The following is a 222,303-nucleotide window of genomic DNA, read 5'->3' on the forward strand; positions in this document are numbered from 1 at the left end:
GCGACGTCGAGCACCGCCGCCCACATCATTCCCGCGATCACCGGATCGGCAGCGGCGGCGCGCCAGAACTGGCCGTGCCCGCTTTCGGTGAATTTGGCGTCGCGGCCGTCGGTGCTCATCGCGACCCAGCTCGCCTGCTCGATCCCGGCGAGATCATCGAATACCTGCGCCGTCCATTCCGCTGCGTTCACGAAGCGCCAGTCGAGCACTCCGTGATCGGCAAGGTGCTTCTCGTGGAAGCGGTTCTTCTTCAGCGTCGAGGTACGCGGCCATGGACCCTTCGCCTGCTCGGCGGCGATGTCGAGCAGGTAGCTGTCGGCGACGAAGCGATCGATCACCGCCCAGCCGCGCGCCCGTGCGGCGACGATCAGCGGTTCGGCACTCACGTCGCCGTCGTAGACGGGTCCGATCCGCAGCGCCGTCACTGACTTGGCCAGTCTCGCCAACGCAGCGTCGAACGTTCCCATGGTCACGTCCGCGCGGGTGGGAAAGCTGCGGAACGGCCAATAGCATCCCGGCACCGCCGCCATGGCCAGCCACTTCGGCCCGAGCCGGACCAGGGGCAGCGCCAGCACCGGCGCTCCCTCGCGCTCGACGATCAACGTGCGTGCCTCGCCGCCATAGGTCTGCAGCGCCGCGGCATACCAGCCGTAGCGCAGGAAGCGGTGGCTCGGTCGCGCGCGTTCGGCGACCATGTCGATCGCGCCGGCAAGCCCGTCGCCGAGCTGCGCGCTGTGCACCGGCGGCAGGCGCGCGAAATCGGCAAGCGGCATCGGCTTGTTCATGAGAAGGCGCTGTAACGCAGAGGCGTTACCAACGGGTTCCCAGCCTCATCGCCGCTCCGCCGCCCAGCGCCGCGCTTCGTCCAGCCTGTCGAGCGGGAAGGTGCGGATCTCCGACGGCATCAGCGCGCCCAATGCCCGCGCCACCGGTCCGATCCAGCCCGAATCGGTCACCACCGCCGCCCGGGCGAAGCGGTGGATATGGCCGAGGCTCCATTTCACGTCCTGCCACCACAATGCCGGATCGATCCCCTCGAAGTTCCGGATCACTTCGACGACATTCAGCTGCTTGTGCGTCTCCAGCAGCCGTTCGAGCTCGGCCACCACCCGCGCGAACTCCGCGCGATCGATCCGTCCGTCGACGGTCAGCTCGACCAGCCCCGTCGCCTCATCGGTGGTCATCGTCAGCATGATTGCCTCCTTCGTCCCTTCGCCATAACGTCGCCCGCATGGGTTTCTCTCCCGGGCTCTCCACCGTCGCCGAGACGATCCAGGCCGCGATCGCGCCGGTGTTCCTGCTCGCCGGCCTGGGATCGATCCTGAACGTGCTCGCCGGGCGCATGTCGCGCGTGGTCGACCGCGTCCGCGCGCTGGAGGCGCTGCACCCGCGCTCGTCGGGGCCGGAGCACGACCGTCACGTCTGGGAGCTGCGCATCCTCGATCGACGTATCCTCGTCATCAACTGGGCGCTGTCGTTCTGCGTCGCCAGCTCGGTCGCGATCTGCGCGGTGGTGGCGCTGATGTTCATCGCGCGGCTGGTCAACCTCCATATCGGCAGCACGGTCGCGGTGATGTTCATCATCGCGATGGCGGCGCTGATGGTCGGGCTGCTCCTGTTCCTGATCGAGGTGCGCATGTCGCTGCGCGCCGTCCATGTCCGTTCGGAGCTGCTGGAGCGGGAGCGGAGCTAGGAGGGCCGCCCGAAGAGAGGCAGCCCCTCGGCGCTTAATACACCCGCTTCTTCGGCTTGATGTACTCGACGTCGTCGGTGAGCGTGTAGTCGTGCACCGGGCGGTAGTCGATCTTGGTCGCGCCGCCCTTGCCGCCCCAGCCGTCGAAGGTGGCGATGGTGTGCTTCATCCAGTTGGCGTCGTCGCGCTCGGGATAGTCCTCGTGCATGTGCGCGCCGCGGCTCTCGGTGCGGTTGATCGCGCCGCGGATCGTCACCATCGCCTGGCCGATCAGGTTGTCGAGCTCGAGCGTCTCGACGAGGTCGGTGTTCCAGATCAGCGAGCGGTCGGTGACGGCGATGTCCTGCATCGACGCATAGACCTGCTCCATCCGCGCGATGCCTTCCGCCATCAGCTCGTGGGTGCGGAACACCGCGCAATGCGCCTGCATGGTGCGCTGCATGTCGAGGCGGATGCGCGCGGTCGGCGTGCCGCCCTTGGCGTTGCGGAAATGGTCGAGACGGCCGAGTGCCAGCTCCTCCGAGCCCTTCGGCAGCGGATTGTGAGGCGTGTCGGGCCTGACGATCTCGGCGATGCGCTTGCCGGTGGCGCGGCCGAACACGACGAGGTCGATCAGCGAATTGGAGCCAAGGCGGTTGGCGCCGTGCACCGAGACGCACGCCGCCTCGCCGACCGCGAACAGGCCGGGGACGACCGCGTCGGGATTGCCGTCACGCAGCTGCACGACCTCGCCGTGATAGTTGGTCGGGATGCCGCCCATGTTGTAGTGGACGGTCGGCACCACCGGCAGCGGCTGGCGGGTGAGGTCGACGCCGGCGAAGATCTTGCCGGTCTCGGTGATGCCGGGCAGGCGCTCGTGCAGCACCTTGGGATCGATATGGTCGAGGTGGAGGAAGATATGGTCCTTCTCCGCGCCGACGCCGCGGCCCTCGCGGATCTCCATCGCCATCGAGCGCGCGACGACGTCGCGGCTGGCGAGGTCCTTGGCGCTGGGGGCATAGCGCTCCATGAAGCGCTCGCCCTCGGCATTGGTGAGGTAGCCCCCCTCGCCGCGCGCGCCCTCGGTGATGAGGACGCCGGCGCCGTAGATGCCGGTCGGATGAAACTGGACGAACTCCATGTCCTGGAGTGCCAGGCCCGCGCGCAGCGCCATGCCGCCGCCGTCGCCGGTGCAGGTATGCGCCGAGGTCGCCGAGAAATAGGTGCGTCCGTAACCCCCGGTCGCCAGCACCACCGCATGGCTGCGGAAGCGGTGGATCGAGCCGTCCTCCATGCACAGCGCGATCACGCCGCGGCAGGCGCCATTCTCCATGATCAGGTCGATGGCGAAATATTCGACGAAGAAGTCGGCGTCATACTTGAGGCTCTGCTGGTAGAGCGCGTGGAGCATCGCGTGGCCGGTGCGGTCGGCGGCGGCGCAGGTGCGCTGCGCGGGCGGGCCCTCGCCCATGTTCTGCATCATGCCGCCGAACGGGCGCTGGTAGATCCTGCCCGCCTCGGTACGGCTGAACGGCACGCCGGCGTGCTCGAGCTCGTAGACCGCGGCCGGGGCCTCGCGGACCATATATTCGATCGCGTCCTGGTCGCCGAGCCAGTCGGAGCCCTTGACGGTATCGAACATGTGCCAGGTCCAATGGTCCGGGCCCATGTTGCCGAGGCTGGCGGCGATGCCGCCCTGCGCCGCGACGGTGTGGCTGCGCGTCGGGAACACCTTGGTGATGCAGGCGGTCTTGAGCCCGCTCTCGGCGATGCCCATCGTCGCACGCAGGCCCGAGCCGCCGGCACCCACGACGACGGCGTCGTAGCTGTGGTCGATGATCTTGTAGGCGTCAGGCATCAGGCGGGCGTCCCGGTGAAGGCGATCTTGAGCACCGAGAAGATGGCGACCGCCGCCGCCCCCACGGTGAAGAAGTTGAGCAGGAGGAGCAGCACGATGCGGCTCTCGTCGTGCTGATAGTCCTCGATCACCACCTGGAGGCCCAGGCGGAAGTGATAGAAGACGCTGACGATCAGCAGCACCATCGGGATCGCCGCCCACGGCGAATGCAGCCAGCGGGTGATGCTCTCGAAGTCATGGGCCGGCAGCCGCGCGAGGCTGATCACCAGCCACAGCATCAGCACCAGGTTGGAGCCGGAGGTGATCCGCTGGTTGATCCAGTGATGCGCGCCCTCCTTGGCGCTGCCGAGGCCGCGGACGCGGCCGAGCGCGGTGCGGTTCGCCATGGTCATTTCCCCCAGATCAGATAGGCCCAATAGGCGATGGTCGCGAGGATGCCGAAAGCCAGCACCGCGATCGACGACGTCTTGTTGCCTTTGAGCTCGAAATTGGCGCCGACATCCATGAACCAATGGCGGATGCCGTTGGCCATGTGGATGAAGAAGGTCAGCGTCAGGCCGATGCCGAAGACATAGCCGACGACGTTGAGCCCGCCGGCCTTGTAGGTGAACGGCTCGAGGAAGGTGGCATAGGCCTCCTTGCCCGAAGCGGCCGCGGCGAGCCACCAGACCAGCAGCACCGTTCCCACCGTCGCCATCGCCGAACCGGTGGCGCGATGCAGGATCGAAACCAGCATGTGCGGGCCCCATTTCCAGACCTGGAGATGCGGCGAGAGCGGGCGGTTGACGTTGCGGGCGGTGGCCAAGACGGTTCCTTTCGGCAGGCGAGAGGTTCCTTACGCCGGTCGGCTCATGATGCAAGCATCTGAACGCCGGTCAGGCGGCGCGCGCCTCCTCCAGCAGCCGGGGCGCGCGCAGATACATCTCGATCCGCTGCACCACGAACATGCCGAGCGCGAAGACGATCAGCATGTCGGTGACCGTCATGGTGTCGAGATGAACGGATTGTCGGCCGCCATCATCGTCCGCGCGCCGTTTAGCCTTTGGAAGGGCTTCCTTTCTTGCCCGATTTGACCCGGCGCCCACCCACGAGCCAGGCCTCGGTGGCGATGAGGGAGACCGAGACGATCCGCTAGGCGCGCAGCCCCTGCAGCAGTTTCGGCACCTCGCCGCTCTCACCGCGCGCTTCGGCCATGAAGCGCTCCTTGAGCGGCGGCAGCGCCTGTACCGCGGAGAGGCCCAGCCGGCGCACCGCGCTGGCGGTCCTGCCGGGGATGCCGAACAGACGGGTGAGCCCGTCGGTGGCGGCGGCGACCATGAAGGTGTCGAGGCTGCGCCAGCGCTCGTAACGGGCAAGCAGCTGCGCGTCGCCGAGGTCGAGCCCCAGCCGCTTGCCGTCGACCAGCACCTCGACCAGCGCCGCCACGTCGCGGAAGCCGACGTTCACCCCTTGGCCGGCGATCGGATGGATGCCGTGCGCCGCATCGCCGACCAGCGCGAGCCGCTCGGCGGTGATCCTCGCCGCATGGTGGAAGCCGAGCGGATGGCTGAACCGCCCGGTCAGCAGCGAAAGGCCCCCGAGCACGCCGCCCATCTTCTTCTCGCACTCGGCGAGGAAGCCGCGGTCGGAGAGCTTCAGCATCCCCGGCGCGGCGTCACGCCGCACCGACCACACGATCGCCGAGCGATGGCCATGCTCGTCGTCGACGAGCGGCAGGATCGCGAAGGGACCTTCGGGATAGAAGATCTCGAAGGCGATGTTGCCGTGGCTCCTCTCATGATGGAGCGAGGTGACCAGCGCGGCATGATCGTAGCTCCAGCGCGCGACCTTGAGCCCCGCCGTGTCGCGCGTCGGCGAATTGCGCCCCTCGGCCCCGACCAGCAGCGGCGCGGCGACCTCGCTGCCGTCGCTCAGCGTCGCGCGGACGCCATGAGCGTCGCGCGTTACCTGAGCCGCCCGGGTCTTCATGCGCAGGTCGAGCCGCGGCGCCGCGTCCGCCGCCGCCATCAGCGCCGCGCGCAGGCGACGGTTCTCGAACATCACGCCGAGCGCCCCTTCATCCTTCTCCGGCACGAAATCGAGCCCGCCGGGCGCCAAGCCGTCGCTCACCCGGATATGCCCGATCGGGCAGCCGAAGCCGGCGAGCCGCCCGCCGACACCGATCGCCTCCAGCATCCGCATCGGCGCGCTGGCGATCGCCGAGGCGCGGCCGTCGAAGTCGGCGGCGAGCACCGCGGCCGGATCGGCCGGGTCGACGATGATCGAGCTCAGCCCATGCGCGTCGAGCGCGATGCCGAGCGCGCTTCCGACCAGACCGCCGCCGAGGATGAGGACGTCCGCACGTTCCATAAGCCCTGCCCTAGAGATCGGTCCCGTTCAGATCGGAGCCGCCTCATGCTCCTGCGAAGGCAGGAGCATGAGGCGGCAAGCGATCCGCCCGTGGTCCAGGGCTCCTGCTTTCGCAGGAGCACAGTCAGCTTCACCTGGCGTCGGCCCTAGCCCGGCTCGCCGCCGCTGCCAATGCCGCCGCCTTGACGTCGAGTCCGTGGGGGAGGACAATAGGGGAACGCCGATGGTCGGCGACGTTCCCGGGGGGACAAGGCAATGGCAACCCGCGCGGCGCCCTTTCTGTGGCGCGACACGATGAAGGCCGGGGCACGGCGCTCAGGCGCGATGATCGGCGCGCTTGCGCTGCTGATCGTCCTCGTGCTGCTCACCCTCGCGCTCGTCAGCTACCATCCGGGCGATCCCTCGCTCAACACCGCCGCGGGCGGCCCGGTGCGCAACCTGATCGGCGCGCCGGGGGCGATGGTCGCGGACTTGCTGCTGAGCATCGCCGGGCCATGGATCGCGCTGATGCTGCCGCCGCTGCTGGTGATCGCGGCGCGCTTGTGGCGCGACCGGCCGGTGGGCCGCTGGGGCGCGATGCTGCGGAACTGCGCGATCGCGATGGTGCTGGTCGCGGCCGGGATGGCGTTTCTGCCGACGGCATCGTGGCTGCGGCTGCCGGCCGGCTGGGGCGGGGTCGTCGGCATCCTGCTCGCCGACCTTTGCCGCTGGGCGACCGGGTTCATCGGCGATGAAGCGGCGGAATTCTGGACGCAGACCGCGGTGGCGGTGCTGCTCGCCGTCGGCGGGATCGTGATCTGGGCGCGCGCGGTCAACCTCGAGCTGCCCGACCGCAGGCTGGCGCTGCCGAGCTTTCGCCGCGATGCGCCCGCCGATGCGCCGGCGGAGCGCGTGATCGCCGAGCCGACGCCCAAGCCGCAGCCGCGCAAGCCGGCTGCGCCGATCGATCGCCCGGCGCCGGTGATCAGCGACCGCACGCTCGCGCCCTCGCTGGCCAAGCCGAGGGCGGAGCAGGGTTCGCTCGATTTCCGCGACAACTACCGCCTGCCGCCGCTCGACCTCTTGAAGCCGGCGCCGCCGAGCGGCAAGGCCGCGGTCGACAAGGCGGCGCTCGAGCGCAATGCGCGCCTGCTCGAAAGCGTGCTCGACGATTTCAACGTCAAGGGCTCGATCGTCGAGGTTCGTCCCGGCCCGGTGGTGACGATGTACGAGCTGGAGCCCGCCGCCGGCATCAAGGCGAGCCGCGTGATCCAGCTCGCCGACGACATCGCCCGCAACATGAGCGCGATCTCGGCACGCGTCGCCACCATCCCGGGGCGCAGCGTGATCGGCATCGAGCTGCCCAACGCCAAGCGCGAGGCGGTCAACCTGCACGAGTTGATCGGTAGCCAGAGCTTCGCCGACCAAGGCAGCGGCCTGCCGCTGGTGCTCGGCAAGAATATCGCGGGCGATCCGGTGGTCGCGGACCTCGCGCCGATGCCGCACCTGCTCGTCGCCGGCACCACCGGCTCGGGCAAGTCGGTGGGCCTCAACTGCATGATCCTGTCGCTGCTCTACCGGCTGACGCCGGACCAGTGCCGGCTGATCATGATCGACCCCAAGATGCTCGAACTCAGCATGTACAAGGGCATCCCGCATCTGCTCGCCGACGTCGTCACCGATCCGCCCAAGGCGGTGCGCGCGCTCAAATGGGCGGTCGAGCAGATGGAGGAGCGCTACCGGATGATGGCCTCGGTCAACGTCCGCAGCCTCGCCAGCTTCAACGACAAGGTGAAGGCCGCCAAGGCCAAGGGGCAGAAGCTCGGCCGCCGGGTGCAGGTCGGCTACGATCCCGACACCGGCAAGCCGATGTACGAGGAGGAGGAGCTCGACCTCGCCCCGCTGCCGCAGATCGTGGTGATCGTCGACGAGCTCGCCGACCTGATGATGACCGCCGGCAAGGAGGTCGAGTTCCTGATCCAGCGCCTCGCGCAGAAGGCGCGCGCGGCCGGCATCCACCTGATCATGGCGACGCAGCGCCCGTCGGTCGACGTCATCACCGGCGTGATCAAGGCGAACCTGCCGACCCGCATCAGCTTCCACGTCACCAGCAAGATCGATTCGCGCACCATCCTCGGCGAACAGGGCGCGGAGCAGCTGCTGGGCAAGGGCGACATGCTCTACATGCCGGGCGGCAAGGGGGTGGCGCGCGTCCACGGCCCCTTCGTCAGCGACGAGGAGGTGCAGGCGGTCGCCGAGTTCTGGCGGTCGCAGGGCGAGCCCGATTACATCGACGCGGTCACCAACGATCCCGAGGGCGACGACGGCTTCGCGATGGAGGGCGGTCCCTCCGGCGACGACAGCCCCGAGGACCAGCTCTACCGCCGCGCCTGCCAGCTCGTCGCGGAGAGCCAGAAGGCCTCGACCTCCTGGCTCCAGCGACAGCTGCGCGTCGGCTACAATTCGGCCGCGCGCCTGGTGGAGCGGATGGAGAAGGACGGGCTGGTCTCGCGCCCCGACCATGTCGGCCGGCGCGAGGTGCTGATGGATCCCGACGGGCGGCCGCTCGCCTGATGAGCTGGGCCAGATGAGTCTCGTCGAGCTCGGCCGCTATGACCGCAACCTCGCGCATCTGCTGGTGGGCAGGCTGGAGTCGGAAGGGATTCCTGCCGTCGCCTTCGACGGCGGCGCCTCGATCGCGGACGGCAGCTGGCTGCTGATCCCGGTCCGCGTGATGGTCGACGAGGACGATCTGGAGGCCGCGCGCGGGGTCGTCGGCGCGGGCTAGTTGACCCTCATCCGCCGGAAGCCGGAATAACGGAAAAAAAACATGATTATAGCCGTTCCGTCATGCCGGACCTGTTCCGGCATCCACCCCTCCACAAGGACCGAAGCTCAAGGCTTAGCCGGAATCGCGAGACTTGTGCTCGGCTGCCCGGTGGACCCCGGCACAAGGCCGGGGTGACGGATGTAGGGCTGATACGTTCAATCCGCCGGAGCTGCCCGATTCTTAGGCACCCCCTTCGCAGCTGCACAAAAATTTACCGCCAATCGACAATTTTCGGTCCCCAGAAACCGCTTTCTCGGCCCGAAATTGCTTTGGCACGCCCCTTGCGTGGCATTTCCTTGCGACTGCGCAAGGGGGTGCCAATGAAATTGGTCATCGCGATCATCAAGCCGTTCAAGCTCGACGAGGTCCGGGAGGCGCTGACCGAGGCCGGCGTCGCGGGCATGACCGTCACCGAGGTCAAGGGTTTCGGCCGCCAGAAGGGGCAGACCGAAATCTACCGCGGGGCGGAATACAGCACGAACATGGTGCCGAAGATCAAGATCGAGGTGGTCTGCGCCGCCGATCTCGCGCCCAAGGTGGTGGAGGCGATCCAGGCCTCGGCCAACACCGGCGCGATCGGCGACGGCAAGATCTTCGTGCTCGATGTCGGTCAGGCCGTCCGCATCCGCACCGGCGAGACCGACGAGACGGCGCTCTGAGATGAAGGGGGGAACGATGAAGCAGATGTTGAAGCTTGCCGCGGCCCTGGGCGTCGGCGCCGTGCTGGCGCACCCGGCCTTCGCCGCCGCGCCCGCGCTGGTGAAGGCGCCGGATGCCGTCGCCCAGGCGGCGATGGTCAACAAGGGCGATACCACCTGGATGCTGACCTCGTCGGTGCTGGTGCTGATGATGTCGATCCCCGGCCTCGCGCTGTTCTACGGCGGCCTGGTACGCACCAAGAACATGCTGTCGGTGCTGATGCAGGTGCTGATGATCGTCTCGGTCGCGGCGCTGGTATGGGTGTGCTGGGGCTATTCGATCGCCTTCACCAGCGGAGGCGACAACCATTTCTTCGGCGGCCTGTCGAAGGCGTTCCTCGCCGGCGTCTCCGGCACCACCTATGCCGCGACCTTCTCGAACAACGTCTACATCCCCGAGTTCGCCTTCGTCTGCTTCCAGATGACCTTCGCCTGCATCACGCCGGCGCTGATCGTCGGTGCGTTCGCGGAGCGGGTGAAGTTCACGCCGCTGATGATCTTCATGGTGCTGTGGCTGACCTTCGCCTATTTCCCGATCGCGCACATGGTCTGGTACTGGGCGGGTCCGGACTTCCTGCCCGACGCGCCGACCGATTATGGCTACCTCTGGGGCAAGGGCGCGCTCGACTTCGCGGGCGGCACCGTCGTCCACATCAATGCGGGCATCGCCGGCCTGGTCGGCTGCCTGATCATCGGCCCGCGCCTCGGCTACAAGAAGGAGCCGATGCCGCCGCACTCCTTGACCATGACGATGATCGGCGCCTCGCTGCTGTGGGTCGGCTGGTTCGGCTTCAACGCCGGCTCGAACCTCGAATCGAACGGGGTCACTGCCGTCGCCTTCATCAACACCTTCGTCGCGACCGCCGCGGCGGCGGTGGCCTGGGCGGTGATCGAGCAGGTCGTGCACAAGAAACCGTCGCTGCTCGGCGCCGCGACCGGTGCGGTCGCCGGCCTGGTCGCGATCACCCCGGCGTCGGGCTTCGCCGCGCCGATGACCTCGATCCTCTTGGGCTTCGCGGTCTCGATCATCTGCTTCTTCTTCGTGACGACGGTGAAGAACCGGTTCGGCTACGACGACTCGCTCGACGTGTTCGGCGTGCACTGCGTCGGCGGAATCGTCGGTGCGATCGGCACCGGCATCGTCGCCGATCCGGCGCTCGGCGGGCAAGGCTTCTTCGACTACACCAAGTTCCCGGCGGTGGTCGGCACCTACGACATGGGCGCGCAGCTGGTGACCCAGATCACCGCGGTCGCGATCACGCTGCTGTGGTCGGGCATCGTCTCGGCGGTGCTGTTCCTGGCGCTCAAATACACCATCGGCATCCGCCCGTCGGCCGAGGTCGAGACCGAGGGTCTCGACATCAACGAGCACGGCGAGCGCGCCTACAACTACTGACGAGGTTCCTCCTGCGGACGACTGGGCCGGCGGGTCATTCCGCCGGCCCTTTTTTATTCGTCGCCGGTGCGTGGAGTGCGCCGCTGCGCGAACAGCCAGGCGGGGAGCTCGGGATCGTCGAACCCCTGGAGCCAGGCATCGTGCCCGACGCCGGGCAGCTCCTTGTAGCGCACCTGGGCACCGACAGCCTTGAGCGCTGCCGCCATCTGCCGCGAATCCTCGACCGGAACGACCGGATCGGCATCGCCATGGACGATCCAGACCGGCAGGCGCGCGATTCGCCTGGCCATCGCGGCATAGGGATCGGGTTCGGACGCGGGGGCGATCGGCTGATACTCGCGGAAGCCGAGCGGCTTGACGAAGCCGCACACCACCACGGTTCCCGCGAACCGATCCGGCTGGTCATAGGCGAGCGCCCAGGTGCCGTTGCCGCCCATCGACAGCCCCATCACATAGACGCGGTTCCGATCGGTGCGGAACTCGCGCTCGGCCGCCGCCAATGCCGCGAGCGCGACGTCCTTGCTGTTCTGCCACAGCCGGTCCTTCAGCACCTGCGGGAACACTATGATCGCCGGCCAGCGCTCGACGTGCTTGCGAATGGCATGGCCGAGCCCCACGTCGGTCTGGAGCAGCCCGTCATTGCCGCGTTCGCCGGCGCCGTGCAGCGCGAGGATGACCGGCAGCTTCTCGCCCGGCCGATAGCCGCGTGGCACATAAACCTGATAACGGTGGCGCACCCCCGCCACCGTCACCGTGCGGTCGAGAAAGCCGGTCTCCCGCGCCTCGGCCGCCGCGGGCGCCAGCCACGCCATCAGCGCCAGCAGGACAGAAACCATTCGCCGCATATCTCATTCTCCGTTGCTTTCACTGCACGCTAGTCGGTCGCGCGGATACGAAAAAGGCCGGAGCGATGCTCCGGCCCTTCGTGTCTCGAAACTGGCGAACGGCTCAGCCGTCGTAGTCCCCGCCGACGTTCTGGTTGCGCGGCGGCGCGGCGGCGGTGAGGCGCAGCGCCTCGGCGGAAGCGGCGAGGCTGCCGATCTCGTCGGGTGCTTCCTCGTCGTCGATCTGCACCTTCTGCATACTCGAGACGAGCGCTTCCTCGAGCTGGTTCGGGGTGACGGTCTGCTCGGCGATCTCGCGCAGCGCCACGACCGGGTTCTTGTCCCGGTCGCGGTCGAGCGTCAGCTCGGCGCCGCCGGAGATCTGACGCGCACGCTGCGCGGCCAGCAGCACCAGGTCGAAACGGTTCGGGATCTTGTCGACGCAATCCTCGACGGTGACGCGCGCCATCCAGCACTTCCTTGGGCAAACGGTGTTCGGGAAAGGTGCTGCACCTAGGGAGTAGACCTGCGAGAGTCAAGGAAAACGGCTTGCCGAGCCCGCGCGGGCGCGCCACATCGGCGGCGTGGACGCGCCTTTGATCCAGCCGACGTTCGAGGTCGAAGGCAATCGCCTGACGCTGCTCGACACCGGCCCCGCCCGGCTGGAGGCGCTGATCGCGCTGATCGACGGAGCCAGGGAAAGCGTCCGCCTGCTCTTCTACATCTACGTTGACGACGCCGCCGGCGCGACCGTGCGCAACGCGCTGATTCGCGCCGCAGGACGCGGGGTGAGGGTGTCGCTCACCGTCGACGGGCTCGGCAGCGAGCACGCCGCGCAGCGCCATTTCTTCGCCCCGCTGGTCGCGGCAGGAGTAGATGTGTGCCGCTTCGTGCCGCGGCTCGGCCGCCGCTATCTGCTGCGCAACCATCAGAAGCTCGCCATCGCCGACGAGAGGATCGCGATCATCGGCGGCTTCAATGTCCAGGACAGCTATTTCGGCACGCCCGCCGAGCAGGCGTGGCGCGACCTCGGCCTCGTCGTCGAGGGTCCCGCGGCCAAGCGGCTCGTCGGCTACTATGACGCCTTGTCGCGCTGGGCGCACCGGCCCAAATCGTCGCTCCGCTCGCTGCGCCGTATGCTCTCGACCTGGAGCGAGCCGGCGGGCCGCGCGCGCTGGCTGCTTGGCGGACCGACGCGGCGGCTCTCGCCCTGGGCGCGGGTCGTCAAGAACGACATCAAGGCCGCGCACCGCGTCGACATCATCGCCGCCTATTTCGCGCCGAGCCCGGCGATGCTGACCCGGCTCGACAAGGCGAGCCGGCGCGGCCGCGTGCGCGTGGTGCTGCCCGCCAAGAACGACCATCCCGCCGCGATCTGGGCGGCGCGCTTCACCTACGCCGGCCTGCTCAAGAAGGGCGTCGAGATCTACGAATATCAGCCGACCAAGCTCCACACCAAGCTGTTCGTGATCGACGACACCGTCCATATCGGCTCGGCCAATTTCGACATGCGCAGCCTGTTCCTGAACCTGGAGCTGATGCTGCGGATCGACGACCCCGCCTTCGCCGCGCACGTCCGCGCCTATGTCGACGGCGAGGTTGCGGATTCGGAGCGGATCACGCCGGAGCTCCACAAGGCGCGCACCGGCTGGTGGACGCGGACCAAGCAGTTCGCCGCCTGGTTCGTGATGGCCGTGCTCGACCCGGAAGTGACGCGGCGGCTGAGCTTCGGCAGCGACCGGAGCTGATCGGTGCAAACGAATCGCAACTGAAACCCGCCGGGCTCCTCGCCGGTTGGCGCGCGGAGGAGAAGATCGGTGGCCGAAGCCAAAATCTTCCGCGACTTGAAGGCGGATCACGACAAGCAGCGCCGGATGCTGAAGGAATTGGGCGAGCTTCGGGGCGATACCAAGAAGCGCAGGATGCTGTTCGAGGAATTCCGCCTCGAGCTCCAGAGCCATGCCGCCGCCGAGGAGGAATCGCTCTACGCGGCGATGCTCGCCGATCCGAAGCTGCGCGAGGACGCCCGTCATTCGATCGCCGAGCACAAGGAGATCGACGACGTCCTCGGGCAGATGATGGAGCTCGATTCCGCCTCCGACGAATGGACCGAGCGATTCTTCCACATGCGCCGCCGCTACGAGCATCATATCGACGAGGAAGAGAAGGAGATGTTTCCGGCGGCCGACAGGCGGTTCGACGGCCCGACGGAGTATCAGCTCGCCAGAACCTACGAGGAGCGCAAGCCGGAGGAATTGGAGCTCGCCAAGGGCAATCCGCCGGGGAGCGACGAGCGCGAATGAGCGTCGGCGGCAACATCGCGGCGGCCTGGGCGGCGGTGCGCGAGGAGGCGGCGGGCTGCACGCGCTGCGATCTCTACAGGGACGCCACCCAGACGGTGTTCGGCGAGGGCCCGCTCGACGCGCGCCTGATGTTCGTCGGCGAGCAGCCAGGCGATCAGGAGGACCTCGCCGGCCGGCCTTTCGTCGGCCCTGCCGGTCAGGTGTTCGACCGCGCGCTCGCGAGCGCCGGCGTCGATCGCGGCCGGGTCTACGTCACCAACGCCGTCAAGCACTTCAAGTTCGAGCGCCGCGGCAAGCGCCGCCTCCATTCCAAGCCCAATGCCGGCGAGATCATCGCCTGCCGCTGGTGGATCGAGCGGGAATCAGCGCTGGTGAAGCCCCAGATGACGGTCGCGCTCGGCGCCACCGCAGCGCGATCGATGATCGGCAAGGCGGTGACGATCACCAGGGCGCGTGGCGCCCCGATCCCGCTCGCCGACGGCAGCGAAGGCTGGGTGACGATCCACCCGAGCTTCCTGCTGCGCATCCGCGACCGGCGGCAAGCGGAGGAGGAGTTCGGCCGCTTCGTCGAGGACATCAAGCGGGCGGCGGCGCGGCTGAAATAGCGGCCGGACGGCGCGTCAGGGGGCTAGGCAAGCGCCGCGGCTTCGGCCACCAAGCCGAGCATGGTGGAACAGATCCTCGGCTGGCTCGCCGGCATCGTCATCGCGGTCATCGAAGCGACCGGCTATCTCGGCGTCCTCATCCTGATGGCGATCGAGAGCGCCTGCATTCCCCTGCCGTCCGAGCTGGTGATGCCGTTCGCGGGCTATCTGGTCTCGCTCGGCAAGATGAACCTGTTCGCCGCCGCCACCGCCGGCGCGCTCGGCTGCAATCTGGGCTCGGTGGTCGCATACGAGATCGGCAAGCGCGGCGGCCGGCCGGTATTCGAGCGCTGGGGCAAGTATCTGCTGATCGGTCCCGACGAGCTCGACGCCGCCGACCGCTTCTTCCTGCGCTGGGGCCGCTCGGCGGTGTTCATCGGCCGCCTCCTGCCGGTGATCCGCACCTTCATCGCCTTCCCTGCCGGCGTCGCGAAGATGCCGCTCATCCCCTTCCACCTCTACACCTTCGCCGGCAGCTGGCCCTTCTGCTTCGCGCTGACCTGGGTGGGGATGAAGCTCGGCGAGGCATGGCACACCGATCCCCGGCTCAAGGAGGCGTTCCATTCGGCCGATGCGGTGATCGGCGTCGTGCTGGTGCTGCTGGTCGGCGGCTATGTCTGGCACCGCGTCCGCAGCATCCGCAAAGCGCGCTAGAGTCCGCTTGAGCCTGACCTGCGCCGATCCAGTCCCAGGGTCGGATCCGGCCAGTTCTTATTTGTTCCGCGGCCGTTTCACGCGAGGTCGATCAAACTCTAGGCCGGGCTGACGTCGAGCCACAGTCCTCCCTGCGGCCGCAGCGTCACCGTGCCCAGCGGCTCGACCGGACGGCCCGGCGTCGGTGCATAGCGGCGCGCCGCCAGCCACTGGGCGAGGATCACCAGCGCCTCGGTGATTGCGAAGCGCATTCCGACGCAGGTGCGCGGGCCGCCGCCGAAGGGGATGTATTGGAAGCGGTGGCGCTCCGCCTCGCGGCCCGGCGCGAAGCGGTCGGGATCGAAGGCGTCGGGATCGTCCCACAGCCGCCGGTGGCGGTGGATCAGCCAGGGCCAGATCGAGACGATGTCGCCCTTGCGCACGACCAGCTCGCCGAGCCGGTCGTCGTCCGCCGCCTCCCGGTCGAAACGCGGCGCGGGGGGGTAGAGGCGCAGCGCCTCGTCGAGGATTTGGCGCAGATAGGGCAGCCGCTCCGGCAGCGTCGTGACCTCGCCTGCCAGCGCAGCCGCCGCCTCCGTCCGTGCGCGCTCCTGCACCTCCGGCGCGTTGGCGATCAGGTACATGCTCCACGCCAGCGCATTGGCGGTGGTCTCGTGTCCGGCGAGGTAGAAGGTGGCGGCATTGTCGACGGCGAGCTTGATCGCCTCGACCGGCGGGAAGCGCTCGCGCAGCGCGCGGATCACGCCGCCCAGGAAATCGTCGCCACCGTCGGGCCCGCGCTCGCGCACGATCGCGGTGAGCGTGGTGCGCAGGAAGCGCCGTCCGGCATGACCGGCGCGGATTTTAGATGAGAAGCCGATCGCCGGCAGGCCGAGGATCGCCGACATGCGGACCGCGCCCGCCGCCTCCAGCGCGGCGGTGATGTGGCGGCTCGCCGCCGGCGTCACCAGCCGCCGGTCGCCGGAGAACAGCGCCTCGGCGATGATCGTCATCGTCGCGTCGGTCGCGGCGGCGGCGATGTCGATCGTGCCGCGCGCGGGCCAGCCGGCCATGCGCCGCTCAGCGGCAGCGGCGATCAGCGGGGTGAGCGCCGCCACCGCGCCGGGCGCGAAGCTTGGCGCCACCATCCGCCGCTGCTGCCGCCACAGCTCGCCGTCGGCGGTGAGCAGCCCCTCGCCGATGATCGGCGCGATCAGCCGCTTGACCACGCGGGGTTTCACATAATTGACGGCATTGCCGAGCAGCACGCGCTCGATCATGTCGGGATGGCGCGGAAAGTGGATCGTCAGGCCCATCAGCCGGCGCGTGATCGTCCAGTCCTCGAACGCGCGGTGCGTCCAGCCCGCGACGGCATTGCGCGACCGCTCGCCGAAGAAGGCGCTCCAGGCCGGCCGCAGGCGGTTCGGCCGCGGCGGATGAACGGGGACGAAGCTCATGGCATCAATGGCATCAGTCTGTCCGCGATCGCCTTCACCTTCTCGGCGCGGCCGGGCGCATGGGCCTCGACCATCGCATGATAGCGCGCCAGCGTCTCCGGCGCGGCGCGCTCGGGCGATCCGCTGTCGAACGGCGGGGCGGGGTCATATTCCAGGCTGAGCTGGACGAAGCGGGCGTGCTCCTCGCCGCGGATCGCCGCGGTCAGCGCGAGGGCGAAGTCGATCCCCGCGGTCACGCCGCCGCCGGTCGCGCGGTTGCGGTCGAACACCACCCGCTCCGCCACCGGCTCGGCGCCGAACCAGGCGAGCTGGTCGCGCGAGGCCCAATGGCAGGCGGCGCGATAGCCGCGGAGCAGCCCCGCCGCGCCGAGCAGCAGCGATCCGGTGCAGACGCTGGTGACCCAGGTCGCGCCGGCGCCCACCTGCCGCAGCCAGGCGAGCGTCGCGTCGTCCTCCATCGCCGCGACGGTGCCGAAGCCGCCCGGCACGCACAGGACGTCCGCCGCCGGCACCTCGTCGAAAATGGCGGTCGGCAGCAGCGGGAAACCGGCATCGGTCGGCACCGGATCGCGCGTCTTCGCGACCAGCGCGATGCGGGCACCGCCGAGCCGCGACAGCACCTGTGCCGGACCGGTCAGGTCGAGCTGGGTGACGTGCGGATAGAGCAGGAAGGCAATGGTGATCGGCTCGGGCATGGCAGTCCTCCTCAACGTAAAGGGGTACCCAGGCGAGCGGCGTCAGGCCCGCGCGCTTCCCGATGGTGCTCCATCCCGAATCGCCAGTCACGTGCGGCGTGACCGGAGCCTAGCGCAACCGGCGGCGAGGCTGAACCCTGCCGGCCGCCCTATTGCCCGCCTGCGCTCCTACTCGCCGCCATCGCCGCGGCGGCCTGGGGCGAGCCTTCGGGCAGCACCACCAGCGTCCAGTCCTTGTCGGGGCGCAGGTACTTGGCCGCGAGCGCCTGGATCTCCTGCGGAGTCGTCCCGGCGAGGTCGCTGGCGAGCGCGTCGACCGCCTTCATCCGTCGAGGATCGAGCGTGCCGCCCTCGGTCTGTTCGAGCCAGAACATGTTGCCGGTCGAAAAGCGCATCATCTGCTGCGCGATCGGCAGCAGCGCGCGCTTCAATTCGTCGGCGTCGACCGGTTTCGCCGCCAGGTCCGCGGCGATGCCGCGGGCGAGCTCGAAGAAGAAGCCGGTCTTGTCGGGCGGCACCATCCCCATCGCCATGACGCGGCCGCCGCCCGGCATCCCGACCGGCCATTGCGAGTCGACGTTGGGGGTGTAGCTGATCCCCGCCTTCATGCGCAGCTGGTTGAGCAGCCGGTCGCGGAACACCGCCGCCAGCACGTCGAGCCGCCGGCCCTCGCCGATGCCCTCGACGCCGCCGCCGGTCGGCCAGGCGATCACCGCCGCCGCCTGGGTGTCGCGCCCGCCATGGGTACGCACCACCGGATTGGCGACATGCGCCGGGAACTTCGCCGCGGGCGCCACCGCAGGAGCGGGCTTGCGCGGCTTGAGCGCGCCGAAGCTCCTCGCCACCGCGTCGATCGCGGCCTCGGACTTGACGTCGCCGAACACCTGCACCTCGATCGGCCCTTCGGCGAGCAGCGGCGCCCACAAGGCGCGGAAGCTCTCGGGGGTGAGCTGGTCGATCTCCTCGCGCGACGGCGTGCCCCAGCGCGGATCGCCGGCGTGGAGCAGCCCCTCGAGGTCGCGCGCGAGCACGCCGTCGGGCGACGCGCCGAGCGCGGCGTAGCTCGCCAGCAGCGCCGCCCGCGCCCGCATCACCGGCTTGGGGTCCCAGCCGGGCGACTGCAGCTTGGCGGCGAACAGCCGGAGCTGGTCGGGCAGGTCCTCGGCCGAGGTGGTCGCGCCGACGACGAAGGCGTCGTCGTCGGTCGCGAAGTCGTAGCCGATCCGGCGGCCGCCGGTGAGGCGGTCGATCTCCTCCTGCCCCATCTTGCCGATCCCGCTCGGCATCAGCGCGAGGTCGGCGGCAAAGGCCGGCGTCGGCCGGTCGGAGGGCAGCGCGGTCAGGCCGCGGCCGAAGCGCACGCGGACGTAGACGCGGCTCACCTCGGACGGATTCTCGAACAGCAGCATCGTCACGCCGTTGGCGAACTCGATCCGCTCCATCTTGGGGTCGGCGAGCGCGACGGTGCGGCTGACGACCTTCCCCTTGGGACCGAGCTTCGGCAGCTTGTCGAAGCTGACCTTGGACAGGCGGGCCGCGGCCTCGGCGGCGCCCTTGACGTCGGTCTTGAGCGCGGCCGCGAGTTCGGCGGCGGCATCCTCGCCGGGGGTGGGGCTGTTGATCACCGCCCGCAGCGCGGTGCCGGAGAACACCGCCTTGGCCGAGGCCTGCACCGCCGCCGGCGTGAAGAACTTCTTCTTCACCGCGTCCTGGAAGATCGCGTAGCTCGTCGCCATCGTCGTCGTGGTCTCGTGGATGTCGACCGCCTCGACCATGTCGTCGGCCTTCTTGGCCCCGGCTTCGACCTTGGCGCTCGCCACCTGCGCGCGCATGTTGGCGTCGATCTCGCTCACCTCGCGGTCGATCTCGGCCTGGGTCGGGGGCGCGGCCATCGCGTCGGCGATGGTCTGGCGGACGTCGCGCAGCGCCGCCTGCCAGTCGTTGCCGAGCGGCAGGATGTTGACGAAGGTGACGTTGGCGGAGCGCGACACGTCCTGCAGATCGGTGCCCGCCTGGATGAAGCTGCCGCCGCCGCGCGCCCGCGATTCGAGGCGGCGGTTGACGATGCGGGTCGCGATCATGTCGACCATGCGCTTCTGGTTGAAGATGATGGTGTCGTCGCCGATCGTCCACGGCCGCAGATAGGCCATCGACAGGAGCGGCGGCAGCGACGGCTCGACCAGGCTCGCGGTATCGGGACCGGCGCCGGCGGCGGGCTTGCCGAAGTCGGGGCTCGGCGTCGCCGGTCCCTCGCCCTGCCAGGAGGAGAAGTGGCGCTGGATCAGCCGCTCGGAGATGATCGGATCGATGTCGCCGGAGATCACCACCACCGCGCGCTCGGGCCGGTACCAGCGCTCCTGGAAGGCGCGCAGCTTCGCCGGCGTCGCCGCCGTCAGCGTCTCCGGCTTGCCGATCGGCGAGCGCTTGGCGAGCAGCTGGCCGGCGAAGAAGGTCTCGCGCGTGAGGTCCGCGAGCCGCAGCTGCGGTCCCGGCTGCTCGCGCGCCTCGGCCAGCACCACCGGGCGCTCCGAATCGAGCACGGCCTGGGTCAGGCTGGGCCGGTCCATCATGTCCTCGAGGATCTTGAGGCTCTCGTCGAGATTGGCCTCGGTCGCCGACGGCAGGTCGAGCTTGTAGACCGTCTGGGTGAAGCTGGTGCTGGCGTTGGTGTCGGCGCCGAAGGTCGCGCCCATCCGCTGCCAGATGCGCATCGCCTCGCCGTCCGCGACATGCTCCGAGCCGCGGAAGGAGAGATGCTCGATGAAATGGGCATAGCCGAGCTCGTCGTCATGCTCCATCAGCGATCCCACGTCCATGCGGACGCGGATCGCGACCTGCCCCGGCGGCACGCCGTTGCGGCGCACGGCATAGCGCAGGCCGTTGGGGAGAACGCCGAACCGCCATTCGGGATCGGGCGGGATGTCGCTGCCCTTGTAGAGCCAGCCGGGCTGCGTCTGCGGCGCAGGCGGCGGCGCCTGTTCCTGCGCCGGGGCGGCGACGGCAGCGGCGAGCAGGGGGAGCGCGACGAGCGCCGGGCGGAGCACGCGGGGGAACCAAATCATCGCCGCCGATTTAGCCGGGTTCGCCATCTCCCGCCAGCATCACTTGCCGCAGCGGCGAGGCGACTGGTTGCGATGGCCGGGAGGCTGCCGCCGCACTGCCATGATTTTGACCCAAGTCGCGCCTAGCGCGCGGCCCAGCCGCGATCGCCGCGCCAATGGGCCGGGCACCTGCGATCCGGCGGAGTGCAGCCGTAATGGGCGAGTGTTATGGACGTGAAGCTTGACAAGTCGGAGCCCGCTGCCCGGGCAGGAACCGGAGACCGCCCCCCCTCGCGCATCCCCGACATCACCGCGATCTCCGGCGCACCGGCCGATTCGCGCCGGCTCGAGGACGGACGGTTCGAGAAGGTCCGCGGCCGGCCGCTGATCGTGCAGCTCGGCAAGCGGCTGCGCCAGCCGTTCGACCGGGTGATCGCCTCGTCCTCGCTGGTGCCGAACGATCCGGTGCTCGACGTGCGCGACTTCCCCTGGACGGCGGAGCTGCGTGCCAATTGGCAGGCGGTCCGCGACGAGGCGGTGGCGGTCGCGCTCCAGGGCGGCGTGGCGCCGAGCCTCGCGACGATCTCCCCCGATCACCGCGCGATCGCCGAGGTCAACATGTGGAAGTCCTTCTTCCTGTGGGGCTACGGCTATCCGATCGAGGAGAATCTCGAGCAATGCCCGGCGACCGCCGCGCTGGTCGAGACGATCCCGGGGCTCAACAGCGCCTTCTTCTCGATCCTCGAGCCCGGCACGCACATTCCGGCGCACCGCGGCGTCACCAAGGGGCTGATCACCTGCCACCTGGGACTGATCGTCCCGCACGAGGGCGACGTCAGGATGCGTGTCGACGAGCGCATCGTCCGCTGGTCGGAGGGCGAGACCCTGGTGTTCGACGACACCTACGACCATGAGGTGTGGAACGACACGGGCGGCACCCGCGTCGTGCTGCTGATCCAGTTCGAGCGGCCGCTGCGCCAGCCCGGCAAATGGTTCGCCGACCTGTTCCTCAACGTCGCCCGCCGTTCGGCGTTCGTCCAGGAAGCGCGCGAGAACATCCTGAGCTGGAACGCGGCGCTGAAGGCGATGGATGTTTGAGCGGTCGGGACCGACTCGCTAGTCGGTTGCTTCCGTCCTTCCTTCTTCGTCACCCCGGCCTTGTGCCGGGGTGACGGTTGGTAGCGGGCTATGGAGCCCCCCCAAAATTCCAATGGCGATCCACCTGGCGTTTCGGTCTTGCGCCTTGATCGCGAGCCTGTGCGGGCCCAAATGCATACCATGCTGATCGAGACCGAAGCCACGCCCAACCCGGCGACGCTCAAGTTCCTGCCCGGCCGCGCCGTGATGGAGGCCGGCACCCGCGACTTCGCGACGCCCGAGGAGGCGGCCGCCTCGCCGCTCGCCGAGGCGCTGTTCGATCTCGGCGACGTCACCGGCGTGTTCTTCGGCCGCGACTTCGTGTCGGTGACCGCCGCGCCCGGCGTCGAATGGCATGACCTGAAGCCCGACGTGCTGGCGGTGCTGCTCGATCATTTCTCCGCCAACATGCCGCTGTTCCGCCCGGGCTCGGCCGCTGGCATCGCCGTGCCGCCCGAAGGCGCCGAGTTCGCCGACAACCCCGAGGACGCCGATATCATCGCCCAGATCCGCGAGCTGATCGACACGCGCGTGCGCCCCGCGGTCGCCAACGACGGCGGCGACATCGTCTATCGCGGCTTCGACCAGGGCAAGGTCTATCTGCAGATGCAGGGCGCCTGCTCGGGCTGCCCCTCGTCGACGGCAACGCTGAAGCAGGGTATCGAGCAGCTGCTCAAATATTATGTCCCCGAAGTGACCGAGGTCCGCGCGGTCTGATCTTCGGGGCGGGGGAGAATTGCATGGGACAGCCGCTCGACGACGCCGGGCTCGATACGATCTTCCGCACCGCGCGCACCTATAACGGCTATACCGACGCGCCGGTCACCGAAGCGGACATCCGCCGCATCTACGACCTGCTCAAGCTGGGCCCGACCTCGGCCAACCAGCAGCCCGCGCGCTTCGTCTGGCTGCTCAATCAGGAGGGGAAGGACAGGCTCGCCGCACTCGCGAGCCAGGCCAACGCTGCCAAGATCCGCAAGGCGCCGGCGTCGGTGATCATCGGCATGGACCTGGAGTTCCAGGAGAACCTGCCCTGGCTCTTCCCGCACGCGCCGGACGCCAAGAGCTGGTTCCCCGAAGGCGAGATGCGCTTCAACAACGCCTTCCGCAATTCGTCGCTGCAGGGCGCCTATCTGCTGATCGCCGCCCGCGCGCTCGGCTTCGACACGGGGCCGATGTCGGGTTTCGACAACGCCAAGGTTGACGAAGCCTTTTTCGCGGACCAGCCGAGCGTCCGGTCCAACTTCATCGCAACGCTGGGACATGGCGACCCCTCCACCATCTTCGAACGTCTTCCCCGCCCCGAGTTCGAGCGGTTCAATCGCGTCCTCTGACCTGATACTCGTCATCGAGACCGCGACCGCCGCCTGCTCGGTCGCGCTGATCGCCGACGGCACGGTGCTCGCCGCGCGCCACGAGGTGGTCGGCCGCGGCCATGCCGAGCGGCTGGTGCCGATGATCGCCGAGCTGCCGGGCGAGGGCCGCGCGGCGCGCATCCTCGTCGACTGCGGCCCCGGCAGCTTCACCGGCATCCGCGTCGGCCTGGCCGCGGCGATCGGGCTCGGCATCGGTTGGGGGGCGGAGGTCCGGGGCTTCTCGTCGCTGGCGCTGGTCGCCGCGGCGGGTTTCGCGGCGCGCCCGGGCCTGGGCGAGCTTGCCGTGGTGCTCGAAGGCGGTCACGGTGAGGTGTTCATGCAGAGCTTCGCCGCCCCGCTCGCCGAAATCGACGCGCTCGCTTCGCTGCGCCCGGAGGCGGCGCTCGCCGAGCTTGCCGGGCGTCCGGCCGTCGGCAACGGCGTGCGCCATCTCGCCGCGCTTGATTCGTCGCTCGACCTCATCGAGGCGCTGCCCGATGCCGCGCAGGCCATATCGCTGCCGCCGGCCTTCGCCGCGCTGCCGCCGCGGCCGATCTATGGCCGCGCACCGGATGCCGTCGCCAAGCCATGAGCGCGAAGCTGATCGACCTGCGCGCGGGGGACGCCACCGACCTGCCCGAGGTGTCGGCACTCATGGCGGAGGCGTTCGATCCGCGCTTCGGCGAGGCATGGACGCTCAACCAGTGCCTGGGAATGCTGAGCCTGGGCGGCGTCTGGCTGACGCTCGCCTACGATCGTGGGCGGCTTGCCGGCTTCGCGCTCGCCCGCGCGATCGCGGGTGACGGCGAGCTGCTGCTGCTCGCGGTGCGGCCGGCGAAGCGCGGCCGCGGCATCGGCGCGGCGCTGCTTCGAAGCGTGATTGCCGACGCCGAAGCACGGTTGGCGACGCGGCTCCATCTCGAAGTCCGCGCCGGCAATGATGCCGTCAATCTCTACCGTGCTAATGGTTTCGCCAAGGTCGGCGAACGACGCGATTATTATCGCGGTATTACCGGTCAGTCCTTTGATGCGCATACCTATGCGCGGGAACTGTCGGTCAGCCGAGTCGGCTAATCGTGGTAAGCAACGATTGCGCTTGCGTTCGCTTGCAAATCGTCCGAAAGGCCCTCGCGGGGGCTGTACGGTGCAATAACATATATGGGGATCAAGGAAACGACCATGGACAATACGAACGATCTACAGGAAACGCTGGTCACGCTGACCGCTGATATTGTCGCTGCGCACGTCAGCAACAACAGCGTCGCGGTTTCCGATCTTCCGCTGCTGATTCAGAATGTTCACGGCGCACTTGTGGGTCTCGGCACCCCCGCTCCCGCGCCCGAGGTCAAGCAGGAGCCGGCGGTTTCGATCCGTTCGTCGATCAAGCCGGACTACATCGTGTGCCTCGAGGACGGCAAGAAGCTCAAGATGCTGAAGCGGCACCTGATGACACACTATCAGATGACGCCGGAACAGTATCGCGCGAAGTGGAACCTGCCCGCCGACTATCCGATGGTCGCACCCAATTATGCGGAGCAGCGTCGTTCGCTCGCCAAGAAGATCGGCCTCGGCACCAAGCGTCGCAAGTCGCGCTGAGCCTTCCGGCATTTGTTCGAGGAGGGAGTCGGCCGCGCCGGCTCCCTCTTTTTGCTTCTGAGCCCACCGGCCGGAACACGCCTTGTCGCTTATTGCGAGTCGGTCGCCCTTTCTTCTCGCACCCGTTCGCATTACATGCGCATCATGGCGCGCAAGATCGATCTCGAAGCTCTCTGTCACGAAAAGGGACTGCGCATCACCGAGCAGCGCAAGGTGATCGCCCGCGTCCTGTCCGAGGCGGAAGACCATCCCGACGTCGAGAAGGTCTATGAGCGCGCCTCGGCGATCGATCCCGGCATCTCGATCGCGACGGTCTATCGCACCGTCCGCCTGTTCGAGGAGGCGGGCATCCTCGACCGCCATGATTTCGGCGACGGCCGCGCCCGCTACGAGCCCTCGCCCGAGGCGCATCACGACCATCTGATCGACGTCGAGACCGGCCGCGTGATCGAGTTCGTCGATCCCGAGCTCGAGCAGCTCCAGAAGCAGATCGCGGAGAAGCTCGGCTTCCGCCTGGTCGACCACCGGATGGAGCTCTACGGCGTCTCGCTCGACCGCAAGAGCTGAGCGCGGTTCGGGCCGGACGGTGATCCCGTGGCGCTGAGCCCCGAGGCCCGGCTCGCCGCCATCGAGGGCCGTCCGCCGCCGATCGACGCGCTGGGATGGTGCCGCATCGCCCTGCGCGCCGCGGGACTGGTCGCCGGGCTGATCCTGTGCGTGCCGCTCCATTATCTCTGGCATCTGCTGCGGCTCGGCTCGCCGTGGCCGCGCATCTTCCTCGGCTTGGCGGCGCGGATCGCCGGCGCGCGCGTGACCCGGGTCGGCGTGCCCTTGAAGCGCGACGTCTTCTACATCTCCAATCACCTCAGCTGGATCGACATCCTCGCCGTCGCCGGCGCCTCGGGCTCGGCGTTCGTCGCCAAGGCGGAGATCCGCGACGCGCCGGTCGTCGGCTGGCTCGCCGGGCTCAACCGCACCGTCTTCGTGAGCCGCGAGGACCGGATGGGTGTCGCCGAGCAGATCAATCAGCTGAAGGACGCATTGGCCGAGAACTGGTCGGTCACCGTCTTTCCCGAAGGCACCACCACCGACGGCCGTTCGCTGCTCCCGTTCAAGACGCCGATGCTGCGCGTGCTGGAGCCGCCGCCGCCCGGAGTGCTGGTCCAGCCGGTGATGCTCGAATATGGCGCGGTCGGCGAGGAGATCGCCTGGATCGGCGTCGAGACGGGCGTCGACAACGCCAAGCGGCTGCTGTCGCGCAAGGGCAGCTTCCCGCTCAGGGTGCATTTCCTCGAGCCCTTTCATCCGCGCGACTTCCCCGGCCGCAAGGCGATCGCCGCCGAGAGCCGCCGCCGCATCGAGGAGGCACTGATCGCCGCGCTCGGCGAGCCGCTCCGGCCGTTCCGCTACTCGGTCGATCCGGTGCGCTATGCCGCTCCCGCGCCGACGGGTTCATCTGAGCCGCCGACCGCGCTATAGGCGCGCGCCTGATGCGTGATCCCAAGACCTTCCACGTCAAGTCGTTCGGCTGCCAGATGAACGTCTACGACGGCGAGCGCATGGCCGAGCTGATGGGCGAGGCCGGCCTCACCGCCGCGGCCGACGCGGGCGAGGCGGACCTCGTCGTGCTCAACACCTGCCACATCCGCGAGAAGGCGACCGAGAAGGTCTATTCGGCGATCGGGCGTCTCCGCAAGGACGGCCGCAAGCCGATGATCGCGATCGCCGGCTGCGTCGCGCAGGCCGAGGGCGAGGAGATCGCGCGCCGCGCCAAGGTCGACGTCGTGGTGGGTCCGCAAGCCTATCACAACCTCCCGGAGCTCGTCGCCAAGGCCGCCAGGGGCAGCCTCGCGCTCGACACCGACATGCCGGCCGCGAGCAAGTTCGCTGCGCTCCCCGCCCGCCGCAAGGTCGCGCCCTCGGCCTTCCTGACGGTGCAGGAGGGCTGCGACAAATTCTGCACCTATTGCGTGGTGCCCTATACCCGCGGCGCCGAGATCAGCCGGCCGTTCCAGGCGATCGTCGACGAGGCCAGGGCGCTGGTCGACGCGGGCGCGCGCGAGATCACGCTGCTCGGGCAGAACGTCAACGCCTGGGGCCAGGACGAGGGCGGGCTGGAGACGCTGATCCGCGCGCTCGACCGCATCGAGGGGCTGAAGCGCATCCGCTACACCACCAGCCATCCCAACGACATGACCCAGGGCCTGATCGACGCGCACCGCGACGTCGAGACGCTGATGCCCTATCTCCACCTGCCGGTGCAGGCCGGGAGCGACCGCGTGCTGAAGGCGATGAACCGCAGCCACACGCGCGACTCCTACCTGCGCATCCTCGACCGCGTCCGCGCCGCACGGCCGGACATCGCGCTGTCGGGCGACTTCATCGTCGGCTTCCCCGGCGAGACCGACGCCGAGTTCGAGGAGACGCTGAGCCTGGTCGACGCGGTCGGCTACGCCCAGGCGTTCAGCTTCAAATATTCGCCGCGCCCGGGCACGCCGGCGGCGGAGATGGGCGGCGCCGTCCCCGCTGAGCTCGCCGACGAACGCCTCCAGCGCCTCCAGGCCGCGCTCAACCGCGATCAGGCCGCGTTCAACGCGGCGACCGTCGGCAAGCGCTGCGAGCTGCTGATCGAGCGCCCCGGCAAGCTCCCCGGCCAACGCATCGGCAAGTCGCCCTGGCTGCAGTCGGTTCACCTCATGACCGACGCGGCGATCGGCGAGATCGTCGAGGTCGAGATCGTCAGCGCCGGCCCCCATTCGCTGGGCGGCGTCCAGCGGCTGCACGCGGCGGCGTGACGCAGCCGCGCGCCGGCCGCCCATATTTCCCCTGTCCACGCCGCGCCGCTTCTGCCACAGTCGCACCAGCGATGCAGCGCGGACCCGCAGCTTTCTTGGCGCCGTCACGAAACCCGTCCATGCGCGCCCCGTTGATCCGGGGCACGGCACGCCCGCCCATCCTCCACCCCTCCGCTCCAGGAGACGCATGAGCCGCAAGCCCGTCCCCGCCCAGTCCGGCGACCGCAGCCGCGCCGAGGTGACCTTCGACCGGCCCGAACTGCTGCCCCAGCTCTTCGGCGAATATGACACCAATCTCGTCGCGATCGAGAACCGCCTCGGCGTCTACATCACCGCGCGCGGCAACCGCGTGCAGCTCGAGGGTGCGGCGGAGGCGGTCGCGCTCGCCCGCGACGTGCTGAACGGGCTCCACACCAGGCTGCTCCAGGGCCAGGACGTCGATCCCGGCATGGTCGACGCGGTGATCGCGCTCGCCAGCGAGCCGACGCTCGACGGCATCATCCGCGCCGATCGCACCGCGCCGCCGCCGATCATGATCCGCACGCGCCGCAAGACGATCGTGCCGCGCACGATGATGCAGACGCATTACATGCGCGAGCTGGTGTCGAGCGACATGATCTTCGCGCTGGGTCCGGCGGGCACGGGCAAGACCTATCTCGCGGTCGCGCAGGCGGTGGCGCAGCTCATCACCGGGTCGGTCCAGCGCCTGATCCTGTCGCGCCCGGCGGTCGAGGCGGGCGAGCGGCTCGGCTTCCTGCCCGGCGACATGAAGGAGAAGGTCGATCCCTATCTCCGCCCGATCTACGACGCGCTCTACGACTGTATGCCGCCCGAGCAGGTCGAGCGGCGGATCGCCTCGGGCGAGATCGAGATCGCGCCGATCGCCTTCATGCGCGGCCGCACGCTCGCCGACGCCTTCGTCATCCTCGACGAGGCGCAGAACACCACGCCGGCGCAGATGAAGATGTTCCTGACCCGCTTCGGCCAGAACAGCCGCATGGTGATCTGCGGCGATCCCAAGCAGGTCGACCTGCCGGGCGGCATGGGCGCCTCGGGCCTCAACGATGCGGTGGCGCGGCTGGAGGGGATCGAGGGCATCGCCATGGTCCGCTTCACCGCCGCCGACGTCGTGCGCCATCCGATCGTCGGCCGGATCGTCGAGGCCTATGAGGGAGCGGAAGCGTGATCGACGTCGCCGTTCTGCGCGAGGATCCCTGGCCCGAGGGCGATTGGGAGACGCTCGCCGCCCGCGCCGCCGTCGCCGCGATCGAGCGCACGCCGCAGGGCGAGTGGATCGGCCTGCCGACCGCGATCGAGATCGCCGTGCGCCTGACCTCCGACGCGGAGGTGCATAGGCTCAACCGCCAGTACCGCGGCAAGGACAAGCCGACCAACGTCCTCTCCTTCCCGATGGTGCAGCCCGACCTGCTCGACACGGTGACGCAGGGCTCCGACGACGGCGAGGTGATCCTCGGCGACATCGTGCTCGCGCATGGCGTCTGCATCGCCGAGGCGGCGGAGAAGGGGATCGGCGTCGAGCATCACGCGACGCACCTCATTGTCCACGGCGTGCTGCATCTGCTAGGTCATGACCACGGCGACGACGCCGCGGCGGAGGCGATGGAGGAGATCGAGCGCGCGGCGCTGGCGAGCCTCGGCATTGCCGACCCCTACATCATCGACGAGGACTGACCCCCACATGCCCGAGGGCCAAAGTCGCAGCGGCAACGGCGACAACGAACCTTCCAGTATCTGGCGCGGCCTGCGCAACCTCCTGTTCGGCGAGGACAGCGGCGAGACGCTGCGCGACCGCCTCGAGGAGGTGATCGACAGCCATGAGGACGAAGGCGAGCGCCATCGCCCGATCGCCGGCGACCTGGCGCCGATCGAGCGGCAGATGCTGCGCAACCTCCTCCATTTCGGCGAGCGCGATGCCGGCGACATCGGCGTGCCGCGGGCGGACATCATCGCGGTCGAGGAGCGGACGAGCTTCGCCGACCTGGTGAAGCTGTTCGCGGAGGCCGGCCACAGCCGCCTGCCGGTCTATCGTGAAGAGCTCGATACCGTGATCGGCATGGTCCACATCAAGGATGTGTTCGAGATCGTCGCCAACGGCGGCGAGCCGCCCGCCAGCATCGCGGCGATCATGCGCCAGCCGCTCTACGTCCCCCAGTCGATGGGCGCGATCGACCTGCTCGCGCAGATGCGCCAGAGCCGCACCCATCTCGCGGTGGTGCTCGACGAATATTCGGGCACCGAGGGGCTCATCACCATCGAGGACCTGATCGAGGAGATCACCGGCGAGATCGAGGACGAGCATGACGAGGCACCGGTCGCGATGCTGGTGCCGCTCGACGGCGGCGCCTGGGACGCCGATGCGCGCGCGGAGCTGGAGGACGTCGCCGAGGCCGTCGACCGGCGACTCGGCGAGGTCGATGAGGACGTCGACACGCTGGGCGGCCTCGCCTTCGTACTCGCCGGCCATGTGCCGGAGCCTGGCGAGTGCCTGGTCCACGACAGCGGCTGGACGCTCGAGGTGACCGAGGCCGATGCGCGCCGCGTCACCCGGCTGATCCTGCACCCGCCCAGGTCTACGCCGGAAGAGGAGGGGGCTTGAGTCCGCTCGCCCTGTAATCGCCTCAGCCGATCACCAACTTCACCTTTTCGCGTTTCTCCGATCATTGCCGCTCGGCTAGCCTTCCAGAGCTTCCCGGAAAGCCACTGGGCCGTTGGGCCGGGTGCTGGCCGTCAGCGCATGGACAAGGAGAAGACGAGATGGATGCCCCAACCACCGGTGATCCCCTGAGCTCTCCCGCCAAACAGCCGGCCGCGCTGCGGCGGCTGCTGGGCCGGACCAATCGCGACTGGTGGCCGAACCAGCTCTCGCTGGAGATTCTCCAGCAGAACGGCCTGTCCGGCGATCCGATGGGCGACGACTTCGACTATGCGGCGGAGTTCAAGACCCTCGACTATGCTGCGGTCAAGCGCGACCTCCATGCGCTGATGACCGACAGCCAGCCGTGGTGGCCGGCCGACTATGGGCATTACGGTCCGTTCTTCATCCGCATGGCCTGGCACAGTGCCGGTACCTATCGCACCGGCGACGGCCGCGGCGGCGCCTCGTCGGGCTCGCAGCGCTTCGCCCCGCTCAACAGCTGGCCCGACAACGCCAACCTCGACAAGGCGCGCCGCCTGCTGTGGCCGATCAAGCAGAAATACGGCCGCAAGCTCAGTTGGGCCGACCTGCTGATCATGGCCGGCAATGTCGCGTTCGAATCGATGGGCGCGCCCGTGTTCGGCTTCGGCGGCGGCCGCAAGGACGTGTTCGAGCCCGAGAAGGACATCTACTGGGGCACCGAGGAACAATGGGTCGGCCACCCGGAGAACCAGACGCGCATCCAGCCCGAGAAGGAGATGGTGCTGGAGGAGCCGCTCGCCGCGATCCAGATGGGCCTGATCTACGTCAATCCGGAGGGTCCCGGCGGCGTCCCCGAAGCGCTGCAGTCGGCGCGCGACATCCGCGAGACCTTCGCCCGCATGGGCATGAACGACGAGGAGACCGCCGCGCTCACCGCGGGCGGCCATACCTTCGGCAAGGCGCACGGCGCCGGCGACGCGTCGAAGGTCGGCGCCGAGCCCGAGGGCGCGGACATCGCCCAGCAGGGCCTCGGCTGGCAGAGCGGGCACGAATCGGGCATCGGCGATCACACCATCACCAGCGGCATCGAAGGCGCATGGACGCCCACCCCCACCCAATGGGACATGAGCTTCCTCCACATGCTGCTCGACTATGACTATGAGCTGGTGCGGAGCCCCGCGGGCGCGAAGCAGTGGCAGCCGGTGGGCCAGAAGCCGGAGGACATGGCGCCGGGCGCGCACAGCCCCGACCGGCGGGTACCGACGATGATGACCACCGCCGACATGGCGTTCAAGGTCGACCCCGAATACCGCAAGATCCTGGAGAAGTTCCGGGCCGATCCGGACTATTTCGCCGACACCTTCGCCCGCGCCTGGTTCAAGCTGTGCCATCGCGACATGGGCCCCAAGGCGCGCTACCTGGGGCCCGAGGTGCCGGAAGAGGATTTGATCTGGCAGGATCCGATCCCCGAGGCGCACTATGCGCCGATCGACGCGGCCGACGTGGCGGCGCTCAAGGGCAGGATCGCCGATTCCGGCCTGTCGGTCGCCGATCTGGTCAGGACCGCCTGGGCATCGGCTGCGACCTACCGCCAGTCGGACCATCGCGGCGGCGCCAACGGCGCACGCATCCGCCTCGCGCCACAGAAGGACTGGAAGGTCAACGAGCCGGACAATCTCGCTCGCGTGCTCAAGGTCTATGAAGGCATCAAGGCGGATTTCGACGAGAACGCGAGCGGCGGCAAGAAGGTGTCGATCGCCGACCTGATCGTGCTCGGCGGCTCGGTGGGTATCGAGAAGGCGGCGCGCGACGCAGGCCGCGCGATCGAGGTGCCCTTCACCCCCGGCCGCACCGACGCGACCGAGGAACAGACCGACGCCGCGAGCTTCGCGGTGCTGGAGCCCAGGGCCGACGGCTTCCGCAACTATCTCTCGGTCCGGTTCAGCGTGCCGACCGAGGAGCTGCTGGTCGACCGCGCCCAGCTGCTCGGCCTCAGCGCGCCGGAGATGACGGTGCTGGTCGGCGGCCTGCGCGTGCTCGGCGCCAACCATGGCGGGTCGAAGCACGGCGTGTTCACCGACCGGCCGGGGCAGCTCACCAACGACTTCTTCGTCAACCTGCTCGACATGGGCACGGCATGGCGGGAGGTCGATCCGGCGGGCGACGAGGAGTTCGTCGGCACCGACCGCCGGACCGACCAGCCGCGATGGACCGCGACGCGCACCGACCTGGTGTTCGGCGCCAATTCGCAGCTCCGCGCGATCTCCGAGGTCTATGCCGCGGCCGATGCCGGCGAGAAGTTCGTGAAGGACTTCGTCGCGGCCTGGACCAAGGTGATGAACGCGGATCGCTTCGATCTCGCCGCGTGACCGCGCATCGTGATGAAAGGGCCGCGAGCATCGTTCGCGGCCCCGCGCATCGGGATCGAAGCGCTGACATTGCTTCAATCCGAACAGACACGCCCTAACTCACTCCGGTGACCGGCACGCTCGCCATCGCCTTCTCCGCCGCCGCGATGACGCTGATCGTCGGCGTGCGCTACCTGGTCACGAGCGGCGCCTTCGCCCTCGCGACCCGCGCGGTTCGCCCCGGTCTCTATACCGGTCTCGACACGCAGGTCCGCCGCGAGATCGGCTGGAGCCTCGCCTCCGCCGCGATCTACGGCGTGCCGGCCGGCGTGGTCGCCTGGGGCTGGCAGGCGCACGGCTGGACCCGCATCTACACCGACCTCCACGTCTCGTCGCTGTGGTACTGGCCGCTGTCGATCCTGCTCTACCTGCTCGCGCACGACGCCTGGTTCTACTGGACCCACCGCTGGATGCACCGGCCGGCGGTGTTCCGCCGCGTCCATGCCGTCCATCACGCCAGCCGACCGCCGACCGCGTGGGCGGCGATGAGCTTCCACCCGCTGGAGGCGCTCACCGGCGCCGTGGTGATTCCTGCGCTCGTCTTCCTCATCCCGATCCATGTGGCGGCGTTGGGCGTGGTGCTGGGCGTCATGACGCTGATGGGCGTCACCAACCACATGGGCTGGGAGCTCTTCCCCCGCGCGCTCTGGTCCGGTCCGATCGGCGACTGGCTGATCACCGCCAGCCATCACCAGCGCCACCACCAGGCCTATGGCTGCAACTACGGCCTCTATTTCCGCTTCTGGGATCGCCTGTGCGGCACCGATCGCGGCGTGGCTCTTTTCGCAGGCGCAAAAGATTCGGGAGCAAAGCCGCCCGAGCCGCGTTTGCCCCGAAAAGGACAGGGAATCGCTTGATGATAGAACGCGTTGCTTCGCTCGCCGCCCTCGCCATCGCGTCGGCGGCCATCCCCGCCGCTGCCCAGGACGATCCGCCATCCCGGCCGAGCGACGACCGCGTCACCGTCGGCATCGGCATCGGCACCGTGCCCGATTACGAAGGCTCCGACGACAACCGCATCGCCCCCGTCCCCGCGGCGATGGGGCAGGTGAGCGGCTATCGCTTCACCCTGATCGGCAACCGGCTGAGCGTCGATCTCATCCGCAACCGTCCCGGCCCCGGCTGGGACCTCCAGCTCGGACCCGTCGCGGCGTTGGGCTTCAACCGCACCTCGACCAAGAGCATCGACGATCCGCGCATCAAGGCCCTCGGCAAGGTCGACACCGCGATCGAGCTCGGCGGCTATGCCGGCATCGCCCGCGTCGGCGTCATCACCAGCGACTACGACCGGTTGAGCGTCACCGTGAGCTACCGCCACGACGTCGCCGGCGCGCACGACAGCGGCATCTGGACGCCGACCGTCAGCTACATCACCCCCTTGAGCCGCAAGGCGATGGTCGGCCTGTTCGCCACCGCCGACCGCGTCGAGGGCAAGTACGCCCGCACCTATTTCAGCATCACGCCGGGTCAGTCGATCGCGAGCGGTCTCCCCGCCTACGATGCGCGCGGCGGCTGGAAGAACCTGACGCTCGGCGCGATGGCCAGCGTGTCGCTGACCGGTGATCTCACCCATGGCCTCAGCCTGGTCGGCGGCGGCGGGTGGACCCGGCTGATGAACGATTTCGCCGACTCGCCCGTCACCAGTATCGCCGGCGACCGCAACCAGTGGATCGGCGCGGTCGGCCTCGCCTATACCTTTTAGCCGTCATCCCGCCGAAAGCCGGGTTCTCATGCCGCAGGCGGCACGCCTCGCGAGATTCCGGCTTCCGCCGCGCCGACGAAGGGCCTAGAACGCCCCGCATCCCCGGGGGAGCGCCGATCCGCGCTTGAGAGGAGGGCAGGAGCCCTCGACCCGCTGAACCTGATCCGGCTGACACCGGCGTAGGGAGGGAGCGGCCCCGCCACCGGACCGTCCTCTCCCGAACAGAGGAGAAGACGAATGGCCGACATCCCCGCGCGCACCGAGATTGGCGTCACGACGGGTCCTATCCGTGGCTCGCGGAAAATCCACGTCGGCCCGTTGGGCGTCGCGATGCGCGCGATCGACCTCGAGCCCTCGTCCGCCGAGCCTGCGCTCAACGTCTACGACACCTCGGGGCCCTACACCGACCCGGCGGCCAGCATCGACATCATGGCCGGCCTCCCTGCACGTCGCCGCGAGTGGATTCTCGCCCGCGGCGACGTCGAGAGCTACGACGCGCGGGCGGTGAAGCCCGAGGACAATGGTCAATTCGGCCCCGACCGCTCGGGCGGCGTCGATCCTTTCCCGAGCATTGTCAGGCGCCCGCTGCGCGCCAAGCCGGGCATGAACGTCAGCCAGATGCACTACGCCCGCCGCGGCATCGTCACCCCCGAGATGGAATATGTCGCCACCCGCGAGAACCTCGGCCGCGAGATGCTGCGCGATCACGTCCGCGACGGCCAGGACTGGGGTGCGGCCATCCCCGACTACGTCACGCCGGAATTCGTCCGCGACGAGGTGGCGCGCGGCCGCGCGATCATCCCGGCCAACATCAATCACCCTGAAACCGAGCCGATGGCGATCGGCCGCAACTTCCTGGTCAAGATCAACGCCAACATCGGCAATTCCGCCGTCGCCTCCGACGTCGCGGCCGAGGTCGACAAGCTGGTGTGGGCGATCCGCTGGGGCGCGGACACGGTGATGGACCTCTCCACCGGCCGCAACATCCACGACACGCGCGAATGGATCATCCGCAACTCCCCCGTGCCCGTAGGCACCGTCCCGATCTACCAGGCGCTGGAAAAGGTCGGCGGCATCGCCGAGGAGCTGAGCTGGGAGATCTTCCGCGACACCCTCGTCGAACAGGCCGAGCAGGGGGTCGACTATTTCACCATCCACGCCGGCGTCCGCCTGCCCTATGTCCCGCTGACCGCCAGGCGGGTCACCGGCATCGTCTCGCGCGGCGGCTCGATCATGGCGAAATGGTGCCTGGCGCACCACAAGGAGAGCTTCCTCTACGAGCGCTTCGACGAGATCACCGAGATCATGAAGGCGTACGACATCGCCTATTCGCTCGGCGACGGCCTGCGCCCCGGCTCGATCGCCGACGCCAACGACGAGGCCCAGTTCGCCGAACTCTACACGTTAGGCGAGCTGACGAAGCGCGCCTGGGCCCAGGACGTCCAGGTGATGATCGAGGGCCCCGGCCACGTGCCGATGCACAAGATCAAGGAGAACATGGACAAGCAGCTCGCGGCCTGCGGCGAGGCGCCCTTCTATACGCTGGGGCCGCTGACCACCGACATCGCGCCCGGCTACGACCACATCACCTCGGGCATCGGCGCGGCGATGATCGGCTGGTACGGCACGGCGATGCTCTGCTACGTGACGCCCAAGGAGCACCTCGGCCTCCCCGACCGCGACGACGTGAAGACTGGCGTGGTCACCTACAAGCTCGCCGCCCACGCCGCCGACCTGGCGAAGGGCCACCCGGCCGCGAAGCTGCGCGACGATGCCCTGAGCCGCGCCCGCTTCGAGTTCCGCTGGCGCGACCAGTTCAACCTGTCGCTCGATCCGGACACGGCCGAGCAATACCACGACCAGACGTTGCCGGCCGAGGGCGCCAAGACCGCCCACTTCTGCTCGATGTGCGGGCCGAAGTTCTGCTCGATGAAGATCACCCAGGAGGTGCGGGACTTTGCGGCGAAGCAGAACGCGCCGGTGGAGAGCTTCGTCGCCGCCGAGGAGGCGGAGGCGGGGATGAGCGAGATGAGCGACGTGTTCCGCGAAAAGGGAGGTGAGATCTACCTCCCCGCAGCGGAGTAGGAGTCCGGCTCTCGATTTTCGGAGCCCTGGCGGAGACGGAGGGATTCGAACCCTCGGTACGAGTAATCCCCGTACGGCGGTTTAGCAAACCGCTGGTTTCAGCCACTCACCCACGTCTCCGGATGCGGCAGAGCGCCGGGCTATAGCGGCGGCGCGGAGGGGGATCAACCGACCTTGCGCATCGCGACCGGCCGCGGAATCGACTCGCCTCGTCGCCCGTTCGACTCGCCCTGCCGCCTGTTCATTGCCGGTCAAGCATGGCAGGATCAGTCGTGAAGAATGAATTTGTGGACCGGGGGGTCGATAATGCGTGCTTTGAGGGCCCTCGGCCTGTTCGTTCTGACCGCCGGCATACTGGCCGCGCCCGCAGCCACGCAGGTGCGCACGGTCGATCCCAACAGCGCGATCGATGCCGACCTCCGGCAATCGTCGCCTCCCGTGCAGCAGACGACACCCCCGCCCCCCGAGCCGGAGGAGGAGATGCGGGTCGATCCCGGCCCCGATAGTTCCGCGCCGCAAGCCGATGTCCAGACCGATGCCGGCGCCGCGCAGGCGAACGTCACCCGATCGGGCGACCTGCCGCCGCCGGTCCCGGGCTCGCAAGCCGCGCCGACCTACGACAATGAGGATGTGCTCTCCGCCGCCGAAGGGGTGTTCGGCAAGGGCGCCAAGGGCCTCGCTACGCTGATCGAGGACCTGCTCCAGAAACAGGGCCGTCCCAACGCCTATATCGCAGGACGCGAAGCCGGCGGCGCGCTGATAGTGGGCCTGCGCTATGGTTCGGGCACGCTCAGCCACAAGGTCGAGGGAACGCGTCCGGTCTACTGGACCGGCCCCTCGGTCGGTTTCGACGTCGGCGGCGACGCCAACAAGGTGTTCGTGCTGGTCTATAACCTCTATGACACCCAGGAGCTCTATCGCCGCTTTCCGGCGGCGGAGGGCCGCGTCTATTTCGTCGGCGGCTTCGCGGCGACCTATCTGCGCCGCGGCAACATCGTACTGATCCCGATCCGGCTCGGCGTCGGCTGGCGGCTCGGCGCCAACATCGGTTACATGAAGTTCAGCGAGAAATCGAAGTGGCTGCCGTTCTAACCGCGCGCAGGCCGGCCGCGTCCGGCGCGATCAGCACGCGGGGCCGGCCGAGGGAAAGCCTCGCCGACGATATGGGCTTGTCCGTGACGCCTGTCGCTAGTCCGCCATCCGCCACCTGAGACGCTCGCCCGCCCGGAACGGCACCACCGCGCTCTCGCCGGCCGCGATCCGCTCGGGCACCGTCCACTCGGTCCGCTCGAGCGTCACCGTCCCGTCGTTGAGGGGCAGGCCATAGAAGCGTGCGCCGTTCTCGCTGGCGAACGCCTCGAAACGATCGAGCACGCCGTCCCCTTCGAACACCTCGGCATAGAGTTCGAGCGCGTGCAGCCCGGTGAAGATCCCCGCGCATCCGCAACCGCTCTCCTTGGCCTCGACCATGTGCGGAGCGGTATCCGTACCAAGGAAAATGTTGGGCGCTCCGGAGGTCGCCGCGCGCCGTACCGCCAGCCGATGCTGTTCGCGCTTGGCGACCGGAAGGCAATAGGCGTGCGGCCTCAGGCCTCCGGCGAAGATCGCGTTGCGGTTGATGATCATGTGCTGCGGGGTCACCGTCGCGCCGACGCGTTCGGGATGCGCGAGCACGAAATCGGCGGCCTCCGCGGTGGTGATATGCTCGAGCACGATCCGCAGCGCCGGAAGATCGCGCAGCAGCGGCGCCAGCACGCGCTCGATGAACACCGCCTCGCGGTCGAACACGTCGATCTCGGGGTCGGTCACCTCGCCATGGATGAGCAGCGGCATGTCGATCCGCTGCATCGTCTCCAGCACCGGCATGATCGCCGCGATCCGCGTCACACCATGAGCGGAATTGGTCGTGGCGTTCGCCGGGTAGAGCTTGCAGGCGGTGAACACGCCGCGCGTGAAGCCGCGCTCCACCTCGGCCGGATCGGTCGCGTCGGTGAGATAGCAGGTCATCAGCGGCATGAAACCGCTCTCCTCCGGCACCACGGCGAGGATGCGCGCACGATAGGCCTCGGCGGCAGCGACATCGGTCACCGGCGGAACCAGATTGGGCATCACGATCGCCCGCGCGAACTGGCGTGCGGTGAGCGGCGCGACCGCCGCCAGCATCGCGCCGTCGCGAAGATGCACGTGCCAATCGTCGGGGCGGCGGATGGTGAGGCGGTCGGTCATGCTGGTATCCGGCTTGGATTTGCGTCGGCCCCGCTTACCTAGACGCCATGGCCAACACCACCCTTGCCGACCGCGCGCTGATCCGCGTCGCCGGCGACGACCCGCGCGATTTCCTTCAGGGCCTCGTTACGCAGGATGCCAGCCTGGTTAGGCCGGGCGCTCCGCGGTGGAGCGGGCTGCTGACGCCGCAGGGCAAGGCGCTGTTCGATTTCATCCTGTGGGACGACGGCGACGCATTGCTGATCGATTGCGAGGCCAGTGAGGCGGAGGCGCTCGCGCGGCGCCTGACCATGTACCGCCTGCGCCGCGCGATCACGATCGAGCCGGCCGTCGGTGCCGTCCATTGGTCGCCGGACGCGGACGAGGGCGTGCCCGATCCGCGCCTCGCCGAGCTCGGCCGCCGCTGGCTCGGCAAGAAAGGCGACCCGGCGACGGGCTGGCTCGAGCATCGCCTCAAGCTCGGCGTCACCGAAGGCGTCGCCGAGCTCGGCCGCGACGCGACGCTCTGGCTCGAATGCAATGCCGCCGAGCTGGGGGGCGTGAGCTTCACCAAGGGCTGCTACGTCGGCCAGGAAAACACGGCACGGATGCACCACCGCAGCAAGGTCAACCGCCGGCTGATGGTGGCGCCGCTCGGCGAGCCCGGAGACCGCACCCGCACGACCTATCCGGAGCTCGGCCTCATGGTCGAGCTCCGGCGCGTCGAAAACCTCGGCGATGCGATCGCACCGGACTGGCTCGCGAATGCTGTCTCAAGCGAGACCGATTGAGTTCATTGGGAGACGCGACGGTGTGAAGAGAAGAAGGGTTTGTTCACGCGAAGGCGCGAAGAGAAGAAGAGTTTGTTCGCGCGGGGACGCGGAGGCGCGGAGGTGTCTCGCCTGCTGCACCGTCAGCCGCGTAAGCGGTTTTCAAAGCTCAAGAGCCGCAGGTGAAAGGGTCTCGCTGACGCGAGACGGAGCTGCGAGCGAGACACCTCCGCGTCTCCACGTGAACCTCTTAACTTTCTTCTTCTCTTCGCGCCTTCGCGCCTTCGCGTGAACAAATCCTTCTTCTCTCCACGCCCCGCGCGAACAGATCTCGACTAGCCCCAGCGCGCGCCCAAACAAAAAGGGAGGCCGGTTGCCCGACCTCCCTGATTGTGTCGTCCGAAACCGGACGGTGGATTACATCCCCGAGCCAGGCCCGTAGGTGATCTCCACGCGGCGGTTCTGGAGCTCGCGGACGCCGTCGGCGGTCTCGACGCGCGGACGGCTCTCGCCGAACGCTTCGGTCGAGATGACCCCGTCGGGGATGCCGTGCGAGGTCATGTACGCCTTCACCGAGTCCGCGCGGCGCTGCGACAGGCCGACGTTGTAGCTCGCCGAACCCGAACGGTCGGCGTGGCCGGCCAGCATGACCTGCGCGTTGCCGCAGTTCTGGTACGCCGAGATGGCGTTGTCGAGGATGCCCGAGGCCTCCGGCGTGATGTCCGAGCGATCCCACTCGAAGAACACGATGTACGGTCCCGGCGTGCACACCGGCGGCGGAGGCGGCGGGGGCGGCGGCGGGGGAGGCGGCGGCGGGGGCGGGGGCGGCGGAGGCGGCGGGGGCGCCGCCGGCTCGCCGAAGTTGTAGGTGAAGCCGCCGAGGATGCTGTGCGAGCGGTAGCGACCCTCGTAGGTGCTGCCGACGACGTCGACGAACTTCGGATCCTGCGCGTTGAAGAAGCGATACTTCAGCGTCGCGTCGATGTTGTCGGTGATCGGCGCGCGGATACCGGCGAGACCCTGCCACGCGAAGACGGTGTCCGAGTCGTCGAGGAACGAGCCGTTGTTGTTCAGCCCGTAATCGGCCTTGATCCGCGCCACGCCGGCGCCGCCGCCGATGAAGCCTTGGACGCCGTCATCGTCGCCGAAGTCCAGCAACGCGTTCAGCATGAAGCTGAGCGCGCTGGTGTTGCCGCCGGCATAGTCGTAATCGCCGGCCGGCGCAGCGAAGAGCGCGCCGGTGCCGGTGAACGCCGGCGTCGTCACGGTCGAACGATAGCCATCGATGTTCGCACGCTTGTAACCGACCTCCGCTTCGATGCGGAACGCACCGAAATCGTAACCGATGTTGCCGTCGAAGTCATAGCCATAAGCGCTGTCGACGGTGGAGGCATTGCTGACGGTGGTGCCGTTAGCAGTAGTGATGTCGAAATCGATGTCTTCGACAAGAGTCACGCCGCCCTCGACGCCGACGTACCACGACTTATCGCGGGCGACGGCGGGAGCGCTGAGCGCAGTAGAGGCGAGCGCCAGAGCGACGACAAGCTTCCGCATCATAATCCCCTTTCAGTGACGTCCAACGGACAGCCCAAACTCCCTACCCTCAGCTTGGTTGCGGCGCAAGACGACAAATTCTGCGGACTGTTGCCTTATCGTCACAGTTTATGCGGATAAGACCAAGTGATGACGGCGTAAAACGTTCAGGACCTCGGCGAGGGTCGCGCGGACCTCGGCGTCGATCGTCGCGCCGCCGATCGGATCGGCGATGGCCGGAGCGGGCGAACCAAGCATCGGCTCGCCTCCCAGGAGCAGGGTCTCCCCCGCGATCTCGCCGATTTTCCAGCTCGTCTCGTAACGTGCCGCGACGCCGCGGTCCGCCACCCACACGGTCATGCCCTGGCGGGGCGCGACGAAGCGCCAGCCGCCGGCGGTCCAGCCCGCGATCTCGCCCCCATGTCCGGCCCAGTCTCCGGTCGGCGCGTCGCCCACGATCCAGCATTGGCCCTCGGCCCGGGCCCCCGGCGGCGCATCCACGCCCGCCGCCGCGACCGTCGGCTGCACGATCAGGTCGAGCGCGGCGAGCGCTTCGTTGTGCGTCATCTCCTTCTGCACCTGCCCCGGCGCGAGCAACGGCAATGCCCAGCGCGCAGTCGTATCATCGTTCATGTTCGTCCTCCGTCATTCCGACAGCGCCAGCGCGGCAGCGGGCGACCAGCCGAACGCGCCGAGCTGCCGCACCTCGACGGCCGCGGTTCCGATCGCCGCCTGGCCGATCGACGCTTCGGCCGCGTCCGTATCGATCGTCAGCGTCGACCCGTCGCTATTTCGCAGCGTCACGCGATAGCGCTCGCTCTCCTCGGCGAGCGGCGCATCCGCTCCGTCGATCCACCGCCAGCCCGCACGACTGCGCCGGATCCAGCCGATCTGCAGGGACTCGTCCGACCTGCGGGCTCTGACATGCACCGGAGAGGGCGGACGCAGCGACGCGCCGGTCACGGGCGCGATCGCGACAGGCGGGGCATCGTCGTCTCCGACACCCGAAGCCATCACGCTCGCCGTTCCGCCGATGCTGCCGGCGGGCAGGTCGATGGCCGTCAGCGTCACCGGATCGAGCAGCACGAAGCGATCTCCCGCCACGGCCGCGCCGGCCGCCCATTCGGTTCCGCGCCGTCCGCGCCACAATTCGGTGAGTCGCCAGCGCCGCGGACCGATTCGTTCGGCGCGGCCGAACTGGACGATCTCGTCGCCGACCAGCGCCAGGTTCGCTCCGGCATCGAGCGCGGCCGCATCGGCATCGCCGAGCTCCATCGCCTCGTTGGCGAGCATCGCCTCGATCGCGTGACGCCGATCGACCAGCGCCGACCCCGCCGCGCCCGGAGGCACGGCGACTTCGCCGAGCACCGCCGGCAAGGTCGTGCGCCCGGCCGGCGTCCAGCTCGCCCCGTCGGCACTGATCTGGAGCATCGCGCTCCGCCATCCGGCCCCGGTGCCCGCCGCCGCGACCGTCAGCCGCGGCGCGGAGAGCACCGCGTCGTCGATCGGCGGGATCTCGAAGGCATGGACGACCGTGCGCCCCGCCGTCAGGTCCGGCGCACCGCTCACCCGTCCCGGCGCGGCGGTCGCCGGTGCCATCGCCCGCGCGATCCGCTTGAGCTCCAGCGCCAGCACCATTCCCTCGAGCGACCAGCCGGTCACGCGCCAGCGGCCGCCTTCACCGGCGATCGTCACCCGGTCCCCCGGCCCGATTGCGATATCACGCCAACCGAGCGACACCGTCCGCCGCTCGCGCTCGACGTCGAGCCGCCCGAGCGCCGCGGCGGCGATCCGCTTGGCGGCTGCCGCATCGAGCACCGCCGGCAGCTCGATTCGCGCCGTCCGCGATCCCGCGCCCGGCCGGTCGGCGCGCTGCAGGCCCGCCTGGTAATCCCGCGCCGGGTCGTAGTAGCTCACCGCCAGGCTGCGCGGCGCCGTATCCGCCGGTGCGATCGCCCGGCTCCCGCGCTTGCCCGCGCCGGCGCCCCCATCGACCCCCTCGTCCGCGATCGTCGCGCCGGCACCCTCGCCGGTCCTCGGCACCAGCCGGTCGCCCGCGACCGCGAACCAGGCGCCGCTCGCCTGCGCGAGCCCGTCGACCACGTCGCGCAGGCTCGCGCCATAGGCCGAATAGCCGCCGAGCATCGTCGCGGCCTCGCCGCCGGCGGCGCCGCGCTGCCGGGCCGCGCGTTGAACAGATGCGCGGCGAGCAGCACCGTGCCCTGCCGCACCGGCGCCGGCAGCGCCGCCCAGCTCTCGGCGAGCCCGGCCATGTAGCGCACCGCCACCCGCCGCTCGCCGATGCTGCCGTGCGCCCGGACCCAGCCGTCGCCGGCCGCGTCGACGTCGATCGCATAGGCCTCCGCCGGCAGCGCGATCGCCGTGCCGTCCTCGGCGACACCTTCGACGCTGGCGATGCCCTGCACCGGGCCCATCACGAGCCGCGCCCAGCGTCCGTCCGCCGGCGCCGTCTCGTTCCATTCGCGTGCGATCGTCGCGGCGCCGGTGAAGCTCTCGCACAGCGCGAGCGCCGCCGCCGCCTGCGTCTCGACCAGCGCATCCTCGTCGTCGCTCGCGATCCTGAGGTGGGCCTTGGCGGCATCGCGCGCAGCCGCGATCGCCTCCGCCGGAAAGGGCGGTGGTGTCATGTTCGTCCCCTCATGTTGCCGTTGCCCGTCCTCCCTCTCCCGTCCGCGGGAGAGGGAGGGGCCCGTCCGCTCAGCTCGCGGCGAACTTGATGAGCTTGATCGCCTCGGAGTTCGCGACCATCCCGCCGACCCGCTTGGTCGCGTAGAAGTGCACGAACGGCTTGTTGGTGAAGGGATCGCGCATGATCTGCGTCTCGGTGCGCTCGGCGATCAGATAGCCGGCCTTGAAGTTGCCGAACGCGATCGCCGGCGCATCGGCGGCGATGTCGGGCATGTCCTCGGCCTCGACCACCGGATAGCCGAGCAGCGTCGCCGGCTGCCCCGCCGCGATCCCCGGCACCCACAGGAAGGCGCCGTCGCTGGTCTTGAACTTGCGGATCCGCGCCAGCGTCGCCGAGTTCATCACCCAGACGGCGCCCTGGCGATAGGGCGCCCGCAGCGCCTGGACCAGGTCGATCAGCACCTCGTCGGGATTGGCCGCGAACGCCCCCGCCGCGCCGCTCGCCAGGTGCTGCAGCGTCCCGAACGGCCGCGTCGCATCGCTCGCGGCCGAGGTCGGCACCTGCAGGAAACCCCTCGGCTTGTCGACGCCGTCGCCGTTCACGAACGCCGCGCCCTCGGCCTTGGCGAACTCGGTCGCGATCTCGTGCGCCAGCCATTCCTCGACGTCGAACGCGGCGTCGTCGAGCATCGCCTGGCTCGCCGCCGGATTGGCGTAGAGCTCGCCCATCGGCGGCGCCACCTCGTTGAAGGTCGGCGTGCCGGTCTCGGCCCGTGCGCCCGTCTCGCTCGCCCAGCCCGACGGCGTGCCGCCGGAGGCGACCAGCTTGCGATAGCCGGCCGACCCCACCTTCACCACATTGGCGACGGCGCGGATCGGCGAGATGCTCGCCAGCGTCTCGTCGATCGCCGCGTCGATCTCGCGCGGCACCGCATAGCCGCCCGCGGCATCGCTCGCCCCGCTCATCGCCTTGGTCTCGAGCGTGACGCCCGATCGCACGAAGCCCTCGAACGCGCCGCTCCGCGCGCTCGCCCCGGCCAGCGGCGGCCGCGCCGCCGGCACGCCCGCACCTTCCACCGCGCCGAAGCTCGCCTCCAGCGCGTCGATCACCTCACTCATCCCCGTCTCCTCCAAAAGAAAAAGGGCGCGCCCACCGGGGCACGCCCTTTCCGTCCAAACCTGCGACCGGCACCGCAACCGTTTCAGCTTCGCTGAAACAGGCACATCACGACAGCAGCACCAGCGCCTCTCCACCAAGCAGCGCGCCGTTCTCCGCCTCGCCCGCGCGCAGCCGCGTCACCCGCGGCGCCTGCCACGGCTGCTTGCGATCCCTGTTCGTCACTCGATCGGCCATAAGGTCCTCCGCCTCGCTTCCACCGCCAGGACGGGCGGCTCGCGCGCAGTTTGACGCGAACCGGCCTTCCAGGTTTCCTCAAACAGTCTCCGTTTCGGAGGGTTGAGCCGCGGACCGAGAGAAAGAATCCTCCACAACGGCGTGAACCCGCGCCAGCCGCTGCATCGGCTCGGCCACCAGGCTCACCTCGACGAGCTCGAGCGCGGTCAATTCGCGCCGCGCGCCCTCCCGGCAGCCGCGCACGCGATAGCCGAACGACAGCCCGTCCACCGCCCCCGCGCGCACCGCCGCCGCCAGCCGCGGCTCGTCGATCCGCCCGATCACCCGGAGGCCCCGCGCATCCTCCCGCAGCGCCTCGACCGCCCCGACCGGGGCGCCCCGGTGCTGCCACAGCAAGGGCACCGCCCCGACCGCGCCGCCGAACGCCCCGCGCCGCACCACGTCGCCGCCCTTGTCGGGCGCGTCGAACACCGCGGCATAGCCCGCGAACCTCACTCCCCCACCCACGCGCCGAACCCCAGCTTCACCGCCACGCCGACCAGCACCAGCGCCAGCAGCATCCGCACCACCCAGCCGACCGCCGCCTTCACCGCCGACCGCTTCGCATCCCGCCACGCGCGCAGCAGCTCGCGCAGCTCCGCCATGTCCGTCGCCGCCGCCTCGTCCGCCAGCCCCAGCCGCCTGAGCGCCCGCCCGGCGCCGAGCTCGCCCGCCTCCTCGGCGATCGCGCGCAGCGTCGACAGGTCCGCCCCGTCGCCCGCCGCCTGCGCCATCAGCTGCGCCAGCACCGCCGCACCGCTCATAATCCCACCACCTTCCGCTTCTCGTCGTCCGTCAGGAAATCCGCCCCCGCCACCGAGCGCCACAGCCGCTCGCGGTCCTCCGCCAGCGCCGGCACCCGGTTGAGGTCGACGCTCAGCGCCGCCTCCGGCCACCATCCCCGCAATCCATGCGCCAGCCCGGTGAGGATCGTCGCCGCCAGCGGCAGGATGGTGAGCCGCCACAGCGCCCGGTTGGCCTCGCGATAATTGGCATAGGCGGCGTCGCCCGGCAGCCCGGCCAGCATCGGCGGCACGCCGAACGCCAGCGCGATCTCCCGCGCCGCCGCCGCCTTGAGCCCGACGAAGTCCATGTCGGCCGGCGTCAGGCTCATCGCCTGCCACCGGAGCCCGCCCTCGAGCAGCATCGGCCGCCCGGCGTTGACGGCGCCGGCGAACCCCTCCTCCATCTCCTGCCTGAGCCGCGCGAACTGCTCCGCCGACAGCGCCGACCCGTCGCCGGGATCATAGACCAGCGCGCCGGACGGCCGCGCGGCATTGTCGAGCAGCGCCTTGTTCCAGCGCGTCGCGGCATTGTGGATCGCGATCGCCCCGGCGGCCGCGCCCAGGCAGCCGAGCCCGTAATGGTCGTCGGCCGGATGGAAGGCCTTCAGATGGATCACCTCCGGCCGCGGCCCCTCCGCCGTCAGCCGCATCACCCGCTCCCCGACGCGATAGCGATAGGCCGCCGGCCACCCGTCCGCCGCCGGCTCGACCGTCACCCGCTCGGGCCTGAGCGCGAACAGCTCGGCGATCCCGCCCCGGCCGTCGCCGAGCAGCTGCACATAGGCGTTGCCGTGCAGCAGCAGCTGCGCCGCCACCGTCTCGAGCAGCGGCTGCGCGCCCGAGGGCGCGGCCAGCAGCTGGGCCAGCTCGGGCGCGGAGGCGTCGACCGGCGCCCAGCCGACCCCTTCGCTGACGATCCGAACGGCGCGCTGGGCGATGGGATTGAGGCAATAGCCGTCCCGCACCTGCGCCTCATAGGACCGCGGCCACTCGCCCACGGCCGGCCCCACCGACACACGCCCCAGCGCCGGACGCGACCCCTCGCGCCCGGACTTGCGTCCGAACAATTTCATGTTGGTGCTCCTTCTGTGTCGCAGAGGACGGATTAGCGGGTCGGCAGCGCTGCCGGTTGGGGACCTTCGCTGTACAATTCACTGCCGGGTTTCAGGCGAATTCACCGACCAATGTGTCGCGTTCTGTCGCCACTCGTGTCAGCCTACTCGGTTGAGTCGAAGCGAGACGCCACCTTGGCGCGAGCGCGTGGACAGGTGCGCTTGCGCGGCATCCGCGGCAGCCTAGACTGCGGCCATGACGCACCAATCGATCTACAATCTATATTGCGACGAGAGCTGCCATATCGAAGGCGACGGCATCCCGATCATGGTGCTCGGCTGTGTGTGGTGCAATGTGGTGGATACGCATCGCATCAAGGAGCAGCTGAAGAACATCAAGCGACGTCACGGCCTATCACCTTCATTCGAAATTAAATGGACTAAGGTCTCGGCCGGAAAGATCGATTTCTATACCGATGTTGTCGAGTATTTTCTCACCGAGCCCAAACTTAACTTCCGAGGAATACTAATCCCAGACAAGGATAAGCTCGACCACAACCGGTTCAGCCAAAGTCACGACGACTGGTACTACAAAATGTACTTCACGATGTTGAAGTACATCATTTCGCCTTCAAACGCCTACCGTATCTATCTTGACGTGAAGGATACGCGAGGTGGACCGAAAACGCGCGACCTCCACAGCGTGTTGTGCAACAATATTCATGATTTCAACAATAAGACGGTTGAACGGGTCGAGCAGATCCGATCGCACGAAAGCGAGATCCTGCAGCTCACAGATCTGCTGATCGGCGCGATCGGCTACGCCAACCGAGAGCTCGCTACAAGTCCGGCGAAGCAGGCGCTGCTCGCACAATTGCGCAGCCGATTGAGTCCGAAGGCTCTAACGCAAACCACATCCTTTTCGAACACCAAATTCAACCTGCTTGTATGGGCGGCGCAGGAGCGTTCGGCATGACTCTGCCGGCGTTGCTTCCATTTGCAGGCGATTGGAAAATTTATGAGGATCAGCTCTACGCGATCTTCATGAACGAGATCGCCAAGGGCGGACTAGTCTTTCGCGGCGATAAGGTTTCGTGCCGTAGACTTCCGGAGACCGCCGGCCGGTGGGCGGCATTCTGGCACCTGATCCAGACTGGCCCCGTCGAGGACGACCGTCTTCCCGACCTCAGGCGATGCGAACGTCTGCGGTGGGTCAAATATGTTATCGAAGCTTGGAACACCGACGCTGACATCGAGTGGTGGGAGAATCAACGCGGAAGTGAGACCAACGTGCTGCTGTGGCTGCGGGAGGAGTATCTCGTCATCCTAGCCAAGCGCGACGGATATTGGCTGCTGAAATCCGCATATGAGACGGACCGGCCACATCGAATTCGCAGTCTCAAGACCGAACGCGACCGGTTTCATGGCCGCTGAAAGAGCTGAGGCCGACCCAGCATTGCTGGACCGACCTCGAATGCTCTTCCTACGCATGGCAGGTGAGACTGTCTTTGATCTATGCACGCGGACGTGTGAATGCAAGGTTAATCGCCTGCTACCGCGCCGCGGTAGCAGTGCCGGTGACATTCCACAAGATGCCCAGACATCCCCGCCCGCGTTTCGCCTCGATCGAAGTTAGCTTATTGAGACCTTCTGCCGCTGCACCGGCAACTTCCATTCGGTATGGCGTCGTTTCGGTGTATCTCTGAACAATTGGATCGTTTTCAAGAATCCCGCAAACGCTCTTGAATGGTTTAAATGGGCACGAAGCTGCCTTAAACACAGACGGTTCTCTCCTCACCCCAACCCCCGCACCCGCACCTCCCCCCGCCGCCCGAGCATCAGCTCCGTCATCGCCCACACCAGCGCATCGGCCCGGTCCGGCGACCGCCCCGGCCCTTCGTACCCACCCCCGGCGGTCAGCCCGCACAGCTCGTCCTCGAGCGCCGGAAACGCCCCGACGTGCCTGACCTTGCCGTTCTCGTAGAGCGCCGCCACCGGCTCCGCCCGCGCGGTCTTGCCCCGGCTCGCGTGCACCAGCGTCAGCGGCAGCGCCGCGTCGGCCCCCGTCAGCACGCTGCGCACCATCTCCCCGCCGTTGTTCTTCTCGGCGATCACCCGGTCGGCGCCGTGCCGCGCCACGCAGCCCGCCACCGCCGCCGCCCATTCGCCGGGCGAGGCGCCCGCGACGCTCGCGTCCTCCAGCACATGGCCGATCCCGTCCGCGTCCAGCGCCACCGCGACGATCCCGCAGGCGTCGCCGTCGACGCCCGCCGGCGGATCGACGCCGACCACCACGCGCGTCACCTTCGGCCGCCCGCGCACCCGGCACGCCTCCAGCCCGGCCCGCGTCCACAGCGCGCCGGCGACGTCGTCGATCATCTCGCCGTCGAGCTCCTGCCGCCCCAGCCGCGTGCCGCCATATTCCGCCGTCACCGCCTCGACGAAGCTCGTGGGCAGATGCGGATTGTCGCGCGTCCGCCCCACCGTCTGCGCGACGTCCGGCAATGCCATCACCCGCCGCATCAGCCGCGTCGGCCGCGGCGTCGTCGTCACCAGCACGCGCGGCCGCTCGCCGAGCCTCAGGCCCATCACCAGATTGTCCCATGCCGCCTCGCCGCGCTCGCGCCATTTGCCGAGCTCGTCGCACCAGGCGAAATGATGCTCGGGTCCACGCAGCGCCTCGGGCGCGCCCGCCGAATAGACGAACGCCCGCGCGCCGGAGGGGAACACCAGCTCGCCGCTTCCCGGCGACCAGCGCAGCTCCTCCCCCTCGCGCGCCACCGCCAGCAGCCCGCTCCTGCCTTCGACCATCACCCGGCGCACGTCCTCGGCGGAGCGGCTGATCAGCGCGATCCGGGCATCGGCCATCCCGCGCGCGCATTCGCTCAGCCATTCGGCGCCCGCGCGGGTCTTGCCGAAACCGCGTCCCGCCCGGATCAGCCACACGCGCCAGTCGCCGTCCGGCGCATATTGGCCCCGGAGCGCCCAGCCCCACCACGCCTCGTTGAACGCGCGCCGCTCGACCGTGGTCAGCGACCGGATCAGCCCCGCGCGCTTCTCGGCCGGCAGCCGCGCCATGCGCTCGACCAGCGCTATGCCGCACCTGTTCCCGTCGCTCACGGGCGGTCCGGCAGCGTCCGCTCGACCGCCTCCAGCTTCTTGAGCAGCACCGCCTCCAGCTCCTCGCGCGACAGCCGCTTGAGCGGCGGCCCGCCGCGCCGCCGCCGCGCGGGGCCGGCGCGGTCATGGTCGCGATGCGCCGCCAGCAGCCTCAGCGCCAGGTCGCAGTCGATGGGATCGCGCCCATTGTCGATCGTCGGCCCGCCGCCGGCCAGCGCGTGGCCGATCAGCTGCGTCTCGAGCAGTTCGTAGCCGAGCGCCAGCGCCGCCGACCAGCCTTCGGCAAAGCCCGGATCCTTGCGCCTCAGCGCATAGACCGAGGCGGGATCGACCCCGATCTGCCGCGCCGACGCCTTGACGTCGCAGCTGGCCGCCAGATGGTCGAGGAAGTCGGTCTTGAGCGCCTTCGTCCAGCGCACCCATTTGCGCCCCGCCTTGCCCATCGCCGCCGCCTCCGTTCCGTCCGCCGGCACGAAATCGATCGCCTCGCGCGCCATCGCCGTCTCCCGAAACGCGAACGGGCCGGCAGCAGCCAAGCGGCGCGCCGGCCCGTTCGCAGCGAGCCGGGAAGAAGCGGCCGCCCCTGCCGCCGCTCCCGACTCGCAATTCTTCAGCCTGCTCTTTTGTGCCATAAGAGCGTGACGATGTCAATAGAAAAGTGCCAAATGGGTTATGTAGGCTTCGCCGCCTCCCATGCCGCCGCCTCCTCGTCGCGCCGCCGCGTCACCCTGAGGCCGGATGCGGTGGCGGTGGCGAGATCCACCTCGATCTCGCCCTCCCATTCGAAGGTGGCGTTGCCGGCGATCGTCACCATGCCGTCCTCGCCCGCGGCGGCGCGCACCATCCCGCCCGGGTTGAACACGGTGATCTCGCGCCCGAACGGCACGCGGCCGGTCAGCCCGGCGGCATAGGTCGACGCCGCCATCGCGCTGCCGCAGGCGTCGGTGAGGCCGACGCCGCGCTCGAAGGTGCGGACGTAGAGGTCGCTGCCCCGCGCCTCGACGAACGACACGTTGGCGCGGTCGGCGAGCAGCTCCGGCCCCGTCTCGCACCACCAGCCGAGCGAGACCAGCTCGCGCTCGTCGACATGATCGACGAAGGCGACGAGGTGCGGGTTGGGCATCGCCACCGCGGTGAAGCGCCGCGCGTTCGGCAGCCCCGGGATCGCCGCCTCGACCACCGGCCCTGCGACCCTCAGCCCGACCTCGCCCGGCGCAAGCGAGGCCGGTCCCACGCGCGTGCGCACCGTCACGACGCCGGGCGCCAGCTCCGCCACCCGCTCGACCTGCGCGGTCGATGTCATCAGCCCGACCGTCGCCGCGTCGATCCCCAACGCCTCGAACCCCGCCCGCGCCACGCACCGCAGGCCGTTGAGACAGGTCGCCGCCTCCGACCCATCGGAATTGAACATCCGCTGCCCAAATTCCGTGACGTCGTCATTGCCAGGCGTGAGCAGCAGCAGTCCGTCACCGCCCACCGGTCCCCGGCGATCGGCCAGGGCCCGGGCCACCACAGCCCACTCCGCGTCGCCCAACGTGATCGCGCGGCCGTCGATCAAGGGGAAGTCGTTCCCCGATCCATGACATTTGACGAAGGCGAACCTCATGCGCGCGCCGCGTTCGCCGCAGAGGTCGATCCGAAGAGAATCATGGCGTTGCTCCAATCCGCCGCGAACCTAGCGCTCTCGTTTCGCGCCGCAACGAAGTTTCACGGCGGACGGCGCCGCTCGCTTGTGGCATAGCGGGCAGGCAAAAGGGGGGCGCCTATCTTCGCATCGCTCGTCATCCTGTTGATCGGCATCGTCGCGGCGGCCGCGTTCCGCCGGCGCATCGGCCGCCTCGAAGCGGAGGTCGAGCGGCTCCGCGACCGGCTGATCGCGCTCGATCCGGGCACGCTCGCCCGCCCCGCCGAAGCATCTCCCTCGGCCGCGCCGCCCGCGCCTGAGCGTCGTCCGGCCACGATCGTCGTCGCCGGGGAACGGGGCGCTCCGCCGCCGCGCGTCCCGGCCATGCTGCCGCGCCTCAACCTGGAGGATGCGATCGGAGGCCGCCTTCCCATCTGGATCGGCGGCGCCGCCCTGATCCTCGCCGGCTTTTTCTTGGTCCGCTATTCCGTGGAAACCGGCCTCCTCGGCCCGGCCGTTCGCACCATCCTCGCAGCGCTGTTCTCGCTGCTGCTGGTCGTCGCCAGCGAGGTTGCGCGCCGCCTGTCGCTCACGCGCGACGATCCACGCGTGGGGCAGGTGCTGGCCGGGGCCGGCGTCGCCAGCGCCTATGGCACGCTCTATATCGCCGCAGCGCAGTATCATCTGGTCAGCGCGCTCGCCGGTTTCGCGATCGTGGTCGCGATCACCGCACTGGCGCTGCTCCTGGCGTTGCGCCACGGCCCGCCGACGGCGGTGATGGCGCTGGCCGGCGGGTTCGCCGCGCCGCTCGTCGCCGGCTTCGAAGCAGCGGGCGTCGGGCCGCTGTTGGTCTATCTCGCACTGCTGATGGCGGCGCTGTTCGGTCTCGCCATCCGACGCGGCTGGAGCTGGCTCGCGATCGCCGCGGCGGCGGCGGGGTTCGGCTGGACGAACCTGATCGTGCTGCTGCTCGACGGCCGGGATGCCGGTGCGGTCGCCGCCTTCGTCGTCGCTCTGGCGATCGGCGCGACGCTTGCACTGCCGCGCACGGGTGCGCGGCGACCATGGCTGCTGCTCGCCCCTCTCATCGCGGGGCTGGTCCAGCTGATCGCGCTCGCGCCGGTCCTGCGCTTCGATGCTCTGTCCTGGAGCTTCGATCTGGTGCTCGCCGTCGCCGCGTTGGTGCTGGCGTGGCGCGACGCGAGAATGCGGGCGGGCGCGCTTGCCGCCGCGCTGCTCGTCCTGTTCCTGATCGGCGCCGGCCTGTGGACGCCGGAGACGCGCGTCACCCCGATCGCAGCCATTGGGGCGACATTGTTGTTCGGCGGCGCGGGGAGCTTGCTGTCACGTAGCGCCCGCGAGTGGGCCGGCGTCGCGGTGATCGGCCTCGCCGGTCCGGTGCTCGTCGCTCACGGCTTCGCACCGACCCTGGTCGCACCGGTCGCGTGGAGCGCGATCGAGCTCGCCCTCGCCGCCGGGGCCTTTGCGCTCGCCTGGCGCCATCGCGACCGGGCAGGCGTGCGCGACGTCGGACTGGTCGCCGGTAGCGCGGCCGCGGCGCTGCTCGCCGGCATCGCGCTTGCGACCTCGGTCCCGCTTCTCTGGGCGAGCCTGCCGGTCGCCGCGGTCATGATCGGCCTCGCGCTCTGGGCAAGGCGCTTGCCCGATCCATATCTCGCGCTGCTGCCGGTCTTCGCGCTCGCCGCCTTGCTGCTGCTCGCCGCACGGCCACTCGCCGGCATGGCGGGTCTCGTCGGTGAAGCGTCGGTCGGCAATCATACCCCCTTCACCCACCTTCCGCCGCTCGCGGACCTGCTGCTGCGCGTCGGCCTGCCCGGTCTTGCCGTCGCCGGTCTCATCGCGTTCGACAGAAGCGCCTTCGCCGCCGGACGGGTGGCTGCGAGCGCGATCGCCGCACTCTTCATCGCGACCGCCGTCTACGCCCTCGCCAAGCAGCCGCTCGCGATCGCCACGCCCGCACGCTTCATCGCCTGGGGCTTCACCGAACGTGCGATCATCACGCTTGCCTTCCTCACGGCGGGATGGCTCGCCTGGCGGATGAAGCTCCATCCGCTCGGCAACGTCCTCGCGGGGATCGCCCTGCTGCGCATCCTCTGGTTCGACCTGCTGATCCTCGACCCGCTCCATACCGCCCAGCTTGTCGGGCCTGCGCCGGTCGCCAATGCGGCGGTCCTGCTCCCGGCGATCGCGGCGATGCTGCTCGTCCACCGCATGGGGGTCTGGCGCATGGCCTGCCTCGCGCTCACTGCGCTCGCCGTCGCCGCCGCCGTTCGCCAGGCCGCTCACGGCAGCCTGCTCACCGGTCCCACCGGAAGCGGCGAGAACTGGGGCTATTCCGCCGCCTTCCTGCTGCTCGCGGTGGCCTGGCTATGGCGCGGCATCGCGACCCGGTCGCACACGCTGCGAAGCTTCGGACTCGGCCTGCTCACGCTGGTGGTACTCAAGGTGTTCCTGTTCGACATCGCCTCTTCGGGCGGGCTGCTCCGCATCGTCTCGCTGCTGGGGCTGGGGATCGCGCTGATCGGGATCGGCTGGGCCTATCGCCGCGTCTTCCCCGGCCCGGCCGTGTCGGAGGAGGAGCCTCAGCCCAGCCCGTAATGATCCGCCAGCCGGTCGAGCGCCAGGCCGAGCACCAGCTTGCCCGACCGGCTCGGCCAGCCGAGCGCCTTCTCCGCCAGGCTCAGTCCCTCGCCCGCACACACCACGCGCCACAGCACGTCGGCAAGGCCGGGCCCGACGGCCGCCAGCGCAGCGTCGAACCGCCGTTTCGCCGCGATCCCGGCGAGCGTCGGATCGAGTGCCTCCGGCGCCGACCGCCGCCCGCGGCCCGGCGGCGCCGCGTCCCAGCGCATCGTCACGCGGGGGCCGAGCTCGGCCGTCTCATAGTCCGCACGCAGCCGCTCCCCGGCCTCATATTGCCGTGCATCGACATGCCCGCGCGAGCGCAGCCAGCTCAGCGGCGATTCGGCCAGGTTCACGGTCACGCTCCGCCCACCGCGTCCGGACGGCCGCACCGCCACCCGCCCGTCCTCGATCGTCCGCTCGACCAGTTCGCGCATAAAACCTCCGTCATTCCCGAGTCGCGCGCAGGGGTTGCCATAACGGCAAGGATGTAGGAAAGAGAAATTACCAAATCGGTTCAGGAATCCTGTGATGATCACTGCCATCCGCGAAGTCCGCCGTGCGAAGGGGATGACGCTCGAAGATGTCGCCAGGGCCTGCGTGCCGCCCACCACTGCGCAGACGATCGGTCGGCTGGAGACGGGGACCCGCACCGTCTCGGTCGCCTGGCTCAACCGCATCGCCGCCGCGCTCGGCGTCGAGGCGAGCGATCTGGTGACGCTTCCCGACCGGCCCGACATCGCGGTGGCGGCCGAGCTGGGCGCCGACGGCGCCCACGCGCCCCGCCGCCCGGCCACCGTCATTCCGCCGCGGCCGGCGCCGGAGATGGTCGCGGTCACCGTCGGCAACGGCGTCGGCGACTATCGCGCCGGCGACGAGATCTGGTGCGAGCGCCTCGTACCGGAGGCGTTCGGTCAGGCGCTCAATCGCGACGTCCTGGTTCCCCGTCCCGCCGGCCGTTTCCTGTTCGGCCGCCTGATCGGCCGCGAAGAGGGCAAGCTCCACCTCCTCCCCCTCGGCGCCGGTCAACGGCAGCAGGTTGTCGCCGATCCACCCTGGCTTGCCCGAGCGATGCGGCTGGTGCGCAGCCTTTAGAGACTGTTTCAGCGAAGCTGAAAACGACTCTAGCTTGCCGGAAAGACCGGCCGATGGTGGGCGGTGACGGGCTCGAACCGCCGACCCTCTCGGTGTAAACGAGATGCTCTACCAACTGAGCTAACCGCCCTCGGGCGGTCCGATACGCCAGCCTCAGGCGCTCGCCAAGCCCGCGCGGCGGATCGCGGCGAAATAGCGCAGCATTCCCTCGCGCGCCTTCTCCGACAAAGAGACATAGGCGCGCCGCCGGTCGAACGGATCGGCGTGGCGCTCGAACAGGCCTGCATCGATCATCGTTCCGATCCAGCGCAGCGCCGTCGTGCCCGGCACCGCCGCGGCGATGCACAGGCTGGAGACGGAGACGCGCACATGCTCGAGCTCGGCAGCGAACAGATCGAGCAGCATGTCCCAGGCGGGATCGGCGAACAGGTCGGCCGCGAAGAAATTGGCGCGCATCCGCCGCGCGCGGATCGCGCCGCGCACCTCGGCGGCGCTTACCGTCACGCCCGTATCGATCACCGGCGGCATACCATAGCCGCGCTGCGGCTCGTGCAGGGTCGGCCGAATCGGGCTGCCAGGCTCCTCGTCCTCGCCGCGCGTCAGCCGCGCCAGCGTCTCGGCGATCCGCGCCACTTCGGCATTGAGCATCCGGAGCTGCTCGGCCTCGTCCCGCCGCGGCTCGTTGATCTGCGACGCAGGCCCCTGCGGCATCGTCGCCAGCGCCGTGACGCGGTCGCCGACGCCCGGGGCGCACAGCAGTTTGATGCCCGGTCCCATCAGCCGGGCGGCGACGAGATCGATCTGATCCTCGCCGAATGCGACGATCACGCGAAGATCTCGTTCGCGCATCGCCGTCTCGACGTGGCCGAGCACGTCGTCGGCCACATCGGCAGCGATCCCGGTCAATTCGATCATCAGGATATCGAGCGCGGGCTGCATCGCCAGCCGCCCCGCCGCGTCGGCAATGCGGACGCGGTCGAGCAGCCGCGCTCCGGCGAGGGCGACCGCACGCTCCGCGGCGCTTCCCGCGCGCGTGTCGTCGGCGATCAGCAGCACGGAGGGCGCGTCGGCATAGGTCACATCAGGCGCATCGCTCTCGCTCATCGCGATCCCCTTCGTTCGATTTCTGTTCCGGTTTGCCGCAAGCCGCCTTGCCGGACGAGTAGCATCACCGCCGGAATGGACCCGTCACCGCCGAATCCGCGCGAAAAATATCCGGAGCGGATCAACTGAGCGCCTTGACGATCTCCTCGACCATCTTCTTGGCGTCGGCGAGCAGCATCATCGTATTGTCGCGATAGAACACCTCGTTGTCGACGCCGGCATAGCCGACGCCGCCCATGCTGCGCTTCACGAACAGCACGGTCTTGGCCTTCTCGACGTCGAGCACGGGCATTCCGTAGATCGGCGAGGATTTGTCGGTCTTGGCGGCGGGATTGGTGACGTCGTTTGCTCCGATCACGAAGGCGACGTCGGTCTGCGCGAACTCGGAGTTGATGTCCTCGAGCTCGAACACCTCGTCGTACGGCACGTTGGCCTCGGCGAGCAGCACGTTCATGTGCCCCGGCATACGGCCGGCGACGGGGTGGATCGCATATTTGACGCGCACTCCCTCCTGCTTGAGCTTGTCGGCCATCTCGCGCAGCACGTGCTGGGCCTGCGCCACCGCCATGCCGTAGCCGGGGACGATGATCACCTGCTCGGCCTGGCTCATCAGGAAGGCGGCGTCCTCGGCGCTGCCGCGCTTCCACGGCCGGTCGACCGCCGGGCCGCCGCCGGCGGCCGCCGCGTCGCCGCCGCCGAAACCGCCGGCGATCACGGAAAGGAAGCTGCGGTTCATCGCCCGGCACATGATGTAGCTGAGGATCGCGCCCGAGCTTCCCACCAGCGCACCGGTGACGATCATCGCGGTGTTGTGCAGCGTGAACCCCATCGCCGCCGCCGCCCAGCCCGAATAGCTGTTGAGCATCGACACCACGACCGGCATGTCGGCGCCGCCGATCGGGACGATCAGCAGGAAGCCGATCGCGAAGGCGAGCCCGGTCGCCGTCCAGAACACCCAGGGCGCCTGGTCCTGGGTGAAATAGCCGATCAGCCCCAGGATCGCGGCGAGCACGCCGAGGTTGATGACGTGCCGCGCGGGCAAGAGGATCGGCTTGCCCGACATGTTGCCGTTCAATTTCAGGAAGGCGATCACCGAGCCGGAGAAGGTGATCGCGCCGATCGCCGCGCCGAGCCCCATCTCGATCCGGCTGACGGGCAGGATCGCGCCGTCGGCGCCGACGATGCCGAACGCCTCGGGATTGAGGAAGGCCGCAGCCGCGACCAGCACCGCGGCCATGCCGACGAGGCTGTGGAAGGCGGCAACGAGCTGCGGCATCGCCGTCATCGCGATCCGCCGCGCGACGACGAAGCCGATGCCGCCGCCGATCAGGATCGCGACGGCGATCTCGGGCAGGCTTGCGACCTCGTGGGTGACGAGCGTGGTCGCCACGGCCAGGCCCATGCCGATCATGCCGAACCGGTTGCCGCGGCGGCTGCTCTCGGGACTCGACAGCCCGCGGAGCGCGAGGATGAAGCACACGCCCGCGACGAGATAGGCCAGCGCGACCCAGGGGTTCACCGGTGCTGTGTGTTCCATGTCCTCAACCCCCTACCGTCACCCCGGCGACGGCCGGGGTCTCAAGCCGCATGAGATCCCGGCGTCCGCCGGGATGACGGCCTACTTGTGACCGGCCGCCGGCCGATCCTTCTTCTTGTACATCGCCAGCATCCGCTCGGTGACCGCGAAGCCGCCGAAGATGTTGACGCTCGCCAGCACCACTGCCGCCAGCCCCAGCCATTTCGACGTCGGCGATCCCGCCGCGGCGCTCGCGATCAGCGCGCCGACGACGATCACCGAGGAGATGGCGTTGGTCACCGCCATCAGCGGCGTGTGCAGCGCCGGCGTCACCGACCAGACGACGTAATAGCCGACGAAGCAGGCCAGCACGAAGATCGACAGGATCGAGATGAAGTCCATGGCTCAGCCCACCCGTTCGCCGCGAAAATATTGACTGAATTGACTCACCTTCATGTGTGAGTGCACGGCGCCCTCCGCCCGCTCGATTCGTCGACCATGGCAGATGAAATCCATCTAGGACAGCGCCATCAGGAGGCCTGCAGCAGCCGCGCGTGCACCACCTGTCCGCCACGCGTCAGCCGGATCGCGTCGCCGATCTCGTCGCCGTCGGGGAGCACCGGCTGTCCGGCTTCCTTGTCCCAGAAGGCCGACAGGAAATTATAGAGATTGCGCGCGAACAGCGCCGACGCGTCCGCCGCCAGCCGCGACGGGACGTTCTTGTGCCCGACGATCCTTACGCCATGCTTCTCGACGATCTCGCCCGCGACCGCACCCTCGACGTTGCCGCCCTGCTCGACCGCGAGGTCGACGATCACGCTGCCCGGCCGCATCGTCGCGACCTGCGCGTCGGAGATGAGCCGCGGCGCCGGCCGTCCGGGGATCAGCGCGGTGGTGATGACGATGTCCTGCTTGGCGATGTGCCCGGAGACCAGCTCGGCCTGCGCCTTCTGGTATTCCTCGGACATCTCGGTGGCGTAGCCGCCCGAGCCCTCGCCTTCGATGCCGGCGACGTTCTCGACGAAGATGGGCTTCGCGCCCAACGACAGGATCTGCTCCTTGGTCGCCGAGCGCACGTCGGTGGCGGAGACCTGCGCGCCCAGCCGCCGCGCGGTCGCGATCGCCTGCAGCCCGGCGACGCCGACGCCCATCACGAACACCTTGGCGGCGCTGACCGTGCCCGCCGCCGTCATCATCATCGGAAAGGCGCGGCCATATTCCGCCGCCGCATCGAGCACCGCCTTGTAGCCGGAGAGGTTCGATTGCGAGGACAGGATGTCCATCGACTGCGCGCGGGTGATACGCGGCATGAGCTCCATCGCCAGCGCCTCGATCCCGAGCTTGGCATAGTCGTCGACCCGGTCCCGCTCCCCGAAGGGGTTGAGCCCCGCCACCAGCCATGCCCCCGGTTGCGCGCCGGCCAGGCTGGCGGGGTCCGGCCCTTGCACGCCGAGCAGGATGCCGGCGCCCTTCACCACCTCGGCGCGCGATCCCAGCGCCGCGCCCGCTGCGGCATAATCGGCATCGGCGTAGGAAGCGGCCTCGCCTGCGCCGGTCTCGACCACCATCTCGGCACCAAGCGCGACGAACTTCTTCACCGTCTCCGGCACCGCGGCGACACGGCGTTCGCCGGCAGCCCCCTCCTTGAGGACGGCGATCCGCACTCAGCTGGCGATCAGCAGGATGACGGCGAACGCTATCACGAAGCAGCCGACCGCGCCCCATTTCAGCAGCGCCATCACGCCGTGATAGGTCGCCTCGTGCGCCTTCATGTCGGTGTGCTCGGCCATTCGCTCGCATCCCCTAGCTGACGTGGCCGCCGTCTTACCCAGCCGGCCGCCGCCTCTCAAGTCCCGGCGCGAGATTGACATGCGCCTGACGGCGCATTCGGCGGTGCCGGCACCGCATCGTCCAATCGGCGCTTAAGGCTGCTTTTACCGAACCCGGCCTAAAGCCGCTGACCTGATCTGGGACAGTGGGATATGGACATGACGCGCAACGGCCAGCGCCTGCTGATGCTGATCGACGACGAGCCGGCGCAGCGCCGCCTGGTCGCCGCCATTGCGGCGCGGCGCGGCTGGCGGACCGTCTTCGCCGGCGATGCCGAGACGGCGATCGCCACGCTCGGCACTGCCGACGGCATGGCGCTCGACGTGGTCCTGCTCGACCATTGGTCGCCCGACGCCGACGCCGGCTCGCTGATTCGCGAGATCCGCCTGCGTCGCCCGGCGCTGCCGCTGCTGATGCTGACCGCCAACGGCTCGGTCGGCGCCGCGGTCGAGGCGATGCGGGCGGGCGCCACCGATTTCCTGGTGAAACCGATCGGCGCCGAGCGCCTGCTCGCCGCGCTCGATACCGCCATGGGCGGTGGCGGCGCGGGGGAGTTGCGCCCGCTCACCGAGAAGATTCCCGCCGCGCTCGCCTTCGACGAGATCGTCGGCGCCGCGCCGCAGTTCCGCGCCGCGCTCGCCATCGCCGCCAAGGCCGCGCGCGCCCGGGTGCCCGTACTGATCGAGGGCGAGAGCGGCGTCGGCAAGGAAGTGGTGGCGGAGGCGATCCACGCAGCCTCTCCACGCAGCCGCAAGCCGATCATCCGCGTCAATTGCGGCGCGATCCCCGCCAACCTCGTCGAATCGGAGCTGTTCGGGCACGAGAAGGGCGCGTTCACCGGCGCGTTCGAGCGCAAGATCGGCCGCTTCCAGGAGGCGGACGGCGGCACGCTGTTCCTCGACGAGGTCGGCGAGATGCCGCTGGAGGCGCAGGTCAAGCTGCTGCGCGTGCTCCAGTCGGGCGAGATCCAGCCGATCGGCGCGCGCCACACCAAGGAGGTCGACGTCCGCGTCATCGCCGCGACCAACAAGACGCTGGTCGAGGAGGTCGAGGCGGGCCGGTTCCGCGAAGACCTCTATTATCGTCTCAATGTGGTGCAGGTGACGATTCCGCCGCTGCGCGAGCGCCCGGACGACATCGCCCCGCTCGCCCGCCACCTGCTCGGCCGCATCGCGACACAGCCGGGGCTGCGTCCGCTCGGCATCACCGACGACGCGCTGTCGCTGCTCGTCCAATATGATTGGCCCGGCAACGTCCGCCAGCTCCACAATGCGCTGTTCCGTGCGGCGGTGCTGTGCGACGGCGACGCGCTGACCCGCGCGGATTTCCCCCAGATCGCGACGCTCGCCGGGGTGCGCCAGGGCAGCCCGGCCGGCAGTCTCGCCGGCGCCAGCGGCGTTACGCTGTTCCGCGCCGACGGCAACCTGCGCGCGCTCGAGGAGATCGAGGCAGACGTCATCCGCCTCGCGATCGGCCATTATCGCGGCCGCATGACCGAGGTCGCGCGCCGGCTCGGCATCGGTCGCTCGACGCTCTACCGCAAGCTGGGCGAGCTGGGGATCGACCAGAGCAGCGCGGCCTGATCCGCGGCAGCGCTAACGCATCGCGCTCAGCGCCGAATCCCTGAGGCCGCGCCAAACGCGGAGCGTCTGGGCGGTCTCGGCGACGTCGTGGACGCGCAGGAGCTGCACCCCCAGCTGTGCGCCGCGGAGCGCCAGCGCCAGGCTTCCGCCCAGCCGCCGGTCGACCGGGGCCTCGTGGCTCAACGCCCCGATCATCCGCTTGCGACTCGCTCCCAGCACGATCGGCACACCGAGGCCGTGGAGGAGGCCGAGGCCGTTCAGCAGCGCGAGATTGTCGGCCAGGCTCTTGCCGAAGCCGATGCCGGGATCGACCAGGATCCTGGCGCGGTCGATCCCCGCCGCCACGGCTGCCTCGATCCGCGCCTCGAGCCAGTCGAACACCTCGACCAGCACGTCGCGGTAGCCTTCGCCGCCATGCGGCCCCCTGGCCGGATCGGGCGAGTGCATCAGCACGACGGGACAGCCGGCGCGCGCGACCAGGCCGGCCGCGCGATCGTCCCACAGCAGCGCGGCGACATCGTTGACCATGTGCGCCCCCGCCGCGAGCGCCGCCTCCATCACCGCGGCCTTGCGCGTGTCGATCGAGATCGGCGTGCCGCTCGGCGCCATCGCCGCGATCACCGGCACGACGCGGGCGATCTCGTCGCCTTCCCACACCGCGGCCGCGCCCGGACGGGTCGATTCGCCGCCGACGTCGACCACCGCTGCGCCGGCCGCCCCCAGGTCGAAACCGGCCCGTGCGATCGCGCCGGGATCGCCCCGATGCTTGCCGCCGTCGGAGAAGCTGTCGGGCGTCACGTTGAGAATGCCCATCACCTGCGGCTGCTCGAACCGCAGCACGCGTTCGCCGAGCGCGATCGGCGGACGCGACGCGGAGATGCGCTGGGCGAGCTCCCGCAATCGCTCCGCCTGCGCGGACGGCAGATTGGCGATGAGGCCCGGTAGATGGCTTACCGGCACGCTCGCCTGCACGGCGCGGCGGCCGTCCTCGACCGCGATCAGCTCATAGGCCGCGCACCAGACGAGCCCGCCCGCGATCCGCGCCACCTCGCCATCGCGGCCGACGGGTGAATCGACGAACTGCTCCGGCCGGAGGTAGAGACGGGCGTCGGCGGGGATCACGGCAGGATCGATCATGCCGGCGCCCTAGCCGGTCTAGGGCTGCGTCGCGAGCAGGTAGCGCTGGCGCAGCGTGTCGATCGGGGCGAGCGCGCCGTCCTCCTCATGGTGCCAGAAGGTCCAGCCGTTGCATGCCGGCGCCCCCTGCAGGGTCGCGCCGAGCTTGTGGATCGACCCGGCCGCGCCGCAGTCGCTCGCCAGGCTGCCGTCGGCGCGCACCGTCGCGCGCCAGCGGCGCTTGGCATCGGTGAGCCGGCTTCCCGCCGGCAGCAGCCCGGTCTCGACCAGCGTGCCGAACGCCACCCTGGGCTGCGCCTTGGGGCTCTGCATGGTCGTCAGCGTACTCTCGTCGAGCGGCAGCGCGGCGGCGATCCGCTCCTCGGCGGCGTCGATGTAGGCGCCCTCGCGCTCGATCCCGATCCAGCGCCGCCCGAGCCGCTTCGCCACCGCGCCGGTGGTGCCGGTGCCGAAGAAGGGGTCGAGCACCACGTCGCCCGGCTTCGAGCAGGCGAGCAGGATGCGATAGATCAGCGCCTCCGGCTTCTGGGTCGGGTGGACCTTGACGCCGTTCCTCTTGAGCCGCTCCTGCCCGCCGCAGATCGGGAATTCCCAGTCGGAGCGCATCTGCAGCTCGTCGTTGAGGGTCTTCATCGAGCGGTAGTTGAAGGTGTATCTGGCCTTCTCGCCCTTGGCCGCCCAGATCAGCGTCTCGTGCGCGTTGGTGAAGCGGGTGCCCTTGAAGTTGGGCATCGGATTGGCCTTGCGCCACACGATGTCGTTGAGGATCCAGAAGCCCAGATCCTGGATCGCCGCGCCGACCTTGAAGATGTTGTGATAGCTGCCGATCACCCAGATCGCGCCGTCGTCCTTGAGCACGCGGCGCGCCTCGGCCAGCCAGGTGCGGGTGAAGGCGTCATAGGCCTCAAGGCTGTCGAACTTGTCCCATTCGTCGGTGACGGCGTCCACATGGCTGCCGTCGGGGCGGTTGAGGTCGCCGCCGAGCTGGAGATTGTAGGGCGGATCGGCGAAGATCAGGTCGACCGACTTGGCCGGCAGCGCCCGCATCGCCTCGATGCAGTCGCCGCGGATGATACGGTCGAGCGCGAGCTCGATCGGCGCCTGCGCGCTCGCACGTCCCCGCGCAACCTTCTCGATCACCCCCATCGGCGGTCCTTCACCCTGTTTTCCGGACGGGCCACGACAGCGGGCGAAACCCTAACCGTCAAGCGAACATTGGTTAACGGAAAATCTCGCCAAGTCGTTAACGAAGCGGAACATTCGTGGACCGCGACTCGATGTTGAGTCCGTCCGAATCCCCGGCCCACAATCCCTTGGGGTGTGGCACGAAAGACTCAGCCGGCATGGATAACGGCAGCTCCGCCTGGGCCACCGGCGCGAAGCTGCGGCGGTGGAGCGGCGAGGGGCCATGCTCGCGCAGCGCCCGCAAATGCGCCGGGCAGGCATAGCCCTTGTTCGAATGCCAATCATATTGGGGATGCGCCGCGGCATGGGCGATCATGATCGTGTCGCGGGTGTGCTTGGCGACGATCGAGGCGGCAGCGATCGACAGGCTGATCGCGTCGCCGCCGACGATCGCGGTCGACGCATGGCCCCACCGCGGCAGACGGTTGCCGTCGACCAGGACATGGCCGGGCGCGCATCCCAATGCCTCCACCGCCAGCGTCATCGCCTTCATCGTCGCCCAATAGATGTTGAGGCGATCGATCTCGTCCGCCTCGACGATGCCGATCCCGACCGTCGCGCAGCCGTGCAGCCGTCCGCACAGCCGCGCGCGCTCCGACGCGGAGAGCTTCTTCGAATCGTCGATCCCGCGCGGGACGCCCCTGGCCGGCAGGATCACCGCCGCGGCCACGACCGGCCCGGCAAGCGGCCCGCGTCCCGCCTCGTCGACGCCGGCGACCGGCGCCAGGCAGAGCTTCTCGTGCTTGAGGCCGGGCATCAGCCTTCCAGCTCCTCGAACGGATTGTAGCCGAGCGCGTGTCCCATCGGCCCATGCCCTTCGCCCAGGCCGGGCGCGTTGATCAAGGCGATCCGCACGAACCGGACCGCCGTCGCGAACGCCTCGTCGATCGGCCTGCCTTGCGCGAGCCCGGTGGCGAGCGCGCTGGCGAAGGTGCAGCCGGTGCCGTGGGTGTCGTCGGTGTCGATGCGCTTGCCGTCGAGCTCGCGCAGCAGCTGGCCGGTCGGCGAGAGCAGGCGATCGATCACGCGCGGCCCCTCCGCATGACCGCCCTTGATGACGAGATGACAGCCGTGCGCGAGCACCGCCTCGGCGCCGCCGAGCGCCTCAAGCTCGGGAGCGTTGGGGGTCACCAGCGTCGCGACCCGCATCAGCCGCTCGAACCCGGCGATCGTATCGGCATCCGCCAGCACCGAGCCCGAGGTCGCCACCATCACCGGATCGAACACGACCGGCGCGTCGATCCCTTCCAGCCGGTCGGCGACGGCCTGCGCGGTCTGCGCCGATCCGATCATGCCGATCTTGACCGCATCGACGCCGATGTCGGCGACCACCGCATCGATCTGGTCGAGCACGAACGCCGCCGGCACCGGCATCACCCCCTGCACGCCCAGCGTGTTCTGCGCGGTGAGGGCGGTGATCGCGGTCATCGCGTGGCCGCCGAGCATGGTGATCGTCTTGACGTCGGCCTGGATGCCGGCGCCGCCGCCCGAATCGGAGCCGGCGATGACGAGGACGCGCGCGATCATGCCCTTGTGCTCCTGCGAAGGCAGGAGCCCAGAGTCGCAAGCGATGCCCTCGTGATCCCGGGCTCCTGCTTTCGCAGGAGCACATGGCGGTGAGATGCGCTCATGATTCTTTGAACTTGCGCTCGGTCGATGCCGGATGCCGTCGGAGTGCCTCGCCTACGCGCGCCGGGCGGTCGAGCAGCTCGCCGCCGCAACTGGGGCAAACGTCGTCCATCGCCTCGGCGCATCCGGCGCAGAAGGTGCATTCGAACGAGCAGATGAACGCCCCCGCCTGGTCGGCCGGCAGGTCGACGCCGCAGCGCTCGCAATCGGGGCGCATCTCCAGCATCAGGCGGCCGCCTTCTGCACCGCGGCGCAGATGCGGTCGACCAGACGCTCGATCTGGGCGCGGTCCTCGCCCTCCGCCATCACGCGGATCAGCGGCTCGGTGCCCGACTTGCGGATGAGTAGCCGGCCGCCGCCGTCGAGCTCGGCCTCGCTCTCGGCGATCGCCGCCTTGACCGATTCGGCCTCCAGCGGCTGCCCGCCCTTGAAGCGGACGTTCTTGAGGAGCTGCGGCAGCGGATCGAAGCGATGCAGCACCTCGCTGGCTGGCGCGCCGGCGCGCTGGAGCTCGGCGAGCACCTGCAGCGCCGCCACTAGCCCGTCGCCGGTGGTGGCATAGTCGGAGAGGATGATGTGCCCCGACTGCTCGCCGCCGACATTGTAGCCCAAGGCGCGCATCTTCTCGAGCACATGGCGGTCGCCGACCGCGGTGCGCACCAGCCCCAGCCCTTGCGCCGCGAGATGCCGTTCCAGCCCGAGGTTGGACATGACGGTCGCCACCACGCCGCCGCCCGCGAGCCGGCCCTGCCGCGCCCAGCCGCCGGCGATCGTCGCCATCAGCTGGTCGCCGTCAACGATCGCGCCGGTCTCGTCGACCACGATCAGCCGGTCGGCGTCGCCGTCGAGCGCGATGCCGATCGCCGCGCCGGAGGCGACCACCGTCTCCTGCAACGTGACCGGCGCGGTCGATCCGACCTGGTCGTTGATGTTCTTGCCGTTGGGCTCGACGCCGATCGCGACCACCTCGGCGCCCAGCTCCCACAGTGCGGACGGGGCGACCTGATAGGCGGCGCCATTGGCGCAATCGATCACGACCTTGAGCCCGTCGAGGCGCAGGTCGTCGGGGAAGGTCGACTTGGCGAAATGGATGTAGCGCCCGCGCGCATCCTCCACCCGGCGGGCGCGGCCGATGTCGGGAGCGGCCGCCAGCGCCACATCGCTCGCCAGCAGCGCTTCGATCGCCGCTTCGTCCTCGTCGGAGAGCTTGTAGCCGTCGGGCCCGAACAGCTTGATGCCGTTGTCCGAATAGGGATTGTGACTGGCCGAGATCATCACGCCGATGTCGGCGCGCATCGAGGTGGTCAGCATCGCCACCGCCGGGGTCGGCATCGGCCCGAGTAGCACCACGTCCATGCCGACCGAGGTGAACCCCGCCACCATCGCGCTTTCGAGCATATAGCCCGACAGCCGCGTGTCCTTGCCGATCACCACCCGATGCCGGTGGTCGCCGTGCTGGAAGTGCTTGCCCGCGGCCATCCCCACCTTCATCGCCATCTCGGCGGTCATCGGGGCGACGTTGGTCAGTCCCCGGATTCCGTCGGTGCCGAAATATTTCCTTGCCATTGCACGTCCCGTCGGTTTGCGTCGTCGGACCAATAGCGTGACCGGAGGCCAATCGCGAGCATGTCGCAGGCAACTCGAATATTGCTGGCCCTGGTCGTCGGGCTGCTGGCCGGCATCGCCGGCGCCTCGCTCGCCCCGGACATCGCCGCGGCGGCGCTGCATGTGACCGATCCGATCGGCGCGGCATGGCTGCACGCGCTGCAGATGGTGATCGTGCCGCTGATCGTGGCACTCTTGGTGGTGGGCGTCGCCGCCGGCGCCGAGGCCGCGCGCGCCGGCCGGATCGCGGCGCGCGCACTGGTGATGTTCGTCGCGATCCTGTGGACGACCACGCTGATGTCGGCGCTGGTGATGCCGTTGCTGCTGCGCCTGTGGCCGCTGCCGGCCGCTTGGGCGCGGGCGCTCGGCGGATCGCTGTCGGGCGCCAGGCCGGTCGGCGAGGTGCCGGGGCTGGTCGCCTTCTTCGATTCGATCGTGCCCACCAATGTCGTGTCGGCAGCGGCGGGCGACGCCTTCCTGCCGCTCACCGTCTTCGCATTGGTGTTCGCCTTCGCCATCACCCAGCTCCCGCCGGAGCCGCGCACCACGCTCACCAAGCTGTTCCAGGCGATCGCCGACGCGATGATCGTCATCATCGGCTGGGTGCTGAAGCTGGCGCCGATCGGCGTGCTGATGCTCGCCTATGGCGTCGGCGCGCGCACCGGCGCGGCGGCGTTCGGCGCATTGGCGCATTACATCATGATCGTCTCCTCGATCGGGCTGATCGTGCTGATCCTCGCCTATCCCCTGGCGATGATCGGCGCGCGGGTCGGGCTGGTCCGCTTCGCGCGTGCGGTGGCGCCGGCGCAGGCGGTCGCGATCAGCACGCAATCCTCGCTCGCGACGCTGCCGACGATGCTGCGCGCGAGCGAGGCGCTCGGCGCCACCGCCGGCGTCTCGGGGATCGTGCTGCCGATCGCGGTGGCGATCTTCCGCGCGACCAGCCCGGCGATGAACCTCGCGGTCGCGCTCTACGTCGCGCACTGGCTGGGGGTACCGATCGGCCCCGCCCAACTCGCCGCCGGCATCGCCACCGCCGCGATCACGACGATGGGATCGGTGAGCCTGCCCGGCACGATCAGCTTCATCGCCTCGACCGCGCCGGTCGCGATCGCGATGGGCGTGCCGATCGAGGCGCTGGGCCTGCTCGTCGCGGTGGAGACGGTGCCCGACCTGTTCCGCACGGTCGGCAACGTCACGATGGACGTCGCCGTCACCGCGACGATCGCGCGACGCTCGGATGCGGGGCCGGCGGGGGAGACCGATGCGCTGATCGCGGAGAATGGTTAGCCGAGATCGTCGAAGCGATCGTCCAGCGCCATTGCATGATGAAGGATGCGCAGGACAAAGATGCGATCGCGCTCGATCTCGTAGAAGATGCGGTGCTGCCGGTGCTTGAGTCGCCTCACGCCCGGCTGGATGTCGTCGACGGCCTCGCCCGCGTGCGGGTGCCGTTCGAGCAGTCCGAAAGCGTCGGCGAAGCTGAAGAAATAGTCCCGTGCCGTCGCCTCGCCGAAGCGCAGCAGGCTATAGGCCAGAATCTCGTCGAGGTCGCGGTCGGCAGTGCGACTACGCTCAAGCCGCATCGCGCCCGCTGAAACGCGCGCGGTAGATGTCGTCCAGCGTCCTATCGCTCGTTCCCGACGCGCGACCGGCATCCAGCGCCGCCCGGAGTCGCGCGAGCGTTTCGGTGTGATCCTGATCACGCCGGATCAGGTCGCGGAGATAATCGCTCGGGCTGGCATAGCGCCCGCCCGCTACTTGCGCGTCGATCCAGGCGCGGAGGCCATCGGGCACCGAAAGGTTGATCTGGGCCATGGATGTATCCTACAAATCCGGGCAGATTTGTAAAGGCTACCGCATCAGCACCAGCTCTTCCGCCATGGTCGGGTGGAGCGCCACCGTCGCGTCGAAATCGGCCTTGGTCAGCCCCGCCTTCACCGCGATCGCCGCAGCCTGGAGGATCTCGGGCGCGTCCGGACCGATCATGTGGAGCCCGACCACCCGATCGGTCACGCCGTCGCACACCATCTTGTAGAGCGCGCGCTCGTTGCGGCCGGCGAGCACGTTCTTCATCGCGCGGAAGTCCGACAGATAGACCTTGACCGACCCGAGCTTCTGTCGCGCCTGGCCCTCGGTCAGCCCGACGCCGGCCATCGGCGGGTGGCTGAACACGGCATGGGGCACGCCGTCGTGGTCGACCCGCCACGGATTGCCGCCGAACACCGTGTCGGCGAAGGCATGGCCCTCGCGGATCGCCACCGGCGTCAGCTGGATGCGGTTGGTGACGTCGCCGACCGCATAGATGCTGGGGCAGGTCGAGCGGCTGTCCTCGTCGACTTTGACCGCGCCCTTGGCGTCGAGCTCGACGCCTGCGCTCTCCAGCCCCAGGTCGCCGGTGTTCGGCACGCGGCCGGTGGCGAACAGCACGCAGTCGACGGTGATCGGCTCGTGGTTGGTCATCTCGACCGTCAGGCAGCCGTCCTTGTCCTTGGTGATGCCGCGGAACTCGGCGTGGAAGCGGAAGTCGATGCCCTTCATCATCGAGATTTGCAGCAGCCGGTCGCGGATCGATTCGTCATAGCCGCGCAGGATCACGTCGGTGCGGTTGATGAGGGTCACCTTGCTGCCGAACTGGTGGAAGATGCCGGCGAACTCGTTGGCGATATAGCCCGCGCCCGCGATCAGCACGCGCTTCGGCAGCGCGTCGAGGTGGAAGACCTGGTTGGAGGTGATGCCGTGCTCGTGGCCGGGACAGCTCGGGACATCGGGCCGCGCACCGGTGGCGATCAGGATCACCTTCGCACTGATCTCGCGCCCGTCGGCGAGGCGCACGCCATGGGGACCGGTGACGGTGGCGCGCTGGTGGATGATCTCGACGCCGTTGTTGGTCAGCGTCTGGGTATAGGCCTGGTTGAGCCGGTCGACCTCGCTCAGCACATTGTCGCGGAGCGTCGTCCATTCGAAATCGCAGTCGGGCACGTTCCAGCCGAATCGGCGCGCGTCCTTGAGGTCCTCGGCGAAATGGGCGCCGAACACGAGCAGCTTCTTGGGCACGCAGCCGCGGATCACGCAGGTGCCGCCGACGCGATATTCCTCGGCGATCGCCACCTTCGCCCCGTGCGCCGCCGAAACCCGCGCCGCACGCGTACCGCCTGAGCCGGCGCCGATGACGAAAAGATCATAGTCGTACCCGGCCATGTGAGACTGTCCTTCCAGATCCTCCGTTCGCCCTGAGCCTGTCGAAGGGCGACCGTGCGGTCGCGCAGTCGGGCTTCGACAGGCTCAGCCCGAACGGACGAGGGGCTTTGCAATCAGCGATCTAGGCACCCTCCGGCTTGCGCGCCAGCGCCCGATGCGCGACGCTGATGCGGAAAGAGGAGAGGGCCATGAGCGACTTCGACATCATCGTCTACGGCGCGACCGGGTTCACCGGCCGGCTGGTCGCCGAATATCTGGCGGAGCGCTACGGCGCCGGCAGCGGCGTGACCTGGGCGATGGGCGGCCGCTCGCTCACCAAGCTCCAGGAGGTGCGCGACGGGATCGGCGCGCCGGCCGACACGCCGCTGGTCACCGCCAATGCCGACGATCCCGCCGCGCTCCGCGCCATGGCGAGCCGCGCCAAGGTGGTGATCACCACCGTCGGCCCGTACCAGCTCCACGGCAGCGAACTGGTCGCCGCCTGCGCCGCGACCGGCACCTCCTATGTCGACCTGTGCGGCGAGCCCGCCTGGATGCGCCACATGATCGACGCGCACGGGGCGGCGGCGAAAGCGAGCGGGGCGCGCATCGTCTTCTCCTGCGGGTTCGATTCGATCCCGTTCGACCTCGGCGTGTGGACGCTGCAGGAAGCGGCGAAGGCACGGTTCGGGCGGCCGGCGCCGCGGGTCAAGGGCCGCGTCCGCCAGATGAAAGGCAGCTTCTCCGGCGGCACCTTCGCCAGCGCCAAGGCGACGATGCTGGCCGCGGCCAGGGACCCGTCGATCCTCAAGCTGCTGGTCGATCCGTTCGCGCTGACGCCCGGCTTCCGCGGTCCCGAGCAGCCCAAGGGACTGATTCCCGAATATGACGGCGCGCTCAACGCCTGGCTGGCGCCGTTCATCATGGCGCCTATCAACACCAAGAACGTCCACCGCACCAACGCGCTGCTCGGCCATGTCTATGGCACTGACTTCGTCTATGACGAGATGATGATCGCGCCGGGCCTCGGCGACCTCGGCAAGGCCGCGGCGGAGGCGATGGCGAAGTTCAACCCGATGGCCGGCGACGACGGTCCCAAGCCGGGCGAGGGCCCGTCGAAGGAGGAGCGCGATACGGGCTTCTACGACCTGCTGTTCATCGGCGAGCTGCCGGGCGGCGAACGGATCGACGCGGTGGTCACCGGCGACAGGGACCCCGGCTACGGCTCGACCAGCAAGATGATCGCGGAGAGCGCGCTCTGCCTGATCCGCGATGTCGAGGGCGAGGGCGGGATCTACACGCCAGGCGGGTTGATGGCGGCGCCGCTCCGCAAGCGGCTGCAGGAGAATGCGGGGCTGACGTTCACGGCCTAGCTGAAGCCCCTCCCCTTCAGGGGAGGGGCTAAGAGTCACCGCTTCCTTCCCTGATGCCGGATATTGGCAGGCCGTCCGCGCCGTTTGAGCACGCGCTTCGGCCGCTCGCTGCGTTCGCCGCCCGCCGCCCCCTTCCCCTCCGGCAGCTCGAAGCGCAGCGCGCCCGACACCGGATTGGCCTCGACCAGCCTCAGCTCCAGCCGCTGGCCAAGCGCGAACTCGGTCCCGCTGTGCTCGCCGACCAGCCGCTGCCCGGCCTCGTCCCAGCGGTAATATTCGCTGCCGAGGTCGCGCGCCGGCACCAGCCCGTCGCCGCCGACGCCGTCCACCGTCGCGAAGAAGCCGAAGCTCTGCACCCCGGTGATGCGCGCCTCCATCACCTCGCCGACATGCTCAGCAAGATAGGCCGCGACATAGCGGTCGATCGTCTCGCGCTCCGCCTCCATCGCGCGGCGCTCGAGCTGGCTGATGCCTTCGCCGATCCGCTCGAAACTGGCGACCTCCTCCGCGGTGAGTCCGCCGGGCCCCAGCCGATAACCCTCCACCAGCGCGCGATGGACGAGGAGATCGGCGTAGCGGCGGATCGGTGAGGTGAAATGCGCGTAGCTGCCGAGCCCGAGCCCGAAATGCCCCGCATTCTGCGGCCCGTAATAGGCCTGGGTCTGGGTGCGCAGCACCTGCTCCATTACCTGCGGCCGGAATTCGGCGTCGCCGATCCGGTCGAGGATGCGGTTGAAGGTCGCCGGCCGGATTACCTGCCCGAGCGCGAACTCGACGTCGAAGGTGGCGAGATAGTCCTTGAGCGCGACCAGCTTCTCGCGCGCGGGCGGCTCGTGGATGCGGTACATGACCGGCAGCGTCTTCGCCTCCAGCGCCTTGGCGGCGGCGACGTTGGCGGCGATCATGTAATCCTCGATCAGCTTATGCGCATCGAGCCGCTCGCGCGGGGCGACCGACAGGATGCGCCCCTTCTCGTCGAGCACCACCCGCCGCTCGGGCAGGTCGAGGTCGAGCGGCTCGCGCTTCTCCCGCGCGGCGTAAAGCGCGCGCCAGCAGTCCCAGAGGGGGGCGAGGACGCTGCGTAAATCAAGCCCCTCCCCTTCAGGGGAGGGGTTGGGGGTGGGGGAGTGCGGCAGGCGGTCCGGCTCGCGGATAGCCCCCACCCCAACCCCTCCCCTGAAGGGGAGGGGCTTTTCGTCGATGATCGCCTGCGCATCCTCATAGGCGATGTTGGCGGCGATCCGCACCACCGCGCGGGTGAAGCGGAAGTCGCTGATCGCACCGGTCTTGCTCACCTTGAAATGGCAAGCCAACGCCGCGCGATCCACGCCCTCCTTGAGCGAGCAGACGTCGGCGGAGAGCACCTCGGGCAGCATCGGCACCACCCGGTCGGGGAAATAGACGCTGTTCCCCCGCCGCCGCGCCTCGCGGTCGAGCAGCGAGCCGGGCCGGACGTAGAAGCTGACGTCGGCGATCGCGACGATCGCGTCCCAGCCGCCACCGTCGTCCGGCCGGGCCCAGACCGCGTCGTCATGGTCGCGCGCGTCGACGGGGTCGATCGCGACGATGGGGAGATGGCGCAGGTCCTCGCGGTCCTCGCCGAGCGGCTGCTCCGCCACCCGCCGCGCCTCGTCGAGCAGCTCTTCGGAAAAGACATGCGGGATCTCGTGCCGGTGGATCGCGATCAGCGAGAAGCTGCGCGGGGCGAACGGATCGCCAAGCCGCTCGACCACCCGCGCGGTCATCCGCGGCGGACGGCCCGCCTTCTCCGCCATCACCAGGTCGCCCGGCTCCGCGCCGCCGGCATCGGAGACGAGGAAATCCCGCCGCTCCTTCTTCTCGACGCCTTGAAGGAACAGCCGCCCGCCCTCCTCGCGCAGCACGCCGATCATCGTCTCGGACGCCCTGGGGAGCGTCTTCATCGGATGGGCGATCCAGCCCTTCCCCGCCTCCTCGGTCCGGGCGAGGATACGGTCGCCGACGCCGAGCCTGCCATGCTTGCGCTCGCGGACGCGCAGGCGTGGCTCGGGCACGCCCTCCGCCTCCCAGCGCTCGGGCTGCGCCCAGACGTTGCCGCCGTCGTCGACGTCGACCACGCGCAGCACCGTCACCTTGGGCAGCCCGCCCATCGCGTGGAAGGCGCGGCCGGGGCCGGCATCGATCAGCCCCTCGTCGCCCATGTCCTTGAGCAGCGCCTTGAGCGCGATCTTGTCCTGTCCGTGGAGGCCGAACGCCCGCGCGATCTCCCGCTTGCCCGCCGGCTGGTCCGACGAGGCGATGAAATCGAGGATCTGCTGCCGCGTCGGCAGCCCTGTGCGCTTGGCCATGCCCCGAGATAAGGCTTCAGGCCGGCTCAGTCACCCCGATCCGCTTGACGCTGATCCGCATCATATGAGGCGGTCATGCCGCGAGACGGGAGCTTGCCAGCGCCCGGCCGATGCCGCATCGCTGAGGCGATGACGCGAGGTTCAGGCGCCCCAATTCCACCCATGACTTTCGTGACCTTCGACGGTTTTCTGCGGGTTTCCCCCGGGTGACCTGCGACCTTCTGATCGTCGGCGGCGGGATCAACGGCTGCGCGATCGCGCGCGAGGCGGCGCTGCATGGCGCGAGCGTGCTGCTGGTCGAGCGCGACGATCTCGCCGCCCATACCTCATCGGCCTCGACCAAGCTGATCCATGGCGGGCTGCGCTACCTCGAATATTATGATTTCAAGCTGGTGCGCGAGGCGCTCAAGGAGCGCGAGCGGCTGCTGAGGCTGGCGCCGCACCTTGTCCGCGGCGTGCGCTTCGTGCTGCCTCACGTCCACGCCCCGCGGCCGGCGTGGATGGTACGGCTCGGCCTGTGGCTCTACGACGCGATCGGCGGGCGCAGCAGCCTGCCGCGTGCGCGGTCGCTCAAGGCGGACGACGGCGCCTATCTGGCCCCACTCGCCACCGGGCCCAAGGGCTTCGTCTATTCCGACGCCATGGTCGACGACGCCGCGCTGACCCGCGCCTTCGCCGCGGACGCCGTGGCGAGCGGCGCCGAGGTGCGCACCGGCACCGAGCTGATCTCGGCGCGGCGTGGCGCGGACGGATGGACCGCCACGCTGTCGGACGGCAGCGAAGTCCGCGCCCGCATCCTTGTCAATGCGACCGGCCCCTGGGCCGGCGGGCTGCGCGGCCGGCTCGGCGTCGCCGGCCGCGCCCGCCTGCGGCTGGTCAAAGGCAGCCACATCGTCGTGCCGCGGCTCTACGAGGGCGACCACGCCTATCTGCTCCAGCAGCCCGACCGCCGCGTGGTGTTCGCCATCCCCTGGCGCGGCGACACCGCGATCGGCACCACCGACGTGCCGGTCGAGCGCCCCGACGCCGCCCGCATCGACGCGGAGGAGGTCGACTATCTCTGCGCCGCCGCCAACCGCTACTTCCGCCGCCGGATTGCGCCGGCAGACGTGATCGGTGGCTGGTCCGGCGTCCGCCCGCTCTACGATGACGGCGCGGGCGAGGCGAAGGCGGTGACGCGCGATTATGTGCTCGAGCTCGACGAGGATGGCCCGCCGCTGCTCAGCGTGTTCGGCGGCAAGATCACCACCGCCCGCCGCCTCGCCGAGGACGCGCTGGCCAAGCTCGGCTGGCCCACCCCGGTCAGTCGGGATCGGCCGCTGCCGTAAAGCCCCACTGTCCCTCTCCCTTTGGGAGAGGGAAGGAGCCGCCGGAGGTCGCGGGAGGGTGAGGGGTTGGGCTAATAAGCCCGCCCCACCAGCACGCGCTCGACCGCCGGCCGGCCGGTGAAGATGCAGGTCCCTTCCACGGCGCCCTGGCCGATCGGCACGTTGCGCATGGAGAGCTTGAGGGGCTTGAGCCGCTCCACCGCCGCTTCGAGCTCGGCGCCGGTCGGACGCGCCCAGGCGACCTCGGCCCAGCCGGGATTGTCCTGCCCCTCGAACCAAGCGGCCATCGCCTCGAAGCTGTCGAGGCCGCGCACGATCCCCGCGTCCAGCCGCGCCTTGGCCTCGGCGAACAGCACGGCCTGGATGTCCTCCAGCAACCCCGCCGCCTCGCCGACGAACGCGCTGCGCGCCGTCACGCGGCTGTCGAGCTTGCCGTCCTCGCGATACAGCCGGTCGCGACGGATCACCGACACGTTGCCGCCGGCGACGTCGCGCCCGCCGACCTCGATCACGATCGGCGCGCCCTTCTTGACCCAGCCCCAGCGCTTGGTCGCGGCCTTGATCGGCTTCAGGTCGAGCAGCACGCGCACCGGCTCGCCGAACGCGCCGAGCTTCGCGAGCTCGGCGTGGAGCTCGCGGCAATAGGCGACGACCGCCTCGTCCTCGGGCACGTCGCGCAGCATCGGCACGATCACCACCTGCCACGGCGCCATCCGCGGCGGCGCGCGCAGGCCGTCGTCGTCTCCGTGGACCATGATCATCGCGCCGATCATCCGCGTGGTCATGCCCCAGCTGGTGGTGTTGGCGAACTCGAGCTCGCCGGCCGAGTTCTGGAACTTGATGTCCTGCGCGCGCGCGAAGTTCTGGCCGAGGAAATGGCTGGTCGCCGCCTGCAGCGCCTTGCCGTCCTGCATCATCGCCTCGATCGAATAGGTCGAGACCGCGCCCGGGAAGCGTTCGTGCTCGGGCTTCTCGCCGGCGATCACGGGGATCGCGGCGCACTCCTCGGCGACGCTGCGATAGACCTCGAGCATCCTGAGGGTCTCCTCGCGCGCCTCCTCGGCGCTGGCGTGCGCGGTATGCCCCTCCTGCCACAGGAACTCGGCGGTGCGCAGGAACATGCGGGTGCGCATCTCCCAGCGCACGACGTTGGCCCATTGGTTGATGAGCACCGGCAGGTCGCGCCACGACTGCACCCAGCGCGCGAAGGCGGTGCCGATCACCGTCTCGCTGGTCGGCCGCACCACCAGCGGTTCCTCGAGCTTCGCCTCGGGATCGGGCATCAGCCCGCCCTTGCCGTCAGCGATCAGCCGGTGGTGGGTGACGACCGCCATCTCCTTGGCGAAGCCCTCGACGTGCTCCGCCTCCTTCTCGAAATAGGACAGCGGGATGAACAGTGGGAAATAGCAGTTCTCGTGCCCCGTCGCGCGGATACGGTCGTCGAGCTGGCGCTGCATCCGCTCCCAGATGCCGTAGCCCCACGGCCGGATCACCATGCAGCCGCGCACGCCCGAATCCTCGGCCATGTCGGCTTCGGTGATGACGGCCTGATACCATTGCGCGAAATCGTCGGCGCGGGTGACGGGAAGGGCGTGCTTGATCATGGCGGCGGCGGATAGCGCGAACCCGCCCGGTCGCGCCAGCATCGAATCGTCAGATCAAGATCGACCTTCCGGTCGGAGAAGGGCCGTGCCCCCCGGTTCCGTCGTCATCCGCGCTCGCTCGACCAGCAGCACCGGCGTTCCGTCACGCACCGGATAGGCGAGGCCCGCCGCATCGGAGACCAGCTCGCCCGCCGCCTCGTCCCAGCGCAGCGGCGTGCGCGTCGCGGGGCAGACGAGGCGTTCGAGCAGCCACGGGCCGATCGTCATTGCAGCGTCCCCGAATCCTCGTCGTGACGGCCGAAGAAGGTCATGAGCTGGACGATCAGCCGCGCTCGCTCGCCGAGCGTCGCCGCTTCGAGAAGCGCCTGCTTGGACGCAGGATCGAACGGCGCGATCTGGGCGATGCCGTTGATCAGGCTCTCGTCGTCGAGCCGGTTCACCGCCTCCCAGTCGACCGCATAGCCGTGCAGGTCGGCGAAACGGCGCGATTCGCTCTCGATCGCGGCGCGCTCGGCCGGCGCCAGCGCCTCCGCCGCACCGGGCGCCTCGAGCTCCGCCTCGATCTGGCGGAACGGGGTCGTGACATCGAGCTCGCGCAACATGCGGAACCGCGCGAGTCCCTCCAGCACGATGTCGAAGCGCCCGTCGGGCAGCGCCTCGACATCCACGATGCGACCGACGCAGCCCATGTCGAACAGCGGCGGCGGCTCGCCCTTGCCACGCGGCTGGATCATCGCGATCCGCCGGTCGCGTGCCAGCGCATCGGTCACCATCGCCCGATAGCGCGGCTCGAAGATGTGGAGCGGCAGCAGCATCCGCGGAAACAGGATCGCCCCGGCGAGGGGGAAGATCGTCAGCCGCGTGCTCACCCGAACAGGATCGCGGAGAGCTTGCGGCGCTGGGCGGCGACCCAGGGATCCTCCAGCCCCACCGCCTCGAACAGCTGGAGGAGCTGCTTGCGCGCGGCGCCCTCGTTCCACTCCCGGTCGGCGGCGACCAGCGCGAGCAGCGTATCGGCGGCGGCATCGCGATCGCCTGCCGCCATCTGCCCGCCGGCGAGGCGCATCCGCGCGTCGAAATCTTCTGGATTGGCAGCGACCTCCGCAGCGAGGCCGGCGAGATCATCGACCGGCTCGGTGACCCTGGCGAGATCGATCGCCGACCGCGCGCGCGCGACCTCGGCGCTCTTCGCCGCGTCCTCGGGCAGATCGGCGAGCGCAGCCTCGGCGTCGTCGAGCCGGCCCTGGCCGACCAGCGCCCGGGCACGGCCGGCGATCACCGCGGGATGCTCCGGCGCCATCTCGGCGAGCTGGTCGAAGATCGACAGCGCGCGCGCCGAATCGCCGCCCGCCAGCACCTCCTCGCCCATCGCGATCAGCGGCTCGAGCTCCGCCTCCTGCTGCGAATCGTCGCTCTGGATGGGGAGCTGGCGCAGCAGTTGGTCGAGGATCGCCTTGAGCTGCGATTCGGTGCGCGCGTTGGTGAGGTCGGCGGCGAGCTGGCCCTGGAACATCGCATAGACGGTCGGGATCGAGCGCACCTGGAACTGGGCGGCGATGAACTGGTTCGCGTCGACGTCGATCTTGGCGAGGACCACGCCTTTTGAGGCGTAATCGGCCGCGACCTTCTCCAGCACCGGCCCCAGCGCCTTGCACGGCCCGCACCACTCCGCCCAGAAATCGATGATGACCAGCTTGGTCATCGACGGCTCGACGACATCGCGGCGGAATGCCTCGACGGCGTCCTTCTCCTGCGGGGACAGACCTAGCGTAGCCACGGATCGGCGCTCCTTTCGACCTCGAAGGCGCCTATGTGGGCCCCGAGGCGGATCGGGCAAGCCTTTTCGGGACTTGCGCCCGTCCCGGAGCGCTGTTAGAGGCCGCCGCCTTACCCGCCCACGGGTTCTTCCGCGGGACTGGCGCCGAGCGGGCGTAGCTCAGGGGTAGAGCACAACCTTGCCAAGGTTGGGGTCGAGGGTTCGAATCCCTTCGCCCGCTCCATTTCCGCGCTTGGAGACACGATTCCTTCTCCGGCACGCGCTCGCTCGAACTCCTCGAGTCCTTTGTTGGCGCTCCGCCCGCCGGGCTACGCGCGTGGTTCGAATCCCTCAGCGGCTGCCGCAATCTGGCCGCAAGTGCCCATTCAACGTCATCATACCGTCGCCAAACCGCGCCACCGTTCGAGCGATGGCAAGCGTGAGGCTGCCCCACAGCGGCCGAATCACGAAGCGCGCCGATGACGGCACGCCGCAGGAGTTTGGAACGATGACGGACATCGATCGCACCCACGGGCTGCGGTCGGGGATGGTCGCCACCATCGCATCGGCGGTGCTGCTGACCACGACGCCCGCCCCGGCTACCGCCCGCGCGGAGGAGGGCATCGGCACCATCGCCGGCGAATGGCGCAACAAGAAGGACACCGTCCATATCCGCACCCATGCGTGCGGCGAGCTGGTGTGCGGAACCGTGAGCTGGGCGAGCGAGAAAGCCGAGGCGGACGCGCGCCGTGGCGGTACGGAGCAGCTCGTCGGTACGACGATCTTCCGCGAATTTCGCGCCTTGGGCAATGGCAGCTATAAGGGCAAGGTGTTCGTGCCCGATATGAACCGCACCTTCTCCGGCCACCTGACGGTGACGAGCGACGACAGGTTGCTCGGCAAGGGCTGCGTGCTGGGCGGGCTGATCTGCAAGACGACGACTTGGGTGCGCGTCCAGTGACCGCAGCCGGGGCCATCCGGGTCGGCATCGGCGGCTGGACGTTCGAGCCGTGGCGCGGGACCTTCTATCCCGACAAATGGCCGCAGAAGCGCGAGCTGGAATATGCCAGCCGCCACGTCACCGCGATCGAGATCAACGGCACCTATTACTCGACCTTCAAGCCGGCCAGCTTCGCCGAATGGGCGAAAGTCGCGCCAGACGACTTCATGTTCGCGGTCAAGGCCTCGCGCTTCTGCACCAACCGCAAGCTGCTGGCGGAGGCGGGCGAATCGATCGCGCGCTTCTGCGGACAGGGCATCGTCGAGCTGGGGCCCAAGCTCGGGCCGATCCTGTGGCAGTTCATGGCCACCAAGAAATTCGATCCCGAGGATTTCGGCGCCTTCCTGAAGTTGCTGCCGGCGAAGCAGGACGGCGTGCCGCTCCGCCATGCCGTGCAGGTGCGGCACGAGAGCTTCGCGGTGCCGGCGTTCGTCGAGCTGTGCCGCAAGGCCGGGGTGGCGATCGTCTATGCCAAGTCGGACGACTATCCCGCGATCGCCGACGTGAGCGGCGACCTCGTCTACGTCCGTCTGGAGACGGCAGTGGAGGAGGAGCCCGCCGGCTATCCCCCCGCCGAGCTCGATCGCTGGGCGGAGGCGGCGAAGACCTGGGCAGCCGGCGGCCAGCCGGACGGGCTGCCCTATGTCGCCGATGCGCCGGCCAAGACGCCGCGCGACACCTTCATCTTCATGATCGCCGGCGCGAAGGTCCGCAATCCGGCGGCGGCGCAGGCGCTGATCACGCGGCTTTGATCAGAGTCCGAGCGTCTTCAACGGATCGCCGACCAGTCCGCTCACCATCGCCGCCTGCAGCCGCGTCGCCGGCCAGCGCTTCGACAGCGGCCCCACCAGCCGGTCGCGCAGCAACGGGAGCAGCCGGCCATCGGACTGGTAGACCGGCGTGAACAGCGCGCTCATCGCCTGATAGAGCCGCACATGGCCGCGCCGCAGCCTGATCGCCTGCGCCGGATCGCCCGCGCGCAGGGCCAGCACCAGGGCATAGGCGTCGAGCAGCGCCATGTTGGCGCCCTGGCCGAGCTGCGGGCTCGTCGAATGCCAGGCATCGCCGATGTGGATCAGCCCGGGAGCCCATGGCCGCGCCAGCGTGCGATGGGCATAATGGGCGAAGGTGAGCTGCTCGGGCGTATCGATCGCGTCGAGCAGCGGCTGCGTCGCCGGCCACAGCCTGGCCACCTCGGCCTTCCACAGCTCGAGACCGTCGGCGCGCCAAGCGCTCAGCCGATCGCCGCGCAACGACCAGAAGAAGGCGCATTGCGGCGCCGCCGCGCCCGGCGGCGTGCCGATCGGTAACACCCCGGCCATCACGCTGGCCGCGCGATAGCGCTGCTGCAGCGCATGGGGGTCGAAATCACCGCGCCACGGCACGCTCGCCCACAACGCGCCATAGGGCAGCGTCCGCGCCGGCTCCCCCGCCAGCACGCTGCGCGCGCCGAGCGCATCGACGATCAGGTCGAACGGCCCCGCATCGGACCCGTCGGCGAAACGCAGCCGGCCCTCGCCGGCGGACTGGACGGTGCGGCCGGCCTCGAGCGTGATGCCCTCGGCGAGCACCAGCCGGTAGAGGATGTGGAACAAGGTGGCGCGATGGATGCCGATGCCATAGGCGGCCCGCCCCAGCGCGGCATAGCGGACGTCGAGCACGGTGCGGCCGCTGCCGCCGGCCTCGCCGGCCAGCCGGTCGATCCGTGCGCCATGGGCGATCACCGCGGCCTCGGCGCCCATCGCGCGCAGCACGGCCTGGCCGGTCGGCTGGATCATCAGCCCCGATCCGAGCGGCCCCGGCTCCGCGAACCGCTCGAACAGGGTGACGCGATGGCCGTCGCGGCGGAGCAGCAGCGCCGCGGCGAGCCCGGCGACGCCGCAGCCGGCAACCGCGACCTCCAGCCGCCGCATCGTCAACGGTCGGCGCGCGGCGGGCTGGGGCGGTCGGCTACCATGCGCTCGCCGTCGATCACGATCGGACTGGCGACGCCGGGAAGCCCGTCCAGCACCACCTGCATCCCGCGCGCTACCACCTGCGGATCGGCGAACACCTCGGCGACCGTGTTGATCGGGCCGGCCGGCACGCCCTTCGCCTCCAGCGCGTCGGCGAGGTCGCGCTTCCGCCAGTCGAGGATCGCGCGGGCGAGCGGCGGGATCAGTGCGTCGCGATTGGCGACGCGGCCGGGATTGGTGGCGAAGCGGTCGTCCCGGTGGAGGTCAAGTCCCAGCACCTCGTTGAGCTTCGCGAACTGCGAATCATTGCCGACCGCGACGATCAGCTCGCCGTCCGCGCAGGCGAAGGCCTGATAGGGGGCGAGATTGGCGTGGCCGTTGCCCATCCGGTGCGGCACCTTGCCCGACGCCATCCAGTTCAATGCCTGGTTGGCGAGCACCGCCACCTGCGTGTCGAGCAGCGCCATGTCGACGTGCGCGCCCTCGCCGGTGACGTCGCGACGCCTGAGCGCCGCCAGCACCGCCACCACCGCATAGACGCCGGTGAAGATGTCGGCATAGGCGATGCCGGCCTTCTGCGGCGCGCCGTCGGGCTCGCCGGTCAGCGACATGATCCCGCCCATGCCCTGGATGATGAAGTCGTAGCCGGCGCGATGGGCATAGGGGCCGGTCTGGCCGAAGCCGGTGATCGAGCAGGTGACGAGCCGCGGGTTGATCCGGCTGAGGCTGGCGTGGTCGAGGCCGTATTTGACGAGGCCGCCGACCTTGTAGTTCTCGATCACCACGTCGGCATCCGCGACCAGCTTGCGCACGCGCGCCTGGCCATCGGGCGTGGCGATGTCGACGGCGATGCTGGTCTTGCCGCGGTTGGTCGCGTGATAATAGGCGGCGTCGAGGTTGCGGCCCTCGGCGTCGTGGAGGAAAGGCGGGCCCCAATGGCGGGTGTCGTCGCCCGCGCCTGGACGCTCGACCTTGATCACCTCGGCGCCGAGATCGGCGAGGAGCTGCCCGCACCACGGACCCGCAAGGATCCGCGCGAGCTCGACGACCCTGATCCCTGCGAGCGGCTTCACGGCGCGACGCTCACCACGTCGATCGCCTCCGTGCGGCCACCGAAATCGACGCGGTCGCCGGCCTCCGCGTCCATCACAGCCCGGGCGAGCGGGGCGGTGAAGGCGAGCAGCCCCGCGGCGGGATCGGCCTCGTCATGGCCGACGATGCGGAAGCGCTGCTCGGCGCCGGCGCGGCGGATCACCACCTCGGAACCGATCCCGGCGACGCCGGGCTCGGGCGGCGGGGCGAGCTCTGCGGTGGCGCGGCGCGTCGCCCAATAGCGCTGCTCGCGCCTCAGCCGCTTCAGCTCATCCTCGTCGGTCGCCGCGGCGACGGCGGCCGCCATCTCGGCGTCCCTGGCCGCGAGCAGCTCGAGCCCGCGCGGGGTGACCAGGTTGGGCCCGACCGGGATCGGCAGCTCGAACGCGGGTTCCTTATGCTCGTCGTCGCTCTCGCGACGGAACGCGACACTCATTACGCGGGCTTTCGGATCTCGTAGATGACATGCGGCTTCATCTCGCCGGCCATCGGCCGGTCGACGGTGCCGGGACGGAGCACGCCGCCGATCTTCTCCATCGCCTTGCGCGATCGGATGTTGCTCTCGCCGACGGTGAACACCGCGGTTCCGACGTAGCAATGGATGTGATCGAGCATCAGCCGCTTGATCTCACGGTTATAGGTGCCGCCCCAGTGGCTGCGCGCGAGATAGGTCCAGCCGATCTCGATCTCGTCGCGCTCGGGATTCCAATTGTCGAACCGGCTCGACCCGATCACCTGGTCCGTGGCCTTGTCGACGATCGTCAGCGCGCCACCCGACGCGATGCCGCCGTCGAAATAGGCGCGGAACACTGGTTCCTGCCAGCGATCGTGCGCGGGGTGGACCTCCCAGACCAGCGGATCGGAGGCGACGGCGTAGAGCGCGTCCCAGTCCTCCGGCACGCTCGGCCGGAGACGGACGAGCTCGCCTTCGAGCACCGGCTGGCGGTCGGGCGTCAAAATGCCGCGATCCCGGTGATCGCACGGCCGAGGATCAGGCCGTGGACGTCGTGCGTGCCCTCGTAGGTGTTGACCGTCTCGAGGTTGATCGCGTGGCGGATGACGTGGAACTCGGCCGAGATGCCGTTGCCGCCGTGCATGTCGCGGGCGACGCGGGCGATGTCGAGCGCCTTGCCGCAATTGTTGCGCTTGATCAGCGAGATCGCCTCGGGCGCGAGCGTGCCTTCGTCGAACATGCGGCCGGCACGCAGCGCCGCCCCGAGGCCGAGCGCGATCTCGGTCTCCATGTTGGCGAGCTTCAGCTGGACGAGCTGGGTCGCGGCGAGCGGGCGGCCGAACTGCTGGCGGTCGAGCGTGTACTGCCGTGCCGCTTCCATGCAGAACTCGGCCGCACCCATCGTGCCCCAGGCGATGCCGTAGCGCGCGCGGTTGAGGCAGCCGAACGGGCCCTTCAACCCCTGCACCTCGGGCAGCAGCGCGTCCTCGCCGACCTCGACGCCGTCCATCACGATCTCGCCGGTGATCGAGGCGCGCAGCGATAGCTTTCCCTCGATCTTCGGGGTCGAGAGGCCGGTTAGGCCGCGGTCTAGGACGAAGCCCCTGATCCCGCCGCCATGCGCGTCGCTCTTCGCCCACACTATCATCACGTCGGCGATCGGCGAGTTGGTGATCCACATCTTCGAGCCGGTCAGGCGATAGCCGTTCGCAGTCTTCTCCGCGCGCGTCCTCATGCTGCCGGGGTCGGAGCCGGCGTCGGGCTCGGTCAGGCCGAAGCAGCCGACCAGCTCGCCGGTGGCGAGGCCGGGGAGGTATTTCCGCTTCTGCGCCTCGGTGCCATAAGCGTTGATCGGGTGCATGACGAGGCTCGACTGCACGCTCATCGCCGAGCGATAGCCCGAATCGACCGCCTCCACCTCGCGCGCGACCAGGCCATAGGCGACATAGCCGAGGCCGGCGCCGCCATATTCGGGCGAGATCGTCGGCCCGAGCAGGCCCAGCGATCCCATCTCGCGCATGATCTCGCGATCGAAGCTCTCGTCGAGGAACGCCCTCGTCACCCGCGGCAGCAGCTTCTCGCGCGCATAGGCGCGGGCTGCATCGCGCACCATCCGCTCCTCGTCGGTGAGCTGCGCGTCGAGCGCGAACGGATCCTGCCAGTCGAACCGGCCCATCTCGGCCATTGCACTCTCCTAATCAGTTCGCCGGCGTCGCGACGCCGGGATCGGGCTCCGCCGCTGCCGGCGGAGGCGGAGGCGGTACCGCCTTGGCCGGACCGAGCGCGACGAGTTCCAATGCGTTCAACGCCTCGCGCGCGCCGACATAGCGCCGCGCCGCATCGGTCCAGCTCTTCGCCGCGGGCGCACCGGGCATCCGCGAGACTTCGGCGAGCGCGCCCTCGACCTGACCCGCATCGAGCATCCGGCGCGCACGCGCGAGCCGGTCGGTCGCACGCGGGCTCGGCGTCGTCTCGTGCCGCAGCACGACCAAGCTGGTGAGCTCGCGCCACAATGCCCGGCCGACGCCATCCCCCATGCTGCCGCGGGTGAGCCGCGGCGCGATCGCGTCGAGCGCCTCGCGCAGGTCCTCCAGCGTCACCGGCGAACGCCCGGCGGCGATCACCGTCGCCACCGACGATCCGGCATCGGCGCCGAAGCGGGTGAGGAGCAGCGGCTCGTAGCCTTCGAGCCGCCGGCCGCTGTCGAGCCGGCGGCGCACCGCGAACAGGATCAGCAGCCGCTCGGCGCGGCTGGCGTTGCCGGCGGAGGTGCGCGACGCCGCGTCTGCGGCCGCCAAGCGCGCCTCGATCGCGCGCAGCTGCATGTCGAGCGCCGCCTCGCGCGCGGCGAGGCCCTCGATCGTGATCGGCGCGACCGCAGCAGGGACGGACGGCGCGGCGGCGGAAGGGTCGACGATGATCGGCTGCTGCGCGGGCCTGCGCCAGCGCTCGATCGCGGGGCCGGCCCAGATCACCGCGATCACGCCGAGCACGAAGGCGGCGATCAGCGCGATCGCGAGCGGCCAGCCGCTGCGGCGCCGCGGCGGAGCCGCGAGGGACGGGGTCTCGCCGGTCATGCCGGGCTTATCGGCACCGGCGGCACGCGCGTCAATCGCAGAGCGTGCGGGCGGCGGCGATCAACGCCGCGTCAGTGGGCATGTCGGCGGCGGCGGCGGCGGCCCAACCGGCCCCCGCAGCATCGGCTGCCGCCCGACTGATCGCGGCGATCGAGATGCGGCTGCGGTCCGGAGCGATCTCCGCCAGCCGGGCGCCGGCACGTGCCGAATGGACCAGCGCGACGCTATCCAGCAGCGGCGTCGGATCGACGGCGAGCGGATCGCTGGCATAGACCGTGATCGCGTCGACGCCGGCATCCCTATGGTCGCGCCCGGCGAGATGGAGCAGCCGCACGCCGATCGACCGCGCGACGATCGCCTCGACTCCGCCGGTTCCGACTTCGCGCACCTCGAACCCGGCATCCCGCGCCGCCGCCGCGGTCGCGTCGCCGACGGCGACGACCGGCAGCGCGCGCAGGCGATCGAGCTCGGCTCCGCCGTGGCGGATCGCGTTGGCGCTGGTGAGGAGCAACGCATCATAGCGCGCCGGATCGGGCGCCTTCCATGCGACCGCCATCACCGCGAACAGCGGCAGTCGGATCGCGCGCAGCCCTTCCGCCTCGATCCGCGCGGCGGTGACGGCGTTGCCGGGATCCGGCCGCAGCACCGCGAGCGGCCGCGTCACGCGCCGAACAGCCGGGCGATCGCCGGCGGCGCGGCAGCGAGCAGCGCCGCCGCCAGCGCAACCGGGTCGCGCCCCGACAGCCGCACCGAGTCGCTCCCGTCCTCGGCCAGCAGCTCCGCGTCGATCGTCAGCCCGCCCGTGCCGATCCGCGCCAGCACCGCGACCGGCGAGTGACAATCGGCGTGGAGCGCGGCGAGCAGCGCGCGCTCGGCATGGACGCACGCCTCGGTGTCGCGGTGGCCGATCGCCGCCAGCAGCTCCAGCATCGCGGAATCGCCGGTGCGCGCCTCGATCCCGACCGCGCCCTGGGCCGGCGCCGGCAGCATCGTCTCGAGCGGGATCGCCACGCCGACGTCGTCGCGCCCGAGCCGCCCGAGCCCAGCGGCAGCGAGCAGCGTCGCCTCGGCCTCGCCCGCCGCCAGCTTGGCGAGACGGGTGTCGACATTGCCGCGAAACAGCACCGGCCGCAGGTCGCCGCGGATGCGCCGCACCTGCGCCGCGCGGCGCGGCGAGCTGGTGCCGATACGGGCGCCGTGCGGCAGATCGTCAAAGGACGCCGTCCCCACCAGCCGGTCGCGCACGTCGGCACGCTCCAGCATCGCGGCGATGACGATCTCGGGCGGACGAATCGTCTCGACGTCCTTCATCGAGTGCACCGCGCAATCGATCTCGCCGGCCAGCAGTGCGCGGTCGAGCTCCTTGGTCCACAGCGCCTTGCCGCCGATCTCGGCGAGCGCGCGGTCCTGCACCTTGTCGCCGGTGGTGCGCACGGGCACGACGTCGATCGCGCAGCCGTGCGCCGCGACCAGCGCGTCGCGCACCAATCCGGCTTGGACGAGCGCAAGCGGCGATCCGCGGGTGCCGAGCTTGATTCTTGAACCCACAGCCAAACCGTTCGGGCTGAGCTTGTCGAAGCCCGGCCTTTCCTTTCTTCCTCCCGCCTAGGAGGAAAGACCGCCCTTCGACAAGCTCGGGGCGAACGGTTAGGGGGAGGCGATGCTGATCCTCGGCCTCGAATCGAGCTGTGACGAGACTGCCGCGGCGCTCGTCGCCGGCGACCGTCGCATCCTGGCGCACAAGCTCGCGGGACAGGAGGCGGCGCATCGCCCCTATGGCGGCGTGGTGCCGGAGATCGCCGCGCGCGCGCACGTCGAGATGCTGGGGCCGCTCGTCGAGGCGGCGCTGGCCGAGGCGGACGCCACGCTGGCCGATGTCGACGCGATCGCCGCCACCGCCGGACCGGGCCTGATCGGCGGAGTGATGGTGGGGCTCGTCACCGGCAAGGCGCTGGCACTCGCGTCGGGCAAGCCTTTGGTCGCGGTCAACCATCTCGAGGGCCATGCGCTGTCGCCGCGGCTCGCCGACCCGAGCCTCGCCTTCCCCTATCTGCTGCTGCTGGTGTCGGGCGGGCATTGCCAGCTGCTGCTGGTCGAGGGCATCGGCGCCTATCGCCGGCTCGCGACCACCATCGACGACGCCGCGGGCGAGGCGTTCGACAAGACCGCCAAGCTGCTCGGCCTCGGCTTTCCCGGAGGGCCGGCGGTGGAGAAGGCGGCTGAGACCGGCGATCCGCGCGCGGTGCCGCTGCCACGGCCGCTCGCCGGGTCGCGCGAGCCGCATTTCTCCTTCGCCGGGCTCAAGAGCGCCGTCGCGCGGGTGGTCGGCCAGCATCGCATCGAGGACATCGCCGCCTCGTTCCAGGCCGCGGTGATCGATTGCCTGACCGATCGGACCCGGAGGGCATTGGACACGGCGCCCGCGATCACCGCGCTCGTCGTCGCCGGCGGTGTCGCCGCCAACACCGGCGTGCGCGCTGCGCTGGAGGCGCTGGCGGGCGATTACGGCGTCCGCTTCGTCGCGCCGCCGCTGTGGCTGTGCACGGACAATGCCGCGATGATCGCCTGGGCCGGCGCCGAGCGCTTCGCCGCCGGCATGGTCGATCCGCTCGACACGCCGGCGCGGGCGCGCTGGCCGCTCGACCCGGCTGCCGAGAAGGTACGCGGCGCGGGGGTGAAGGCATGAGGATCGGCGTGATCGGCGGCGGCGCCTGGGGCACCGCGCTCGCCCAGGTCGCGGCGCGCGGGGGGCGGCCCGTGACGCTGTGGGCACGCGAAACGCAGGTCGTCGAGTCGATCAATGCCGAGCACCGCAACCCGATCTTCCTGCCCGGCATCGACCTCGATCCCGCGATCACCGCCACCGGCGACCTTGCCGATCTCGCCGGCAACGACGCGCTGCTGGTCGTCGCGCCGGCGCAGCACATCCGTTCGGTGCTCGCGGAAGCGCATGTCGGCGCGATGCCGCTGGTGCTCTGCGCCAAGGGGATCGAAGCGGGCACCCGCCTGCTGGTCGGCGAGGTCGCACGCGAGATGCACCCTCATGCGCCGATCGCCGTCCTCTCCGGCCCCACCTTCGCCCACGAGGTGGCGCGCGGGCAGCCGACTGCGGTCACGCTGGCGTGCGAGGACGGTGAACTGCTCGGCCGGCTGACCGACCGTCTCGGCAGCCCCGCCTTCCGTCCCTATGCCTCGCATGACGTGATCGGCGCCGAGATCGGGGGGGCGGTCAAGAACGTGCTCGCGATCGCCTGCGGCGTGGTCGAGGGCGCGGGGCTGGGCCTCAACGCGCGCGGGGCGCTGATCGCGCGTGGCTTCGCCGAGATGACCCGGTTCGGGGTAGCGCGCGGCGGGCGGGCGGAGACGCTCGCCGGCCTGTCCGGACTCGGCGACCTGGTGCTGACCTGCACCTCGACCAATTCACGCAATTTCACGCTCGGCGTCGGGCTCGGCGAGGGGAAGGTGGCGGCGGAGCTGCTCGCCGACCGCAGGACGGTGGCGGAAGGAGCGTTTACCGCCCCGGTGCTGCGCGAGGCGGCGGCGGAGGTCGGCGTCGACATGCCGATCGCGGACGCGGTGTGCGCGCTGCTCGAAGGGGCGCCGGTCGGAGAGGTGGTGGGCGCCCTGCTCGCCCGGCCGCTCCGGGAGGAATCCTGATGCGCTGGGCGGTGCTGCCCGAGGCCGTCAACGCCGGGCGCAAGCTGGCGATGGCCGATCTGCGCGCCTTCCTCGCCGATCAGGGCATGAGCGACGTCAAGACGCTGCTCGCTTCGGGCAATGCGGTCTTCGCCGCGGCGATGCGGAGGAGTAGGGGCAGACCAAGCCCCCAGCCGTTCCCGTCACCCGGCGCAGGCCCGAGGTCCACCATGCCGCCGGCACCGGCAGGAGGTTCGAGGACAGGACACGCTGCCCGATGAACCCTCCGGCTGCACCGGGAGACTTCAGAAGTCGACGGCGATCCCGTTCCGCTCCCAATCCCCGTAACGGACCGGGTCCTTGCCGAGTGGGTCGGCGTCGGGACGGACTAGCGGCTCGGGCTCCGGCACCGGCGGGCTCGGCGGCGGCCAGTCGGCAGGCGGTTTCACATGAGGCGGGCGTTGGGCCATAGAGACCCAATGCGCCCGCCCAAGTCCCCGATCAAGGCCGATCCCGCCGGTGTTCCCGCCCGCCGCGCGGCGCTCAAGCTGTTGGATGCGGTGCTGCGGCGCGGGCAGCCGATCGAGCAGGCGCTGCCAGCTGCAACGCAAGGCATCGACCGCGCCGACGACCGCGCCTTGGTCCATGCCATCGTCGCCGAGACATTGCGGCACCTGCCCGATCTCGATGCGCTGATCGACACGGCGACCCGCCAGCTGCTGCCCGACGACGCCAAGGCGCGCATGGTGCTGCGCATCGCGCTGGTGCAGACGCTCGCGCTCGGCACGCCGCCCCATGCGGCGATCGCGACCACGCTGCCGCTGGTCGACGGCGGACCGCGCCGGCTGGTGCACGGCGTGTTCGGCACGCTGACGCGCCAGGGCGCGTCGCTGCCTGCGCTGCCGACGCTGCCGGAGGTGGTGGCGGCGCGCTGGCGCGAGGCATGGGGCGAGGCGATGGTGGCCGGCGCCCGCCACGCCATCGCCGCACCGCCGCCGCTCGACCTTACGCTCAAGGCTGATGACGTCATGGCGCCGAATGGGGCTTCGCTGCTCCCCTGCCACCGTCGCCTCGCCGAGACCGCCGCGGTGCCCAGCTTGCCCGGCTATGCCGAGGGCGGCTGGTGGGTGCAGAATCTCGCCGCTTCGCTGCCGGTGCGGCTGATCGGCGGGGGCGAGGGGCGGGCGCTGGACCTCTGCGCCGCACCGGGAGGCAAAACGCTCCAGCTCGCCGCGGCTGGCTGGCAGGTGACCTCGGTCGATATCTCCGAAAACCGTCTCGCGCGACTTCGCGACAATCTCGTGCGCACCGGCCTTTCCGCCGAGGTGATCGCCGCCGATGCGCTGCAATGGGCGCCGGGCGAACCCTATGACGCGGTGCTGCTCGACGCACCGTGCAGCGCGACCGGCATCTTCCGCCGCCACCCCGACGTGCTTCACCGCGTGTCGCCGCGCCTGATCGCCGAGATGGCGGAGCTGCAGGCGGCGCTGCTCGCGCGCGCCGCGGACTGGGTGCGCCCCGGCGGGTTGCTGGTCTATGCCACCTGCTCGCTGGAGCCGGCCGAGGGCGAAGCACAGCTCGAGCGCTTCATGGCCGAACGGCGCGATTTCGCGATCGATCCCGCGCTCGCCGACGAGCTGCCCGACGATCTCGTCGCCCATCCGCGCGGCTGGGTGCGCACGTTGCCGGGGATGATGGCCGATGTCGGCGGCCTCGACGGCTTCTTCATCGCGCGGATGATGCGGACCGGTTAGGGTCCAGACCAAGCCTTGCCCCGCGGCCCACGCGTGCTAGAGGCTCCTCGGATGCCGGTCCGCATCGCCCCTTCGATCCTCTCCGCCGATTTCGCTCGTCTTGGCGAGGAGGTGCGTGCGATCGACGCGGCGGGGGCCGACTGGATCCATGTCGACGTGATGGACGGCCATTTCGTGCCCAACATCACCATCGGTCCCGCCGTGGTGAAGGCGCTGCGCCCCCACACGGCCAAGCCGTTCGACGTCCATCTGATGATATCGCCGGCCGATCCGTTCCTCGACGCCTTCGCCGAGGCGGGCGCGGATATCATCACCGTGCATCCGGAGGCGGGTCCGCACATCCACCGCTCGGTCCAGCGGATCAAGGCGCTCGGCAAGCGGGCGGGCGTCGTGCTCAACCCCGCGACGCCGGTCGCCGTCCTCGACTATCTCATCGACGAGGTCGATCTCGTCCTCGTGATGAGCGTCAACCCCGGCTTCGGCGGGCAGAGTTTCATCAGCAGCCAGCTTCGCAAGATCGAGTCGATCCGCAAGCTGATCGACGCCTCGGGTCGCAGGATCGACCTGGAGGTCGACGGCGGCGTCGACCGCATCACGGCGCAGCAGTGCATCGATGCCGGTGCCGACGTGCTGGTCGCCGGTACCGCAACCTTCGCCGGCGGGGCGGAGCGCTATGCCGACAACATCCGGGCCTTGCGCGGACAGTGAGCGCCGACGATCCGACCGAGCCCGGCCCCGACACGATCGACCAGGGCAAGAGGCTGATCCGCGTCGGCGGCGACAAGGGGCTGTCGCTCGCCGAACGCGTCGTCGACCGGTTCCAGCGCCTCGCCTGGCGGACGCCGTTCCACCGGCTCGCCCTCAGCGGTCGTCATCCGCTGCGGCTGCTCGCGGTCGCCGACGACCCCTTCTTCGGCGACCCGGCGCGCGGGCAGGCGCTGCTCGAGGGCATGGCGACGTTCCGCGGCGAGCGCCGCGCGATCGAGACGCTCGATTTCGCCCGTCCGGACGTCGCGGCCGATTTCGCGGCCTATCTCCACGGCTTCGGCTGGCTGCGCGACCTGTCCACTGTCGCCACGCGCGACCAGGCGGTGCCGGTCGCCGAGACGCTGACCCGCCGCTGGCTCGCCGCCCATGCCGACAGGGTCTCCGATCCGGCATGGCGGGCGGACCTGATCGGGCGCCGCGTGCTCGCCTGGGTCGCCCATGCGCCGCTGATCCTGTCGTCGACCGACCTCGTCTATCGCTCCAACGTGCTCAACACGCTCGCCCGGGGCGTGCGCCATGCCGAGCGTGCTGCCGACCGGGTGCCACCGGGGCCGGCGCGGATCGCCGCCTGGTGCGGCGTGATCGCTGCCGGGCTGATGCTCCCGGGGGGCGAGACGCGGCGGGCGTTGGGAGAAGGGGGGCTCGCCCGCGCGCTCAGCGCCTCGATCAGCGGCGACGGCGGCACGCTCGGCCGCTCGCCGATGGGGCAGCTCGATGCGCTGATGCTGCTGGTGGCGCTGCGCGAGGTCTATGCCGCGCGGCGGATCGAGCCGCCAGCCGAGATGGCGGGCGCGATCGCGGCGCTGGTGCCGCCGCTGCTGGGCGTGTGTCACGGCGACGGCGGTCTCGCGAGCTGGCAGGGCAGCGGCCCGATCGCCGGCGAGACGATCGAGGCGATCATCGCAACCTCCGGCGTGCGCACGCGCCCGCTCAAGCAGGCGCGAGAATGGGGCTACCAGCGGCTGTCGGCGCAGTCGACGCTGGTGATCGTCGACGCCGCCCCGCCACCGGTCGCGCGGGCGGCGGAGGGGGGCTGCGCCTCGACGCTCGCTTTCGAGCTCTCCGACGGGCAGCGCCGCATCGTCGTCAACTGCGGCGGCGGGCGCATTGCCAACGCGACGCTGCCCGCTGCGCTGATCGAGGGGCTGCGCACCACCGCCGCCCATTCGACGCTGGTACTCGCCGATTCCAACTCGACCGCGGTGCTGCCCGACGGCGCGCTCGGCAAGGGCGTGGCGGAGATCGAGCTGACGCGCGCCGAGAGCGAGACCGTCAGCCGGATCGAGGCGAGCCACGACGGCTATGTCCGCCGCTTCGGCTTCGTCCACCGGCGCACGCTGGCGCTCAGCGGGGATGGACGGGACCTGCGCGGCGAGGACATGCTGGTGCCCGCCGGGCGCAAGCGCGCCGCCGCGGCCACGCCGTTCGCGATCCGCTTCCATCTCGCCCCGCACGTCGAGGCGGCGATGACCGCCGACGGCCAGGCCGCGCTGCTCCGCTTGCCCGGCAATCTCCTCTGGCAATTCCGCTGCCGCGGTGCCGGCCTCGGGCTCGAGGAGAGCGTGTGGATCGACGGCGACGGCCGCCCCCATCCGACCCAGCAGCTCGTCGTCAGCGGCGAGACGCGCGCCGGCGGGACGAGCGTGAGCTGGTGGTTCCACCGATCGAAGTAAGGACGTCCATGGACCAGGTTCCGATCAAGCGCGCGCTGCTCTCCGTCTCCGACAAGAGCGGCATCGTCGAGCTGGCCGAGGCGCTCGCCCGCCGCGGCGTCGAGCTGGTGTCGACCGGCGGCACGGCGAAGGCGCTGCGCGATGCCGGCCTGACGGTGCGCGACATCTCCGACCTCACCGGCTTTCCCGAGATGATGGACGGGCGCGTCAAGACGCTCCACCCGGTGGTGCACGGCGGCCTGCTCGCGGTGCGCGACAATGAAGAGCACGTCGCCTCGATGACCGAGCACGGCATCGGCGCGATCGACCTGGTGGTGGTCAACCTCTATCCCTTCGCCGAGACGGTGGCGAAGGGCGCGGACCGCGCCGAGATCATCGAGAACATCGACATCGGCGGCCCGTCGATGGTGCGCTCGGCGGCGAAGAACCATGCGGCGGTGGCGATCGTCACCGATCCGGCTGATTACCCTGAGGTGATCGCCGAGCTGGAAGCGGCAGGCGGCACCAGCCTCGCCACCCGCAAGCGGCTCGCCGCCAAGGCCTTTGCCGCGACCGCGCGCTACGATTCGATGATCGCCGGCTGGTTCCAGATGGTCGACCAAGGCCAGCCCTTCCCCGACAAGCTCTCGATCGTGATCGAGAAGGGACCGGAGCTCCGCTACGGCGAGAATCCGCACCAGAACGCCGCCTATTATGCCGACGCCGTCCCGAGCGCGCGCGGGATCGGCCAGGCGCGGCAGGTGCAGGGCAAGGAGCTCAGCTACAACAACTACAACGACGCCGACGCCGCGCTCGAGCTGGTCAGCGAGTTCCGCGACGCCGATCCGACGGTCGTCATCGTCAAGCACGCCAATCCCTGCGGCGTCGCCACTGCCGGTACGCTCGCCAAGGCCTATGCCGAAGCCTTCGCTTGCGACACGGTGTCGGCATTCGGCGGCATCATCGCGCTCAACCGCCCGCTCGATGCCGAGACGGCGCGCGCGATCACCGGCATCTTCACCGAAGTGGTGGTGGCCCCCGATGCCGACGAGGAGGCGCTGGCGCTGTTCGCGGCCAAGAAGAACCTCAGGCTGCTGCTGACCGGCGAGTTGCCCGATCCGGCACGCCTGGGGCTCACCGCCAGGTCGATCGCCGGCGGCTGGCTTGTCCAGACCCGCGACAACGGCGGCATCTCCGAACTCGATCTCAAGGTCGTCACCAAGCGCGCGCCGACCCCGCAGGAGCTCGCCGACTGCCGCTTCGCCTGGACGGTCGCCAAGCACGTCAAGTCGAACGCGATCGTCTATGCCAAGGATGGCGCCACCGCCGGCATCGGCGCCGGGCAGATGAACCGCCTCGAATCGGCGCGCATCGCCGCGTGGAAGGCCAAGGACGCCGCCGACAAGGCCGGTTGGGCCCAGCCGCGCACGATCGGTTCCGCGGTCGCCTCCGACGCCTTCTTCCCCTTCGCCGACGGGCTGCTGGCCGCGGTCGAGGCAGGCGCGACGGCGGTGATCCAGCCGGGCGGATCGATCCGCGACGAGGAGGTGATCGCCGCCGCCGACGAGGCGGGGCTGGCGATGGTATTCACCGGGATGCGGCACTTCCGGCACTAACGGCCGGTGGCGGCGGTCTCCTTGAGATCGATCGCCTCGGCGCGCGGCACCTTGCGGAACAGCGCACGATCTTCCGGGCCGAACGCCCATTTCCACAGCACGAAGATATAGGTGAGCGCGATCATCGGCTCGCCGATCACCAACTCGGCCCATTCGAAGCGCTTGGGCAAGGTTGTGAACACCCAGCCGACCACGATCGCCGCCAGTGCCGCCCATACCAGCGGCCAGCGCCAGCCGGCGACCGGCGCGTTCAGCAGGTGCGAGAGGAAGTTGGCCTTCACCACCGAACCGGCAAGCACCGCCACCATCAACGCCACCGCCACACCCGCTGCCTGATAGTTGATCGGCCAGCCGAGGCCGCGCATGGCCAGGATCAGCGCGAAGCTCAGCACGATCTGGAACAGCAGCACCCCGATCGACACCATCAGATTACGGTGGCGGGCGATATAGACCAGCGCCGATTCGCACACTGCACCGGTCGAGGCGAGCACCTCGGCGATGAGCAGGAAGGCGAGCGCGGCGGTGCCCGCGACGAACTGCGGCCCGACGATGCCCATCACCGCCTCGCCCGGGATCGAACCCATCAGCGCAAGGCAGCCCTGCGCCGCCATGATCCAGAAGCCGACCTGCCGCACCTGCTTGGCGACGGCGGCGCGATCACCCTGCTTGAGGCTCTGGGTGATGACGGGCCCGAGCACCGGATCGAAGCTGGTCTTAAGCTTCTGCGGCAGCGAGGCGACCTGCTGCGCCATATAATAGATGCCGACGATCGACGGCGCGAACATGATACCGAGGATGAAGCGGTCGACGTTGCGCGTCCCCCATTCGATCGCATCGGCGCCCGCGAGTGGGGCGTTGCGCCGCGCCAGCGCGAACATCGAGGCGAGGCGCGGCGACCAGCCATGGGGCAGGCCGTAGCTCTGGATGAACGGCACCAGCGACGCGGTCAGCGCCGCCAGCATCGACAGCACATAGGCGAGGATCAGCCCGTCACGCGACGAGACATAATAGAGCGCCCAGGCCGCGATGCTGATCGTCCAGGGCTCGACCACCGCGCGCGCGGTGACACTCGCCTGCACGTTCATGCGATAGGCGAGCGCGGCGAGGCTGACGTCCGACCAGGCGATCGCGAACACGATGCCCGGCAGCAGCCGCTCGAACCCGATGACGTGGCTGTTGGGATACATCGCCTGCGGGAAGGCGAACAGCACCGCCGATCCCAGCATCGAGGCCACGAACGCCACTGCCATCGCATCCCATACGACATGGGCGTGCGGCCGGTCGGTCGTGGTCAGCGCCTGCGCCAGTCCGCGCTTGAGACCGAGCGTCGCCACCATCGCCACGAATTCGACCACCAGCACCGCGAGCGCGAAGCGGCCGACGATCTCCGGCCCATAGAGGCGGCCGGCGATGAACAGGAACGGCAGGCGCGCCGCCAGCCGCAGTGCGAAGCCCACGATGTTGGTGCGCCCGCCCTTGGCAAGCGCGGCGATGTCCTGCCGAGATTCAGCCATGAGCGGCTACTTCACCAACCCCAGAGAGACGGAGATGCGCCTCACTCAATGCGCCGCGCCCCAACTCGGCCCCACGCCGATGTCGACGCCGAGCGGCACCGTCAATTCGACCGCCGGCTCGGCGGCACCGGCCATGACGTCGCGGATGACCGGCGTCGCCGCCGCGACGTCGTCTTCGGGCAGTTCGAACACCAGCTCGTCGTGCACCTGCATCAGCATCCGGACGCGCGGCAGCCCCGCCGCGGCGAGCGCCGGGCCGATCCGCGCCATCGCCCGCTTGATGATGTCGGCGCTGGTGCCTTGGATCGGCGCGTTGATCGCGGCGCGTTCCGATCCGCCGCGCTCGTTGGGATTGGGCGACTTGAGGCGCGGGAAGTGCGTCTTCCGCCCGAACAGGGTGGTGGTGTAGCCGCGCTCCTTCGCTTCGCGCAGCGTGTCGGCGATATAGCGGTTGATGCCGGGGAAGCGCTCGAAATAGCGGTCGATCATCGCCTGCGCCTCGTCCGGCGTCACGTCGAGCCGGCCGGCCAGCCCCCATCGCGAGATGCCGTAGAGGATCGCGAAGTTGATCGTCTTGGCCCGCCCGCGGGTGTCGCGGTTCAATTCGCCGAACAACTCCATCGCCGTCATGTTGTGGATGTCGTCGCCATTGAGGAATGCCTGGCGCAGCGGGTCGACGTCGGCGATGTGGGCAGCGAGCCTGAGCTCGATCTGCGAATAGTCGGCAGCGAGGATGACGTTGCCCGGCTCGGCGACGAAGGCGTCGCGGATCTGCCGGCCGACCTCGGTGCGGATCGGGATGTTCTGGAGGTTGGGATCGGTCGAGGACAGGCGCCCGGTCTGCGCGCCGGTCAGCGAATAGCTGGTGTGGACGCGGCCGGTCGCCGGATTGATCTGCGCCTGGAGTGCATCGGTGTAGGTCGATTTCAGCTTGGTGAGCTGGCGCCAGTCGAGCACCTTCTGCACCATCTCGCGTCCCGGCGAATCCTTGTCGGCGGCGATGCGCTCCAGCTCGTTGACGTCGGTCGAATAGACGCCCGACTTGCCCTTCCGCCCCCCCTTGATCCCCATCTTGTCGAACAGTACGTCGCCCAATTGCTTGGGGCTGCCGATCGTGAACTTGAATCCGGCGATGGCATGGATCTCGTCCTCGAGGCCGGCGATCTGGTACGAGAAATCGGTCGAGAGCTTCGACAGGATATCCGCATCGACCTTGACGCCCGCGCGCTCCATGCCGGCGATTACCGCCGGTAGCGGCCGGTCGACCATCTCATATACCCGCGTCACGCTCTCGAACGGCAGCCGTGGCTTGAAGCGGCGCCACAGCCGCAGCGTCACGTCGGCATCCTCGGCGGCGTAGCGGGTGGCGGCCTTGAGATCGACCTCCTGGAAGCCGAGCTGCTTCTTTCCCGCGCCAACAACGTCCTTGTAGGCGATGCAGCTGTGCGAGAGATGGGTCGCGGCGAGCTCATCCATGCCGTGGCCGTGCAGCCCCGAATCGAGGTTGAAGCTCATCACGATCGTGTCGTCATAGGGCGCGACCTCGATCCCGAGCCGGCCCAGTACGATGAGGTCGTATTTGAGATTGTGCCCGATCTTGAGCACGCCGGAGTCCTCGAGCAGCGGCTTCAGCCGAGACAGCACCAGATCACGGTCGAGCTGCACCGGCTTCTCGGCGAACATGTCGCTGCCGCCGTGGCCGATCGGGATATAGCAGGCCTGGTTCGGCGCGAGCGCGAGACTGACGCCGACCAGCTCGGCGCGAGTCGCGTCGACGCCCGTGGTCTCGGTGTCGATCGCGACATGGCCCTGGTAGCGCGCCTGCTCGATCCAACGATCGAGCACGGCCGCGTCCACCACCGTCTCATAGGCGTCGTGATCGCAGGGCGGATCTTCCTCCTGCGCGATCGGCAGCGTCGGCGTCTCGACCGGCGCATCCGCCACTGCCGAGAGCTTGGCGATCAGCGAGCGGAAGCCATGGTGCTCGAGGAAGGCGCGGAGCGGCGCGTCCGGGATGCCCTGGAGCTCCAGAGCGTCGAGCGGATCGGGCAGCGGCACGTCGCAGGCGAGCGTTACCAGCTTCCGGGAAAGTCGCGCCATCTCGGCATGTTCGATCAGGTTGTCGCGCAGCTTCCCCGGCTTCATGGAGGGCGCGGCGGCGAGCACGCCCTCGACGTCGCCATGTTCAAGGATCAGCTTGGCCGCGGTCTTGGGGCCGACGCCGGGAACGCCGGGGACATTGTCGACGCTGTCACCCATCAGCGCCAGCACCTCGCCGAGCTTGTCCGGGCCGACGCCGAACTTCTCGACCACCGCTTCCGGCCCCAGCCGGCGGTTGTTCATCGTGTCGTAGAGATCGAGCCCAGGCTCGATCAGTTGCATCAGATCCTTGTCGGAGCTGACGATCGTCACCTGCCAGCCCTGCGCCAACGCCGCCTTGGCATAGGAGGCGATGAGGTCGTCCGCCTCCCAGCCCTGCTCCTCGATGCAGGGCAGCGAGAAGGCGCGCGTCGCGTCGCGGATCATCGGGAACTGCGGCACCAGGTCCTCGGGCGCGGGCGGGCGGTGCGCCTTGTACTGGTCGTAGAGGTCGTTGCGGAAGGTATGCTCTGACTTGTCGAGGATCACCGCCATGTGCGTCGGCCCCTCGGCCTTGTGGAGCTCGTCGGCGAGCTTCCACAGCATGGTGGTGTAGCCATAGACGGCGCCGACCGGCTCGCCGTGCTTGTTGGTGAGCGGCGGCAGCCGGTGATAGGCGCGGAAAATGTAGCCGGAGCCGTCGACCAAATAGAGGTGGGGCATGGGCGAGGGATAGCAGGGGCGCGGCGCCCCTCAAACCCTTACGTGCGCCGGCTCACGTCGCGTCGTGAAAGATGATGCCGAGCGTGTGGCGTCGGCCGCTTCGCACCGTGGCGACGCCGTGGCGCATCGTCACGCGATAATCGCCGCGCGTACCGCTCACCGGCCGTTGGTTGACCGCGAACACCACCGCATCGCCTTGCCCCAGCGGCACGACATGCGCACGGGATTGCATCCGCGGGCGCTGCTCGGTCAGCACGAACTCGCCGCCGGCGAAGTCCTCGCTCGGCACGGACAGCAGGATCGCGACCTGCAGCGGAAAGACCTGCTCGCCGTAAAGGTCCTGGTGCAGCGCGTTGTAATCGCCGGCCCGGTAACGCAGCAGCAGGGGCGTCGGCCGGAGTTGCCCGGCTTCGTGGCAGCGAAGCACGAACTCGGTGTGCGTGCCGGGAAAACGCGTCAGCAGGCCCATCCGCTCGTGCCACCGGTTCGCGAGCGGCGCGAGGCGCGGATAGAGCGCGGTCCTGAGCGCGAACACCGCCTTCGGCAGGGGATAGGCGAAATAACGATACTCGCCGCGTCCGAAGCCGTGGCGCGCCATCACGACTTGGCTGCGGAAATGTTCGGGTTCGTCGTAGGATGCCGTGATCGTCCGGCAGGCGGCAGGGTCGAGCAGGCCGGGCAGGATCGTCCAGCCCTGTGCATCGAGATCGCCGGCAAGCGCCGGCCAGTCGTAGCGTTCCAAATCCATGGGCGGCGACCTAACGGCAAGATCGGACGCACGCTTCCCGCAGCTTGCGCGCGAACTCAGGCGCGGTCGGTCAGCGCGCGATCACCGTCGTCGCGGAGCCGTGGTTCGCCACTACGGCCCGCACCACCGCCTGCATCAATGCCTGGCGTTCGGGGATGGTGCGGGCGGTATCGCCGATCATGACCGCGATCGCATAGCTGCGCCCATCCGGCGCGGTGAGCAGGCCGACGTCGTTGTAGCCGGCGGTGCGGCTCAGGAAATTCTGCCCGGTGCCGGTCTTGTGGCCGAAGCTCCAGCCCGGCGGCACCGCGCCGCGCATCCGCTGCGGACCGGTCTTCGAGCTTTCCATCGTGCCGATCAGGTAGCTGGTCGATTCGGGCGAGAGCAGCGCGCCCCGCTTCAGCTTCGCCAGCGCCTCCGCGATCCCGCTGGGCGCAGCGCCGTCGATCGGATCGGCGACATAGTTCTGATAGGCGGCCTGGCGCACGCCGATCGGCAGCCTGGCGCGTGCCGCCTCGAACGCGCGGCCCATCGCATAGTCCTGCCGCCAGGTGAGCCCCGCCGTCCTCGACTGGAGCAGCCGCTCGCCGGGACCGAAGCGGACGTTCTCGATGCCGTGGCCGGCGAGGAAGGCGCGCACCGCCGCCGGCCCGCCGACATAGCGCAGCAGCTTGTCGTTGCAGGTGTTGTCGCTCATCGTCAGCGCGCGGCGAAGCAGTTCGCGCACGGTGGCGGTATAGCTGCCGTCCTTGAGCAGCGCGGCGATCGGCTGGTGGAACAGGGTGAGATCGGACCGGGTGATGGTCAGCCGGTCGTCAAGCGTGATGCGGCCGCGATCGACCGCGTCGAGCACCGTCATCGCCACCCACAGCTTGCTGACGCTCTGCTGCGGCATCGGACGATCGGCGTCGGCGCTGTCGACGGCCCAGCCGTCGTCGACGCTCTGCACCGAAATGCCGGCGAGCCCGTCGAAACGGTTGCGGAGCGCAGCGATGCTCGCCTTGAGCGCGGCCGGCGCCTCAATCCGTGGGGCCGCCGGCGGAACGGGTATGAGGGTCCGATAGCTCGGCGGCAGCAGGTCCCTGGTCTGCGCCGCCTGGTGCACGCCCGCGCCCATCAGCACCACCGGCGCCAATCCCGCCAGCGTCAATGCTCTCTCGAGCGCCGTAAATGTCGGTACGAACCCCACGCCCACTCTAAGCCCTTGCCCGTCGTCCCATAAAAGCCTCATCGCTGCCCCACCGCAAGAGTCTTGCTGAATTCCTGCGGCGAACCGAGTCGATATGGCGACAAAAAGGTGAACGGTTACGGAACGAGCACCGTATCGACGGGCTCGGGCAGCATCTCCGGATAATCGAGCGTGTAGTGGAGACCGCGGCTCTCCTTGCGGTGGAGCGCGGAGCGGACGATCAGCTCGGCGGATTGCAGCAGGTTGCGCAGCTCGATGAGGTCGGGCGTGACGCGGAAATGGCCGTAATAGTCGGCCACCTCCTCCTGCAGCATCTTGATGCGGTGCGCCGCGCGCTCGAGCCGCTTGGTGGTGCGCACGATGCCGACATAATTCCACATGAACCGGCGGATCTCGGTCCAGTTCTGCTTGATGACGACCTCCTCGTCCGAATCGGCGACGCGGCTCTCGTCCCAGGGGCGGATCGGCGGGGGCGGCGCGAAATCGTCCCAATGCGCGGCGATGTGACTGGCGACCGCCTCGCCGAACACGAAACATTCGAGCAGCGAGTTGGACGCGAGGCGATTGGCGCCGTGCAGGCCCGATTGGGTGCATTCGCCCGCGGCGTAGAGGCCGGGCAAGTCGGTCCGGCCGTCGCGGTCGATGACGATCCCGCCGCACGTATAATGCTGCGCCGGCACCACCGGGATCGGTTCCTTCGTCATGTCGATGCCGAGCCCCAGCAGCTTCTCGTGGATCGTGGGGAAATGCCCCTTCACGAACGCGGGATCGAGATGGCTGATGTCGAGATGGACGCAATCGAGCCCGAGCCGCTTGATCTCATGGTCGATCGCGCGGGCGACGATGTCCCGGGGCGCGAGCTCGGCGCGCGGATCGAAGTCCGGCATGAAGCGGTAGCCGTTCTCGGGCAGCAGCAGCTGCCCGCCCTCGCCGCGCACCGCCTCGGTGATCAGGAAGTTCTTGACCTCCAGATTATAGAGGCAGGTCGGGTGGAACTGCATCATCTCCATGTTGGAGACGCGCGCCCCCGCGCGCCACGCCATGGCGATGCCGTCGCCGGTTGCCCCCCGCGGAGCGGTCGAGAAGAGATAGGTGCGCCCCGCGCCGCCCGTCGCCAAGACGGTCGCGCGCGCGGTGAACAGCTCGACGCGCCCGGTCGCCCGGCTCACCGCATAAACGCCCCAGACGTTGCCGGCACCCGAATAGCGTGCCTCGTGCCGGCTGGTGGCGAGGTCGATCGCGACCATATCCGGAACCAGCGTGATGTTGGGATTGGCGTGCGCGGCCTTGAGCAGCGCCTCCTGCACCGCCCAACCGGTCGCGTCGTCGACATGGACGATGCGGCGGTGGCTGTGCCCGCCCTCGCGCGTCAGGTGCAGCGCGTTGCCGTCCGTGTTGAACGGCACGCCGAGTTCGACCAGCTTCGCGATCGCCCCCGGTGCGCCCTCGACCACCAACTCGACCACCGCGCGATCGTTGAGCCCGGCGCCCGCGATCATCGTGTCCTCGATATGGCTCTCGAAGGTGTCGCCCGGCTCCAGCACCGCGGCGATGCCGCCCTGCGCCCAGGCGGTGGAGCCCTCGTCGAGCCCGCCCTTGGCGAGCACCGTCACCTTGAAATGCTCGGCGAGGTTGAGCGCGGCTGTGAGGCCGGCCGCACCCGACCCGACGATCAGGACATCAGCGGAATGAGGATCGGGCACTCGACCTCCGTTCGGGCTGAGCCTGTCGAAGCCCTGCCCTTTCTGGGCGGGTTAGAAGAAGTAGCGGCGCTTCGACAATCCCGGATCGGGGTCGCGGAGCGAACGGGAGGGAGAAGGATCAGCCATTCGCCGCGCGCGTCAGGCTCAGGAACACGTCCTCGAGATCGGGCTCGCGGGTCGAGACGTCGACGATGCCGTAGCCGTCCTGCGTCACGGCGGCGAGCACCTGGCCGGCATTGGCCTGGTCCTTGCGGTAGGTGATCGACAGCACGCGCGCGCCCTTGGCCTCGATCTTCTGAAAGCAGGCGGCGGACGGCGGCGTCGTGACGTCGCGGTCGACGGTGACCTCGACCATCTTCTCCTGCGCCTTGCCGACCAGCTCGCGGGTCGGCTCGTTGGCGATCAGCCTGCCGTGGTTGATGATCGCGATGCGATCGCACAGCTCCTCGGCCTCCTCGAGATAATGGGTGGTCAGCACCACCGTCACCCCGCCAGCGTTCAGCTCGCGCACATAGGCCCAGAGCTGCTGGCGAAGCTCGATGTCGACGCCCGCGGTCGGCTCGTCGAGCACGAGCACCGGCGGGCGGTGCACCAGCGCCTTCGCTACCATCAGCCGCCGCTTCATGCCGCCCGAGAGGGTACGGGCATAGGCGCCCGCCTTGTCCTCCAGATGGACGGCGCGCAGCAGCTCCATCGAACGGCGCAGCTCCTTCCGCACGCCGTAGAGCCCGGCCTGGATCTCCAGCGTCTCGAACGGCGTGAAGAAGGGATCGAACAGGATCTCCTGGTTGACGATCCCGATCGAGGCCTTGGCGTTGCGCGGATGCTCGCCGATGTCGAAGCCCCAGATCGACGCGCTGCCCGAGGTCTTGTTGACGAGGCCGGCGAGGATGTTGATCAGCGTCGACTTGCCCGCGCCATTGGGGCCGAGCAGCCCGAAGATCTGCCCGCGCGGCACCTCGAAGCTCACCTCGTCGAGCGCGCGCTTGCCGCCCTGGTAGGTCTTCGAGAGCTTGGAAATGGCGATGGCGGCGTCGGTCATGGGCGTCATCTAGGTCGCTGCGCGATCGCAATCAAATCCTGACTCGTCAGGCCGGACTCGGTCCGGCATCCACCGCGCCACGACAGGACGAGGTACGCGACGGCACGGTGGACCCCGGAACAAGTCCGGGGTGACGAAGGGGTTTCGGCTTGCTAATCGCACACTCATGATCGCTCCGCCCGAAGTCATCCGAGTCTCCAGCCCCCGCGTCGCGTGCGACGGCACCGGCGAGGGCCTCTCCGCCGCGCTCGGCCATCCGCGCGTGTATCTTCAGATCGACGAGCATGGCTATGTCGACTGCGGCTATTGCGACCGCCGCTTCGTCCTGATCGGCGGACCCGCCGATGGGGTCGATCCGAGCACGCTGCCCGACATCTCGTCTGGCGCGAGCCTCTGACGCACCTATATCGGGGCGCATGACCGTCGCTCCCGATCCCCGCTCGTTCCTCTATCGCGAGGGACTCGATCCCGACGCCGCCCAGCGCGTCACCGCCGAGGCGCTCGCCCGCGCCGAGGACGGCGAGCTCTACCTCCAGTACCGCAAGGCCGAGGCGTTCGGCTTCGACGACGGGCGGCTCAAGACCGCGAGCTACGACACCCATGCCGGCTTCGGCCTACGCGCGGTCTCCGGCGAGACGACCGCCTTCGCTCATGCCAACGAGCTGACCGAAGCGGCGATCAAGCGCGCCGCCGCGACCATGGCGCTGATCGATTCCGCCGCCGGCCCCCGTGCCGCGCCGCCGCGGCCCACCAATCGCCACCTCTACACCGACGCCGATCCGCTCGACCTCGTGCCCTTCGCCGACAAGGTGAATCTCTGCCAGACGATCGACGCCGCCGCGCGCGCCCGCGATCCGCGCGTCGCGCAGGTCTCGGTGTCGCTGCTCGGCTCGTGGAGCGTGGTCGAGATCGTACGGCCCGATGGCTTCGTCGCCACCGACGTGCGGCCGCTGGTGCGGCTCAACGTCACCATCGTCGTCGAGGCGAACGGCCGGCGCGAGAGCGGCACCTTCGGCACCGGCGGGCGCACCACCTATGATCGGCTGCTCGATCCCGCCACCTGGAACCGCGCGATCGACGAGGCGCTGGCGCAGGCGCTGGTCAACCTCGATGCGGTGCCGGCGCCGGCGGGCGAGTTCACCGTGCTGCTGGGGCCGGGCTGGCCCGGCGTGCTGCTGCACGAGGCGGTCGGCCACGGTCTGGAAGGCGACTTCAACCGCAAGGGCAGCTCGGCCTTCTCCGGTCGCATCGGCGAACGCGTCGCCGCGCGCGGGGTGACGGTGGTCGACGACGGATCGATCCACGACCGCCGCGGCTCGCTCAGCATCGACGACGAGGGCACGCCGACGCAGGAGAACGTCCTGATCGAAGACGGCATCCTCAAGGGCTATATCCAGGACCGCCTCAACGCCCGGCTGATGGGCGTCGAGCCGACCGGCAACGGTCGCCGCGAGAGCTTCGCCCATGCGCCGATGCCGCGGATGACCAACACCTTCATGCGCGGCGGCAGGGACGATCCCGCCGAGCTGCTCTCCCGCGTCAGGAACGGCATCTTCGCCAAGAGCTTCGGCGGCGGATCGGTCGATATCGTCTCGGGCAAGTTCGTCTTCTCCTGCACCGAGGCCTATCGGATCGAGAACGGCAAGCTCGGCGCGCCGCTCAAGGGCGCGACGCTGATCGGCGATGGGCCGACCGTACTCACCAAGGTGACGGGCATCGGCGACGATATGGCGCTCGACGAGGGCGTCGGCATGTGCGGCAAGGGCGGGCAGAGCGTCCCCGCCGGCGTCGGCCAGCCGACGCTGCTGGTGGAGGGGCTCACCATCGGCGGAACGGCGATGTGAGCAACCGGCCGAATCAGCGCCGCCGTCCGTTTCGCCAGTTCACGACAAATTCAAGCGACGGACCTATCCTGACCCCATGAAGACGATCCTCTTCCCCTTCGCGCTGGCGGCAGCGCTCGCGACGCCGGCGATCGCTGCTCCCGCTTCGATCGAGCTGCAGCAGGTCCAGCGCCACTTCGCCGCGGTCAACACGATGACCGCGTCCTTCAGCCAGACCGACCGCGCCGGAAAGGTGCTGACGGGCACGCTCTCGCTCAAGAAGCCGGGCAAGGTGCGCTTCCAGTACGAAAAAGGGGTGCCCTATCTCGCCGTCGCCGACGGCAAGTCGCTGTTCTTCATCGACTATTCGGTGCGCCAGGTGTCGCGCTGGCCGATCGGCAACTCGCCGCTCCGGGTGCTGCTCGATCCGAACAGCGACATCTCCGGCATCGCCAGGGTGCAGCCCACCGCCAATCCCGACATCGTCAGCGTCGAGGCGCACGATCCCAAGCATCCCGAATACGGCCGCATCACGCTGATCTTCGCGCGCAATCCCGCGGCGCCGGCGGGATTGATGCTGCAGGGCTGGGTCGCGCTCGATTCCCAGAACAACCGCACCACCATCCGGCTCAGCAATCAGAAGTTCAACGTGCCCGTCAGCGACGGGACGTTCCGCTGGAACGATCCGCGGAGGCAGGGCGGCCGCGGATAGCCGCCTGTTCATTCTGGTGACAGGAACCCCGAGCTAACAGCGGTATTGCGGAGGCGGGGTTTCCGTTCGGGATTTTCCCCCTGTTGCCCGGGCCAGTGGCCTCGCCTCCTGCCTGCGTGACGAACGCTGGTTGGCCCTCGCTCCAAGCCCCCGGAGCGGGGGCCTTTCCTTGTCGGCCCGCCGGCACCTCGCTACATCGGCGCGCACATGGCCGACACGCTCTCGATCGCTTCCTGGAACATCAACTCCGTCCGCTTCCGCATCGACATCGTCGAACGGTTCCTGCGCGAAGAGTCGCCGGACGTCCTGTGCCTGCAGGAGACCAAGGTGATCGACGCCGATTTCCCCGCCGCGGCGTTCCGCGCGCTCGGCTATGACCATGTCGTCATCCACGGCCAGCGGATGCACCATGGCGTCGCGATCGTCAGCCGGGTGCCGCTCGCCGAGGACGACCGGCTCGACTGGCAGGCGAACGGCGAGGCGCGGCACGTCGGCGTGCGGCTGGCGAACGGGCTCAGGCTCGAGAACGTCTATGTGCCGGCCGGCGGCGACATCCCCGACCGCGAGGTCAATCCCAAGTTCGGACAGAAGCTCGATTTCCTTGCTCGGATGACCGAATGGTCGGCGACGCTGGATGTGCCGACGCTGCTGGTCGGCGACTTCAACGTCGCGCCGCTCGAATGCGACGTCTGGAACCACAGGGCGCTGCTCGACGTGGTCAGCCATACGCCGATCGAGGTCGAGGCGCTCGGTCGGCTGCAGGCGGCGCACGGCTGGGTCGATCTCGGCCGGCATTTCCATCCGGCACCGGCGCGGCTCCATACCTGGTGGAGCTACCGCGCCAAGGACTGGGCCGCGTCCGACCGCGGGCGGCGGCTCGACCATATGTGGGCGAGCGCGGAGGTGGCGGCGGCGGCCGTGGCGCATCGCGTGTGCGAGCCGTGCCGCAGCTGGCTCAAGCCCAGCGACCATGTGCCCATCGTCACCGAGTTCGCCCTGTGAACGACGGCGCGAGCGATCCGCGCGCGGCCGCCCGGGCGATCGACGCCCTGCGCCGCGGCTGGCCGGTCGCGATCGACGGCCTTGCATTGCTCGCGATCGAGACCGCCGATGCCGGGCGGCTCGCCGAGTTCGATCGCGATGGCACCGCGCCGGTGCTGCTGTCCGCCGGGCGCGCGCAGACGCTGAAGCTCGCCAATCAGCGCGAGGCGGCGGTTCCCGATGCGCCGGTGTGGGTGGAGCGCTCGCCATGGCTCGATTTCGCTGCCGCGACCGCGCTGGCCGATCCGCAGTTCGACCTGGCGACCCCGCTCAAGGGACCGTTCCGGGCCGTGCCGGTCACCGCGCCGGAGGCTTCGGCGGCGGCGCTGCGGCTGGCGCGGATCGCGGGCATCCTGCCGGCCTTCTTCGTCCGATCGCGCAGCGCGGTGGAGGTCGCGATCGCCGCCGCCGACATCGACGCGCATGAGAGTCCCGCACGCCTCGCCATCGCCACACGCGCACGGCTGCCGGTCGAGGCGGCCGAGAGCAGCGAGATCGTCGTCTTCCGCAGCCCCGAATCGACCAGCGAGCACGTCGCGCTGATCATCGGCCAGCCCGACGGCACGCCGCCGCTGGTGCGGCTGCACAGCGAATGCCTGACCGGCGACGTGCTCGGCAGCCTCAAATGCGATTGCGGGCCGCAGCTCCACGAGGCGCTGCGGCGGATCGAGGGCGCCGGCTGGGGCATCCTCCTGTACCTGCGGCAGGAGGGGCGCGGGATCGGTCTCGTCAACAAGCTGCGCGCCTATGCGCTGCAGGACCAGGGCTTCGACACGGTCGACGCCAACACGCGGCTCGGCTTCGCGATCGACGCGCGCGACTTCGGGGTCGCGGCGCGGATGCTGAGCCTGATCGGCCCGCGCACGGTGCGCCTGCTCACCAACAATCCCGCCAAGGTCGCGGGACTGGAGGCGCACGGCATCGCCGTCAGCGAGCGCGTGCCGCTGGCGTTGCCGCCCAACCCGTTCAACGAGCGCTATCTCGCCACCAAGCGCGACCGCACCGGGCACCAGCTCTGATCCTCGACAGGGTGCGCCGCACAAAAATTTCGCATCGGAAATGAAACAGTCGCGCGTTGAAGCGTTATCCTGACAAGTCGAAACGATCGGAGAGCACCGATGTACGCGGGTCTCAACAGGGCAGAAGATGGCGCGCCGGCCTGGTTTCACGCCGGCTACAACCTGCTCTACCATGATGACGGCGTGAACCACTGCCCCGGCTGCGGCAAGCAGCAGTGGCTGATCGGACGCGTGATGGCCGAATGCGCCTTCTGCGAGACGGCGCTGCCGCTCGAGCACGCCTTTCGCTATCAGCTGACGCCGGACGCCGGGACCCAATAACATCACGCCAGCAGGCGGGCGACCTCGGCGAAATCGTGCGCGATCGCGTCGACGCCGATCGCGCGGAGACGGGCATCGTGGCCGGGGCCGCAGTGGCTGCCGGCGCACAGGCCGATGACATAGGCCCCCGAAGCGACCGCGCCGGTCGCGCCGACCGGCGAATCCTCCAGGATCGCGATCCGCTCGATCGGAACGCCGAGCCGTGCCGCGCCGTGGAGATAGAGGTCGGGCGCCGGCTTGCCCCGCGTCACATGCTCGCGACCGCTGTAGAGATGGTCGCCGAACGCATCGGCGAGGCCGAGGTGCGCGAGGTGGCTGCGGATCCAACGCGTCGAGCTCGACGAGACGATCGCCTTGGGCAGCTCCGGCGGCAGCGAGCGGACGAAGGCGACCGCCCCCAGCACCTCGCCGATGCCTTCACGCATCACCCGCTCGTCCTCGGCAGCGCGGACGGTGTGGAAATCCTCCGGCAGCGGCCGCCCGATCCAGCGCTCGACGGCGCCGTAGAATTCGGTGCCGGACAGGCCCATGAAATTGGCCATCGATTCTTCGGGCGTGGTCGGATGGCCGATGCCGGTCAGATAGGCGGCGACCTGGGCGTTGCCGGCATATTCGCTCTCGACCAGCACGCCGTCGAAATCGAACAGCAGCGCGTCGAAGCGGACGGCGATCGGATGCGAGAAGGACTGGACGCCGAGATCGGCCATTACATGCGACTCCCGAACAAAGCTGTGCCGACGCGGATATGGGTAGCGCCGAGCATCACCGCGACTTCGAAATCCTCGCTCATCCCCATGCTGAGCCCAGGCAGTCCCGCATCGCGCGCCATCTTCGCCAGCAGCGCGAAATAGGGCGCCGCCTCGACGCCGGCCGGGGGCACGCCCATCAGCCCTGCGACCGGCAGGTCGGCGGCACGCGCCTCGGCAAGCAGCGCCGGCAGGTCATCGATCGCGCAGCCGCCCTTCTGCGGCTCGTCGCCGATGTTGACCTGGATGAAGCAGTCGGGCCGGCGGTCCGCCCGCTCCATCGCCTTGGCGAGCGCGGCGACGAGCGAGGGCCGGTCGACCGAATGGATCGCGTCGAATAGCACCACCGCATCCGCCGCCTTGTTCGACTGGAGTTGGCCGACGAGATGGAGCGCGATGCCGGAGGCCGCCTCGCGCAGCGCCGGCCATTTCGCCGCCGCCTCCTGCACGCGATTCTCGCCGAATACGCGATGGCCGGCGTCGATCAGCGGCCGGATGGCAGGAGCGTCTTGGGTTTTCGATATCGCAACCAGCGTCACCTCGCCCGCCGAACGGTCGGCAAGACCGGCGGCGCGGACGATTCGGTCACGGATCGCGGCGAGGCGGGCGGAAGCGTCGTCGGTCGGCATTGCGCGCGCTATAGGGTGAGGAATGCGCCGCCGCCACCCGATCCCTCGCGTCTGGATGATGACCGACGAACGGATCGGCGACGAGCTGTGGGATGCGCTTGCGCGGCTGCCGCGGGGAAGCGGTGTGGTGTTCCGCCACCATGGCCTGCCCGAGGCGGAACGGCGCGGGATTTTGCGGAAGGTCGCGAAGGTCACGGGTCGGCGGAGACTGGTGCTGCTCGCGGCGGGCGGGCTCGAGGGCCGCGACGGCGTCCACAACGGCCGGCGGGGCCGCGGTCTGCTCAGTTGGTCGGCGCACAGCCGGCGGGAGGCGGTCGCCGCGGTGCGCGCGGGTGCGCACCTGCTGTTCGTCTCACCGGTGTGGCCGACACGGTCGCATCCGGGTGCACGGTCGCTCGGGCGCGTGCGGCTGGGGCTGATGATCCGGAATCTGCCAGTGCCGGTGATCGCACTCGGCGGCATGACGTCGAAGCGGTTCAAGGCCTTGAAGCCGCTTGGTGTTTATGGCTGGGCGGGGATCGATGCGTGGCTGCGCTGCCGGGGTCCGCGACAGACTTGAACCGTCATGCCGGACGTGTTCCGGCATCCACTCCGTCACGAAGACCGGCGGCGAGATTCCAGCTGGAGCCTTGAAACCCTCCCTTGGTCGCCCGCTAGCCCCCGGAACAAGTCCGGGGTGACGAAGTGCATGGGAGGAACGACTCCTCAGAACCTGAAAGCGGTTCCGACATAGACCGACTGGCTGTCGCGCCGGTCGTCGGTGAGCTGCGTCAGGCGCTCACGTTCGCTCTTGTAGCGAACGCCTGCGGTCAGATCGAGGTTGCGGGTCAGGCTGTAGGAGCCGCCCACGTCGATCGAATAGCTCGGCTGCTCGGCGATCAGACGCGGCTCGCTCCGGCTCGGGCGGTCCGCCCCCGCCTTCACGCGGCCGCTGAACTTGCGTCCGGTGTAGGACAGGCCGAGGTCGACCGATTCGCGGCTGCCCGGCTGTCCGGCGAGATCGACCTTGGCGAGATCGCCCGACAGCGCGAATCGCTTCCAGCCCACCGCGACGCCGAGGTTGTAGGCGATCGGCGCCAGCGCCACCGGCGAAGCGGCGGCGCTTGGCAGGCGATCGGTCGCGGCCGCCGTCTGGGTCGAACGGGCGCGGACCGCGACGGTCACGGAACGGTTGCTCGACCGATTCGCCCCCGAGGGAGTGAATCGGAAGCCGCTGCTGGTGACGCCCGCACGCGCCAGCACGGCGGCCAGACGCGGGTCGGCCGAAGCAGGGGTGAAGGAGCCGATTCCGGCGTTCATCTGGGTGTGTGGCTTGCGTGCGATGTTGCGCCCGTCGTTCGCGCCCATCGCCGGCGCGATCGCGCACACGCCGGCGAACGCCGACGCGGCTAGGATCCCGGCAATGACACGACGCGTCGTCATACGATTCCTCTTCTACGATTCCCGCCTACCACAATCCCGCCGCAATGTTCCATGGCAGCGAATGTTTTTCCCTATAGTGTTGCAGCTTATCCACAGCCCCGGCCCGGCTTGCTCCGGCGCGCGCAGCTTCTATAGAAGCATGTCGCTCTTTTCGGACCCGAGGACCCGCCGATGACCGCCCGTTCGCGTACCCTGTTGCTGCTGAGCGTCGCGCTCATCCCGCTCGCCGCCTGCAGCCGTGGCGGCGAGCGTCCCCAGGCCGATCTCGCCGCGAGCAAGATCACGACGATTGGCGTCAACAGCTATCTGTGGCGCGCCAGCCTCGACACGCTGAGCTTCATGCCGCTGCTCCAGACCGATTCGAACGGCGGCGTGATCGTCACCGACTGGTATGTGAACCCCAATTCGCCGACCGAGCGGATGAAGGTGACCGTCACCATCCTCGACCAGGACCTGCGTGCGGATGCGGTGCGGGTGGCAGCGCTCCGCCAGGTCAACCAGAACGGCCAATGGGTCGACGCGCCGGTGCAGGCGGCGACGGTGCAGAAGCTCGAGGACATCATCCTCACCCGCGCCCGCGACCTGCGCCGCGGCGCGATCACGAACTAAGCGTTGCGGCGCCGGCCCGCTCCCTACCCGGCCACCCAACGGCAGTATCCTATGGTGGTTGGGTGGGGAGCGGGCCGGCGCCGTAGACCAACGGAGTTGAGCCAGGAATGTCGCGCTTCAACGCGCTGAAGACCGATGCCGCGTGGCAGAAGGTGTGGGACGAGCGCCGCACCTTCGCCGCCGACGATGCGTCCAACAAGCCCAAGAGCTACGTCCTCGAGATGTTCCCCTATCCGTCGGGGAAGATCCATATGGGGCATGTGCGCAACTACACGATGGGCGACGTGCTCGCGCGCTACCGGCGTATGAAGGGCATGGAGGTGCTCCACCCGATGGGGTGGGACGCCTTCGGTATGCCGGCCGAGAATGCGGCGATGGAGAAGGGCGTGCACCCCGCCGCCTGGACCTATCAGAACATCGCGACGATGAAGGCACAGCTGAAGCGCCTCGGCTTTGCGCTCGACTGGACCCGCGAACTCGCGACCTGCGACCCCGGCTACTACGGCCATGAGCAGGCGCTGTTCCTCGACCTGCTCGACGCCGGGCTCGTCTACCGCAAGGAAAGTGCAGTCAACTGGGACCCGGTCGACATGACCGTGCTCGCCAACGAGCAGGTGATCGACGGCAAGGGCTGGCGCTCGGGTGCGACGGTCGAGCGGCGCAAGCTGAGCCAGTGGTTCCTCAAGATCACCGATTTCGCCGACGAGTTGCTCGACGGCCTCGGCACGCTCGCGCATTGGCCCGACAAGGTCAGGCTGATGCAGGAGAACTGGATCGGCAAGAGCGAGGGGCTGCGGTTCCGGTTCAGGCTCTCCGACGGCGGCGACGTCGAGGTGTTCACCACCCGGCCCGACACGATCTTCGGGTCGAGCTTCGTCGCGATCGCCGCCGACCATCCGATCGCGCAGGCGCTGGCGGCGGAGAATGCGGAGATCGCCGCGTTCGTCGAGCGCTGCAAGGAAGGCGGCACCAGCGCGGCCGAGATCGAGACGCAGGAGAAGCTGGGCTGCGACACCGGCCTTCGGGCGACGCACCCCTTTGATCCAGAATGGAAACTCCCGGTCTACATCGCCAATTTCGTGCTGATGGACTATGGTACGGGCGCGGTGTTCGGCGTGCCGGCACACGACCAGCGCGACTTCGAGTTCGCGACCAAATACGGCCTGCCGATCCGCCGGGTCGTCTCGGATGGCGACAAGACCGCGCCCGAATTCCACGAGAGCGAGGCCTATGGCGGCCCGGGCACGCTGGTGAACTCGCATTTCCTCGACGGGATGGACGTCGCCGAGGCCAAGCGCGCGGTGATCGAGCGCGCCGAGGCAGGCGGCTGGGGCCAGGGTACCACCGTATGGCGGCTGCGCGACTGGGGCGTCTCTCGCCAGCGCTATTGGGGCACGCCGATCCCGATCATCCATTGCGAGCGCTGCGGCCCGGTGCCGGTGCCGCGCGACCTGCTCCCCGTCGAGCTGCCCGAGGACGTGAGCTTCGACGTGCCGGGCAATCCGCTCGACCGTCATCCGACCTGGAAACACGTCGACTGCCCGCAGTGCGACGCACCGGCGCGACGCGAGACCGACACGCTCGACACCTTCGTCAACTCGAGCTGGTACTTCATCCGCTTCGCCAGCCAGCCGGCCGACAAGCCGTTCGACCGGACGGTTGCCGAGCAGTGGCTGCCGGTCGGGCAGTATATCGGCGGCGTGGAACATGCGATCCTCCACCTGCTCTACGCCCGCTTCTGGACGCGCGCGCTGCGCCGCGTCGGCCGGCTCGACATCGCCGAGCCGTTCGCCGGCCTGTTCACCCAGGGCATGGTGACGCACGAGACCTATCAGGATCCGGCCGGCAACTGGCTGGCACCCGACGAGGTCAAGGGCGGCACGGTGGCAGCGACGGGCGAGCCGGTGACGGTAGGCCGCGTCGAGAAGATGTCGAAATCGAAGAAGAACACCGTCGATCCCTCGCCGATCGTCGACCAGTACGGCGCGGACGCGGTGCGGTGGTTCATGCTCTCCGACTCGCCGCCCGAACGCGACCTGCCGTGGAGCGAGGCCGGTATCGAAGGCGCCTGGCGCTTCGTCCAGCGGCTGTGGCGGCTGGTCGACGGCATCGAGCCTGGGGAGGGCAGCGATGCCGAGCTCGACCGCAAGCTCCACCGCGCCATCGCCGGCGTCGCCGAGGACATCGAGGCGCTCGCGTTCAACAAGGCCGTCGCCAAGATCTACGAGCTGGTCAACGCGATCGAACGCGCCGCCCCCTCCGCCTCGCGCACCGCCGCCGTGGCGACGCTGGTGCGGCTGGTCGCGCCGATGACGCCGCATCTCGCCGAAGAAGGCTGGGCGCGGCTGGGGCAGGAGGGGCTGGTCGCCGATGCCGAATGGCCGGCGGTCGATCCCGCGCTGTTGATCGACTCGCAGGTGACGATCGCGGTGCAGGTCAACGGCAAGCTGCGCGACACGCTTACCATGCCCAAGGGCGCGCCCAAGGACGAGGTGGAGGCGGCTGCGCTGGCCTCGGCCAATGTCGTGCGCATCCTGGAGGGCAAGGCCCCGCGCAAGATCATCGTGGTGCCCGACCGTCTGGTGAATCTGGTCGCATGAGGATCGCGGCGGCCCTGCTCGCGCTCGCGGTGCTTTCCGGATGCGGTCTCAGGCCGCTCTATGGCGGTGCGGAGAGCGCCTCGCGCACGATGCTGGGCAGCGTGCAGGTCGCACCGATCCAGGGACAGCAAGGCTGGCTGGTCGCCAAGGAGCTCAGGGACCGTTTCTCGGCGGTCGATGGCGGCACGGCCCGCTACCGGCTCGAGGTGAAGCTGGACGACGACATCACCGGGCTCGGCGTACGCCGCGACGACGCGATCACGCGCGAGCGCCGCACGCTGCGTGCGCGTTATCAACTCGTCGATCTTGCCAACGGACAGGTCGTGCTCGACGCCACCGCAGGGTCGGACGCCGGCATCGATGTGGTCGGTTCCGAATATGCAACGATCGCCGCCGAGCAGTCGGCGCTGGAGCGGCTCGCAGGAATCGTCGCCGACCAGATCGTCGCGCGACTCGCGCTTTACGCCGAGCGCAGCGCCAGGCAATGAAGGCCAACGCCGCCCAGATCGGCAGCGCGATCGATCGGGCAGGCAGCAGCGGCGACGTTCGCCTGTTCCTGCTCCACGGTCCCGACGAGGCGGGCGCGATGGATTATGCCGAACGGCTCGGCCGAGCGATGGGCGAGGCCGAGCGGGTTGACCTCGACGGCACGATGCTGAAGGGGCAGCCGGGGCGGCTCGCCGAGGAAGCGGCGTCGCTGTCGCTGTTCGGCGACAAGCGCTGGATTCGCGTGACCGGCATGGGAGAGGAATCGGCCGAGGCGGTGCAGCTGCTGCTCGACGCGCCGATCGCGGGCAATCCCGTGGTGGCGATCGCGTCCGGAGCCAAGGCCACCGGCAAGCTCGTCAAGGCGGCGATCGCCGCATCCAGCGCGATGACGCTCGCCTGCTACCCACCTGAAGGCCAGAATGCGGCGCGACTGGCGGCGGGAATCGCGCGCGAGCACGGCCTGCGCCTGATCGGCGACACCGCGGCGACGATGTTCGACGCGGCGGGCGGCGACCGTGCGGTGCTGACGCGTGAGATCGAGAAGCTCGCGCTCTACCTCGACGCCGCGCCTGACCGGCCGAGGGACGCCGATGCCGTTGCCCTGGCGGCGATCGGCGCGAATTTCGACGAGGCGGAGATGGCGACGGCGGTCGAGGCGGTCATCGACGGACGGTCGGCTGATCTTGGCCGCGAGTTGGCGGCGCTCGCCGGCGCCAATATGGAAATCCCGATGCTCCGCGCGCTGGCGCGGCGGCTGGTCGCACTCGCCGAGATGCGCGGCGAGGTCGAGGCCGGTGCCTCGCCCGATATGGTGGTGGAGCGGCATCGCGTATTCTGGAAGGAAAAATCGAGCACGATCAAGGCATTGCGGAGATGGGATGCCAGACAGGTCGCCGCGGCGCTGGAACGGGTGCGGCGCGCCGAACGCGGCGTGATGGCCGGCGGGAGCACGATCGGCTCGGTCGGCGCTGCCCACGACTTGCTCACCATCGCGCGGGCCGCGGCGCGGCTCTGAGAACCTGCCGCACTCCCGTTGGACGGGCGAGTGCTGGAGCTAGATCCGCTCCCCGCTCAGGCGCTGACAGAGCATGTCGAGCTGGTCGAGCGTCGAATAGCCCAGCGTCAGCGTACCACCCTTGTCGCCGTGGGTAATCGCCACCTTGAGCCCCAGCAGATCGCCGAGCTGTCTCTCCAGCGCCGCGATGTCGGTATTGCGCGCCGGTGCGTTCCCGCCCTTCTCCTTCGCGCCTGGCTTGGCCTCGCGCGCGAACTTTTCGACCTCCCGCACCGACAAGCGGCCTTCCACGGCCCTGCGTGCCAGCGCAAGCGCATCAGGCACGCCGATCAGAGCGCGTGCATGGCCCATCTCCAGGCTGCCTTCAAGCACCATCTCACGAACGGGTGCTGGAAGATCAAGCAATCTCAATAGGTTGGAGATATGGCTGCGCGACTTGTGGACCAGCTTGGCGAGCGCTTCCTGGGTATGGCCGAACTGATCGATCAGCTTGCGATAGGCCTCAGCCTCTTCGATCGCATTCAGGTCCTCGCGCTGGATGTTCTCGACCAGTGCGAGTTCCATCGTCTCGGCATCGGTGATCTCACGAACGATCACCGGCACCTCGTGCAACCTGGCCCTCTGTGCCGCACGCCAGCGCCGCTCGCCGGCGACGATCTGATAGTCCTTGCCGTGCGGACGGACGAGCAATGGCAGCAGCACGCCACGCTCGGCAACGGAGCGGGCCAGCTCCTCCAGCGCCTCATCATCGAAGCGGCGGCGCGGCTGATCAGGATGGGGAGACAGCGCGCTGACCGACATCATGCGAACGCCGCTGATCTCTCCCGAAACGGCACCGGCCGAGGGTTCGCCGGTGGCATCGCCAAGCAGGGCATTGAGGCCGCGGCCGAGGCCGGGACGGGACTTACGAATCGGAGTGACGGAATCGGTCATGCAGCCTGGGCAACCTTGGGCAAGCGGGCGATCACCTCGCGGGCGAGCGCTATATAGGCCTCGGACCCCGAGCAGCGATGATCATAGATCAGTGCCGGCACGCCATGGCTAGGCGCTTCGGACAGGCGGACGTTGCGCGGGATGACGGTATCGAACACCACCTTGCCGAGTACCGCGCGCACGTCGTCCGAGACCTGATCGGTCAGGCGGTTGCGGCGGTCGAACATGGTGAGCACCACGCCGAGGATCGACAGCCCCGGATTGAAGCGCGAACGGATGCGCTCGACCGTGGACAGCAGCTGGCTCAGCCCCTCCAGCGCAAAAAACTCGCATTGAAGCGGCACGAGCAGCGCGTGGGAGGCGACCATCGCGTTGATCGTGAGGAGGCCCAGCGACGGCGGGCAATCGATCAACACCACGTCCCAGCGCTGCTCGCTGCGGCGGATTGCGGCGTCCAGGCGATGGGTGCGGGCGTCGAACTCCACCAGTTCGATCTCGGCGCCGGAAAGGTCGACCGTCGCGGGCACGATGTCGAGTCGAGGTACCCGCGTGGGCGTCGCGACCGATTGCAGGTCGGTGTCGCCGATCAGCAGATCGTAGCTCGATCGCGCGCGCTCGGCCCGAGCGATGCCGAATCCTGTCGATGCGTTCCCCTGCGGATCGAGATCGACGATCAGCACCCGCAGGCCCGTCGCGGCCAATGCCGTGCTGACGTTGATCGCGGTCGTGGTCTTGCCGACCCCACCTTTCTGATTCGCGATGGTGATGCAGATCATCGGCGGCGCGCAACCTGGCTGGCGACGACGATGCCCGAGTCCGAGTCGACGACGCTCTGTTTCACGTGAAACACACCCTGCCACGAACGCCGCGCCTCCGCCACCTCCGATTGCGCGCGGCTGCCCTTCGGCAGCAGCCAGACCGTCCCCCGATCGGCGAGATGCGCTGCCGAGGCGATGAGCCGGGGCAGCGCCGCGACCGCGCGCGCGGAGATCACGCTTGCCGGCACGATATGGTGAACGCCTTGGATCTTGTTCGCCTCGACGGCGACCCGATCGCCGAGACCGAGCGCCTCGATGCAATGGCCGAGGAAGGCGACGCGGAGACGGCGTGGCTCGACCAGAGTTACGCGCCAATCGCTGGCGAGGGCGACGACGAGCCCCGGCAAGCCTGCGCCCGCGCCGACGTCGATCCACTCACCGCCGCTCGGCGGCGCCAGATCGAGCAGCTGCGCCGAATCGACGAAGTGGCGCACCCATAATGTCGGCAGCGTGGAGCTTGCGACGAGATTCTGGCGTCCGGCCTCGGCCTGCAGCAGATCGGCATAGCGCTCCAGCCGTTTGACCGCCCCCGAACCATAGCGGCCAGCGGTCCAGTCCCGTGCCTCGTCCTCGGTCACGCCGCCCGTTTCACGTGGAGCAGGATCGCCGAGAGCGCTGCGGGCGAGACGCCGCGCACGCGGCTGGCGGCGCCGATCGTCTCGGGCCGCGCCGCTGAAAGCCGTTCCACCATCTCGTTCGAAAGACCCCGGATGACGGCATAATCGAGCGTCTTTGGCAACGGCATCGCCTCGTCGCGCGCGGCAGCTGCGATCTCTGCCGCCTGGCGTTCGAGATAGGGCGCGTAACGAGCGTCCTCTATCGCTTCGGCGAGCAGGGCGGCGTCAGTCGCCGTACCGATCCCCGGAAGCAACGTCTCGACATCGACGCCGTCGAACCGAAGCCACTCGCGCACGCTGCGCCGGGCTCCATCCTGGGCGACGGACGCGCCGCGCGACGCGAGCTCGGACGCGGTGAACTTTGTCGCGAACCGGTTGCCGAGCCGGCCGCGCTCCTCTTGCCGCCATTCGAGATGGCGCCGCCGCTCCTCGCCGACGCATCCGGCCGCCAGTGCAATTCCAGCGAGCCGGGTCTCTGCATTGTCGGCACGCAGACGGAGACGATGCTCGGCGCGCGCCGTCAACATGCGATAGGGTTCGGTCACGCCCTGCAGAACCAGATCGTCGATCATCACGCCAAGGTAGCAGTCCGTGCGGCGAAGCTCGACTGCAGCGAGGCCACACGCATGAGCAGCGGCGTTGAGGCCCGCCACGAGCCCCTGCCCCGCCGCCTCCTCATAGCCGGTAGTGCCGTTGATCTGACCTGCGCAGAATAGTCCCGGCAATGCCGTCAACATCAACGCGCGATCGAGCGATCGGGGATCGATATAGTCATATTCGACGGCATAGCCCGGCGTGACGATGCGCGCCCGCGCAAGCCCGGGAATCGATGCAATCATCGCCATCTGCACGTCGACCGGGAGCGAGGTCGAGATGCCGTTGGGGTAAATGAGATGGTCATCGAGCCCTTCGGGTTCGAGGAAGATCTGGTGGCCGTCACGATCGCCGAAACGGTGAACCTTGTCCTCGATCGACGGGCAATAGCGTGGCCCCGCCCCTTTGATGTCACCGCCGAACAACGGCGAGCGATCGAGGCCGCTGCGGATGATCGCGTGCGCTTCCATTGTGGTACGAGTGACGGCGCAGGCGAGCTGCGGCAACATGCGCGCGGGCGTCAGCGGGGACATCGTCCACGGCTCCGCGTCCGACGGCTGCGCCGGCAGCACCGCCCAATCGATGGTGCGACCGTCGAGCCGCGGCGGTGTGCCCGTCTTGAGACGCGCCATCGGCAGCCCGAGCGCGCGGAGTTGAATCCCGAGCCTCGTCGCGGCACGCTCGTCGACGCGCCCACCGTCCTGGCGCTCCTCTCCACGGAAGATGCGACCGCCGAGAAAAGTCCCGGTCGCGAGGATCACCGCAGGCGCAGTTAGGCTGGTGCCGTCATCCAACGCCAGACCGGCGACCCTGCCGCCCGCCACGACCAGCTCGGCCGCCTCGCCCTCGACGATCGTCAGCCTCTCATGGCGAGCGAGCATCGCGCGGATAGCCGCAGCGTAGCGACACCGGTCGGCCTGGATACGAGGCCCCCTTACTGCCAGCCCCTTGCTGCGGTTGAGCATCCGATAGTGAATCGCCGCGGCATCGGCTGCCCGCGCGATCAGTCCGTCGAAAGCATCGACCTCGCGGACGAGATGCCCCTTGCCAATTCCGCCGATCGCAGGGTTGCACGACATCGCACCGATCATGCGAGCGTCGAACGTCACCAGCGCGACGCGTGCACCGCGCCTGGCGGCCACCGCGGCCGCCTCGGTCCCGGCGTGACCGCCACCGACGACGATGACATCAAAGCTGTTCATGCGGCGCGATCTAATCTTTTGCGACGTCATGTTCCACGTGAAACATCACTTGCCGATGCAGAAGCGGCCGAACAGGTCGTCAAGGACATTCTCCACCCCTGCCCGCCCAGTGAGCCGATCGAACTGGAGAAGCGCGTGACGCAGTTCCTCCGCGATTAGCAACGGGTCGAGTAGATCGCCGGCCAGGTCCAGCGCCCCGGCGGCAATGCCGGCCAGCTCAGCCTGCCGGCGATTGAGCGCCACTGCATCCGGCACGGGCAGCAACGCCTTTGCCCGCTCGACCAGGGCGCTCCACAACGCCTCCATTCCCTCCCCCGTCGCAGCCGAAACCGCGAGGCGGCCCGGACGAAGCGGGCGAGCGTCGGCGCGCGCGTGGATGGCCAACATCTCCGGCGCCGGGGGAGGATCATCTCCGAGCCACAGCACGATATCTGCAAGGGCCGCCGCTTCGCGCGCGCGGGCGATGCCGATCGCCTCGACCGGATCATCGGTATCGGCAGCGAGTCCGGCGGTGTCGGTGAGCAACCAGGCAACGCCTCGGCGCACCACCGGCGCCTCGATGCGATCACGCGTCGTGCCGGCGATCGGCGAGACGATCGCCGCCTCGCGGCCCGCGAGCGCGTTGAGCAGGGTCGATTTTCCGCTGTTCGGCGGTCCGGCGAGGACGACGCGAACCCCTTCGTGCAGCCGTTCCGCCGGTGGCTGGATCAACACCGCTTCGATCTCGCGCGCCAGTGCCGAAACATCCTCGCGAACGCCGGTGACGATCGATTCCGCATCGACGTCCCCTTCGTCCTCGTGATCGATCGCCGCTTCGACACGCGCGGCAAGCCCCACCGCTCGCGCGCTCCACTGCTCGATGCGGCGGCGCAGACCACCCTCGGCGCTGGCGATGGCGGAGCGGCGCTGCGCTTCGGTTTCGGCAGCGAGGAGATCGGCCAACCCCTCCGCCTCGGTGAGATCGATGCGACCATTGGCGAGCGCGCGCCGAGTGAATTCGCCGGGTCCGGCGGCGCGCAGGCCCGGCATTGCGGTCAGCACGGCATCGACCGCACGCACTACCGCGCGGCCGCCGTGGAGGTGCAGCTCGGCGACATCCTCTCCCGTAGCGCTGTCAGGACCGGGAAACAGCAGGACCAGCGCCCGATCGAGTATCACGCCGCTCGTCGGATCACGGAGCGCGCGCAACGCAGCAACCCGCGGTTTCGGCAACGGTCCTGACAAGGCCGCAACCGCCGCGAAAGCTCCTACTCCGCTCAGCCGCATGATCGCGATTGCTGCCGGCGGCATTCCGCTCGACAGCGCGAAGATGGTATCGTTCATTCGGCCGATCTGGTGCCCGGCTTGGTCGCGCTCTCGAACAGGGTGCGCCACAGGTTCAGACCGGCCTCTCCCATCGGCGCCCAGCTCTTCATCACCGATTCGAGCAGTTCGGGCGATGCGCCGCCATTCATCGCCTCTTGCATGATCGCGACATAGCGATCGTGCAGCGGCGTCAGGTCTGGTAACCCGATCGCGCGGCGCGCTTCCTCGGGAGTGCAGTCGATCTCGACATTAATCTTCATGGGCGCGCATCCCCGTGTTAGCCTGGGCCATGTCTTATGCGCGCGACACTGCCCTGATCGCAACGCCCGTCGGCACCGTACGGATCGAGGGAGATGCGACGACCATTCACCGCATTGCGATCGAGCGCGACCGCTCGCCCCCGCTACGGCCGCGCGCATCGGCGGTCGTCGCCGCAACCGAGCAGCTCAAGGCCTGATTCGATGGTGCGCTGCAGCAATTCGACCTGCCGCTCGAACCGGCCAAAACCAAACGTGGACAAGAGCTTAGAGATGGTTTGGTCGCGATCGGCTATGGCGAGACGATGAGCTACGGCGCGCTTGCTCGGCGGCTCGAGTCCGGCCCGCGCGCAATCGGACAGCTCTGCTCGCGCAATCCTTTCCCGATCATCGTACCCTGCCATCGCGTGCTTGGCGCGGACGGGCTCGGTCATTATTCGGCAGGCGAGGGACTCGCCACCAAGCGGTGGCTGCTCGATCACGAAGCCAGGCACGGGAGGCTCCTATGACGCTGACGATCGAAGCGCCCGACGACCAGGGCAGCTTTTCCGCCTATGTCGCCCGGCCGGCACGCGAGCCACGCGCGGCGATCGTGGTGATCCAGGAGATCTTCGGGGTGAACCCCGGCATCCGCCAGAAATGCGACAAGCTCGCGGCGGACGGCTATCTGGCGGTGGCGCCCGACCTGTTCTGGCGGCTCCGGCCCGGCATCGAGCTCGATCCCGACGTGCCCGAGCAGATGCAGCAGGCGTTCGACTGGATGGGCAGGTTCGACCAGGACGCCGGCATCCGCGATATCGAGGTGACGATCCGCGCGGCACGGGCGGAGATCGGCGGCGGCAAGGTCGGCTGCGTCGGCTACTGCCTGGGCGGCCGCCTCGCCTATATGACCGCGGCGCGCACCGACGTGGACGCCAGCGTCGGCTATTATGCGGTCGGCATCGACAACCTGCTCGGCGAGAAGCGCGCGATCGCGCACCCGCTGCTCCTCCACATCGCCGGCGCCGATCATTTCGTATCGCCCGAGGTGCAGCGGAAGATGCACGAGGGGCTCGACGACCATCCCAAGGTCACGCTGGTCGACTATCCGGGCGAGGATCACGGCTTCGCAACCGAGATGGGCAAGCGCCGCTCGCCCGAATCTGCCGAGCGCGCCGATGCGGTGACGCGGCAGTTCTTCGCCGACAATCTCGGCTGAGGTGTCCTAGCCGAACAGCCGCAGCAGGCCGACCTCACGGTCGACCCAGCCCTCGTAGATCATCTTGAACGCGACATAGAGGATCACCGCCAGACCGACATAGGCGATCCACCGGTAACGCTCGATATATTTGGCGATAAGATTGGCCGCGACACCCATCAGCGCGACCGAGAGCAGCAGGCCAACGATCAGGATGCCGGGGTGCTCGCGCGCGGCGCCGGCAACGGCGAGGACATTGTCGAGGCTCATCGACACGTCCGCGACCGCGACGGCCCATGCAGCGGCGGCGAAGCTCTTGGCGGGCCTGAGGTTGGCAAGCTCCTCATCATGCCCGGTGTCCTGCCGAATCTCGCGCCACATCTTCCATGAGACCCAGAGAAGCAGCAGGCCGCCCGCGAAGATCAGGCCGATGATCTGCATGAGCTGCGTGACCGCGAGCGCAAAGACTATGCGTAGCACCAGCGCGGCGATGATGCCGATCAGGATCACCTGCTTGCGCTGCTGCGGAGGAAGCCCGGCGGCGAGCGCGCCGACGACGATCGCATTGTCGCCGGCCAGCATCACGTCAATCGCCAGGACCTGTAGGAACGCCGTCAACGCGCTCGGGCTGGTGATGTTGGCGAAGTCGTTGACGATATGCTGCCAGAGCTCGGTCATGCGGGCGGGCTTAGCCGGTTAGGCGGTGAGGGCAAAGGGATTAGCGGATCGTCCTTCAAGCCTCGTGATCCGTCAGAGACGGTGCGATCACGCTTACCCGCGTCACCCCGGGCCTGTTTCGGAGTCCACGGTGCCGAAGACTATGGCCAATCGGCTCCAGCGTCGCTGCTTGCCTCCCGGTGGACCCCGAAACAAGTCCGGGGTGACGGGAAAGAATAAATCATCCGTTACTGATTCATCGAATCGAAGAAGTCCTCGTTGGTCTTGGAGTCCTTCATCTTGTCGAGCAGAAACTCCATCGCGTCGACGGTGCCCATCTGCATGAGGATGCGGCGCAGCACCCACATCTTGCTGAGGACGCCCTTGTCGACCAGCAGCTCCTCCTTGCGGGTGCCGGACTTGCCGACGTCCATCGCCGGGAAGATGCGCTTGTCGGCGACCTTGCGGTCGAGCACGATCTCGGAGTTGCCGGTGCCCTTGAACTCCTCGAAGATCACCTCGTCCATGCGGCTGCCGGTATCGATCAGCGCGGTGGCGATGATCGAAAGCGAGCCGCCCTCCTCGATGTTGCGCGCGGCGCCGAAGAATCGCTTCGGCCGCTGAAGGGCGTTGGCGTCGACGCCGCCGGTCAGCACCTTGCCCGAGCTCGGCACGACGGTGTTGTAGGCGCGGCCGAGGCGGGTGATCGAGTCGAGCAGGATCACCACGTCCTTCTTGTGCTCGACGAGGCGCTTGGCCTTCTCGATCACCATCTCGGCGACCTGGACGTGACGCGTCGCCGGCTCGTCGAAGGTTGAGGAGACGACCTCGCCGCGCACCGAGCGCTGCATATCGGTGACTTCCTCGGGCCGCTCGTCGATCAGCAGCACGATCAGGAAGACCTCGGGATGGTTGTCGGTGATCGCCTTGGCGATGTTCTGCAGCATCACTGTCTTGCCGACGCGGGGCGGCGCGACGATCAGCGTGCGCTGGCCCTTGCCTTGGGGCGAGACGATGTCGATGACGCGCGCCGACTTGTCCTTCTGGGTCGGATCGAGCTGGTCGAGCGTCAGCTTCTGTTCGGGATAGAGCGGTGTCAGATTATCGAAGTTGACGCGATGGCGGACGGCGTCGGGATCGTCGAAGTTGACCGAGACCAGCTTGGTCAGCGCGAAATAGCGCTCGCCGTCCTTGGGTCCGCGGATCTCGCCCTCGACGGTGTCGCCGGTCCTGAGGCCGAACTTGCGCACCTGGTTGGGCGAGACATAGATGTCGTCCGGACCGGCCAGATAGTTCGCCTCGGGGCTGCGCAAGAAGCCGAAGCCGTCGGGCAGCACCTCGATCGTGCCGAGGCCCATGATCTGCTCGCCGTTCTCGGCCTGGACCTTGAGGATCGCGAACATCAGGTCCTGCTTGCGCAGGGTCGACGCGCCCTCGATGCCGAGCTCTTCGGCCATGCTGACCAGCTCGGCGGGAGATTTCTTCTTGAGGTCCTTGAGATGCATTTCGGGCGTCCGGTGGATAGATCGAGGGAGGTCTGCAGGCGCTGAACGGCTGGGGAAGTGCGAACGCGCTGGCGATAGGAGGAGGAATACCGAGCCCGCTGGAGCGGTGTCCCGACACCAATGTGAGTTAGGTGCGGCTCAAGCCCAAGTCAAGGCGCTCAAAAGGGGCGGACGATCACCAGGATGACGATCAGCGTGACGGCGAGCGCCGGGATTTCGTTGATCATGCGGAGCTGACGGGTGGCGAGCGTGGCCTGACCCCGCGCCAGCTTCCTCGCATAGCCGACTGCCCAGCCGTGGTAGCCTGAAAGCAACACCACCAGCAGCAGCTTGGCGTGGAGCCAGCCGAGGTTCGGCGCGCCGTCGAACAGGCCGAGGTTGGCGGCGAGCATCAGGCCGAGCACCCATACCAGAATCATCGACGGCGTCAGGATCATTCGTCTGAGCTTCGCCTCGCGCTCGACCCATTTCGCCGCTTCATCGGGATTGCCGAGCGCGTCCTGGTGATGGACCAGATAGCGCGGAAGCATGAACAGCCCCGCCATCCAGAAGATCACGAAGATGAGATGCGCCGCCTTCACCCACAGATAGGTGCCGCCGAGAAACCCAGTCACGCTCGCCTCCGCTCGCCGGCGCTCATGCCGGCCTCCGTACGCGGGCCAGCAGCTGCTCGACATGCGCGATCGGCGTGTCGGGCAGGATGCCATGGCCAAGGTTGAACACATGCGGCCGATCGGCGAAGGCTGCAAGGATCTGGTCGATCGCATCATCGAGCGGCGCGCCGCCGGCGATCAGCGCGAGCGGATCGAGATTGCCCTGCACCGGCATGGCCGGCGGGAGGTTGGCCGCGGCCCATAGCGGATCGACCGTCTCGTCGATGCCGATCGCGTCGACCCCGGTTTCACGAGCATAGGCGGGAAGCTTGCCGCCGGGGCCCTTGGGAAAGCCGATGATCGCAACGTCCGGACAGCGCGCCCGCAGCTCGGAGACGATGCGGGCAGTCGGGCCGATCACCCAGGTCTCGAACTGGGCCGGCGACAGGCTGCCCGCCCAGCTGTCGAACAACTGCACCGCCTCGACACCGGCGGCGACCTGCCCTTCCAGATAGTCGAGCGTCACCGCGACGATGCGGTCGACCAGTGCCGCCATCAGCCCGGGATCGGCATAGGCGAGCCGACGCGCCTCGGCCTGCTCGCGGCTGCCCTGGCCGGCGATCATATAGGTCGACACCGTCCACGGCGCGCCTGCGAACCCGAGGAAAGTGGTGGCAGGATCGAGCATGGCCTTCACCCGGCGCACGGTTTCATAGACCGGATCGAGCCGTTCCCGCTCCTGCACCAGCTCGTCGAGCGTGCCGCGGCCGATGGTGGGGGCAAGCCGTGGCCCCTCGCCCGTCTCGAACCACAGGTCCTGCCCCAGCGCCCACGGCACCATCAGGATGTCGGAGAAGAGGATCGCACCGTCGAAGCCGAAGCGGCGGATCGGCTGGAGCGTCACCTCGGCAGCAGCGGCGCTGTCGGTGACAAGCTCGAGAAAGCCGCCCTTCTTTTCCCGGAGCGCGCGATATTCGGGCAGATAGCGGCCGGCCTGGCGCATCAGCCATGTCGGGGGAATTGCCTGCCGGTTCCCCTTCAGCGTTGCCAGCAACGGCTTTGTCTCGTTCACGCTCACCGGCGTCGCCTAACCTCTATTAAGAGAAGAATCTAAGGGTTGTTGAAGGTTGTTGGCGGGTGGATGACCGGGATTAGGCGAGCGTCCCGCATCTGCCAACAGCTTGACGGCGCGATTCACCGTGCCGCGGGCGGGAGTCGGATATCGGCATCCCCGCTATCCACAGGCTGTGGGGCAAACCGGGCGCTGCCGGCGGGGCTGTGGATTGTCATGGACGAATCGATCGGAATCGCCTCGCTTGGCGCGTGGCCGGGGTTGCGCTAGCGCTCGTCCTCATGTTTTCCACAGGCCTGTCCTGAATGCGGCTCCATCTGCACCTCCTGTCGGATTCGACCGGTGAGACGCTGGAGAACATCGCCAAGGCGGCGCTCGCCCAATATGACGATGTGGAGACCCAGCGCCATTTCTGGCCGATGGTGCGGAGCGAGGCGCATCTCGAGCGTATCCTGCAGGAGATCGCGCAGAATCCCGGCCTCGTGCTGTTCACCCTGGTGAACCCCGCGATCCGCGAGACGCTGGAGGGCCGCTGCCGCGCGATGGGCCTTCCCGCAGTGGCGCCGCTCGATGGGGTCAACGACGCCTTGTCGGCGATGCTGGGACAGGAGGCCAAGGCCCGTCCGGGCCGACAGCACATGCTCGACGCCGCCTATTTCGCGCGCGTCGACGCGATCCAGTTCACCATCGCCCATGACGACGGCATCGCGCCGGAAGACTGGGAGGAGGCGGACATCGTGCTGGTCGGCGTCTCGCGATCCTCGAAGACGCCGACGTCGATCTATCTCGCCAATCGCGGCTACAAGGCCGCGAACGTGCCGATCGTGGTCGAATCCCCACCACCTCCACAGCTCTTTGCGCTTCAAAATCCGCTAATCGTCGGGCTCACCACCAGCGCGGACCGGCTGGTGCAGATCCGGCGTAACCGGCTGCTGTCGCTCAACCAGAAGACCGAGACCGCTTATGTCGAACAGGAGGCGGTGGCCAAGGAGGTCGCCTTTGCCCGCCGCATGTTCGCCGACAACGGCTGGCCGGTGATCGACGTCACCCGCCGCTCGATCGAGGAGACCGCGGCGGCGATCATCGGCCTCGTCAACGACCGCAACCTGCCGAAGGTGGAGACATGAGATTGATCCTGGCGTCCGGCAGCGCCTCGCGCCGGGCGATGCTGGAGGCGGCGGGAGTGCCGTTCATGGCCGTGCCGCCCAACGTGGACGAAGCCGCGGCCAAGGCGGGGCTTTCCGGCACTGATGCGCGCGATACCGCCGATGCGCTCGCCGAATTGAAGGCGCGGAAGGTGTCGATGAACCAGCCGGGCGTGCTGGTGCTCGGCAGCGATTCGATCGTCGAGCTCGCCGACGGCACCATCCTCGACAAGCCCGCGACGCGCGCCGAAGCCGAGGAGCATCTGCGGCGCATGTCGGGCAGGCGCCACAAGATCCACAGCGCCGCGGTGATCGCCGAAAGCGGCCGGCCGGTGTGGCGCGAGGTCGATACGGCGACGCTGTTCGTCCGGCCGCTGAGCGACGCCTTCCTCCAGGGCTATCTCGACGCGGAATGGCCGGCGATCGCCGGCTGCGTCGGCTGCTTCCGGATCGAGGGGCTAGGTGCACAGCTCTTCGCCAGGATCGACGGCAGCCACTTCACGGTGCTCGGTCTGCCGCTGCTGCCTGTGCTCGATTACCTCAGGGTGAGAGGCGTATTGACGTCATGACGCGAGCCTATGCCGAAGTGATCGGCGATCCGATCGTCCAGTCCAAGTCGCCGGTGATCCATGGTTTCTGGCTGGCTGCGCTGGGCATCGATGCCGAATATCGCAAGACGCTGGTGACGCCGGACGGACTCGCCGCGTATTTCGCCGAGCGCCGCGCCGATCCGGCCTGGCGGGGGTGCAACATCACGCTCCCGCACAAGATCGCGGCACTCGATCATGTCGAGGATCGCGGCGGCATCCGGCAGTCGATCGGTGCGATCAACTGCGTGCTGCGAGATGGAGACGCGCTGATCGGCACCAATACCGACGCTGGCGGTTTCGCCGCGCCGATCGCCGGGCTGGACCTCGCCGGCCGGCATGTAACGGTGATCGGCGCAGGCGGCGCGGGGCGGGCGGTGCTATTCGCGCTGGCGCGTCTGGAGGTCGGACGCGTGACGCTGATGAACCGCACGCCGCTCAAGGCCGCCGGCCTGCTCGCGCATTTCGGGCTCAAGGGTGACGTGGTGCCGCTCACCGCGCCGCTCGCGCCGACCAGCGCGCTGCTGGTCAACACGAGCGCGCTCGGCATGACCGGCCATCCGCCGCTGGAGATCGATCTCTCGCCGCTCCCCGAGGAGGCGGTGGTCTACGACATCGTCTATTCCCCGCTGGAGACGCCGCTGCTGGCCCAGGCCCGCGCGCGGGGGCTCGATACGGTGGACGGGCTGGAGATGCTGGTGGGTCAGGCGGCGCTCGCCTTCGAGCTGCTGTTCGGCGCCGAGCCCCCGCGCGAACGCGACGACGAACTCCGCGATCTGCTGACCCCGGGTCGAAGCCCGGGGCAGGCTCCATGATCAAGCTCGGCCTCACCGGCTCGATCGGCATGGGCAAGTCGACGGTAGCGGCGATGTTCGCCGACGAGGGCGTGCCCGTGTTCGACGCCGATGCCGTGGTTCATCGGCTGCAGGGGCCGGGCGGGCGCATCCTGTCGGCGATCGAGACACGCTTTCCCGGCACCACCGGACCGGCGGGGGTGGACCGGCCGGCGCTCGGCGCGGCGGTGTTCGGCAGGCCCGACGAGTTGAAGGCGCTGGAGGCGATCATGCATCCGGCAGTGCGTGAAGAGCGGGCGGCATTCCTCGCCGATCATGCCGACGCGCCGCTCGTCGTGCTCGACATCCCGCTGCTGTTCGAGACCCATGGCGAGACCGAGGTCGACAAGATCGCGGTGGTTTCCGCCCCGCCCGAGGTCCAGCGCGACCGTGTGCTGGCGCGGCCCGGCATGACCGCGGAACGTTACGCCGCGATCCTGGCCAAGCAGATGCCCGATGCCGAAAAGCGCGCCCGCGCCGATTTCGTCATCCCGACCGGCGGACCGCTGGACGAGACCCGCACCGCGGTACGCCGCCTGATCGCTTGCCTGATGGCTTCGTCGGGAGGATAAGGGGGCATATGCGCGAGATCGTGTTCGACACCGAGACCACCGGCCTCAGCTTCGCCGGTGGCGACCGGCTGGTCGAGATCGGCTGCGTGGAGCTCATCAACAAGGTCGAGACCGGCCGGACCTTCCACGCCTATATCAATCCTGAGCGTTCGATGCCGGCCGAAGCGCAGGCGGTGCACGGCCTCGGCGATGCCTTCCTGGCGGACAAGCCGGTATTCGCCGCGCTCGTCGGCGAGCTGCTCGAGTTCCTCGGCGATGCGCCGCTGGTCGCGCACAATGCTGGGTTCGACTTCAGTTTCCTCAACGGTGAGCTCGGCCGCTGCGGCCACCCGGAAGTCTGCCGCACGCGCATGGTCGACACGCTGGTGCTGGCGCGGACCAGGCATCCGGGCGCGAAGCATACGCTCGACGCGCTCTGCACGCGTTACGGCATCGACCGCAGCCACCGCGTGCTCCATGGGGCGCTGCTCGACGCGCAGCTGCTCGCGCAGGTCTATGTCGAGCTGTCCGGCGGCCGGCAGATCGGACTCAGCCTGGCGGTCGAGGTCGCGACGATCGAGGTCGTGGCGCCGGCGACGCGCGCCGTGGTGCGGCCGGCGCGACCGCACGCCGCCAGCGAAGAGGAACTCGCGCGCCACGCCGAGTTCCTGGCGACGGTCAAGGAACCGCTATGGGGGGCTCCGGCGTTGGGATGAGTCCGCCGGGGGGCGCGCTTCCTTTGCGCCATCCCCATTTTGAAAAGGAGGAAGCGATGGATATCCGGGTCTCTGGCCATCAGGTCGAAACCGGCAACGCGCTCAAGCGCCACGTCGAGGAGCGGCTTCAGGGGATCGCGGACAAATATTTTGCGCGTGCGCTTTCGGCCCAGGTGACCTTCGGCAAAGGGCCGCACGACCATCGCTTCACCTGCGACATCGTCGCGCATGTCATGCAGGGCCTCATCCTCAAGGGCAGCAACGACGGCCAGGACGCGCACGTCGCCTTCGACGGCGCCGCCGACAAGATCGAGAAGCAGCTGCGACGCTACATGCGCCGGCTCAAGGACCGCAACGCCGGCGAAGCGGCAGCGGTGCAGGAGAGCCAGGCCTATGACAATGCCGGCTATACCGTCTTCAACGCGGGCGGCGAGGAAGAGGCGGCCGAGGCGCCGGTGATCATCGCCGAGACGCGCGTCGACGTACCCAACGCGAGCGTATCCGACGCGGTGATGATGCTCGACCTCCGGAACACCAACGCGCTGCTTTTCACCAACAGCGGCACCGGCAGCCTCAACATGGTCTATCGCCGCGGCGACGGGACGATCGGCTGGGTCGAGCCCAACCGCGCCGACTGACCACACTGCCCGGAAGATCATCGATGAACGACATTACCGACCTGCTCGGCCACGACGCCGTATTCGCGGACATGGCCGTCGGCAGCAAGCGCGCGCTGTTCACCGCGCTCGGCGCGGCGGCGGCGAAGCTTTGGGGGCTCGACGCCAGGCTGGTCGTCGACCGCTTGGCGGCGCGCGAGAAGCTCGGCACCACCGGCTTCGGCGGCGGCATCGCCGTGCCGCACGCGCGGATCGAGGACCTGGCGGGCGTGCGCGGGCTGTTCGCGCGGCTGGCGCGGCCGATCGAGTTTGCGGCGGTCGACGACCTGCCGGTGGATTTGGTGTTCATGCTGCTCTCGCCTACCGGTGCCGGGGCGGAGCATCTGAAGGCGCTGGCGCGCATCTCGCGGCGGATGCGTGACCGCGCGCTCACCGACAAGCTGCGCGGCGCGGCGTCGCCCGACGCGATCTATGCCCTGCTCACCGGCATCGAAGCTCGCGATGCCGCCTGAGGCTGAGGGGCTGTCCCCGCCCGCCGGGGCAGAGGCCCATTTCCGCGCGCTCGAGTCGCTCTATGCCGCGGCGCCGATCAACCGGCTGTTCGATTCGCGGATGGAGATCGTCGCGCCCGGCGAGGCTCGAATCCATTTCACCGTCGCCGAAAGCTTCTTCCATGCCGCCGGGGCGCTCCACGGCACCGCCTATTTCAAGATGCTCGACGATGCGGCCTTTTATGCGGCGAACAGCCTGGTGAGCGATCGATTCCTGCTCACCACCGCCTTCAACTTGCTGTTCACCAAGCCGCTCAGGGCAGGGCCGGTGGTCGCCGAAGGACGCTGGGTGAGCGGGCAGCGGCGGGTGCTGATCGCCGAGGCGCGGCTGGTCGACGCCTCGGGCGAGGAAGCGGCGCGCGGGACGGGCACCTTCATGCGTTCCAACATCCCGCTGGCGGGATTACCGGGCTACCGGGCGTGAGCGCCATATGACCGGGCGCCTGGCGAGCGGCCTCCTGGCCAGGGCGCTGATCCGCCGCGTCCATGATGCCGGCGGCAGCGCGATGGTGCTCGCGCGGGGCGACGATCAGGCCGGCGCGCTGCTGGTGCTGTTGCTCGAAAGAGGGAGTGGACCGCGTTTCGTCGAGCGCGGAATCGGGCCTGATGGCCGTACCGCATTGATCTGGACAGGACCGCGCGAGATGGATTCGGAGGCAGTCGCCGCCTATTGGCGCCGCCGCGTCGAGCGCGATCCCGATTTGTGGGTAATCGAACTGGATATCCCGGAAGGGGAACGATTCGTCGCTGAAACGATCACGCTGAATTGACTTTGCTGCGTCGCGGAATCAATCACTTGCCGCGTTTGTTAGCGTTGTGCCGTTCGAAGTGCGATTTCGGCCGGTGACGCAGTCGGGGGGTTTCCCGATCCGTATCGTATCCGCCTCTTCAAAGAGTGACGGAAGCTGCCGGTCGTGTGCCAACCGCACTTGATCGTTGTTGAATGCCGTTCCTCGTCCGCGCCGCAGTTCCTGCGGCCGTTTTTCTTGTGAGCGCCGTCCTCGTCGGCACCTCGGCGCCCGGCTTCGCCCAGAAGCTCGATACCGCGCCGCTCACGACGCTCAACGCCATCGCGCTTCCCCAGGTTCCGCCCGTTCCGGCGCCTCAGGCCGTCGTCGAGCCGGCCACGGCCGTTCAGACCCTCACGCCGCAGCCCGCGATGATCCAGGCGATTCCAACCGAGGACGAGCAGCCGGCTGTCCAGGCCGAGGACGATTTCGATTCGCTCGCCGATGCGGTCGCGGCGCAGAACACGGTGCTCGACGACGATCGCGAGCTCCGGTGCCTCGCCTCCGGCGTCTATTTCGAATCGAAGGGCGAACCGCTCGCTGGCCAGCTTGCGGTCGCCGAGACCATTCTCAACCGCACCCGCTCGGGCCGATTCCCCAAGTCGGTGTGCTCGGTGCTGACCCAGCGCGGCCAGTTCTCGTTCGTGCGCGGCGGCCATGTGCCGACCGGCAAGGGCAAGGCGTGGCAGACCGCAGTGGCGGTCGCCAAGGTCGCGCAGCGCGACTTGTGGGATACGGCTGCCGACAAGGCGCTCTATTTCCATGCGCGGCGGGTCTCGCCCGGCTGGCGGCTGTCGAAGGTCGCCGCGATCGGCAACCATGTCTTCTATCGCTGAGTTCGTTTCGCCGACACCGCCACTTTCCAGTGTTCCCATGATGTTCTAGGAAGGGGCATGGCCAGCGCCGTGCCCCTTTCCGATTCTCCGGCTCCGCTCGCCGCCGGCGATGTCGCGCGTGGGGTATGCCGGATGCTGCTGCGTCATGACATCGTGGCGATTGCGGAGGTGCCGCTCGACGGTGGACGCCGCGCCGACCTGATGGCGCTGGATGCCAAGGGCGGGCTGGTGATCGTCGAGATCAAGGTGTCGCGGGCCGACCTGCTCGGCGACGCCAAATGGACCGATTATCTGGGACATTGCGACCGTTTCTATTGGGCGGTGCCCGAGGGCTTCGATGCGAGTCCGCTCGACGGCCCTGCTTTCCTGCCCGAGCGTTCGGGGGTGATCGTCGCCGATCGCTACGACGCGGCGATCGTGCGCGAGGCGGCGACGGTGGTGCTGCCCGTACACGCCCGCCGCCGCTGCACGCTTGCGCTCGCGAGACGCGCAGCCCGGCGGGTGATCGGACTCACCGACCCGGACGCGTTCGGCGAACTCGGGGGCTATTAGCGCTCGCCGTCATCCCCAGCGACGAGTGAAAGGATCAAAGCCCCGGACCCGAAACGCGGCGGCTGCTGGCCTTTGGTGCGTCGGCGAGCAGCTTGGTCAGCGCCGGCGAGCGGGTGTCGCGCTGGGCATAGTCGCGCGCCGACATGCCGGCGACCACGTCGCGCTGGTCGGGATTGGCGCCGGCGTCGAGCAGCCGCCGCGCCATCTCGAGGTTGCGCAGCTGCACCGCGCGGATAAGCGGGGTCTCGCCCGAGGCATTGGCGAGGTTCACGTTCGCCTTCTGCTGAGTCAGCACGTCGACGCAATCGAAGCAGCTCGCGCCCACCGCCAGAATCAGCGGCGTGTTGCCACGCCCGTCCTGGATGTTGATGTTGGCGCCGCGGCCGATGAGAAAGCGCAGGTAGGTGACGTCGCTGCGCTTGGTCACGATATGCAGCGCGGCGTCGCCCGAATCGTCGCGGGTGTCGATGATCCGCGACCCCGGCTTGTCGAGAATCTGGGTGACCTTGTTGCCGTCCGCCTCGCGCACGGCCTTCAGGAACTCGTAGCTGTCGGACATGCGCTGGGCGGGGACTGCGGCGGGGGCGGCGAGCAGCGCGGCGGCGAGGACGAAGCGGAAAGCGGGCGACACCATCGACGGAGGATCCTGTTGAGCTTGCAAGGATGCGATTAGCAGACCAAGGCTCGCGATGCCATGAACAGACGCTTACCGGCTCTCGCCTTGCTGCTTGCGCTCGCCGGCTGCGGCGGCGGCATCGATTCCGGCGCTCCGCCGCCGCTGGCCGGCGCCCGGATCGGCGGTCCCTTCACCCTCATCGACCAGGACGGCAAGCGCGTCACCGACAAGGATTTCGCCGGCCGCTATCGCATCATCTACTTCGGCTACACCTTCTGCCCCGACGTCTGCCCGATCGACGTGCAGGCGATCGGCGGGGGGTTGAAGGCGTTCGAGCAGGCCTCGCCGGCGCTCGGCGCCCGGGTCGTGCCGATCTTCGTCACCGTCGATCCCAGGCGCGACACGCCGCCGGTGCTCAAGCAGTTCGTCTCCGCTTTCCATCCACGCATGATCGGCCTTACCGGCAGCAAGGCGGGGATCGACGCGGCGGCCAAGGCCTACGGCATCTATTACAAGCTCGAGCCGCCGGCGCCGGGCGGAGGCTATCTGGTGCAGCACAGTCGCCAGGCCTATCTGATGGGTCCGGACGACGCGCCGATCGCGCTGCTGCCGGCCGACAAGGGCCCCGCGGCCGTGACGGACGAGCTCAAGCGCTGGGTGAAGTGACCGACGATCGATTCTGGGAGACGCTGCCGCTCGACCGGCTCGACCGCGCCCAATGGGAGGCGCTGTGCGACGGCTGCGGCAAATGCTGCCTCTACAAGCTGGAGGATGAGGAGACCGGCGCGCTCCATCCGACAAACGTCGCCTGCCGGCTGCTCGACCGGCGTACGGGGCTGTGCAGCGATTATCGCAACCGCCGCGCGCATGTACCCGACTGTGTGCGGCTGACGGCGCGCACCATCGCCGACATCGACTGGCTGCCCGGCACCTGCGCCTATCGCCTGCGTGCGGCCGGCGAGCCGCTGCCCGAGTGGCATTACCTCGTGTGCGGCGACCGCGAGGCGGTGCACCGTGCCGGCGAATCGACGCGCGGCTGGACGGTGTCGGAGGTCGATGCCGGCGAGCTCGAGCACCACATGATCGATCGGGCGCTGTGACTTCGACGATCGAGGTCCGCCGCCATCCGCGCGCGCGGCAGCTCAAGCTTTCGGTCGATCCGGCGAGCGGCCGGGTGCGGCTGACGCTGCCGAAGCGCGCCGCGTTGAAGCCGGCGCTCGCTTGGGCCGAGGAGCAGGGCGGCTGGATCGCGGCGCAGCGCGCCAGGCTGCCGGAGGCGCGGCCGTTCGTGCCGGGGGCGGTGATCCCCTTCGGCGGTAAGGACGTGGTGCTCGAGCATTGCCCCGGCGCCGTGCGTACGCCGACTCGCGAAGGCGATCGGCTGGTGTGCGGCGGTCCGCCCGAGGGCTTTCCCGGCCGCGTCACCCGCTGGCTGAAGCGCGAGGCGCTGCGGATGCTGAGCGAAGAGACTGCGCATTATGCCGCCAAGGCCGGCGTCGCGGTCGAGACGGTCACCATCGGCGATCCACGCGGGCGCTGGGGAAGCTGTTCGTCAAGCGGAGCGATCCGCTACAGTTGGCGGCTGATCCTCGCCCCCGCCCATGTCCGTCGCGCGACGGTGGCGCACGAGGTCGCGCACCGCGTCCACATGAATCACGGTCCCGCCTTCCATCGGCTCGTCGCCGAGCTGTTCGAAGGCGATGCCGCCGCGGCGCGCGCCTGGCTGCGCGCGCACGGCGCACAGCTTCACTGGTTCGGCCGCTCGTCCTGAAGATGGGGATCGCGATCGGGCGGCGGCAGCGGCGTGCTTTGCGGCGGCGGCTGGCGCGGAGGCCGGTCGCGGCCGATCGCCCGGTCGATGAAATCCTGATCGAGCCGCTGCGGCGGCGGAAGCTGCTCGCCATCTTCCGGCGGCGGGGTCTGGCCGTCGGCGCCGGGTTCAGGGATCGCGAGATCGTCGGGTGCGGGCTCGACCGGATTGCCGTCGGGATCGACCATCATCCCGTTGTCGGGCTGACCGAGATAGGCCTCGTCGTCGGGCTCGAGCTGCCATTCGGGCAGCTTCACCTCGGTATCGAAATTCTCGATCGGCCGGTTCGCCACCGCCTTGCGCATGAAGCTGGCGAAGGCGCGTGCCGGGGCAGTGCCGCCCTGGAGGCCCGGGATCGGCCGCGCATCGTCGCGGCCCATCCACACGCCGGTGGCGATGCCGCTGGAGAAGCCGAGGAACCAGCCGTCCTTGTTCGAGCTGGTGGTGCCGGTCTTGCCCGCCACCGGCCGCCCGATCTGCGCCGCGCGCGCGGTGCCGGTGTTGACCGCGGTCTGGAGAAGGTCCGTCATTTCGGCGGCGACATAGGGGGCGACCAGCACGCGGCTGGTGTCGACCTGATGCTGGTAGATCACCTGGCCGTTCGCGGTGACGCGGGTGATCGCATAGGGCGTGACCATCACCCCCTTCTGCCCGACGCTGGCGAAGGCGCGTGTCATGTCGATCAGGCGCACGTCGCTGGTGCCGAGCACCATCGAGGGATGGGTGTTGACCGGCGTGGTGATGCCGAAGCGCCGCGCCATGTCGGCGACCGTAGTGAAGCCGACCTCCTGCCCCAGCTTCGCCGCGACGGTGTTGATCGAATAGGCGAAGGCAGTGCGCAGATCGATCTGCCCCGAGAAGCGGCGTGACGAGTTTCGCGGGCTCCAGCCGTTGATCGTGACCGGCTCGTCGACGATCGCGTCGTCGGGCTTGTGGCCGGCCTCCAGCGCGGCGAGATAGACGAACAGCTTGAACGCCGATCCCGGCTGGCGCGTCGCCTGGGTCGCGCGGTTGTAGATCGAGCTGATGTAGTCCTTGCCGCCGACCATCGCGCGCACCTCGCCGCCGCGGTCGAGCGCGACCAGCGCGCCCTGCGCGCCTTTCGGCGTGTTGGCATCGATCGCGGCGTCGGCCGCCGCCTGCATGTTGAGGTCGAGCGTGGTCCACACCTCGAGCGGCTCGACCGTCTCGTCGATCAGCGTCTCTAGCTGGGGCAGCGCCCAGTCGGTGAAATAGCGGACGGAGTTCTGCCGCGGTTCTGGAGCGAGCTTCACCGTCCTGGGATCGGTGCTCGCCGCCTCGGCCGGCGTGATCGCGCCCGTCTCGACCATGGTCTGGAGGACGACGCCGGCGCGACCGACCGCGGCTTCGGCATCGGCGGTCGGCGAATAGCGTGAGGGTGCCTTGACCAGCCCGGCGATCACCGCCGCCTCGCTCAGCGACAGGTTGGTGGCGGGATGGCCGAAGAATCTCCGGCTCGCCGCGTCGATGCCGTAGGCGCCGCCGCCGAAATAGACCTTGTTGAGGTAGAGCTCGAGGATCTGGTCCTTGCTGAACTTGCGCTCCAGCGCCAGCGCCAGGATGCCTTCCCGGATCTTGCGGCGCCAGTCGTATTTGTTCGACAGGAAGATGGTGCGCGCGACCTGCTGGGTGATGGTCGAGGCGCCCTGGAGGCGACGGCCGTTGTTGCGGTTCTCGAAGCCGAACTTGATCGCGCGCGCCATGCCGACCGGGTCGACGCCGATGTGCGAGCGGAAGCGACGGTCCTCGACCGAGACCATCGCGTCGCGCATCACCTTCGGAATCCGGTCGTAGGGAATCCACTCGCCATAGCTCGGCCCGAGCGACACGATCACGGTGCCGTCGGCGGCATGGACTCGGATCATCTGGCCGTTGGGCGAGGATTTGAGCTCGTCGAAGCTCGGCAGCGAGGCGCGCGCGCTATAGACGGCGATCGCCAGCGCGGCGAGGGCGAGGATCGCCAATGTCAGACCGATGCCGACCGTCCAGGCGAGGACGCGGCGCCAGCGCGGCTTGGAGGATCGGGTGCTGCGGCTCGCCATCGCGTCGACGGGAGGATTACGCGGTTACGGATTCGCGAACAAGGGGATCAGGCGACCTACCCGTTCGCCTTGGCGCGGAAATCGAGGCTGACCGAGTTGATGCAGTAGCGCAGCCCCGTCGGCGGCGGCCCGTCGGGGAAGACATGGCCCTGGTGCCCGTCGCAGCGCGCACAGCGCGCCTCCGTGCGCACCATGCCGTGGCTCATGTCGCTGTGCTCCGTGATGCGGTCCTCGGCGATCGGGCGCGTGAAGCTCGGCCAGCCCGAGCCCGAATCATATTTGTCCTCGCTGTCGAACAGCTCGAGCCCGCAGCCGGCGCAGCGATAGACGCCGTCGGCCTTGTTGTTGGTGTATTTGCCGGCGAACGGCGGCTCGGTGCCGGCTTCGCGCAGGACGTGGAATTGCTCCGGCGTCAGGCGCTTGCGCCATTCGGCCTCGGACAGGTTGAGCTGTTCCATGGGTCTTCGCGTGATCGATTCGCTCCCCTGCGTCAACGCAGGAATGCCTGATCCATGTGAGGAGGGCGGCCGACGTCCGCCCGGATTACGTCGATAAGGATCAATCCTTCCACGCCCACCAGATTTGTGCCGGCGGCACGTTCCACCACTCGATCGCATAATCGATGCGGTCGAAATGCGGAGCGAGGAAATTGCGGACGTTCGGATTGAACTGATAGACGAGGAAGGCGCCGCCGGGCCGGAGAACGCGGCGCGTCGCCGCGGCGATGCGATCGCCCACGCCGGGCGGCAGCGTCGAGAAAGGCAGGCCCGAGAGCACGTAATCGGCGTTCTCATGGCCATGGTCGGCAACGATCTTCTCGACGTCCTCGGCCGAGCCCTGCACCACCGTGAAGCGCGGATCGTGAAAGGAATCGCGCAGGTAGGTGACGAAATCGGGATTGGTGTCGATCGCGATATAATGCGCGTCGGGACCCAGCCGGTCGAGCACCGCCTGGCAGAAGGTGCCGACGCCCGGACCATATTCGACGAACAGCTTGACGCTGCCCCAGTCGACCCGGTCGAGCACGCGGCGGATCGTCCGGTCCGACGACGGGATGATCGATCCGACCATCACCGGCCGCCTCAGGAACTCGCGGAAGAACATCGCGTGCGGAGAGAGGCGGCGGTGGCGCTTGCGTGCCGAGCGGCCGAGGGAAAGCGAGCTGGTCATCATGATCCTTGCAAAGCCGGCGACAAGCGAGCGTCCGTCGCAAAACTGCAACGAAAGTGCAAGCGCGCCGGTTGCATGTAGGCAGGGAGAATGGTTGCACAATGCGACCGACTGCCTAGGGTCCGTGCGCGATGACCGGCCCGCGGATCGACCGCACCTTCGCGATGCTGTTCGTGGTGATGCTGACGATCGCCGCGGGCAACACGGCGCTGCAATCGGTGCTGCCGGCGCTGGGACGTTCGCTGGGCGTGCGCGACAGTTGGGTGGCAGTCGCCTTCTCGGTCTCGGCGCTGCTGTGGGTGGTCGCCGCGCCGTTCTGGGCCAACCGGTCGGATCGGCACGGGCGGCGGGCGATGGTGCTGCTCGGGCTCGCCGGCTTCTGCCTGTCGCTGTTCCTGTGCGGATCGTTCCTGGCAGCAGGAATCAACGGCTGGATTCCGGGCACGCTCGCCTTCGCGCTCTTCGTGATCGGGCGGATGTTCTATGGCGGGCTCGGTTCGGCCGCGCCGCCGGCGGTGCAGGCGATCGTCGCGGGGCGTACCACGCGCGAGGAGCGCACGCGGGCGCTGGCGCTGCTGGGGTCGGCATTCGGGCTCGGCACCATCCTGGGACCCGCGATCGCACCCTATCTGGTGGTGGGGCATCTCGGCGACATCGAGATCGGCCTGGCGGGACCGGCGTTCGTCGGCTGCATGATCGGCCTCGTCGTACTGGTCGCTGCGGCGCGGCAGTTGTCGGGGCAGTCCCTTCTGACCGGCCATGGCGCCGCGTCGGCCTATCCCTCGATCGGCGGCGCGCCGACCGGGGCGAGCGTCACCGCGGCGGTGGCAGAGCATGACGAGCGGGTCGGCTTCCTCGATCCACGCATCCGCGGATGGATCGTGATCGGGCTGATCATGGGCCATGCCCAGGCGATGACCGGCCAGGCGATCGGCTTCCTGGTGATCGACCGGCTCCACCTGTCCCCGGGCGAGGCATTGCAGCCCACAGGGCTCGTGCTGATGATCGGCGCGGTCTCGGCGCTGCTGGTGCAATGGGGCTTCATCCCGCTGCTCAATCTGACGCCGGCGATGCTGGTGCGGATCGGACTGGTGATCGCCGCGATCGGCTGTGCGGCGACGGGGACCGCCGGCACGCTCTACGGCATCGCGATGGGCAATGCGCTGGCGGCGATGGGGTTCGGCTTCATCCGGCCGGGCTTCACCGCCGGATCGAGTCTGGCGGTCGGTGCCGGGGCGCAGGGGTCGGTCGCCGGCAAGGTGACGTCGGTCAACGGGGCGTCCTTCGTGCTGGGGCCGTCGATCGGCGTCGGTCTCTACGAGCTGTGGCGGCCGCTGCCCTATCTGACCGCGGCCGCCGCGCTGGTGCTGCTGCTCGGCTATGCGTGGGTCAGTCTTCGCCCTTCGGCCCCCGGCCGTGGAGCGTCCCCGGAGGGATGAAGCCGATTGGCTGGATCGCCAGCGCATCCTGCTTGAGCTGCGACGACATCCGCCGATATTCCTCCTCCATCTCCGGCGTGACCGAGGCGCGGGACTCTTCCAGCGCTTCCTCGAAATCAGCCATGCCGACCGCGCGCGCGCCCAGCGATTTCCGCAGCGCGATCATGCCGGCGCGGCGCACCACGTCCTCCAGATCGGCGCCGGTGAAGCGCTCGGTCCGTGCGGCGATCGAATCGAGGTCGACGCCTTCGGCCAGCGGCATCCTCTGCGTCTGGATGTCGAGGATGCGCCGCCGTCCCCCGCGATCGGGCACGCCGACGTAGATCAGCTCGTCGAAGCGGCCGGGCCGCAGCAATGCCGGGTCGACCAGGTTCGGCCGGTTGGTCGCGCCGATCACCACCACCGACTGCAGCTCCTCGAGCCCGTCCATCTCGGCGAGGATGGTGTTGACCACCCGCTCGGTGACCTGCGGCTCGCCCAGGCCGCCGCCACGGGCGGGGACCAGCGAATCGAGCTCGTCGATGAAGATCACGCACGGCGCCACCTGCCGCGCGCGGGCGAACAGGCGGGCGATCTGCTGCTCGCTCTCGCCATACCATTTGCTGAGCAGGTCGGACGACTTGGTGGCGATGAAGTTCGCCTCCGCCTCGCGTGCGACAGCCTTGGCGAGCAGCGTCTTGCCGGTGCCGGGTGGCCCGTAGAGCAGGAAGCCCTTGGCCGGGCGGATGCCGATGCGGAGGAACGCGTCGGGGTCCTTGAGCGGCAGCTCGACGCCTTCCTTGAGGCGTTCCTGCGCCTGGTCAAGTCCGCCGACGTCCTGCCAGCGCACCTGCGGCATCTGCACCATCACCTCGCGCATCGCCGAGGGCTGGACGCGTTTCAGCGCCTCCAGGAAATCCTCGCGGGTGACGGCGAGCGTGTCGAGCACCTCGGGCGGGATCGTCCCTTCCTCGAGGTTGAGCCTGGGCATGATCCGCCGCACCGATTCGATCGCCGCCTCGCGGGCGAGCGCGGCCAGGTCGGCGCCGACGAAGCCATAGGTGGTGCGCGCCAACTCGCCGAGATCGACCCGGTCGCCCAGCGGCATCCCGCGCGTGTGGATGCCCAGGATCTCGCGCCGTCCGCGCTCGTCGGGCACGCCGACGATGATCTCGCGGTCGAAACGGCCGGGCCGGCGCAGTGCCTCATCCACGGCTTCGGGGCGATTGGTCGCGGCGATGACGACGATGTTGGCGCGCGCCTCCAGCCCGTCCATCAGTGTGAGCAGCTGCGCGACGAGGCGCTTCTCGGCCTCGCCCTGCACCTGGCCGCGCTTGGGGGCGATCGAATCGATCTCGTCGATGAACACGATCGAGGGTGCGTTGGCGGCCGCCTCTTCGAACACCTCGCGCAGCCGCTTCTCCGATTCGCCATAGGCCGAGCCCATGATCTCGGGCCCGTTGATCAGGAAGAAGCTGGCATCGCTCTCATTGGCGACCGCGCGCGCGAGCCGGGTCTTGCCGGTACCGGGCGGGCCGTGGAGCAGCACGCCCTTGGGCGGATCGACGCCCAGGCGCTGGAACAGCTCGGGATAGCGCAGCGGCAGCTCGACCATCTCGCGCAGCTGGTCGATCGTGGCGGCCATGCCGCCGACGTCGTCGTAGGTCACGTCGGCGCGGCGGCTTTCCTTGGGCTCCTCGTAATCGGGGCGCAGCTCGATCTCGGTGGTCTCGTCGATATGGACGATGCCCTTGGGCGCGGTCGACACCACGACCATGCGGATTTCCTGCAGCGCATAGGCGGGGGCGCGGAGATACTGGGCGATGTGCGGCGGCACATCGCTGCCGGCGACGCGCTGCTGGCCGACGGTGGCGACGGTGTCGCCGGCGGTGAGCGGACGGCCGGCGAAGCTGCGCTGGAGCGCAAGCGCCGAACCCTGGAGGCGGACGTTCTTGGAGGCCGGCGCGAACACGACGCGCGCAGCGGGTTTCGATTCGGCGCGGCGCACCTCGACGAAGTCGCCCGAGCCGGCACCGGCATTGGCGCGCTGGAGGCCGTCGATGCGCAGGATCTCCAGCCCCTCGTCCTCGGCATAGGGCAGAACCGCGCGCGCCGGGGTGACGCGCTTGCCGACGATCTCGATCACGTCGCCTTCGGTGATGCCGAGCGCTGCCATCAGCGTCCGCGGGATATGGGCGAGGCCGCGGCCGCTGTCCTCGGGCCGGGCGTTGGCCACCTGCAGCTTGCGCCCGCGCGTCTCGTCGTCGGCCATCCGGCTCTCCTAGCAAGATTCCTGAAGTGCGCCACATAGGGCCGCAGTTCCGGGAGCGGGAGGGGTAGCGCAGGCAAAAAAAGGCCGATCCCGAAGGACCGGCCTGGAAAGGTTTAGGAGAGGATGCCTGAAAGGCCTGCCTTATGTGCGGCGCAGCACGGTTTTGTGCAAGTGCGAAATAATTCTACTAAATTGCATTAATTGCAACTATGAGAGCGGTATCAGTGCGTTTTTGACATTTGCGCGTGGTGCGATGCAAGACGGAGGGCACGATGCGTAGGCTCCCGCCCCTGACTGCGATCGAAGCGTTCGTCCAGGTCGCCCGGCTCGGCTCGATCAAGGCCGCGGCCGAGGAGCTGGCGCTGTCCTCGCCTGCGCTCAGCCGCCGCGTACAGGCGCTGGAGCGCTTCATCGGCAAGCCCTTGTTCGAGCGGCGCCATCAGGCGCTGCGGCTCAATGCCGACGGCGAGCGGCTGCTGAGCGGGATCGCCCCCGCGCTCGACACCATTTCCGACACGATCGAGGCGATGACCAGCGGGGTCGAGTTGCTGCGCCTGCGTCTCGGCGTGCTCCCCCTGTTCGCGACGCAGCGGCTGCTGCCGCGGCTCGGCGAATTGAAGCGGCTCCATCCCGAGCTCCATCTCGACGTCGATACCGGCGGCCACGGTGTGGCGCGCCTAGGCGACGGGCTCGACGCCGCGATCGTGCTGGCCGAGGAGATCGATCCGGCGCTCTACGCCAAGCGGCTCGATCGCAACCGCGTGCACGTGATCGCTTCGCGCTCGCTCGCCGAGGGGCCCGGCGCGGTCACCGAGCCGCATCAGCTCGCCAGCCAGACGGTGCTGATCCACCGCGACATGCCCGAGACCTTCACCGCCTGGCGCGAGGCGGTCGGCCTGCCGGACCTCGAGCCGTTGGCGATCGACTTTTTCGATTCGGGATCGCTGATGCTCGAGGCGGCGGCGCAGGGGCTCGGCATCGCCTTCATGCTGGAGACCCATTACGAAGCAGCGAACGATCCGCGGCTGGTCCAGCTCTTCGACGTCACCGTCGAGAGCCGCTACAGCTATTGGTTCGTGTGCCGCCCGCGCGCGCTGCAGACGCGCCCGGTGCGGCTGTTCCATGACTGGGTGGCTGCGACGATCGCGACGGCGTGACCCGAGCCCATCGTAATGAGCGGTGGTTACTCCGCCCGCGCCTGCACGATCTTGCCGGGATTGCGCGGCGGCTCGCCTTTGGGGAGCGCGTCGACATGATCCATGCCCTCGATCACCTCGCCCCACACGGTATACTGGCCGTCGAGGAAGGTCGCGTCGTCGAGGCAGATGAAGAACTGGCTGTTGGCGCTGTGCGGATTGGAGGTGCGCGCCATCGAGCAGACGCCGCGGACGTGCGGCTCGCGACTGAACTCGGCCTGGAGGTCGGGCAGGTCGGAGCCGCCGGTGCCGCGACCGGTCGGGTCGCCGCCCTGCGCCATGAACCCGTCGATCACGCGGTGGAACACGACGTTGTCGTAAAAGCCCTGGTTGGCCAGCGTCGCGATCCGCTCGACATGATTGGGGGCAAGGTCCGGACGCAGGCGGATGACGACGTCGCCGGTCTCGAGCGTCATGGTCAGCGTTTCGGGAAGGTCGGTCACGCGGGGCTCACTCCAAAAGCAACGAGGTGCGGCCGCCCTAGAGCGGGTGCCGGGGCTTGGCAAATTCGTATCCGATCTGGGGTCGTACCGAAACGGGAGCCGAGCGGCCGATTGGCAGTTGGCAGCACCGGCGTTAGGACCTTGGCGGCAACGGATAGTCAGCAAGGGGCGGCACGATGAGCGAGACCGAGCTTCCCCAGCCGGAGGCACCCGAATCCAGCGAGCTCGACGAGGACGACCGGCTGAAGCCCGAGTTTGTCCGCGCGGTGCTCGACGCGGTCGGTGCCGGCGACGACGGCCGCGCCCGCGAACTGGTCGAGCCGCTCCATCCCGCCGACATCGCCGACCTGTTCGAGCTGACGCCCGCCGAGCAGCGTCCGGCGCTGGCACATGCCATCTCGGACCTGCTCGACGGCGACGTGTTCGCCGAGATGAACGATTGGGTCCGCGAGGAGCTGATCGACAGCCTCGAGCCGCACCAGGTCGCGGACATCGCGGCCGAGCTCGACACCGACGACGCCGTCGCGATCATCGAGGACCTCGAGGAAGAGGATCAGCGCGCGGTGCTGCGCGCCCTCGACCCCGACGATCGCGCCGCGATCGAGGAAGCGCTCTCCTATCCCGAGGAATCCGCCGGCCGCCTGATGCAGCGCGAACTGGTCGCGGTGCCCGAGCATTGGGCCGTCGGCGACGTGCTCGACTATCTGCGCGGCAACGAGGACCTCACCACCGATTTCTGGGAGATCTTCGTGGTCGATCCGGCGCACAAGCCGGTCGGCACCTGCCAGCTCTCCTGGATCCTGCGCGCACCGCGGTCGGTCGGGCTCGGCGACGTGATGAAGCGCGAGCAGACGCTGATCCAGGTCGACATGGACCAGGAGGAAGTGGCGCTCAGGTTCCAGAAATACGCGCTGATCTCCGCCGCGGTGGTCGACGGCAACGGCCGGCTGGTCGGCATGATCACGGTGGACGACGTCGTCCACATCATCTCCGAGGAGGCGGGCGAGGACATCCTCCGCCTGTCCGGCGCCGGCGAGGGCGACATCAACGAGCCGGTCATCGACAGCTACAAGGCGCGCGTGCGCTGGCTGATCGCCAACCTTGGCACCGCGCTGGTCGCCGCGACGATCATCACCTTGTTCGAAGGGACGATCAGCCGGATGGTCGCGCTCGCCGCGCTGATGCCGATCGTCGCCGGCGTCGGCGGCAATGCCGGCACCCAGACGATGGCGGTAACGGTGCGCGCGCTGGCCACCAACCAGCTGACCCAGTCGAACACCTTGCGTGCGATCCGCCGCGAGATCTCGATCGCGCTCCTCAACGGGCTCAGCGTCGCGGCGGTGATCGGAATCGCGGTCGGGCTGTTCTACCATCATCCGGCGCTCGGCGCTGTGATCGCCTCGGCGATGCTCGGCAACATCGTCATCGCCGGTCTCGCGGGCGTGGTGGTGCCGCTGACGCTCGACCGCCTCCGCGCCGATCCGGCAGTGGCCTCGTCGATCTTCGTCACGATGACGACCGATTCGATGGGCTTCTTCGTCTTCCTGGGCCTTGCCACCGCGAGCGGCCTCGCCGGCTGACTTGAGTCGGAGCCGGCGAGCGCCCAGATCGGACTCATGCCGCTTCACCTGACCAAGGTCGCCTATGGCTGCGACAGCGTCGCCTATCTGCGCGAGCGCATCGCGGTCCGCGCCGCCGAGGGCGCGTTCGTGATGACCACCCGCTACCTGCCCAAGCGCCACGCCGAGATCGCTGGCGGTTCGCTGTTCTGGATCGTCAAGCACCAGCTGGTCGGGCGCACTCCGATCCTGGGCTTCGGCGAAGCGGAAGGCGGGCGCGTCGCGATCCACCTCGACCCGCAGTTCATCCCCGTCCAGCCGCTCCCGAAGCGCGCGCACCAAGGCTGGCGCTACCTTGAAGCCAAGGACGCACCGCCCGACCTCGGCGGCTCTACCGAAGGGATCGCCGCGATGCCGGCCGAGCTTGCGGGCAAGCTCAGCGCCCTTGCGCTGATTTGATCGTCATGCCGGACTGGTTCCGGCATCCACGGAGCCGCCAATGCTGCGGCTTGAGGTGCGGTGGACCCCGGCACAAGGCCGGGTGACGAAGGCTACTTGGCAAGCGTCGGAAAAGCCGCGCGGAACGCCGCCACCTTCGGCCGGTCCCAGCGCGCGATGTACGGATGGCTCGGGTTCCGCCGCGCGAAATCCTGGTGATAGGCTTCGGCCGGGAAGAACCCGCCGCTCTCGATCCTCGTGGCGATCGGTTTGGCAAAGGCCTGGGCGCGGGTGAGCTGGGCGATATACTGCTCCGCCACCAGCTTCTGCGCCGGGCTCTGCGGAAAGATCGCCGAGCGGTAGCTGGGCCCCTGATCGGGAACCTGCCCGTTCACCTGCGTCGGGTCGTGCGCGACCGAGAAATAGATGCGCAGCAGCGTGCCGTAGCTGACCTGCCGGGGATCATAGACGATCCTCACCGCCTCGGCATGGCGGGTGCGCTCGGTCGAGACCTGGTCGTAGGTGGCGGTGCCGCGCGAGCCGCCGGCATAGCCGCTGACGACGGCGCGCACGCCCTTCACATGCTCGAACACCGCTTCCATGCCCCAGAAGCAGCCGCCCGCCAGCACTGCATTCTGCAGCCCCGGCTTGGCGACCACATCGCGCGCCGGCGGCGGAATCGCCACTGCGCGCTCGGCGCGGCCCGGCATCGCGATGGCCACCGCCCCCGCCGCGATCGTTCCGGCGAGGAGCGGCCAGCGCATGGTCAGAGCGCAGTCTGAACGAAAGGTACGGAGGGCGCCGGCTGCGCCTCGGCGTGCGCGACCTGGCTGCCGATCACGCAGACCGCGCCGATCGCGAACCCGCCGACGAAATAGCGGAGGAAATAGGGCTTCAGACGGGTACGCATATGATGCTCCATTGACGTGTTCAGCCTGAACACCGGCTGACCGCGGTAGTGCGGACGAAAAAGCGTCGGAATCCGGGCGAATGTGGCAGGGCCGCGCTTAACCGGCGCTGGCCGCTCTATTCATCAGGGTGTCAGCGAAGCGCCGCCGCCGCCGTCTGGATGCGCTCGCACGCCTCGCGCAGCGCGCTCTCCGAGGTCGCATAGCTGATCCGCATCGCCGGCGAGAGGCCGAAGGCGGCGCCGTGCACCGCCGCCACCCGCGCGTCGTCGAGGAAATAGCCGATGAGGTCCTCGTCGCTGGCGATGGCCTTGCCGCCCGGCGTCGTCTTGCCGATCAGCCCGGAGACGTCGGGATAGACGTAGAAGGCGCCCTCGGGCCGCGGGCAATGGATGCCGGTCGCCTGGTTCAGCATCGACACGACCAGATCGCGGCGCGACTGGAAGGCCGCCGCGCGCTCCTTGAGGAAGCCCTGCGGCCCGGTCAGCGCCGCCACGGCCGCGGCCTGCGCGATCGAGCAGGGATTGCTGGTCGACTGCGACTGGAGCTTGGCCATCGCCTTGATCAGCCACGCCGGCCCGCCGGCGAAGCCGATCCGCCAGCCGGTCATCGCATAGGCCTTGGAGCAGCCGTTGACGGTCAGCGTGCGCTCGTAGAGGTCCGGGCAGACCTCGGCGATGGTGCGGAAGGTGAAGCCGTCGTAGACGATGTGCTCGTACATGTCGTCGGCGAACACCCAGACGTGCGGATGGCGCGCGAGCACCTCGCCGAGCGCCTTCAGCTCCCCCTCGCTGTAGGCGGCGCCGGTCGGGTTCGACGGCGAGTTGAGGATCACCCACTTGGTCCGGGGCGTGATCGCCGCCTCGAGCTGCTCGGGGCGCAGCTTGTAGCCCTGCTTGACTCCCGCCTCGACGAACACCGGCGTGCCGCCGGCGAACTGGACGACGTCGGGATAGCTCACCCAATAGGGCGCGGGCACGATCACCTCGTCGCCGGGATCGACCGTCGCGACGATCGCATTGAACAGCGTGTGCTTGCCGCCGACGTTCACCGTCACCTGGTCGGTGCCGTAGCTCAGGTTGTTGTCGCGCGCGAACTTGGCGACGATCGCGTCCTTGAGCTCGGGCGTGCCGTCGACGTTGGTGTACTTGGTCCTGCCGTCGCGGATCGCCTGGATGCCGGCTTCCTTGACGTGCTCGGGCGTGTCGAAGTCCGGCTCGCCCGCGCCGAGGCCGATCACGTCGACGCCCTGGCGCTTCAGCTCGAACACCCGCGCGGTCATCGCCAGCGTGGCGGAGGGCTGGATGCGGCCGAGAGCGGCGGAGGGCTTCATGGGGATCACCTCGGGGCAGGAAGGGAGCGCGGCGCCTATAGGCGCGTCGCGCGCTCCTTCGCAACCGCGAGCGGCGAAATCTCGATCGCCAGCGCACCTGAGGGCCCCAGGAGCAGCCGCACCCGGCGCGGATAGCGGATGCGGAAGGTCGCCGCCTGCAGCTCGTTGCGGACCAGGTGGCGGTTGAACGGATAGTGGCGCGCCTCCGCTTCCGCCCTCATCGCATCGAGGTGACGCTCGAGATCGGCGATGCCGCCGAGCGGGTCGAAGGTCATGGTGGCGGTGATGTCGGGCAGGAGGGTCATGGCTTTCGCGCAGGACATGCCACCCCGCACGCCTCGTCGCAAGCCATTGCCGTTCGTGGGTCCGGACTCTAATGCCGGAAAGGAGGCGAGGCGCGGCTTTGCCGTCCCGCCGAACCGATCGGAGAACGCCGAAATGAGCGAGCCGCCGCTCCGCGCCGCCATCATCCCGGTCACGCCGCTCCAGCAGAACTGTACGCTGCTCTGGTGCACCGCGACCATGCGCGCGGCGGTGGTCGATCCCGGCGGCGACCTGCCGCGCATCCGCTCGGCGATCGCGCAGGCAGGGGTGGCGGTCGAGAAGATCCTGATCACCCACGGCCATCTCGATCATTGCGGCATGGCAGGCCCGTTGGCGAGGGACTTGGACGTGCCGATCGAAGGCCCGCACGAGGCGGACCGCTACTGGATCGCGCGGTTGGCGGACGATTCGCGGCAATGGGGCGTTCCCGCCGAGCCGTTCGAGCCGAACCGCTGGCTGATCGACGGCGACGAGGTGACGGTGGGCGACCTCGCGCTGGATACTCGATTCACCCCCGGCCACACGCCGGGCCATGTCGTCTTCCACCACCCGCCGTCGAGGCTGGCGATCGTCGGCGACGTGCTGTTCCAGGGCTCGATCGGGCGGACCGATTTTCCGCTGAGCGACCATCAGGCGCTGATCACATCGATCGTCACCAAGCTGTGGCCGATGGGGGACGAGACCGTGTTCCTCCCCGGCCATGGTCAGCCGAGTACCATCGGCCATGAGCGCGCGAGCAATCCGTTCGTCGGGGATGCGGTGCTGGCCTAGAGTCTGTTTCAGCTTTACTGAAACAGCGGCGCCGATTCAGCGAAGCTGAAAGCGACTCTTAGGTGAGAGGTTGCGCCGGCCAGCCTACTCCATCCAGTGAGTCCGTCTCAAGCCGACGGCACCACCTCGACCGGCGCCGCATCCACCGGCGGCGTCGTGCGGAACGGCAGCACGGCGGCGTAGATGGCGAGCCCCAGCAGCACCGCCCAGGTCGCGCCGATGCCGATCATGCGGCCCGAGCGCCAGCCTTGCATCCCGAACACATGCAGCAACCGTCCGGCGATGAAGACGAGACTTGCCGCCCACAGCCAGCCCGAGGTGCCCGCCGCAAGCTCGACCAGCGCGAGCAGGATCAGCACGAACGGCGCATATTCGACGAAATTGGCGTGCGCGCGCATGGCCGCAAGCAGCCGCGCACTGCCGCCATCGCCCACCATCACCTTTTCCGATATGCGCAGCCGCCCGACTCGCACCCCGATCCACAGATTGATCAGCGCAGCCGCGGCGGCCGTGGCGAGTGCGACGGGCAGGACGATATGCATGGCGGTTCCCCCTCTTCGCCGGCAGGAGTCGCACGGCGCCGCACGGCTTGCAACCGCGGCGAAAATCGCTATAGGCGCGCCTTCGCTTCGCGACCCGCCCGGACATGCCGGCCTGGACGAGCGGCCGGCCGTCGGCTCCGCTTGCCCTTCCCGCGTCCGGGTCGTATCGCGGCCCCGAACCGTCGAATTTCGTTTTTTGAGAAGGTGCCGAAATGGCCGTCCCCAAGAGAAAGACTTCGCCCTCGCGGCGTGGCATGCGCCGCGCGCATGACGCCCTTGCCGTCGAGTCGTTCCAGGAATGCCCGAACTGCGGCGAGCTGAAGCGCCCGCACAACCTCTGCCCAGCTTGCGGCCACTACAACGGCCGTGAGATCGTATCGGTCGAGGGCTGAGCCTCGAAACGACCGAGCAGAGCTTGACCGAGATGCCCCCTGGTTCGCGGATCGCCGTCGATGCGATGGGCGGCGACGAGGGGCTGGCGGTCATGCTCGCCGGCGTCGCGCGCGCGCGACGCCAGTTCGAGGGGATGCGCTTCCTGCTCGTCGGTGACGAGCCGGCGATCCGCGCCGAGCTCAAGACCCATCCCAATCTCACCGCCGCGTCGGAGATCGTTCACGCGGCCGAGGTGGTCAGGTCGGACGCACGGCCGAGCGCGGCGCTGCGCCGTGCCAAGGCAACCTCGATGGGCGTCGCGATCGACCTCGTGAAGCAGGGCCGGGCTGCCGCCGCGGTCTCCTCGGGCAACACCGGCGCGCTGATGGCGATGGCCAAGCTGGCGCTGCGCACCATGCCGGGCATCGACCGGCCGGCGCTCGCCGCGCAGCTGCCGAGTCTGGGCGAAACCGACACGGTGATGCTCGACCTCGGCGCCAATACCGAGTGCGACGCACGGAACCTCGTCCAGTTCGCGGTGATGGGTGCCGCCTATGCGCGCACCATCCTCGACCTCGAAAGCCCGCGGGTCGCGCTGCTCAACATCGGCACCGAGGATCTGAAAGGCACCGACATCATCCGCGACGCCGCGGCGCAGCTGCGCGCAGCGGACCATCTGCCGCTGCGGTTCGAAGGGTTCATCGAGGGCAATTCGCTGTCGCGCGGCAATGTCGACGTGATCGTGTGCGACGGCTTTTCGGGCAACATCGCGCTCAAGACGGCGGAGGGCACCGCCCGTTTCGTCGCCGACCTGCTGCGCCGCGCCTTCCAGAGCTCGACCCGCTCGAAGATCGGCTTCCTGATCTCGCGCCCGGCGACCGAGCTGCTGCGCAATCATCTCGATCCCAACAACCACAATGGCGCGGTCTTCCTCGGCCTCAACGGGCTGGTGGTGAAGAGCCACGGCGGCGCCAACGAGGTCGGCGTCGCCCATGCGATCGAGGTCGCCGCCAAGATGGTGCGGGACGACTTGACGCGCCGCATCATCGAGGACCTCGGCAATTTCGAGGCGCAAGCAGCGTGACCCAACGGCGTTCGGTGATTCTCGGGACCGGATCGGCGCTGCCGCCGCGGCGCGTGTCGAACGACGAGCTCGCGCAGCAGGTCGACACCTCGGACGAATGGATCGTCGAGCGCACCGGCATCCGCTTCCGCCACATCGCCGGACCCGACGAGACCACCGCGACTCTCGCGACCGACGCAGCCAAGGCGGCGCTCGCCGCGGCGGGCATCGCGGCGCAGGACATCGATCTGATCGTGCTGGCCACCGCCACCCCCGACCAGACCTTCCCCGCTTCGGCGACCAAGGTCCAGGCCGCGCTCGGCATCGACGATTGCGTCGCGTTCGACGTCGCGGCGGTATGCTCGGGTTTCCTCTACGCGCTGCAGGTCGCCGATGCGATGATCCGCGCCGGGGCGCATTCCAGGGCGCTGGTGATCGGCGCCGAGACCTTCAGCCGCATTCTCGACTGGGAGGACCGCGCGACCTGCGTGCTGTTCGGCGACGGCGCCGGCGCGATCGTGCTCGTGGCCGAGGAGGATTCGGACCGCGGCGTGCTCGCGACGCGGCTCCATGCCGACGGGCGCCACAATCAGCTGCTCTACGTCGACGGCGGCCCCTCGACCACCGGTACGGTCGGCAAGCTGCGCATGAAGGGGCGCGAGGTGTTCCGCCATGCGGTGGTCAATCTCGCCGCGGTGATGAACGAATCGCTCGCCGCCGCCGGTCTGACCAGCGCCGAGGTCGACTGGGTGGTGCCGCATCAGGCCAATGCCCGCATCCTCGACGCGACCGCGCGCAAGCTCGGCCTCGCGCCCGGGAAGGTGGTGGTGACGGTCGACGAACATGCCAACACCTCCGCCGCCTCGGTGCCGCTCGCGCTCGACACGGCGGTGCGCGACGGGCGGATCAAGCGCGGCGACCTCCTCGTGCTCGAGGCGATGGGCGGCGGGTTTACCTGGGGTGCGGCGGTCGTCCGGTTCTAATGCTGAGGCGGCACCGGCCCGCTCCTGTTTCAACCTGGCTCAGGACTCATTGCTTCAGAATATGAATGTGGCGGCGAATGCGATTGCCGACAGGAAGGTGTGGGCACATCGGTCATATCGGGTTGCGTGCTGGCCGCGGTGCTTGGCGGGAGGCTGGATGCATGGCGTGATGCCGCGATCGGTCGTCGCCTGCCGGAAGGCAGCGCAACTGTAGGCCCTGTCGGCGAGCAGGAAGCGGGCGTGCGGTAGCTGATCGAGGACCGCGGCAGCGGTCTTGTGGTCGTTGGCCTGGCCCTCGGCAAGATGAAGGAGCAGCGGACGCCCCTGGTCGTCGCAGACTGTCTGCAACTTGGTTGTCAGTCCGCCCCGGCTGCGTCCGATACATCGGGGTAGAGCCCCATTTTTGAGCAGGCTGGCCGCCGTACGATGGGCCTCGAGGTGACAACGTGAAGGCGATCGGTCGGAGTCATTGATTACTGGTCCCCGGAGCCGACCCAATCGCGTCCGGCGCGCTCGACCGTCGCGAGCCATTCCCGCGCCATCAGCCCGTGCCCGGCATAGGTCGGATGTACGCCGTCCCACGACCAGTGGCTCGCCGGAGCGCTAACCATGGCCCGATCGAAGGCGGCCTGATAGCGGACCAGTGGCAGGCGATAGCGCCGCGCAAGATCGGCCACGATCGCCTGGCGCTCGGCCAGTCGTGCGCGCAGCTCCGGCGGGATCGGAGCATAGCGTCCCACCGGCAGCAGGAACGGTTCGCCCAACACGATCCTCACCTCGGGCAAGGCCGCCCGCGTGCGCTCGATGAGGGCTGCGTAGGTCCGGCGATAGGTGTCCGCCGGCACAGGTTTGGCCGAAAGCAGATCATTGATGCCCACCAGGATGCTGAGGACATCGGGTTTCGGGTCGATCACGTCGGTTTGCCAGCGACGCTCCAGATCGGCCACCGTATTCCCGCTGATACCGCGGTTGACGAACCGCAGCCGCCGCTCGGGGAGCTCGGCGCCGATTTCGGCGGCGATCACATAGGCATAGTCCTGCCCCATGATGTGGTTCTGATCGTCGCCTTCGCGCCACCGGCCGCCGTCGGTGATCGAATCGCCCTGGAACAGGACGAGCCCGCCCGGGCGAAGTGCCTGAAGCCGGTTCGCCGTCCGATCGCACAGCCGGGTCGGATCGAGCACGACATGACGGATGCGGGTACGGTCATGGGTATAGGTGATGTGGACCAGCCCGTCGCGCGTCTGGATCACTGCCGGATGAGCATAGCCGTTGCCGATCGGCTTGTTTTCGAGCGTCAGCACCGGCCGCCAATGCACCCCGTCATCCGAGAATGCGACGTCGAGCGGATAGCGCGGCCCCTTGCCTGGCCGGTCGGGATAATGGGCGCTGTGGTTGTAGACCAGCAGCTGCCGCCCGTCCCTCAGCGTCACTGCGTCGGTGCCCGAGTTGGGATTGGGCAGATCGATCGCCGCGAGCGGTGACCAGCTCAGCCCGCCGTCCTTCGACCAGGTCATCGCGAGCGCGCCCTGCCGGGTCCGGGCTATTGCCTCCAGCACACCGTCCTCGTGGAACAGGACGCTCGGCTGGATCGCGTCGATATGCTCGGGCGAGGTGACCGGCGCAGTCGCGGTCCAGTTCCTGCCGCTATCGGTGCTGCGCTCGAAATGCAGCGACCAGCGGTTGCCTTCGCGCTCGGTGCTGGAAGGGGCGAGCCAGCTGCCGTCGGCGAGCGTCACCGGCTTGTTCTTGATCGGACCGAGGATGCCGTCGGGCAGGCGGCGCGCCGCGCTCCACGAGCGGCCGTCGTCGCTCGACGTCATCGCCATGCCCCACCAATGGCGCGGGTCGGGTCCGACCTTGTAGAACAGCGTCAGCGGCCCTTGCGCGGGCTGGAACAGCACCGGATTCCAGGTCGGCAGCCGGGCGCCGTCGGGCTGGATGCCGTCGGCGGCCTTGACCGGCGTCTGCCACACGCCGCCTTGCCGGCGCGCGACATAGATGCTGACGTCGGGATGGCGCTCGTGCGTACCGCCGAACCAGGCGGCGAGCAGCGTGCCGGCTTCAGTCTCGACGATCGTCGAGGCGTGCGCCTGCGGATAGGGCGCGCTCTCGTAGATGAAGTCGGACCCGAGGATCGGCGACGGCGCTGTACAGGCGGGAGCGGGAAGGGGCGCCGCCCAGCTTGGCGTCGACGCGCAAGGCAGAACGGCGGCCAGTGCGATGGTCCGGGGCGTCATCCGCCCGACGAACCGCCGCACCAGCCGCCGCGCAGCGATCACAGCTTCGACGTCAGCTCGGGAACGACCTTGAACAGGTCGCCGACCAGTCCGACGTCGGCGACCTGGAAGATCGGCGCGTCCTCGTCCTTGTTGATGGCGATGATGGTCTTGGAGTCCTTCATGCCGGCGAGGTGCTGGATCGCGCCGGAGATGCCGATCGCGATATAGACCTCGGGCGCGACGATCTTGCCGGTCTGGCCGACCTGGTAGTCGTTGGGGACATAGCCCGCGTCCACCGCCGCCCGCGATGCACCGACCGCGGCGCCGAGCTTGTCGGCGAGCGGCTCGATGATCGCATGGAAGTTCTCGCCGTTCTGGAGCGCCCGGCCGCCCGAGACGATCACCTTCGCGCTGGTCAGCTCCGGACGCTCCGACTTGGCGATCTCGGCGCCGACGAAGCTGGAGACGCCCTTGTCGCCCGGGCCGGCAACCTTCTCGACGCTCGCCGAGCCGCCCTCGCCCGCCGCCTTCTCGAAGGCCGTGGTGCGCACCGTCAGCACCTTCTTCGCGTCCTTCGACTGCACGGTCGCGACCGCGTTGCCGGCGTAGATCGGGCGGGTGAAGGTATCCGCGCTCTCGACCGACAGGATGTCGGAGACCTGCATCACGTCGAGCAGCGCGGCGACGCGCGGCGCGATGTTCTTGCCGGTGGTGGTGGCGGGCGCGACGAAGGCGTCATGATCCGCCATCAGCCCGGCGACCAGCGGCGCGACATTCTCGGCGAGGCCATGGCCATAGGCCGCGTCGTCGGCGACCAGGACCTTCCCGACACCCGCGATCTTCGCCGCCGCCTGCGCGACGCCGTCGACGCCCTGCCCCGCGACCAGCAGGTCGATATCGCCCAGCTTCGCCGCCGCGGTCACCGCCGCCAGCGTCGCGTCCTTGACGGCGCCGCCGTCATGCTCGACCCAAACCAGAGTCTTCATAAAACCGATCCTCTCAATCCGTTCGGGCTGAGCCTGTCGAAGCCCCGCCCTTCTTTCCTCGAAGAAAAGTACGGCCCTTCGACAAGCTCAGGGCGAACGGAGGTTTGACTATTTCGCGATGCCCAGAGCCTTGAGCTTCGTCACCAGTTCGTCGACGTCGGCGACCTTGACGCCCGCGGTGCGCTTCGCCGGCTCGACCACCTTCAGCGTGGCGAGGCGCGGGCTCACGTCGACGCCGTAGTCGGCCGGCGACTTGACGCCAAGCGGCTTGGACTTGGCCTTCATGATGTTGGGGAGCGAAGCATAGCGCGGCTCGTTGAGGCGCAGGTCCGTGGTGACGATCGCCGGCAGCTTGAGCTCGACCGTCTCGAGGCCGCCGTCCACCTCGCGCGTCACTTTCACGCCGCCGCCCCCGACCTCGACCTTGGAGGCGAAGGTGCCCTGGCCCCAGCCGGTCAGCGCGCCGAGCATCTGGCCGGTCTGGTTGTTGTCATCGTCGATCGCCTGCTTGCCGAGGATGATCAGCCCCGGCTGCTCCTCGTCCGCGATCGCCTTCAGGATCTTGGCGACGCCCAGCGGCTCGACCTTCTCGTCGGTCTGAACCAGGATCGCGCGGTCCGCGCCCATCGCCAGTGCGGTACGCAGCGTCTCCTGCGCCTTGGCCTCTCCGATCGAGACCGCGACGATCTCGGTCGCCACGCCCTTCTCCTTGAGGCGGATCGCCTCCTCGACGGCGATCTCGTCGAAGGGGTTCATGCTCATCTTGACGTTGGCGAGGTCGACCCCCGTCCCGTCCGCCTTCACGCGGGGCTTCACGTTATAGTCAAGCACGCGCTTGACCGGCACCAGTACCTTCATCTGCATCCACTCCTGTGGTCTCAACCTCTTCCTGGGGAGGGAAGGCCGATCCCGAAACGTCGTCTCGGCCCGTGGCAGTCACTGTCCGCGCCACTGGGCGGCCCGGGCCTACGCCGGGGCGACGAATAATTCCTATGCCGCCTGCTTCACCTCGGCGACGATCTTCTGCGCGGCGTCGCCCAGGTCGTTGGCAGGCACGATCGCGAGGCCCGAGTTGGCGAGGATGGCCTTGCCCTCCTCGACGTTGGTGCCCTCCAGCCGGACGACCAGCGGCACCGAAAGGTTCACTTCCTTGGCGGCGGCGACGATACCCTCGGCGATGATGTCGCAGCGCATGATGCCGCCGAAGATGTTGACGAGGATGCCCTTCACCGCAGGATCGCTGAGGATGATCTTGAACGCCGCGGTCACCTTCTCCTTGCTCGCGCCGCCGCCGACGTCGAGGAAGTTGGCCGGGAACATGCCGTTCAATTTGATGATGTCCATCGTCGCCATCGCGAGGCCGGCGCCGTTGACCATGCAGCCGATGTCGCCGTCGAGCTTGATGTAGGCGAGATCGTGCTTCGACGCCTCGAGCTCCATCGGATCCTCCTCGGTCTCGTCGCGCAGCTCGGCGAGGTCCTTATGACGGAACGACGCGTTCGAATCGAAGCCGACCTTGGCGTCGAGCACCATCAGCTTGCCGTCGTCCGTGACGGCGAGCGGATTGATCTCGATCTGCGAGGCGTCGGTGCCGAGGAACGCCTGATAGACCTTGCCCGCCAGGCTCTGCGCCTGCTTGGCGAGCTCGCCGGTCAGTCCCAGCGCCTTGGCGACGGCGCGTCCATGGTGGGGCATGAAGCCGGTCGCCGGATCGACGTCGAAGGTGTGGATTTTCTCGGGCGTGTCGTGCGCGACCGTTTCGATGTCCATGCCGCCCTCGGTCGAAACGACGAAGGCGACGCGGCCGGTGGCGCGGTCGACCAGCAGCGCCAGGTAGAATTCCTTGGCGATGTCGACGCCATCGGTGACGTAGAGGCGGTTGACCTGCTTGCCGTGCTCGCCGGTCTGGACGGTCACCAGCGTGTTGCCGAGCATCTCCGACGCCGCGCTGCGGACCTCGTCCTCGGTCCTCGCGAGGCGGACGCCGCCCTTGGCCTCGGGCGGCAGCTCCTTGAACTTGCCCTTGCCGCGGCCGCCGGCGTGGATCTGCGCCTTCACCACGTAGAGCGGCCCGGGCAGCTTCCTGGAGGCCGCGACCGCCTCCTCGACGCTCATCGCCGCATAGCCGGCGGGCACGGGCACGCCGAACTTCGCGAGCAGTTCCTTGGCCTGATATTCGTGGATGTTCACGGGGCGCCTCTTTTTGAAGATCGGGAATGTCGTCGAAGGCCTTAAGCACAGCGCGCGAGGCGAATCCACCCTGCCCCTCCTGCCAGCGGACGAAAGAGGAGCTATATGGTCCGCGTGAACCCGCTCGCCGGCCTTCTCCTCCTGCTCGCCACCGTCGCGGCGATGGAGGGATTCGCCTATGCGATGCATCGATGGGTGATGCACGGGCCGGGATGGGTCCTGCACCGAAGCCATCATCGCCCGCGCGAGGGACGCTTCGAGCTCAACGATCTCTACGCGGTGATCTTCGCGATTCCCTCGGTCGCGCTGCTGTTCGGCGGGACGCAGCTCGGCTGGTGGCCGGGATGTGCATGGATCGGGGCGGGAATTGCCGCCTATGGCGCGATCTACTTCGGCTTTCATGACGTCATCGTCCATCGGCGGCTGCCGACCCGCTACCTGCCGCGCTCCCGCTATATGAAGCGGATCGTGCAGGCGCACCGGCTGCACCATGCGGTCGAGACCAGGGACGGCGCGGTGAGCTTCGGCTTCCTGTGGGCGCCGCGGGCCGCGACGCTCAAGGCCGAACTGGCGCGGCGGGAGCGGGCCGGCGCGCGCGCGGCGACGGGAGCGGCGCGGTGAAGGCGCTCGACTGGCTCGGGCGAGTCGCGCTGCTGGTGCTGAGCGTGCTGGCGACCTTGTCATTGGTCGGATCGCTCGCCTCGGTCTCCGGCGGCCGGCTCGGGGAAGCGGTGCCGGGCCGCGTTGGCGCGCCGCTGCCCGCAGCGGAGGAGACGCCCATGCCTGGCCCGATCGAAGCCGGTGAGGCTCGCGTCACGCCCGATCTCGTCAACGGCACCGCGCCCGCCGGCGCCGTCGCGGTGGAACGGCCGCGCGCGGAGAACGAGATCGCGCGCTGGCTGAAGGCGCTGATCTATGCCGTGCTCGCGCTTGCGGGCTTTGCGGCGGCGGGACTGCTGGTGCTGCTCAGGATCACCGCGCATCTCGCCCGGATCGCGGATCGGTAACGATCTGGGGTTGACCGGATCACTTTTCCGGTGACCGATCGCGATCGGCGAACCCCCTACCGCCGATCCTCCTCCAGCGCAGCGACGAGATCGGCGCGGATCGCGCGGGCGGCGTCGCGCGTGCTGCGGGTGCCGGCCTTGGCCGGGGTCTCGCTCGCGAGCAGCTTCTGGACGCCGCGGATCGTATAGCCCTCATGGTCGAGCAGATGCTGAATGCGGCGGACGAGCGCGACGTCCTCGGGACGATAATAGCGGCGCCGGCCGGCGCGCTGCAGCGGCTTCAGCTGGGGAAAGCGCGTTTCCCAATAGCGCAGGATATGCTGGGCGATACCCGTCTCGCGCGACAGCTCACCGATTGTTCGGAAGGCCCCCGCCGCCTTGTCCGGCGCGGCCATCGCCTGGGTCAGCCGGCCTCGACGATGCGGTCGCGCATCATCTGGCTGGCGCGGAAGGTGAGCACGCGCCGCGGCGCGATCGGCACCTCGACGCCGGTCTTGGGATTGCGCCCGATCCGCTCGCCCTTGTCGCGCAGGATGAAGCTGCCGAAGCCGGAGATCTTGACGTTCTCGCCCCGCGCCAGCGCCTCGCACATATGGGCGAGGATCTGTTCGACCAGCTTGGACGAGTCGGCGCGCGACAGCCCCACTTCATGGTGCAATGCGTCGGCAAGATCGGCCCGAGTGAGCGTTCCGGTCATGTCCATGCGCGATATCCCCTGCCAAGCCAAGCGGCAACGTCCAGACGTTATCATAGCCCGACGAGTCGCGCAAAGCCGAGGATCGTTACGTATTCGTCACGAGTCCCGAAGCCGGACAGGCTTGTCTGTTTCAGCAAGGCTCAGGACCTATTAATTTGTTGCGCTGAATGGTTGTGATGATTCAAGGCGGCAAGTGCTGCCTTGAGTGACTTGCCGATGCTGACGCCGTCGCAGATGCGGCGGATTGAGCCCTATTCCCGCTGTCGCATGGGGGTGCCGCGCGTGGATGACCGGCGGGTGCTGAACGGTATCCTGTTCGCGATCCAACGGCCTGCATTGCCGAGGCGACCCAGACTGCGATGGTCGAGACCTATCGTTATTTCGGCTCGTTGTTTCGGCGTTTGAGGCCGAATACAGGTAAGCCCCGTCGCTTTCGCGGCGGGGCTCCCTATGACGGATCGTCCACCGTGCGGTTTTCAATCCGTCAAAAGATGCTCGTTCTTTCGTCCAAGCCCGTTATCAACGCGGAGTGTCGGGACCGGTTCCGGATCCTGTAAGAATTCTGTAAAAATTTTTGAGGGGGTGTCGATGATGATCCTTTCGCTGCTGCTCGCGACCGCCGCGCCTCAGGCCGTGGCGCCTGCGCCGGCCGATCTCGCCCGCGTCGAGAAGGTGCTGCGCCAATATCCGATCATCGACGGCCACAACGACCTGCCCTGGGAGATCCGCGAGAAGTACGAGGCGAAGGTCGAAGCGGTCGACCTCACCAAGGACACGTCGAAGCTTCCGCTGCCGCTCCAGACCGACATCCCGCGCCTCAGGAAGGGCCATGTCGGCGGCCAGTTCTGGTCGGTCTACATCGACGCCGGCATCACCGGCCCGCGTGCGGTCGAGGTGACGCTGGAGGAGATCGACATCGTCCGCCGCTTCGTCGCCGGACATCCGGACACCTTCGAGCTGGCGGCCACGGCCGCGGACGTGCGCCGCATCCAGAAGGCTGGCCGGATCGCCTCGCTGATCGGCGTCGAGGGCGGGCACCAGATCGACGGGCGGCTATCGGTGCTCAGGCAGTACAAGGCGCTCGGCGTCGGCTACATGACGCTGACGCACGGCAAGAGCCTCGAATGGGCGGACAGCTCGACCGACGCGCCGCGCGCCGGCGGACTCAGCGAGTTCGGCCGTCAGGTCGTCGCCGAGATGAACCGGATCGGCATGATCGTGGACGTCAGCCACGTCGCCGACACGACGATGGCGGCGGCGATCAGGGCGAGCAAGGCGCCGGTGATGGCGTCGCACTCGTCGGCGCGCGCGCTGACCGACCGGCCCCGCAACATCCCCGATGAGCTGCTGAAGGCGATCGCGGCCAACGGCGGCGTGGTGATGGTCAATTTCTATCCCGCCTTCATCTCGCCCGAATGGAACGCGTGGGACAAGGCGCGCAGCGACTATGCCAAGTCGGTCGGCGTGCCGTCGGACGGCTATGGCGACAAGGCGCCGGTGGTCCTCGCCGCCTGGGACAAGGCGCACCCCGAGCCGCGCGTCACCGCCGCGACCGTCGCCGACCACATCGAGCATATCGCGAAGGTGGCAGGCAAGGATCACGTCGGCATCGGCGCGGACCTCGACGGCATCGGCGGCACCGGGCCGGAGGGAATCAAGGGTGTCGACGGCTACCCGCTGGTGTTCGCCGAACTCGCGCGGCGCGGATGGAGCGACGCCGACCTCGCCAGGCTCGCCCAGGGTAACATCCTGCGCGTGATGGAGCAGGTCGAGGCGGTCGCGAAATCGCTCGCGAACCGGCCGCCGGTGGATGCGACTGCACGGAGCTGACCATATCAGCCCGGATCAGGGCGTCAGGGGAGTTCCGGGAATCAGCGACAGCCGCGGCTCGTAGCTCCAGCTTTCGGTGATGATCGAGGCGACAAGGCCGAGGGCGGGCTGGATCTCCGCCGGCTGCGCGCGGTACGCGCCGGCCAGGAGCGACGACAGCGTGCCCCCGGCCCGGCCGAGATCCGCCCAGCGGTCGCGTGCGAGCAGGACCATATAGGCTGGCACCTGCCCGCCGCGCAGCTTGCGATACCAACTCACGCGGAGCGCTGCGCCGCAATGCCGCGCGGCCATGTTGCCGATCGCGCGCTCGAACGCCTGTTCCTCGCCCGGATTTACTCGGATAAGGAAAACGTCCACGACCCGGCTCGGTTCACGGTCCTCCAGCGGGGTTGCGGTGGACGGCTCGGGCCAGAGCTCCCACGTCTCCACGTCGATCGGTTCGGCATAGGGCGCCGCCGTGCGCGCGAAGTCCGCACCGTCGCCGGCGAGATCGGGACGCGCATCGAGATCGGCGAGGCTGGCGCCGGCGGTCGCGTCGATGAACTGCCCCTGCCGCGGGCCGGACCGGACGGTCCAGGCGTACCAGACGAGCCGATCCTGCCGGCGGGCGTGCCAGCCCAGATGCGCGCGATAGCCGCTCTCGAAGCGCGCGCGATCGGTGAGCCGATAGCTGTAGAACTGCGCAATCGTCTTTCCGTCATCCGATTGCACCCGCGCGGCTGAAGGAACGGCGAGGGCGATGGCCGCCGCCAGCAGAAACCTGCGCATCGTGATTCCTCCTCATGCGCGCTTGTTAGGCGCATGACGATCCTTCCAAAATTTTTTCCTCTTGCTGCTGATCTTCGGTACAACTGAAAGATGGACAGCAGCACCCTGCGACGCGCGGCCGTATTCCATGCGGTCGGCCTGGCCGGCGGCATCACCGCCGCCGGACGGCGGATCGGCAAGTCGCCGCCGGCCGTCCATGCCGATCTGCGCCGGTTCGAGCGCGAGGTCGGCATCCGGCTCACCGAGCGCGTCGGGCGCTCGCTCCGGCTCACGCCCAAGGGGCGAGAGATGTTCGACGTGGTCGGACGCGCGCTGTCCGACATCGATCGGGTCTGTGCCGTGATCGGTTCCGACGCGCCAGCCATCTCGCCGCTGCGGCTGGGGGCGGTCACCGGTTTCGGCCGCTATCGCCTCGTTCCTTCGCTCCTTCCGCGCCTTCCGCTGGAGCAGCGCCTGATCCTGCGTACCGGCAGTCAGGATGCCTTGCTGGACGCGCTCGGCCGCGGCGAGATCGATCTCGCCATGACCTATCGCCCGGTCGTAGCCGCGCCTTTCGAGAGCCTGGCGGTGGCGGAAGAGGAGCTCGTGCTGGTCGGTGCGGCCGGAGCTGCTGGAATCGCCGACGCCGGAGCCGGCCGATTGGCTTTCGTCACCTATGACGAATATGAATATGTGTTCGGCCGCTGGTTCGCCGAGGTCATCGGCAGCCAGCCACCGTTCCTCCGGCGCCACGACCATTTCGAGGAGCTCGAGGAGGCGCTGGCCAGCGTCGCGGCGGGGCGGGGCGCGACGATCGCTCCCGCCGATGCCTGTCGCGCCTTCGGCCTCGAGACTGTCGCTCCGGGATGCCGCAACGGCATCTTCCTGTGCGGAAGCAAGGCCGCGCTGAGGACGCCGGAAGCGCAGCTGATCGCCGCATGTCTGGAGCAGTCGGGCTAACCCACCGGCCGCAAAGTCGTTGCCGCCGGTGCGCTCTTCGTCATGATCGCGTGGACACGGCCGAGTCGGCCGGCGGACAGGGAGGGTGCCATGATCGATCGTTCGCGGACGGGAGCGGCGCTGGCCGCGTTGCTGCTGCTCGCGGCCTGCGGCGGGAGTGGGGAAGAGGGCGAACCTGCCGACCAGCCCGCCGCCAATGCCGCCGCGGATGCCGCCAACGTCGCGGCTGCGGCCGCCAACGACGCTGCCGCCAACCTGACCAACGTGGCTGCGGCGGATACAGGGCCGCTCGCTGTCTATGTCGGCCGTCATCCGTCGGAGAAGGTCGATGGCCGCACCTTCCTCGACGAGCCGTTGGTCAAGGCCGCGGTCGGCGCGGTGGCGAAGGATGCCAAGGCGCGCGACTTCGTGTTCCATTACGACGGTCCCGACGCGCCGATCGTGATGAGCGAAGGCCGCATCCTCGCCTGGGGCTGCGAGAAGCACAATTGTGGCTATCACAACTGGTCGGTCGCGATCGCGCCCGACGGGTCGAACGCCGAGGTCTGCTATTACGAGAACGACGATTCGGTCGAGGGGCGGTCGACCTGGTACCTCCCCGGCGGCAGGGCCGAGCAGCGGCCGGGCAACTGCCCCTCCGAATAGGCCGTTCTCGCTCCGGACCCTCCATGTCGCCGGCCAATTCGCTCGAAGTCCCGCTTCGAGCGAGACCCGTCAAACCCGCATCGGCATCAGCACGTACAGCGCCGGCGCCTTCTCGTTCTCGCGAATCAGCGTCGGGGCGGCGGCGTCGGCGAGGTGGACCTCGACCGAATCGCCCTCGATCTGCGCGAGGATGTCGAGCAGGTAGCGGCTGTTGAAGCCGATCTCGAACGGCATCGCGGCATATTCGCCCGGGACTTCCTCCGCCGCCGCACCGTTCTCAGGCGAGGTCACCGACAGGGTGATCTTGTCGCGGTCGAGCGCCATCTTGACCGCACGGGTCTTTTCGCTGGCAATGGTGGCGACGCGATCCACGCCTTCCTCGAAGCTGCGCGGGTCGAGCTTCAGCAGCTTGTCGTTGCCGGTCGGGATCACGCGCGAATAGTCCGGGAAGGTGCCGTCGATCAGCTTGGAGGTGAGGATCGCCTGCCCGAGATCGAAGCGGATCTTCGATCCCGACAGCGACACGCCGACCGATCCGTCGACCTCGTCGAGCAGCTTGCGCAGCTCCCCGACCGCCTTCCGCGGCACGATCACGTCGGGCATCGCCTCGGCGCCGTCCGGCCGCGCCACCGTCACGCGGGCGAGGCGGTGGCCGTCGGTCGCCGCGGCCTTCAGCGAATCGTCGGCGATATGGAGGAAGATGCCGTTGAGGTAGTAGCGCGTCTCCTCGGTCGAGATCGCGAAGCGTGTCTTGTCGATGATCTGCTTGAGCGTCTCCGCCGGCAGCTCGAACTGGGTCGGCAGCTCGCCCTCGGCGATCACCGGGAAATCATCGCGCGGCAACGTCGGGAGCGACGAATTGTAGCGGCCCGCGCGAATCGCCAGGCGTCCTTCCGCGGCGCTCAGCTCCACTTGGCTGCCCTCGGGCAGCTTGCGCGCGATGTCGAACAGCGTGTGCGCGGAGACGGTGGTCGCGCCCGCCTGATCGACCGCGGCCGGCACCGTCTCGTCGATCTGGAGGTCGAGGTCGGTCGCCATCAGCCGGATCGCGCCCCCTCCGGCATCGGCGCCCGACGCTTCGATCAGCACGTTGGACAGGATCGGTATGGTGTTCCTGCGCTCGACCACCGACTGGACATGGCTCAGCCCCTTGAGCAGGGTTGCGCGTTCGATCGTCGCCTTCATCTCAAACCCCCGGACGCCCCCGGGCACGAAGGACATCCGACAGGAACGGATGCGGCCGGCGGCAACTATGCCGAGATATCTCTAGCGCGAAAAAGGGCCGGGGCAAGCGCCCCGGCCCTCTTGTTCGCCGCATTGCGGCAGCGTTGACGTCAGAAGCGGACGCCGACGCCCGCCAGCAGCTGATGGCGGTCGAGGTCGACGTCATAGTCGTCGAGCTTGCTGTAGTTCGAGTAGCGATACTCGCCCTTGATGTAGGCGGTCGGCGTGATCTTGTACTCGATGCCGGCGCCGAGGCGGTAGCCGTCGAGATCGGAGTGATCGCGCACGCTGGTGGTGCCGGCGTCGTAGCGCGCCTCGACCCGCTGGTTGGTGTAGCCGGCCTTGGCGTAAAGCAGCGCCTGCGGCGACACCGCATAGCCGATACGGCCACCGACGTAGATGTCGCGGCCGGCATCGACGCGCAGGCGGTCGCCCGCGGCGAGCAGGTCGTCGGCACGCGTGTCGGCGCTGGAGCCGGTCAGCTCGGCCTCGGCGCCGAACACCGTGCGCCCTGCCTGGAAATCATAGCCGACCGCGCCGCCGTAGACGACGCCGTCCTTGCTGGCACCCTCTCCGCCGTCACCCTTGAAGTGGTCCCAGCCGAGCACGCCTTCGACGCGCGGGCCGCTGAACGGCGCCTGGTCCTGGGCGAAGGCGGGGGTGGCAACGCTGGCCGCCAACAGGGCGGCAAGGGCAATCTTACGCATTGGTAACTCCATTCAAACTCCCGCCAGTGGGTGGCGGGACCGGCTAAATGGTGCGCCGCACACCAAGTTGCATGAACCTCAGATAAACAGCAAAAAGCGTTGCATTTAGGCCACAGATCGGGCTTGGCACGGGGCATGGCGGGACGGACGACACGCAAGGGGCGCGACTTCATCGCGCGGCATGGGGAAACGGTGTTCAACGCTGCGCGAAGGATGCAGGGGAGCCAGCCGCACACCCCCCTGACCCGTGCCGGATTCGTGCAGGCGGATGCGATGGGGGAGGCGCTGCGCCGCATCCTCGGCCCCAAGCCGAACCTTACCATGTGGTCGTCGAGCGCGGGCCGCGCGCTGCAGACGCTGGCGGTGGTCGCCGAACATCTCGAGCTCGACTGGCATCAGGCGCGCCACGACGACCGGCTGGTCGAGATCGGCATGGGCGAGTGGAGCGGGCGCTATTACCGCGACATCGCCGCCGAGATCGGCGAGGGCTTCGTCGACATGGCGAACGGCCTCTACACGCGCCCGCCGCCCGGCGGCGAATGGTACGACGCGATCGCCGCGCGCGTGTCGGGCTGGCTCGACGACACCGACGCCGATCCCGGCGACCGGCTCGTCATCATGCATGGCATGTCGAGCCGCGTGCTGCGCGGGGTGATGACCGGCGCCGACGTGCTCCCCCAGTTCGACGCACCGGTCGCGCCGAGCCTGCCGCAGGGATCGATCGCGATGATCGAGAAGGGCGTCGAGACGATCGTCCACTGGGGCCGCGGCGAGGGCGGAACGCCGACGTGAGGCGCCGGGCATGAGCCTGGCGCTCGCGCTGGCGCTGCAGGCGGCGGCGACCGGGCGGACCGCGCTCGGCGTGTTCGCGCGCTGGGGCGCCTTCCGCGACGCCGCCCCGGCGCGCTGCTACGCCATCGCCGAACCGGTCGCGCACACGCGCGCGCGCGCCTTCGCCAGCATCGCCACCTGGCCGAGCGACGGCGCACGCAACCAGCTCTTCATCCACTTGAGCCGCCCGCGCGCGCCGAACGCCAAGGTCACGCTGTCGATCGGCGAGCGCCGCTTCGAGCTGATCGCGGGCGAGCAGGACGCCTGGGCCCCCGACGCGCGCACCGATGCCGCGATCGTCGCCGCGATTCGTTCGGGGCGCGGCATGAGCGTCGAGACGGTGAGCGCGCGCGGCGCCCCCTTCGCCGACGTCTATCCCTTGAAGGGCGCCGCCACCGCGATCGACGCCGCCGCGGTCGGCTGTGCGGGGCGTTAGCAAGCTCAAGCGCATCTCATTCCATCGTCTCCGGGCGAAAGCGGGGATGCCGATGGAGCTATGTGTTCTCCACCTCAGGGTACCGCGCCCGATTGTCGGCGAGGCTGCCGGCGATCAGTTCCTCGAGCACGCAGCGGCATCGACCTGCTCGTCACCGACGCCGCCGTCCGCGATCGGGCGGAGGCGCTGCTGCCGTTCGTCGTCCTCGTGCCGCTGGTCGGCACGCCGGCGTGGCTGCTCGACGGCGTGTTCATCGGCGCGATCGGCGGACGGGCGCTGCGCAACGCCGCGATCCTCTCGACGGCATTCTACATCGCCACGGACCTCGCGCTGCGCCCGTTCGGTGCCGCAGGGGTGTGGATCGCGCTGCTCGCGAGCTACGCCTATCGCGCGCTTGCGCTCGGCTGGCGCTGGCCGTGGCTGCTCCGCAGCGTCGGCTAGAGGCTGTCCGGACGAAATCGAATCGTGCTCCTGCGAAGGCAGGAGCCCTGGATTACGAGCGTCTCGCTTGCGGCCTGGGCTCCTGCCTTCGCAGGAGCACGACACGGCTTCAACCGACGGGACAGACTCCACGATTTGCGCGAGCCGTCGTCGCCCGTTCCGCCAACGACGCGCTTTCGGCTTTCCTACATGGATTTCAGCCGCTAGGTCGGCGCCCGAGCGGGCGTGCCTACCGCCCGGCCGGGGGGACGGCCCTATGTCGTTTTCCCGGAACTTTCGGAACTTTCGGGGCCCTCGCCCCAGCATCGTCCGGCTCCGGCGAGTCGGCGGTGTCCCCTCAGGAGCCGTTGAACATGTCCGACAAGATCAACCGTGTCGTCCTCGCCTTCTCGGGCGGCCTGGACACGAGCGTGATCCTGAAGTGGCTCCAGCAGACCTATCATTGCGAGGTCGTCACCTTCACCGCCGACCTGGGGCAAGGCGAGGAGCTCGAGCCCGCCCGCGCCAAGGCCGAACTGATGGGCGTCAGGCCCGAGCACATCTTCATCGACGACCTGCGCGAGGAGTTCGTCCGCGACTACGTCTTCCCGATGATGCGCGCCAACGCGCTCTATGAAGGGCTGTACCTGCTCGGCACCTCGATCGCCCGCCCGCTGATCGCCAAGCGCCAGATCGAGATCGCTCGCCAGGTGAACGCCGATGCGGTCAGCCACGGCGCCACCGGCAAGGGCAACGACCAGGTCCGCTTCGAGCTCGGCTATTACGCGCTCGCCCCCGACATCAAGGTGATCGCCCCGTGGCGCGAATGGGACCTGACCAGCCGCACCCGCCTGATCGAGTTCGCCGAGGCGCACCAGATTCCGGTAGCCAAGGACAAGCGCGGCGAGGCGCCGTTCTCGACCGACGCCAACCTCCTCCACACCTCGAGCGAGGGCAAGGTGCTCGAGGATCCGTGGGAAGAGGTGCCTGACTATGTCTACTCGCGCACCGTCAACCCCGAGGACGCACCCGACGCGCCCGAGATCATCACCATCGATTTCGAGAAGGGCGACGCGGTCGCGATCAACGGCGAGGGCCTGTCGCCCGCCGCGCTGCTGGCCAGGCTCAACGACCTCGGCCGCACCCATGGCATCGGCCGGCTCGACCTCGTCGAGAACCGCTTCGTCGGCATGAAGTCGCGCGGCATGTACGAGACGCCGGGCGGCACCATCCTGCACCTGGCGCACCGGGGCATCGAGCAGATCACGCTCGACCGCGGCGCCGCGCACCTCAAGGACGAGCTGATGCCGCGCTACGCGGAGCTCCTCTATAACGGCTTCTGGTTCTCGCCCGAGCGGGAAATGCTGCAGGCGGCGATCGACCACAGCCAGGCCAAGGTCGCGGGCACGGTGCGCCTCAAGCTCTACAAGGGCGGCGTCCACGTCATCGGCCGCAGGTCGCCCCATTCGCTCTATTCGGAGAAGGTCGTGACCTTCGAGGACGACCAGGGCGCCTACGACCAGCGCGACGCGGCGGGCTTCATCAAGCTGAACGCGCTCAGGCTGCGGCTGCTGGGGCGGCGGGATCGCGCCTGAGCGCGGACCGTCAACGGCGCATTAACCCTATCTTAGCGCCTGCCGTGCCACTGCCCTCCTGTCACAGGGGGAGAGCGGGCAGCATGGCGGGAGACAACACGGCGGTCGACGTCGCGATCATCGGGGCGGGTCCGGCGGGGCTGACCGCAGCCTATCTGCTCGGCAAGGCCGGCTACTCCGTCACCGTCATCGAGAAGGACCCCAACTACGTCGGCGGCATCAGCCGCACCGTCGAGCATCGGGGCTTCCGCTTCGACATCGGCGGCCATCGCTTCTTCTCCAAGTCGAAGGAAGTGGTCGATCTCTGGAACGAGATCCTGCCGGACGATTTCATCGAACGGCCGCGGATGAGCCGGATCTATTACGAGGGCCGCTTCTACAGCTATCCGCTGCGCGCGTTCGAGGCATTGCGCAATCTCGGCCTCTGGCGCTCGGCCCTGTGCATGGCGAGCTATGCCAAGGCGAAGCTCTTCCCCATCCGCGAGGTGAGGAGCTTCGAGGACTGGGTGGTCAACCAGTTCGGCCGCAAGCTCTATTCGATCTTCTTCAAGACCTACACCGAGAAGGTGTGGGGAATGCCCTGCGACACGATGTCCGCCGACTGGGCGGCGCAGCGGATCAAGGGCCTCAGCCTCGGCGCCGCGGTGCTCGACGGCCTCAAGCGATCGCTGGGGCTCAACAAGCGCCCCAACGACGGGATGCAGGCCAAGACGCTGCTCGAAAGCTTCCGCTATCCGCGGCTCGGTCCGGGGATGATGTGGGAAGCTGCCCGCGACAAGGTGATCGGCCACGGCAATCAGGTGCTGATGGGCCATGCGCTGCGCCAGCTCTCACATGACGACGCCGCCGGACGCTGGCGCGTACAGGCGACCGGTCCCGCCGGCGAGACGGTTGCGATCAGCGCCGCCCACGTCATCTCAAGCGCGCCGATGCGTGAGCTCGCCACCCGCCTCCATCCGCTGCCGGCGGCGCTGCCGCGGGCCGCGGCGCTGCGCTACCGCGATTTTCTGACCGTGGCGCTGATGGTACGTGCGCCCGATCTCTTTCCGGACAACTGGATCTACATTCATGAGTCGAAGGTGAAGGTCGGCCGCGTCCAGAATTTCCGGAGCTGGTCGCCGGAGATGGTCCCCGATCCCGGGATCGCCTGCGTCGGCCTCGAATATTTCTGCTTCGAGGGCGACGGCCTGTGGGCGTCGACCGACGGCGAGCTCGTCGCGCTGGCGACGCGCGAGATGGCGGCGCTGGGCCTGTGCCGGCCCGACGAGGTGGCCGGCGGCGCGGTGGTCCGCCAGGAAAAGGCCTATCCCGTCTACGACGACGATTATCGCGCCAATGTCGACCAGCTCCGCCGCGAGCTGGAGGAATGCCATCCCACGCTGCATCTCGTCGGGCGCAACGGCATGCACCGCTACAACAACCAGGATCATGCGATGATGACGGCGATTCTGACGGTGCGGAACATCATCGCCGGCGAGCGAGTCTACGATATCTGGGCGGTCAATGAGGACGCCGAGTATCACGAGTCCGGCAACGAGGGCGAACGGGCGGCGCTCACCTCCGAGCGGCTCGTTCCGGAGAAGCTGAAGGCAGCATGACCCGCGTGTTGATGTGGCGGCCGGTGCTGATCGGCTGGGCGCTCGCCGCGGTCGTTCTGATCGTTGTGCTCGCTCCGCTGATCATTCGGTTCGGCTTCCACGATCCGGACGATGCCATGCGCTACCTCGAAGTGCGCGACTGGCTCGCCGGTCAGAGCTGGTGGGACGTCGATCAGCATCGCCTGGGCGGCGGCGACTTCCGAATGCACTGGTCGCGGTTGGTCGACTTGCCGCTCGCCGCGGTGATCGCTCCACTCGCGCCGCTGATCGGCCTCGAGCCCGCCGCGCGCGTGGCGATGGTCGCGATTCCCCTTGTCCAACTCCTCATCGTGATCGCGCTGCTCGCACATCTCACGCGGCGGCTGCTCGGCGATGCCGAGGCCGGCACCGCGATCCTGATCGTGCCGGTCACCGCGCCGCTGCTCGCCCAGTTCCAGCCGATGCGGATCGACCATCATGGCTGGCAGATCGTACTGGCCGTCGCCGCTGTTTCGGCGCTGCTCGGGCGCCGTGGCGTCCGCTCCGGCGCGCTTGCCGGCGCGGCCGCGGCGGCGCTGATCACCATCTCGCTCGAGGGCCTACCCTTCGCCGGGGCGCTGACCGGCGTCGCGGCGGTGGCATGGGCGCTCGATCCGCGCCGCACGCCACAGCTCCGCACGCTGGTCGCGAGCCTCTTCCTGGCTACGCTGGCGCTGCACCTCGCGACGCGCGGGCCCCATTTCTGGGCGCCCGCCTGCGACGCGGTCGCACCGGTCTGGCTCACAATGCTCATGTTTGGAGCGTTAGGCACGCTGGTGGCGACCGCCTTCGCCCGAATCAGCATGGCGGGGCGTCTCGCGATGCTGGTGATGGTCGGCGGTGGCGTGCTCGCGATGCTGCTACTCCTGGCGCCCGAGTGCGCACGTGGTCCTTTCGCACAGCTCGATCCGCTGACACGACGCGTCTGGTTCGAGAATATCGCTGAAGGATTGCCGGTGTGGAAGCAACGGCCGATTCCGGCGCTGATTACCTTCAGCCTTCCCGCTGTGGGGCTGGTTGGCGCGTGGCGTGCCCGGCGCGGCGCGCATGGCGAATGCAAGGATGATTGGGCGATCCTGCTCGCACTTCAAGGAATCGCCCTGCTACTCGCGCTGATGGTGCTTCGCGCCGGTGGTACCGCCAATGCGCTGTCCGTGCCCGGCGCGGCGCTGATCGTGACCCGCCTGCTCGAGCGGGCGCGCGCGATCCGCAGCGCGCCCGCTCGGATCGGCGCGACCGCAGGCGCGCTCGCTTTCGCCGCACCCGGCCTGATGTTTGCTATGGCGCTGTCCCTATTCGAAAAGCCGGCGCCGGCGCTGCGCACGCTTTCCGGCGTGCGGCTGCCGCTGTGCGACAACCGGACCGAGATGAGCGCGCTCGCCCAGCTGCCGCCCGCCCGCCTTTACGCGCCGCTCGACATCTCACCCGCGATTCTCGCGCGGACCCCGCACAGCGCCGTTGCCAGCGGCTATCATCGCAACGTCACGGCGATGCACGAGGTACTCGCGACCTTCCTCGGCAGTGCCGAACAGGCGCGCCGCGCGATCACCGCGCGCCGGGCTGATTATGTCGTCGGCTGTCCGGGGTTGGCCGAGCCCGAGCTCTTCAAGAAATACGCCCCCAACGGCTTCTGGGCGCAGCTGGAGCGCGGCGAGCAGTTCGACTGGCTCGAGCCGGTGCAGATTCCTCATTCACCGATGCTCGTCTGGCGCGTCGTCGATCCGTCAAAGCATAGCTTGTCGCGAGGGGCCTCTCGCCCCTAGAAGCCCTCGGATGACCGGGGGCGCAGACAGGCTTCATTGGTGGCAGACACGCTGGTTCGTCGTGCTGGCGGCGATCATCGCGATGATTCCGCTCGTCTGGCCCGACGTGCCGCCGCTGGTCGATCTGCCCGGCCATATGGCACGCTACCGGGTCCAGCTCAGCCACGGGCAATATCCCTGGCTCACCGAATGGTATGATTTCCACTGGAGCCTGATCGGCAATCTCGGCGTCGATCTGCTGGTTATCCCGCTCGCCCCGATCTTCGGGCTGGAGCTCGCGGTCAAGCTGATCGTGATGGCGATCCCGCCGCTGATCGCGGCCGGCTTCCTGTGGATCGCGCGCGAGGTGCACGGGCGCATCCCGCCGACCGCGCTGTTCGCGCTGCCGCTCGCCTACAGCTATCCCTTCCACTTCGGCTTCGTGAACTTCGCGCTGGCCATGGCCCTCGCGCTCAATGCCTTCGCGCTCTGGCTCCGGCTCGCGCGCACGGGGCATCTCGGGTTGCGCGCGATCCTGTTCGTGCCGATCGGCGCCGTCATCTGGCTCGCGCACACCTATGGTTGGGGCACCCTGGGCGTGCTGTGCTTCTCGGCCGAGCTCATCCGCCAGCACGATCTGCGCCGGGAGCGACGCGGCGTGGCCGCGCGCTGGGTGGTGCCGTGGTTCCATGCGGCGCTGCACTGCCTGCCGCTGGTGCCGCCGGCGCTGCTGATGGTGATGTGGCGCAGCGGCCACGTCTCCGGCCAGACCGCCGACTGGTTCAACTGGCGCGCCAAGGCGCTGTGGGTGCTGATGATCCTGCGCGACCGCTGGATCACCTTCGATGTCGCATCGCTGGCGGTGCTGCTGCTCGTGCTGTTCAAGGGCGTGCGCGATCCCAACATCCAATATTCGCGCAACCTGCTGCTGTCGGGGCTGTTCCTGGTCGCGGTATTCGTGCTGCTGCCGCGCATCATCTTCGGCTCCGCCTATGCGGACATGCGCCTCGCCCCGTTCATGCTCGGCATCGGACTCGTCGCGCTCAGGCCCAAGCCCGGGATGTCGATGCGTGGGGCGGCCACGCTCGCGGTGGTGGGGCTCGCCTTCTTCGTCGTACGGATCGGCGGCACCACGGTGAGCTATTGGCTCTACGACCGCGACTATGACCGCGAACTCAGGGCGCTCGACCATCTGCCGGTCGGCGCGCGGCTGGTCAGCTTCGTCGGCGAAACCTGCTACAACGAATGGAAGATGACGCGCCTCCAGCATCTGCCGGGGCTGGCGACGGTGCGGCGGCTCGCCTACACCAACGACCAATGGTCGATGCCGGGCGCGCAGCTGCTGACGGTGCGCTACCGTGCCGCCATCCCCTTCTCGCACGACCCCTCGCAGATCGTCACCAACGTGCAATGCCCGCGCGAATGGTGGCGGCCGGTCGCGGTCAGCCTTGCGCGCTTTCCGCGCCGGGCGTTCGACTACGTCTGGGTGATCCGCCCGCCCGCCTATGACAAAAGGCTGGAGGCCGGGCTGATCCCGGTGTGGCGCCAGGGCGGCTCGGCGCTGTTCAAGGTCGACCACGCGGTGCCGCGCGCGCAGCTCGCGCCCAGGGATCTCGGCCCCTATCCCGAGCTCTACCGGCGCATCCAGGCTATGGTGCGCCGCACCTCCTGAACGGGCCGAGCTCGCCCAGGAACTCCTGCTCCTGTTCGATCGCCTGCCGCTCGCGGACCAGGAAGTCGGCGACGGCGCGCCGGAAGTTCGGATCGGGGATATAGTGCGCCGACCAGGTCGTGACCGGGAGATATCCCCGCGCGAGCTTGTGCTCGCCCTGCGCGCCCGCTTCGACGGTCCCGAGGCCGCGGGCGATCGCCGCGTCGATCGCCTGATAGTAGCAGAGCTCGAAATGGAGGAACGGCACCTCCTCCGTGCAGCCCCAGTAACGCCCGTAGAGCGTGTCCGCGCCGATCAGGTTGAGCGCCCCCGCGATCGGCCGGCCATGACGCTCGGCGAGGATCAGCAGGCATTTGTCCGCCATGGCTTCCCCGAGCAGCGAGAAGAAGGCGCGGGTGAGATAGGGCCGTCCCCATTTGCGCGATCCGGTGTCCTGATAGAAGCGCCAGAAGATGTCCCAATGCGCTTCGGTAAGGTCGCGGCCGGTGACATGCCGGATCGTCAGCCCTTCCACCGCCGCCGCGCGTTCGCGCCGGATCGCCTTGCGCTTGCGGGAGGCGAGCGCCCCGAGGAACTCGTCGAAGCTCGCATAGCCCTGGTTCGTCCAGTGGAACTGCGTGCCGGTGCGGATCAGCCAGCCCGCCGCCTCGAACAGCGGCACCTGGTCCGGGGCGACGAAAGTCGCGTGCGCCGAGGAGAGGCCGTGCTGGTCGGTCACCGCCTCCAGCGCAGCGATCAGCGCGGGCGCCTGCGCCCCGTCGCGCAGCAGCAGCCGCGGCCCCGGCACGGGCGAGAAGGGCACCGCCACCTGCAGCTTGGGATAATAGCGCCCGCCCGCGCGCTCCCAGGCGTCGGCCCAGCCATGGTCGAACACATATTCGCCCTGGCTGTGGCTCTTGGCGTAGGCCGGCGCTATTCCCGCCGCCCGGCCCTCCGCGCCCTCGACCACGATCGGCACCGCCTGCCACCCGCTCGTCGCGCCGACCGATCCCGATCGCTCGAGGATCGAGAGGAAGACGTGGCTGACGAACGGGTTGGCGCTGCCGGCGCAGGCATCCCACTCGGCGGCAGGGATCGAGGAGACGCCGGCGGCGATGCGTGCGGTGACGGGAGAGCTCACGCGCGCGATGTAGGACCGCCCGGCGCCGACGCCAATCCGCCGTCAATCTGCGGGCTGCTCAGGACCTGATGAGCGCTGCGGCCTGCCCCCCTCGGCATAACCTTCCGCAACCCTCTCGCCCGCGATCCGCACGTCGCTGCGCGGATAGGGTACGACGATGCCGTGCTCCTGGAACAGCCGCCACAGCCGATTGAGCACGTCCGACCTGACGTTGCCGACCCCGCTCTGCGGATCGTTGATCCATACCAATATGTCGTGCTCGACCGCATATTCGCCGAACGCGGTCACCCAGACGTTGGACGGCGGCGTGTCGAGCACGCGCGGGCTCTCCTCCGCCGCGCGCAGCATCAGCGCCTGCGCGAGCTCCAGATCGCAGTCATAGGCGACCCGCACCGGGATGCGCACGCGGACGTTGGTGTCGGTGTAGGACCAGTTCTCCACCTCCTGCGTCATCAGGATCTCGTTGGGGATGAGATGCTCCTTGCCGTCGCGGGTCACCACGCTGACCGCGCGCACGCCGATCTTGTTGACCCAGCCGAAGCTGTCGCCGACCACGATCACGTCGCCCGGCTTGATCGAGCGGTCCATCAGCAGGATGATCCCGGCGATCAGGTTGCCGACGGTCTTCTGGAGGCCGAAGCCGATCGCCAGCCCCATCGCGCCCGAGAACACGGCGAAGGTGGTGAGATCGATCGCGAGCAGGTCGACCGCGAAGAAGAAGGCGACCACCACCACCGCGATGCCGATCAGCTTCTGGGTGAGCAGCCGCTGCGTGGGATCCAGCCCTCGTGCCCCTTCGAGCGCCTGCGCCGTCGCACGGTTGATCAGGCGGACGAGCGCGTAGAGCAGCACCGCGGTCACCAGCACCGTCACCAGCGCGAGCAGCGACAGCCGCCGCGTGCCGATCTCGACCCCGATCGCGTCGAGCGTCGCGGTGATCGGCCGCAGCCCGCCGACCGCATGGCTCAGCAGCGCGGTGAACACCACCGCCGCCACGCTCCACGCGATCCAGCGCGAGAGACGGACGCCGCGCAGCAGCTCGACCATCGCCAGCGCCCCGGCCAAGCCGAGCGCCACGCCGACGCCGGCATCGGCCAGCGGATGCCAGGGCCAGGCACGCGACAGGATCGCGAGCAGCAGCGCGGCGGTGCCGTGGCGAACGATCGCGCACAGCCGCCGCCCGACGCCGGCGCCGTGCTCGCCGACCCGCGCGGTCCACAAGGCGGTCGCGCGGGGCCCCAGGGCCCGCCCCGCCAGCCAGCCGATCGCGAGCGCCACCACCACCAGCGCCAGCGCGACGCCTGCCTCGACGAGCTCGGCAGGCGTCGGCTCGGCGAGCCCCTGTGCGGCGAGCCAGGCGCCGGCCCGGCTCATCCCCGCGCCGCCCGCCACGCGGCCAGCCCGGCGTCGAGGTCGGCGATGAGGTCGTCGGGGTCCTCGAGCCCGATCGACAGGCGCACCAGCGGCCCATGGCCTTCCCAGCGCGTGGCGGTGCGATGGCGTTCGGGGTCGGCGGGGATCGCCAGGCTCTCGAACCCGCCCCAGCTGTAGCCGATGCCGAACAGCTCGAGCGTGTCGATCAGCGCGGCCCGCTCGGCCTCGCCGCCGCCGGCGAGCTCGAACGCGAACAGCCCCGCTCCGCCCCTGAAATCGCGGACGAACAGCGCATGGCCGGGGCAGTCGGGCAGCGCCGGATGCAGCACGCGCGCGACCTCCGGCCGCCCCCTCAGCCATTCGGCGATGCGGAGCGCGCTCGCGGCGTGGCGTTCGAGCCGCACCGCCATCGTGCGAAGGCCCCGGCTGCCCAGCCAGGCGTCGTCCGGGCTGGCGGTCTGGCCGAGCTGGTAGCTGGTCGCGCGCAGCCGCTGCCAATGCGCCTCGGTGGTGGTGACCGACCCCAGCATCACGTCCGAATGGCCCGCGACATATTTGGTGCAGGCCAGGATCGAGAAGTCGACGCCCATCCCGATCGCCGGCAGCCCGAGCGGCGTCGCCCAGGTATTGTCGATCAGCGTGACGACGCCCCGCGCCTTCGCCGCTGCGACGATCGCCGGCACGTCCTGCACCTCGAAGGTCAAGCTGCCCGGACTCTCCATGAAGATCGCGCGGGTGTTCTCGCCGATCAGCTTCGCAATGCCGCCGCCGATCAGCGGATCGTAGAAGCGGGTGGAGATGCCGAAGCCCTTGAGCAGCCCGTTCGCGAAGCTGCGGGTGGGATCATAGGCGCTGTCGACCAGCAGCAGCTCGTCGCCCGGCCGCAGCACCGACAGCAGCGCCGTCGACACCGCTGCGACGCCCGACGGATAGAGCAGCGTCGCATATGCTCCCGGCTCCAGCTCGGTCAGCGCCTCGGCGAGCGACCATTGGGTCGGCGTTCCCCGGCGGCCGTAGAACAGGCGGTGATGGGTGTCGCGCGTGGCGCCGGCGCGCAGGTCCGCGACCGAATCGTAGAGGATGGTCGACGCGCGCCACACCGGCGGGCTGACGATCCCCTGCGTCCATTCCTCGCGCCGGCCGGCGGTGACCGCCTTGGTGGCGGGCTTGCGCTCGCCGCTCATGCCGCCGCTCCGATCGCCTTGGGCGTCGCGGGATCGGCGCCCCACTCCGACCAACTGCCGTCGTAGAGCGGCACCTCGTGCCCCAGCAGATGCGCGCCGAACACCAGCACCGCGGCGGTGACGCCGGAGCCGCAGGTGGCGATGAACGGCCTGTCCGGATCGATGCCAACGCCGGTGAAGGCGGCGCGGAGCGCGTCGCCGCGCTTCCAGGTCTCGTCCGGATGGAACAGGCTATCCTGCGGCAGGCTCCGCGAGCCGGGGATATGCCCGGGCGCGACCCCGGCACGCGGCTCAGGCGAGCTGCCCGCGAAGCGCGCCGCCGAGCGGGCGTCGGCGATCGGCGTCCTTTCGGCCAGCGCCACCTTCATCTGCGCGAGGTCGCGGGCCTCGCCGCTTCCGCGCGTCGCGACGAAATCGCCGGACGCCGGCCGCTCGTCCCCGCTCGCCAGCGGTCTTCCCTCCGCCCGCCACTTCGGCAGCCCGCCGTCGAGGATCGCGACCCGCTTCGCCCCGAACAGCCGCAGCATCCACCAGATGCGCGCGGCGCTGTGGTGCGGGGAATTGTCATAGACGACGATGCGATCGTCGTTGGACAGCCCCAGCGCCGAGGCGGCCCGCCCGAACGCCTCGGTGCCGGGGAGCATGTGCGGCAGCGGGCTTGTGGGATCGGATACCGCCTCCAGCGCCATGAACACTGCGCCCGGGATATGCGCCGCACGATATTCGGCGGCGGCGTCGCGCCCATAATCGGGCAGGATGAAGGTCGCGTCGACGATGCGGAGGTCGGGGCGGACGTCGCCCGCGTCCATCGCGTCGGCGAGCCATTGGGTGGAGACCAGCGAGTCCATGGTCCGGCTCTACAGCGGATCATGGCAAACCGGAATCCTCCGTTCGCGCCGACCTTGTCGAGGGGCGGCCAAGGCCGGATCGACGGTGACGGAGAAGCGGGTCGGTTTGGTAGGGAAGGTGCAATCCCCTTCGTCATTCCCGCGAAGGCAGAGAGACGGCCCTCGAGCTCCACTCGATCGTTTGAATGCCTGACCTCCCATCGGGAAGACATGGACCGTCAGTTTTCCTCCGCTCGCTTCCGCCCTACATGGGCGCCATGACTCCGATCCATCTTGGCCAGTCCAGCAGCCTGCCGGCCTCTCCCGAAGAGGCCGTGCTCGACTACGTCCCCAATCCCCGCGCCGGTACCCGCTATCTGGTGCGTTTCGCCGCGCCCGAGTTCACCTCGCTCTGCCCGATCACCGGCCAGCCCGACTTCGCGCATCTGGTGATCGACTATGTGCCGGACGCGACCATCGTCGAATCCAAGTCGCTCAAGCTGTTCCTCGGCAGCTTCCGCAACCACGGCGCCTTCCACGAGGACTGCACCGTCGGCATCGGTCAGCGCCTGTTCGACGAGATGAAGCCGCACTGGCTCAGGATCGGCGGCTATTGGTATCCGCGCGGCGGCATTCCGATCGACGTGTTCTGGCAATCGGCCCCGCCGCCCGCCGACGTGTGGATTCCGGCACAGGACGTCCCCGGCTACCGCGGTCGCGGCTGAGCGTATCCGTACCACGTCTGACGGATTCTGCATGTTGCATTGCAACAGAAAAGAAACCATCTCGCTTAGCGAGCGTTCTCCGGAGGTTAGGCACAGCATTCTATAACCTGTGTTGCATTCGCGAAGGGTAGAGATGGAACAGGCGGCGACGGCGAACCGGATCGATCATATCGCGTTGGTGGGCAATTACCTGCCCCGCAAATGCGGCATCGCGACCTATACGACCGATACTTTCAAGGCGCTTAGGGAGCGATATCCGGGCGTTCGCGTCGACGTCTATGCGATGGACGATCACCCCGGCCGCTACGCCTATCCGCAGGAAGTGACCGCCGCGATCCCGCAGCAGGAGCGGCAGGCCTATGTCGCCGCCGCCCGCACGATCGAGACCAGCGGTGCGCAGGCACTGTGGGTCCAGCACGAATATGGCATCTTCGGCGGCGCCGCCGGCGAATATCTGCTGGCGCTGGTCAACCGCGTCACCGTCCCGCTCATCGTCACGCTCCATACCGTGCTGGAGCAGCCGAGCCCGGACGAGCGGCGCGTGCTGGAGGCGCTGCTGCGCCGCGCCGCCAAGGTGATCGTGATGGCCGAGCGCGGCCGTGAGATCCTGAAGCGCGTCTACGGCGCCAGCCCGCGCAGCGTCGTGATGATCCCGCATGGCGTGCCTGACCGGCCGCTGCTCGAGGCGGCGACGATGAAGGGCCGCTTCGGCTGGGACGGGGGCGCGGTGATCCTGACCTTCGGCCTGCTCGCCCCCAACAAGGGCATTGAGACGATGATCGCGGCGATGCCGGCGATCGTCGCCGAGCATCCGGATGCGCTCTACATCGTGCTCGGGGCGACCCACCCCAACCTCGTCGCACATGAGGGCGAGGTCTACCGCGACCGGCTTGAGGCGCTCGCCGCGGAGAAGGGCGTGGGCGGCAATGTCCGCTTCGTCGATGCCTTCGTCGAGCATGACGAGCTGCTCGACTATCTCCAGGCGGCCGACATCTACGTCACGCCCTACACCAATCCCGCGCAGATCACCTCCGGGACGCTGAGCTATGCGGTCGGCGTCGGCAAGGCGGTGGTCTCGACCCCCTATGTCCATGCCACCGAAATCCTGGCCGATGGACACGGCGTGCTCGTCGACTTCGGCGACAGCGAAGGCTTCGCGCGCGAGATCAACGCGCTGCTCGGCAGCGAGCGCAACCGTTCGCGCCTGTCGGAACGCGCCTATGCCCGCGGCCGCACGATGATCTGGCCGCGCCTCGCCGAGGCGGCGATGGCGGAGATCGCCGCGATCGTCGCCGCCCAGCCGCGCCGTCTTGCCGGCGGTCCGCCGCTGCGCCCGCTGACGCCGGACATCTCCGCGGTCGAGCGGATGAGCGATTCGACCGGGATGCTCCAGCATTCGATCTATTCGATCCCGGACCGCCGCCACGGCTATTGCATCGACGACAACGCCCGCGCGCTGATGCTGATGTGCCGGATCGAGCCGCTTGACGAGACGGTGCGCGACAAGTGGACCAGCGTCTATGCCTCGTTCGTCCAATATGCCTGGAACCAGGAGGCGCGGCGCTTCCGCAACTTCATGAACTTCGACCGGACCTGGTGCGAGGACGTCGGTTCGGAGGATTCGAACGGCCGCGCGCTATGGGCGCTCGGCGTCACCGCGAGCGAAGCGCGCCTCCAGAAGCATCGCGACTGGGCGGTGGTGATGTTCGATCGTACCGGCAGCATGGCGCTGGAGCTGGAGGCGCCGCGCGCCCATGCCTTCGCCATGCTCGGCGCCGCGGCGATGCTGAGGGCGCATCCCCAACATGCGCTGGCCCGCACCATCCTCACCCGCTTCGGCGACGAGCTGCTCCAGCTCCTCGACGCCGCGCGCCGGCCCGAGTGGAAATGGTTCGAGATCATGCTCGCCTACGACAACGCCCGGCTGCCCGAGGCGTTGATCCGCGCCGGCCTGGCGCTCGGCCGCGACGATTTCATCCGCACCGGGATCGAGACGCTGGAGTGGATCGTCGAGCGCCAGACCTCGCCGGAGGGCCGCTTCCGCGCGGTCGGCACCGAGAGCTTCGGGAGGCCCTATGCCGATCCGCTGCCGTTCGACCAGCAGCCGCTGGAGGCGCAGGCGACGATCGACGCCTGCACCGCCGCCTATGAGGCGACGCATGATGGGCGCTGGATCGAGGAAGCGGACCGCGCCTATCGCTGGTATCTCGGCGTCAACGACCTCGACCTGCCGCTCGCCTCGGTGAGCGACGGCGGCTGCTTCGACGGGCTCCAGCCCGACGGGCTTAACCGCAACCAGGGGGCGGAATCGATCCTGGCGCTTCAACTCGCCTCATGCGCGATTTCTGCTCTTGGAAAGCAGGCCGCACCCGTGGCAGGACCGGCGCACGCCGTCGCCTGACCCCCGGGGTCCTGCGCTCGGCTCTGTCGATGTTCCCGGGGGGCGCCTTTGCTCGAGCTGTTTCATCATGCGCTGAGGCTGCACGCCGATCCGTCGCGGGTGGTGGTGCGTCCGTTCCATCTCGGCTGGGCGTCGAACAACGGCGCACCCAGCCGCACGGAGCGCATCGTCAGCGCGGTGCTGGCGATGGACGCCAAGGAGACGCACGCCTCGTTGGAGGCGGTGCTCAAGGACTTCGAGGCGCGGCACTGGCAGACACGGCGGGTGTTCATGACCCGCTACGACGAGATCGAGGTACTGCTGGGGCTCGACGGCGCCGACATCGGCGACGAGAAGCGCCAGCTGATCGGCGCCTATTTCTGCCACGAATACAGCTATGCCGCCGCCGCGCTGATGAACCCCAGCGTGGTGCCGCACTACGATCAGAGCGGAATGCCCAAAGGCTCCATCCGCATCCTCATGTCGATGCGGGCGGTGGGCGAAGGTCACATCAGCTCGATCGCCTTTCGCGAGGGGATCGTCACCGACAAAAACCAGCTCAAGCTCGCGCCCGAGCCGCCCTTCGCTACCGCCGCCGACATGCCGGGCGACGAGCTCCATGTGCCGGAAGGGCCGATCACCGTCTACCGGCATCGCGACTCGACGCTGTCCGGCACGGTGATCTTTCCGATCACCAGCGCCCAATCGAAGGGGCTGGAGGATCTGCGCCTCGTCAAGTTCACCCACGACGACGGCCGCGACGAATGGATCGGCACCTACACCGCGTTCAACGGCGAGCGTATCCAGTCCGAGTTGCTGCGCACCACCGACTTCCGTACCTTCGACCTCGTGCCGATGACCGGGTCGGCGGCGGGCAACAAGGGTATGGCGCTGTTCCCCCGCACGGTGGGCGGGCGCTACATGATGATCGGGCGGCAGGACGGCGAGAATGTCTACATCATCTCCTCCGACCGCATAGACAATTGGGACGGGGGCGAGATCCTGCTCAAGCCCGAGCATCCGTGGGAGCTCGTCCAGATGGGCAACTGCGGCCCGCCGATCGAGCTCGACGAGGGCTGGCTGCTGCTGACCCACGGCGTCGGCGCGATGCGAAAATACGCGATCGGCGCGGCGCTGCTCGACAAGGACGACCCCTCCAGGGTGATCGGCCGCACCGCCGAACCCCTGATCGCCCCCGCCGACCAGGACCGCGAAGGCTATGTTCCCAACGTGGTCTATACGTGCGGTGCGCTGAAGCACGGCGACCGCATCTTCATCCCCTATGGGATCGCCGACTCCTCGATCGGGTTCGCTTTCGTCACGATCAGCGACTTGCTCGCGCAGCTGTGAGGGTGCGCCGGTAGGCGAAGGCGATCAGCGCCGCGAACACCGGCAGCGACAGCCACGCCGCCGCGCCCTCGAAATCGCGGACCAGCGCGAGCGGCGCGTCGCTGCCCGTGCTGGCGACGATTCCGGCGAAGAAGACGCCGAACAGGCTCTCGCCGACGATCAGGCCGGTGGCGACCAGCACGCCCATCCGGGAGAAGAAATCGCGCCGCGGGGAATCCTTGATAGCGCGCTCCCAGACATGGCCGATCACCGCGCCGACCGGCACCAGCAGCGTCGCCGACATCGGCAGATAGATACCCATGCCGAAGGCGAGCGGCGGCAGGCCCATCCTGCGGTTCCGGCGCAGCGTCTCGTCGATCGCGATCATCGCCACGCCGAACGCCGCGCCGGTGCCGATCATCCGCCAGTCGAGCGTGCCGCCGAGCACGCCCTTGGCGAGCGAGGAGATCAGCGCCGCCTGCGGCGCCGGCAGCGCGTTCGGCCCGGCGTTGGGCGCGCCCGAGAAGCCGAAGGCGATGTTGAGCACGTCGAGCACCGGCGGGATGACGAGGCTGCCGAAGGCGACGCCGATCACCAGCGCCACCTGCTGCTTCCACGGCGTCGCGCCGACGAGTTGGCCGGTCTTCAAATCCTGGAGGTTGTCGTTCGAGATGGTCGCGATCGAGAAGATGATCGCGGTCGCGAACAGCGCATAGGCGACCAGCGCGTCGCCGCGCTCGGGCGTCCCGCCATTGCCGTAGACCGCCGCCAGCATCAGCGAGGCGCCGAGGATCGCGAGGATGCCGACCCCCGACACCGGTGAGTTCGACGCGCCGATCAGGCCCGCCATGTAGCCGCAGACCGACGCGATCACGACGCCGATCACCACGACGTAGACCAATGTCGCCAGGATGATCGGCACCGCATGGTCGGCGATCGGTCCGCCGGCCGCGAACGCCCAGAGCAGATAGGCGATCGGCACGAAGGTGAGCAGGATCGTGCCGCCGACGATCCCGATCGGCAGGTCGCGCTCGGTGAGCTCGAGCACCTGCCCCTGCCCGCGCGCCTTTGCCGCCGCCATCGCCGAACGAATGCCGCCGATGATCGGCCCCAGGATCTTGAGCAAGGTCCATACCGCCGCGACGCCGATCGCGCCGGCGCCGATGAAGCGCACCTGCGTCCGGAACACCTCGCTCACCACGTCGCTGACGGGACCGGTCAGCCCGTGCCAGCTCGTCAGCAACGGCACCAGCACCAGCCAGGCGGTAATCGTCCCCGTCAGCATCGCGAGGCCGACCGACAGGCCGACGAGATGACCGACGCCGAGCAGCGCCATCGACAGCCCGACCGAATAGCCGCTGCCCGTTGCGCCGACGCGGAAGTTGCGGGTGAGATCGCCGAGTGTGACCTTGAACTGGGTGATCAGCGAATAGAAGGCGGAAACGAGGCTGCCGGTGACGATCGCACGCAGCCCCTGCGCATTCTCCGCATCGCCGGCTTCGGTGCCGGCGCCGACCTTCAGCACCTCGGCCGCCGCAACACCCTCGGGATAGGGCAGGTCCGATCCGGTTACCAGCGCACGGCGCAGCGGCACCGAGAACATGACGCCGAGCACACCGCCGGTCGCGCACACCGCGACCGAGGTCCAGTAGGGGAAGCCCGTCCACCAGCCTACCATGACCAGGCCGGGCAGTACGAAGATGATCGCGGCCAGCGTGCCCGCGGCGGACGCGATCGTCTGGACGATGTTGTTCTCGAGGATGTTGTGCCGGGGCAGGAACCGCAGGATCGCCATCGAGATGACGGCGGCGGGAATCGAGGTGGCGAAGGTCAGGCCGACCTTCAGCCCCAGATAGACATTCGCCGCGGTGAACAGCAGCGTGATGATGCCGCCGAGGACGACGCCGCGCAGCGTCAGCTCGGGGAGCGTGCCGGTCCGGGTCATGCGCGGGGCGATCCGAAAATGTTGACGAAATTGACTCGCCTATCGTGCGAGTCCGAGCGGGCAAACACGGCCGGCGCAGCGCGATCGTGGAATGATGTCATCCGATCACGGTGGCACAAATGAGGGGGTGTAGGAAAATACTTTGTCGGGAGCGGCTCCCAATCCTTCCCTCAGGAAGGACCTGAAGACGAAGCCTGTCAGCCGAACCCGCCTTCCAGGAAACGCTCGGCGAAGGCGCAGTGGAGGGCGACGCCCTTGGCCATCACCGCTTCGTCGATGGTCATGCGGGTGTTGTGGAGCGGCGGCGCGGTGGCGGGGTCGACCTCCTCCGCGGCGACGCCGAGGAAGGCCATCGCGCCCGGCACCTCGCGCAGCACGTAGGAGAAGTCCTCGCCGCCCATGATCGGCGCCGGGACGGTACGCCAGCCGCGGCCGCCCAGCCCTTCGGCGATGCCCTGCACCAGATCGACCGCGCGCGGATCGTTGCGCGTCACCGGATAGCCCTCGTCGACGCTGAGCTCGCCGGCGCAGCCGTGCGCGGCGGCGACATGCTCGACGATGCGGGCGAGGCCCGCCTGCGCCTTGGCGCGGGTGGCGTCGGAGAGGGTACGGAGCGTCCCCTTCATCTCCACCTCGTCGGGGACGATGTTGTAGGCCGATCCTGCGTCGATCTTCGTAATCGACAGCACCGCCGGATCGGTGACGGCGATCTGGCGCGCGACGAAGGTCGAGAGCGCCGTCACCATCTCGCAGGCGACCGGGATCGGATCGAGCCCCTCGTGCGGCATCGCGGCGTGGCCGCCCCGGCCGCGTACGGTGATGTTGAGCTGGTCGGTCGAGGCGAGCAGCGGACCGGGGCGGCTCATCACCAGCCCGCCCGGCGCGTTCGGCCAGATATGGAGCGCGAAGGCGGCATCCGGCCGCTCGATCTCCAGCAGCCCGTCCTCGATCATGTGCCGCGCGCCGTGGTGCCCCTCCTCGCCCGGCTGGAACATGAAGACGACGGTGCCGGGGAGCTGGTCGCGCCGCGCCGACAGCGCGCGGGCGGCGCCGGCCAGCATCGCCGAATGGCTGTCGTGCCCGCACGCGTGCATCGCGTTCGGGACCCTGGATGCGAACTCCAGTCCCGTCTCCTCGGGCATCGGCAGCGCATCCATGTCGCCGCGCAGCAGCACGGTGCGGCCGTTGTCCGAACCGCCGCGCAGGATCGCGACGAAGCCGGTGGTGGAGCTCGATTCATGGATTTCCAGCGGCAGCCCCTCCAGCGCGGCGCGGAGCTTGGCGGTGGTGCGGGGACAATGGAGGCCGATCTCCGGATCGGCATGGATCGCGCGGCGCAGCGCGATGACATCGTCGAGCTCGGCGGCGCCGGCGGCGGTCCAGTCGGTGGCGAGGGGGGCGTTCATGCGGCGACTCCAAGGAAAAGGTCATCCTAAGCCTCCCATTCCCGATCGTCATCCCGGCGGAGGCCGGGATGAGGGTCCAGGTCTCGGCTCAGGAACCCGGCGTGAACGGTTGATCGACCGCATACCGTCATGAAACTGAAACCATAACGTCTCCGATACGACATGGATCATCCCTAGCGGCGCCACATGCGCGCGGCCGTGGCGCTGACCTCACGACCATCTCCATCGCCATCAGGGGGGCGACATCCATGATCGACCGGAAGACCATCCTATGCGGCTGCGCGCTCGCCGCGCTGCTCGCGCCGCTCGGCGCCGTCGCGCAGGACCAGACCAACGCCGCGGATACGACGCAGGGCGCCGACGAGACGCCGCGCGCCAACGACATCATCGTCACCGGTAACATCGAGTTCCGCAACCGCACCGACGACCCCAATCCGGTGCTCTCCTACGACCTCGAATATTTCCAGAAGTTCGAGCCGGTGTCGGTCGGCGAGATGCTGAAGCGCGTGCCGGGCGTCACCTTCACCTCCGACGTGCTCGAATATGACGCGGTGCAGTTCCGCGGCCTGCCGCCGGGCTATACCCAGGTGCTGATCAACGGCCGCCGCGCGCCGGGCGGCGAGGCCGACCGCAGCTTCTTCGTCGACCGCATCCCGGCCGAGCTGGTCGAGCGCATCGAGCTGGTCCGCTCGCCGACCGCCGACCAGCCGAGCGAAGGCGCCGCCGGCACGCTCAACATCGTCACCAAGGAATCGACCAGCTTCGAGGGCGGCTTCCTGAAGGGCGGCGCGCTCATCAACACCAAGGACGGCGAGGTCCGCCCGTCGGGCGCGATCGCCTATGCCGGCCACATCAGCGATTCGACCGATTTCTGGGGGGCGCTCAACTACCAGAAGCGCCGCAACCCGAAGAGGAAGGTGTCCTACCGGTTCGACGACGTCCCGGCGACCGACGACAAGCGCTTCCCGGACGGGCTCGACAGCAATTATGTCACCGACCCCGCATTCGACAATTTCGAGGCGCAGGAGGATACGCGCGACGGCAGCGACCTGTCGGGCAGCGCCGAGATCAGCACGCGCTTCGGCGACGGCGGCCATTTCCGCATCGGCGGCTTCTTCGTCGACACCGACCGCGACGAGGACGAGACCTCGCTCACCTGGGAAGGCGCCGACCTCGACTTCGACGGGGTCGAGACCCAGCACGAGGAGATCGATCAGCAGACTTATGCGGTCACCGCCGACGCGCTGATCCCGCTCGGCAATCTGAAGCTCGGCGTCGCGGGGGCATGGAACGGCTATCGCGACCACACCGACGCGCTGGTCTCCGAGGGCGGCGAGGAGGATTTGAGCGATCTCGAGCCGGTCGAGATCGAATCGACCCGCATCAAGGATGACGAATATACCGGCACGCTGTTCCTGCGCTACGGCGATGGCGGGCCGCTGAAGGTCAAGGCGGGCATCGACCTGCTCAGCAAGACGCGAGACGGCTCCAACTCAGTGTTCGACGTCGAGGACGACGAGACCGAGGTCAACAATGCCGCGACCTTCACGATCAAGGAGAAGCGCTACGATCCCTACCTGCGCCTCACCTTGCAGCCCACGAGCGCACTCACGATCGACGCGGGTCTGCGCTACGAGATCACCGACCGCGAGGTGACCGGCGCCGACGGCACGGCCAAGTACGAAACCGACCTGCTCAACCCGTCGCTGCACCTGCGCTATGCGCCGACCACGCGCGACCAGTTCCGCGCCTCGATCGCCCGCACCGTGCGCAGGCCCAATTACGACATGATCTCACCCTATGAGCAGGAGGAGAGCCCGGGCGACGAGGACACCACCATCGGCAACCCCGAGCTGCGCAACGAGCAGGCCTGGGGCATCGACGTCGGCTACGAGCGGCGCATCGGCGCCAAGGGCATCCTGGGGGTCAATGTCTTCTACCGCGACATCAAGGACCTGATCGAGCTGGTGCGGACCGGCGACATCGTCGACGACGGCGAGGTGATCGGCGGCACCTTCACGCCGCGCAACATCGGCGACGGCCAGACCTGGGGCGTCGAGGTCGACTTCTCGACCCCGGTCCAACTGTTCGGCTTCGGCGAGACCGGCCTGTTCGCCAACTACACCTATCTCGACAGCAAGACCGACGATCCGTTCACCGGCGAGGAGCGACGCTTCAACAACCAGCCGCACCACATCTACAACGTCGGCTTCATCCAGAACGTCGACCCGGCGACCGTGAGCTTCGGCGCGACCATCTCGGGCCGCAGCAAGGCGTCCGAGTCGAACTTCGACGAGACGATCAACCTGCGCTACGACCCCGATCTGGAGGCGTTCGTCGAGAAGCGCATCGGCAGGCATTTCGTGCTGCGCGCCTCGGTGCAGAATCTGCTCGACCGGGTGAAGTACGAGGATTTCCGCAAGTATGACGGAGATTCCTACGATCAGATCCTGGCGGCGCGCGAGGCGGGCGATCTCGACGAATATGAGATCGAGCGTGAGCATTCGGGCCCGCTGCTCCAGCTGACGCTGCGCGCGGCGTTCTGAGCGCCACAGGACCCGACCCCTCCGAGAGCCGTCGAAGCACCGTACCTACCTTGCAGTGCTGCGCGAGGGCAGCCTGCCGGGCGCCGCGCGTGCGTTCGATCCCGCCCGGCCGACGAGCGGCGGCGGATCGGTCATTACATCGTCATCCTGCCCTTCGCCGGGATGACGTCTGGGTAGACGTCAAGCCGAGGCGCGGAGTTTCGCCTCGGCCTCCGCCATATAGTCGCGGGTGATCGGCAGCGTGTGGCGGTTCCGGGCGAACTGCAGCTGATAGTTCACCATGTTGCCGTATTGGAAGGTGACGTAGGCGCCCGCGAGATAGAAGGTCCACATGCGGAAGAAACGCTCGTCGTAGATCTCGACCAGCGCGCCCTTCGCCGCGACGGTGCGGTCGTACCAGTGCTTCAACGTATGGGCATAGTGGAGCCGCAGCACCTCGATGTCGGTGCAGAACATGCGGATGCCTTCATAGCCGCGCGCGATCTCCGACAGGGCGGGGATGTAGCCGCCGGGAAAGATGTATTTGGCGGTGAAGCGGTCGGTGACGCCCGGCCCGTCGGTGCGGCCGATGGTGTGGAGCAGCATCACGCCGTCGTCGGTCAGCAGCTCGCGGCATTTCCGGAAGAAGGTGCGGTAGTAGAGCGTGCCGACATGCTCGAACATGCCGACCGAGACGATGCGGTCGAACCGGCCGGTGACCCGACGATAGTCGATCAGCTCGAACTTGACCTTGTCGGCGACGCCGGCTTCCTCGGCGCGGCGGCGGGCGACCTTGAGCTGCTCCTCCGACAGGGTGACGCCGAGGACTTCGGCGCCGGTCTTGCGGTGGAGGTAGAGCGCCATGCCGCCCCAGCCGCAGCCGATGTCGAGCACGCGCATCCCGGGCTGCAGCGCGAGCTTGGCGGCGATATGCGCCTTCTTGTCCTCCTGCGCCTGGTCGAGGCCGTTCGCCGGATCGGTGAAATAGGCGCAGCTGTACTGGCGGTCACGGTCGAGGAAGAGGTCGTAGAGCCGGTCGTTGAGGTCGTAGTGATGCGCGACGTTGCGCTTCGACCGTCGCGTCATGTTGATGCGGTCGATGCGGAAGCGCACCGCGGCGACCGCGCGGCCGAGCCAGCTCGCCTCCAGCGCGGTATCGTCGCGCTCCCACATATTGTTGGCGGTGGCGAGGCTGAGCAGACCGAGGATGTCGCCCTCCTCGATCGCGAGCGAGCCGTCCATGAAGGTCTCGCCCGCCCCGGTCGCCGGATCGCGCAGGATGCGGCCGACCGCTCCTTTGGCGAAGCGGATGGTGACGGACGGCAACGCCGGATCGGGCGTGCCGAAGCTCACCCGCTTGCCGTTGGCGTGGATCACGGTGAGTTGGCCGCGCTTGATTGCGCGCGTGAAGAAGCGATCGATCAGCGACATCGGGCCGTTGCCTAGCAAGCGTTTCGGCCGCGCAAAAGCCCCGGTTCGTCAGATGCCGGCATACCAATCATATCCGGCGACATCCTCCCAATAGCCGCCCTTGCCGCCGTGGATGCTGTCGAGGCCGGCAACCGCCTCGATCCGCCGGACATATTTGGCGTGCTTGTAGCCGAGCTGGCGTTCGCAGCGCAGCCGCACCGGGGCGCCGTTGCGGACGGTGAGCGGCGCGTCGTTGAGCGTCCAGGCGAGGATGGTCTGCGGGTGGAGCGCCTCGATCAGGTCGAGCGATTCGTAATAGGGCCGCACGCCGAAGCGGTCGGCGCAGTGGAAGACGACGTAGCGCGCGGCGCTGCTCATGCCGGCGGCGTCGAGCAGCAGCTTGAGCGGGGGGCCGTGCCACTTGCCGATCGCGCTCCAGCCCTCGACGCAGTCGTGGCGGGTGATCTGGGTGCGGGCGGGCATCCGCCGCAGCTCCGCTATCGCCAGGCTGAGCGGGCGCGAGACCAGCCCGTCGACGGTAATCCGCCAATCGGCGAAGTTCGCTGCGGCGTGGGCCTGATATTCGGGCGTGTCGGGGTTCTGGGTGCCGTTGCCGCGGAAGATCGGGGAAATCTGGTCCGGCCGGAACTCGCGCGCCAGCGCGGTGCGGCTCGCGAGGCTGCGCTGGAGCCAGCGGTGCATGTTCTCGGCCGAGAACAGGATATCGCGCGCGGCCGGGTTCCTGCCGACCGCGTCGCAGCCGGCCAGGGTGGTCGCGGCGAGGCTGCCGATCACCGCGCGGCGGGTGAGGATCATTCCTCGGGCACCTTCCATTTGCCGGTGATCATCGAGCGCAGCTCGTTCACCGGGCCGGCGAGAATGACCAGGGTCAGATGGACGATGGTGAACAGCGCGATCAGCCCCGCAGCGATGAAATGGATCGACCGCGCCGACTGCCGCCCGCCGAACAGGTCGATCAGCCACGGCCAGGCCGCATTCATTCCCGGCGACATGGCGAGGCCGGTGAAGATCATCAGTGGGATCAGCACGAAGACGGTCGCGGCGTAGCTCGCCTTCTGCAGCGTGTTGTAGCGGCCGGGATCGTCGGCGTCGTGGAAGCGGAAGGCGAGGTGGTCCTTGAAGTCCTTCCACAAGTGACGCGGCGCCAGCTCGCGACGGCGGAAGGTCAGGTCGCGCTGGAAATGGCGGTTGATCAGGCTCGCCGCCATGAAGGCGAGCAGGCCGAAGGCGAACACCAGCGCGAAGAACAGGTGCCAGCGCCGCCCCAGCGCGAGATTGTAGGTCGACGGGATCGTCAGCCAGCCGGGCCAGCGCGGCAGGCTGAGCCACGGATGATCGAAGTTCGCGCCGTACTGCCCCCAATAGAGATGCGGATGCGCATTGAAGATCATCAGGCCGGAGCCGAGCAGGACGAAGATGCAGACGGCGTTGACCCAATGCCAGAGCCGCGTCGTCAGCTGGTGACGGCGGATCACCTGCGGCGGGGCGGGGGGCTCGTCCATGCCGTGCGATCCTACCAATAGGCGCGGTGAAAGAATACGGCGGTGGTGACGCCGGTGACGAGCAGCGTCCAGATGCGCACCGCGAGCGGCGACAGGCGCTTGCCGATGCCGGCGCCGAGCCAGCCGCCGACGATGCCGCCGATCAGCATCGGCAGGCACGCCCACCACACCACCATCGCGAAGACGACGAACACGATCGCCGCCGCACCGTTGGCGATCGCGAGCATCAGCGTGCGCGGCGCGAACATCTGGCGCGGCGTGGTATGCGCGAGCAGGCCGTAGATCGCGGTGGTGACCAGACCCACGCCGCCGCCGAAATAGCCGCCGTAGATGCCCAGGAACACCTGGCACACCACCAGCGTCGGCGCCCCGATCGTCACGCGCCGGTGCAGCCACGCCGCGGCGCTCTTGCCGAACAGCATCACCGCGAAGGCGAACAGCAGCAGCCAGGGCACGATGACGTCGAACGCGCGCGCCGGGGTCAGCACCAGCAGCAGGCTGCCGACGATGCCGCTGACGAAGGTGATGCCGGCGAGCACGCGCCAGTCGACCCTGCCCAGCGGCCCGAGCTCGTCGCGGAACGCCCAGGCGCTGGTCGCCGCGCCCGGCAGCAGCGCGATGTTGGAGGTGGCGTTGGCGATGTTGGCGGGAAGGCCGATCGCGATCAGCGCCGGCAGCGTCGCGAAGGTGCCGCCGCCGGCCAGCGCGTTCATCGTCCCGCCGACCAGGCCGGCGATGCCTGCAAGGAGAAGATCGGACCCGGTCATGCGAACCCTATGGCGGAAAGCCGCCCATAATGTCAGGCTCCTTGTGTCGGGCGCGTCGCTTCGACGAACGGAGGGCCGCGATGGACGATGCGATCGCCGACTATGCCGCCGCGGCGGCGCCCGCGCTCATCGCCGGCTATGACGCGCTTCCTCCGGCTGAGATCTATGCGTCCGTCCTCGATCTTCTGCCCGACCGGCCGGCCCGGATCGCCGACATCGGCGCGGGCACGGGCAGGGACGCGGCGTGGCTCGCGGGGCAGGGCCACCGCGTCCTGGCGGTCGAGCCGGTGCGGGAATTCCGGGAGGCCGGTGTCGCGCTGCACGGCGACCGGATCGAATGGCTCGACGACAGGCTGCCCGAGCTTGCTCAGACGGTGCGGCGGGGGCCGTTCGACCTGGTGCTGCTGTGCGCCGTCTGGCATCACCTCGACACGCCTGCTCGCGCGGTCGCGATCCGCAGCCTCGCGCGTATGACGGTACCGGGCGGCAGGGTGATCCTGTCGCTCCGCCATGACCCGGGCGCCCCCGGCCGCCACAGCTTTGCCGCGCCGCCGGAAGAGGCGATCGATCTGGCGCACGCCAACGACTTCGATCTGGTCCGCCGGGCGGAAACCGGCTCGGTGCACCCCGAAAGCCAGGCCAAGGGCGTGCGCTGGACGTGGCTGGTGCTGTCGAGAGGCGAAGGGCTTTAGGGTTGCCCTGTTCGGATTGAAGCAGCACCCGTGCTCCTGCCTTCGCAGGAGCACGGATCGACTAGGGACTGTTTCAGCAAAGCTGAAAACGACTCTAGCCCAGCGCCGACTGCTTCTCTTCCGCCAGCCGATCGAGCTCGGCGCGGCTCTTGCGCTCGCTCGCGGTCTTGAGCTGGCCGCAGGCGGCGTCGATATCGCGGCCGCGCGGGGTGCGGACGGGAGCGGAGATGCCCGCCTCGAATACGATGTTCGAGAAGGCCTTGATTCGCTCGGGGGTCGAGGTCTCGTAGGGCGCGCCGGGCCAGGGGTTGAACGGGATCAAGTTAACCTTGGCCGGCAGCTTGTACGCCTTGATCAGCCGGACGAGCTCGCGCGCGTCCTCGTCGCCGTCGTTCTTGTCCCTGAGCATGACATATTCGAAGGTGATCCGCCGCGCATTGTTGGCGCCGGGATAATCGGCGCAGGCCTGGAGCAGCTCCTCGATCCCGTATTTGCGGTTGAGGGGCACGATCTCGTCGCGGATCTCCTTGGTCACCGCGTGCAGCGACACCGCGAGGTTGACGCCGATCTCCTCGCCGGCGCGCGCCATCATCGGCACCACGCCCGAGGTCGAGAGGGTGATGCGCCGCTTCGACAGCGCGAGGCCGTCGCCGTCCATGACCAGCCGCAGCGCATCGCGGACGTTGTCGAAATTGTAGAGCGGCTCGCCCATGCCCATCATGACGATGTTGGTGAGCATCCGCCCTTCGGGCTGGCTCGGCCATTCGCCGAGCGCGTCGCGGGCGAGCATCACCTGGCCGACGATCTCGGCCGGCGTCAGGTTGCGCACCAGCCGCATCGTGCCGGTATGGCAGAAGCGGCAGTTGAGCGTGCAGCCGACCTGGCTCGACACGCAGAGCGTGCCGCGGTCGGCGTCCGGGATGAAAACGCTCTCGTATTCCTGCCCGTCGTCGGAGCGGAGCAGCCATTTGCGCGTGCCATCGGACGAGACCTGCGCGGTCACCACCTCGGGCCGGCTGATCACAAAGCGCTGCGCCAGCCACGGGCGGAGCTGCTTCGAGATGTCGGTCATCAGCTCGAAGTCAGTGACGCCGCGATTGTAGATCCAGTGCCAGAGCTGCTTGGCGCGCAGCTTCGCTTGGCGCGGCTCGACCTGCGCGGTCTCCAGCGCCATGCGCAGATCGTCCCGCGACAGACCGAGCAGGTCGATGCGGCCGTCCGCGCGCGGCTTGAAGGCGCGCTCGACGGGCACGGGATCGATGTGCCCGGGGATGGGCATGGGGGCGGCCGATGCTGCTGGCATGGGCGCCCATGTAGCGGAAGCGGCGGCGATTTCCTAGAGTCTGTCCTATTGAAGCAGCGTCAGCGCTCCTGCGAAGGCGGGAGCCGCAGGCGATGTCCCCATGATCCAGAGCTCCTGCCTTCGCAGGAGCACGATTCTATTTCATCCGGACCGACTCCTGGGGCCGGCCGCGATATCGACCGAGAGGTGGCGCGGCGGGACCGGGCCTCATTTGCGGCCGAGCAGCAGCCGGGCCTGCGTCCCCCATCCGCCGATGAAGACGTCGTCGACGCCGTCGCGGTTCACGTCGGCCACGTCCATGCTCCACGCCCGTCCCCTGGTCTCGGCCGGCATCGCCGTCGCGGTCACGTCGCGGAACCGGCCGGTGCCGTCGTTGCGATAGGCGCGGACCTGCATCGGCGCGAAGCCGGGAACGCCGATCGCGCCGACCAGAAGGTCGGGATGGCCGTCATGGTCGAAATCGACCACCTCGCCGCCCCAGCTCGAAAAGCGGTTGGGCGGCAGACGCGCCGCCGTCTCGTCGACGAAGCGCCGCCCGTCGTTGACGAGCAGCCGCGCCTGCGGGTCCTTGTCCCAGCTTCCGGCGTTGCTGGTGAGGTTGAGCAGCAGGATGTCGAGGCGGCCGTCGCCGTTGGCGTCGAAGATGTGCGCCTCGCGCGTCTCCAGGGGGACCTCGAGATCCAGCCGACTGGATGCGTCGGCAAATCGGCCGCGGCCGTCGTTGAGCAGCAGCCGGCTCGGCGGACGCTCGTTGGCGACGAACATGTCGAGGTCGCCGTCACCGTCGATGTCGATCAGCGCGATGTCCTGCGTATCGTCGCGGACCTGGGGGAGATGAGTGGCGGTCGCATCGACGAAGTGCCCGGGTCGGGCCTTGTCGCTCAGCCAGAGCAGTTCCTGACCATTGCCTTTGGCGGCGCCGGACGAGCCGATGACGATGTCGGGAAGGCCGTCGCGGTTCACGTCGCCCACCGCAAGGCCGTTCCCCTCGCTGCGGCCGGGCAGCCGGCCGCTCATGTCGGCGAAACGGCCGCCAGGCCCGCCGAGGAACAGCTGGTGCGCCTGATCGTCCTCGGCGACGAAGACGAGGTCGGGCCAGCCGTCGCCGTTGAAATCCGCCGCCCGCACATGCTCGCTGTCATGCGCCTTCGCCCCGAACACGCCCCGCCGCCAGGTGAAGCCGCCCTTGCCGTCGTTGAGGTAGAGCCGGTTCACGTCCCCTTCGACTGCCACCGCGAGATCGAGGTCACCATCGCGGTCGACATCGACGAATACGCCATCGAGGGCGTGCAGCTTCGGCGCCGTGGGAAGCGCGGTCGCGGTCACGTCGGCGAACATGGGCTCGTTTCGGCGTCCATCCGATGCGGCCGGCGTGGCGGCCAGTGTCATCAGTGCAATGAGATGACGGACCATGATCTTCTCCCGGCATGGAATGGGCGCGTCGCCGATCCCGGCCCTTCGACAAACTCAGGCGAACAGGACATAGGGCGGACGAACCCTACCCCCTGAACAGCCCGCCGAGCACACCGCGCACGAGCCCGCCGACGATACTGCCGGCGGCGCCGCCGCGGCGGGAGCTGCCGAAGATCGCCTTGGTCACCTGGTTGGCGACGGCGCGGCCCGCGGCCGAGCTGGCGGAGCGGGTGGCGGAGGTGATCGCCTTGTTCCACGGATTGTTCGCCGTCTCGCGCTCGGCCTGCCGCCGCGCCTGCTCCGCGAGCCGTGCCTGGCGCTCCGCCTCCTTCTCGGCGGCGATATGGGCGCGCTCGGCCTCCTTGGCGGCGGCGGCATCCTGCTTCGCCTTGAGCGCGGCCGCCTTCTCCGCCTCGTCTTGCGCCCTCGCCGCGGCGGCCGCTGCGGCGGCCTCGCTCGACTTGGCGGCGAGGAGCTCCTCGGCCGATTCGCGGTCGACCAGCGCGTCGTACTTCGGCCCGATCGCGTCGGTCTGGAGCAGCACCTTGCGCTCGTCGGGGGTGACCGGGCCGACGCGCGAGCGGGGCGGCTTGACCAGCGTGCGCTCGACCGGCGCGGGCGCGCCATCGGGCTGGAGCAGCGACACCAGCGCCTCGCCGACCGCGAGTTCGGTGATCGCGGTAGCGACGTCGACGCCGGGATTGGCGCGGAACGTCTCGGCCGCGGACTTGACCGCCTGCTGGTCCTTGGGGGTGAAGGCGTTGAGCTTGTGCTGGATGCGGTTGTTGAGCTGCGCCGCGACCGTGTCGGGGATGTCGATCGGATTCTGGGTGATGAAATAGACGCCGACGCCCTTCGAGCGGATCAGGCGCACGACCTGCTCGACCTTCTCGAGCAGCGCCTTGGGCGTGTCGTTGAACAGGAGATGCGCCTCGTCGAAGAAGAAGACGAGTTTGGGCTTGTCGGGATCGCCGACCTCGGGAAGCGTCTCGAACAGCTCGCTGAGCAGCCACAGCAGGAAGGTCGAGTAGAGCTTGGGGCTCGCCATCAGCTTGTCGGCGGCGAGGACGTTGACGATGCCGCGGCCCTTGTCGTCGGTGGCGATGAAGTCCGAGATCGCGAGCGCCGGCTCGCCGAAGAAATGGTCGCCGCCCTGGGCACGGAGCTGGAGCAGCGAGCGCTGGATCGCGCCGACCGATTGTTTCGAGACGTTGCCGTAGGTGGTGGTGAGCTCGTCGGCGCGCTCGGCGCAATGGGTCAGCATCGACTGGAGATCGTCGAGGTCGAGCAGCAGCAGCCCGTCCTGGTCGGCGACGTGGAAGGCGATGGTGAGGACGCCCTCCTGCACCTCGTTCAGGTCCATCAGGCGCGCGAGCAGCAGCGGACCCATCTCGCTGACGGTGGTGCGGATCGGGTGGCCCTGCTCGCCGAACAGGTCCCAGAACTGCACCGGATTGTCGGCGTAGCTCCAGTCGGCGAGGCCGATCTGCTTGACACGCGCGGCGAAACTCTCGTGCGTCCTGGCGGTGGCGGCGCCCGCCATCGCCACGCCGGAGAGGTCGCCCTTCACGTCCGCGACGAAGCTCGGCACGCCATTGGCCGAGAAACCCTCGATGATGCCCTGCAGCGTCACCGTCTTGCCGGTGCCGGTCGCGCCGGCGATCAGGCCGTGGCGGTTGGCGCGCTTGAGCTGGAGCTCCTGCCGCGCGCCGGCAGCACTGGAACCGATGTAGATCGAGTCGGACATGAAAAATCCCTCCCGGGTTGGCCCGGGAGGGATAGCGCGAATGCGCGCGCCGCTAAAGGTGCCGTAACCATCTCAACCAAAATGAGTACAAATTGATCTTGCCTTCTCACTTATACTAAATAAAATTGCAGTGCGGGCTCGCAATGTGTAACATAAATGCAATGGAGAAATTGAGATGATAAGAAATTTTATCATTCCATGCGCCGTATTGACGGCATTTTTCCCATCAGTGTCTTATGCGGGAACCGGACAAGGGGATGTTCAAGTCAACATCGCAGATGGAAAGGTAAATTTAGTATCAACCAAGGCAGGATATGATCCTTGGTGCCATAATGGTGGACTCGATACCTGTCTGAGTAACTGCTATCACACTTATACAGATCAGAGGACTTATTGTAACCAGATGCCAGGCGATCCCTACGGGGAAATGGTGTTTCAATGTCTCGATGCCGCAGAGAGCGAATATTCATCATGTCAAGATGATTGTCAGCAGCGGTGCACCACTGAAACATGAGTCAACCTCTGGGGAGCATTCTGATGCTCCCCAATTTTAGGCATTTAGATATGACAGATCTACTTAAATATAGTATATTACTATATACATTAATGAACGGCGCCATGCCGCTCACAGCGCAGGATCGGCTGAGCAACCCAAACAGGGAAGATGTTATCAAAATTGTCAGAGACGTTTTATTGAATGATCCAGAATTACTTCAGGAATCTCTGAACAATCTTGCTAAATACAAAAAAGAGAAATCTGACCTGATTTTCGCTAGAAAATCATACGAACTCAGAGGTTTTCTCGAGAATGACAATAATGCTTATATAGGAGCAGAAAATTCTTCAGAAAAGATTATAGCGTTTACCGATTTTAACTGTAAATTCTGCGCTCAAATGGCCAATTTTATAAGAAATAATCCACGAAAGGGTTATAAAATAATTATGAAAGATTTGCCAATTTTGGGAAAGAATTCAGAAGATATGGCAAAATATGCTATCGCTTCGACCAAGTTCGGCGCATACGAGAAATTCTACTTTGCCGCTTTCTCTATGCCACATTCCAACAAAGCAGACATACAGGCCATGATAAGTCACATTGGTCTAGATTCCGAGGAATTAGAGAGAGAATCGGAAAAACCGTGGGTGGCCGAGATACTAGAGAATAACAGAAAGGCTGCCTCCGCCCTCGGCATTAATGCCACGCCGATGTTGATTTATAATCAGAAAAAACTGGAAGGTGGTTGGCGCGACCTTTCCCAGATGACACTGAAATCGAGCACTGCCAAATAGCCATTTATCGAATTAGTATTCGACACCTCATGCCATATGGCAGAGGGTATCTAGGCGCGACGAGCTTTGGTCGGGCGGAGATTTGGCGGACCTTCCGGGCTTGCCGAAGAGGCGCTCGATCAGGCTGCGAACGCGGCAGAGCCGCTCACTGAAAGATTTGGCGGGATGGCATACGTGACCGCCCCACGCTTCAATCGGCAGCCGGTCGGACATGAAAAATCCCTCCCGGGCTGCCCCGGGAGGGATGACGGAACGGACGGTTTCCCAGCCTGTCGCCGTTATTTCAACTGGACGGCGATGAAACCGCCGGCGCCGCGGGCGCGCTGGACGTACAGCAGCACCTGATCGCGCCCGGCCGACTTGGCAGCGCTCACCGCGCTGTTGAATTCGGTGAGGCTCGTCACCGGCGTACGATTGACCGAGACGATCACGTCGCCGCGGCGCAGCCCCTTGGAGGCAGCGTCGCTCGATGGATCAGCCGAGACAATCACTACGCCGCGAATGGTCGGATCGATGCCGACTTGGCGCGCGATCTGCGGCGTGAGCGGCGTGAGCTGGAGACCCAGACTATTGGGCTTGGGCGCGGTGGCGGCGCCGCCGTCTTCGTCCGGCAAGCCGTCACTGTCGTCGTCGTTGTCCTGGCTGAAGCCGGTGAGCTGATCCTCCGGCGGACGCGTGCCGACGGTGACATTGATCGTCAGCGGCTTGCCGTCGCGGATCACCGACAGCGGTACGCGCGTGCCCGGCGCCTGGTTGGCGATGAGATAGCTCAGCGTCTGGTCGGGCGTGACGTCCTTGCCGCCAACCGCCACCACCACATCGCCCTGCTTAAGACCGGCCTTCTCGCCCGGGCCGCCCGGCTCGACACGGCCCACGATCTCACCGCGGTTGGGCGGAAGATCAAGCGCCGCGGCAATGTCGGTGTCGACCTGCTGAATGCCGACGCCGAGATAGCCGCGCTTGACCTGCTGCCCTTTCATCAGCGTGTCGATGACCGGCTTCGCCTGCTCGGCCGGGATCGCGAAACCGATGCCGACGTTGCCGCCGGTCGGCGACAGGATCTGCGAGTTGATGCCGATGACGTTGCCGTTGAGATCGAACATCGGCCCGCCCGAATTGCCCTGGTTGATCGAGGCATCGGTCTGGATGAAGCGGTCGAACTGACCGCCGCCGACGCGGTGGACCGCCGAGATGATCCCCGCCGTCACGGTGGAGCCGAGGCCGAAAGGCTGCCCGATCGCGACGATCCAGTCTCCGACCCGCGCCTGGGTCGAATCGCCCCATTTCACGAACGGCAGACTGGCGCCTTCGATCTTGAGCAGCGCGAGGTCCGAGGTCTGGTCGCGGCCGATCAGCCGGGCCTTGAACTCGCGGCGGTCGGCGAGGGTCACGGTGATGGTGTCGACCACCGCGTTGCGCGAGCCGGGCGAGATCACGTGGCTGTTCGTGACGATATAGCCGTCGGGCGAGATGATGAAACCCGATCCCAACGACGTCGCCCTCTGCGTCACCGGACGGCCGCCGCCCTGCTGGCCAAAGCCGAACAGGTCGCCGAACGGGGTGCCGGCGAAGGGATTGGTCTGGTTGATGGTCACGCGCTGCGTGGTCGAGATGTTGACCACGGCGGGCTGCAGCTTCGCCACCATGTCCGCGAAGCTCATCGGCGCGCCGGCCTTGGGCGCGGCCGCCTGGATCGCGCCGGGTTCGTTCTGGGCGGTCTGCGCCCCGGCCGGCGGCTGGAGCGTCGCCGAAACGGCGGCTCCGCCGAGAAGGAGCGCTGCGGTGAGAGCGTAGGCGTAACGCACGTTGGGATCTTCCTCTCGAGCTCGAATGGACGTGGAGCGACGCGTGTCTAATGACGACTACAATGCTGAACGCTCACTGAAGATGAACGGTTCGACAGCAGATGACGCCTTTTTCATCCTTGATCTGGTGATGCGGCCACGCCGAATCAACGCCCTTGGAACTCGCGCAGATAGCCGTTCTGTGGGCTCAGGATGATCGAGGTGCCGCCGCGGCCTTGATCGGTACCGCCGTCGGCACCGAAGGTGTAGCGGTACGACTGCATCGCCCGGTAGAAATCATAGAACTGCGGATCCTTGCCGAAGGCGGTGGCATAGATCTTCGCCGCCTGCGCCTCGGCGTCGGCGCGGACGATCTGGGCGTTGCGCTGGCCCTGGGCACGGATGGTGAGCGCCTGCTGCTGGCGCGCCGTCCGCATCCGCTCGAGCGCGCTTTCCAGCGGCGTGCCGTCGGGCAGGTCGGCGTGCTTGATGCGCACGTCGACGATCTGGACGCCGTATTGGCTGGCATAGTTCTGCAGACGCTTCTGGATGTTGTCCATCACCTGCCCGCGCTCGGGGGTCAGCAGCACGGAGAAGTCGACCTTGCCGAGCTCGGCTCGGAGCGCCGAGCTGAACAGCGGCTGCAGCGCCGAGGTGACGCCGTCGACGCTGCGCGCGGTCACCACCATGCGCAGGGGATCGATCACCCGGAAGCGGGCATAGGCGTCGACCTGGAGGCGCAGCTGATCGGTCGACAGCACCGGCTGGTTGTCGAGATCGACGTCGAGTACGCGCTTGTCGACCCAGACGATGCGGTCGATGAAGGGCAAGCGCGCGATCAGGCCGGCGCCGGTGCGGCCGAACTCCTCGCCCTGCCGCCAGGCGTTGACGGTGCGCACCGGCACCTCGAAGCGCAGGATCACCGCCTGGCGCGTCTCGGGCACGATGGTGAAGGTGCTGGCGAGCAGGATCAGCGCCGCGAGCAGCAGCACGCCGATCGCCATCGGATTGCGCAGCCGGCCGCTCATTGCGCGCCTCCCTGCTGCACCGCGGGCGGGGTCGCCGGTTCCGGAATGGTGCGGCGCGCCTCGGGCAGCGGCAGATAGGGGGTGACGCCGGGCGCCTCGACGATCGTCTTGTTCGACTTGGCCAGCACCGCCTCCATCGTCTCGTAATACAGGCGCCGCCTGGTGACGTCGGGCGCGAGCTTGTACTGCTCGTAGATCTTGTCGAACTGCGCCGCCTCGCCCTGCGCGCGCGCGATCACCTGCTGGGCATAGGCGCGCGCATTGTTGAGATTCGACTGCGCCTCCTGCTGCGCGGCCGAGACCGCCTTGAAATCGTCGTTGACCGCGTCGGGCGGATCGGCCTTGCTGATCGCCACGCCCTGGATGCGGACGCCCGAATTATAGTCGTCGAGGATCTCCTGCATCGCCTGCTGGACGCGCGCCTCGATCACGGTGCGGCCGCGGCCGAGCGCCTGATCGAGATCGACGTCGGCCACCACCGCGCGCATCACGCTCTCCGCCGTCGCGCGCACCGTCTGCTGCGGATCGCGGATCTGGAAGACATAGTCCTGCGGATTGCCGATGTTCCAGCGCACCTGATAGGCGAGGTTGATGATGTTCTGATCGCCGGTCAGCATCAGATTCTCGCCGCCCGAGCTCGCCGGGAAGGTCTCCTCGCGGATGTTCTGGACGTCGATCTTCTCGACGCTGTTGAACGGCGCCGGCAGGGTGAAGTGGATGCCGGGCTCGAGCACCCCGGCATAGCGGCCGAAGAAGGTGACGACCCCGCGCTCCTGCGGCGCGATCTGCCAGATGCTGGTGAACAGCACCCATAGCGCCACGATCAGCCCGACGCCGATCAGCCACAGGCTGCGCCCCGAGACGCCCCCCGGGAGGCCCGGACCGCCGCCGCCGCGCGCGCGCTTGAGGAACTCGTCGAGCGAGCTCACCGATCCGGGGCGCGAGCGCCGGCCTTCCGGTGGGAAGGACCAGGGGTTGCGCGGACCGCCGCTGCCGCCCTTGCCCGAATCGTCGCCGCCCTTGCCTGAATCGTCGCCGCCGCCCGAAGGCTTGCCGCCCCAGGGACTTTTCGGCGGCTCGTTGCGGAGGATGTGGCCGCGCGCGCGCCATCCCGAAAGAATGTTCATGTGGACCTTTATAGGACCGGGTGCGCGGAAAAACAGTGGCAGCGCGCCGACGGCATCCTAAGTGGCACGGATGACCGATCCCGAACTCTCCGATCTGCCGCCCCGCGTCACCGGCCGCGTGAAGGATGGCCGCGCGACGCTGATGATCGACGTGACCGGGCTCGATACCGCGGCGACCGCGCTCCTGGAGGCTCAGGCCCGCGCCGCCGCCGAGGCGCAGGGTTTCACGGATGTGCGCGTGCTGCGCACCAGCGAGCGCCGCGCCCGAAGGCTGGTCGCGGTGGCGAGCGGCAAGGGCGGCGTCGGCAAGTCGACCGTCTCGGCCAATTTGGCGGTGGCGCTGCGCGGACTGGGCCGCGACGCCGGGCTGGTCGACGCCGACATCTACGGCCCCTCGCAGCCGCGCCTGCTCGGCGCCGAGGCGATGCGACCCGAGGCGCGCGACAAGAAGATGATCCCGGTGACGACGCCCGCCGGCGTGCCGCTGCTGTCGATGGGGATGCTGGTGCAGCCGGGGCAGGCGCTCGCGTGGCGCGGGCCGATGGCGTCGAACGCGCTCGGCCAGCTGATCGACGCGCATTGGGGCGAGGCCGATCCGCTGATCCTCGACCTGCCGCCCGGCACCGGCGACGTCCAGATTACCATGGTGCAGAAGCACAAGCCCGCCGGCGCGGTGATCGTCTCGACGCCGCAGGACCTGGCGCTGATCGACGCCGTGCGCGCGATCGACCTGTTCAACAAGGCGGGCGTGCCGATCATCGGCCTCGTCGAGAACATGGCTGGCTATGCCTGCCCGCATTGCGGCGAGATTTCCGATCCGTTCGGGCAGGGCGGCGCGGAGGCGGAGGCGGCGCGGCTGGGGATCGATTTCCTCGGCCGCATTCCCCTCAGCATCGCCGTCCGGCGCGATTCGGATGCCGGGCACCCTCCCGCCGCCGGGAACGGGCCGGAGGCGGCGGCGTTCGGTGCGATAGCGGAACGGCTGGACGGCTGGCTCCGCGGACATGGAGGATGACGTGCCGCTGACCCGCGACGAGGACATCAAGGCCCTGCTGGAAGGCGCCCGCGTGATCGCGCTGGTCGGCGCCTCCGACCGGCCGGACCGGCCGAGCTATGGCGTGATGAAGCGGCTGCAGGACCACGGCTATCGCGTGATCCCGATCAATCCGCAGATCACCGGCGAGCATGTCCACGGCGAGTTCGTGTTCCGCGAGCTCGCGCAGATCGGGGAGCCGATCGACATCGTCGACATCTTCCGTCGCCCCGAGGCCGCCGGCGACGCGGTGGACGAGGCGATCGCGGTCGGCGCCAAGGCGGTGTGGATGCAGCTGGGCGTGATCAACCACCAGGCCGCGGCGCGCGCGGAGGCGGCGGGGCTCAAGGTGGTGATGGACCGCTGCCCCGCGATCGAGATCCCGCGGCTCGGAGTGGCGCCGGTTCGCTAGAGTCCGTCCTGTTCGGATTGAAGCGGTGTCAGTGCTCCTGCGAAGGCAGGAGCTCAGGCCGCAAGCGACAACCCCGTGATCCGGGCTCCTGCTTCCGCAGAAGCACGATCCACTTCCAGACAGCGCTTCACATTCCCGTTGCCAGAAACCGGCGATGCCGGACGAAAACCTCACTTCACCTCGGCGATTATAAACTCACTTTTGCCAATAAAAGTCCCGGGCAGCCGGTCGAGGGCGACGCCTCCTATGATGATTGGCTGCCGAGTGTGAACGTGCGCGCCGAGCTCACCGACAAGCTGTTCCTGCGGCTCGCCTATTCGGACGCGATCAGCCGGCCCCGATCCGCTGACGGCGGCGGACGGCACCCGCATCGCCGGCTTTCGCCGGAATGAGGGTGGAGGTACCGACCTAACCGAGCGCAGCCAGCGCACCCTCGGACTCGAGCCGTTCGAGATGACGAATGAGCGTCGCCCGAAACAGCCCGTCATCGGCAAGCGCGCGAGGGAAGACCGCATCGATCGCCAGAAGCGCCGCCATGCGCTCCGCCGTGGAGCCGCGGCCTGCGATCGCCGCCCTCGTCCGCGCCGCCAGCGGGTCGTCGACGGTGAACCCGGCTCCGCCATCGTCGACACCACCCTGCCAACGCATCCATGCCGCAACCGCGAGCGCCAGCGTCTCCACCTCCAACCCCCGCGCACGCCGTGCGGCGATCGTCGCGAGCAGCCGCTGCGGCAGCTTCTGCGAGCCGTCCGTCGCGATCTGGCGGGTGCGGTGCTGAAGGGCGCTGTTGGAGAAGCGTGCCATCAGCTCGGTGCGATAGGCGGCGATGTCGAGCCCTGCGGGCGGATCGAGCGTCGGCCCCGCCTCGTCCCACAGCCGTTCGACGAAGCGCCGGCCCTCCGGCCGCGCGACGAACTGGTGGACGAACTCGATCCCCGCCAGGCCGCCGAGATAGGCGATCCCCGAATGTGCGCCGTTGAGCAGGCGGAGCTTCGCCTCCTCCCAAGGCGCGACATCGCCGGTGAGCTGGACGCCGTAGCGGGCGAAGTCGGGCCGCTCGGAGGCGAAGCGGTCCTCGATCACCCACTGGATGAAGGGCTCGGTCTTGACCATCGCCTGGTCCTCGACGCCGAGCAGCGATGCGAGCGCGGCGATATCGTCGGGCGTGGTCGCCGGCACGATCCGGTCGACCATCGTCTGGGGGAAGGCGCCGTGCCGCTCGATCCATGCCGCGAGCGCCGGGTCATGCCGCTCGGCTATGGTCAGCACCGCCTGGCGCAGCCGCCGGCCGTTGTGCGGCAGGTTGTCGCAACTGATCGCGGTGAACGGTGACAGGCCGGCGGCGCGGCGGCGGGCGAGACCGGCGACGAGGAAGCCGGGGGCGGTGCGCGGTGCCGCCAGGCTAGCGAGGTCGTTCGCGACATCGTCCTCCTGTTCGAGCAGTGCACCGGTTGCGGGATCGAGGCGATAGCCCTTCTCGGTCACGGTCAGCGTGACGATGTGGGCGTCCGGGCTCGCCAGCGCGTCGACCACCGCGGCCGGGTTCTCGGGCGCGACCAGCACGCCGCGGGTCGCGCCGACGATCCCCACGCGCTGCGCGTCACCCTGCCGCACCACCAGACTGTAGAGCCCGTCCTGCGGCACCATCTGGTCGCGCACCCCCGGCGAGCGGAGCGATACGCCGAGGATGCCCCAACGCGGATCGCCGTCCGTGAGCGCCGCATCGAACACCGCCGCCTGATGCGCGCGATGGAAGGCACCGATGCCGAGATGCACCACGCCGGTACGCACCGACGCGCGATCGTAGGAAGGGCGAGTCACCGCCTGGGGGAGGCTGGACAAGCTGGATAGGGAAAGCCGATCGGTCATGATCATCCTGGCTGGCCGGGCGGAGAAACGATCGCTGCCAGCGCCCGGCTATGGACGCAAGCGGGAACCCGAGGATCGTGAATATCGCTTGCGAGGCGGTGGTGTCCGCGATCGACGTCGCGCGCCGCTGATCAGCGGTCGAGCGGGCGATGCTCGGTCAGGCGGAAGATACGGTTCATCTCGTGCCAGCTCCCGTCGGGGCCGGCGGCGGGGATCGGCTGCTGGAATTGCCGCATCCGCGTCTCCCAGGCGACGACCGCGGGATTGGCGGCGTCCATCTCCGCCTTGCGCTCGGCGGAGAAATCCTCCACCGCGTCGATGATCATGAACATCCGGTCGCCCGCGCGGTAGATCTCCATGTTCTCGATGCCGGCGTCGCGGATCGACTGGATGACCTCGGGCGGGGTATGCCCCACCTGATGCCAGCGCTCATATTCGGCGATCAGCGCGGCATCGTCGACCAGATCGAGTGCGAGGCAGATGCGGCGTGTCATGCTTCCTCCTTCTGTACGGCCGGAACCGGCGCGTCGGCGCGGATCAGCCCTTGCTCCTTGAGTTCGGCCCATAGCGCCGCCGGGATGGGCGTGGCGAGCAGGCGGCGCGCCGCCGCGACGTGATCGGGGCTGGCCATGCCGGGGATCACCGCCGCGACCTGCTGATGCGCGAGCGGGAACTGCAGCGCCGCCGCCGCCAGCGGCACGCCGTGGCGATCGCACAGCGCCTCGATCGCCGCGACGCGCTCGACGATCGCGGGCGGGGCCGGCTCGTAGTTGTAATGCGGCGTGCCGCCGTGCCGGACGCCGGTCGCGAGGATGCCCGAGTTGTAGGGCCCGCCGACTACGACCCTGACGCCGCGCCGCTCGCACAGCGGCAGGAAGGAGGCGAGCGCCTCCTGCTCGAGCAGCGTGTAGCGGCCGGCGAGCAGCACGATATCGAGGTCGCCGTGCCCGAGCATCTCCTCGACCACCTGATATTCGTTGACGCCGAGTCCGATCGCACCGATCGCGCCGGCCGCACGCAGCTCGCGCATCGCGCGATAGCCGCCGTCCAGGAACTCGGCGAAGCGGCGCGGATGGTCGTCGCCATGGGTAAGGCGGCCGACGTCATGCGCGTAGAGGATGTCGATGCGTTCGCGACGCAGCCGCCCTCGGCTCGTCTCGTACGAGCGCATCGTCGCGTCGTAGGAATAGTCGAACACGCTCTCGAATGGCTCCGGGGTGACGAAGCCCTGGCGCGGCTGATCGAAGTCCGCATCGGGCGTGGGATCGAGCCGGCGACCGATCTTGGTCGAAACGATCGCGACCTCGCCGGGGTCGAGCGCCGACAGCGCCGCTCCCAGCCGCTTCTCGCTGAGACCGAAGCCATAGTGCGGCGCGCTGTCGAAATAGCGGATGCCGGCGTCCCATGCGGCATGGACGGCAGCCGCTGCCTTCCCGTCCGGCATCGCGTGGTAGAGATTGCCGATCGCGGCGGCACCGAAGCCAAGCGGGCCCAGCTCGTCGAAGTTCACAGGCCAGCCTCTCCAATGGCGTAGAAGCGGCGCGCCGCGCCGACGAACAGCTCGTCTTCCGCAGCGGTACCTGCCGGCGCAGCGAGGTCATGGGCAGTTGCGACCCAGTCGGCATAGCTGTCGCCTGCGTGCAGCAGCACCGGCCAGTCGCTCCCCCACATCAGCCTGTCGGAGAAATGCCGGACGAGATGCGCGACATAGGGTCGCAGCGCCGCCGCAGGTTGGCCCGGCGCCTGCTCGGTGCGCAGGCCGGAGAGCTTGCACCAGACATTGGGCAGCTCGGCCAGCGCGGCGATCCCGTCGCGCCAGGGATCGAGCTCGCCGCGCGCGGCGAACGGCTTGGCGCCATGGTCGATCACGATCGGCAGCTCCGGCCAACGCTTGGCGAAGATCAGCAGCGGGGCGAGATGGCGCGGCTGGATCAGGGCGTCGAAACGGAGGCGGTGGGCGATCATCGCTTCGATCGCCGACTCGCGCTCGGCAGCCAGAATCCACTCGCTGTCCGCGATCGCCTGGAGCATCGGCCTGAACCCGCGCAGTTTCGGTCGGCGCGCCAGCTCGGCGATGCGCGCCGCCGCATCGGGCCGGTCGAGATCGACCCAGCCGACGATCGCCTTCACCGTCGCGTCGTCGGCCGCGATCGCGAACATCCAGTCGGTGTCGCGGTCGTCCGGCTGCGACTGCACCAGCACGCTGCCGATGAGCTCGATGCCCTCCGCGGCCGATCTCAGATCGTCGGCCAGGAAATCGCGATGGATCCGCGGCCAACCGGCATCGGGCCAGCTCTGCCCCGGCCCGCCGATCCGCCAGAAATGCTGATGCGCGTCGATAACGCGCATCAGAACATGCCGAGGATGCGCTGCAGCGCCGCCTGGAAATGGCTGATCAGCGCGGACTCGGCGGCATCGGCGTCGCGCGCCGCCGCCGCGTCGAGGATGTCGAGATGCTCGCGCAGCGTCCTCAGCGCCAGCGGCCGGGTGATCAGGCGGTCGAGCCGGATCAGCGTCACGTAGTTCTTGAGACGCCGCGAGGTGGTCTCGACCAGCGGATTGCGCAGGCTGGCGATCATTCCGCCGTGCAGCCGCTCCTCGATCTCGCCCAGGCGCGCGAGCGCGGCACCGTCGAAGCCGCGCTGCTCGATGTCGGCGAGCAGCGCTTTATGATCGGCGATCAGCCCGACGACGACATCGGCGTCGGCCGTCTCGGCATAGGCCCGCGCGGCCGCGCGCTCGATGATGGTGCGGAACTGATAGGTGCTGCGCGCTAGCTCGAGGTCGGGCTTCAGGAACTGGATGCCGGACCGGGGATGGATCGTCAGCACCCCCTCCGCCTCCAGCACGCGCAGCGCGTCGCGAAGCGGCTGGACGGGGGTGCCGAGCAGGTTGACGAGCTCGTTCTGCGAGACGAATGCCCCGGCGGGCACGGTGCGGTCGAACAACCCCTCCAGCACCTTGCGATAAGCGAGGTCGCTCAGCCGGAGCGATCCGGCTGCGGAACTGTCCTGCGTCGCTGCCGAAGATGCCGCCATAGCCGCTGCCATATCTTAGTCGGGAATTGATGTTTCAAACCATGCCATTGGCTGGAGTGTAGTCGGTGGAATGGGCTTAGTCGACGTCAGCCTTGTCCGAAGCTGTGGACGTCGCCGATCGCACCCTTCGTCGCGCACCATCGCGGGGCGCGCGGCCGCCTGGGGCCATCATCCGCGATGTGGTGATCGGGGACGTGCGCGGCACCACGCGCGGCTTCGGCAGCATTTCGGGCAACGCACCACCGCAATCTCGGATATCACGCTGCGCGACATCGACGTGACCTCGCTCGATCCCGGGCGGACGAAGCTGATCGCCCGCGGCGTACGCAACCTGACGCTCGATCGAGTGCGCGTGAACGGCGCCGGCCGAGATATGCGAAGCGGATTTTGGTGCAGGGCCAGGAGCGAAGAGGGAGCGGTGCGGATAGCATCGTGACTGACGAGCGACGCGATCCAGACCGTTGCCGATCGCGATGACAGGCCCTAGAGCGGTCTCCAAACACGCCTAACGCCGAACAGGGACGCCACGATGGCCGGAACCAAGAACCACGACTATCACATTCTGCCACCCAGCCCCTGGCCGCTGATGGGATCGATCGCCGCGCTGTTCCTGGCGTCGGGCGGCATCATGTGGATGAAGGGCCATGCCTACGGCCCCTGGGTGTTCGCGCTCGGCATGGCCGGCGTGCTGGCGACGATGTTCTTCTGGTGGAGCGACGTGATCCGCGAGGCGCATCGCGGCGACCATACCCCGGTCGTGCAGCTGCACCTGCGCTACGGCATGATCCTGTTCATCGCCTCCGAGGTGATGTTCTTCGTCGGCTGGTTCTGGGCCTATTTCGACTTCTCGCTCTTCCCCGCGGCGATCAGCTACGTCCCCGGCGCGCATGGCGAGAAGGGCACGGTCGAGCTCTTGACCGACGTCGCCGGCCAGTGGCCGCCCAAGGGGCTCCAGGTGCTGAACGCCTTCGAGCTCCCGCTGCTCAATACCTTCATCCTGCTCTTGTCGGGCACCACCGTGACCTGGGCGCACCATGCGCTGATCCACAACCAGCGCGGCGGCGCCAAGCGCGGCGTGTGGGGCCTGATCGGTGTCGGCGAGAACGACGGCGTGCTGAAGGGCTTGTGGCTGACGATCCTGCTCGGCCTGCTGTTCAGCTCGATCCAGGCCTATGAGTACGCCCATGCGCCGTTCCCGTTCGCGGGGATCAACTATGGCGCGTCGTTCTTCATGGCGACCGGCTTCCACGGCGTGCACGTCATCATCGGCACGATCTTCCTGATCGTCTGCCTGATCCGCGCCTATCAGGGCGACTTCACGCCGCGCCAGCACTTCGGCTTCGAGGCGGCGGCCTGGTACTGGCACTTCGTCGACGTGGTGTGGCTGTTCCTGTTCGTCTCGATCTACGTCTGGGGCGGCTGGGGCGCGCCGGTGCATGGCGGCTGAGTGAGCGCCGGCTGGCATCTCGGGCAGATCAACATCGGGCGGCTGGTCGCGCCGCCCGGGCATCCCGAGGTCGCCGGCTTCTTCGCCGAGCTGGACAGGATCAACGCGCTGGCCGAGGCCAGCCCGGGGTTCGTCTGGCGGCTGACAGGCGAAGGCAACAACGCCACCGATCTCCAGCCGACTCCCGATCCGCTGGTGATCGCCAACATGTCGGTCTGGACCGACGCCGAGGCGCTGTTCGGGTTCGTCTACCGCAGCCAGCACACGCCGGTGATGGCGCAGCGCAAATCCTGGTTCGAGCGCTATGACGGTGCCTATCAGGCGCTGTGGTGGATTCCGGCCGGCGAGATCCCCACCCTTGCCGATGGGCTGTCCCGGCTGTGGATGATCGACCGGTTCGGGCCGAGCGAGCGAGCCTTCACCTTCAAGACCCGCTTCCCGGCGCCCGGTCTGCCGGGCACCCCGATCGACATGCAGCCCGACCCCTGGTGCGAAGGCCGTGCCTGATCCGGCGCCGGCCGCCGTCGCACCCAGCATCGCCGATGCGGCGCTCCGGGGCCTCTGCCCCCGATGCGGCGGTGCGACGCTGTTCGAAGGTCCGGTCAGGTTCGCGCCGAAGTGCCGCGCCTGCGAGCTCGACTTTTCCTCGTTCAACGTCGGCGACGGACCAGCAGCCTTCCTGACGCTCGGCGTCGGCGCGGTGGTGGTGATCCTGGCGCTGGCCACCGATTTCGCCTTTCGCCCGCCGCTGTGGCTCCACATGCTGCTGTGGATTCCGATCACCTTCGCCGGTGTGGTGGGATCGCTCCGGATCGCCAAGGCGTGGCTGCTCGCCGCCGAGTATCGCAACGCCGCGCGCGAGGGGCGGATCAAGGCGCCCGAATGAGGCGGCCGGTCCCGATCGTCGCGACGATCGTCGTGCTGCTCGCCGTCGCGGCGATGGTCGCCCTCGGCATCTGGCAGCTCCAGCGCCGGCACGAGAAGCTCGCCGCGCTCGGACGCTATGCCGCCAACATCCACGCGCCGCCGATCGCCTTTCCGCGCTTCGGCATCGGCGACGAGGCGCTGTTCCGCAAATCCTCCGCCTATTGCCTGCGCCCGCTGTCGTGGAGCCGCGAAGCGGGGCGGGACGCGAGCGGCCGGCCCGGCTGGCGCCAGATCGTGACCTGCACGACCGGGGCGGAGGGACCGCCGCTCACCGTCCAGCTCGGCGTCGCCGCCTCGCCCGAGGGGCATCCCGGCTGGAAGGGCGGCGAAGTCAGCGGCTGGATCAGCCACGCGCCGAGCCACCGCTCGCTGATCGCCGGCCTGTTCGACCGCGCGCCCAAGCCGCTGATGCTGGTCGCGGCCACGCCGGTCATGGGGCTCGCACCCAATCCGGGGCCGGACCTGTCGGCGGTGCCCAACAACCATCTCGCCTATGCGGTGCAGTGGTTCGTCTTCGCCGCCATCGCCCTCATCATCTACGCGATCGCGCTGCGCCGGCGGTTGCGCGGCGCCGAGTCGCCTCGGGCTTGAGCGCGGCCAAGTCCCGGTTGCTTGCCGCCTCCTCCCCCGGCCGCTAAGCGCTCGCCGACATGCGCTACGTCAGCACCCGGGGCCAGGCGCCCGCTCTCGACTTCCGCGACGCGACGCTCGCCGGCCTCGCCAGCGACGGCGGGCTCTATGTGCCCGAGACATGGCCGGCACTGTCTGCGGATGAGATCGCGAAGCTCGCCGGCCTCTCCTATCCCGAGACGGCGGCGCGGATCATGGCGCCGTTCGTCGGCGATGCCCTCTCTGAACGGGAGCTCCGTGCGATGTGCGAGGCCGCCTATAGCCGCTTCGCCCACGCCGCGGTGACGCCGCTCGTCCAGCTCGACCCGCGCCATTTCCTGCTCGAGCTGTTCCATGGGCCGACGCTCGCCTTCAAGGACGTCGCGCTGCAGTTCCTCGGCCTGTTGTTCGAGCGGTTCCTGACCGGCGGCGACACCCACCTGACCGTGATCGGCGCCACCAGCGGCGACACCGGATCGGCGGCGATCGATGCGCTCGCCGGCCGCGAGCATGTCGACATCTTCATGCTCCACCCCGAAGGCCGCGTCTCCGAGGTGCAGCGCCGGCAGATGACGACGGTGCTCGCCCCCAACGTCCACAACATCGCCATCCAGGGCGACTTCGACCAGGCGCAGGCGCTGGTGAAGGCGATGTTCAACGATCCGGCCTTCTCCGGCCGGTTCGCGCTGTCGGCGGTCAATTCGATCAACTGGGCGCGGCTGATGGCGCAGGTGGTCTATTATTTCTACGCCGCCATCCGGCTCGGCGCGCCGGCGCGGGCGGTGGCGTTCAGCGTGCCGACGGGGAATTTCGGCGACGTATTCGCCGGCTATGTCGCGGCACGGATGGGGCTGCCGGTCGCGAGGCTGATCGTCGCGACCAATGTCAACGACATCCTCCACCGCGCGCTGTCGAGCGGCGACTATTCGACCGGCACCGTGACGCCGACCGCGGCGCCGAGCATGGACATCCAGGTCAGCTCCAACTTCGAGCGGCTGCTGTTCGACCTTGCCGATCGCGACGGCACCGCGATTGCGGACCAGATGAAAGGATTCGAGGCGGCCAGGGCGATGCGTCTCACCAACGCCCAGCGGGAGGGCGCGGCGGCGCTGTTCACAAGCGACCGGATCGAGCCAGGCGAGATGTCGGAGGCGATGCGCTGGGCCAGTGCGGAGGCGGGCCAGGTGATCGACCCGCACACCGCGATCGGCCTCGCCGCCGCGCGCCGGGCGGAGCTGCCCGCCGAGGTGCCGGTGGTGACGCTCGCGACCGCCCACGCCGCCAAGTTCGGCGATGCGGTCGAGCGCGCGACGGGCGTTCGGCCGAGCCTGCCGGGTCGCGTCGGCGACCTGTTCGAGCGCGAGGAGCGTTTCGACACGCTCCCCGCGACGTTCGAGGCGGTGAGCGGCTATATCGCCGAGCGGGCAGTGGCGAAGGCGTGAGCCTGCTCACGCTTATCGGCGAATCCTGGGCCGACTACGGCCTCGTCGACTCGGGCCACGGCCGCAAGCTCGAACGCTACGGCCCCTACCGCTTCATCCGTCCCGAGCCGCAGGCGATGTGGGCACCCGCATCCGCCGACTGGGAAGCGCATGGCGAGTTCGTCCCCGGCTCCGACGACGAAGGCGGCGGGCGCTGGCGGTTCGACGAGCCGGTGCCGCGCGAAGGCTGGCCGCTCCAGTGGCGGGAAGCCCGCTTTACCGCCCAGACCACGCCGTTCCGCCACCTCGGCTTCTTCCCGGACATGGCGCCGGTGTGGAGCTGGATGCGCGAGCGGCTGGACGGCGCCGCGGACCCGGAATGCCTCAACCTGTTCGGCTATACCGGCGTCGGCACGCTCGCATTGTCTGCTGGAGGAGCGCGGATGGTGCATGTCGACGCCTCCAAGAAATCGGTCGAGCAGGCGCGCGCCAATGCCGAGCTGTCCGGCATGGCCGACCGCCCGATCCGCTGGCTGGTCGAGGACGCGACCAAGTTCACCGCACGCGAGGTGCGGCGGGGGCGGCGCTATGACGGCATCCTGCTCGATCCGCCAAAGTTCGGTCGCGGCCCGACCGGCGAGACGTGGCGACTGGAGGAGGGCCTGCCCGGCCTGATTGCCGACTGCCGCGAGCTGCTCGACGACAGGTCACGCTTCCTGTTCCTCACCGTCTATGCCGTGCGCATGTCGGCGCTCGCGATCGGCGAGCTGCTGCGGCAAACGCTCGGCGACCTGAGCGGGACGATCGAGGCCGGTGAGCTTGGGATGCGCGAGGAAGCGCGCGGGCTGGTGCTGCCGACCGCCATCTTCGCGCGGTGGAGTCGCTAACCGTGCAGTGCTCCTGCGAAGGCAGGAGCCCAGGCCGTAGCGACAGGTTTGAAGCCGTGGCTCCTGCCTTCGCAGGAGCACAGAGGTACTCGCTCAGCTTTGCCCCGTCCGTATCGCCGCGCCCGCCACGAACGGCGCACCCGCGACCAGCAATAGGCTCACCGCCGCGAGCAGCTTGAGCGCGCCAGCGCCGCCTTCGAGCGAGCCGGTACCGAAGATCAGCAGCGGCACCGCCAGCGGCAGCATCACCAGTCCGGCAAGCGCGCCGGCGCCGCGCAGGCCTGCCACCAGCGCGCCGGTGGCGACACCGAGCGCGGCAAGGCCGGGGGTGCCGATCAGCAGGCCGATCTCGACCCTGAGCAACAGCTCGCCCGGCAGGCCGAGCAGCCCGGCCGCGATCACCGCCGCCAGCATCAGCGGCGGCGCGAAGCCGAGCCAGTGGCCGGCGAGCTTGGCGGCGGCGACGCCTGCCATCGACAGCCCGCGCACCGCGAACTGGTCGAACACGCCCTGGTCGAGGTCGGGGCCGATCAGCCGCTCGACCGGCAGCAACGCGGCGAGCAGCGCGGCCGTCCAGATCACGCCTCCGCCGATCCGGGCGAGCAGCGCGCCGTCGGGGCCGACCGCGAAGGGGAACAGGACGGTCACGAGCAGGAAGAACGCTACGACCAGCGTGGTGCCTCCGCCGGCATAGCCGCGCCGCACCTCCCGGGCGATGATCGCGATCATGGCATCAGCTCGATCGTGGCGGCTCCGGGAAGGACGACCGGAAGATGCGTCGCCACCACCGCAATGCCGCCCTCGCCGCGATGACGCGCGATCAGCCGCTCCAGCGTCGCCAGCGACGCTTGGTCGAGCCCGTTGGCAGGCTCGTCGAGCAGCCACACCGGTGCCCGGCTCGCGACCACGCGGGCGAAGGCGGCGCGGCGGCGTTGGCCGGTCGAGAGCAGCCGCACCGGAACCGCGGCGAGCGCGGCCAGGCCGGTGTCGTGGAGCGCATCGCCGGCCCGTCGGCGCGGGTCCGCCTGCCCGTCGAGCGCCGCCCAGAAGCGCAGCGCCTCGGCGAGTGGCCGGTCGCCGTCGAGCGCCGCCGTCTCCGCCATCAACGTGCGGCTACCCTCTCCCATCACATGTCCCGCGACGGGCGACAGCAAGCCGGCCGCGATCCGGATCAGGCTCGACTTGCCGACGCCGTTGGGGCCGGTGACGAGTGCCGCGTCGCCGGATCGGAGCGCGAAGGACAGGCCGTCGAACAATGTTCGACCGCTGCGGACGCCGGTCACGCTTTCGAACGCGAGCGACGCGCTCAATCCGCCGAATCCTCGAGGGCGTGCATGTCGTCGTCCGACAGGCCGAAGTGGTGCCCCACCTCATGCACGACGATATGGTGCACCAGCCGATCGAGCCCGACGCCGGTCTCGATCCACTCTTCCAATATAGGGCGGCGGTAGAGATGGATGCGGTCGGGCATCGCGCCCGTATCGAACGCCGATTTCTCGCCGATCGGGCGGCCGTGGTAGAGGCCGGTGAGCTCGAATGGATCCTCGATGCCCATCGCGTCGAGAGTCTCGTCATCGGCGAAATCCTCGACGATCAGCACGACGTCGGCGAGATGCCCGGCGAAGGGCGCCGGAATCCGCGCCAGGCTCGCGCGGGCGAGCCGTTCGATCTCGGCGGTGTCGGGCGCGAAGCGGTCTTGCGGGCTCATGGCGAGAGTCCATAATCGTTCGCGCGCCCCAAGGCCAAGGAGAGGTTATGATCGAGCCGCTGAGCGAAGCCGAACGCGCCGAGGCGCTCGATGGCCTGCCCGACTGGGATTACGACGACGAGCGCGACGCGATCCGCCGCCGTTTCACCTTCGACGATTTCGCCGAGGCCTTCGCGTTCATGACCCAGGTCGCGCTGATGGCGGAAAAGGCGGACCATCATCCCGAATGGGCCAATGTATACAACCGTGTGGATATCCTGTTGACGACGCACGATGCCGGCGGGCTGTCGGCGCGCGACATCGATCTCGCGACGGCGATCGACGCGATCGTGGATTGAGATCCCGTGCTCCTGCGAAGGCAGGAGCCTTGGCCGCACGCGACAGGTCTGAACCCAGGGCTCCTGCCTTCGCAGGAGCAGGTGATGCTATTCCGCCCGCGCCACCGTTCCCCGCCGCATCATCTTGCGGAGGCGCCCCGGCATCCAGCGCGCGGCGAAGCGCAGGCGGTGGGCGGTCCGGCCGACATAGGCGAACACCGCCTCGCCGTGCACCGCATTCCAGGCCGTGTCGGCGACCTGATCCGGCGTGCTGAGCTCCAGCCCGGCCGCGACCACCGTCTCGCGGATCGAGCGGTTGGAACCGGCCGCCGCCGGATCGAGCAGCGGCGTGTCGATGAAGCCGGGTACGAGGCCGCGCACCTTGATGCCGTCGGCGTGCCATTCCCCGTCGAGCGCCTCGGTCAGCGCGCGCACGGCGAACTTGGTCGCCGAATAGGTCGCGAGTCCCGCCGAACCGTAGATCGCCGAGGCCGAGGCGGTGTTGAGCAGGCATGAGCCGGGCGTCGCGTTGAGATAGGCGTGACCGATCCGCGCGCCGTTGATCACGCCCATCAAGTTGATCGCGACGGTGCGGTCGATCTCGGCGAAGTCGGCCGCGGCGAAGGGCCCGCCGAGTGCGATGCCGGCGTTGTTGGCGAGCACGTCGAGCCGGCCGCCGCTCTTGCCGGTAAAGTCGTCGAGGCTTTTGCGCCACGCGTCGCGGTCGCGCACGTCCATGACATAGGTGTCCGCGCCGTTCGGGAGCAGCGCTGCGGACGCCGCGAGCCCGCTCTCGTTCACGTCGGCGAGCCCGACCCGCCAGCCCGCGCGCGCGAAGCGCCGCGCGATCGCGCGCCCGATGCCCGATCCGCCGCCGGTGATGAAGATCGCCTTCTGCATGTCTCCTCCCTTTCCTTTGCTGCCACCGTCGCGCAGAAATGGCGGACATGCCAGCCCCCAGCCTCGGCCCGAGCATCGGCTTCGATCGCGTGGCGGTGACCTATCCCGGCGGCGTGCGCGCGGTCGACGAGGTGGGGCTGGAGATCGCCGGCGGCAGCTTCGTCGCGCTGGTCGGACAGTCGGGCTCGGGCAAGTCGACGCTGCTCAAGACGATCAACCGGCTGGTCGAGCCGACCGGTGGCTGCGTGACGATCGACGGCGCCGACGTGGGCGAAGAGCCGCCGCACCTGCTGAGGCGGCGGATCGGCTATGTCTTCCAGAACGTCGGCCTGTTCCCGCACATGACGGTGGGGGAGAATATCGCGATCGGCCTCAGGATCGCCGGCCACAAGTCGGACCGGCGGGTCAGCGAGCTTCTGGAGCTCGTCGAGCTGGCGCCCGATCTCGCCGTAAGGATGCCGGACGCGCTATCCGGCGGGCAGCGGCAGCGCGTCGGCGTCGCGCGGGCGCTGGCGACGGAGCCGCGCCTGATGCTGATGGACGAGCCGTTCGGTGCGCTCGACCCGGTGACGCGCGACGCGCTTGGGCGCTCGATCCGCGCGCTGCACGAACGGCTCGGACTCACCACGCTGATGGTGACGCACGACATGACGGAGGCGTTGCTTACTGCCGACCGGGTGCTGGTGATGGCGCGGGGCCGCCTCATCGCCGACGAGACGCCCGCGGCATTGCTCGCCGGCGCGGGCGGACCGGAGGCGGCGGCTCTGGTAGCGGTGCCGCGCGAGCAGACGCATCGGCTCGCCGCATTGGAGTCGGGCAGGTGAGCGGCGTCTGGGCGCGCGTGCCCGATCTGCTCGGCAGTCATGTGCTGCTCGCCGCCGCCGCGCTGCTGCTCGGGCTGGTGCTGGCGCTCCCGCTGACGGTGCTGTCGGCGCGCAGTCCGCTGGCGGCGCGGGCGGCGCTCGGTTTCGCGAGCCTCGTCCAGACGATCCCGTCGCTGGCGCTGCTCGCGCTGTTCTATCCGATCCTTTTGTGGGTGTCGGCGCTGGTCGGCGGCGGGGTGCCGGCACTCGGATTCCTGCCCTCGCTGCTCGCGCTCGCGCTCTACGCGCTGCTGCCGATCCTGAGGAACGGCGTGACCGGCCTCGCCAACCTCGATCCGGCGGTGCTGGAGGCGGCCGATGGCGTCGGCATGACGCGCTGGCAGAAACTGCGACTGGTGGAGGCACCGCTGGTCGCGCCGGTGCTGATGGCGGGCATCCGCACCGCCGCGGTGTGGACGATCGGCGCAGCGACGCTGTCCACCACTGTCGGCCAGCCGAGCCTCGGCGACCTGATCTTCGCCGGGCTGCAGACGCAGAACTGGGCGCTGGTGCTGGCCGGCTGCGCCGCCGCCGCGGGGCTGGCGCTCGGCATCGACGCGCTGCTCGGGCTCGCCGAGCGCGGGATCGCGAGGCGGCGGCGCTGGATGTGGATCGGCGCGCTGGCGCTGCTCGCGCTCGGGCTGGCGGTGGCGCTGGCGCCGCGCTTCGCCGGCACGCGCGGCACCGTCGTGGTCGGCGCCAAGGGCTACCGCGTCGAATATCGCGAAGGGCTGGGGTCGGTGGTCGCCTTCGCGGCGACCGCGGCGGGCGACATCGACGTCTATGTCGACTATTCGGGCACGATCTGGACCAACGAGATGAAGCGCACCGACGTGCCGCCGCGCGCGGCAATCGTCGCCGGTGTGCGCGCGTGGGCGACGGAGACGCATGGCGTGGGGCTGGCGGGGACGCTCGGCTTCGAGAACGCCTATGCCTTCGCGATGCGCGGGGACGATGCCGCGCGGCGGCGCATCCGCAGCATCGCCGACCTCGCGCCGGTCGCGCCACGGCTCGACCTCGCCACCGACATCGAGTTCCTCGAACGGCCCGAGTGGCGGGCGGTGCGCGACGCCTATGGCCTGCGCTTCAGGTCGGCGCGCCCCTATCAGCCGACCTTCATGTACCGCGCGCTGGAGAGCGGCGCCGCCGACGTCATTCCCGCCTTCTCGTCCGACGGGCGCATTGCTGCCGACAGGCTCGCCGTGCTGACCGACCCCAAGGGCGCGATCCCGGGCTATGATGCCATCATGCTGGTGTCGCCGCGGCGGGCGAAGGACGAGGCGTTCCTCGCCGCGCTCCGTCCGCTGGTCGACCGGGTGCCGGTCGAGGCGATGCGCGAGGCCAACTATATGGTCGACCGCGACACCGACAAGCGCTCGCCGGATGAGGCGGCGGCGTGGCTGGAACGCAGAATCGGGCTGGAGCGATAATTTTCCATGCGGGAGGCGATGACCTTCGCCGCTGGTATCGCTATCTGCGCCGGGCACAGCCAACACCCGAGGAGTTCACGATGGACGGCAGCTTCCTGATCGGCGCGCGCGCGGTCACGACCGAGGAGACCTTCACCGGCTTCGATCCCGCCACCAACGAAGCGCTGGAGCCGCCCTTTTCGGTCGCCACCGTCGACCATGTCGCCGAGGCGTGCCGGCTCGCCGACGCGGCCTTCGACACCTATCGCGAGACCGCGCCCGAGGCGCGCGCCGCCCTCCTGGAGGCGATCGCGGCCAATATCGAAGCGATCGGCGACGAGTTGATCGTCCGCGCGATGCAGGAAAGCGGCCTGCCCCGCCCTCGCCTCGAAGGCGAGCGCGGCCGCACAGCGGGCCAGCTCCGCCTGTTCGCGCGGGTGCTCCGCCAGGGCCGCTGGGCAGCGGTCACCATCGACTCCGCCCTGCCCGATCGCCAGCCGCTGCCCCGCCCGGACCTGCGGCAGCGCCGCATCGCCATCGGCCCGGTCGCCGTGTTCGGCGCGTCCAACTTCCCCCTGGCCTTCTCCGTCGCCGGCGGCGACACCGCCTCCGCGCTCGCCGCCGGCTGCCCGGTGGTGGTGAAAGGACATCCGGCGCATCCCGGCACGTCGGCGCTGGTCGGACGTGCGATCCGCGACGCCGTCGCCGCCAGCGGATTGCCCGAAGGCGTGTTCTCGCTGGTGCAAGGCCCGGCGAACGAGCTCGGCGCTGCGCTGGTCGCCGACCCCCGGATCAAGGCGGTGGGCTTCACCGGCTCACGCGCAGGCGGCCTGGCGCTGGTCAATATCGCCAACGGCCGGCCCGAGCCGATCCCGGTCTATGCCGAGATGTCGAGCGTCAATCCGGTGCTGCTGTTCCCCGGCGCGCTCGCCGCACGCGCCGAGGCGCTGGGCAAGGCCTATATCGGGTCGCTGACATTGGGATCGGGGCAGTTCTGTACGAACCCCGGCATCGTGCTCGCGCTCGCCGGGCCCGACCTCGACCGTTTCGCCACCACCGCCGCCGCGGCGCTGGCCGAGGCGCAGCCGCAGGTGATGCTGACGCGCGGCATCCATGCCAACTACGACCGCGGTGTCACCGAGATCGCCGGCCACGGCGCGGTCGAGACGCTGGCGCGCGGCGCCGAAGGCACCGGCTGCAACCGCGGCCGCGCGGCGCTGTTCGCCACCACCGCGGCCAACTTCATCGCCAATCCCGAGCTGGCGCACGAGGTGTTCGGCGCCGCCTCGATCATCGTGCGCGCCGACAATCTCGATGAGATCGTCCAAGTGCTGACGGCGATGGAGGGCCAGCTCACCGCGACGCTCCACCTCGACGAGGCTGATGCCGAGCTCGCCCGGCCGCTGATCCCGCTGCTCGAGCGCAAGGCCGGCCGCCTCCTCGCCAACGGCTGGCCGACCGGGGTCGAGGTGTCCTACGCGATGGTCCACGGCGGGCCGTTTCCGGCGACGTCCGATCCGCGCTCGACCTCGGTCGGCACCGCCGCCATCGAGCGCTTCCTTCGGCCGGTCTGCTATCAGGACATCCCCGACGTGCTGCTGCCGGCGCCGGTCCAGCACGCCAATCCGCTCGGCCTGCCGCGCACCATCGACGGCGAACCCGAATAACGGGCATCGCGCGCGTGTCCGCCGCGCTCGCGCTGATGGTGCCGGCGGCGCTGGCGCTGGTCGCGGGGTTCGACCCGGAAACGGGCGGCCGCCACCTCCGGCATCTCGGTTGAGGCGGAGAGACTTGATCATACC

223 protein-coding genes, 3 tRNA genes, 3 pseudogenes and 2 riboswitches (1 of these 231 only partly in view) are annotated in these 222,303 nt (G+C 68.8%); of the genes and pseudogenes, 110 read left to right on the forward strand and 119 right to left on the reverse strand.

Annotated elements, in window-relative coordinates:
* Both ACMGER_RS03945 and ACMGER_RS03950 read right to left on the reverse strand, forming a co-directional pair.
* Positions 1-785 carry the 5' portion of a GNAT family N-acetyltransferase gene (locus tag ACMGER_RS03945; RefSeq protein WP_436810807.1) on the reverse strand. Its footprint begins 310 nt before the window's first position, so the window shows 785 of its 1,095 coding nt (coding positions 1-785); it begins with the start codon at positions 783-785; the stop codon falls past the left edge of the window.
* Positions 786-830: 45 nt separating this feature from the next.
* Positions 831-1,193, reverse strand: coding sequence for a SpoIIAA family protein (locus ACMGER_RS03950; RefSeq protein ID WP_436810808.1), 363 nt, complete (start codon positions 1,191-1,193; stop codon positions 831-833).
* Positions 1,194-1,231: 38 nt separating this feature from the next.
* On the opposite strand from ACMGER_RS03950, the gene ACMGER_RS03955 reads away from it, so the two are divergent.
* Entirely contained in the window at positions 1,232-1,693 is a 462-nt protein-coding gene (locus ACMGER_RS03955; RefSeq protein ID WP_436810809.1) for a DUF2721 domain-containing protein, read from the forward strand.
* Positions 1,694-1,727: 34 nt separating this feature from the next.
* On the opposite strand, the gene sdhA is transcribed toward ACMGER_RS03955, so the two are convergent.
* The 4 genes from sdhA to ACMGER_RS03975 form a co-directional block, all read right to left on the reverse strand.
* Positions 1,728-3,530, reverse strand: a complete 1,803-nt coding sequence (sdhA, locus tag ACMGER_RS03960; protein WP_436810810.1) for a succinate dehydrogenase flavoprotein subunit — start codon at positions 3,528-3,530, stop codon at positions 1,728-1,730.
* The gene (gene sdhD, locus ACMGER_RS03965) at positions 3,530-3,916 is read right to left on the reverse strand and encodes a succinate dehydrogenase, hydrophobic membrane anchor protein (protein WP_436810811.1); all 387 of its coding nucleotides are present in this window, start codon (positions 3,914-3,916) and stop codon (positions 3,530-3,532) included. Before sdhD ends, sdhA begins: the two co-directional genes overlap by 1 nt.
* Positions 3,917-3,918: 2 nt before the next feature.
* Positions 3,919-4,335: a succinate dehydrogenase, cytochrome b556 subunit gene (gene sdhC / locus ACMGER_RS03970; protein ID WP_436810812.1), complete on the reverse strand. Its 417-nt coding sequence runs from the start codon at positions 4,333-4,335 to the stop codon at positions 3,919-3,921.
* A gap of 326 nt (positions 4,336-4,661) precedes the next feature.
* Positions 4,662-5,879, reverse strand: coding sequence for an FAD-dependent monooxygenase (locus ACMGER_RS03975; protein ID WP_436810813.1), 1,218 nt, complete (start codon positions 5,877-5,879; stop codon positions 4,662-4,664).
* Between the two features lie 255 nt (positions 5,880-6,134).
* Between ACMGER_RS03975 and ACMGER_RS03980 the strand changes: the two genes are divergently transcribed.
* From ACMGER_RS03980 to ACMGER_RS03995, 4 genes are all read left to right on the forward strand, one after another.
* Positions 6,135-8,432: an FtsK/SpoIIIE family DNA translocase gene (locus tag ACMGER_RS03980; RefSeq protein ID WP_436810814.1), complete on the forward strand. Its 2,298-nt coding sequence runs from the start codon at positions 6,135-6,137 to the stop codon at positions 8,430-8,432.
* Between the two features lie 13 nt (positions 8,433-8,445).
* Positions 8,446-8,646 carry a putative signal transducing protein gene (locus tag ACMGER_RS03985; RefSeq protein WP_436810815.1) on the forward strand — a complete coding sequence of 67 codons (201 nt, stop codon included), beginning with the start codon at positions 8,446-8,448 and terminating at the stop codon, positions 8,644-8,646.
* A 362-nt stretch (positions 8,647-9,008) separates the two neighbouring features.
* Positions 9,009-9,347 (forward strand): P-II family nitrogen regulator, encoded by a 339-nt coding sequence (locus ACMGER_RS03990; protein ID WP_436810816.1) that lies wholly within the window; start codon positions 9,009-9,011, stop codon positions 9,345-9,347.
* Between the two features lie 16 nt (positions 9,348-9,363).
* Positions 9,364-10,782 carry an ammonium transporter gene (locus tag ACMGER_RS03995; RefSeq protein ID WP_436810817.1) on the forward strand — a complete coding sequence of 473 codons (1,419 nt, stop codon included), beginning with the start codon at positions 9,364-9,366 and terminating at the stop codon, positions 10,780-10,782.
* Positions 10,783-10,835: 53 nt separating this feature from the next.
* Here the strand turns inward: ACMGER_RS03995 and ACMGER_RS04000 are convergent, their stop codons facing one another.
* Positions 10,836-11,618 carry a carboxylesterase family protein gene (locus tag ACMGER_RS04000; RefSeq protein ID WP_436810818.1) on the reverse strand — a complete coding sequence of 261 codons (783 nt, stop codon included), beginning with the start codon at positions 11,616-11,618 and terminating at the stop codon, positions 10,836-10,838.
* Between the two features lie 112 nt (positions 11,619-11,730).
* Positions 11,731-12,075: a DNA-directed RNA polymerase subunit omega gene (rpoZ, locus tag ACMGER_RS04005; protein WP_436810819.1), complete on the reverse strand. Its 345-nt coding sequence runs from the start codon at positions 12,073-12,075 to the stop codon at positions 11,731-11,733.
* Between the two features lie 115 nt (positions 12,076-12,190).
* Between rpoZ and ACMGER_RS04010 the strand changes: the two genes are divergently transcribed.
* The 4 genes and pseudogenes from ACMGER_RS04010 (at position 12,191) to ACMGER_RS04025 (ending at position 15,207) form a co-directional block, all read left to right on the forward strand.
* Positions 12,191-13,354, forward strand: coding sequence for a phospholipase D-like domain-containing protein (locus tag ACMGER_RS04010; protein ID WP_436810820.1), 1,164 nt, complete (start codon positions 12,191-12,193; stop codon positions 13,352-13,354).
* A gap of 69 nt (positions 13,355-13,423) precedes the next feature.
* Positions 13,424-13,909 carry a hemerythrin domain-containing protein gene (locus ACMGER_RS04015; protein WP_436810821.1) on the forward strand — a complete coding sequence of 162 codons (486 nt, stop codon included), beginning with the start codon at positions 13,424-13,426 and terminating at the stop codon, positions 13,907-13,909.
* Positions 13,846-14,514, forward strand: a pseudogene (locus tag ACMGER_RS04020) (UdgX family uracil-DNA binding protein); the annotation flags it as partial. The gene ACMGER_RS04015 and the pseudogene ACMGER_RS04020, both read left to right, overlap by 64 nt.
* 60 nt (positions 14,515-14,574) lie before the next feature.
* A complete protein-coding gene (locus ACMGER_RS04025; RefSeq protein ID WP_436810822.1) occupies positions 14,575-15,207 on the forward strand; it encodes a DedA family protein in 633 nt (210 codons plus the stop codon).
* Positions 15,208-15,305: 98 nt separating this feature from the next.
* Here the strand turns inward: ACMGER_RS04025 and ACMGER_RS04030 are convergent, their stop codons facing one another.
* The 3 genes from ACMGER_RS04030 to ACMGER_RS04040 all read right to left on the reverse strand — a co-directional run bounded on the left by ACMGER_RS04030 (position 15,306) and on the right by ACMGER_RS04040 (position 20,400).
* Positions 15,306-16,643 carry a cytochrome P450 gene (locus ACMGER_RS04030; RefSeq protein ID WP_436810823.1) on the reverse strand — a complete coding sequence of 446 codons (1,338 nt, stop codon included), beginning with the start codon at positions 16,641-16,643 and terminating at the stop codon, positions 15,306-15,308.
* On the reverse strand, positions 16,640-17,338 hold the full coding sequence (locus ACMGER_RS04035) for a DJ-1/PfpI family protein (RefSeq protein ID WP_436810824.1): 699 nt from the start codon (positions 17,336-17,338) through the stop codon (positions 16,640-16,642). Before ACMGER_RS04035 ends, ACMGER_RS04030 begins: the two co-directional genes overlap by 4 nt.
* 19 nt (positions 17,339-17,357) lie before the next feature.
* Positions 17,358-17,439, reverse strand: a riboswitch (ZMP/ZTP riboswitch).
* 48 nt (positions 17,440-17,487) lie between these two features.
* Positions 17,488-20,400 carry a M16 family metallopeptidase gene (locus ACMGER_RS04040; protein ID WP_436810825.1) on the reverse strand — a complete coding sequence of 971 codons (2,913 nt, stop codon included), beginning with the start codon at positions 20,398-20,400 and terminating at the stop codon, positions 17,488-17,490.
* Positions 20,401-20,607: 207 nt separating this feature from the next.
* Here ACMGER_RS04040 and ACMGER_RS04045 point away from each other — a divergent pair, with 207 nt between their 5' ends.
* The 16 genes from ACMGER_RS04045 to thiC all read left to right on the forward strand — a co-directional run bounded on the left by ACMGER_RS04045 (position 20,608) and on the right by thiC (position 36,095).
* Positions 20,608-21,477, forward strand: coding sequence for an aspartyl/asparaginyl beta-hydroxylase domain-containing protein (locus ACMGER_RS04045; RefSeq protein WP_436810826.1), 870 nt, complete (start codon positions 20,608-20,610; stop codon positions 21,475-21,477).
* A gap of 180 nt (positions 21,478-21,657) precedes the next feature.
* Positions 21,658-22,233 carry a NifU family protein gene (locus tag ACMGER_RS04050; RefSeq protein ID WP_436811667.1) on the forward strand — a complete coding sequence of 192 codons (576 nt, stop codon included), beginning with the start codon at positions 21,658-21,660 and terminating at the stop codon, positions 22,231-22,233.
* A gap of 23 nt (positions 22,234-22,256) precedes the next feature.
* The gene (locus ACMGER_RS04055; protein ID WP_436810827.1) at positions 22,257-22,850 is read left to right on the forward strand and encodes a malonic semialdehyde reductase; all 594 of its coding nucleotides are present in this window, start codon (positions 22,257-22,259) and stop codon (positions 22,848-22,850) included.
* Positions 22,780-23,463, forward strand: a complete 684-nt coding sequence (gene tsaB / locus ACMGER_RS04060) for a tRNA (adenosine(37)-N6)-threonylcarbamoyltransferase complex dimerization subunit type 1 TsaB (protein ID WP_436810828.1) — start codon at positions 22,780-22,782, stop codon at positions 23,461-23,463. The genes ACMGER_RS04055 and tsaB overlap by 71 nt, the downstream gene beginning before the upstream one ends.
* A complete protein-coding gene (locus ACMGER_RS04065) occupies positions 23,460-23,945 on the forward strand; it encodes a GNAT family N-acetyltransferase (RefSeq protein WP_436810829.1) in 486 nt (161 codons plus the stop codon). Before tsaB ends, ACMGER_RS04065 begins: the two co-directional genes overlap by 4 nt.
* 105 nt (positions 23,946-24,050) lie before the next feature.
* Entirely contained in the window at positions 24,051-24,467 is a 417-nt protein-coding gene (locus ACMGER_RS04070; protein ID WP_436810830.1) for a Ros/MucR family transcriptional regulator, read from the forward strand.
* A gap of 144 nt (positions 24,468-24,611) precedes the next feature.
* On the forward strand, positions 24,612-25,034 hold the full coding sequence (locus tag ACMGER_RS04075; protein WP_233784814.1) for a Fur family transcriptional regulator: 423 nt from the start codon (positions 24,612-24,614) through the stop codon (positions 25,032-25,034).
* 27 nt (positions 25,035-25,061) lie between these two features.
* A complete protein-coding gene (locus ACMGER_RS04080; protein WP_436810831.1) occupies positions 25,062-25,946 on the forward strand; it encodes a lysophospholipid acyltransferase family protein in 885 nt (294 codons plus the stop codon).
* An 11-nt stretch (positions 25,947-25,957) separates the two neighbouring features.
* Positions 25,958-27,262 (forward strand): tRNA (N6-isopentenyl adenosine(37)-C2)-methylthiotransferase MiaB, encoded by a 1,305-nt coding sequence (gene miaB, locus ACMGER_RS04085; RefSeq protein ID WP_436810832.1) that lies wholly within the window; start codon positions 25,958-25,960, stop codon positions 27,260-27,262.
* Between the two features lie 187 nt (positions 27,263-27,449).
* The gene (locus ACMGER_RS04090; protein WP_436810833.1) at positions 27,450-28,448 is read left to right on the forward strand and encodes a PhoH family protein; all 999 of its coding nucleotides are present in this window, start codon (positions 27,450-27,452) and stop codon (positions 28,446-28,448) included.
* On the forward strand, positions 28,445-28,954 hold the full coding sequence (ybeY, locus tag ACMGER_RS04095; protein ID WP_436810834.1) for an rRNA maturation RNase YbeY: 510 nt from the start codon (positions 28,445-28,447) through the stop codon (positions 28,952-28,954). Before ACMGER_RS04090 ends, ybeY begins: the two co-directional genes overlap by 4 nt.
* 7 nt (positions 28,955-28,961) lie before the next feature.
* Positions 28,962-29,879, forward strand: a complete 918-nt coding sequence (locus tag ACMGER_RS04100; RefSeq protein WP_436810835.1) for a hemolysin family protein — start codon at positions 28,962-28,964, stop codon at positions 29,877-29,879.
* Positions 29,880-30,037: 158 nt separating this feature from the next.
* Positions 30,038-32,269 carry a catalase/peroxidase HPI gene (gene katG, locus ACMGER_RS04105; protein ID WP_436810836.1) on the forward strand — a complete coding sequence of 744 codons (2,232 nt, stop codon included), beginning with the start codon at positions 30,038-30,040 and terminating at the stop codon, positions 32,267-32,269.
* A gap of 146 nt (positions 32,270-32,415) precedes the next feature.
* Positions 32,416-33,165: a sterol desaturase family protein gene (locus ACMGER_RS04110; RefSeq protein ID WP_436811668.1), complete on the forward strand. Its 750-nt coding sequence runs from the start codon at positions 32,416-32,418 to the stop codon at positions 33,163-33,165.
* Positions 33,165-34,010, forward strand: coding sequence for a MipA/OmpV family protein (locus ACMGER_RS04115; protein ID WP_436810837.1), 846 nt, complete (start codon positions 33,165-33,167; stop codon positions 34,008-34,010). The genes ACMGER_RS04110 and ACMGER_RS04115 overlap by 1 nt, the downstream gene beginning before the upstream one ends.
* Before the next feature lie 99 nt (positions 34,011-34,109).
* A riboswitch (TPP riboswitch) is annotated at positions 34,110-34,200 on the forward strand.
* A gap of 47 nt (positions 34,201-34,247) precedes the next feature.
* Complete coding sequence (gene thiC, locus ACMGER_RS04120) at positions 34,248-36,095, forward strand: phosphomethylpyrimidine synthase ThiC (RefSeq protein WP_436810838.1); 1,848 nt, start codon at positions 34,248-34,250, stop codon at positions 36,093-36,095.
* A 27-nt stretch (positions 36,096-36,122) separates the two neighbouring features.
* Here thiC and ACMGER_RS04125 read toward each other — a convergent pair.
* Positions 36,123-36,215, reverse strand: a tRNA-Ser gene (locus tag ACMGER_RS04125).
* Between the two features lie 186 nt (positions 36,216-36,401).
* Between ACMGER_RS04125 and ACMGER_RS04130 the strand changes: the two genes are divergently transcribed.
* The gene (locus ACMGER_RS04130; protein ID WP_436810839.1) at positions 36,402-37,187 is read left to right on the forward strand and encodes a DUF1134 domain-containing protein; all 786 of its coding nucleotides are present in this window, start codon (positions 36,402-36,404) and stop codon (positions 37,185-37,187) included.
* A 96-nt stretch (positions 37,188-37,283) separates the two neighbouring features.
* On the opposite strand, the gene pyrC is transcribed toward ACMGER_RS04130, so the two are convergent.
* Positions 37,284-38,321, reverse strand: coding sequence for a dihydroorotase (pyrC, locus tag ACMGER_RS04135; RefSeq protein WP_436810840.1), 1,038 nt, complete (start codon positions 38,319-38,321; stop codon positions 37,284-37,286).
* A 47-nt stretch (positions 38,322-38,368) separates the two neighbouring features.
* Between pyrC and ygfZ the strand changes: the two genes are divergently transcribed.
* Complete coding sequence (gene ygfZ / locus ACMGER_RS04140; protein WP_436810841.1) at positions 38,369-39,091, forward strand: CAF17-like 4Fe-4S cluster assembly/insertion protein YgfZ; 723 nt, start codon at positions 38,369-38,371, stop codon at positions 39,089-39,091.
* Between the two features lie 396 nt (positions 39,092-39,487).
* Here the strand turns inward: ygfZ and ACMGER_RS04145 are convergent, their stop codons facing one another.
* From ACMGER_RS04145 to ACMGER_RS04180, 8 genes and pseudogenes are all read right to left on the reverse strand, one after another.
* Entirely contained in the window at positions 39,488-40,624 is a 1,137-nt protein-coding gene (locus ACMGER_RS04145) for an OmpA family protein (protein ID WP_436810842.1), read from the reverse strand.
* A 108-nt stretch (positions 40,625-40,732) separates the two neighbouring features.
* Entirely contained in the window at positions 40,733-41,236 is a 504-nt protein-coding gene (locus tag ACMGER_RS04150; RefSeq protein WP_436810843.1) for a DUF2793 domain-containing protein, read from the reverse strand.
* Between the two features lie 12 nt (positions 41,237-41,248).
* Entirely contained in the window at positions 41,249-42,748 is a 1,500-nt protein-coding gene (locus tag ACMGER_RS04155; RefSeq protein WP_436810844.1) for a phage tail protein, read from the reverse strand.
* 59 nt (positions 42,749-42,807) lie between these two features.
* A pseudogene (locus ACMGER_RS04160) lies at positions 42,808-43,251 on the reverse strand (head-tail connector protein); the annotation flags it as partial.
* 70 nt (positions 43,252-43,321) lie between these two features.
* A complete protein-coding gene (locus tag ACMGER_RS04165) occupies positions 43,322-44,371 on the reverse strand; it encodes a phage major capsid protein (RefSeq protein ID WP_436810845.1) in 1,050 nt (349 codons plus the stop codon).
* A gap of 313 nt (positions 44,372-44,684) precedes the next feature.
* A complete protein-coding gene (locus ACMGER_RS04170) occupies positions 44,685-45,101 on the reverse strand; it encodes an HK97 family phage prohead protease (protein ID WP_436810846.1) in 417 nt (138 codons plus the stop codon).
* On the reverse strand, positions 45,098-45,409 hold the full coding sequence (locus tag ACMGER_RS04175; protein WP_436810847.1) for a DUF6127 family protein: 312 nt from the start codon (positions 45,407-45,409) through the stop codon (positions 45,098-45,100). Before ACMGER_RS04175 ends, ACMGER_RS04170 begins: the two co-directional genes overlap by 4 nt.
* Entirely contained in the window at positions 45,406-46,503 is a 1,098-nt protein-coding gene (locus tag ACMGER_RS04180) for a phage portal protein (protein WP_436810848.1), read from the reverse strand. Before ACMGER_RS04180 ends, ACMGER_RS04175 begins: the two co-directional genes overlap by 4 nt.
* 235 nt (positions 46,504-46,738) lie before the next feature.
* Between ACMGER_RS04180 and ACMGER_RS04185 the strand changes: the two genes are divergently transcribed.
* Both ACMGER_RS04185 and ACMGER_RS04190 read left to right on the forward strand, forming a co-directional pair.
* Positions 46,739-47,458: a DUF3800 domain-containing protein gene (locus ACMGER_RS04185; protein ID WP_436810849.1), complete on the forward strand. Its 720-nt coding sequence runs from the start codon at positions 46,739-46,741 to the stop codon at positions 47,456-47,458.
* Positions 47,455-47,916: a hypothetical protein gene (locus tag ACMGER_RS04190; RefSeq protein ID WP_436810850.1), complete on the forward strand. Its 462-nt coding sequence runs from the start codon at positions 47,455-47,457 to the stop codon at positions 47,914-47,916. Before ACMGER_RS04185 ends, ACMGER_RS04190 begins: the two co-directional genes overlap by 4 nt.
* A gap of 360 nt (positions 47,917-48,276) precedes the next feature.
* Here the strand turns inward: ACMGER_RS04190 and ACMGER_RS04195 are convergent, their stop codons facing one another.
* The 3 genes from ACMGER_RS04195 to dapF all read right to left on the reverse strand — a co-directional run bounded on the left by ACMGER_RS04195 (position 48,277) and on the right by dapF (position 51,208).
* Positions 48,277-49,602: a DNA-packaging protein gene (locus ACMGER_RS04195; RefSeq protein ID WP_436810851.1), complete on the reverse strand. Its 1,326-nt coding sequence runs from the start codon at positions 49,600-49,602 to the stop codon at positions 48,277-48,279.
* On the reverse strand, positions 49,599-50,138 hold the full coding sequence (locus ACMGER_RS04200; protein WP_436810852.1) for a hypothetical protein: 540 nt from the start codon (positions 50,136-50,138) through the stop codon (positions 49,599-49,601). The genes ACMGER_RS04195 and ACMGER_RS04200 overlap by 4 nt, the downstream gene beginning before the upstream one ends.
* Before the next feature lie 134 nt (positions 50,139-50,272).
* A complete protein-coding gene (gene dapF / locus ACMGER_RS04205) occupies positions 50,273-51,208 on the reverse strand; it encodes a diaminopimelate epimerase (RefSeq protein ID WP_436810853.1) in 936 nt (311 codons plus the stop codon).
* Positions 51,209-51,391: 183 nt separating this feature from the next.
* Here dapF and ACMGER_RS04210 point away from each other — a divergent pair, with 183 nt between their 5' ends.
* A complete protein-coding gene (locus ACMGER_RS04210; RefSeq protein WP_436810854.1) occupies positions 51,392-53,845 on the forward strand; it encodes a DUF2339 domain-containing protein in 2,454 nt (817 codons plus the stop codon).
* On the opposite strand, the gene ACMGER_RS04215 is transcribed toward ACMGER_RS04210, so the two are convergent.
* On the reverse strand, positions 53,830-54,306 hold the full coding sequence (locus tag ACMGER_RS04215; RefSeq protein ID WP_436810855.1) for a DUF6456 domain-containing protein: 477 nt from the start codon (positions 54,304-54,306) through the stop codon (positions 53,830-53,832). The two genes, ACMGER_RS04210 and ACMGER_RS04215, sit on opposite strands and share 16 nt — an antisense overlap.
* 94 nt (positions 54,307-54,400) lie before the next feature.
* Between ACMGER_RS04215 and ACMGER_RS04220 the strand changes: the two genes are divergently transcribed.
* Positions 54,401-54,964, forward strand: coding sequence for a helix-turn-helix domain-containing protein (locus tag ACMGER_RS04220; RefSeq protein ID WP_436810856.1), 564 nt, complete (start codon positions 54,401-54,403; stop codon positions 54,962-54,964).
* Positions 54,965-55,018: 54 nt separating this feature from the next.
* Here the strand turns inward: ACMGER_RS04220 and ACMGER_RS04225 are convergent.
* The 6 genes from ACMGER_RS04225 to ACMGER_RS04250 all read right to left on the reverse strand — a co-directional run bounded on the left by ACMGER_RS04225 (position 55,019) and on the right by ACMGER_RS04250 (position 59,374).
* Positions 55,019-55,094, reverse strand: a tRNA-Val gene (locus tag ACMGER_RS04225).
* A 23-nt stretch (positions 55,095-55,117) separates the two neighbouring features.
* The gene (locus ACMGER_RS04230; protein ID WP_436810857.1) at positions 55,118-56,068 is read right to left on the reverse strand and encodes a hypothetical protein; all 951 of its coding nucleotides are present in this window, start codon (positions 56,066-56,068) and stop codon (positions 55,118-55,120) included.
* A 121-nt stretch (positions 56,069-56,189) separates the two neighbouring features.
* On the reverse strand, positions 56,190-57,605 hold the full coding sequence (locus ACMGER_RS04235; RefSeq protein ID WP_436810858.1) for an NAD(P)(+) transhydrogenase (Re/Si-specific) subunit beta: 1,416 nt from the start codon (positions 57,603-57,605) through the stop codon (positions 56,190-56,192).
* 81 nt (positions 57,606-57,686) lie between these two features.
* On the reverse strand, positions 57,687-57,986 hold the full coding sequence (locus ACMGER_RS04240; RefSeq protein WP_436810859.1) for an NAD(P) transhydrogenase subunit alpha part 2: 300 nt from the start codon (positions 57,984-57,986) through the stop codon (positions 57,687-57,689).
* Positions 57,987-58,114: 128 nt separating this feature from the next.
* Positions 58,115-59,248 (reverse strand): NAD(P) transhydrogenase subunit alpha, encoded by a 1,134-nt coding sequence (locus ACMGER_RS04245; RefSeq protein WP_436810860.1) that lies wholly within the window; start codon positions 59,246-59,248, stop codon positions 58,115-58,117.
* A complete protein-coding gene (locus tag ACMGER_RS04250; RefSeq protein WP_436810861.1) occupies positions 59,249-59,374 on the reverse strand; it encodes an aa3-type cytochrome c oxidase subunit IV in 126 nt (41 codons plus the stop codon).
* Positions 59,375-59,572: 198 nt separating this feature from the next.
* Here ACMGER_RS04250 and ACMGER_RS04255 point away from each other — a divergent pair, with 198 nt between their 5' ends.
* Positions 59,573-60,997: a sigma-54-dependent transcriptional regulator gene (locus tag ACMGER_RS04255; protein ID WP_436810862.1), complete on the forward strand. Its 1,425-nt coding sequence runs from the start codon at positions 59,573-59,575 to the stop codon at positions 60,995-60,997.
* A gap of 12 nt (positions 60,998-61,009) precedes the next feature.
* Here ACMGER_RS04255 and folP read toward each other — a convergent pair whose 3' ends face one another.
* The 6 genes from folP to glmM form a co-directional block, all read right to left on the reverse strand.
* On the reverse strand, positions 61,010-62,134 hold the full coding sequence (gene folP, locus ACMGER_RS04260) for a dihydropteroate synthase (protein ID WP_436810863.1): 1,125 nt from the start codon (positions 62,132-62,134) through the stop codon (positions 61,010-61,012).
* Positions 62,135-62,152: 18 nt separating this feature from the next.
* Positions 62,153-63,280 (reverse strand): site-specific DNA-methyltransferase, encoded by a 1,128-nt coding sequence (locus tag ACMGER_RS04265; RefSeq protein WP_436810864.1) that lies wholly within the window; start codon positions 63,278-63,280, stop codon positions 62,153-62,155.
* A 97-nt stretch (positions 63,281-63,377) separates the two neighbouring features.
* A complete protein-coding gene (rnhB, locus tag ACMGER_RS04270) occupies positions 63,378-64,076 on the reverse strand; it encodes a ribonuclease HII (RefSeq protein WP_436810865.1) in 699 nt (232 codons plus the stop codon).
* A complete protein-coding gene (thiD, locus tag ACMGER_RS04275; RefSeq protein ID WP_436810866.1) occupies positions 64,076-64,846 on the reverse strand; it encodes a bifunctional hydroxymethylpyrimidine kinase/phosphomethylpyrimidine kinase in 771 nt (256 codons plus the stop codon). The genes rnhB and thiD overlap by 1 nt, the downstream gene beginning before the upstream one ends.
* Before the next feature lie 100 nt (positions 64,847-64,946).
* Positions 64,947-65,174 carry a DUF1272 domain-containing protein gene (locus tag ACMGER_RS04280; protein WP_436810867.1) on the reverse strand — a complete coding sequence of 76 codons (228 nt, stop codon included), beginning with the start codon at positions 65,172-65,174 and terminating at the stop codon, positions 64,947-64,949.
* Complete coding sequence (gene glmM, locus ACMGER_RS04285; protein WP_436810868.1) at positions 65,174-66,514, reverse strand: phosphoglucosamine mutase; 1,341 nt, start codon at positions 66,512-66,514, stop codon at positions 65,174-65,176. The genes ACMGER_RS04280 and glmM overlap by 1 nt, the downstream gene beginning before the upstream one ends.
* 81 nt (positions 66,515-66,595) lie before the next feature.
* Here glmM and ACMGER_RS04290 point away from each other — a divergent pair, with 81 nt between their 5' ends.
* Complete coding sequence (locus ACMGER_RS04290) at positions 66,596-67,843, forward strand: dicarboxylate/amino acid:cation symporter (RefSeq protein ID WP_436810869.1); 1,248 nt, start codon at positions 66,596-66,598, stop codon at positions 67,841-67,843.
* Here the strand turns inward: ACMGER_RS04290 and ACMGER_RS04295 are convergent.
* Genes ACMGER_RS04295 through gorA form a run of 3 tightly spaced genes read right to left on the reverse strand, consistent with a single transcriptional unit; the run spans position 67,840 to position 69,754 of the window.
* Positions 67,840-68,139, reverse strand: a complete 300-nt coding sequence (locus ACMGER_RS04295; protein ID WP_436810870.1) for a type II toxin-antitoxin system RelE/ParE family toxin — start codon at positions 68,137-68,139, stop codon at positions 67,840-67,842. The genes ACMGER_RS04290 and ACMGER_RS04295 overlap by 4 nt on opposite strands.
* A complete protein-coding gene (locus tag ACMGER_RS04300) occupies positions 68,129-68,371 on the reverse strand; it encodes a type II toxin-antitoxin system ParD family antitoxin (RefSeq protein WP_436810871.1) in 243 nt (80 codons plus the stop codon). Before ACMGER_RS04300 ends, ACMGER_RS04295 begins: the two co-directional genes overlap by 11 nt.
* A 36-nt stretch (positions 68,372-68,407) precedes the next feature.
* Positions 68,408-69,754, reverse strand: coding sequence for a glutathione-disulfide reductase (gene gorA / locus ACMGER_RS04305; RefSeq protein ID WP_436810872.1), 1,347 nt, complete (start codon positions 69,752-69,754; stop codon positions 68,408-68,410).
* 188 nt (positions 69,755-69,942) lie between these two features.
* Between gorA and ACMGER_RS04310 the strand changes: the two genes are divergently transcribed.
* Positions 69,943-71,106, forward strand: coding sequence for a saccharopine dehydrogenase family protein (locus ACMGER_RS04310; protein ID WP_436810873.1), 1,164 nt, complete (start codon positions 69,943-69,945; stop codon positions 71,104-71,106).
* A 35-nt stretch (positions 71,107-71,141) separates the two neighbouring features.
* On the opposite strand, the gene ACMGER_RS04315 is transcribed toward ACMGER_RS04310, so the two are convergent.
* Positions 71,142-73,433, reverse strand: a complete 2,292-nt coding sequence (locus ACMGER_RS04315; protein ID WP_436810874.1) for a ribonuclease R family protein — start codon at positions 73,431-73,433, stop codon at positions 71,142-71,144.
* Positions 73,434-73,639: 206 nt separating this feature from the next.
* On the opposite strand from ACMGER_RS04315, the gene glpD reads away from it, so the two are divergent.
* Positions 73,640-74,761 carry a glycerol-3-phosphate dehydrogenase gene (glpD, locus tag ACMGER_RS04320; protein WP_436810875.1) on the forward strand — a complete coding sequence of 374 codons (1,122 nt, stop codon included), beginning with the start codon at positions 73,640-73,642 and terminating at the stop codon, positions 74,759-74,761.
* A gap of 71 nt (positions 74,762-74,832) precedes the next feature.
* Here glpD and ACMGER_RS04325 read toward each other — a convergent pair whose 3' ends face one another.
* From ACMGER_RS04325 to ACMGER_RS04340, 4 genes are read right to left on the reverse strand one after another with little or no spacing between them, the layout of a single operon-like run.
* Positions 74,833-76,365 (reverse strand): aminoacyl--tRNA ligase-related protein, encoded by a 1,533-nt coding sequence (locus ACMGER_RS04325; RefSeq protein WP_436811669.1) that lies wholly within the window; start codon positions 76,363-76,365, stop codon positions 74,833-74,835.
* 54 nt (positions 76,366-76,419) lie between these two features.
* Positions 76,420-76,632 (reverse strand): Trm112 family protein, encoded by a 213-nt coding sequence (locus tag ACMGER_RS04330; protein WP_436810876.1) that lies wholly within the window; start codon positions 76,630-76,632, stop codon positions 76,420-76,422.
* Positions 76,629-77,234: an LON peptidase substrate-binding domain-containing protein gene (locus tag ACMGER_RS04335; RefSeq protein ID WP_436810877.1), complete on the reverse strand. Its 606-nt coding sequence runs from the start codon at positions 77,232-77,234 to the stop codon at positions 76,629-76,631. Before ACMGER_RS04335 ends, ACMGER_RS04330 begins: the two co-directional genes overlap by 4 nt.
* Positions 77,231-78,127 carry a tetratricopeptide repeat protein gene (locus ACMGER_RS04340; RefSeq protein WP_436811670.1) on the reverse strand — a complete coding sequence of 299 codons (897 nt, stop codon included), beginning with the start codon at positions 78,125-78,127 and terminating at the stop codon, positions 77,231-77,233. The genes ACMGER_RS04335 and ACMGER_RS04340 overlap by 4 nt, the downstream gene beginning before the upstream one ends.
* Before the next feature lie 163 nt (positions 78,128-78,290).
* Here ACMGER_RS04340 and ACMGER_RS04345 point away from each other — a divergent pair.
* The 3 genes from ACMGER_RS04345 (at position 78,291) to ACMGER_RS04355 (ending at position 79,873) form a co-directional block, all read left to right on the forward strand.
* Positions 78,291-78,365 (forward strand) — tRNA-Gly (locus ACMGER_RS04345).
* Between the two features lie 264 nt (positions 78,366-78,629).
* Positions 78,630-79,082, forward strand: coding sequence for a DUF2147 domain-containing protein (locus tag ACMGER_RS04350; protein ID WP_436810878.1), 453 nt, complete (start codon positions 78,630-78,632; stop codon positions 79,080-79,082).
* Positions 79,079-79,873 carry a DUF72 domain-containing protein gene (locus ACMGER_RS04355; protein ID WP_436810879.1) on the forward strand — a complete coding sequence of 265 codons (795 nt, stop codon included), beginning with the start codon at positions 79,079-79,081 and terminating at the stop codon, positions 79,871-79,873. The genes ACMGER_RS04350 and ACMGER_RS04355 overlap by 4 nt, the downstream gene beginning before the upstream one ends.
* On the opposite strand, the gene ACMGER_RS04360 is transcribed toward ACMGER_RS04355, so the two are convergent.
* From ACMGER_RS04360 to hemC, 8 genes are read right to left on the reverse strand one after another with little or no spacing between them, the layout of a single operon-like run.
* The gene (locus ACMGER_RS04360) at positions 79,874-81,034 is read right to left on the reverse strand and encodes an FAD-dependent oxidoreductase (protein ID WP_436810880.1); all 1,161 of its coding nucleotides are present in this window, start codon (positions 81,032-81,034) and stop codon (positions 79,874-79,876) included.
* A 2-nt stretch (positions 81,035-81,036) separates the two neighbouring features.
* On the reverse strand, positions 81,037-82,149 hold the full coding sequence (locus ACMGER_RS04365; protein WP_436810881.1) for a CaiB/BaiF CoA transferase family protein: 1,113 nt from the start codon (positions 82,147-82,149) through the stop codon (positions 81,037-81,039).
* Entirely contained in the window at positions 82,146-82,604 is a 459-nt protein-coding gene (locus tag ACMGER_RS04370; RefSeq protein ID WP_436810882.1) for a GreA/GreB family elongation factor, read from the reverse strand. The genes ACMGER_RS04365 and ACMGER_RS04370 overlap by 4 nt, the downstream gene beginning before the upstream one ends.
* Entirely contained in the window at positions 82,604-83,125 is a 522-nt protein-coding gene (locus ACMGER_RS04375; RefSeq protein WP_436810883.1) for a GNAT family N-acetyltransferase, read from the reverse strand. Before ACMGER_RS04375 ends, ACMGER_RS04370 begins: the two co-directional genes overlap by 1 nt.
* The gene (locus ACMGER_RS04380) at positions 83,122-84,306 is read right to left on the reverse strand and encodes an acyl-CoA dehydrogenase (protein WP_436810884.1); all 1,185 of its coding nucleotides are present in this window, start codon (positions 84,304-84,306) and stop codon (positions 83,122-83,124) included. The genes ACMGER_RS04375 and ACMGER_RS04380 overlap by 4 nt, the downstream gene beginning before the upstream one ends.
* A gap of 13 nt (positions 84,307-84,319) precedes the next feature.
* Positions 84,320-85,198, reverse strand: a complete 879-nt coding sequence (locus ACMGER_RS04385) for a hypothetical protein (RefSeq protein WP_436810885.1) — start codon at positions 85,196-85,198, stop codon at positions 84,320-84,322.
* A 31-nt stretch (positions 85,199-85,229) separates the two neighbouring features.
* Positions 85,230-85,862 (reverse strand): uroporphyrinogen-III synthase, encoded by a 633-nt coding sequence (locus ACMGER_RS04390; protein WP_436810886.1) that lies wholly within the window; start codon positions 85,860-85,862, stop codon positions 85,230-85,232.
* Positions 85,859-86,746: a hydroxymethylbilane synthase gene (hemC, locus tag ACMGER_RS04395; RefSeq protein WP_436810887.1), complete on the reverse strand. Its 888-nt coding sequence runs from the start codon at positions 86,744-86,746 to the stop codon at positions 85,859-85,861. The genes ACMGER_RS04390 and hemC overlap by 4 nt, the downstream gene beginning before the upstream one ends.
* A 112-nt stretch (positions 86,747-86,858) precedes the next feature.
* Here hemC and tsaD point away from each other — a divergent pair, with 112 nt between their 5' ends.
* Genes tsaD through ACMGER_RS04410 form a run of 3 tightly spaced genes read left to right on the forward strand, consistent with a single transcriptional unit; the run spans position 86,859 to position 89,115 of the window.
* A complete protein-coding gene (gene tsaD, locus ACMGER_RS04400) occupies positions 86,859-87,884 on the forward strand; it encodes a tRNA (adenosine(37)-N6)-threonylcarbamoyltransferase complex transferase subunit TsaD (RefSeq protein WP_436810888.1) in 1,026 nt (341 codons plus the stop codon).
* On the forward strand, positions 87,881-88,855 hold the full coding sequence (locus tag ACMGER_RS04405; protein ID WP_436810889.1) for an NAD(P)H-dependent glycerol-3-phosphate dehydrogenase: 975 nt from the start codon (positions 87,881-87,883) through the stop codon (positions 88,853-88,855). Before tsaD ends, ACMGER_RS04405 begins: the two co-directional genes overlap by 4 nt.
* Positions 88,855-89,115 (forward strand): DUF1697 domain-containing protein, encoded by a 261-nt coding sequence (locus tag ACMGER_RS04410; protein WP_436810890.1) that lies wholly within the window; start codon positions 88,855-88,857, stop codon positions 89,113-89,115. Before ACMGER_RS04405 ends, ACMGER_RS04410 begins: the two co-directional genes overlap by 1 nt.
* Before the next feature lie 24 nt (positions 89,116-89,139).
* Here the strand turns inward: ACMGER_RS04410 and ACMGER_RS04415 are convergent, their stop codons facing one another.
* On the reverse strand, positions 89,140-89,304 hold the full coding sequence (locus ACMGER_RS04415; RefSeq protein WP_436810891.1) for a DUF1674 domain-containing protein: 165 nt from the start codon (positions 89,302-89,304) through the stop codon (positions 89,140-89,142).
* A gap of 9 nt (positions 89,305-89,313) precedes the next feature.
* On the opposite strand from ACMGER_RS04415, the gene ACMGER_RS04420 reads away from it, so the two are divergent.
* The 4 genes from ACMGER_RS04420 to purH are packed head-to-tail and all read left to right on the forward strand — an operon-like array spanning position 89,314 to position 94,624.
* On the forward strand, positions 89,314-90,588 hold the full coding sequence (locus tag ACMGER_RS04420) for an RsmB/NOP family class I SAM-dependent RNA methyltransferase (RefSeq protein ID WP_436810892.1): 1,275 nt from the start codon (positions 89,314-89,316) through the stop codon (positions 90,586-90,588).
* 51 nt (positions 90,589-90,639) lie between these two features.
* Positions 90,640-91,296, forward strand: coding sequence for a ribulose-phosphate 3-epimerase (gene rpe, locus ACMGER_RS04425; RefSeq protein WP_436810893.1), 657 nt, complete (start codon positions 90,640-90,642; stop codon positions 91,294-91,296).
* Positions 91,293-93,029, forward strand: a complete 1,737-nt coding sequence (locus tag ACMGER_RS04430) for a heparinase II/III family protein (protein WP_436810894.1) — start codon at positions 91,293-91,295, stop codon at positions 93,027-93,029. The genes rpe and ACMGER_RS04430 overlap by 4 nt, the downstream gene beginning before the upstream one ends.
* Positions 93,030-93,037: 8 nt before the next feature.
* Complete coding sequence (gene purH / locus ACMGER_RS04435; RefSeq protein ID WP_436810895.1) at positions 93,038-94,624, forward strand: bifunctional phosphoribosylaminoimidazolecarboxamide formyltransferase/IMP cyclohydrolase; 1,587 nt, start codon at positions 93,038-93,040, stop codon at positions 94,622-94,624.
* Here the strand turns inward: purH and ACMGER_RS04440 are convergent.
* The 6 genes from ACMGER_RS04440 to ACMGER_RS04465 form a co-directional block, all read right to left on the reverse strand.
* The gene (locus ACMGER_RS04440) at positions 94,621-96,138 is read right to left on the reverse strand and encodes a lipopolysaccharide biosynthesis protein (RefSeq protein ID WP_436810896.1); all 1,518 of its coding nucleotides are present in this window, start codon (positions 96,136-96,138) and stop codon (positions 94,621-94,623) included. The two genes, purH and ACMGER_RS04440, sit on opposite strands and share 4 nt — an antisense overlap.
* Positions 96,139-96,183: 45 nt before the next feature.
* A complete protein-coding gene (gene polA, locus ACMGER_RS04445) occupies positions 96,184-98,940 on the reverse strand; it encodes a DNA polymerase I (protein WP_436810897.1) in 2,757 nt (918 codons plus the stop codon).
* Between the two features lie 52 nt (positions 98,941-98,992).
* The gene (locus ACMGER_RS04450; RefSeq protein WP_436810898.1) at positions 98,993-99,688 is read right to left on the reverse strand and encodes a 2OG-Fe(II) oxygenase; all 696 of its coding nucleotides are present in this window, start codon (positions 99,686-99,688) and stop codon (positions 98,993-98,995) included.
* Positions 99,689-99,758: 70 nt separating this feature from the next.
* The gene (locus tag ACMGER_RS04455; RefSeq protein ID WP_436810899.1) at positions 99,759-100,919 is read right to left on the reverse strand and encodes a serine hydrolase; all 1,161 of its coding nucleotides are present in this window, start codon (positions 100,917-100,919) and stop codon (positions 99,759-99,761) included.
* A 74-nt stretch (positions 100,920-100,993) separates the two neighbouring features.
* Positions 100,994-102,580, reverse strand: coding sequence for an L-aspartate oxidase (gene nadB / locus ACMGER_RS04460; RefSeq protein ID WP_436810900.1), 1,587 nt, complete (start codon positions 102,578-102,580; stop codon positions 100,994-100,996).
* Positions 102,581-102,698: 118 nt separating this feature from the next.
* The gene (locus tag ACMGER_RS04465; protein ID WP_436810901.1) at positions 102,699-103,622 is read right to left on the reverse strand and encodes an ABC transporter ATP-binding protein; all 924 of its coding nucleotides are present in this window, start codon (positions 103,620-103,622) and stop codon (positions 102,699-102,701) included.
* Between the two features lie 166 nt (positions 103,623-103,788).
* Between ACMGER_RS04465 and ACMGER_RS04470 the strand changes: the two genes are divergently transcribed.
* The 6 genes from ACMGER_RS04470 to ACMGER_RS04495 all read left to right on the forward strand — a co-directional run bounded on the left by ACMGER_RS04470 (position 103,789) and on the right by ACMGER_RS04495 (position 108,538).
* The gene (locus tag ACMGER_RS04470) at positions 103,789-104,019 is read left to right on the forward strand and encodes a zinc-finger domain-containing protein (protein WP_436810902.1); all 231 of its coding nucleotides are present in this window, start codon (positions 103,789-103,791) and stop codon (positions 104,017-104,019) included.
* A 19-nt stretch (positions 104,020-104,038) separates the two neighbouring features.
* Positions 104,039-105,466, forward strand: a complete 1,428-nt coding sequence (tldD, locus tag ACMGER_RS04475) for a metalloprotease TldD (RefSeq protein WP_436810903.1) — start codon at positions 104,039-104,041, stop codon at positions 105,464-105,466.
* Positions 105,467-105,542: 76 nt separating this feature from the next.
* Entirely contained in the window at positions 105,543-106,157 is a 615-nt protein-coding gene (locus ACMGER_RS04480) for a LolA family protein (RefSeq protein WP_436810904.1), read from the forward strand.
* A gap of 207 nt (positions 106,158-106,364) precedes the next feature.
* Positions 106,365-107,159 (forward strand): exodeoxyribonuclease III, encoded by a 795-nt coding sequence (locus ACMGER_RS04485; RefSeq protein ID WP_436810905.1) that lies wholly within the window; start codon positions 106,365-106,367, stop codon positions 107,157-107,159.
* Complete coding sequence (gene ribA / locus ACMGER_RS04490) at positions 107,156-108,217, forward strand: GTP cyclohydrolase II (protein ID WP_436810906.1); 1,062 nt, start codon at positions 107,156-107,158, stop codon at positions 108,215-108,217. The genes ACMGER_RS04485 and ribA overlap by 4 nt, the downstream gene beginning before the upstream one ends.
* Before the next feature lie 99 nt (positions 108,218-108,316).
* A complete protein-coding gene (locus tag ACMGER_RS04495; protein WP_436810907.1) occupies positions 108,317-108,538 on the forward strand; it encodes a hypothetical protein in 222 nt (73 codons plus the stop codon).
* 2 nt (positions 108,539-108,540) lie between these two features.
* On the opposite strand, the gene ACMGER_RS04500 is transcribed toward ACMGER_RS04495, so the two are convergent.
* Positions 108,541-109,245, reverse strand: coding sequence for an HAD family hydrolase (locus ACMGER_RS04500; RefSeq protein ID WP_436810908.1), 705 nt, complete (start codon positions 109,243-109,245; stop codon positions 108,541-108,543).
* Complete coding sequence (locus tag ACMGER_RS04505) at positions 109,245-109,913, reverse strand: YggS family pyridoxal phosphate-dependent enzyme (RefSeq protein ID WP_436810909.1); 669 nt, start codon at positions 109,911-109,913, stop codon at positions 109,245-109,247. Before ACMGER_RS04505 ends, ACMGER_RS04500 begins: the two co-directional genes overlap by 1 nt.
* 22 nt (positions 109,914-109,935) lie before the next feature.
* Here ACMGER_RS04505 and ACMGER_RS04510 point away from each other — a divergent pair, with 22 nt between their 5' ends.
* Complete coding sequence (locus tag ACMGER_RS04510; RefSeq protein WP_436810910.1) at positions 109,936-110,472, forward strand: thiamine phosphate synthase; 537 nt, start codon at positions 109,936-109,938, stop codon at positions 110,470-110,472.
* Positions 110,473-110,618: 146 nt separating this feature from the next.
* Here the strand turns inward: ACMGER_RS04510 and ACMGER_RS04515 are convergent, their stop codons facing one another.
* Positions 110,619-111,335, reverse strand: coding sequence for a hypothetical protein (locus ACMGER_RS04515; RefSeq protein ID WP_436810911.1), 717 nt, complete (start codon positions 111,333-111,335; stop codon positions 110,619-110,621).
* A gap of 171 nt (positions 111,336-111,506) precedes the next feature.
* Between ACMGER_RS04515 and ACMGER_RS04520 the strand changes: the two genes are divergently transcribed.
* The 4 genes from ACMGER_RS04520 (at position 111,507) to holA (ending at position 116,048) form a co-directional block, all read left to right on the forward strand.
* Positions 111,507-111,944 carry a DUF3576 domain-containing protein gene (locus ACMGER_RS04520; protein ID WP_436810912.1) on the forward strand — a complete coding sequence of 146 codons (438 nt, stop codon included), beginning with the start codon at positions 111,507-111,509 and terminating at the stop codon, positions 111,942-111,944.
* 107 nt (positions 111,945-112,051) lie between these two features.
* Positions 112,052-114,544, forward strand: coding sequence for a leucine--tRNA ligase (gene leuS / locus ACMGER_RS04525; RefSeq protein ID WP_436810913.1), 2,493 nt, complete (start codon positions 112,052-112,054; stop codon positions 114,542-114,544).
* Positions 114,541-115,032: an LPS assembly lipoprotein LptE gene (lptE, locus tag ACMGER_RS04530; protein ID WP_436810914.1), complete on the forward strand. Its 492-nt coding sequence runs from the start codon at positions 114,541-114,543 to the stop codon at positions 115,030-115,032. Before leuS ends, lptE begins: the two co-directional genes overlap by 4 nt.
* Positions 115,029-116,048, forward strand: a complete 1,020-nt coding sequence (gene holA / locus ACMGER_RS04535) for a DNA polymerase III subunit delta (RefSeq protein ID WP_436810915.1) — start codon at positions 115,029-115,031, stop codon at positions 116,046-116,048. The genes lptE and holA overlap by 4 nt, the downstream gene beginning before the upstream one ends.
* 39 nt (positions 116,049-116,087) lie before the next feature.
* On the opposite strand, the gene ACMGER_RS04540 is transcribed toward holA, so the two are convergent.
* From ACMGER_RS04540 to ACMGER_RS04565, 6 genes are read right to left on the reverse strand one after another with little or no spacing between them, the layout of a single operon-like run.
* A complete protein-coding gene (locus tag ACMGER_RS04540) occupies positions 116,088-116,981 on the reverse strand; it encodes a ParB/RepB/Spo0J family partition protein (protein WP_436810916.1) in 894 nt (297 codons plus the stop codon).
* The gene (locus ACMGER_RS04545) at positions 116,978-117,757 is read right to left on the reverse strand and encodes a ParA family protein (protein ID WP_436810917.1); all 780 of its coding nucleotides are present in this window, start codon (positions 117,755-117,757) and stop codon (positions 116,978-116,980) included. The genes ACMGER_RS04540 and ACMGER_RS04545 overlap by 4 nt, the downstream gene beginning before the upstream one ends.
* Positions 117,754-118,377: a 16S rRNA (guanine(527)-N(7))-methyltransferase RsmG gene (rsmG, locus tag ACMGER_RS04550; RefSeq protein ID WP_436810918.1), complete on the reverse strand. Its 624-nt coding sequence runs from the start codon at positions 118,375-118,377 to the stop codon at positions 117,754-117,756. Before rsmG ends, ACMGER_RS04545 begins: the two co-directional genes overlap by 4 nt.
* Positions 118,374-120,212, reverse strand: a complete 1,839-nt coding sequence (mnmG, locus tag ACMGER_RS04555) for a tRNA uridine-5-carboxymethylaminomethyl(34) synthesis enzyme MnmG (protein WP_436810919.1) — start codon at positions 120,210-120,212, stop codon at positions 118,374-118,376. The genes rsmG and mnmG overlap by 4 nt, the downstream gene beginning before the upstream one ends.
* Positions 120,213-120,257: 45 nt before the next feature.
* Positions 120,258-121,535, reverse strand: a complete 1,278-nt coding sequence (mnmE, locus tag ACMGER_RS04560) for a tRNA uridine-5-carboxymethylaminomethyl(34) synthesis GTPase MnmE (protein WP_436810920.1) — start codon at positions 121,533-121,535, stop codon at positions 120,258-120,260.
* Positions 121,532-121,777: a DUF6489 family protein gene (locus tag ACMGER_RS04565; RefSeq protein WP_436810921.1), complete on the reverse strand. Its 246-nt coding sequence runs from the start codon at positions 121,775-121,777 to the stop codon at positions 121,532-121,534. Before ACMGER_RS04565 ends, mnmE begins: the two co-directional genes overlap by 4 nt.
* 29 nt (positions 121,778-121,806) lie before the next feature.
* Between ACMGER_RS04565 and ACMGER_RS04570 the strand changes: the two are divergent.
* Positions 121,807-122,283 (forward strand): annotated as a pseudogene (locus tag ACMGER_RS04570) (methylated-DNA--[protein]-cysteine S-methyltransferase).
* Positions 122,280-122,972, forward strand: coding sequence for a dienelactone hydrolase family protein (locus ACMGER_RS04575; protein WP_436810922.1), 693 nt, complete (start codon positions 122,280-122,282; stop codon positions 122,970-122,972). Before ACMGER_RS04570 ends, ACMGER_RS04575 begins: the two are co-directional and overlap by 4 nt.
* A 6-nt stretch (positions 122,973-122,978) precedes the next feature.
* On the opposite strand, the gene ACMGER_RS04580 is transcribed toward ACMGER_RS04575, so the two are convergent.
* The 4 genes from ACMGER_RS04580 to hemE all read right to left on the reverse strand — a co-directional run bounded on the left by ACMGER_RS04580 (position 122,979) and on the right by hemE (position 126,784).
* Positions 122,979-123,629 carry a TerC family protein gene (locus ACMGER_RS04580; protein ID WP_436810923.1) on the reverse strand — a complete coding sequence of 217 codons (651 nt, stop codon included), beginning with the start codon at positions 123,627-123,629 and terminating at the stop codon, positions 122,979-122,981.
* 227 nt (positions 123,630-123,856) lie between these two features.
* Complete coding sequence (rho, locus tag ACMGER_RS04585) at positions 123,857-125,113, reverse strand: transcription termination factor Rho (RefSeq protein ID WP_436810924.1); 1,257 nt, start codon at positions 125,111-125,113, stop codon at positions 123,857-123,859.
* Between the two features lie 158 nt (positions 125,114-125,271).
* A complete protein-coding gene (locus ACMGER_RS04590; RefSeq protein ID WP_436810925.1) occupies positions 125,272-125,727 on the reverse strand; it encodes a CopD family protein in 456 nt (151 codons plus the stop codon).
* Positions 125,728-125,749: 22 nt separating this feature from the next.
* Complete coding sequence (hemE, locus tag ACMGER_RS04595) at positions 125,750-126,784, reverse strand: uroporphyrinogen decarboxylase (protein ID WP_436810926.1); 1,035 nt, start codon at positions 126,782-126,784, stop codon at positions 125,750-125,752.
* Between the two features lie 299 nt (positions 126,785-127,083).
* Here hemE and ACMGER_RS04600 point away from each other — a divergent pair, with 299 nt between their 5' ends.
* The 11 genes from ACMGER_RS04600 (at position 127,084) to ACMGER_RS04650 (ending at position 133,954) form a co-directional block, all read left to right on the forward strand.
* Positions 127,084-127,905 carry a pyruvate, water dikinase regulatory protein gene (locus ACMGER_RS04600; RefSeq protein WP_436810927.1) on the forward strand — a complete coding sequence of 274 codons (822 nt, stop codon included), beginning with the start codon at positions 127,084-127,086 and terminating at the stop codon, positions 127,903-127,905.
* Positions 127,902-128,492, forward strand: a complete 591-nt coding sequence (locus ACMGER_RS04605) for a Maf family protein (RefSeq protein ID WP_436810928.1) — start codon at positions 127,902-127,904, stop codon at positions 128,490-128,492. Before ACMGER_RS04600 ends, ACMGER_RS04605 begins: the two co-directional genes overlap by 4 nt.
* Entirely contained in the window at positions 128,489-129,325 is an 837-nt protein-coding gene (locus tag ACMGER_RS04610) for a shikimate dehydrogenase family protein (RefSeq protein ID WP_436810929.1), read from the forward strand. The genes ACMGER_RS04605 and ACMGER_RS04610 overlap by 4 nt, the downstream gene beginning before the upstream one ends.
* Positions 129,322-129,915 (forward strand): dephospho-CoA kinase, encoded by a 594-nt coding sequence (gene coaE, locus ACMGER_RS04615; RefSeq protein ID WP_436810930.1) that lies wholly within the window; start codon positions 129,322-129,324, stop codon positions 129,913-129,915. Before ACMGER_RS04610 ends, coaE begins: the two co-directional genes overlap by 4 nt.
* A gap of 8 nt (positions 129,916-129,923) precedes the next feature.
* Entirely contained in the window at positions 129,924-130,610 is a 687-nt protein-coding gene (gene dnaQ / locus ACMGER_RS04620) for a DNA polymerase III subunit epsilon (RefSeq protein ID WP_436810931.1), read from the forward strand.
* A gap of 56 nt (positions 130,611-130,666) precedes the next feature.
* Entirely contained in the window at positions 130,667-131,248 is a 582-nt protein-coding gene (gene hpf / locus ACMGER_RS04625; protein ID WP_436810932.1) for a ribosome hibernation-promoting factor, HPF/YfiA family, read from the forward strand.
* 23 nt (positions 131,249-131,271) lie between these two features.
* Positions 131,272-131,739, forward strand: a complete 468-nt coding sequence (locus ACMGER_RS04630; RefSeq protein ID WP_436810933.1) for a PTS sugar transporter subunit IIA — start codon at positions 131,272-131,274, stop codon at positions 131,737-131,739.
* Positions 131,729-132,202 (forward strand): PaaI family thioesterase, encoded by a 474-nt coding sequence (locus tag ACMGER_RS04635; RefSeq protein ID WP_436810934.1) that lies wholly within the window; start codon positions 131,729-131,731, stop codon positions 132,200-132,202. Before ACMGER_RS04630 ends, ACMGER_RS04635 begins: the two co-directional genes overlap by 11 nt.
* A 7-nt stretch (positions 132,203-132,209) precedes the next feature.
* The gene (locus ACMGER_RS04640; RefSeq protein ID WP_436810935.1) at positions 132,210-132,548 is read left to right on the forward strand and encodes a DUF1491 family protein; all 339 of its coding nucleotides are present in this window, start codon (positions 132,210-132,212) and stop codon (positions 132,546-132,548) included.
* 218 nt (positions 132,549-132,766) lie between these two features.
* Positions 132,767-133,402 carry a cell wall hydrolase gene (locus ACMGER_RS04645; protein ID WP_436810936.1) on the forward strand — a complete coding sequence of 212 codons (636 nt, stop codon included), beginning with the start codon at positions 132,767-132,769 and terminating at the stop codon, positions 133,400-133,402.
* A 57-nt stretch (positions 133,403-133,459) separates the two neighbouring features.
* Positions 133,460-133,954 (forward strand): MmcB family DNA repair protein, encoded by a 495-nt coding sequence (locus ACMGER_RS04650; protein WP_436810937.1) that lies wholly within the window; start codon positions 133,460-133,462, stop codon positions 133,952-133,954.
* Between the two features lie 34 nt (positions 133,955-133,988).
* Here the strand turns inward: ACMGER_RS04650 and ACMGER_RS04655 are convergent, their stop codons facing one another.
* Complete coding sequence (locus ACMGER_RS04655) at positions 133,989-134,588, reverse strand: ankyrin repeat domain-containing protein (RefSeq protein ID WP_436810938.1); 600 nt, start codon at positions 134,586-134,588, stop codon at positions 133,989-133,991.
* Positions 134,589-134,648: 60 nt separating this feature from the next.
* Between ACMGER_RS04655 and ACMGER_RS04660 the strand changes: the two genes are divergently transcribed.
* From ACMGER_RS04660 to ACMGER_RS04670, 3 genes are read left to right on the forward strand one after another with little or no spacing between them, the layout of a single operon-like run.
* Positions 134,649-135,236, forward strand: a complete 588-nt coding sequence (locus ACMGER_RS04660) for an SCO family protein (protein ID WP_436810939.1) — start codon at positions 134,649-134,651, stop codon at positions 135,234-135,236.
* Complete coding sequence (locus tag ACMGER_RS04665) at positions 135,224-135,670, forward strand: YcgN family cysteine cluster protein (protein ID WP_436811671.1); 447 nt, start codon at positions 135,224-135,226, stop codon at positions 135,668-135,670. The genes ACMGER_RS04660 and ACMGER_RS04665 overlap by 13 nt, the downstream gene beginning before the upstream one ends.
* The gene (locus ACMGER_RS04670) at positions 135,667-136,341 is read left to right on the forward strand and encodes a M48 family metallopeptidase (RefSeq protein WP_436810940.1); all 675 of its coding nucleotides are present in this window, start codon (positions 135,667-135,669) and stop codon (positions 136,339-136,341) included. Before ACMGER_RS04665 ends, ACMGER_RS04670 begins: the two co-directional genes overlap by 4 nt.
* On the opposite strand, the gene ACMGER_RS04675 is transcribed toward ACMGER_RS04670, so the two are convergent.
* The 3 genes from ACMGER_RS04675 to ACMGER_RS04685 form a co-directional block, all read right to left on the reverse strand.
* Complete coding sequence (locus ACMGER_RS04675; RefSeq protein ID WP_436810941.1) at positions 136,317-138,443, reverse strand: transglycosylase domain-containing protein; 2,127 nt, start codon at positions 138,441-138,443, stop codon at positions 136,317-136,319. The two genes, ACMGER_RS04670 and ACMGER_RS04675, sit on opposite strands and share 25 nt — an antisense overlap.
* Before the next feature lie 56 nt (positions 138,444-138,499).
* Positions 138,500-138,901, reverse strand: coding sequence for a peptide-methionine (R)-S-oxide reductase MsrB (gene msrB, locus ACMGER_RS04680; protein WP_436810942.1), 402 nt, complete (start codon positions 138,899-138,901; stop codon positions 138,500-138,502).
* Between the two features lie 100 nt (positions 138,902-139,001).
* Entirely contained in the window at positions 139,002-139,616 is a 615-nt protein-coding gene (locus ACMGER_RS04685) for a class I SAM-dependent methyltransferase (RefSeq protein ID WP_436810943.1), read from the reverse strand.
* A 128-nt stretch (positions 139,617-139,744) separates the two neighbouring features.
* On the opposite strand from ACMGER_RS04685, the gene ACMGER_RS04690 reads away from it, so the two are divergent.
* Complete coding sequence (locus ACMGER_RS04690) at positions 139,745-141,052, forward strand: MFS transporter (RefSeq protein ID WP_436810944.1); 1,308 nt, start codon at positions 139,745-139,747, stop codon at positions 141,050-141,052.
* On the opposite strand, the gene ACMGER_RS04695 is transcribed toward ACMGER_RS04690, so the two are convergent.
* The gene (locus tag ACMGER_RS04695) at positions 141,003-143,303 is read right to left on the reverse strand and encodes a CDC48 family AAA ATPase (protein WP_436810945.1); all 2,301 of its coding nucleotides are present in this window, start codon (positions 143,301-143,303) and stop codon (positions 141,003-141,005) included. The genes ACMGER_RS04690 and ACMGER_RS04695 overlap by 50 nt on opposite strands.
* 272 nt (positions 143,304-143,575) lie before the next feature.
* Here ACMGER_RS04695 and ACMGER_RS04700 point away from each other — a divergent pair, with 272 nt between their 5' ends.
* Entirely contained in the window at positions 143,576-144,460 is an 885-nt protein-coding gene (locus ACMGER_RS04700) for a LysR substrate-binding domain-containing protein (protein ID WP_436810946.1), read from the forward strand.
* 26 nt (positions 144,461-144,486) lie between these two features.
* On the opposite strand, the gene ACMGER_RS04705 is transcribed toward ACMGER_RS04700, so the two are convergent.
* Positions 144,487-144,915: a peptidylprolyl isomerase gene (locus ACMGER_RS04705; RefSeq protein ID WP_436811672.1), complete on the reverse strand. Its 429-nt coding sequence runs from the start codon at positions 144,913-144,915 to the stop codon at positions 144,487-144,489.
* A gap of 203 nt (positions 144,916-145,118) precedes the next feature.
* Between ACMGER_RS04705 and mgtE the strand changes: the two genes are divergently transcribed.
* Both mgtE and ACMGER_RS04715 read left to right on the forward strand, forming a co-directional pair.
* Entirely contained in the window at positions 145,119-146,522 is a 1,404-nt protein-coding gene (gene mgtE, locus ACMGER_RS04710) for a magnesium transporter (RefSeq protein ID WP_436810947.1), read from the forward strand.
* A gap of 36 nt (positions 146,523-146,558) precedes the next feature.
* On the forward strand, positions 146,559-146,960 hold the full coding sequence (locus tag ACMGER_RS04715) for a DUF1489 family protein (protein ID WP_436810948.1): 402 nt from the start codon (positions 146,559-146,561) through the stop codon (positions 146,958-146,960).
* A 92-nt stretch (positions 146,961-147,052) separates the two neighbouring features.
* Here ACMGER_RS04715 and msrA read toward each other — a convergent pair whose 3' ends face one another.
* The 4 genes from msrA to ACMGER_RS04735 form a co-directional block, all read right to left on the reverse strand.
* Entirely contained in the window at positions 147,053-147,703 is a 651-nt protein-coding gene (gene msrA / locus ACMGER_RS04720) for a peptide-methionine (S)-S-oxide reductase MsrA (RefSeq protein WP_436810949.1), read from the reverse strand.
* 2 nt (positions 147,704-147,705) lie between these two features.
* On the reverse strand, positions 147,706-147,849 hold the full coding sequence (locus tag ACMGER_RS04725; RefSeq protein WP_436810950.1) for a hypothetical protein: 144 nt from the start codon (positions 147,847-147,849) through the stop codon (positions 147,706-147,708).
* A 131-nt stretch (positions 147,850-147,980) separates the two neighbouring features.
* Complete coding sequence (locus ACMGER_RS04730; protein ID WP_436810951.1) at positions 147,981-149,180, reverse strand: pyridoxal phosphate-dependent aminotransferase; 1,200 nt, start codon at positions 149,178-149,180, stop codon at positions 147,981-147,983.
* Positions 149,181-149,215: 35 nt separating this feature from the next.
* Complete coding sequence (locus ACMGER_RS04735) at positions 149,216-149,485, reverse strand: aminotransferase class IV (RefSeq protein ID WP_436810952.1); 270 nt, start codon at positions 149,483-149,485, stop codon at positions 149,216-149,218.
* Between the two features lie 133 nt (positions 149,486-149,618).
* On the opposite strand from ACMGER_RS04735, the gene ACMGER_RS04740 reads away from it, so the two are divergent.
* Positions 149,619-150,275 (forward strand): MBL fold metallo-hydrolase, encoded by a 657-nt coding sequence (locus tag ACMGER_RS04740; protein WP_436810953.1) that lies wholly within the window; start codon positions 149,619-149,621, stop codon positions 150,273-150,275.
* Between the two features lie 107 nt (positions 150,276-150,382).
* On the opposite strand, the gene ACMGER_RS04745 is transcribed toward ACMGER_RS04740, so the two are convergent.
* Complete coding sequence (locus ACMGER_RS04745; RefSeq protein ID WP_436810954.1) at positions 150,383-150,817, reverse strand: MAPEG family protein; 435 nt, start codon at positions 150,815-150,817, stop codon at positions 150,383-150,385.
* 212 nt (positions 150,818-151,029) lie between these two features.
* On the opposite strand from ACMGER_RS04745, the gene rpmF reads away from it, so the two are divergent.
* The 3 genes from rpmF to ACMGER_RS04760 are packed head-to-tail and all read left to right on the forward strand — an operon-like array spanning position 151,030 to position 153,235.
* Positions 151,030-151,209 carry a 50S ribosomal protein L32 gene (gene rpmF, locus ACMGER_RS04750; protein WP_233784613.1) on the forward strand — a complete coding sequence of 60 codons (180 nt, stop codon included), beginning with the start codon at positions 151,030-151,032 and terminating at the stop codon, positions 151,207-151,209.
* A gap of 32 nt (positions 151,210-151,241) precedes the next feature.
* Positions 151,242-152,273: a phosphate acyltransferase PlsX gene (gene plsX, locus ACMGER_RS04755; protein WP_436811673.1), complete on the forward strand. Its 1,032-nt coding sequence runs from the start codon at positions 151,242-151,244 to the stop codon at positions 152,271-152,273.
* A complete protein-coding gene (locus ACMGER_RS04760; protein ID WP_436810955.1) occupies positions 152,270-153,235 on the forward strand; it encodes a beta-ketoacyl-ACP synthase III in 966 nt (321 codons plus the stop codon). Before plsX ends, ACMGER_RS04760 begins: the two co-directional genes overlap by 4 nt.
* A 54-nt stretch (positions 153,236-153,289) precedes the next feature.
* Here the strand turns inward: ACMGER_RS04760 and ACMGER_RS04765 are convergent, their stop codons facing one another.
* From ACMGER_RS04765 to sucC, 5 genes are all read right to left on the reverse strand, one after another.
* Entirely contained in the window at positions 153,290-153,766 is a 477-nt protein-coding gene (locus tag ACMGER_RS04765) for a transposase (protein ID WP_436810956.1), read from the reverse strand.
* Positions 153,709-155,517, reverse strand: coding sequence for an exo-alpha-sialidase (locus ACMGER_RS04770; protein WP_436810957.1), 1,809 nt, complete (start codon positions 155,515-155,517; stop codon positions 153,709-153,711). Before ACMGER_RS04770 ends, ACMGER_RS04765 begins: the two co-directional genes overlap by 58 nt.
* The gene (locus ACMGER_RS04775; protein ID WP_436810958.1) at positions 155,514-156,443 is read right to left on the reverse strand and encodes an electron transfer flavoprotein subunit alpha/FixB family protein; all 930 of its coding nucleotides are present in this window, start codon (positions 156,441-156,443) and stop codon (positions 155,514-155,516) included. Before ACMGER_RS04775 ends, ACMGER_RS04770 begins: the two co-directional genes overlap by 4 nt.
* A 108-nt stretch (positions 156,444-156,551) precedes the next feature.
* A complete protein-coding gene (locus tag ACMGER_RS04780; protein WP_436811674.1) occupies positions 156,552-157,301 on the reverse strand; it encodes an electron transfer flavoprotein subunit beta/FixA family protein in 750 nt (249 codons plus the stop codon).
* Positions 157,302-157,433: 132 nt separating this feature from the next.
* On the reverse strand, positions 157,434-158,633 hold the full coding sequence (gene sucC, locus ACMGER_RS04785; protein ID WP_436810959.1) for an ADP-forming succinate--CoA ligase subunit beta: 1,200 nt from the start codon (positions 158,631-158,633) through the stop codon (positions 157,434-157,436).
* A gap of 105 nt (positions 158,634-158,738) precedes the next feature.
* On the opposite strand from sucC, the gene ACMGER_RS04790 reads away from it, so the two are divergent.
* Both ACMGER_RS04790 and ACMGER_RS04795 read left to right on the forward strand, forming a co-directional pair.
* Positions 158,739-159,254: a sterol desaturase family protein gene (locus ACMGER_RS04790; protein ID WP_436810960.1), complete on the forward strand. Its 516-nt coding sequence runs from the start codon at positions 158,739-158,741 to the stop codon at positions 159,252-159,254.
* Complete coding sequence (locus tag ACMGER_RS04795; protein ID WP_436810961.1) at positions 159,251-159,640, forward strand: hypothetical protein; 390 nt, start codon at positions 159,251-159,253, stop codon at positions 159,638-159,640. Before ACMGER_RS04790 ends, ACMGER_RS04795 begins: the two co-directional genes overlap by 4 nt.
* 56 nt (positions 159,641-159,696) lie before the next feature.
* Here the strand turns inward: ACMGER_RS04795 and ACMGER_RS04800 are convergent, their stop codons facing one another.
* Both ACMGER_RS04800 and ACMGER_RS04805 read right to left on the reverse strand, forming a co-directional pair.
* Positions 159,697-160,035 carry a MerR family transcriptional regulator gene (locus ACMGER_RS04800; protein ID WP_436810962.1) on the reverse strand — a complete coding sequence of 113 codons (339 nt, stop codon included), beginning with the start codon at positions 160,033-160,035 and terminating at the stop codon, positions 159,697-159,699.
* A gap of 8 nt (positions 160,036-160,043) precedes the next feature.
* A complete protein-coding gene (locus ACMGER_RS04805; protein WP_436810963.1) occupies positions 160,044-160,343 on the reverse strand; it encodes an integration host factor subunit alpha in 300 nt (99 codons plus the stop codon).
* Between the two features lie 582 nt (positions 160,344-160,925).
* On the opposite strand from ACMGER_RS04805, the gene ACMGER_RS04810 reads away from it, so the two are divergent.
* Entirely contained in the window at positions 160,926-162,167 is a 1,242-nt protein-coding gene (locus ACMGER_RS04810; protein ID WP_436810964.1) for a dipeptidase, read from the forward strand.
* Between the two features lie 15 nt (positions 162,168-162,182).
* Here ACMGER_RS04810 and ACMGER_RS04815 read toward each other — a convergent pair whose 3' ends face one another.
* Positions 162,183-162,935, reverse strand: a complete 753-nt coding sequence (locus tag ACMGER_RS04815) for a hypothetical protein (protein ID WP_436810965.1) — start codon at positions 162,933-162,935, stop codon at positions 162,183-162,185.
* 90 nt (positions 162,936-163,025) lie between these two features.
* Between ACMGER_RS04815 and ACMGER_RS04820 the strand changes: the two genes are divergently transcribed.
* Positions 163,026-163,874, forward strand: coding sequence for a LysR family transcriptional regulator (locus tag ACMGER_RS04820; protein ID WP_436810966.1), 849 nt, complete (start codon positions 163,026-163,028; stop codon positions 163,872-163,874).
* 90 nt (positions 163,875-163,964) lie between these two features.
* Positions 163,965-164,519, forward strand: a complete 555-nt coding sequence (locus ACMGER_RS04825) for an Ivy family c-type lysozyme inhibitor (protein ID WP_436810967.1) — start codon at positions 163,965-163,967, stop codon at positions 164,517-164,519.
* A 69-nt stretch (positions 164,520-164,588) separates the two neighbouring features.
* Here the strand turns inward: ACMGER_RS04825 and dnaN are convergent, their stop codons facing one another.
* Positions 164,589-165,704: a DNA polymerase III subunit beta gene (gene dnaN, locus ACMGER_RS04830; RefSeq protein WP_436810968.1), complete on the reverse strand. Its 1,116-nt coding sequence runs from the start codon at positions 165,702-165,704 to the stop codon at positions 164,589-164,591.
* Positions 165,705-165,853: 149 nt separating this feature from the next.
* The gene (locus ACMGER_RS04835; protein ID WP_436810969.1) at positions 165,854-166,450 is read right to left on the reverse strand and encodes an outer membrane protein; all 597 of its coding nucleotides are present in this window, start codon (positions 166,448-166,450) and stop codon (positions 165,854-165,856) included.
* Between the two features lie 135 nt (positions 166,451-166,585).
* On the opposite strand from ACMGER_RS04835, the gene ACMGER_RS04840 reads away from it, so the two are divergent.
* The 7 genes from ACMGER_RS04840 to ACMGER_RS04870 all read left to right on the forward strand — a co-directional run bounded on the left by ACMGER_RS04840 (position 166,586) and on the right by ACMGER_RS04870 (position 174,762).
* On the forward strand, positions 166,586-167,242 hold the full coding sequence (locus tag ACMGER_RS04840; protein ID WP_436810970.1) for a histidine phosphatase family protein: 657 nt from the start codon (positions 166,586-166,588) through the stop codon (positions 167,240-167,242).
* Positions 167,243-167,252: 10 nt separating this feature from the next.
* On the forward strand, positions 167,253-167,717 hold the full coding sequence (locus tag ACMGER_RS04845) for an invasion associated locus B family protein (RefSeq protein ID WP_436810971.1): 465 nt from the start codon (positions 167,253-167,255) through the stop codon (positions 167,715-167,717).
* Between the two features lie 60 nt (positions 167,718-167,777).
* Complete coding sequence (locus tag ACMGER_RS04850; RefSeq protein ID WP_436810972.1) at positions 167,778-168,158, forward strand: MATE family efflux transporter; 381 nt, start codon at positions 167,778-167,780, stop codon at positions 168,156-168,158.
* Positions 168,159-168,511: 353 nt separating this feature from the next.
* Entirely contained in the window at positions 168,512-169,732 is a 1,221-nt protein-coding gene (locus ACMGER_RS04855) for an argininosuccinate synthase (RefSeq protein ID WP_436810973.1), read from the forward strand.
* 83 nt (positions 169,733-169,815) lie between these two features.
* Positions 169,816-171,330 (forward strand): NAD(P)/FAD-dependent oxidoreductase, encoded by a 1,515-nt coding sequence (locus ACMGER_RS04860; protein WP_436810974.1) that lies wholly within the window; start codon positions 169,816-169,818, stop codon positions 171,328-171,330.
* Positions 171,327-173,111, forward strand: coding sequence for a hypothetical protein (locus ACMGER_RS04865; RefSeq protein WP_436810975.1), 1,785 nt, complete (start codon positions 171,327-171,329; stop codon positions 173,109-173,111). The genes ACMGER_RS04860 and ACMGER_RS04865 overlap by 4 nt, the downstream gene beginning before the upstream one ends.
* A gap of 10 nt (positions 173,112-173,121) precedes the next feature.
* The gene (locus ACMGER_RS04870) at positions 173,122-174,762 is read left to right on the forward strand and encodes a hypothetical protein (protein ID WP_436810976.1); all 1,641 of its coding nucleotides are present in this window, start codon (positions 173,122-173,124) and stop codon (positions 174,760-174,762) included.
* Here the strand turns inward: ACMGER_RS04870 and ACMGER_RS04875 are convergent.
* From ACMGER_RS04875 to sseA, 4 genes are read right to left on the reverse strand one after another with little or no spacing between them, the layout of a single operon-like run.
* On the reverse strand, positions 174,740-175,882 hold the full coding sequence (locus ACMGER_RS04875) for a GNAT family N-acetyltransferase (RefSeq protein ID WP_436810977.1): 1,143 nt from the start codon (positions 175,880-175,882) through the stop codon (positions 174,740-174,742). The genes ACMGER_RS04870 and ACMGER_RS04875 overlap by 23 nt on opposite strands.
* A gap of 42 nt (positions 175,883-175,924) precedes the next feature.
* Positions 175,925-177,256, reverse strand: coding sequence for a mechanosensitive ion channel family protein (locus ACMGER_RS04880; protein WP_436810978.1), 1,332 nt, complete (start codon positions 177,254-177,256; stop codon positions 175,925-175,927).
* Positions 177,253-178,440, reverse strand: a complete 1,188-nt coding sequence (metC, locus tag ACMGER_RS04885; protein ID WP_436810979.1) for a cystathionine beta-lyase — start codon at positions 178,438-178,440, stop codon at positions 177,253-177,255. The genes ACMGER_RS04880 and metC overlap by 4 nt, the downstream gene beginning before the upstream one ends.
* Positions 178,437-179,288, reverse strand: a complete 852-nt coding sequence (gene sseA, locus ACMGER_RS04890; protein WP_436810980.1) for a 3-mercaptopyruvate sulfurtransferase — start codon at positions 179,286-179,288, stop codon at positions 178,437-178,439. The genes metC and sseA overlap by 4 nt, the downstream gene beginning before the upstream one ends.
* 257 nt (positions 179,289-179,545) lie before the next feature.
* Here sseA and queF point away from each other — a divergent pair, with 257 nt between their 5' ends.
* From queF to ACMGER_RS04905, 3 genes are all read left to right on the forward strand, one after another.
* The gene (gene queF / locus ACMGER_RS04895) at positions 179,546-179,992 is read left to right on the forward strand and encodes a preQ(1) synthase (RefSeq protein ID WP_436810981.1); all 447 of its coding nucleotides are present in this window, start codon (positions 179,546-179,548) and stop codon (positions 179,990-179,992) included.
* Between the two features lie 133 nt (positions 179,993-180,125).
* On the forward strand, positions 180,126-182,393 hold the full coding sequence (locus ACMGER_RS04900) for a glycosyltransferase family 4 protein (RefSeq protein ID WP_436810982.1): 2,268 nt from the start codon (positions 180,126-180,128) through the stop codon (positions 182,391-182,393).
* A gap of 48 nt (positions 182,394-182,441) precedes the next feature.
* The gene (locus tag ACMGER_RS04905) at positions 182,442-183,722 is read left to right on the forward strand and encodes a glycoside hydrolase family 130 protein (protein ID WP_436810983.1); all 1,281 of its coding nucleotides are present in this window, start codon (positions 182,442-182,444) and stop codon (positions 183,720-183,722) included.
* Here the strand turns inward: ACMGER_RS04905 and ACMGER_RS04910 are convergent.
* Together ACMGER_RS04910 and ACMGER_RS04915 are read right to left on the reverse strand one after the other, a co-directional pair.
* Positions 183,697-185,646: an OPT family oligopeptide transporter gene (locus ACMGER_RS04910; protein WP_436810984.1), complete on the reverse strand. Its 1,950-nt coding sequence runs from the start codon at positions 185,644-185,646 to the stop codon at positions 183,697-183,699. The two genes, ACMGER_RS04905 and ACMGER_RS04910, sit on opposite strands and share 26 nt — an antisense overlap.
* A gap of 197 nt (positions 185,647-185,843) precedes the next feature.
* Positions 185,844-187,052, reverse strand: a complete 1,209-nt coding sequence (locus ACMGER_RS04915; protein ID WP_436810985.1) for a M20 metallopeptidase family protein — start codon at positions 187,050-187,052, stop codon at positions 185,844-185,846.
* Positions 187,053-187,300: 248 nt separating this feature from the next.
* Between ACMGER_RS04915 and ACMGER_RS04920 the strand changes: the two genes are divergently transcribed.
* A complete protein-coding gene (locus tag ACMGER_RS04920; RefSeq protein WP_436810986.1) occupies positions 187,301-189,598 on the forward strand; it encodes a TonB-dependent receptor plug domain-containing protein in 2,298 nt (765 codons plus the stop codon).
* Positions 189,599-189,778: 180 nt separating this feature from the next.
* On the opposite strand, the gene ACMGER_RS04925 is transcribed toward ACMGER_RS04920, so the two are convergent.
* From ACMGER_RS04925 to ACMGER_RS04940, 4 genes are read right to left on the reverse strand one after another with little or no spacing between them, the layout of a single operon-like run.
* Positions 189,779-191,008 (reverse strand): class I SAM-dependent methyltransferase, encoded by a 1,230-nt coding sequence (locus tag ACMGER_RS04925; protein WP_436810987.1) that lies wholly within the window; start codon positions 191,006-191,008, stop codon positions 189,779-189,781.
* 48 nt (positions 191,009-191,056) lie between these two features.
* Entirely contained in the window at positions 191,057-191,803 is a 747-nt protein-coding gene (locus ACMGER_RS04930) for a molybdopterin-dependent oxidoreductase (protein ID WP_436810988.1), read from the reverse strand.
* Complete coding sequence (locus ACMGER_RS04935) at positions 191,800-192,510, reverse strand: cytochrome b/b6 domain-containing protein (protein WP_436810989.1); 711 nt, start codon at positions 192,508-192,510, stop codon at positions 191,800-191,802. The genes ACMGER_RS04930 and ACMGER_RS04935 overlap by 4 nt, the downstream gene beginning before the upstream one ends.
* A gap of 11 nt (positions 192,511-192,521) precedes the next feature.
* Complete coding sequence (locus tag ACMGER_RS04940) at positions 192,522-193,277, reverse strand: sulfite exporter TauE/SafE family protein (protein WP_436810990.1); 756 nt, start codon at positions 193,275-193,277, stop codon at positions 192,522-192,524.
* An 80-nt stretch (positions 193,278-193,357) separates the two neighbouring features.
* Between ACMGER_RS04940 and ACMGER_RS04945 the strand changes: the two genes are divergently transcribed.
* On the forward strand, positions 193,358-193,969 hold the full coding sequence (locus ACMGER_RS04945; protein ID WP_436810991.1) for a class I SAM-dependent methyltransferase: 612 nt from the start codon (positions 193,358-193,360) through the stop codon (positions 193,967-193,969).
* 94 nt (positions 193,970-194,063) lie between these two features.
* Here ACMGER_RS04945 and rlmN read toward each other — a convergent pair whose 3' ends face one another.
* The 3 genes from rlmN to ACMGER_RS04960 all read right to left on the reverse strand — a co-directional run bounded on the left by rlmN (position 194,064) and on the right by ACMGER_RS04960 (position 198,432).
* Entirely contained in the window at positions 194,064-195,248 is a 1,185-nt protein-coding gene (gene rlmN / locus ACMGER_RS04950) for a dual-specificity RNA methyltransferase RlmN (protein ID WP_436810992.1), read from the reverse strand.
* Positions 195,249-195,479: 231 nt separating this feature from the next.
* The gene (locus tag ACMGER_RS04955; protein ID WP_436810993.1) at positions 195,480-196,685 is read right to left on the reverse strand and encodes an FG-GAP repeat domain-containing protein; all 1,206 of its coding nucleotides are present in this window, start codon (positions 196,683-196,685) and stop codon (positions 195,480-195,482) included.
* An 85-nt stretch (positions 196,686-196,770) separates the two neighbouring features.
* Positions 196,771-198,432: a helicase HerA-like domain-containing protein gene (locus ACMGER_RS04960; RefSeq protein ID WP_436810994.1), complete on the reverse strand. Its 1,662-nt coding sequence runs from the start codon at positions 198,430-198,432 to the stop codon at positions 196,771-196,773.
* 537 nt (positions 198,433-198,969) lie between these two features.
* Here ACMGER_RS04960 and ACMGER_RS04965 point away from each other — a divergent pair.
* On the forward strand, positions 198,970-199,722 hold the full coding sequence (locus ACMGER_RS04965) for a thioredoxin domain-containing protein (RefSeq protein WP_436810995.1): 753 nt from the start codon (positions 198,970-198,972) through the stop codon (positions 199,720-199,722).
* Positions 199,723-200,000: 278 nt separating this feature from the next.
* Here ACMGER_RS04965 and ACMGER_RS04970 read toward each other — a convergent pair whose 3' ends face one another.
* The 3 genes from ACMGER_RS04970 to hflK all read right to left on the reverse strand — a co-directional run bounded on the left by ACMGER_RS04970 (position 200,001) and on the right by hflK (position 203,661).
* Complete coding sequence (locus tag ACMGER_RS04970) at positions 200,001-201,527, reverse strand: Do family serine endopeptidase (RefSeq protein WP_436810996.1); 1,527 nt, start codon at positions 201,525-201,527, stop codon at positions 200,001-200,003.
* Positions 201,528-201,673: 146 nt separating this feature from the next.
* Positions 201,674-202,534: a protease modulator HflC gene (hflC, locus tag ACMGER_RS04975; RefSeq protein ID WP_436810997.1), complete on the reverse strand. Its 861-nt coding sequence runs from the start codon at positions 202,532-202,534 to the stop codon at positions 201,674-201,676.
* Complete coding sequence (hflK, locus tag ACMGER_RS04980; RefSeq protein WP_436810998.1) at positions 202,531-203,661, reverse strand: protease modulator HflK; 1,131 nt, start codon at positions 203,659-203,661, stop codon at positions 202,531-202,533. Before hflK ends, hflC begins: the two co-directional genes overlap by 4 nt.
* 70 nt (positions 203,662-203,731) lie before the next feature.
* Between hflK and ACMGER_RS04985 the strand changes: the two genes are divergently transcribed.
* Both ACMGER_RS04985 and ACMGER_RS04990 read left to right on the forward strand, forming a co-directional pair.
* Positions 203,732-204,676: an Mrp/NBP35 family ATP-binding protein gene (locus tag ACMGER_RS04985; protein WP_436810999.1), complete on the forward strand. Its 945-nt coding sequence runs from the start codon at positions 203,732-203,734 to the stop codon at positions 204,674-204,676.
* Between the two features lies 1 nt (position 204,677).
* A complete protein-coding gene (locus tag ACMGER_RS04990; RefSeq protein ID WP_436811000.1) occupies positions 204,678-205,106 on the forward strand; it encodes a CoA-binding protein in 429 nt (142 codons plus the stop codon).
* 408 nt (positions 205,107-205,514) lie between these two features.
* Here ACMGER_RS04990 and ACMGER_RS04995 read toward each other — a convergent pair whose 3' ends face one another.
* From ACMGER_RS04995 to ACMGER_RS05015, 5 genes are all read right to left on the reverse strand, one after another.
* Entirely contained in the window at positions 205,515-206,975 is a 1,461-nt protein-coding gene (locus ACMGER_RS04995; RefSeq protein WP_436811001.1) for a mannitol dehydrogenase family protein, read from the reverse strand.
* A 131-nt stretch (positions 206,976-207,106) separates the two neighbouring features.
* Complete coding sequence (locus ACMGER_RS05000) at positions 207,107-207,469, reverse strand: L-rhamnose mutarotase (protein WP_436811002.1); 363 nt, start codon at positions 207,467-207,469, stop codon at positions 207,107-207,109.
* Entirely contained in the window at positions 207,466-208,485 is a 1,020-nt protein-coding gene (locus ACMGER_RS05005; RefSeq protein WP_436811003.1) for an aldo/keto reductase, read from the reverse strand. The genes ACMGER_RS05000 and ACMGER_RS05005 overlap by 4 nt, the downstream gene beginning before the upstream one ends.
* Positions 208,482-209,324 (reverse strand): amidohydrolase family protein, encoded by an 843-nt coding sequence (locus tag ACMGER_RS05010; RefSeq protein ID WP_436811004.1) that lies wholly within the window; start codon positions 209,322-209,324, stop codon positions 208,482-208,484. Before ACMGER_RS05010 ends, ACMGER_RS05005 begins: the two co-directional genes overlap by 4 nt.
* Positions 209,324-210,013: a GntR family transcriptional regulator gene (locus tag ACMGER_RS05015; protein ID WP_436811005.1), complete on the reverse strand. Its 690-nt coding sequence runs from the start codon at positions 210,011-210,013 to the stop codon at positions 209,324-209,326. Before ACMGER_RS05015 ends, ACMGER_RS05010 begins: the two co-directional genes overlap by 1 nt.
* Positions 210,014-210,542: 529 nt before the next feature.
* Between ACMGER_RS05015 and ACMGER_RS05020 the strand changes: the two genes are divergently transcribed.
* From ACMGER_RS05020 to ACMGER_RS05045, 6 genes are read left to right on the forward strand one after another with little or no spacing between them, the layout of a single operon-like run.
* Positions 210,543-211,460: a cytochrome c oxidase subunit 3 gene (locus ACMGER_RS05020; protein ID WP_436811006.1), complete on the forward strand. Its 918-nt coding sequence runs from the start codon at positions 210,543-210,545 to the stop codon at positions 211,458-211,460.
* Complete coding sequence (locus ACMGER_RS05025) at positions 211,461-211,967, forward strand: DUF3291 domain-containing protein (protein ID WP_436811007.1); 507 nt, start codon at positions 211,461-211,463, stop codon at positions 211,965-211,967.
* Positions 211,960-212,346, forward strand: coding sequence for a DUF983 domain-containing protein (locus ACMGER_RS05030; RefSeq protein ID WP_436811008.1), 387 nt, complete (start codon positions 211,960-211,962; stop codon positions 212,344-212,346). The genes ACMGER_RS05025 and ACMGER_RS05030 overlap by 8 nt, the downstream gene beginning before the upstream one ends.
* Positions 212,343-212,978 carry an SURF1 family protein gene (locus tag ACMGER_RS05035; protein WP_436811009.1) on the forward strand — a complete coding sequence of 212 codons (636 nt, stop codon included), beginning with the start codon at positions 212,343-212,345 and terminating at the stop codon, positions 212,976-212,978. The genes ACMGER_RS05030 and ACMGER_RS05035 overlap by 4 nt, the downstream gene beginning before the upstream one ends.
* 59 nt (positions 212,979-213,037) lie before the next feature.
* Positions 213,038-214,438: a threonine synthase gene (gene thrC, locus ACMGER_RS05040; protein WP_436811010.1), complete on the forward strand. Its 1,401-nt coding sequence runs from the start codon at positions 213,038-213,040 to the stop codon at positions 214,436-214,438.
* Positions 214,435-215,304, forward strand: a complete 870-nt coding sequence (locus ACMGER_RS05045; RefSeq protein ID WP_436811011.1) for a class I SAM-dependent methyltransferase — start codon at positions 214,435-214,437, stop codon at positions 215,302-215,304. The genes thrC and ACMGER_RS05045 overlap by 4 nt, the downstream gene beginning before the upstream one ends.
* 93 nt (positions 215,305-215,397) lie before the next feature.
* Here the strand turns inward: ACMGER_RS05045 and ACMGER_RS05050 are convergent, their stop codons facing one another.
* Genes ACMGER_RS05050 through ACMGER_RS05060 form a run of 3 tightly spaced genes read right to left on the reverse strand, consistent with a single transcriptional unit; the run spans position 215,398 to position 217,012 of the window.
* Positions 215,398-216,033, reverse strand: coding sequence for a heme exporter protein CcmB (locus ACMGER_RS05050; protein WP_436811012.1), 636 nt, complete (start codon positions 216,031-216,033; stop codon positions 215,398-215,400).
* Positions 216,030-216,614 (reverse strand): heme ABC exporter ATP-binding protein CcmA, encoded by a 585-nt coding sequence (gene ccmA / locus ACMGER_RS05055; protein ID WP_436811013.1) that lies wholly within the window; start codon positions 216,612-216,614, stop codon positions 216,030-216,032. Before ccmA ends, ACMGER_RS05050 begins: the two co-directional genes overlap by 4 nt.
* Positions 216,611-217,012: a metallopeptidase family protein gene (locus ACMGER_RS05060; protein WP_436811014.1), complete on the reverse strand. Its 402-nt coding sequence runs from the start codon at positions 217,010-217,012 to the stop codon at positions 216,611-216,613. The genes ccmA and ACMGER_RS05060 overlap by 4 nt, the downstream gene beginning before the upstream one ends.
* Positions 217,013-217,026: 14 nt before the next feature.
* On the opposite strand from ACMGER_RS05060, the gene ACMGER_RS05065 reads away from it, so the two are divergent.
* Complete coding sequence (locus ACMGER_RS05065) at positions 217,027-217,350, forward strand: 4a-hydroxytetrahydrobiopterin dehydratase (protein ID WP_436811675.1); 324 nt, start codon at positions 217,027-217,029, stop codon at positions 217,348-217,350.
* Positions 217,351-217,437: 87 nt separating this feature from the next.
* Here ACMGER_RS05065 and ACMGER_RS05070 read toward each other — a convergent pair whose 3' ends face one another.
* Positions 217,438-218,229 carry an SDR family oxidoreductase gene (locus ACMGER_RS05070; protein WP_436811015.1) on the reverse strand — a complete coding sequence of 264 codons (792 nt, stop codon included), beginning with the start codon at positions 218,227-218,229 and terminating at the stop codon, positions 217,438-217,440.
* A gap of 47 nt (positions 218,230-218,276) precedes the next feature.
* Between ACMGER_RS05070 and ACMGER_RS05075 the strand changes: the two genes are divergently transcribed.
* The 3 genes from ACMGER_RS05075 to ACMGER_RS05085 all read left to right on the forward strand — a co-directional run bounded on the left by ACMGER_RS05075 (position 218,277) and on the right by ACMGER_RS05085 (position 222,168).
* A complete protein-coding gene (locus ACMGER_RS05075; RefSeq protein ID WP_436811016.1) occupies positions 218,277-219,053 on the forward strand; it encodes an ATP-binding cassette domain-containing protein in 777 nt (258 codons plus the stop codon).
* On the forward strand, positions 219,050-220,522 hold the full coding sequence (locus ACMGER_RS05080) for an ABC transporter permease/substrate-binding protein (RefSeq protein ID WP_436811017.1): 1,473 nt from the start codon (positions 219,050-219,052) through the stop codon (positions 220,520-220,522). The genes ACMGER_RS05075 and ACMGER_RS05080 overlap by 4 nt, the downstream gene beginning before the upstream one ends.
* 80 nt (positions 220,523-220,602) lie before the next feature.
* The gene (locus ACMGER_RS05085; RefSeq protein WP_436811018.1) at positions 220,603-222,168 is read left to right on the forward strand and encodes an aldehyde dehydrogenase (NADP(+)); all 1,566 of its coding nucleotides are present in this window, start codon (positions 220,603-220,605) and stop codon (positions 222,166-222,168) included.
* Positions 222,169-222,303: the final 135 nt, after the last annotated feature.

Origin of the sequence: Sphingomonas astragali (assembly GCF_051400615.1) — a bacterium.
GTDB lineage: Bacteria > Pseudomonadota > Alphaproteobacteria > Sphingomonadales > Sphingomonadaceae > Sphingomonas.

Bases quoted from the DNA above. Each gene is read 5' to 3' on its own strand.
- msrB (WP_436810942.1), bottom strand. From the start codon at position 138,901: ATGGAACAGCTCAACCTGTCCGAGGCCGAATGGCGCAAGCGCCTGACG.
- mnmG (WP_436810919.1), bottom strand. From the start codon at position 120,212: ATGAACAGCTTTGATGTCATCGTCGTCGGTGGCGGTCACGCCGGGACC.
- ACMGER_RS04790 (WP_436810960.1), top strand. From the start codon at position 158,739: ATGGTCCGCGTGAACCCGCTCGCCGGCCTTCTCCTCCTGCTCGCCACC.
- ACMGER_RS03985 (WP_436810815.1), top strand. From the start codon at position 8,446: ATGAGTCTCGTCGAGCTCGGCCGCTATGACCGCAACCTCGCGCATCTG.
- ACMGER_RS03975 (WP_436810813.1), bottom strand. From the start codon at position 5,879: ATGGAACGTGCGGACGTCCTCATCCTCGGCGGCGGTCTGGTCGGAAGC.
- ACMGER_RS04155 (WP_436810844.1), bottom strand. From the start codon at position 42,748: ATGCTCGGCGGCTATTCGGCCTATGGCGCGAGCCTGCGCGACGTGGTC.
- ACMGER_RS04520 (WP_436810912.1), top strand. From the start codon at position 111,507: ATGACCGCCCGTTCGCGTACCCTGTTGCTGCTGAGCGTCGCGCTCATC.
- ACMGER_RS04935 (WP_436810989.1), bottom strand. From the start codon at position 192,510: ATGGACGAGCCCCCCGCCCCGCCGCAGGTGATCCGCCGTCACCAGCTG.
- ACMGER_RS04745 (WP_436810954.1), bottom strand. From the start codon at position 150,817: ATGCATATCGTCCTGCCCGTCGCACTCGCCACGGCCGCCGCGGCTGCG.
- mgtE (WP_436810947.1), top strand. From the start codon at position 145,119: ATGAGCGAGACCGAGCTTCCCCAGCCGGAGGCACCCGAATCCAGCGAG.
- hflC (WP_436810997.1), bottom strand. From the start codon at position 202,534: ATGAGCGGCCGGCTGCGCAATCCGATGGCGATCGGCGTGCTGCTGCTC.
- ACMGER_RS04040 (WP_436810825.1), bottom strand. From the start codon at position 20,400: ATGATTTGGTTCCCCCGCGTGCTCCGCCCGGCGCTCGTCGCGCTCCCC.
- ACMGER_RS04500 (WP_436810908.1), bottom strand. From the start codon at position 109,245: ATGGCCGATCTCGGCGTCCAGTCCTTCTCGCATCCGATCGCCGTCCGC.
- ACMGER_RS05070 (WP_436811015.1), bottom strand. From the start codon at position 218,229: ATGCAGAAGGCGATCTTCATCACCGGCGGCGGATCGGGCATCGGGCGC.
- ACMGER_RS04405 (WP_436810889.1), top strand. From the start codon at position 87,881: ATGAGGATCGGCGTGATCGGCGGCGGCGCCTGGGGCACCGCGCTCGCC.
- mnmE (WP_436810920.1), bottom strand. From the start codon at position 121,535: ATGAACGATACCATCTTCGCGCTGTCGAGCGGAATGCCGCCGGCAGCA.
- ACMGER_RS04600 (WP_436810927.1), top strand. From the start codon at position 127,084: ATGCGGCTCCATCTGCACCTCCTGTCGGATTCGACCGGTGAGACGCTG.
- leuS (WP_436810913.1), top strand. From the start codon at position 112,052: ATGTCGCGCTTCAACGCGCTGAAGACCGATGCCGCGTGGCAGAAGGTG.
- dnaQ (WP_436810931.1), top strand. From the start codon at position 129,924: ATGCGCGAGATCGTGTTCGACACCGAGACCACCGGCCTCAGCTTCGCC.
- ACMGER_RS04330 (WP_436810876.1), bottom strand. From the start codon at position 76,632: ATGACGATCGGCCCGTGGCTGCTCGAACGCCTCGTCTGCCCCGCGACG.
- ACMGER_RS04955 (WP_436810993.1), bottom strand. From the start codon at position 196,685: ATGGTCCGTCATCTCATTGCACTGATGACACTGGCCGCCACGCCGGCC.
- ACMGER_RS05020 (WP_436811006.1), top strand. From the start codon at position 210,543: ATGGCCGGAACCAAGAACCACGACTATCACATTCTGCCACCCAGCCCC.
- gorA (WP_436810872.1), bottom strand. From the start codon at position 69,754: ATGGCCGGGTACGACTATGATCTTTTCGTCATCGGCGCCGGCTCAGGC.
- ACMGER_RS04545 (WP_436810917.1), bottom strand. From the start codon at position 117,757: ATGATCTGCATCACCATCGCGAATCAGAAAGGTGGGGTCGGCAAGACC.
- ACMGER_RS04100 (WP_436810835.1), top strand. From the start codon at position 28,962: ATGCCCGAGGGCCAAAGTCGCAGCGGCAACGGCGACAACGAACCTTCC.
- ACMGER_RS04740 (WP_436810953.1), top strand. From the start codon at position 149,619: ATGAGCGAGCCGCCGCTCCGCGCCGCCATCATCCCGGTCACGCCGCTC.
- holA (WP_436810915.1), top strand. From the start codon at position 115,029: ATGAAGGCCAACGCCGCCCAGATCGGCAGCGCGATCGATCGGGCAGGC.
- plsX (WP_436811673.1), top strand. From the start codon at position 151,242: ATGCCCCCTGGTTCGCGGATCGCCGTCGATGCGATGGGCGGCGACGAG.
- ACMGER_RS04730 (WP_436810951.1), bottom strand. From the start codon at position 149,180: ATGAAGCCCTCCGCCGCTCTCGGCCGCATCCAGCCCTCCGCCACGCTG.
- rlmN (WP_436810992.1), bottom strand. From the start codon at position 195,248: ATGCCCATCCCCGGGCACATCGATCCCGTGCCCGTCGAGCGCGCCTTC.
- ACMGER_RS04055 (WP_436810827.1), top strand. From the start codon at position 22,257: ATGGGACAGCCGCTCGACGACGCCGGGCTCGATACGATCTTCCGCACC.
- ACMGER_RS04370 (WP_436810882.1), bottom strand. From the start codon at position 82,604: ATGAGTGTCGCGTTCCGTCGCGAGAGCGACGACGAGCATAAGGAACCC.
- ACMGER_RS04360 (WP_436810880.1), bottom strand. From the start codon at position 81,034: ATGCGGCGGCTGGAGGTCGCGGTTGCCGGCTGCGGCGTCGCCGGGCTC.
- ACMGER_RS04820 (WP_436810966.1), top strand. From the start codon at position 163,026: ATGGACAGCAGCACCCTGCGACGCGCGGCCGTATTCCATGCGGTCGGC.
- ACMGER_RS05075 (WP_436811016.1), top strand. From the start codon at position 218,277: ATGCCAGCCCCCAGCCTCGGCCCGAGCATCGGCTTCGATCGCGTGGCG.
- ACMGER_RS04410 (WP_436810890.1), top strand. From the start codon at position 88,855: ATGCGCTGGGCGGTGCTGCCCGAGGCCGTCAACGCCGGGCGCAAGCTG.
- ACMGER_RS04495 (WP_436810907.1), top strand. From the start codon at position 108,317: ATGTACGCGGGTCTCAACAGGGCAGAAGATGGCGCGCCGGCCTGGTTT.
- purH (WP_436810895.1), top strand. From the start codon at position 93,038: ATGGACCAGGTTCCGATCAAGCGCGCGCTGCTCTCCGTCTCCGACAAG.
- ACMGER_RS04700 (WP_436810946.1), top strand. From the start codon at position 143,576: ATGCGTAGGCTCCCGCCCCTGACTGCGATCGAAGCGTTCGTCCAGGTC.
- rpmF (WP_233784613.1), top strand. From the start codon at position 151,030: ATGGCCGTCCCCAAGAGAAAGACTTCGCCCTCGCGGCGTGGCATGCGC.
- ACMGER_RS04000 (WP_436810818.1), bottom strand. From the start codon at position 11,618: ATGGTTTCTGTCCTGCTGGCGCTGATGGCGTGGCTGGCGCCCGCGGCG.
- ACMGER_RS04255 (WP_436810862.1), top strand. From the start codon at position 59,573: ATGACGCGCAACGGCCAGCGCCTGCTGATGCTGATCGACGACGAGCCG.
- glmM (WP_436810868.1), bottom strand. From the start codon at position 66,514: ATGGCAAGGAAATATTTCGGCACCGACGGAATCCGGGGACTGACCAAC.
- ACMGER_RS04515 (WP_436810911.1), bottom strand. From the start codon at position 111,335: ATGACGACGCGTCGTGTCATTGCCGGGATCCTAGCCGCGTCGGCGTTC.
- ACMGER_RS05060 (WP_436811014.1), bottom strand. From the start codon at position 217,012: ATGAGCCCGCAAGACCGCTTCGCGCCCGACACCGCCGAGATCGAACGG.
- ACMGER_RS04650 (WP_436810937.1), top strand. From the start codon at position 133,460: ATGGCCAGCGCCGTGCCCCTTTCCGATTCTCCGGCTCCGCTCGCCGCC.
- folP (WP_436810863.1), bottom strand. From the start codon at position 62,134: ATGATCGATCCTGCCGTGATCCCCGCCGACGCCCGTCTCTACCTCCGG.
- dapF (WP_436810853.1), bottom strand. From the start codon at position 51,208: ATGAGGTTCGCCTTCGTCAAATGTCATGGATCGGGGAACGACTTCCCC.
- ACMGER_RS04685 (WP_436810943.1), bottom strand. From the start codon at position 139,616: ATGATGACCAGCTCGCTTTCCCTCGGCCGCTCGGCACGCAAGCGCCAC.
- ACMGER_RS04835 (WP_436810969.1), bottom strand. From the start codon at position 166,450: ATGCGTAAGATTGCCCTTGCCGCCCTGTTGGCGGCCAGCGTTGCCACC.
- ACMGER_RS04265 (WP_436810864.1), bottom strand. From the start codon at position 63,280: ATGGGGGTGATCGAGAAGGTTGCGCGGGGACGTGCGAGCGCGCAGGCG.
- ACMGER_RS04230 (WP_436810857.1), bottom strand. From the start codon at position 56,068: ATGAGCGAGAGCGATGCGCCTGATGTGACCTATGCCGACGCGCCCTCC.
- miaB (WP_436810832.1), top strand. From the start codon at position 25,958: ATGCGTGATCCCAAGACCTTCCACGTCAAGTCGTTCGGCTGCCAGATG.
- ACMGER_RS04325 (WP_436811669.1), bottom strand. From the start codon at position 76,365: ATGATCAAGCACGCCCTTCCCGTCACCCGCGCCGACGATTTCGCGCAA.
- ACMGER_RS04110 (WP_436811668.1), top strand. From the start codon at position 32,416: ATGACGCTGATCGTCGGCGTGCGCTACCTGGTCACGAGCGGCGCCTTC.
- ACMGER_RS04660 (WP_436810939.1), top strand. From the start codon at position 134,649: ATGAACAGACGCTTACCGGCTCTCGCCTTGCTGCTTGCGCTCGCCGGC.
- rpoZ (WP_436810819.1), bottom strand. From the start codon at position 12,075: ATGGCGCGCGTCACCGTCGAGGATTGCGTCGACAAGATCCCGAACCGT.
- sdhD (WP_436810811.1), bottom strand. From the start codon at position 3,916: ATGGCGAACCGCACCGCGCTCGGCCGCGTCCGCGGCCTCGGCAGCGCC.
- ACMGER_RS04045 (WP_436810826.1), top strand. From the start codon at position 20,608: ATGGACGTGAAGCTTGACAAGTCGGAGCCCGCTGCCCGGGCAGGAACC.
- ACMGER_RS04715 (WP_436810948.1), top strand. From the start codon at position 146,559: ATGCCGCTTCACCTGACCAAGGTCGCCTATGGCTGCGACAGCGTCGCC.
- coaE (WP_436810930.1), top strand. From the start codon at position 129,322: ATGATCAAGCTCGGCCTCACCGGCTCGATCGGCATGGGCAAGTCGACG.
- ACMGER_RS04505 (WP_436810909.1), bottom strand. From the start codon at position 109,913: ATGCCGACCGACGACGCTTCCGCCCGCCTCGCCGCGATCCGTGACCGA.
- ACMGER_RS04705 (WP_436811672.1), bottom strand. From the start codon at position 144,915: ATGACGCTCGAGACCGGCGACGTCGTCATCCGCCTGCGTCCGGACCTT.
- ACMGER_RS04725 (WP_436810950.1), bottom strand. From the start codon at position 147,849: ATGCGTACCCGTCTGAAGCCCTATTTCCTCCGCTATTTCGTCGGCGGG.
- ACMGER_RS04965 (WP_436810995.1), top strand. From the start codon at position 198,970: ATGCTCCCCAATTTTAGGCATTTAGATATGACAGATCTACTTAAATAT.
- ACMGER_RS04025 (WP_436810822.1), top strand. From the start codon at position 14,575: ATGGTGGAACAGATCCTCGGCTGGCTCGCCGGCATCGTCATCGCGGTC.
- ACMGER_RS04350 (WP_436810878.1), top strand. From the start codon at position 78,630: ATGACGGACATCGATCGCACCCACGGGCTGCGGTCGGGGATGGTCGCC.
- katG (WP_436810836.1), top strand. From the start codon at position 30,038: ATGGATGCCCCAACCACCGGTGATCCCCTGAGCTCTCCCGCCAAACAG.
- ACMGER_RS04315 (WP_436810874.1), bottom strand. From the start codon at position 73,433: ATGGCCAAGCGCACAGGGCTGCCGACGCGGCAGCAGATCCTCGATTTC.
- ACMGER_RS04805 (WP_436810963.1), bottom strand. From the start codon at position 160,343: ATGGACATGACCGGAACGCTCACTCGGGCCGATCTTGCCGACGCATTG.
- ACMGER_RS04070 (WP_436810830.1), top strand. From the start codon at position 24,051: ATGGACAATACGAACGATCTACAGGAAACGCTGGTCACGCTGACCGCT.
- ACMGER_RS04145 (WP_436810842.1), bottom strand. From the start codon at position 40,624: ATGCGGAAGCTTGTCGTCGCTCTGGCGCTCGCCTCTACTGCGCTCAGC.
- ACMGER_RS04810 (WP_436810964.1), top strand. From the start codon at position 160,926: ATGATGATCCTTTCGCTGCTGCTCGCGACCGCCGCGCCTCAGGCCGTG.
- ACMGER_RS03950 (WP_436810808.1), bottom strand. From the start codon at position 1,193: ATGCTGACGATGACCACCGATGAGGCGACGGGGCTGGTCGAGCTGACC.
- ACMGER_RS04380 (WP_436810884.1), bottom strand. From the start codon at position 84,306: ATGGCCGAGATGGGCCGGTTCGACTGGCAGGATCCGTTCGCGCTCGAC.
- ACMGER_RS04190 (WP_436810850.1), top strand. From the start codon at position 47,455: ATGACTCTGCCGGCGTTGCTTCCATTTGCAGGCGATTGGAAAATTTAT.
- ACMGER_RS04090 (WP_436810833.1), top strand. From the start codon at position 27,450: ATGAGCCGCAAGCCCGTCCCCGCCCAGTCCGGCGACCGCAGCCGCGCC.
- ACMGER_RS04150 (WP_436810843.1), bottom strand. From the start codon at position 41,236: ATGAACGATGATACGACTGCGCGCTGGGCATTGCCGTTGCTCGCGCCG.
- ACMGER_RS04385 (WP_436810885.1), bottom strand. From the start codon at position 85,198: ATGACCGGCGAGACCCCGTCCCTCGCGGCTCCGCCGCGGCGCCGCAGC.
- dnaN (WP_436810968.1), bottom strand. From the start codon at position 165,704: ATGAAGGCGACGATCGAACGCGCAACCCTGCTCAAGGGGCTGAGCCAT.
- ACMGER_RS05000 (WP_436811002.1), bottom strand. From the start codon at position 207,469: ATGACACGCCGCATCTGCCTCGCACTCGATCTGGTCGACGATGCCGCG.
- ACMGER_RS04655 (WP_436810938.1), bottom strand. From the start codon at position 134,588: ATGGTGTCGCCCGCTTTCCGCTTCGTCCTCGCCGCCGCGCTGCTCGCC.
- ACMGER_RS04675 (WP_436810941.1), bottom strand. From the start codon at position 138,443: ATGGCGAGCCGCAGCACCCGATCCTCCAAGCCGCGCTGGCGCCGCGTC.
- ACMGER_RS04185 (WP_436810849.1), top strand. From the start codon at position 46,739: ATGACGCACCAATCGATCTACAATCTATATTGCGACGAGAGCTGCCAT.
- ACMGER_RS04940 (WP_436810990.1), bottom strand. From the start codon at position 193,277: ATGACCGGGTCCGATCTTCTCCTTGCAGGCATCGCCGGCCTGGTCGGC.
- ACMGER_RS05035 (WP_436811009.1), top strand. From the start codon at position 212,343: ATGAGGCGGCCGGTCCCGATCGTCGCGACGATCGTCGTGCTGCTCGCC.
- queF (WP_436810981.1), top strand. From the start codon at position 179,546: ATGACTCCGATCCATCTTGGCCAGTCCAGCAGCCTGCCGGCCTCTCCC.
- ACMGER_RS04450 (WP_436810898.1), bottom strand. From the start codon at position 99,688: ATGGATTTGGAACGCTACGACTGGCCGGCGCTTGCCGGCGATCTCGAT.
- ACMGER_RS04930 (WP_436810988.1), bottom strand. From the start codon at position 191,803: ATGATCCTCACCCGCCGCGCGGTGATCGGCAGCCTCGCCGCGACCACC.
- ACMGER_RS04180 (WP_436810848.1), bottom strand. From the start codon at position 46,503: ATGAAATTGTTCGGACGCAAGTCCGGGCGCGAGGGGTCGCGTCCGGCG.
- ACMGER_RS04215 (WP_436810855.1), bottom strand. From the start codon at position 54,306: ATGCGCGAACTGGTCGAGCGGACGATCGAGGACGGGCGGGTGGCGGTG.
- ygfZ (WP_436810841.1), top strand. From the start codon at position 38,369: ATGGCCAACACCACCCTTGCCGACCGCGCGCTGATCCGCGTCGCCGGC.
- ACMGER_RS04610 (WP_436810929.1), top strand. From the start codon at position 128,489: ATGACGCGAGCCTATGCCGAAGTGATCGGCGATCCGATCGTCCAGTCC.
- ACMGER_RS04630 (WP_436810933.1), top strand. From the start codon at position 131,272: ATGAACGACATTACCGACCTGCTCGGCCACGACGCCGTATTCGCGGAC.
- ACMGER_RS04035 (WP_436810824.1), bottom strand. From the start codon at position 17,338: ATGCCCGAGCCGATCACCATTGCCTTCCTGCTCTATCCGCACGTCACC.
- ACMGER_RS04575 (WP_436810922.1), top strand. From the start codon at position 122,280: ATGACGCTGACGATCGAAGCGCCCGACGACCAGGGCAGCTTTTCCGCC.
- ACMGER_RS04065 (WP_436810829.1), top strand. From the start codon at position 23,460: ATGAGCGCGAAGCTGATCGACCTGCGCGCGGGGGACGCCACCGACCTG.
- ACMGER_RS04485 (WP_436810905.1), top strand. From the start codon at position 106,365: ATGGCCGACACGCTCTCGATCGCTTCCTGGAACATCAACTCCGTCCGC.
- ACMGER_RS04635 (WP_436810934.1), top strand. From the start codon at position 131,729: ATGCCGCCTGAGGCTGAGGGGCTGTCCCCGCCCGCCGGGGCAGAGGCC.
- ACMGER_RS04115 (WP_436810837.1), top strand. From the start codon at position 33,165: ATGATAGAACGCGTTGCTTCGCTCGCCGCCCTCGCCATCGCGTCGGCG.
- polA (WP_436810897.1), bottom strand. From the start codon at position 98,940: ATGCCCCACCTCTATTTGGTCGACGGCTCCGGCTACATTTTCCGCGCC.
- ACMGER_RS04995 (WP_436811001.1), bottom strand. From the start codon at position 206,975: ATGACCGATCGGCTTTCCCTATCCAGCTTGTCCAGCCTCCCCCAGGCG.
- ACMGER_RS04960 (WP_436810994.1), bottom strand. From the start codon at position 198,432: ATGTCCGACTCGATCTACATCGGTTCCAGTGCTGCCGGCGCGCGGCAG.
- msrA (WP_436810949.1), bottom strand. From the start codon at position 147,703: ATGCGCTGGCCGCTCCTCGCCGGAACGATCGCGGCGGGGGCGGTGGCC.
- ACMGER_RS04845 (WP_436810971.1), top strand. From the start codon at position 167,253: ATGAGCCTGGCGCTCGCGCTGGCGCTGCAGGCGGCGGCGACCGGGCGG.
- ACMGER_RS04765 (WP_436810956.1), bottom strand. From the start codon at position 153,766: ATGGCTCGCGACGGTCGAGCGCGCCGGACGCGATTGGGTCGGCTCCGG.
- ACMGER_RS03955 (WP_436810809.1), top strand. From the start codon at position 1,232: ATGGGTTTCTCTCCCGGGCTCTCCACCGTCGCCGAGACGATCCAGGCC.
- thiC (WP_436810838.1), top strand. From the start codon at position 34,248: ATGGCCGACATCCCCGCGCGCACCGAGATTGGCGTCACGACGGGTCCT.
- ACMGER_RS04480 (WP_436810904.1), top strand. From the start codon at position 105,543: ATGAAGACGATCCTCTTCCCCTTCGCGCTGGCGGCAGCGCTCGCGACG.
- ACMGER_RS04240 (WP_436810859.1), bottom strand. From the start codon at position 57,986: ATGGACTTCATCTCGATCCTGTCGATCTTCGTGCTGGCCTGCTTCGTC.
- ACMGER_RS03980 (WP_436810814.1), top strand. From the start codon at position 6,135: ATGGCAACCCGCGCGGCGCCCTTTCTGTGGCGCGACACGATGAAGGCC.
- ACMGER_RS04605 (WP_436810928.1), top strand. From the start codon at position 127,902: ATGAGATTGATCCTGGCGTCCGGCAGCGCCTCGCGCCGGGCGATGCTG.
- ACMGER_RS04130 (WP_436810839.1), top strand. From the start codon at position 36,402: ATGCGTGCTTTGAGGGCCCTCGGCCTGTTCGTTCTGACCGCCGGCATA.
- ACMGER_RS03990 (WP_436810816.1), top strand. From the start codon at position 9,009: ATGAAATTGGTCATCGCGATCATCAAGCCGTTCAAGCTCGACGAGGTC.
- pyrC (WP_436810840.1), bottom strand. From the start codon at position 38,321: ATGACCGACCGCCTCACCATCCGCCGCCCCGACGATTGGCACGTGCAT.
- tsaD (WP_436810888.1), top strand. From the start codon at position 86,859: ATGCTGATCCTCGGCCTCGAATCGAGCTGTGACGAGACTGCCGCGGCG.
- thiD (WP_436810866.1), bottom strand. From the start codon at position 64,846: ATGATCGCGCGCGTCCTCGTCATCGCCGGCTCCGATTCGGGCGGCGGC.
- rpe (WP_436810893.1), top strand. From the start codon at position 90,640: ATGCCGGTCCGCATCGCCCCTTCGATCCTCTCCGCCGATTTCGCTCGT.
- ACMGER_RS05050 (WP_436811012.1), bottom strand. From the start codon at position 216,033: ATGATCGCGATCATCGCCCGGGAGGTGCGGCGCGGCTATGCCGGCGGA.
- metC (WP_436810979.1), bottom strand. From the start codon at position 178,440: ATGAGCGGCGAGCGCAAGCCCGCCACCAAGGCGGTCACCGCCGGCCGG.
- ACMGER_RS03995 (WP_436810817.1), top strand. From the start codon at position 9,364: ATGAAGCAGATGTTGAAGCTTGCCGCGGCCCTGGGCGTCGGCGCCGTG.
- ACMGER_RS04220 (WP_436810856.1), top strand. From the start codon at position 54,401: ATGATCACTGCCATCCGCGAAGTCCGCCGTGCGAAGGGGATGACGCTC.
- ACMGER_RS04165 (WP_436810845.1), bottom strand. From the start codon at position 44,371: ATGAGTGAGGTGATCGACGCGCTGGAGGCGAGCTTCGGCGCGGTGGAA.
- ACMGER_RS04540 (WP_436810916.1), bottom strand. From the start codon at position 116,981: ATGACCGATTCCGTCACTCCGATTCGTAAGTCCCGTCCCGGCCTCGGC.
- sdhA (WP_436810810.1), bottom strand. From the start codon at position 3,530: ATGCCTGACGCCTACAAGATCATCGACCACAGCTACGACGCCGTCGTC.
- ACMGER_RS04815 (WP_436810965.1), bottom strand. From the start codon at position 162,935: ATGCGCAGGTTTCTGCTGGCGGCGGCCATCGCCCTCGCCGTTCCTTCA.
- ACMGER_RS04870 (WP_436810976.1), top strand. From the start codon at position 173,122: ATGACCGGGGGCGCAGACAGGCTTCATTGGTGGCAGACACGCTGGTTC.
- ACMGER_RS04440 (WP_436810896.1), bottom strand. From the start codon at position 96,138: ATGGCTGAATCTCGGCAGGACATCGCCGCGCTTGCCAAGGGCGGGCGC.
- thrC (WP_436811010.1), top strand. From the start codon at position 213,038: ATGCGCTACGTCAGCACCCGGGGCCAGGCGCCCGCTCTCGACTTCCGC.
- ACMGER_RS04580 (WP_436810923.1), bottom strand. From the start codon at position 123,629: ATGACCGAGCTCTGGCAGCATATCGTCAACGACTTCGCCAACATCACC.
- ACMGER_RS04420 (WP_436810892.1), top strand. From the start codon at position 89,314: ATGCGCCCGCCCAAGTCCCCGATCAAGGCCGATCCCGCCGGTGTTCCC.
- hpf (WP_436810932.1), top strand. From the start codon at position 130,667: ATGGATATCCGGGTCTCTGGCCATCAGGTCGAAACCGGCAACGCGCTC.
- ACMGER_RS04695 (WP_436810945.1), bottom strand. From the start codon at position 143,303: ATGGCCGACGACGAGACGCGCGGGCGCAAGCTGCAGGTGGCCAACGCC.
- ACMGER_RS04800 (WP_436810962.1), bottom strand. From the start codon at position 160,035: ATGGCCGCGCCGGACAAGGCGGCGGGGGCCTTCCGAACAATCGGTGAG.
- ACMGER_RS04985 (WP_436810999.1), top strand. From the start codon at position 203,732: ATGACCGATCCCGAACTCTCCGATCTGCCGCCCCGCGTCACCGGCCGC.
- ACMGER_RS04455 (WP_436810899.1), bottom strand. From the start codon at position 100,919: ATGAGGCTTTTATGGGACGACGGGCAAGGGCTTAGAGTGGGCGTGGGG.
- ACMGER_RS04925 (WP_436810987.1), bottom strand. From the start codon at position 191,008: ATGTCGCTGATCGATCGCTTCTTCACGCGCGCAATCAAGCGCGGCCAA.
- ACMGER_RS04465 (WP_436810901.1), bottom strand. From the start codon at position 103,622: ATGACCGACGCCGCCATCGCCATTTCCAAGCTCTCGAAGACCTACCAG.
- ACMGER_RS05085 (WP_436811018.1), top strand. From the start codon at position 220,603: ATGGACGGCAGCTTCCTGATCGGCGCGCGCGCGGTCACGACCGAGGAG.
- rnhB (WP_436810865.1), bottom strand. From the start codon at position 64,076: ATGCCCGGCCTCAAGCACGAGAAGCTCTGCCTGGCGCCGGTCGCCGGC.
- ACMGER_RS04295 (WP_436810870.1), bottom strand. From the start codon at position 68,139: ATGCGGCTTGAGCGTAGTCGCACTGCCGACCGCGACCTCGACGAGATT.
- ACMGER_RS04250 (WP_436810861.1), bottom strand. From the start codon at position 59,374: ATGGCCGAGCACACCGACATGAAGGCGCACGAGGCGACCTATCACGGC.
- ACMGER_RS04470 (WP_436810902.1), top strand. From the start codon at position 103,789: ATGATCGCTCCGCCCGAAGTCATCCGAGTCTCCAGCCCCCGCGTCGCG.
- ACMGER_RS04780 (WP_436811674.1), bottom strand. From the start codon at position 157,301: ATGAAGGTACTGGTGCCGGTCAAGCGCGTGCTTGACTATAACGTGAAG.
- ACMGER_RS04030 (WP_436810823.1), bottom strand. From the start codon at position 16,643: ATGAGCTTCGTCCCCGTTCATCCGCCGCGGCCGAACCGCCTGCGGCCG.
- rho (WP_436810924.1), bottom strand. From the start codon at position 125,113: ATGCATCTCAAGGACCTCAAGAAGAAATCTCCCGCCGAGCTGGTCAGC.
- ACMGER_RS04640 (WP_436810935.1), top strand. From the start codon at position 132,210: ATGACCGGGCGCCTGGCGAGCGGCCTCCTGGCCAGGGCGCTGATCCGC.
- hflK (WP_436810998.1), bottom strand. From the start codon at position 203,661: ATGAACATTCTTTCGGGATGGCGCGCGCGCGGCCACATCCTCCGCAAC.
- tldD (WP_436810903.1), top strand. From the start codon at position 104,039: ATGACCGTCGCTCCCGATCCCCGCTCGTTCCTCTATCGCGAGGGACTC.
- ACMGER_RS04855 (WP_436810973.1), top strand. From the start codon at position 168,512: ATGTCCGACAAGATCAACCGTGTCGTCCTCGCCTTCTCGGGCGGCCTG.
- ACMGER_RS04945 (WP_436810991.1), top strand. From the start codon at position 193,358: ATGGACGATGCGATCGCCGACTATGCCGCCGCGGCGGCGCCCGCGCTC.
- ACMGER_RS04280 (WP_436810867.1), bottom strand. From the start codon at position 65,174: ATGCTGGAGATGCGCCCCGATTGCGAGCGCTGCGGCGTCGACCTGCCG.
- ACMGER_RS04775 (WP_436810958.1), bottom strand. From the start codon at position 156,443: ATGAAGACTCTGGTTTGGGTCGAGCATGACGGCGGCGCCGTCAAGGAC.
- ACMGER_RS04735 (WP_436810952.1), bottom strand. From the start codon at position 149,485: ATGACCCTCCTGCCCGACATCACCGCCACCATGACCTTCGACCCGCTC.
- ACMGER_RS04300 (WP_436810871.1), bottom strand. From the start codon at position 68,371: ATGGCCCAGATCAACCTTTCGGTGCCCGATGGCCTCCGCGCCTGGATC.
- lptE (WP_436810914.1), top strand. From the start codon at position 114,541: ATGAGGATCGCGGCGGCCCTGCTCGCGCTCGCGGTGCTTTCCGGATGC.
- ACMGER_RS04910 (WP_436810984.1), bottom strand. From the start codon at position 185,646: ATGACCCGGACCGGCACGCTCCCCGAGCTGACGCTGCGCGGCGTCGTC.
- sseA (WP_436810980.1), bottom strand. From the start codon at position 179,288: ATGGACTCGCTGGTCTCCACCCAATGGCTCGCCGACGCGATGGACGCG.
- ACMGER_RS04850 (WP_436810972.1), top strand. From the start codon at position 167,778: ATGTGTTCTCCACCTCAGGGTACCGCGCCCGATTGTCGGCGAGGCTGC.
- ACMGER_RS04840 (WP_436810970.1), top strand. From the start codon at position 166,586: ATGGCGGGACGGACGACACGCAAGGGGCGCGACTTCATCGCGCGGCAT.
- ACMGER_RS04900 (WP_436810982.1), top strand. From the start codon at position 180,126: ATGGAACAGGCGGCGACGGCGAACCGGATCGATCATATCGCGTTGGTG.
- ACMGER_RS05010 (WP_436811004.1), bottom strand. From the start codon at position 209,324: ATGCGCGTTATCGACGCGCATCAGCATTTCTGGCGGATCGGCGGGCCG.
- ACMGER_RS04075 (WP_233784814.1), top strand. From the start codon at position 24,612: ATGGCGCGCAAGATCGATCTCGAAGCTCTCTGTCACGAAAAGGGACTG.
- ACMGER_RS04825 (WP_436810967.1), top strand. From the start codon at position 163,965: ATGATCGATCGTTCGCGGACGGGAGCGGCGCTGGCCGCGTTGCTGCTG.
- ACMGER_RS04690 (WP_436810944.1), top strand. From the start codon at position 139,745: ATGACCGGCCCGCGGATCGACCGCACCTTCGCGATGCTGTTCGTGGTG.
- ACMGER_RS04565 (WP_436810921.1), bottom strand. From the start codon at position 121,777: ATGAAGATTAATGTCGAGATCGACTGCACTCCCGAGGAAGCGCGCCGC.
- ACMGER_RS04310 (WP_436810873.1), top strand. From the start codon at position 69,943: ATGAGCGACTTCGACATCATCGTCTACGGCGCGACCGGGTTCACCGGC.
- ACMGER_RS04235 (WP_436810858.1), bottom strand. From the start codon at position 57,605: ATGGAACACACAGCACCGGTGAACCCCTGGGTCGCGCTGGCCTATCTC.
- ACMGER_RS04050 (WP_436811667.1), top strand. From the start codon at position 21,658: ATGCTGATCGAGACCGAAGCCACGCCCAACCCGGCGACGCTCAAGTTC.
- ACMGER_RS04510 (WP_436810910.1), top strand. From the start codon at position 109,936: ATGCGCCGCCGCCACCCGATCCCTCGCGTCTGGATGATGACCGACGAA.
- ACMGER_RS04175 (WP_436810847.1), bottom strand. From the start codon at position 45,409: ATGAGCGGTGCGGCGGTGCTGGCGCAGCTGATGGCGCAGGCGGCGGGC.
- ACMGER_RS04920 (WP_436810986.1), top strand. From the start codon at position 187,301: ATGATCGACCGGAAGACCATCCTATGCGGCTGCGCGCTCGCCGCGCTG.
- ACMGER_RS04860 (WP_436810974.1), top strand. From the start codon at position 169,816: ATGGCGGGAGACAACACGGCGGTCGACGTCGCGATCATCGGGGCGGGT.
- ACMGER_RS05015 (WP_436811005.1), bottom strand. From the start codon at position 210,013: ATGGCGGCATCTTCGGCAGCGACGCAGGACAGTTCCGCAGCCGGATCG.
- ACMGER_RS04415 (WP_436810891.1), bottom strand. From the start codon at position 89,304: ATGGCCCAACGCCCGCCTCATGTGAAACCGCCTGCCGACTGGCCGCCG.
- tsaB (WP_436810828.1), top strand. From the start codon at position 22,780: ATGGCGACCCCTCCACCATCTTCGAACGTCTTCCCCGCCCCGAGTTCG.
- ACMGER_RS04880 (WP_436810978.1), bottom strand. From the start codon at position 177,256: ATGAGCCGGGCCGGCGCCTGGCTCGCCGCACAGGGGCTCGCCGAGCCG.
- ACMGER_RS04915 (WP_436810985.1), bottom strand. From the start codon at position 187,052: ATGAACGCCCCCCTCGCCACCGACTGGACCGCCGCCGGCGCCGCCGAG.
- ACMGER_RS04865 (WP_436810975.1), top strand. From the start codon at position 171,327: ATGACCCGCGTGTTGATGTGGCGGCCGGTGCTGATCGGCTGGGCGCTC.